Source organism: Agromyces terreus (assembly GCF_009749465.1).
In the GTDB taxonomy this organism is placed as follows: Bacteria; Actinomycetota; Actinomycetes; order Actinomycetales; family Microbacteriaceae; genus Agromyces; species Agromyces terreus.
This window is the reverse complement of record NZ_WBIS01000002.1, coordinates 566,661-789,644: the sequence shown is the minus strand read 5'-3', so window position 1 is coordinate 789,644 and position 222,984 is coordinate 566,661. Positions and strand designations below refer to the sequence as shown.

The 222,984-nt window shown below is 71.5% G+C and carries 186 protein-coding genes, 4 tRNA genes and 1 pseudogene (1 of these 191 cut by a window edge); 84 read left to right on the top strand and 107 right to left on the bottom strand.

Annotated features, from left to right (window positions below; translation table 11 throughout):
• From GQQ92_RS16795 to GQQ92_RS16530, 5 genes and pseudogenes are all read right to left on the bottom strand, one after another.
• A pseudogene (locus GQQ92_RS16795) lies at window positions 1–470 on the bottom strand (hypothetical protein); the annotation flags it as partial.
• A 190-nt stretch (window positions 471–660) separates the two neighbouring features.
• Window positions 661–1,506 carry an inositol monophosphatase family protein gene (locus tag GQQ92_RS08600; RefSeq protein ID WP_156998780.1) on the bottom strand — a complete coding sequence of 282 codons (846 nt, stop codon included), beginning with the start codon at window positions 1,504–1,506 and terminating at the stop codon, window positions 661–663.
• 158 nt (window positions 1,507–1,664) lie between these two features.
• Window positions 1,665–1,746: transfer RNA gene (locus GQQ92_RS08595), tRNA-Tyr, on the bottom strand.
• Window positions 1,747–1,892: 146 nt separating this feature from the next.
• Window positions 1,893–2,594: a PH domain-containing protein gene (locus tag GQQ92_RS08590; protein WP_197738151.1), complete on the bottom strand. Its 702-nt coding sequence runs from the start codon at window positions 2,592–2,594 to the stop codon at window positions 1,893–1,895.
• 10 nt (window positions 2,595–2,604) lie between these two features.
• A complete protein-coding gene (locus GQQ92_RS16530; protein WP_197738150.1) occupies window positions 2,605–2,769 on the bottom strand; it encodes a hypothetical protein in 165 nt (54 codons plus the stop codon).
• Between the two features lie 161 nt (window positions 2,770–2,930).
• On the opposite strand from GQQ92_RS16530, the gene GQQ92_RS08585 reads away from it, so the two are divergent.
• Together GQQ92_RS08585 and GQQ92_RS08580 are read left to right on the top strand one after the other, a co-directional pair.
• The gene (locus GQQ92_RS08585) at window positions 2,931–3,947 is read left to right on the top strand and encodes a LacI family DNA-binding transcriptional regulator (protein ID WP_156998778.1); all 1,017 of its coding nucleotides are present in this window, start codon (window positions 2,931–2,933) and stop codon (window positions 3,945–3,947) included.
• Window positions 3,948–4,153: 206 nt separating this feature from the next.
• Window positions 4,154–4,642, top strand: coding sequence for a YajQ family cyclic di-GMP-binding protein (locus GQQ92_RS08580; protein ID WP_156998777.1), 489 nt, complete (start codon window positions 4,154–4,156; stop codon window positions 4,640–4,642).
• Between the two features lie 126 nt (window positions 4,643–4,768).
• Here GQQ92_RS08580 and GQQ92_RS08575 read toward each other — a convergent pair whose 3' ends face one another.
• From GQQ92_RS08575 to GQQ92_RS08550, 6 genes are all read right to left on the bottom strand, one after another.
• Window positions 4,769–5,746 carry a hypothetical protein gene (locus GQQ92_RS08575; RefSeq protein ID WP_156998776.1) on the bottom strand — a complete coding sequence of 326 codons (978 nt, stop codon included), beginning with the start codon at window positions 5,744–5,746 and terminating at the stop codon, window positions 4,769–4,771.
• Between the two features lie 250 nt (window positions 5,747–5,996).
• Complete coding sequence (locus GQQ92_RS08570; RefSeq protein WP_156998775.1) at window positions 5,997–7,034, bottom strand: alpha/beta hydrolase; 1,038 nt, start codon at window positions 7,032–7,034, stop codon at window positions 5,997–5,999.
• Window positions 7,035–7,059: 25 nt separating this feature from the next.
• Window positions 7,060–7,761 (bottom strand): prepilin peptidase, encoded by a 702-nt coding sequence (locus GQQ92_RS08565; protein ID WP_197738149.1) that lies wholly within the window; start codon window positions 7,759–7,761, stop codon window positions 7,060–7,062.
• 155 nt (window positions 7,762–7,916) lie between these two features.
• Complete coding sequence (locus GQQ92_RS08560) at window positions 7,917–9,296, bottom strand: FAD-dependent oxidoreductase (protein ID WP_156998773.1); 1,380 nt, start codon at window positions 9,294–9,296, stop codon at window positions 7,917–7,919.
• Window positions 9,297–9,431: 135 nt separating this feature from the next.
• On the bottom strand, window positions 9,432–10,556 hold the full coding sequence (locus tag GQQ92_RS08555; RefSeq protein ID WP_156998772.1) for a polyprenyl synthetase family protein: 1,125 nt from the start codon (window positions 10,554–10,556) through the stop codon (window positions 9,432–9,434).
• Window positions 10,557–10,644: 88 nt separating this feature from the next.
• Window positions 10,645–11,352 (bottom strand): class I SAM-dependent methyltransferase, encoded by a 708-nt coding sequence (locus GQQ92_RS08550; protein WP_156998771.1) that lies wholly within the window; start codon window positions 11,350–11,352, stop codon window positions 10,645–10,647.
• A gap of 158 nt (window positions 11,353–11,510) precedes the next feature.
• Here GQQ92_RS08550 and GQQ92_RS08545 point away from each other — a divergent pair, with 158 nt between their 5' ends.
• A complete protein-coding gene (locus GQQ92_RS08545; RefSeq protein ID WP_232057576.1) occupies window positions 11,511–12,821 on the top strand; it encodes an isochorismate synthase in 1,311 nt (436 codons plus the stop codon).
• A gap of 85 nt (window positions 12,822–12,906) precedes the next feature.
• Here GQQ92_RS08545 and GQQ92_RS08540 read toward each other — a convergent pair whose 3' ends face one another.
• From GQQ92_RS08540 to GQQ92_RS08530, 3 genes are all read right to left on the bottom strand, one after another.
• Window positions 12,907–13,764: a polyphosphate kinase 2 family protein gene (locus GQQ92_RS08540; protein ID WP_156998770.1), complete on the bottom strand. Its 858-nt coding sequence runs from the start codon at window positions 13,762–13,764 to the stop codon at window positions 12,907–12,909.
• Window positions 13,765–13,894: 130 nt separating this feature from the next.
• Entirely contained in the window at window positions 13,895–15,766 is a 1,872-nt protein-coding gene (gene menD / locus GQQ92_RS08535; RefSeq protein ID WP_156998769.1) for a 2-succinyl-5-enolpyruvyl-6-hydroxy-3-cyclohexene-1-carboxylic-acid synthase, read from the bottom strand.
• Window positions 15,759–16,184, bottom strand: a complete 426-nt coding sequence (locus GQQ92_RS08530; RefSeq protein ID WP_156998768.1) for a PLD nuclease N-terminal domain-containing protein — start codon at window positions 16,182–16,184, stop codon at window positions 15,759–15,761. The genes menD and GQQ92_RS08530 overlap by 8 nt, the downstream gene beginning before the upstream one ends.
• Window positions 16,185–16,256: 72 nt before the next feature.
• On the opposite strand from GQQ92_RS08530, the gene GQQ92_RS08525 reads away from it, so the two are divergent.
• On the top strand, window positions 16,257–16,541 hold the full coding sequence (locus GQQ92_RS08525; RefSeq protein ID WP_156998767.1) for a DUF4229 domain-containing protein: 285 nt from the start codon (window positions 16,257–16,259) through the stop codon (window positions 16,539–16,541).
• Window positions 16,542–16,741: 200 nt separating this feature from the next.
• On the opposite strand, the gene GQQ92_RS08520 is transcribed toward GQQ92_RS08525, so the two are convergent.
• From GQQ92_RS08520 to GQQ92_RS08510, 3 genes are read right to left on the bottom strand one after another with little or no spacing between them, the layout of a single operon-like run.
• Window positions 16,742–17,752 carry a 1,4-dihydroxy-2-naphthoate polyprenyltransferase gene (locus tag GQQ92_RS08520; protein WP_156998766.1) on the bottom strand — a complete coding sequence of 337 codons (1,011 nt, stop codon included), beginning with the start codon at window positions 17,750–17,752 and terminating at the stop codon, window positions 16,742–16,744.
• A gap of 23 nt (window positions 17,753–17,775) precedes the next feature.
• The gene (locus tag GQQ92_RS08515) at window positions 17,776–18,975 is read right to left on the bottom strand and encodes an AMP-binding protein (RefSeq protein ID WP_156998765.1); all 1,200 of its coding nucleotides are present in this window, start codon (window positions 18,973–18,975) and stop codon (window positions 17,776–17,778) included.
• Window positions 18,976–19,018: 43 nt separating this feature from the next.
• Window positions 19,019–19,945: a 1,4-dihydroxy-2-naphthoyl-CoA synthase gene (locus GQQ92_RS08510; RefSeq protein ID WP_156998764.1), complete on the bottom strand. Its 927-nt coding sequence runs from the start codon at window positions 19,943–19,945 to the stop codon at window positions 19,019–19,021.
• 65 nt (window positions 19,946–20,010) lie between these two features.
• Here GQQ92_RS08510 and GQQ92_RS08505 point away from each other — a divergent pair, with 65 nt between their 5' ends.
• Both GQQ92_RS08505 and GQQ92_RS08500 read left to right on the top strand, forming a co-directional pair.
• Window positions 20,011–20,571: a hypothetical protein gene (locus tag GQQ92_RS08505; RefSeq protein ID WP_156998763.1), complete on the top strand. Its 561-nt coding sequence runs from the start codon at window positions 20,011–20,013 to the stop codon at window positions 20,569–20,571.
• A 22-nt stretch (window positions 20,572–20,593) separates the two neighbouring features.
• Window positions 20,594–23,506, top strand: coding sequence for an ATP-binding cassette domain-containing protein (locus GQQ92_RS08500; protein ID WP_156998762.1), 2,913 nt, complete (start codon window positions 20,594–20,596; stop codon window positions 23,504–23,506).
• On the opposite strand, the gene GQQ92_RS08495 is transcribed toward GQQ92_RS08500, so the two are convergent.
• Both GQQ92_RS08495 and GQQ92_RS08490 read right to left on the bottom strand, forming a co-directional pair.
• The gene (locus GQQ92_RS08495) at window positions 23,484–24,593 is read right to left on the bottom strand and encodes a TerC family protein (protein ID WP_156998761.1); all 1,110 of its coding nucleotides are present in this window, start codon (window positions 24,591–24,593) and stop codon (window positions 23,484–23,486) included. The genes GQQ92_RS08500 and GQQ92_RS08495 overlap by 23 nt on opposite strands.
• Before the next feature lie 240 nt (window positions 24,594–24,833).
• On the bottom strand, window positions 24,834–28,625 hold the full coding sequence (locus tag GQQ92_RS08490; RefSeq protein ID WP_232057590.1) for a methionine synthase: 3,792 nt from the start codon (window positions 28,623–28,625) through the stop codon (window positions 24,834–24,836).
• 54 nt (window positions 28,626–28,679) lie between these two features.
• On the opposite strand from GQQ92_RS08490, the gene GQQ92_RS08485 reads away from it, so the two are divergent.
• Together GQQ92_RS08485 and GQQ92_RS08480 are read left to right on the top strand one after the other, a co-directional pair.
• Entirely contained in the window at window positions 28,680–29,666 is a 987-nt protein-coding gene (locus tag GQQ92_RS08485) for an o-succinylbenzoate synthase (RefSeq protein ID WP_156998851.1), read from the top strand.
• 86 nt (window positions 29,667–29,752) lie between these two features.
• The gene (locus GQQ92_RS08480; protein ID WP_156998759.1) at window positions 29,753–30,406 is read left to right on the top strand and encodes a hypothetical protein; all 654 of its coding nucleotides are present in this window, start codon (window positions 29,753–29,755) and stop codon (window positions 30,404–30,406) included.
• A 114-nt stretch (window positions 30,407–30,520) separates the two neighbouring features.
• Here the strand turns inward: GQQ92_RS08480 and pulA are convergent, their stop codons facing one another.
• A complete protein-coding gene (gene pulA, locus GQQ92_RS08475; RefSeq protein WP_156998758.1) occupies window positions 30,521–36,742 on the bottom strand; it encodes a pullulanase-type alpha-1,6-glucosidase in 6,222 nt (2,073 codons plus the stop codon).
• Between the two features lie 293 nt (window positions 36,743–37,035).
• Between pulA and GQQ92_RS08470 the strand changes: the two genes are divergently transcribed.
• Together GQQ92_RS08470 and GQQ92_RS08465 are read left to right on the top strand one after the other, a co-directional pair.
• Window positions 37,036–38,133 carry a cell wall-binding repeat-containing protein gene (locus tag GQQ92_RS08470; RefSeq protein WP_156998757.1) on the top strand — a complete coding sequence of 366 codons (1,098 nt, stop codon included), beginning with the start codon at window positions 37,036–37,038 and terminating at the stop codon, window positions 38,131–38,133.
• A gap of 170 nt (window positions 38,134–38,303) precedes the next feature.
• Window positions 38,304–39,326 (top strand): cell wall-binding repeat-containing protein, encoded by a 1,023-nt coding sequence (locus GQQ92_RS08465; RefSeq protein WP_156998756.1) that lies wholly within the window; start codon window positions 38,304–38,306, stop codon window positions 39,324–39,326.
• Window positions 39,327–39,399: 73 nt separating this feature from the next.
• On the opposite strand, the gene ccsB is transcribed toward GQQ92_RS08465, so the two are convergent.
• From ccsB to GQQ92_RS08440, 5 genes are read right to left on the bottom strand one after another with little or no spacing between them, the layout of a single operon-like run.
• On the bottom strand, window positions 39,400–40,449 hold the full coding sequence (ccsB, locus tag GQQ92_RS08460; protein ID WP_156998850.1) for a c-type cytochrome biogenesis protein CcsB: 1,050 nt from the start codon (window positions 40,447–40,449) through the stop codon (window positions 39,400–39,402).
• A gap of 52 nt (window positions 40,450–40,501) precedes the next feature.
• Complete coding sequence (gene resB / locus GQQ92_RS08455; RefSeq protein ID WP_156998755.1) at window positions 40,502–42,235, bottom strand: cytochrome c biogenesis protein ResB; 1,734 nt, start codon at window positions 42,233–42,235, stop codon at window positions 40,502–40,504.
• The gene (locus tag GQQ92_RS08450; protein WP_372493359.1) at window positions 42,219–42,974 is read right to left on the bottom strand and encodes a cytochrome c biogenesis CcdA family protein; all 756 of its coding nucleotides are present in this window, start codon (window positions 42,972–42,974) and stop codon (window positions 42,219–42,221) included. Before GQQ92_RS08450 ends, resB begins: the two co-directional genes overlap by 17 nt.
• A gap of 1 nt (window position 42,975) precedes the next feature.
• Entirely contained in the window at window positions 42,976–43,656 is a 681-nt protein-coding gene (locus GQQ92_RS08445; protein ID WP_156998754.1) for a TlpA family protein disulfide reductase, read from the bottom strand.
• Window positions 43,657–43,664: 8 nt separating this feature from the next.
• Complete coding sequence (locus GQQ92_RS08440; protein ID WP_156998753.1) at window positions 43,665–44,309, bottom strand: histidine phosphatase family protein; 645 nt, start codon at window positions 44,307–44,309, stop codon at window positions 43,665–43,667.
• Between the two features lie 123 nt (window positions 44,310–44,432).
• Between GQQ92_RS08440 and aspS the strand changes: the two genes are divergently transcribed.
• Together aspS and GQQ92_RS08430 are read left to right on the top strand one after the other, a co-directional pair.
• Window positions 44,433–45,776, top strand: a complete 1,344-nt coding sequence (aspS, locus tag GQQ92_RS08435) for an aspartate--tRNA(Asn) ligase (protein ID WP_232057575.1) — start codon at window positions 44,433–44,435, stop codon at window positions 45,774–45,776.
• A 77-nt stretch (window positions 45,777–45,853) separates the two neighbouring features.
• Complete coding sequence (locus GQQ92_RS08430) at window positions 45,854–47,104, top strand: cation:proton antiporter (protein WP_156998752.1); 1,251 nt, start codon at window positions 45,854–45,856, stop codon at window positions 47,102–47,104.
• Between the two features lie 32 nt (window positions 47,105–47,136).
• Here the strand turns inward: GQQ92_RS08430 and GQQ92_RS08425 are convergent, their stop codons facing one another.
• The 5 genes from GQQ92_RS08425 to GQQ92_RS08405 form a co-directional block, all read right to left on the bottom strand.
• The gene (locus GQQ92_RS08425) at window positions 47,137–48,771 is read right to left on the bottom strand and encodes a SulP family inorganic anion transporter (protein ID WP_232057574.1); all 1,635 of its coding nucleotides are present in this window, start codon (window positions 48,769–48,771) and stop codon (window positions 47,137–47,139) included.
• A gap of 7 nt (window positions 48,772–48,778) precedes the next feature.
• A complete protein-coding gene (locus GQQ92_RS08420; protein ID WP_156998750.1) occupies window positions 48,779–49,708 on the bottom strand; it encodes an HAD family hydrolase in 930 nt (309 codons plus the stop codon).
• Window positions 49,709–49,771: 63 nt separating this feature from the next.
• Window positions 49,772–52,105, bottom strand: coding sequence for an arylsulfatase (locus GQQ92_RS08415; protein WP_308206744.1), 2,334 nt, complete (start codon window positions 52,103–52,105; stop codon window positions 49,772–49,774).
• A gap of 177 nt (window positions 52,106–52,282) precedes the next feature.
• The gene (locus tag GQQ92_RS08410; RefSeq protein WP_156998748.1) at window positions 52,283–52,555 is read right to left on the bottom strand and encodes a glutaredoxin family protein; all 273 of its coding nucleotides are present in this window, start codon (window positions 52,553–52,555) and stop codon (window positions 52,283–52,285) included.
• Between the two features lie 174 nt (window positions 52,556–52,729).
• Entirely contained in the window at window positions 52,730–52,828 is a 99-nt protein-coding gene (locus tag GQQ92_RS08405; protein ID WP_003792170.1) for a 30S ribosomal protein bS22, read from the bottom strand.
• 130 nt (window positions 52,829–52,958) lie between these two features.
• Here GQQ92_RS08405 and GQQ92_RS08400 point away from each other — a divergent pair, with 130 nt between their 5' ends.
• Window positions 52,959–53,468, top strand: a complete 510-nt coding sequence (locus GQQ92_RS08400; RefSeq protein WP_156998747.1) for a GNAT family N-acetyltransferase — start codon at window positions 52,959–52,961, stop codon at window positions 53,466–53,468.
• A gap of 115 nt (window positions 53,469–53,583) precedes the next feature.
• Here GQQ92_RS08400 and GQQ92_RS08395 read toward each other — a convergent pair whose 3' ends face one another.
• Complete coding sequence (locus GQQ92_RS08395; RefSeq protein WP_156998746.1) at window positions 53,584–54,024, bottom strand: ArsR/SmtB family transcription factor; 441 nt, start codon at window positions 54,022–54,024, stop codon at window positions 53,584–53,586.
• 73 nt (window positions 54,025–54,097) lie between these two features.
• On the opposite strand from GQQ92_RS08395, the gene GQQ92_RS08390 reads away from it, so the two are divergent.
• Both GQQ92_RS08390 and GQQ92_RS08385 read left to right on the top strand, forming a co-directional pair.
• The gene (locus tag GQQ92_RS08390) at window positions 54,098–55,546 is read left to right on the top strand and encodes a TrkH family potassium uptake protein (protein WP_156998745.1); all 1,449 of its coding nucleotides are present in this window, start codon (window positions 54,098–54,100) and stop codon (window positions 55,544–55,546) included.
• Complete coding sequence (locus GQQ92_RS08385; RefSeq protein ID WP_156998744.1) at window positions 55,539–56,207, top strand: potassium channel family protein; 669 nt, start codon at window positions 55,539–55,541, stop codon at window positions 56,205–56,207. Before GQQ92_RS08390 ends, GQQ92_RS08385 begins: the two co-directional genes overlap by 8 nt.
• Window positions 56,208–56,234: 27 nt before the next feature.
• On the opposite strand, the gene GQQ92_RS08380 is transcribed toward GQQ92_RS08385, so the two are convergent.
• Entirely contained in the window at window positions 56,235–56,645 is a 411-nt protein-coding gene (locus GQQ92_RS08380) for a hypothetical protein (RefSeq protein ID WP_156998743.1), read from the bottom strand.
• Between the two features lie 95 nt (window positions 56,646–56,740).
• Between GQQ92_RS08380 and rlmC the strand changes: the two genes are divergently transcribed.
• Window positions 56,741–57,916, top strand: a complete 1,176-nt coding sequence (rlmC, locus tag GQQ92_RS08375) for a 23S rRNA (uracil(747)-C(5))-methyltransferase RlmC (RefSeq protein WP_156998742.1) — start codon at window positions 56,741–56,743, stop codon at window positions 57,914–57,916.
• Window positions 57,917–58,126: 210 nt separating this feature from the next.
• On the opposite strand, the gene GQQ92_RS08370 is transcribed toward rlmC, so the two are convergent.
• The 5 genes from GQQ92_RS08370 to proC form a co-directional block, all read right to left on the bottom strand.
• Complete coding sequence (locus tag GQQ92_RS08370) at window positions 58,127–59,473, bottom strand: DUF6596 domain-containing protein (protein WP_232057573.1); 1,347 nt, start codon at window positions 59,471–59,473, stop codon at window positions 58,127–58,129.
• A 10-nt stretch (window positions 59,474–59,483) separates the two neighbouring features.
• Window positions 59,484–59,867 (bottom strand): YciI family protein, encoded by a 384-nt coding sequence (locus GQQ92_RS08365; protein ID WP_156998741.1) that lies wholly within the window; start codon window positions 59,865–59,867, stop codon window positions 59,484–59,486.
• Between the two features lie 92 nt (window positions 59,868–59,959).
• A complete protein-coding gene (locus GQQ92_RS08360) occupies window positions 59,960–60,343 on the bottom strand; it encodes a YciI family protein (protein ID WP_156998740.1) in 384 nt (127 codons plus the stop codon).
• Window positions 60,344–60,451: 108 nt separating this feature from the next.
• The gene (locus GQQ92_RS08355) at window positions 60,452–61,900 is read right to left on the bottom strand and encodes a beta-N-acetylhexosaminidase (protein ID WP_269149159.1); all 1,449 of its coding nucleotides are present in this window, start codon (window positions 61,898–61,900) and stop codon (window positions 60,452–60,454) included.
• A gap of 47 nt (window positions 61,901–61,947) precedes the next feature.
• The gene (proC, locus tag GQQ92_RS08350) at window positions 61,948–62,799 is read right to left on the bottom strand and encodes a pyrroline-5-carboxylate reductase (protein WP_156998738.1); all 852 of its coding nucleotides are present in this window, start codon (window positions 62,797–62,799) and stop codon (window positions 61,948–61,950) included.
• Between the two features lie 23 nt (window positions 62,800–62,822).
• On the opposite strand from proC, the gene GQQ92_RS08345 reads away from it, so the two are divergent.
• Together GQQ92_RS08345 and GQQ92_RS08340 are read left to right on the top strand one after the other, a co-directional pair.
• Window positions 62,823–63,785, top strand: a complete 963-nt coding sequence (locus GQQ92_RS08345; protein WP_156998737.1) for a cation diffusion facilitator family transporter — start codon at window positions 62,823–62,825, stop codon at window positions 63,783–63,785.
• Window positions 63,782–64,519 carry a glutamine amidotransferase gene (locus GQQ92_RS08340; RefSeq protein ID WP_156998736.1) on the top strand — a complete coding sequence of 246 codons (738 nt, stop codon included), beginning with the start codon at window positions 63,782–63,784 and terminating at the stop codon, window positions 64,517–64,519. Before GQQ92_RS08345 ends, GQQ92_RS08340 begins: the two co-directional genes overlap by 4 nt.
• Before the next feature lie 7 nt (window positions 64,520–64,526).
• Here GQQ92_RS08340 and GQQ92_RS08335 read toward each other — a convergent pair whose 3' ends face one another.
• Window positions 64,527–65,042, bottom strand: a complete 516-nt coding sequence (locus GQQ92_RS08335; RefSeq protein ID WP_156998735.1) for a nucleoside deaminase — start codon at window positions 65,040–65,042, stop codon at window positions 64,527–64,529.
• A 44-nt stretch (window positions 65,043–65,086) separates the two neighbouring features.
• Between GQQ92_RS08335 and upp the strand changes: the two genes are divergently transcribed.
• The 3 genes from upp to GQQ92_RS08320 all read left to right on the top strand — a co-directional run bounded on the left by upp (window position 65,087) and on the right by GQQ92_RS08320 (window position 68,565).
• Window positions 65,087–65,719 carry a uracil phosphoribosyltransferase gene (upp, locus tag GQQ92_RS08330; RefSeq protein WP_156998734.1) on the top strand — a complete coding sequence of 211 codons (633 nt, stop codon included), beginning with the start codon at window positions 65,087–65,089 and terminating at the stop codon, window positions 65,717–65,719.
• Between the two features lie 491 nt (window positions 65,720–66,210).
• Entirely contained in the window at window positions 66,211–66,969 is a 759-nt protein-coding gene (locus GQQ92_RS08325; protein WP_156998733.1) for a winged helix-turn-helix domain-containing protein, read from the top strand.
• Window positions 66,970–66,999: 30 nt separating this feature from the next.
• On the top strand, window positions 67,000–68,565 hold the full coding sequence (locus GQQ92_RS08320; protein ID WP_156998732.1) for a cell wall-binding repeat-containing protein: 1,566 nt from the start codon (window positions 67,000–67,002) through the stop codon (window positions 68,563–68,565).
• Here GQQ92_RS08320 and GQQ92_RS08315 read toward each other — a convergent pair.
• Window positions 68,559–69,131 (bottom strand): dihydrofolate reductase family protein, encoded by a 573-nt coding sequence (locus GQQ92_RS08315; protein WP_156998731.1) that lies wholly within the window; start codon window positions 69,129–69,131, stop codon window positions 68,559–68,561. The genes GQQ92_RS08320 and GQQ92_RS08315 overlap by 7 nt on opposite strands.
• Window positions 69,132–69,495: 364 nt before the next feature.
• On the opposite strand from GQQ92_RS08315, the gene GQQ92_RS08310 reads away from it, so the two are divergent.
• On the top strand, window positions 69,496–69,966 hold the full coding sequence (locus GQQ92_RS08310) for a MarR family winged helix-turn-helix transcriptional regulator (RefSeq protein WP_232057572.1): 471 nt from the start codon (window positions 69,496–69,498) through the stop codon (window positions 69,964–69,966).
• A gap of 99 nt (window positions 69,967–70,065) precedes the next feature.
• Here GQQ92_RS08310 and GQQ92_RS08305 read toward each other — a convergent pair whose 3' ends face one another.
• Window positions 70,066–71,505 carry a hypothetical protein gene (locus tag GQQ92_RS08305; protein WP_156998730.1) on the bottom strand — a complete coding sequence of 480 codons (1,440 nt, stop codon included), beginning with the start codon at window positions 71,503–71,505 and terminating at the stop codon, window positions 70,066–70,068.
• Between the two features lie 190 nt (window positions 71,506–71,695).
• Here GQQ92_RS08305 and GQQ92_RS08300 point away from each other — a divergent pair, with 190 nt between their 5' ends.
• Window positions 71,696–72,217 carry an RrF2 family transcriptional regulator gene (locus tag GQQ92_RS08300; RefSeq protein ID WP_308206746.1) on the top strand — a complete coding sequence of 174 codons (522 nt, stop codon included), beginning with the start codon at window positions 71,696–71,698 and terminating at the stop codon, window positions 72,215–72,217.
• 156 nt (window positions 72,218–72,373) lie between these two features.
• Window positions 72,374–73,309 (top strand): sulfite exporter TauE/SafE family protein, encoded by a 936-nt coding sequence (locus tag GQQ92_RS08295; RefSeq protein WP_156998729.1) that lies wholly within the window; start codon window positions 72,374–72,376, stop codon window positions 73,307–73,309.
• 113 nt (window positions 73,310–73,422) lie between these two features.
• On the opposite strand, the gene GQQ92_RS08290 is transcribed toward GQQ92_RS08295, so the two are convergent.
• Window positions 73,423–73,875 (bottom strand): VanZ family protein, encoded by a 453-nt coding sequence (locus tag GQQ92_RS08290; RefSeq protein WP_197738147.1) that lies wholly within the window; start codon window positions 73,873–73,875, stop codon window positions 73,423–73,425.
• Between the two features lie 211 nt (window positions 73,876–74,086).
• Between GQQ92_RS08290 and GQQ92_RS08285 the strand changes: the two genes are divergently transcribed.
• A complete protein-coding gene (locus GQQ92_RS08285) occupies window positions 74,087–74,350 on the top strand; it encodes a hypothetical protein (protein ID WP_156998727.1) in 264 nt (87 codons plus the stop codon).
• A 96-nt stretch (window positions 74,351–74,446) separates the two neighbouring features.
• On the opposite strand, the gene GQQ92_RS08280 is transcribed toward GQQ92_RS08285, so the two are convergent.
• From GQQ92_RS08280 to GQQ92_RS08250, 7 genes are all read right to left on the bottom strand, one after another.
• A tRNA-Arg gene (locus GQQ92_RS08280) sits at window positions 74,447–74,519 on the bottom strand.
• Between the two features lie 177 nt (window positions 74,520–74,696).
• Entirely contained in the window at window positions 74,697–75,077 is a 381-nt protein-coding gene (locus tag GQQ92_RS08275) for an MmcQ/YjbR family DNA-binding protein (RefSeq protein WP_197738146.1), read from the bottom strand.
• Window positions 75,078–75,226: 149 nt separating this feature from the next.
• Window positions 75,227–76,216 (bottom strand): carbohydrate ABC transporter permease, encoded by a 990-nt coding sequence (locus GQQ92_RS08270; protein WP_372493361.1) that lies wholly within the window; start codon window positions 76,214–76,216, stop codon window positions 75,227–75,229.
• Window positions 76,213–77,202 carry a carbohydrate ABC transporter permease gene (locus GQQ92_RS08265; protein ID WP_372493362.1) on the bottom strand — a complete coding sequence of 330 codons (990 nt, stop codon included), beginning with the start codon at window positions 77,200–77,202 and terminating at the stop codon, window positions 76,213–76,215. The genes GQQ92_RS08270 and GQQ92_RS08265 overlap by 4 nt, the downstream gene beginning before the upstream one ends.
• 215 nt (window positions 77,203–77,417) lie before the next feature.
• Entirely contained in the window at window positions 77,418–78,779 is a 1,362-nt protein-coding gene (locus GQQ92_RS08260; protein ID WP_156998725.1) for an ABC transporter substrate-binding protein, read from the bottom strand.
• A gap of 70 nt (window positions 78,780–78,849) precedes the next feature.
• Window positions 78,850–80,538 carry a glycoside hydrolase family 13 protein gene (locus tag GQQ92_RS08255; RefSeq protein ID WP_197738145.1) on the bottom strand — a complete coding sequence of 563 codons (1,689 nt, stop codon included), beginning with the start codon at window positions 80,536–80,538 and terminating at the stop codon, window positions 78,850–78,852.
• A 307-nt stretch (window positions 80,539–80,845) separates the two neighbouring features.
• A complete protein-coding gene (locus GQQ92_RS08250; protein WP_156998723.1) occupies window positions 80,846–81,889 on the bottom strand; it encodes a LacI family DNA-binding transcriptional regulator in 1,044 nt (347 codons plus the stop codon).
• Between the two features lie 103 nt (window positions 81,890–81,992).
• Between GQQ92_RS08250 and GQQ92_RS08245 the strand changes: the two genes are divergently transcribed.
• The gene (locus GQQ92_RS08245) at window positions 81,993–82,316 is read left to right on the top strand and encodes a DUF7882 family protein (RefSeq protein WP_156998722.1); all 324 of its coding nucleotides are present in this window, start codon (window positions 81,993–81,995) and stop codon (window positions 82,314–82,316) included.
• Between the two features lie 92 nt (window positions 82,317–82,408).
• On the opposite strand, the gene GQQ92_RS08240 is transcribed toward GQQ92_RS08245, so the two are convergent.
• Both GQQ92_RS08240 and GQQ92_RS16525 read right to left on the bottom strand, forming a co-directional pair.
• Window positions 82,409–82,798 carry a DUF7882 family protein gene (locus GQQ92_RS08240; RefSeq protein WP_232057571.1) on the bottom strand — a complete coding sequence of 130 codons (390 nt, stop codon included), beginning with the start codon at window positions 82,796–82,798 and terminating at the stop codon, window positions 82,409–82,411.
• Between the two features lie 133 nt (window positions 82,799–82,931).
• Window positions 82,932–83,096 (bottom strand): hypothetical protein, encoded by a 165-nt coding sequence (locus GQQ92_RS16525; RefSeq protein WP_197738144.1) that lies wholly within the window; start codon window positions 83,094–83,096, stop codon window positions 82,932–82,934.
• Between the two features lie 305 nt (window positions 83,097–83,401).
• Here GQQ92_RS16525 and GQQ92_RS08235 point away from each other — a divergent pair, with 305 nt between their 5' ends.
• Genes GQQ92_RS08235 through GQQ92_RS08225 form a run of 3 tightly spaced genes read left to right on the top strand, consistent with a single transcriptional unit; the run spans window position 83,402 to window position 85,606 of the window.
• Entirely contained in the window at window positions 83,402–84,286 is an 885-nt protein-coding gene (locus tag GQQ92_RS08235) for an SDR family oxidoreductase (RefSeq protein ID WP_156998721.1), read from the top strand.
• A 52-nt stretch (window positions 84,287–84,338) separates the two neighbouring features.
• Complete coding sequence (locus GQQ92_RS08230; RefSeq protein WP_156998720.1) at window positions 84,339–84,605, top strand: DUF7218 family protein; 267 nt, start codon at window positions 84,339–84,341, stop codon at window positions 84,603–84,605.
• A gap of 5 nt (window positions 84,606–84,610) precedes the next feature.
• Window positions 84,611–85,606, top strand: coding sequence for a DNA topoisomerase IB (locus tag GQQ92_RS08225; protein WP_156998719.1), 996 nt, complete (start codon window positions 84,611–84,613; stop codon window positions 85,604–85,606).
• An 8-nt stretch (window positions 85,607–85,614) separates the two neighbouring features.
• On the opposite strand, the gene GQQ92_RS08220 is transcribed toward GQQ92_RS08225, so the two are convergent.
• A complete protein-coding gene (locus GQQ92_RS08220) occupies window positions 85,615–88,074 on the bottom strand; it encodes an ATP-dependent DNA ligase (RefSeq protein ID WP_156998718.1) in 2,460 nt (819 codons plus the stop codon).
• A 123-nt stretch (window positions 88,075–88,197) separates the two neighbouring features.
• Here GQQ92_RS08220 and ku point away from each other — a divergent pair, with 123 nt between their 5' ends.
• Window positions 88,198–89,181, top strand: coding sequence for a non-homologous end joining protein Ku (gene ku / locus GQQ92_RS08215; protein ID WP_156998717.1), 984 nt, complete (start codon window positions 88,198–88,200; stop codon window positions 89,179–89,181).
• A 16-nt stretch (window positions 89,182–89,197) separates the two neighbouring features.
• Window positions 89,198–89,362, top strand: a complete 165-nt coding sequence (locus tag GQQ92_RS08210; RefSeq protein WP_156998716.1) for a hypothetical protein — start codon at window positions 89,198–89,200, stop codon at window positions 89,360–89,362.
• A gap of 61 nt (window positions 89,363–89,423) precedes the next feature.
• Here GQQ92_RS08210 and GQQ92_RS08205 read toward each other — a convergent pair whose 3' ends face one another.
• From GQQ92_RS08205 to serS, 8 genes are all read right to left on the bottom strand, one after another.
• Entirely contained in the window at window positions 89,424–91,055 is a 1,632-nt protein-coding gene (locus tag GQQ92_RS08205; protein WP_156998715.1) for an MFS transporter, read from the bottom strand.
• Window positions 91,056–91,199: 144 nt separating this feature from the next.
• Window positions 91,200–91,631: a hypothetical protein gene (locus GQQ92_RS08200; RefSeq protein ID WP_156998714.1), complete on the bottom strand. Its 432-nt coding sequence runs from the start codon at window positions 91,629–91,631 to the stop codon at window positions 91,200–91,202.
• 190 nt (window positions 91,632–91,821) lie between these two features.
• A tRNA-Ser gene (locus GQQ92_RS08195) sits at window positions 91,822–91,910 on the bottom strand.
• An 89-nt stretch (window positions 91,911–91,999) separates the two neighbouring features.
• On the bottom strand, window positions 92,000–93,325 hold the full coding sequence (locus GQQ92_RS08190; RefSeq protein WP_156998713.1) for an LCP family protein: 1,326 nt from the start codon (window positions 93,323–93,325) through the stop codon (window positions 92,000–92,002).
• A gap of 62 nt (window positions 93,326–93,387) precedes the next feature.
• Window positions 93,388–93,472, bottom strand: a tRNA-Ser gene (locus GQQ92_RS08185).
• 161 nt (window positions 93,473–93,633) lie between these two features.
• The gene (locus GQQ92_RS08180) at window positions 93,634–94,866 is read right to left on the bottom strand and encodes an LCP family protein (protein ID WP_156998712.1); all 1,233 of its coding nucleotides are present in this window, start codon (window positions 94,864–94,866) and stop codon (window positions 93,634–93,636) included.
• Window positions 94,867–95,091: 225 nt separating this feature from the next.
• Window positions 95,092–95,973: an HAD family hydrolase gene (locus GQQ92_RS08175; protein WP_156998711.1), complete on the bottom strand. Its 882-nt coding sequence runs from the start codon at window positions 95,971–95,973 to the stop codon at window positions 95,092–95,094.
• Entirely contained in the window at window positions 95,970–97,238 is a 1,269-nt protein-coding gene (gene serS, locus GQQ92_RS08170) for a serine--tRNA ligase (RefSeq protein ID WP_156998710.1), read from the bottom strand. The genes GQQ92_RS08175 and serS overlap by 4 nt, the downstream gene beginning before the upstream one ends.
• A 46-nt stretch (window positions 97,239–97,284) precedes the next feature.
• Here serS and GQQ92_RS08165 point away from each other — a divergent pair, with 46 nt between their 5' ends.
• Window positions 97,285–98,301 (top strand): diacylglycerol/lipid kinase family protein, encoded by a 1,017-nt coding sequence (locus GQQ92_RS08165; RefSeq protein WP_197738143.1) that lies wholly within the window; start codon window positions 97,285–97,287, stop codon window positions 98,299–98,301.
• Between the two features lie 307 nt (window positions 98,302–98,608).
• On the opposite strand, the gene GQQ92_RS08160 is transcribed toward GQQ92_RS08165, so the two are convergent.
• Both GQQ92_RS08160 and pheA read right to left on the bottom strand, forming a co-directional pair.
• Entirely contained in the window at window positions 98,609–99,301 is a 693-nt protein-coding gene (locus GQQ92_RS08160) for a hypothetical protein (RefSeq protein WP_156998708.1), read from the bottom strand.
• A gap of 65 nt (window positions 99,302–99,366) precedes the next feature.
• The gene (gene pheA / locus GQQ92_RS08155) at window positions 99,367–100,320 is read right to left on the bottom strand and encodes a prephenate dehydratase (protein ID WP_156998707.1); all 954 of its coding nucleotides are present in this window, start codon (window positions 100,318–100,320) and stop codon (window positions 99,367–99,369) included.
• A 223-nt stretch (window positions 100,321–100,543) separates the two neighbouring features.
• On the opposite strand from pheA, the gene GQQ92_RS08150 reads away from it, so the two are divergent.
• Together GQQ92_RS08150 and pgm are read left to right on the top strand one after the other, a co-directional pair.
• Window positions 100,544–101,833, top strand: a complete 1,290-nt coding sequence (locus GQQ92_RS08150) for a DUF445 domain-containing protein (RefSeq protein ID WP_156998706.1) — start codon at window positions 100,544–100,546, stop codon at window positions 101,831–101,833.
• A gap of 45 nt (window positions 101,834–101,878) precedes the next feature.
• Entirely contained in the window at window positions 101,879–103,507 is a 1,629-nt protein-coding gene (pgm, locus tag GQQ92_RS08145; protein WP_156998705.1) for a phosphoglucomutase (alpha-D-glucose-1,6-bisphosphate-dependent), read from the top strand.
• A gap of 141 nt (window positions 103,508–103,648) precedes the next feature.
• Here pgm and GQQ92_RS08140 read toward each other — a convergent pair whose 3' ends face one another.
• The 3 genes from GQQ92_RS08140 to GQQ92_RS08130 all read right to left on the bottom strand — a co-directional run bounded on the left by GQQ92_RS08140 (window position 103,649) and on the right by GQQ92_RS08130 (window position 107,524).
• The gene (locus GQQ92_RS08140; protein ID WP_197738142.1) at window positions 103,649–105,025 is read right to left on the bottom strand and encodes an amidase domain-containing protein; all 1,377 of its coding nucleotides are present in this window, start codon (window positions 105,023–105,025) and stop codon (window positions 103,649–103,651) included.
• Between the two features lie 248 nt (window positions 105,026–105,273).
• Window positions 105,274–106,656, bottom strand: a complete 1,383-nt coding sequence (locus tag GQQ92_RS08135) for an MFS transporter (RefSeq protein ID WP_197738141.1) — start codon at window positions 106,654–106,656, stop codon at window positions 105,274–105,276.
• 40 nt (window positions 106,657–106,696) lie between these two features.
• Window positions 106,697–107,524 carry a M15 family metallopeptidase gene (locus GQQ92_RS08130; RefSeq protein WP_156998702.1) on the bottom strand — a complete coding sequence of 276 codons (828 nt, stop codon included), beginning with the start codon at window positions 107,522–107,524 and terminating at the stop codon, window positions 106,697–106,699.
• 250 nt (window positions 107,525–107,774) lie between these two features.
• Between GQQ92_RS08130 and GQQ92_RS08125 the strand changes: the two genes are divergently transcribed.
• The 5 genes from GQQ92_RS08125 to GQQ92_RS08105 all read left to right on the top strand — a co-directional run bounded on the left by GQQ92_RS08125 (window position 107,775) and on the right by GQQ92_RS08105 (window position 113,749).
• The gene (locus GQQ92_RS08125) at window positions 107,775–109,046 is read left to right on the top strand and encodes an ABC transporter substrate-binding protein (protein WP_197738140.1); all 1,272 of its coding nucleotides are present in this window, start codon (window positions 107,775–107,777) and stop codon (window positions 109,044–109,046) included.
• An 85-nt stretch (window positions 109,047–109,131) separates the two neighbouring features.
• On the top strand, window positions 109,132–110,274 hold the full coding sequence (locus GQQ92_RS08120; protein ID WP_156998701.1) for a carbohydrate ABC transporter permease: 1,143 nt from the start codon (window positions 109,132–109,134) through the stop codon (window positions 110,272–110,274).
• On the top strand, window positions 110,271–111,188 hold the full coding sequence (locus GQQ92_RS08115; protein ID WP_156998700.1) for a carbohydrate ABC transporter permease: 918 nt from the start codon (window positions 110,271–110,273) through the stop codon (window positions 111,186–111,188). The genes GQQ92_RS08120 and GQQ92_RS08115 overlap by 4 nt, the downstream gene beginning before the upstream one ends.
• Window positions 111,185–112,642 (top strand): GH1 family beta-glucosidase, encoded by a 1,458-nt coding sequence (locus tag GQQ92_RS08110; protein WP_156998699.1) that lies wholly within the window; start codon window positions 111,185–111,187, stop codon window positions 112,640–112,642. The genes GQQ92_RS08115 and GQQ92_RS08110 overlap by 4 nt, the downstream gene beginning before the upstream one ends.
• Window positions 112,643–112,726: 84 nt before the next feature.
• The gene (locus GQQ92_RS08105) at window positions 112,727–113,749 is read left to right on the top strand and encodes a LacI family DNA-binding transcriptional regulator (RefSeq protein WP_232057570.1); all 1,023 of its coding nucleotides are present in this window, start codon (window positions 112,727–112,729) and stop codon (window positions 113,747–113,749) included.
• 2 nt (window positions 113,750–113,751) lie between these two features.
• On the opposite strand, the gene GQQ92_RS08100 is transcribed toward GQQ92_RS08105, so the two are convergent.
• The 5 genes from GQQ92_RS08100 to GQQ92_RS08080 form a co-directional block, all read right to left on the bottom strand.
• Window positions 113,752–115,665 (bottom strand): MDR family MFS transporter, encoded by a 1,914-nt coding sequence (locus GQQ92_RS08100; protein ID WP_156998840.1) that lies wholly within the window; start codon window positions 115,663–115,665, stop codon window positions 113,752–113,754.
• 150 nt (window positions 115,666–115,815) lie between these two features.
• Window positions 115,816–116,736, bottom strand: a complete 921-nt coding sequence (locus GQQ92_RS08095) for a DNA-methyltransferase (protein WP_232057568.1) — start codon at window positions 116,734–116,736, stop codon at window positions 115,816–115,818.
• A gap of 152 nt (window positions 116,737–116,888) precedes the next feature.
• Window positions 116,889–117,203 (bottom strand): hypothetical protein, encoded by a 315-nt coding sequence (locus GQQ92_RS08090; protein WP_156998698.1) that lies wholly within the window; start codon window positions 117,201–117,203, stop codon window positions 116,889–116,891.
• A 160-nt stretch (window positions 117,204–117,363) separates the two neighbouring features.
• Window positions 117,364–118,413: a lipoate--protein ligase family protein gene (locus GQQ92_RS08085; RefSeq protein WP_156998697.1), complete on the bottom strand. Its 1,050-nt coding sequence runs from the start codon at window positions 118,411–118,413 to the stop codon at window positions 117,364–117,366.
• 69 nt (window positions 118,414–118,482) lie between these two features.
• The gene (locus GQQ92_RS08080; protein ID WP_156998696.1) at window positions 118,483–130,500 is read right to left on the bottom strand and encodes a DUF7927 domain-containing protein; all 12,018 of its coding nucleotides are present in this window, start codon (window positions 130,498–130,500) and stop codon (window positions 118,483–118,485) included.
• Window positions 130,501–130,650: 150 nt separating this feature from the next.
• Between GQQ92_RS08080 and GQQ92_RS08075 the strand changes: the two genes are divergently transcribed.
• On the top strand, window positions 130,651–131,295 hold the full coding sequence (locus GQQ92_RS08075; RefSeq protein ID WP_156998695.1) for a histidine phosphatase family protein: 645 nt from the start codon (window positions 130,651–130,653) through the stop codon (window positions 131,293–131,295).
• Between the two features lie 46 nt (window positions 131,296–131,341).
• Here GQQ92_RS08075 and GQQ92_RS08070 read toward each other — a convergent pair whose 3' ends face one another.
• The 5 genes from GQQ92_RS08070 to GQQ92_RS08050 form a co-directional block, all read right to left on the bottom strand.
• Entirely contained in the window at window positions 131,342–132,187 is an 846-nt protein-coding gene (locus GQQ92_RS08070; RefSeq protein WP_156998694.1) for an alpha/beta fold hydrolase, read from the bottom strand.
• A 56-nt stretch (window positions 132,188–132,243) separates the two neighbouring features.
• Window positions 132,244–133,089: a transglutaminase family protein gene (locus GQQ92_RS08065; protein WP_156998693.1), complete on the bottom strand. Its 846-nt coding sequence runs from the start codon at window positions 133,087–133,089 to the stop codon at window positions 132,244–132,246.
• Window positions 133,086–134,015 (bottom strand): alpha-E domain-containing protein, encoded by a 930-nt coding sequence (locus GQQ92_RS08060; protein ID WP_156998692.1) that lies wholly within the window; start codon window positions 134,013–134,015, stop codon window positions 133,086–133,088. Before GQQ92_RS08060 ends, GQQ92_RS08065 begins: the two co-directional genes overlap by 4 nt.
• Complete coding sequence (locus GQQ92_RS08055; RefSeq protein ID WP_232057567.1) at window positions 134,009–135,970, bottom strand: circularly permuted type 2 ATP-grasp protein; 1,962 nt, start codon at window positions 135,968–135,970, stop codon at window positions 134,009–134,011. The genes GQQ92_RS08060 and GQQ92_RS08055 overlap by 7 nt, the downstream gene beginning before the upstream one ends.
• Before the next feature lie 166 nt (window positions 135,971–136,136).
• Window positions 136,137–137,675, bottom strand: coding sequence for a glycoside hydrolase family 6 protein (locus tag GQQ92_RS08050; RefSeq protein WP_197738139.1), 1,539 nt, complete (start codon window positions 137,673–137,675; stop codon window positions 136,137–136,139).
• 190 nt (window positions 137,676–137,865) lie between these two features.
• Here GQQ92_RS08050 and GQQ92_RS08045 point away from each other — a divergent pair, with 190 nt between their 5' ends.
• Both GQQ92_RS08045 and GQQ92_RS08040 read left to right on the top strand, forming a co-directional pair.
• The gene (locus GQQ92_RS08045) at window positions 137,866–138,369 is read left to right on the top strand and encodes a MarR family winged helix-turn-helix transcriptional regulator (protein WP_156998691.1); all 504 of its coding nucleotides are present in this window, start codon (window positions 137,866–137,868) and stop codon (window positions 138,367–138,369) included.
• Window positions 138,370–138,374: 5 nt separating this feature from the next.
• Window positions 138,375–139,892, top strand: a complete 1,518-nt coding sequence (locus tag GQQ92_RS08040; RefSeq protein WP_156998838.1) for an MFS transporter — start codon at window positions 138,375–138,377, stop codon at window positions 139,890–139,892.
• Between the two features lie 90 nt (window positions 139,893–139,982).
• On the opposite strand, the gene GQQ92_RS08035 is transcribed toward GQQ92_RS08040, so the two are convergent.
• Together GQQ92_RS08035 and GQQ92_RS08030 are read right to left on the bottom strand one after the other, a co-directional pair.
• Complete coding sequence (locus GQQ92_RS08035; RefSeq protein WP_156998690.1) at window positions 139,983–141,008, bottom strand: LacI family DNA-binding transcriptional regulator; 1,026 nt, start codon at window positions 141,006–141,008, stop codon at window positions 139,983–139,985.
• A 67-nt stretch (window positions 141,009–141,075) separates the two neighbouring features.
• Window positions 141,076–142,113: a LacI family DNA-binding transcriptional regulator gene (locus GQQ92_RS08030; protein WP_156998689.1), complete on the bottom strand. Its 1,038-nt coding sequence runs from the start codon at window positions 142,111–142,113 to the stop codon at window positions 141,076–141,078.
• Window positions 142,114–142,281: 168 nt separating this feature from the next.
• Here GQQ92_RS08030 and GQQ92_RS08025 point away from each other — a divergent pair, with 168 nt between their 5' ends.
• The 9 genes from GQQ92_RS08025 to GQQ92_RS07985 all read left to right on the top strand — a co-directional run bounded on the left by GQQ92_RS08025 (window position 142,282) and on the right by GQQ92_RS07985 (window position 152,642).
• Complete coding sequence (locus GQQ92_RS08025; RefSeq protein WP_156998837.1) at window positions 142,282–143,772, top strand: sugar ABC transporter ATP-binding protein; 1,491 nt, start codon at window positions 142,282–142,284, stop codon at window positions 143,770–143,772.
• A complete protein-coding gene (locus GQQ92_RS08020) occupies window positions 143,769–144,794 on the top strand; it encodes an ABC transporter permease (RefSeq protein ID WP_156998688.1) in 1,026 nt (341 codons plus the stop codon). The genes GQQ92_RS08025 and GQQ92_RS08020 overlap by 4 nt, the downstream gene beginning before the upstream one ends.
• A complete protein-coding gene (locus GQQ92_RS08015; protein ID WP_156998687.1) occupies window positions 144,791–145,846 on the top strand; it encodes an ABC transporter permease in 1,056 nt (351 codons plus the stop codon). Before GQQ92_RS08020 ends, GQQ92_RS08015 begins: the two co-directional genes overlap by 4 nt.
• Window positions 145,847–145,909: 63 nt before the next feature.
• Entirely contained in the window at window positions 145,910–146,950 is a 1,041-nt protein-coding gene (rhaS, locus tag GQQ92_RS08010) for a rhamnose ABC transporter substrate-binding protein (protein ID WP_156998686.1), read from the top strand.
• A gap of 263 nt (window positions 146,951–147,213) precedes the next feature.
• The gene (locus GQQ92_RS08005; RefSeq protein WP_156998685.1) at window positions 147,214–147,633 is read left to right on the top strand and encodes an L-rhamnose mutarotase; all 420 of its coding nucleotides are present in this window, start codon (window positions 147,214–147,216) and stop codon (window positions 147,631–147,633) included.
• A complete protein-coding gene (gene rhaI, locus GQQ92_RS08000) occupies window positions 147,630–148,796 on the top strand; it encodes an L-rhamnose isomerase (RefSeq protein ID WP_156998684.1) in 1,167 nt (388 codons plus the stop codon). The genes GQQ92_RS08005 and rhaI overlap by 4 nt, the downstream gene beginning before the upstream one ends.
• A gap of 143 nt (window positions 148,797–148,939) precedes the next feature.
• Window positions 148,940–150,976 carry a bifunctional aldolase/short-chain dehydrogenase gene (locus tag GQQ92_RS07995; RefSeq protein ID WP_156998683.1) on the top strand — a complete coding sequence of 679 codons (2,037 nt, stop codon included), beginning with the start codon at window positions 148,940–148,942 and terminating at the stop codon, window positions 150,974–150,976.
• The gene (locus GQQ92_RS07990) at window positions 150,973–151,212 is read left to right on the top strand and encodes a hypothetical protein (protein ID WP_156998682.1); all 240 of its coding nucleotides are present in this window, start codon (window positions 150,973–150,975) and stop codon (window positions 151,210–151,212) included. The genes GQQ92_RS07995 and GQQ92_RS07990 overlap by 4 nt, the downstream gene beginning before the upstream one ends.
• Window positions 151,209–152,642, top strand: coding sequence for a rhamnulokinase (locus GQQ92_RS07985; RefSeq protein ID WP_156998681.1), 1,434 nt, complete (start codon window positions 151,209–151,211; stop codon window positions 152,640–152,642). Before GQQ92_RS07990 ends, GQQ92_RS07985 begins: the two co-directional genes overlap by 4 nt.
• Window positions 152,643–152,696: 54 nt before the next feature.
• Here GQQ92_RS07985 and GQQ92_RS07980 read toward each other — a convergent pair whose 3' ends face one another.
• A complete protein-coding gene (locus GQQ92_RS07980; RefSeq protein WP_156998680.1) occupies window positions 152,697–153,293 on the bottom strand; it encodes a hypothetical protein in 597 nt (198 codons plus the stop codon).
• A gap of 150 nt (window positions 153,294–153,443) precedes the next feature.
• On the opposite strand from GQQ92_RS07980, the gene GQQ92_RS07975 reads away from it, so the two are divergent.
• Window positions 153,444–154,367: a 2-hydroxyacid dehydrogenase gene (locus GQQ92_RS07975; RefSeq protein WP_156998679.1), complete on the top strand. Its 924-nt coding sequence runs from the start codon at window positions 153,444–153,446 to the stop codon at window positions 154,365–154,367.
• Window positions 154,368–154,724: 357 nt separating this feature from the next.
• Complete coding sequence (locus GQQ92_RS07970; RefSeq protein ID WP_156998678.1) at window positions 154,725–155,714, top strand: endonuclease domain-containing protein; 990 nt, start codon at window positions 154,725–154,727, stop codon at window positions 155,712–155,714.
• Between the two features lie 59 nt (window positions 155,715–155,773).
• On the opposite strand, the gene GQQ92_RS07965 is transcribed toward GQQ92_RS07970, so the two are convergent.
• Window positions 155,774–157,393, bottom strand: a complete 1,620-nt coding sequence (locus GQQ92_RS07965; protein WP_156998677.1) for a serine hydrolase — start codon at window positions 157,391–157,393, stop codon at window positions 155,774–155,776.
• Between the two features lie 153 nt (window positions 157,394–157,546).
• Window positions 157,547–158,323, bottom strand: a complete 777-nt coding sequence (locus GQQ92_RS07960; RefSeq protein ID WP_156998676.1) for an IclR family transcriptional regulator — start codon at window positions 158,321–158,323, stop codon at window positions 157,547–157,549.
• Between the two features lie 227 nt (window positions 158,324–158,550).
• Here GQQ92_RS07960 and GQQ92_RS07955 point away from each other — a divergent pair, with 227 nt between their 5' ends.
• The 7 genes from GQQ92_RS07955 (at window position 158,551) to GQQ92_RS07925 (ending at window position 164,692) form a co-directional block, all read left to right on the top strand.
• Window positions 158,551–159,144, top strand: a complete 594-nt coding sequence (locus GQQ92_RS07955; RefSeq protein ID WP_156998675.1) for a DJ-1/PfpI family protein — start codon at window positions 158,551–158,553, stop codon at window positions 159,142–159,144.
• Window positions 159,145–159,205: 61 nt separating this feature from the next.
• A complete protein-coding gene (locus GQQ92_RS07950) occupies window positions 159,206–159,619 on the top strand; it encodes a DUF1294 domain-containing protein (RefSeq protein WP_156998674.1) in 414 nt (137 codons plus the stop codon).
• A gap of 89 nt (window positions 159,620–159,708) precedes the next feature.
• The gene (locus GQQ92_RS07945) at window positions 159,709–160,851 is read left to right on the top strand and encodes an NYN domain-containing protein (RefSeq protein ID WP_156998673.1); all 1,143 of its coding nucleotides are present in this window, start codon (window positions 159,709–159,711) and stop codon (window positions 160,849–160,851) included.
• 93 nt (window positions 160,852–160,944) lie between these two features.
• Entirely contained in the window at window positions 160,945–161,856 is a 912-nt protein-coding gene (locus tag GQQ92_RS07940) for a FadR/GntR family transcriptional regulator (protein ID WP_232057566.1), read from the top strand.
• Window positions 161,857–161,869: 13 nt separating this feature from the next.
• Window positions 161,870–163,255 carry an alpha-hydroxy acid oxidase gene (locus GQQ92_RS07935; RefSeq protein ID WP_156998672.1) on the top strand — a complete coding sequence of 462 codons (1,386 nt, stop codon included), beginning with the start codon at window positions 161,870–161,872 and terminating at the stop codon, window positions 163,253–163,255.
• A 144-nt stretch (window positions 163,256–163,399) separates the two neighbouring features.
• The gene (locus GQQ92_RS07930; RefSeq protein WP_156998671.1) at window positions 163,400–163,906 is read left to right on the top strand and encodes a thioredoxin family protein; all 507 of its coding nucleotides are present in this window, start codon (window positions 163,400–163,402) and stop codon (window positions 163,904–163,906) included.
• Window positions 163,907–163,927: 21 nt separating this feature from the next.
• Window positions 163,928–164,692, top strand: coding sequence for a cytochrome c biogenesis CcdA family protein (locus tag GQQ92_RS07925; protein WP_156998670.1), 765 nt, complete (start codon window positions 163,928–163,930; stop codon window positions 164,690–164,692).
• 9 nt (window positions 164,693–164,701) lie between these two features.
• On the opposite strand, the gene GQQ92_RS07920 is transcribed toward GQQ92_RS07925, so the two are convergent.
• Window positions 164,702–166,147 (bottom strand): hypothetical protein, encoded by a 1,446-nt coding sequence (locus tag GQQ92_RS07920; RefSeq protein ID WP_197738138.1) that lies wholly within the window; start codon window positions 166,145–166,147, stop codon window positions 164,702–164,704.
• Window positions 166,148–166,304: 157 nt separating this feature from the next.
• Here GQQ92_RS07920 and GQQ92_RS07915 point away from each other — a divergent pair, with 157 nt between their 5' ends.
• Together GQQ92_RS07915 and GQQ92_RS07910 are read left to right on the top strand one after the other, a co-directional pair.
• Complete coding sequence (locus GQQ92_RS07915) at window positions 166,305–167,558, top strand: molybdopterin-dependent oxidoreductase (RefSeq protein WP_156998669.1); 1,254 nt, start codon at window positions 166,305–166,307, stop codon at window positions 167,556–167,558.
• Window positions 167,555–168,040, top strand: a complete 486-nt coding sequence (locus GQQ92_RS07910) for a hypothetical protein (RefSeq protein WP_156998668.1) — start codon at window positions 167,555–167,557, stop codon at window positions 168,038–168,040. The genes GQQ92_RS07915 and GQQ92_RS07910 overlap by 4 nt, the downstream gene beginning before the upstream one ends.
• Here the strand turns inward: GQQ92_RS07910 and GQQ92_RS07905 are convergent.
• From GQQ92_RS07905 to GQQ92_RS07895, 3 genes are read right to left on the bottom strand one after another with little or no spacing between them, the layout of a single operon-like run.
• The gene (locus tag GQQ92_RS07905; protein WP_156998667.1) at window positions 168,001–168,774 is read right to left on the bottom strand and encodes a class I SAM-dependent methyltransferase; all 774 of its coding nucleotides are present in this window, start codon (window positions 168,772–168,774) and stop codon (window positions 168,001–168,003) included. The genes GQQ92_RS07910 and GQQ92_RS07905 overlap by 40 nt on opposite strands.
• Window positions 168,771–169,448, bottom strand: a complete 678-nt coding sequence (locus GQQ92_RS07900) for a TIGR04282 family arsenosugar biosynthesis glycosyltransferase (protein ID WP_156998666.1) — start codon at window positions 169,446–169,448, stop codon at window positions 168,771–168,773. The genes GQQ92_RS07905 and GQQ92_RS07900 overlap by 4 nt, the downstream gene beginning before the upstream one ends.
• 43 nt (window positions 169,449–169,491) lie before the next feature.
• Window positions 169,492–170,160 (bottom strand): glycosyltransferase family 2 protein, encoded by a 669-nt coding sequence (locus tag GQQ92_RS07895; protein WP_156998665.1) that lies wholly within the window; start codon window positions 170,158–170,160, stop codon window positions 169,492–169,494.
• A 112-nt stretch (window positions 170,161–170,272) separates the two neighbouring features.
• Between GQQ92_RS07895 and GQQ92_RS07890 the strand changes: the two genes are divergently transcribed.
• The 3 genes from GQQ92_RS07890 to GQQ92_RS07880 all read left to right on the top strand — a co-directional run bounded on the left by GQQ92_RS07890 (window position 170,273) and on the right by GQQ92_RS07880 (window position 172,932).
• Window positions 170,273–171,016 (top strand): response regulator transcription factor, encoded by a 744-nt coding sequence (locus tag GQQ92_RS07890; RefSeq protein ID WP_372493364.1) that lies wholly within the window; start codon window positions 170,273–170,275, stop codon window positions 171,014–171,016.
• Entirely contained in the window at window positions 171,003–172,148 is a 1,146-nt protein-coding gene (locus GQQ92_RS07885) for a sensor histidine kinase (RefSeq protein WP_156998663.1), read from the top strand. The genes GQQ92_RS07890 and GQQ92_RS07885 overlap by 14 nt, the downstream gene beginning before the upstream one ends.
• Before the next feature lie 334 nt (window positions 172,149–172,482).
• Window positions 172,483–172,932: a hypothetical protein gene (locus GQQ92_RS07880; protein WP_156998662.1), complete on the top strand. Its 450-nt coding sequence runs from the start codon at window positions 172,483–172,485 to the stop codon at window positions 172,930–172,932.
• A 232-nt stretch (window positions 172,933–173,164) separates the two neighbouring features.
• On the opposite strand, the gene GQQ92_RS07875 is transcribed toward GQQ92_RS07880, so the two are convergent.
• The 7 genes from GQQ92_RS07875 to GQQ92_RS07845 all read right to left on the bottom strand — a co-directional run bounded on the left by GQQ92_RS07875 (window position 173,165) and on the right by GQQ92_RS07845 (window position 181,035).
• Entirely contained in the window at window positions 173,165–174,208 is a 1,044-nt protein-coding gene (locus GQQ92_RS07875; RefSeq protein WP_156998661.1) for an NAD-dependent epimerase/dehydratase family protein, read from the bottom strand.
• Complete coding sequence (locus tag GQQ92_RS07870) at window positions 174,205–175,005, bottom strand: MTAP family purine nucleoside phosphorylase (protein ID WP_156998660.1); 801 nt, start codon at window positions 175,003–175,005, stop codon at window positions 174,205–174,207. The genes GQQ92_RS07875 and GQQ92_RS07870 overlap by 4 nt, the downstream gene beginning before the upstream one ends.
• Before the next feature lie 128 nt (window positions 175,006–175,133).
• Window positions 175,134–175,577, bottom strand: a complete 444-nt coding sequence (locus GQQ92_RS07865) for a hypothetical protein (protein WP_156998659.1) — start codon at window positions 175,575–175,577, stop codon at window positions 175,134–175,136.
• A 195-nt stretch (window positions 175,578–175,772) separates the two neighbouring features.
• Entirely contained in the window at window positions 175,773–177,017 is a 1,245-nt protein-coding gene (locus GQQ92_RS07860) for a S8 family peptidase (RefSeq protein ID WP_156998658.1), read from the bottom strand.
• 134 nt (window positions 177,018–177,151) lie between these two features.
• On the bottom strand, window positions 177,152–179,452 hold the full coding sequence (locus tag GQQ92_RS07855; protein ID WP_156998657.1) for a glycoside hydrolase family 3 C-terminal domain-containing protein: 2,301 nt from the start codon (window positions 179,450–179,452) through the stop codon (window positions 177,152–177,154).
• Between the two features lie 48 nt (window positions 179,453–179,500).
• On the bottom strand, window positions 179,501–179,725 hold the full coding sequence (locus tag GQQ92_RS07850; RefSeq protein ID WP_156998656.1) for a hypothetical protein: 225 nt from the start codon (window positions 179,723–179,725) through the stop codon (window positions 179,501–179,503).
• Window positions 179,725–181,035 carry an MFS transporter gene (locus GQQ92_RS07845; protein WP_156998655.1) on the bottom strand — a complete coding sequence of 437 codons (1,311 nt, stop codon included), beginning with the start codon at window positions 181,033–181,035 and terminating at the stop codon, window positions 179,725–179,727. Before GQQ92_RS07845 ends, GQQ92_RS07850 begins: the two co-directional genes overlap by 1 nt.
• Window positions 181,036–181,133: 98 nt before the next feature.
• On the opposite strand from GQQ92_RS07845, the gene GQQ92_RS07840 reads away from it, so the two are divergent.
• The 3 genes from GQQ92_RS07840 (at window position 181,134) to GQQ92_RS07830 (ending at window position 184,677) form a co-directional block, all read left to right on the top strand.
• On the top strand, window positions 181,134–181,712 hold the full coding sequence (locus GQQ92_RS07840) for a TetR/AcrR family transcriptional regulator (protein ID WP_197738137.1): 579 nt from the start codon (window positions 181,134–181,136) through the stop codon (window positions 181,710–181,712).
• Window positions 181,713–181,821: 109 nt separating this feature from the next.
• Window positions 181,822–183,360, top strand: coding sequence for a carboxylesterase/lipase family protein (locus GQQ92_RS07835; RefSeq protein WP_156998654.1), 1,539 nt, complete (start codon window positions 181,822–181,824; stop codon window positions 183,358–183,360).
• A gap of 60 nt (window positions 183,361–183,420) precedes the next feature.
• Window positions 183,421–184,677, top strand: a complete 1,257-nt coding sequence (locus tag GQQ92_RS07830; protein WP_156998653.1) for an ROK family transcriptional regulator — start codon at window positions 183,421–183,423, stop codon at window positions 184,675–184,677.
• 420 nt (window positions 184,678–185,097) lie between these two features.
• On the opposite strand, the gene GQQ92_RS07825 is transcribed toward GQQ92_RS07830, so the two are convergent.
• Window positions 185,098–185,865 (bottom strand): polyprenol monophosphomannose synthase, encoded by a 768-nt coding sequence (locus GQQ92_RS07825; RefSeq protein WP_156998652.1) that lies wholly within the window; start codon window positions 185,863–185,865, stop codon window positions 185,098–185,100.
• Window positions 185,866–185,926: 61 nt separating this feature from the next.
• Complete coding sequence (locus tag GQQ92_RS07820) at window positions 185,927–187,474, bottom strand: peptide MFS transporter (protein WP_156998651.1); 1,548 nt, start codon at window positions 187,472–187,474, stop codon at window positions 185,927–185,929.
• Between the two features lie 104 nt (window positions 187,475–187,578).
• Here GQQ92_RS07820 and GQQ92_RS07815 point away from each other — a divergent pair, with 104 nt between their 5' ends.
• Window positions 187,579–188,451: a hypothetical protein gene (locus GQQ92_RS07815; RefSeq protein ID WP_156998650.1), complete on the top strand. Its 873-nt coding sequence runs from the start codon at window positions 187,579–187,581 to the stop codon at window positions 188,449–188,451.
• Between the two features lie 4 nt (window positions 188,452–188,455).
• Here GQQ92_RS07815 and GQQ92_RS07810 read toward each other — a convergent pair whose 3' ends face one another.
• The 3 genes from GQQ92_RS07810 to GQQ92_RS07800 all read right to left on the bottom strand — a co-directional run bounded on the left by GQQ92_RS07810 (window position 188,456) and on the right by GQQ92_RS07800 (window position 192,433).
• Window positions 188,456–189,256: an LLM class F420-dependent oxidoreductase gene (locus tag GQQ92_RS07810; RefSeq protein WP_156998649.1), complete on the bottom strand. Its 801-nt coding sequence runs from the start codon at window positions 189,254–189,256 to the stop codon at window positions 188,456–188,458.
• Between the two features lie 73 nt (window positions 189,257–189,329).
• Window positions 189,330–190,691 (bottom strand): APC family permease, encoded by a 1,362-nt coding sequence (locus GQQ92_RS07805; protein ID WP_156998648.1) that lies wholly within the window; start codon window positions 190,689–190,691, stop codon window positions 189,330–189,332.
• 11 nt (window positions 190,692–190,702) lie between these two features.
• A complete protein-coding gene (locus GQQ92_RS07800) occupies window positions 190,703–192,433 on the bottom strand; it encodes an amidohydrolase (protein WP_156998647.1) in 1,731 nt (576 codons plus the stop codon).
• 101 nt (window positions 192,434–192,534) lie between these two features.
• Between GQQ92_RS07800 and GQQ92_RS07795 the strand changes: the two genes are divergently transcribed.
• The 4 genes from GQQ92_RS07795 to GQQ92_RS07780 all read left to right on the top strand — a co-directional run bounded on the left by GQQ92_RS07795 (window position 192,535) and on the right by GQQ92_RS07780 (window position 195,870).
• Complete coding sequence (locus GQQ92_RS07795; RefSeq protein ID WP_232057564.1) at window positions 192,535–193,179, top strand: TetR/AcrR family transcriptional regulator; 645 nt, start codon at window positions 192,535–192,537, stop codon at window positions 193,177–193,179.
• A gap of 51 nt (window positions 193,180–193,230) precedes the next feature.
• Window positions 193,231–193,668: an Lrp/AsnC family transcriptional regulator gene (locus GQQ92_RS07790; RefSeq protein ID WP_156998645.1), complete on the top strand. Its 438-nt coding sequence runs from the start codon at window positions 193,231–193,233 to the stop codon at window positions 193,666–193,668.
• A gap of 2 nt (window positions 193,669–193,670) precedes the next feature.
• Window positions 193,671–194,057: a GntR family transcriptional regulator gene (locus tag GQQ92_RS07785; RefSeq protein WP_156998644.1), complete on the top strand. Its 387-nt coding sequence runs from the start codon at window positions 193,671–193,673 to the stop codon at window positions 194,055–194,057.
• 262 nt (window positions 194,058–194,319) lie between these two features.
• Window positions 194,320–195,870, top strand: a complete 1,551-nt coding sequence (locus GQQ92_RS07780) for an APC family permease (protein WP_156998643.1) — start codon at window positions 194,320–194,322, stop codon at window positions 195,868–195,870.
• Window positions 195,871–195,973: 103 nt separating this feature from the next.
• Here GQQ92_RS07780 and GQQ92_RS07775 read toward each other — a convergent pair whose 3' ends face one another.
• Entirely contained in the window at window positions 195,974–197,179 is a 1,206-nt protein-coding gene (locus GQQ92_RS07775; RefSeq protein ID WP_156998642.1) for a RimK family alpha-L-glutamate ligase, read from the bottom strand.
• 27 nt (window positions 197,180–197,206) lie between these two features.
• Here GQQ92_RS07775 and GQQ92_RS07770 point away from each other — a divergent pair, with 27 nt between their 5' ends.
• Window positions 197,207–197,683, top strand: a complete 477-nt coding sequence (locus tag GQQ92_RS07770) for an ATP-dependent zinc protease family protein (RefSeq protein ID WP_156998641.1) — start codon at window positions 197,207–197,209, stop codon at window positions 197,681–197,683.
• Between the two features lie 158 nt (window positions 197,684–197,841).
• Here the strand turns inward: GQQ92_RS07770 and GQQ92_RS07765 are convergent, their stop codons facing one another.
• Complete coding sequence (locus GQQ92_RS07765) at window positions 197,842–199,152, bottom strand: hypothetical protein (protein WP_156998640.1); 1,311 nt, start codon at window positions 199,150–199,152, stop codon at window positions 197,842–197,844.
• Window positions 199,153–199,324: 172 nt separating this feature from the next.
• Complete coding sequence (locus GQQ92_RS07760) at window positions 199,325–203,059, bottom strand: bifunctional proline dehydrogenase/L-glutamate gamma-semialdehyde dehydrogenase (protein ID WP_156998639.1); 3,735 nt, start codon at window positions 203,057–203,059, stop codon at window positions 199,325–199,327.
• Window positions 203,060–203,268: 209 nt separating this feature from the next.
• On the opposite strand from GQQ92_RS07760, the gene GQQ92_RS07755 reads away from it, so the two are divergent.
• Together GQQ92_RS07755 and GQQ92_RS07750 are read left to right on the top strand one after the other, a co-directional pair.
• The gene (locus GQQ92_RS07755) at window positions 203,269–204,201 is read left to right on the top strand and encodes a LysR family transcriptional regulator (protein ID WP_156998638.1); all 933 of its coding nucleotides are present in this window, start codon (window positions 203,269–203,271) and stop codon (window positions 204,199–204,201) included.
• 59 nt (window positions 204,202–204,260) lie between these two features.
• Entirely contained in the window at window positions 204,261–204,656 is a 396-nt protein-coding gene (locus GQQ92_RS07750) for an META domain-containing protein (protein WP_156998637.1), read from the top strand.
• Window positions 204,657–204,793: 137 nt separating this feature from the next.
• Here GQQ92_RS07750 and GQQ92_RS07745 read toward each other — a convergent pair whose 3' ends face one another.
• Window positions 204,794–207,175, bottom strand: coding sequence for an Ig-like domain-containing protein (locus tag GQQ92_RS07745; RefSeq protein WP_156998636.1), 2,382 nt, complete (start codon window positions 207,173–207,175; stop codon window positions 204,794–204,796).
• A 383-nt stretch (window positions 207,176–207,558) separates the two neighbouring features.
• Here GQQ92_RS07745 and GQQ92_RS07740 point away from each other — a divergent pair, with 383 nt between their 5' ends.
• Window positions 207,559–209,265, top strand: a complete 1,707-nt coding sequence (locus tag GQQ92_RS07740) for a phytoene desaturase family protein (protein ID WP_156998635.1) — start codon at window positions 207,559–207,561, stop codon at window positions 209,263–209,265.
• A 134-nt stretch (window positions 209,266–209,399) separates the two neighbouring features.
• On the opposite strand, the gene GQQ92_RS07735 is transcribed toward GQQ92_RS07740, so the two are convergent.
• A complete protein-coding gene (locus GQQ92_RS07735) occupies window positions 209,400–209,759 on the bottom strand; it encodes a DoxX family protein (RefSeq protein ID WP_156998634.1) in 360 nt (119 codons plus the stop codon).
• Between the two features lie 129 nt (window positions 209,760–209,888).
• On the opposite strand from GQQ92_RS07735, the gene GQQ92_RS07730 reads away from it, so the two are divergent.
• Window positions 209,889–210,326: a winged helix-turn-helix transcriptional regulator gene (locus GQQ92_RS07730; RefSeq protein ID WP_156998633.1), complete on the top strand. Its 438-nt coding sequence runs from the start codon at window positions 209,889–209,891 to the stop codon at window positions 210,324–210,326.
• 234 nt (window positions 210,327–210,560) lie between these two features.
• On the opposite strand, the gene GQQ92_RS07725 is transcribed toward GQQ92_RS07730, so the two are convergent.
• Window positions 210,561–210,923 (bottom strand): hypothetical protein, encoded by a 363-nt coding sequence (locus GQQ92_RS07725; protein WP_156998632.1) that lies wholly within the window; start codon window positions 210,921–210,923, stop codon window positions 210,561–210,563.
• Between the two features lie 69 nt (window positions 210,924–210,992).
• On the opposite strand from GQQ92_RS07725, the gene GQQ92_RS07720 reads away from it, so the two are divergent.
• Window positions 210,993–211,532 carry an SRPBCC domain-containing protein gene (locus GQQ92_RS07720; RefSeq protein WP_197738135.1) on the top strand — a complete coding sequence of 180 codons (540 nt, stop codon included), beginning with the start codon at window positions 210,993–210,995 and terminating at the stop codon, window positions 211,530–211,532.
• A gap of 4 nt (window positions 211,533–211,536) precedes the next feature.
• Window positions 211,537–212,631, top strand: coding sequence for an AI-2E family transporter (locus GQQ92_RS07715; protein WP_156998630.1), 1,095 nt, complete (start codon window positions 211,537–211,539; stop codon window positions 212,629–212,631).
• A 12-nt stretch (window positions 212,632–212,643) separates the two neighbouring features.
• Here GQQ92_RS07715 and GQQ92_RS07710 read toward each other — a convergent pair whose 3' ends face one another.
• The 5 genes from GQQ92_RS07710 to GQQ92_RS07690 form a co-directional block, all read right to left on the bottom strand.
• Window positions 212,644–213,207: an acyl-CoA thioesterase gene (locus tag GQQ92_RS07710; protein WP_156998629.1), complete on the bottom strand. Its 564-nt coding sequence runs from the start codon at window positions 213,205–213,207 to the stop codon at window positions 212,644–212,646.
• A 353-nt stretch (window positions 213,208–213,560) separates the two neighbouring features.
• Window positions 213,561–214,706, bottom strand: coding sequence for a bifunctional 2-methylcitrate synthase/citrate synthase (locus tag GQQ92_RS07705; RefSeq protein WP_156998628.1), 1,146 nt, complete (start codon window positions 214,704–214,706; stop codon window positions 213,561–213,563).
• 141 nt (window positions 214,707–214,847) lie between these two features.
• Window positions 214,848–216,383: an MmgE/PrpD family protein gene (locus GQQ92_RS07700; protein WP_156998627.1), complete on the bottom strand. Its 1,536-nt coding sequence runs from the start codon at window positions 216,381–216,383 to the stop codon at window positions 214,848–214,850.
• A 9-nt stretch (window positions 216,384–216,392) separates the two neighbouring features.
• Window positions 216,393–217,472, bottom strand: coding sequence for an enoyl-CoA hydratase/isomerase family protein (locus GQQ92_RS07695; RefSeq protein ID WP_156998626.1), 1,080 nt, complete (start codon window positions 217,470–217,472; stop codon window positions 216,393–216,395).
• Between the two features lie 48 nt (window positions 217,473–217,520).
• Window positions 217,521–219,323 carry a glycoside hydrolase family 15 protein gene (locus GQQ92_RS07690; protein WP_156998625.1) on the bottom strand — a complete coding sequence of 601 codons (1,803 nt, stop codon included), beginning with the start codon at window positions 219,321–219,323 and terminating at the stop codon, window positions 217,521–217,523.
• Between the two features lie 109 nt (window positions 219,324–219,432).
• Between GQQ92_RS07690 and GQQ92_RS07685 the strand changes: the two genes are divergently transcribed.
• The 4 genes from GQQ92_RS07685 to trhO all read left to right on the top strand — a co-directional run bounded on the left by GQQ92_RS07685 (window position 219,433) and on the right by trhO (window position 222,533).
• On the top strand, window positions 219,433–220,818 hold the full coding sequence (locus tag GQQ92_RS07685) for a glucose-6-phosphate dehydrogenase (protein ID WP_156998624.1): 1,386 nt from the start codon (window positions 219,433–219,435) through the stop codon (window positions 220,816–220,818).
• A gap of 216 nt (window positions 220,819–221,034) precedes the next feature.
• A complete protein-coding gene (locus tag GQQ92_RS07680) occupies window positions 221,035–221,322 on the top strand; it encodes an ArsR/SmtB family transcription factor (RefSeq protein WP_156998623.1) in 288 nt (95 codons plus the stop codon).
• Complete coding sequence (locus tag GQQ92_RS07675; RefSeq protein ID WP_156998622.1) at window positions 221,315–221,554, top strand: hypothetical protein; 240 nt, start codon at window positions 221,315–221,317, stop codon at window positions 221,552–221,554. Before GQQ92_RS07680 ends, GQQ92_RS07675 begins: the two co-directional genes overlap by 8 nt.
• A gap of 85 nt (window positions 221,555–221,639) precedes the next feature.
• Window positions 221,640–222,533: an oxygen-dependent tRNA uridine(34) hydroxylase TrhO gene (gene trhO / locus GQQ92_RS07670; protein WP_156998621.1), complete on the top strand. Its 894-nt coding sequence runs from the start codon at window positions 221,640–221,642 to the stop codon at window positions 222,531–222,533.
• Between the two features lie 127 nt (window positions 222,534–222,660).
• Here trhO and GQQ92_RS07665 read toward each other — a convergent pair whose 3' ends face one another.
• Window positions 222,661–222,984, bottom strand: partial view of an LssY C-terminal domain-containing protein gene (locus tag GQQ92_RS07665; protein ID WP_156998833.1) — the end only. The gene runs 1,113 nt beyond the window's last position; 324 of the gene's 1,437 nt are visible here — the last part of the coding sequence; its start codon lies beyond the right edge, outside the window; it ends in the stop codon at window positions 222,661–222,663.

Below are 222,984 nucleotides of genomic sequence, written 5' to 3'. Positions count from 1 at the left end.
GCCGCGGGCGCCTGCGCCGCGGGCGCCTGCGCCGCGGGCGCCGCGGGCCCCTGAACCCCGGATCCCGGTGCCGCAGCCTGCGCCGCGGAAGCCGGAACCGCCTGCGCCGCGCCGCCGAAGCGCGCATCGAACGACGGACGCCCGGCCGAACCCGAGGAAGGGGCCGACGACGGCGCCGCCGCGGCATCCGGAGCCATCGCGCTGCCCGCCTGCATGGCCTGGGCGGCCTCCCGCTCGCGAAGCTCCCGACGGGTCAGTGGTCGCCCGGACCGCAGGGGATCCTGAGTGCCTGGCGTGGAGTCGTCGGGCACGAGGGGGGACTCGAGCACGTGGGGGAACTTTCGATGAACGAACGGGGGAACGGAGGTGAACATCGACGACTGGCGCCGCGATAACGGATTGGTAAAGCGTATATCGATCGCATCGTTCGCGCCATGCGTCTGGGCATCGGATCCGTCGTCGTGGGGCATCGGGACGACGCGTTCCGAACGGATGCCTCCGCCACGACGCACGCATGCCCGCCCGGAGTCCGCCGCCCACGCGGCCCGACGCCGGATCGCCGCGGCGCCGACGGCGCGACCCGCCCGGTCGACGGCCCACCTGAGAGAGTCCTGCGAGTCCGCGCCCTCAGGCGAGGTGAGCGGGCAGGCCGCCGCCCCGTCAGGCGTCGACGCCCGAGCGCCGCAGCAGGTCGGCGAACGCGTCGTAGAGGTCGGGCGCGGCGGCGATCAGGAGTTCGGCGTCCTCGCGTCCGCCGCGCGGCCCGCCGACCCTGGCGCCGGCCTCGCGCGCGATGAGTCCGCCCGCGGCGTGGTCCCACACGTTGAGCCCGCGCTCGTAGAAGGCGTCGATGCGTCCGGCCGCGAGCCCCGCGAGGTCGAGCGCCGCCGACCCCATGCGCCGGATGTCGCGGACCTCGGGCAGCACGCCCGTGAGCACGTCGGCCTGCGCCCGCCGCACCTCGGCCGCGTAGCCGAACCCGGTCGCGACGAGCGCCTGCCCGAGCGGAACGCCCGTGTTCACGGCGAGCGGCTGCCCCATCGATCGCGCTCCCCCGCCGCGGCTCGCCTCGAACAGCTCCCCGGTGACCGGGTTCACGACGACGCCGGCGAGCGCGACGCCGGCGGGCTCTGCGGAATCGGCGCGCCCCGAGGCATCCGCCCCCGTGTGCTCGGCCACGGCGATGCTGACCGACCACGACGGGATGCCGTAGAGGAAGTTCACGGTGCCGTCGATCGGGTCGACGATCCAGTCGAGCCCGCTCGTGCCGATGCGGGTCGCGTCTTCCTCGCCCACGATGCCGTCATCGGGGCGCGCTTCGAGGATCATCGAGCGGATCAGCGTCTCGGTGTCGCGATCGACCGCGGTCACCACGTCGGTCGGCGTCGACTTCGTCGCGGCGACGCTGACGCCCGCGCGGCGCGCCTCCAGCGCGAACTCCGACGCCCGCACGGCGATGTCGCGGGCGAGGGCGAGCAGATCTGCGGATGCCGCGGGCGAGGTCATGCTCCAACGCTACGCGGAGCCCGGCCCGCCGTCATCCCGTCCGCGGCCGGGCTGCGTGACCTTCGGCCGAGCCCGGCGGACCCTCGGGAGCCGCCTCGCCCGAGGCATCCGGGAACACGAAAGCCCCGGTCGATCGGAGGATCTGCCGGGGCTCATCGTGGCGAGTGAGGGATTCGAACCCCCGAAGTCGATGACAGCTGATTTACAGTCAGATCCCTTTGGCCGCTTGGGTAACTCGCCAGTCGCACCCGACCGCGTTCTGCACACAACCGGGGGCCTGTCAAGGATACCCGGCGGGTGGCGTGTCGTGAAATCGAGGCCCAGAGCGGATGCCTCGGAGCCGATCGCGCCCGCCCGAACGGCTCTCCGGCGCCGCGTCGTCGCCGCTACTGCGAGCGCCACCACGGCATCTCGGCCGTGGCGTTGTGGTCCTCGAGGGGGAACTCCGCCGTGTCGCCCGTCTCGAACTTCGGGCCCGGCGGCGCCGGCTGCACGGCGGCCGCAGCGGCAGCGGCCGCAGCCGCCGCAGCCGCCGCCTGCGCCACGGCCTCGCGCTCACGGCGCTCGTCCTCCGCGCGCCATGCCGCCGAGGACCCGCGCAGACCCGCCCGCTGGATGACGCGCTGGATCGTGAGGCCGCGCTCGTCGGGATCCGGCACGAAGCGGATGTCGCGGAGCCCCTGCTCCTGCGCGGCGGACTCGAACACGAAGTGGCCGTACCCGAGGATCCGGCCGATGAGCGGCCGGTGCACCGAGATGTCGAGGATTCGCGCCAGCGGCATCGTCGCGATGTTCTGCGTCAGGATGCCGTGCACGCGGAACACGCGCATGTTCGTGATGACGAACCGGTCCATCCGGGCCCCGAGGATGCGCCAGGACGCATGCACCACGAGGCCGAGCGCCAGCAGGAGCGGGAACCAGTACAGCTGCGACGGCATCCAGACCACGAGCATGAGGACGGGGACCGCGGCGAGCGCCTCGAGGATGGCCCCCGCGACCGCCGCCCAGTGCTTGCGCACCTCGTCGACGACGAACTCGCCCTCGTCGGCGATGAGATGTCGCTCGACGCGCGGATCGAGACCGGGCACGCCCATGCGACTACGACGCGAGCGAACTGAAGAACTGACCGATCGCCTCGGTCGCGGTGAACACGGCGCCGAACGCGCCCTGGACGATGTTCGCGGCCTCGGTCGGACGGGTGATCACGTAGAACACGGCGAACACGACGACGGCGGCGAGCAGGATTCGTTTGACCCACTTCACGTACGGGATTCCCTTCGAGTGCGGTGGTGGGTCGGTCGCAGCTCCCCCCGAACGCGGGCCGACCGTGCTTTTCTACCCTAGGCAGGCGCGCCGGGCAACGCGCCACGCAGGGCGGCGCCGATAGGATGACGGGGTTCAGGCAAGCCCGGAAGGCAGGCGCGATGGCCGGCATCGAAGAGGTCGCACAGCTCGCGGGCGTGTCAACCGCGACCGTCTCGCGCGCGCTGAGCGGTCGCGGGCACGTGTCGGCCAGCTCGAAGTCGAAGGTGCTCGAGGCGGCCGCGCAGCTCGGGTACGTCGTCAGCTCGAACGCCTCGAGCCTCGCCTCCGGGCGCACCCGCAACATCGGCGTCGTGATCCCGTTCCTCAACCGGTGGTTCTTCTCCTCGGTGCTCGAGGGCGCCCAGGGTGCACTGCTCCGCCGCGGCTACGACCTTACGCTCTACAACCTCTCGGGCGACGGCGGCGAACGATCCAGCGTGTTCGAGCATTTCCTGCTCCGCCAGCGGGTCGACGCGGTCATCGCCGTGTCGCTCGAGCTCACCGAGCCCGAGGTCACCCGGCTCCACGAGCTCGGCAAACCGCTCGTCGGCGTCGGCGGGCCGATCTCGGGCGTGCGCACCCTCACCATCGACGACGTCGCCGTCGCACGCCTCGCGACCGAGCACCTGCTCGCCCTCGGCCACCGCCGCATCGCGCACATCGGCGGCGACGTCGAAAACGACCTCGACTTCCACCTGCCGACCAACCGACGCCACGGCTACGAGTACGCGCTCCGCGACGCCGGCGTCGAGGTCGACCCCCGACAGTTCGCCCCCGCCGACTTCACCATCCGGGGCGGATTCCACGCGGCGAAGCAGCTGCTCGGCGTGCCGCACGACCGCCCGACCGCGATCTTCGCGGCATCCGACGAGATGGCCATCGGCTCGATCCTCGCCGCCCGCGAGCTCGGACTCGTCGTGCCGCGCGACGTGTCGATCATCGGCATCGACGACCACGACCTGGCCGACTTCTTCGGCCTCTCGACCGTCGCGCAGTTCCCCCGCCTGCAGGGCGAGAAGGCGGTCGAGATCCTCATGGAGCAGCTCGAACCCGGCCCCGACGCGGCGGTGCCCGCGGCGACCCCCCTGCCGTTCGAGCTGCGCGTGCGCTCGTCGACCGCGACCCCGCCCGCCTGACCCCGCCGGTCGAGGAGCGAAGCGTCTCGAGACCCCACCCCCGCCGGTCGAGGAGCGAAGCGTCTCGAGACCCGACTCGAGGTCTCGAGACGGCGCTGACGCGCCTCCTCGACCGACGAGGAGCGAAGCTGCTCGAGACCCCCACGAGCCCAGCCCCGCGACATCCGCTCTGCTGCGACATCCGCTCGCTCGGTAGACTGGCCCGCATGGCTGATTCCACGTTTGACATCGTCTCCAAGGTCGACAAGATGGAGGCCGAGAACGCCGTGAACCAGGCGCGCAAAGAGGTCGAGCAGCGCTACGACTTCAAGAACGTCGGCGCCTCGGTCGAATGGAGCGGCGAGAAGGTCCTGCTGAAGGCGCAGACCGACGAGCGCGTGAAGGCGGTGCTCGAGGTCGTCGAGTCGAAGTTCATCAAGCGCGGCATCACGCTGCGCTCGCTCGACACCGGCGAGCCGTACCCGTCGGGCAAGGAGTTCCGCATCGAGATCGCGCTGAAGAACGGCATCGACAGCGAGAATGCGAAGAAGATCTCGAAGATCATCCGCGACGAGGCGCCGAAGTCGGTCAAGAGCCAGATCCAGGGCGACGAGCTGCGCGTCTCGTCGAAGAGCCGCGACGACCTGCAGGCCACGATGACCCTCCTCAAGGGCAAAGACCTCGACGTCGCGCTGCAGTTCACGAACTTCCGCTGAGCGCCACCCACACACCGCACCCCGCACCCCGCGCGCCCTGCCGCACCCCGCCTGAGTGCGGAATCGGCGCCCGAGTGCGCATCTCGGCTCACCGATTCGGCACTCAGGCGCCGAATCGGTGGCGGGTCACAGGAGCGTGCGCGGGCGGCGCACCTTCGGCAGCCCCGCACGGATGAGCCGCGCGTCGAGCACCCGCTTCTTCCACATGTCATCCCAGTCCCATCGCGCGAACCCTCGCAGCTGATGCCGCAGCTCGTCCTCGCGCAACTTCTCGCCGACGACGGCCTCGACGGCGTCGCTCGCCGTTGCCCCGAGGCCGTACTTTCCGTGGCCGTCGGCTTCGGCGCCGACGCCGTGGTCGGGCCACCAGAAGTCCACAATCGCGTGCTTCGCCGAGTCCGGCAGCCAGAACCGCTTCTGCAGCACGGGCTCCGGATACCCGAGTTCCTCGATGACGAGACGGCTGCACGTCTCGAGCGGTGACTCGGCGTGCACGGTCGCGCGCGCCAGGACCGCATCGGCCTTCGCGGAACCCGGGTACGGCTTGATCCGCTCATGCTCGCCTCGCAACAGGTCGAGGGTCGTGAGCGGATGCCGCGAGCCGGACCGCGGCGTGTGGAGCGCGGCATCCACGGCGCAGAGTGCCGCTCCGAGTGGGGCGTACCGGCACAGTTGCAGCAGGGAGTACTCGATCGAGGTGACGGCGAGACCCCCTTCGATCGTCGTCCCGACCTCCTGCGCCCGCGCTACCTCGCGCACGCCGCCGCGACGATGACCCACACCCGTGGGCGAGAGCACGAACACGTCATCGGGCCACGCGCGCACGATCGGCAGCCCCGCAAGCGCGATCGCCGAGTAGCCGGTGAAGACGGGGTTCAACCGTGTCTCGGCGACCGCCCGGACGCGGAGGACGTACTCGGCCGCGTCCCGCCGCCACTTCGGCGACGTGGGCGCCGCCCGGTCGACCGGCACGTAGACCCCCTGGCGGACCCGCCGCAGATCGCCGCGTTCGTACTCGCTCCGCAACTCGGCAAGCCTGCCCGCGGTCCGCGCGGAACGGGCGAGCACGAATCCGTGCTCGTTGACCGGGAGATTCGTCGTCATGGCGGAAGTCTCGACGATCCGCGGCATCCGGATGTCGGGACCTCGCGATCTGTGGACACGTGCCGCGAGATCCGAACCGGGGAGGTCAAGACGCTCGCCCGGGTCGCCTCCTGACGAACCGACCGCGTTCGTGTGCCTGAGTGCGGAATCGGTGCCGCCGAATCCGCACTCAGGCGCCGATTCGGGGGCGGGAGCGGGCGGGTGGGCGCGGGGCGGGCGGGCGTGGGCGCGGGCGGGCGGGCGCCGCGGGTCAGCGCCCGGGGGCGTAGCCGCGCAGCCAGCGCGTGATCGCGGCGTAGGCGGCCGTCCGCGCGGGCTCGCGCGACAGGAACACGTCGTGCAGCGCCCCGTCGATGCGCGACACGGCGATGTCGGGCCCGAGCCGGGTGGCCCGTTCGGCGATCTCGTCGACGACGAGCACGCTGTCGGAGGTGCGCATCGCCTCGTCCCATCTCGGGAGCAGCGTCGAGCGCGCCGAGAGGAGCGTGAGCGCGGGCGACCCGACGTCGATGCCCGCGGCGACGGCGGCGTGTCCGGCGAGCACCGCGGTGAGCCAGGCCGGATGCGTCGTGAATCCGCGCTCAGGCCGCCACTCGGGCGAGTAGTCCCACTCGCCGCCGAACCGGGTCGACACGGCGCGCGTGTAGAACCCGAGGTCGACGTTGGGCATCGGGCCGAGCGGGTTCACCCGGGCGCCCCACCCGATGACAGGCGCGAGCGCCTGCCGGCCGGCCTGGCTCAACTGGAACTCCAGCCACGGGCTGTTCAGCACGAGCGCCGAGGCGCGGCCGCGATTGCGCGAGGCCCAGAGGCTCAGCGTGAGCCCGCCGGTCGAGTGCCCGACGAGGATCAACGGGCGAGCGGATGCCTCGCCGCGGCCGTGCCCCATCGCCTCGAGCGCCGCCTCGAGGTCGGCGTCGTAGGCGGCGAGGTCGGTGACGAAGCCGGCGGTCTGCCCGGGGCGCAGGCTCCGCCCGTACTTGCGCAGGTCGAGGGCGTGGAACCGCGCGCCGGCCTCCGCCCAGAAGCGCGCCTGCTCGGGGTTGAAGAAGTAGTCGCTCCAGCCGTGCACGTAGAGCACGTCGGCACCGGATGCCGCGCCGCGCCGCAACCTCCACCGGAACCCGGGCGTGTACCGCACGAGCGTCGCGACGACGTCGCCCTCCTCGTCGGTGCCGAGCGGCAGGGTGAGCTGCTCGAATCCGGGCCCGAGCAGATCGGGACGCCACCCGTCGGCGGACGTGCTCTGCGGGCGGGCAGCGGTCGGCGAGGACGACGGCTCGGACACGAGACCTCCCCCCGGGGTTCGCGTCTCAGCCTATCGTCGCGAGTCCGAAGCGCGACGGGGCGTCGCCGACGAGCAGCACGGCGAGGAGGGCGCCGACGAGCATCGACGGTCCGAACGGGATCGAGCCGCGCAGCGTCACCCGCCGCATCGCGAGCGCGACGATCGAGACGACGCCGCCGACGACGAATGCGCCGAGCAGCCCGACGACCCAGGCCGACAGGCCGAACCAGCCGAGCACGAATCCGATGAGCAGCGCGAGCTTGACGTCGCCCATGCCCATCGCTCCCGGCGAGATGAGCGCGATCAACAGGTACAGGGCGAACATCGCGCCGGACCCGACCAACGCCCAGACGAACGCGATGGGCCGCCCCGAAAGCGGCGACGCGACGAGGCACAGCGCGGCGACGAGCGCGAGCGACGGGAAGACGACCGCGTTCGGCAGGCGGTGCTCCATGAGATCGACGAATGAGAGCACGGTCGCGGATGCCGCGAATGCGAGGAGTGCGGGAAGCACCCAGGCGTCGCCGAAGCGCAGGCCGATCAGGCCGAAGCAGGCGGCGGCGGTCGCGCACGCCGCGACTCGAACGGTCTGCCGCGACATCCGCCGTGGGGCGCCCTCGGGCGCGCGGAGGGACCGCTCGACCCAGGCGGCGAGGGGCCACCAGCCGAGCACGCCGCCGACGGCCGCGCACGCCGATGCGGTGAGGAGGAGCGACTCGAGCGGCACGGACGGCAGCGTAGCGGCTCGGCGGACGGCGCGATGCCGATCATGCACAGGGCGCCGGCGCCCGCCCTGCGGCATCCGCCCGCCACGCGGCATCCGCTCGCCCCGCGGCATCCGCTCGCATTCCCCTTCGAGCGCGCAACCGGCGACGAACCGGGCTACACCTCGTCGCGCGAGATCGCGACCATGTCGTCGCGGGGCACGACCTTGATGCGCACGCGGCCCTCGGCCTCGCCGAGCGAGAGCTCGTGCTGGTCGAGGCGGTGCCATCCGTCGAGGTCGGTGTAGGCGATGCCGCGGGACTCGAGCAGTTCGACGACGGACTCCTCGGACGGCGACTCGGGGGTCCACCAGTTGCCGAGGTCGTTGATGACGTGCTTGATCGTCTCCATGGCGTCGGACTTGGTGTGCCCGATGAGGCCGACGGGGCCGCGCTTGATCCAGCCGGTGGCGTAGACGCCGTACATCTGGCGCGCCTCGCCCGTGGTCTTGTCGCGCGTGAGCACCTGGCCCTCGTGGTTCGGGATCACGCCGAACTTCTTGTCGAACGGGATGCCGGGCAGCGGGGATCCGAAGTAGCCGACGGCGCGGTACACCGCCTGGATCGGCAGCTCGCGGATCTCGCCGGTGCCGACGACGCCGCCTTCGCCGTCGGGCGCGGTGCGCTCGTAGCGGATGCCGCCGACCCGACCGCTGCCGTCGTCGACGATCTCGAGCGGCTTGGCGAAGAAGTGCAGGTGCAGGCGGCGGCTCGCCTCGCCCACCGGCCGCTGCCGCCACTGCTGCAGCACCTTGTCGATGACGAAGACCTGCTTGTTGCCGGTGACCGCGGCGCGCGCGGCGTCGTCGTAGTCGAAGTCCTCGTCGTACACGATCATGTCGACGTCGCGCAGTTCGCCGAGCTCGCGCAGCTCGAGGGGCGTGAACTTGACCGAGGTGGGGCCGCGGCGGCCGAACACGTGCACGTCGGTGACGGGCGACGCGGCGAGCCCGGCGGCGACGTTGGCGGGCAGTTCGGTGACCATGAGGTCTTCGACGTGCTTGGCGAGCATGCGCGCGGTGTCGAGCGCGACGTTGCCGTTGCCGATGACGGCGACCGACTCGGCCTCGAGCGGCCAGGTGCGGGGCACGTCGGGGTGCCCGTCGAACCAGCTGACGAAGTCGGCGGCGCCGTAGGAGCCTTCGAGCTCGACGCCGGGAATGGTGAGCGACGCGTCGCGCACGGCGCCCGTCGCGAAGATCACCGCGTTGTAGTGCCGCTTGAGGTCGTCGAGGCTAAGGTCTTCGCCGAAGCGCACATTTCCGAAGATGCGGATGTCTCCGCGGTCGAGCACGTCGCGCAATGCGGTGATGATGCCCTTGATGCGGGGGTGGTCGGGCGCGACGCCGTAGCGGACGAGCCCGTAGGGCGCCGGCAGGTGGTCGAAGAGGTCGATCGAGACGTCGAAGTTGCGTTCGGCCTTCAGCAGGATGTCGGCGGCGTAGATGCCGGCCGGGCCGGCGCCGACGATCGCGAGTCGCAGCTTGGTTCTGGTCACGGTGTCGTTCCTCCCCTTCGTCGCCGACCGGTCTCCGAGAAATTCAGGAGATCGCGGCGGATGCCCCGCGCATGGCGCGCATGAGCTCGATTCTCCTGAATTCTGCCCGACGGCTGCGTTCTGCCACGCGTGCGCTCAGCTCGCCCGATCGACGACGGACTCGGCGAACCGGGTCAGCGCCTTCTTCACGGTGCCCTCGGGCAGCGGGTCGAGCGCCGCGACGGCCTCGCGCGCCCAGCGGTGCGCCTCGTCGTACGTCGCGGTGGTCGCCTCGTGCGCGCGCAGCTCGGCGACGATCGCGTCGACGGTGTCGCGCGAGGGCACGATGCGCGACGCGAGGGTGTTCGTGTCGTGCGGATCGACGGGCTCTGCGCCGTCGGCGACGGGCATCACGTCGCGCTCGATGCGCCGAAGCAGGTCGGCCGATGCCGCATCGGTCCTGGCCAGCTCGGTGAGGCGAAGCACGGGCAGCGTCACGACGCCCGCGCGCAGGTCGGTGCCCGGCACCTTGCCGGTGGTCTCGGGCTGCGGAGAGAGGTCGATGACGTCGTCGATGAGCTGGAACGCGATGCCGATCTTCTCGCCGAACTCGACGACGGGCGCCTCGTAGGCGGGATCGGCGCCCGAGAAGATGAGCCCCGACTGGGCGGCCGCCGCGATGAGCGAGCCGGTCTTGTCGGCGAGCACCTGGATGTAGTGCTCGATGGGGTCGTCGCCCTCGACCGGGCCGACGGTCTCGTGCAGCTGCCCGAGCACGAGGCGCTCGAAGGTGCCGGCCTGCATGCGGATCGCCCGCTCGCCGAGCTGGGCCATGAGCTGGCTGGCGCGCGCGAACAGGAGGTCTCCCGTGAGGATCGCGACCGAGTTGCCCCACACCGTCTGCGCGCTCGGCACGCCGCGGCGGCGCTCTGACTCGTCCATGACGTCGTCGTGGTACAGCGACCCGAGGTGCGTGATCTCGATGGCCTCGGCGGCGGTGATGACCTCGTCGGTGATGCCGGCGCCGAGCTGCGCGGTGAGCAGCGTCAGCATCGGCCGGACGCGCTTGCCCCCGGCCTGGAGCAGGTAGCGGGTCGAGGCATCCGCGATGGAGTCGGCGAAGCTGACCTCTCGGATCAGTCCCGCTTCGACCCGCTCGATGCCGTCGTCGATCGCCTTCGCCATCGCCTTGTCGGCGGATGACGCGAACAGGCGTTCGCTCAGACCCAGGTTCGCAGCGAGCGCTGAGCCGCGTCGGGCGACCGGATGGCTCGGATTCACGTTTCGAGTCTATCGGGGCGAACCTGCGAGCCACTCTCGCCCGCACGGCGTCGGCGCGCCCCGCGCATGGACGCGACGGCGAACCGGCTCAGGCGAGCGGCTTGCGCGCCCGATGCAGGGCGACGATGCCGCCCGTGAGGTTGCGCCATGCGACGTCGGTGTATCCGACGCCGCGGATCTTCGCCGCGAGCGACGGCTGGTCGGGCCAGGCGAGGATCGACTCGTTGAGGTAGTCGTAGGCGTCGTCGTTCGAGCTCGAGAGCCGCACGAGGGTCGGCATGACGTAACGCTGGTAGGCGTGGTACCCGAGGCGGATGATCGGTGCGGGCGGCTCGGAGAACTCGCACACGACGAGTCGCCCGCCGGGCTTCGTGACCCTGAGGAACTCGGCGAGCGCGAGTTCGGGCGCGTTGACGTTGCGCAGGCCGAACGAGATCGTCACCGCGTCGAACTCGTCGTCGCCGAACGGCAGCGCGGTGGCGTCGGCCTCGACGAACACGATGTTCGGAACGTGCGCCTGCCGGTTGCGGCCGACCTCGATCATGCCGGGTGAGAAGTCGGCGGCCACGACGGATGCCCCGGATGCGGCGAGGCTCGCGCTCGAGGTGCCCGTGCCCGCCGCGACGTCGAGGATGCGCTCGCCCGGCTTCGGGGCGACGGCCCGGGTGGTCGCGATGCGCCAGAGCGGGGCGTTGCCCATGGACAGCACGGTGTTCGTGCGGTCGTAGCGGGCCGCGACCCGGTCGAACATCGCCGAAACCTGGCCGGGATCCTTGCCGAGATCTGCGCGCGTCATCCTTCGATCCTAGGGCGCGGCCGCAGGGTATGCGCTGGGAAGCATGCAGTCCCGCCGGTCGAGGAGGCGCGCCGGCGCCGTCTCGAGACCCAGCGCAGGTCTCGAGACGCTGCACTCCTCGACCGGCGCTCCCACATCCGCGGACGTAGGCTGATCCGGTGACGAACACGGATGCCGCGCGCGAGCGCTCCCGGTCGCGCCTCGTGGTGCGCACCGAACCGGTCGACGAGCTCGCGCCGCTGATCCCGCGCGCCGATCCGCGGCATCCGCTGCTCTGGATGCGACGGGGCGAGGGCATCGTGGGCCTCGGCGAGACGCTGCGCATCGAGACCTCGGGCGTCGACCGCGTCGACGACGCGGCGGCCGTCTGGACCGAGCTCGCGGCCGATGCCGACGTCGACGACCGCGTCGGACTGCCGGGCACGGGCCTCGTCGCGTTCGGCGCGTTCGCGTTCGCCGACGATTCGGCCTCCACGAGCGTGCTCGTCGTGCCCGAGCTCGTGCTGGGCCGCCGCGACGGGCGCGCGTGGGTGACGCGCATCGCGCTCGCGGAGGACGCCTCCGACGACGAGCCGGGCGCTCCGAGCGGGGCGGATGCCGCGGCATCCGACCTGCTCGCGATCCCCGAGCCCGCCCCGAGGCGGCGCATTCCGCGCGTGGCATTCGAGCCCGGCGCGGTGCCGCCCGAGCGCTACGAGGCGGCCGTCGCCGAGGCGGTGGGCCGCATCGACGGCGGCGAGCTCGCCAAGGTCGTGCTCGCGCGCGAACTCGTGGGCGAGCTGCACGAGGAGGACGGGCTGCGCGCCACGATCCACCGGCTCGCCGAGGACTACCCCGACACGTGGGTGTTCGCCGTCGACGGCCTCATCGGCGCGAGCCCCGAGACCCTCGTGCGCGTCGACCACGGCACCGTGTCGGCGCGGGTCCTGGCCGGCACCTCCGCACGGGGCGCGGGCGAGGCATCCGACCGCGAACGCGCGACCGCGCTGACGGAATCGGCGAAGGACCGCGCCGAGCACGCCCTCGCCGTCGCGAGCGCCGTGAAGCGGCTGGAGCCGCACACCGCCCGCCTCGACGCCAGCCCCGAACCGTTCACGCTGCAGCTGCCGAACCTCTGGCATCTCGCGACCGATCTCAAGGGCACCCTCGGCGACGGGTCGACGGCGCTCGACCTGGTGCGGGCCGTGCATCCGACGGCGGCCGTGGCCGGCACGCCGCGACGCGTCGCACTCGACGTGCTCGCCGAGCTCGAGGGCTTCGACCGCGGGCGCTACGCGGGCCCGGTCGGTTGGGTCGACGGCGACGGCGACGGCGAATGGGCGATCGCGCTGCGCTGCGCGCAGGTCGAGGCCGACGGCACGGTGCGCGCGTATGCAGGCTGCGGCATCGTGCACGACTCGGTGCCCGCCGACGAGCTCGCCGAGACGGTCATGAAGTTCCGCCCGATCGTCGAGGCGTTCGGCGGCTGAGGCCGGGCGCCCGCGTCCCCGCCGCCGCCGGTCGAGGAGGCGCGCCGGCGCCGTCTCGAGACCCCTCACCTCCGACCCGCGGAACTCAGCTCGCCGCGAGCCTCGCCTTCTGCTCCTCGACGTCGAAGTCGGCCTTCGGCCACTCGAGGCGCATGCGCTCGAGCGCGTCGATCAGCAGGTGCTGCACGACGAGTCGCGCGTACCACTTGCGGTCGGCGGGCACGACGTACCACGGGGCATCCGGCGTCGCGGTGCGCTCGAAGGCGGCCTGGTACGCCTCGCGGTACTTCGCACCGAGCAGCCGTTCGTCGATGTCGCCCGGGTTGAACTTCCAGTGCTTGTCGGGGCGGTCGAGCCGTTCCTGCAGTCGGGCCTTCTGCTCGTCGGCCGAGATGTGGAGCATGACCTTGATGACCGTCGTGCCTGCGGCAGTGAGCTCGCGCTCGAAGACGTTGATGGCGTCGTAGCGGCGCTCGATCTCGGCGGGCGGCGCGAGCGACCGCACGCGCCCGATGAGCACGTCCTCGTAGTGCGATCGGTCGAAGACGCCGATCATGCCCGGGCCCGGCTCCTCCTTGCGGATGCGCCAGAGGAAGTCGTGGGCGAGCTCCTCCTCGGTCGGCTTCTTGAACGCGGCGAGCTGCACGCCCTGCGGGTCGACGGCCCCCATCACGTGCTTGACGATGCCGCCCTTGCCGGCCGTGTCCATGGCCTGCAGCACGAGCAGGATGCGCCGCGTGTCGCCGCCCATGCGGCTGCCGGCGAAGAGCTGCTCCTGCAGGTCGGCGAGCTTCGGGATCCCGGCGGCGAGCGCCCTGGCGCCCTGCGCCTTGCCGCCGTCGAAGCCCGGGTGCGCGCCGGGATCGACCTCGTCGAGCCGGAATCCCTCCCCCACTCGCAGGAGTTCGATCGGATCGGCGGTCCAGTGCGATGCGTGGTTCATGCGGCTCCCCAACGCGCGACGCGACGTCGCGCAGGCCTCCATCCTGTCGGGCGGGCGGATGCCGCGGCAAGGGCTCCGATCGCGGCCGGTGGGCCGAGGGGCCCGCCTTCGGTCGTCTCGACCCGCCGGCTCAGCGCGCCAGCGGCACCTCGAGCAGACTCGGCCCGATGACGGGCGCCGCGAGGGCGTCGCTGAGCTCGCCGCGGGTCGCGGCCTTCGTGTATGCCCAGCCGTAGGCGGCCGCGAGCGCCGAGAGGTCGACGGACTGGGGCGTGTACTGCACGCGGTCGAAGGCCGTGTCGGCGGCGGATGCGGCGACCTCTAGGGCGTCGAAGATCGTGCCGCCGCCGTCGTTGCCGACGATGACCTGGAGGCGCGGGGCCGTCTCGCCGGAGCCGAGCAGCATCGAGCCGGCGTCGTGCAGGAGCGTGAGGTCGCCGATCACGGCGCGCGTGACGGCGCCGCTCGCGACGGCCACGCCGACCGCGGTCGCGACGGTGCCGTCGATGCCCGCAAGCCCGCGGTTGGCGTGCACGGTGATGCGGCGCCCGGGCACCGCGCGGTCGGCGTCGCGGATGAGCCTCGACGCGCCGAGCACGAGCCGGTCATGCGGCCAGGTCGCCGCCCACACCGCATCGACGAGCATGCGGCGGGTGACGGGGGCGCGCACGGCGGCGAGCTGCGCTCGCATGTACTCGCGCTGCGCCGGGTAGTCGGAGACGTGCCCGGTCTCGTCGACGCCGCTGCGGAGCCCGACCGCCTGCGGCAGCCCGGCCTCGACGACGGATCGGCTCGCGTGCACCCATCGCCCCAGCCAGGCGCGCGCCTCCTGCGACGGCGGGCCCTGCTGCGGTTCGGCGTGCACGGCGCGCTCGAAGCGCCGCACCCGGTGACCCGGGTTGTACCACTCGATGCCCGACGGGGAGACGACGATCGTCTCGACGCCGGTGCGCTGCACGAGCTCGGGCACGTCGCGCGAGAGCGTCGGATGCCCGAACACGACGACGCGTTCGACGAGATCGCCGAAGCCGGGCTCGCGCAGCAGTTCGCGGTACGCCACCACGAGATTGGGGCCGAATCGGGCGCCGCTGGTGACCTCGGCGAGCAGCGGCCACCCGCCGTCGCGCGCGAACTGCTCGGCACCCGGGCCCGCCCCGGCGCCGGCCACGACGACGGTGCGCGGCCCGCGGCCGATGACTCCGCCGTGCTGGCCCTCCGGTGCTGCGGATGCCTCGCGCACGCCGGATGCCGCAGCCGCGCCGGATGCCTCTCGCGCACCGGATGCCGACGGTGCCGCCGACCCCGACGGGGACGCCGCGGCCGAGGCGAGCACGGCCGCGGCGACGGGGTCCCCGTCGTCGACGACCGGCGCCGCGTCGAGCGCGAACGCGGAGGAGAGCGGCTCGGCGAACTGCAGGTTCAGGTGCACGGGCCCGGGGCCCGGATGCGCCGACGGCTGCCCGCGGTCGTCGCGCCCCATCGAGACCGCGACCGCCGCCCTGGCGAGGCGGGCCGCCGCTGCGCCCTCGGCCGGGTCGCCCACGGGCGCGGGCACGTCGCGTTCCATGCGCACGGCGCCCGCGAAGATGCCCGGCTGTTGCGTGGTCTGATTCGAGCGGATGCCGCGCATCGCCGCGGGTCGATCGGCGGCGCACACGATGAGCGGAAGCCCGGAGTGGTGGGCCTCGAGCACGGCGGGGTGCAGGTTCGCGACCGCGGTGCCCGAGGTGACGGCGACGACCGTCGGGCGACCGGACTCGGCCGAGAGGCCGAGCGCGAGGAACCCGGCGCCGCGCTCGTCGATGCGCACGTGCAGGCGGATGGCGCCGAGCCGTTCGAGCTCGGCCGCGGCGAGGGCGAGGGCCTGGGAACGCGAGCCCGGCGCGACGACCACGTCGCGCACCCCGGCCCGCACGAAACCGCCGAGCAGCGCGAAGGCCGCGACGGATGCAGGGCTGCGCTCCGCGGAGGGGTCGGAGTGCGGGAGGCCGGGCTCAGCCATTCGGCCGGCCGGATGTTCCAGCCTCGCCGGCGGCGTCGGGGCCGTCGTGGCGCTTCGAGTCGGGGTGCGGCACGTCGCCCGATTCGGGATCGTGCGGCTCGTCGGTGTCGAGGTCTGCGAGCTCCTGCTCGAGGCGGCGGATGCGTTCGTCCTGTTCGGCGTCGCTGCGGAGCCCACGGAGGAACTCGACGTCGTCATCGGGTGCGAGCGGCCCCTTGCCGCCGGCCCGATAGGCGCGGCCCCGGCCGATGACGAACCAGAGGATGCCGCCGATGACGGGCAGGAGCACGACGATCGTGACCCACCACCCGCGGCTCACTCCGCGGATGCGGGACCGATCGAAGAACGCGCAGTCGGCGATCGCGTAGATCCAGAAGATCACGGCCGCGATGCCGAGGACGAACCAGACCCGAACCATTCCGCCAGTCTAGGCGCGTCGGCCGGATTCCGGCTGGGAGAGCGCACAGGCTCGTCGACCTAGACTTGCAGGGTGAAATCCGTGCCCGTCTGGATCCGGTACACCGCGTTGCGCATCCTGATGTTCGCGGTGCCGCTCGCCGTGCTGCTCCTCGCCGGGGTGCCCGGGTGGATCTCCGCCCTCGTCGCGGCCGTGTTCGGCCTCAGCGCTTCGCTCATCTTCCTGCGCCGCCCTCGGGAGTCGATGGCCACCGACCTCTACGCCGTGCGCCACCGCGAGACTCCTGCCGTGCACGCCGACGATGCCGACGAGGATGCCGCGGTCGACGCCGCGTCGCCGAAGCCGCCGGCCGAGTAGCGCCCCGCCGGTAGAGGAGCGAGCCGCCGGTCGAGGAGCGAGCCGCCGGTCGAGGAGCGAAGCGTCTCGAGACCCCACGCCGGTCGAGGAGCGAAGCGTCTCGAGACCCCGGCCCCCGGTCTCGAGACGGCGCTGGCGCGCCTCCTCGACCAGCGAGACGGCGCTGGCGCGCCTCCTCGACCGACGACCGGCGAATCGACTCAGAGGGCGATCGCGAGCCCGAGCCCGACGCCGTACGCGAGCGCCGTGAAGCTCGTCAGCTGCAGCGCGAGGATCAGCTCGCGCGGGGTCCGCGCCGTCAGCACGATGATGCACGCGGGCAGCGCCAGCAGCAGGGCGAAGAACACGAGCATCGCCGTCGGGTAGAACAGTGCGAGGAACCCCACGAGCACGAACGGCACGAGCGCGAAGAACACGAAGAGGATGCGCCCCGCCACGGGTCCGACGAGCACGGCGAGCGTGCGCTTGCCGGCGGCCCGATCCTGCACGACGTCGCGGAGGTTGTTGGCCATGAGCACGGCGCAGGCGAGCAGGCCGACGCCGATGCCGCCGATCCAGGCCTCGAGGTTGACCGTGAGCGACTGCACGTACGCCGAGCCGGCGGTCGCGACCAGGCCGAAGAAGACGAAGACGAACACCTCGCCGAGGCCGTAGTAGCCGTAGGGGTGCTTGCCGCCCGTGTAGAACCACGCGGCCACGATCGCGACCGCTCCGACGGCGATCAGCCACCACTGCTGGGTGATGACGGTGAGCGCGAGCCCGGCGAGCGCGGCGACCGCGAAGAACGCGAGCGCGACGAACAGCACCGTCTTCGGCTTCACGAGCCCCGACGCCGTCAGCCGGGCGGGGCCGACCCGGTGGTCGTCGGTGCCGCGGATGCCGTCGGAGTAGTCGTTCGCGTAGTTCACCCCGATCTGCAGCGCGAGGCCGACGATGAGCGCGAGCGCGAACCGGGTCGGATGCCACGCCTCGTCGGGGACCGCCACCACGCCGGCGCCCGTTCCGAGCGCGACCGGCGCGATCGCGAGTGGCAGCGTGCGCAATCGGGCGCCCGCGATCCAGTCGCCGGGCGTCAGCCGGGTGCGACCGGCCACGGCCGGGCCGGCCTTCGCGGCGGCCGCCGCCTTCGCGGGATTGCCCGAGCGCCCGACCGGGGTCGGACGTCGCTTGGGGTCGGCCTGGTTCGAGCGCTGGGGTTTCGGGCGTGCCACACGATCATGCTAGTTCGCGGTTCCTATGACCCCGCTTCGCGTGCGATCGCTCGCCGATCGGGTTTGCCCGAGGCCAGCATGGGAACCGCGTCGACCTCGATCACCCGCACCGGGCGCCCGGCGGGCGGCAGCCCCGCGGCATCCGTCGCGTGGGCGAGCGTCTCGAGCGTGCCGGGCCCGCCGGCCGTGACGACGGCGACCCGCTCCCCCCACGTCGCATCGGGCACGGAGATCGCGACCGCGGCCTCGAAGCCGGCGACCGTGCGCACCGCGCGCTCGACCTCGCCGAGGGAGACCTTCACGCCGCCCGAGATGATGACGTCGTCGGCGCGGCCCGAGATGCGCAGTCGGCCGTCGTCCGCGAGCTCGCCGAGGTCGCCCGTGCGGTACCAGCGTGTTCCGCGGGCGTCGGTCGTGAAGGCGGCGGCCGTGCGCAGCGGGTCGTCGAGGTATCCGCTCGCGAGCATCGGTCCGCTGAGCTGCACCTCGCCGCGGCCGGAGGCGAGCACCGCTGCCCGGCCAGAGTCCTGCCCGGCCTCTCGGTCGACGATGCGCACGCGCACGCCGTCGAGCGGGCGGCCGTCGTACACGCATCCGCCCGAGGTCTCGCTCGAGCCGTAGGTGCGCACCACCGCCACCCCGGCGTCGGCCGCGCGTTCCGAGAGCGGCGACGGCAGCGCCTGCCCGCCGATGAGCACCGCGTCGAACGACCGCACGGCCGCGCCGACGAACGCGTCGCGCGCCGCGGCGTCGAGCAGGCGTGCGAGCTGCGTCGGCACGAGCGAGGTGTAGTGGGGCACGTTCGCATCGAGCCGAGCGGATGCCTCGGCGAACGCGGCCGGGTCGAACGGCCCGTGCGGCATCGCGACGGTGTCGGTTCCGGCGAGGATGCCGCGCACGAGCACCTGCGCCCCCGCGATGTAGTGACCGGGCAGCGCGAGCAGCCATTGGCCCGTGCTGCCGAGGGCGTCGTGCGTGGCGTCGGCGCTCGCGGTGAGCGCGTCGGCCGAGAGCAGCACGCGCTTCGGGGCATCCGTCGACCCGCTCGTCTCGACGACGAGGGCGATCGCGTCGTCCACCTCTGCGACGGCGCCGGACGCACCCGACGCCGCGCCTTGCTCGGCCGGCACGGGCCAGACGGCGGGGCCGCCGTCGAGCGCGTCGACGAGGGCACGGCGCAGCGCCGAGGCATCCGCCGACGAAACCCTGACGAGCGGTTTCATCGAGGCATCCGCAACCTGATCGGCCGGTTACCGGAAACCGGCATCAGTAGTGCCAGGGGTACGGGCCCCAGTCGGGGTCGCGCTTCTCGAGGAACGAGTCGCGGCCCTCGACGGCCTCGTCGGTGCCGTACGCCAGACGAGTGGCCTCGCCGGCGAACACCTGCTGGCCGACCATGCCGTCGTCGACCGCGTTGAACGCGAACTTCAGCATGCGGATCGCGGTGGGCGACTTCGTGAGGATCGTGCGCGCCATCGCGACGGCCTCGCGCTCGAGGTCGGCGTGCGGCACGACCCGGTTCACGGCCCCCATCTCATGGGCCCGGTCGGCCGAGTACTCCTCGGCGAGGAAGAACACCTCGCGCGCGAATTTCTGCCCGATCTGGCGGGCGAAGTACGCCGACCCGTAGCCGGCGTCGAACGAACCGACATCCGCATCGGTCTGCTTGAATCGGCCGTGCTCGCGGCTCGCGATCGTGAGGTCGCACACGACGTGCAGCGAGTGCCCGCCGCCCGCAGCCCACCCCGGCACGACCGCGATGACGACCTTCGGCATGAACCGGATGAGCCGCTGCACCTCGAGGATGTGCAGGCGCCCCGTGCTCGCAGCGGCCGCCGGGTCGCGCACGACGTTCGCCTCATCGGAGGAGTACTGGTACCCGTCGCGCCCGCGGATGCGCTGGTCGCCGCCCGAGCAGAACGCCCACCCGCCGTCCTTCGCACTCGGCCCGTTGCCGGTCAGCAGCACGACGCCGATGCGGGGGTTCGTGCGCGCGTCCTCGAGGGCGCGGTACAGCTCGTCGACCGTGTGCGGGCGGAACGCGTTGCGCACCTCGGGCCGGTCGAACGCGATGCGCGCGATGCGCCCGTCGGTCGAATGGTGGTAGGTCAGGTCGGTCAGGCCGTCGGGGCCGGAGATCGCGGATGCCGCGTCGACCCACTCGCTCGCATCGAACAGTTCGGAAACGCTCACCCGCCCAGCCTACGCGCGGCGACACACAGCGGACCGCCTCCGATCGCACCCCCTACCCTTGGGAGGTGACCACGATCTCGCGCGCCACTGCCGCCACCGCCGCCCTGCTGCTGACCCTCACGCTCGCCGCGTGCTCGACCGCCGACGGGGGTTCGAGCGACGACTCGGCCGCTCCCGCGTCGGCCTCCGCCGATTCGAACGCGTCCGGCGGTGACTGCGCGGGCGTCGCGGTCGTCGTCGAGACGGCCGACCTCGGGCTCTCCGAAGCCGACTCCCCCGCCGGTTCGACCTGCATCGACACCGACGCCGCCATCCTCGCGAGCGACGCCGTCGCCGAGGCCGGCCTCACCACCGAGGGCACCGACGAGTACGGCGACCAGGTCGTCTGCCGGGTGAACGGCGTGCCCGCGGCCGACTTCGCCCTGACCGCCGAAGACGGCTCCGACTACTTCGAGACCTGCGCATCGATGCCCGCCGCGTTCGCCTACTGGTCGCTCTGGACCAAGCCGGCTGACGGCGAGTGGGGCTACGCCGAAGAGGGCCTCTCGACCCTCGAGCTCGAGCCGGGCGAGTCCCTCGAGCTGCTCTTCACGGTGAACGGCGAACCCGCCGCACCGACCGCCTGATCCGTGCACGTGGCCTGACGCCATGACCTTCCGACCCGCACCCCTGCGAACCGCGGCCCTCATCGCCGCCGGGTTCGTGGGGGTGCGGGTCGTCTATCGCATCCTCTTCAACGGCGCGGATGCCGCGGGGCCGGTGCTGCTCGCACTGCCCGAGATCCCGCTGCCTCGGCCGTTCTCGCACGTCGTGCTGCTCGGCCCGGTCACGGCGGGCGGGCTGTGGGATGCCGCGGCGAGCGCGCTGCCCATCGCGCTCACGATCCTCGCCTTCGGCGTGCTGAACGCGCTGCTCGACGTTCCGCGGCTCCTCGCCCGCGGGGCGCACCGCGGGCCGCTCCGCGGCATCGCGCGCACGCTCGCCGTCGCGTGGGCGGGGCTTCCCGCGCTCGCCGACGCGGTGCGGCGGGTGCGGTTCGCGCAGCGGCTGCGCGGCGAACGCGGCGGTGCCCGCCTGCTCGCACCCGTGCTGGAGCGCACCCTCGAACGGGCCACGTCCGTCGCCGCGGCGCTGGAGCTTCGCGGACTCGCCGGCACTCCCGTCGACGGCGTCTGCGAGCGGCCCGTCGAGGCCCGGCGGGTCGAGCTCGTGCACCGCGGCGAGACCCGGCCGGCGCTGACGGTGCCCTCGCTCGAGCTCATGCCCGGAACGCTCACGCTCGTCGCGGGCGCCACGGGCAGCGGCAAGTCCACGCTGCTGCGCGCGCTCGCGGGCCTGCACGGGCATCTCGACGGGGGCGCCGTGCGCGGCGAGCTCCTCGTCGTCGGCCACGATCGCTCGGCCACGCCGCCGCGGGACACGGCACGCACGGTCGGCGTCGTGCTGCAGCATCCGCGCGAGGGATTCGCGACCGAGCGCGTCGCCGACGAGATCGGCCTGGCCCTCGAACTGCGGGGCGTCGCCCCCGTGATCGTCAGGGCGCGCGTCGACGAGATCGTCGGGCGTCTCGGCATCCGCCCCCTGCTCGATCGCGAGCTGCGCGGCCTCTCGGCGGGCGAGGCGACCCTGGTGGCGATCGCCGCCGCCGTCGCCGAGCACCCCATCCTGCTCCTCGTCGACGAACCGCTCGCCGACCTCGACGCCGACGTTCGCGCTCGCATCGTCGCGCTGCTCGACGCCCTCGCCCACGAGGCGGGCATGTGCGTCGTCGTCGCGGAGCACCGCCGCGACGAGTTCTCGGCGGTCGCCGACGGCTGCATCGAGGTGTCCGACGGCGTCGCGCGCCTCGCGGCCGAGGCGACCGCGGCGGCCGTCGCCCTGCCCGCGCTCGCCCGCGTGCGGCCCGGCGACGAAGCCGAGCGCCGGGAGACGGTGCTCCGCGCCCACGCGCTGACCGTGCGGCACGACGACGTGGTCGCCGTCGACGCGGCGGACCTCGAACTCGCGGCGGGCGAGATCGTCGCGGTCACCGGGCCGAACGGAGCCGGCAAGTCGAGCCTGCTCGTGGCGCTCGCGACGGGCGACGGCCCGAGCTCGATCGCGCTCGTGCCGGACGCGTCCGACGACCTCTTCGCGGCCACGACCGTCGCCGCCGAGTGCGCCAGGGCCGACCGGCGTGCGCGGCTGCCGCGCGGCACGACGGCCGCGCGCCTCGCCGGGTTCCTCGGGCTCGAGGCCGCGGCTCCGGCCTTCGTCGCGCGGCTGGCCCGCCACCCGCGCGACCTCTCGGTCGGCGAGCGTCGATGCCTCGCGATCGCGATCCAGACGGCGACGGAGCCGCGCGTGCTGCTCGTCGACGAGCCGACCCGCGGACTCGACCCCGACGCGCGCGCCCTCGTGGCCGCTGCCCTGGCCCGCTCGGCCGACCACGGCGCGGTGCTCGTCGCGACGCACGACGCGGGCTTCGTCGCCGCTGTCGCCGATCGCGAACTGCCGATGTCGGCCGGGCGGCTCGGCCCCTCGCGCCAGGTCGCTCCCCCGCAACCGTCGAATTCACTTTTCAGGAGGGGGTGTGGGCACGCGGGGGCGGAACCGGCGGATGATCGCCGCGAAGACCTCCTGCGCCCACACCCCCTCCTGAAAAGCGAACGCACGAGCAGCGGCACGAGCACGGGCGCCGGCGCTCGGGCCCGCGGCCTCGCTCCGCTCGCGCTCGCGATCGCGAACCTCGCCGCCCTGGCCGCGTTCACCTGGCCGCTCGTGGCGGCGGCGCTCCCGCAGCAGGCGAGCGCGGCCGTCCCGGTCGCCGCGCTCGCGCTCGCCCCGCTCGCCGCGCTCGTCGTGCTGGGCGCGCTCGACGGCACGGTGCGCAGCGCGCACACCCTCGCCCTGCTGGGCACGCTCACCGCGATCGGCGCGGCCGTGCGCATCGCGGGCACGGGCGTCGGCGGCGTCGAGGCCGTGTTCATCCTGCTGATCCTCGCCGGGCGGGCGTTCGGGCCGCGCTTCGGGCTGCTGCTGGGCCTGCTCACGATCGCCCTGTCGACGATCGTCACGGGCACGTTCGGGCCGTGGACGCCGTTCCAGATGTTCGCGTGCGCGTGGGTCGGTGCGGGCGCAGGCCTCCTCCCCGGGGGCGGGCGGCGTCGCCCCCGACGATCCGGCACAGCACTCGGGCGGATGCCGCGGCGAGCCGAGGTCGCGATGCTCGCCGTCTACGGCGTGCTCGCCTCGTACGCCTTCGGCCTCGTCATGAACCTGTGGTTCTGGCCGTTCGCCGTCGGCACCGCGTCGGGCATCGCGTACGAGCCGGGCGCGCCGCTTGGTCGGAACGTGTCGAGCTTCCTGCTCTACTCGCTCGTGACCTCGTCCATCACGTGGGACACGCTGCGGGCGGTCACCACCGTCATCGGGCTCGCCGTCATCGGGTCGGCCGTGCTGGCCTCGTTCCGACGCGCGAAGCCCGTCGGGCCCGGCTCACCCGCCAGGCGCGGCTCGTCGAGGCGCGGCGACGACGCCCCGTCCGAGCGCGGTTCCGTCAGCTCGTCGACCGGGGATTGACGGCTGCCTCGTCGGCTCGCGGTTCGAGCGCCGGGCCCGCGGCATCCGCAGCATCCGCGGCATTCGCAGCATCCGCAGCATCCGCGGCCTCGCCGGAGGCATCCGCAGCATCGCCGACGCGTCCGCGTTCGCCGCGCGTCTTGAGCAGGCTCGCCGTGGTCGCGACCGCGATGGTGGCGCCGATGAACAGCAGCGAGAACCAGATCGGGATCTCGGGGGCCCACAGCATCGGCTCGCCGCCGTTCACGAACGGCAGCTCGTTGACGTGCATCGCGTGCAGCACGAGCTTCACGCCGATGAACGCGAGGATGACGGCGAGACCCTGTGCGAGGTACACCAGCCGTTCGAGCAGCCCGCCGATGAGGAAGTAGAGCTGACGCAGCCCCATGAGCGCGAACGCGTTCGCCGTGAAGACGAGGTACGCCTCCTCGGTCAGCCCGTAGATGGCCGGGATCGAGTCGACGGCGAAGACGAGGTCGACGAATCCGATCGCGACGATGACGAGCAGCATCGGGGTGACGAAGCGGCGGCCGTCCTTCTTGACGGTCAGCCGGTCGCCGTTGTATTCGTCGCTGACGGGCAGCATGCGACGGACGAACCGCATGAACCGGCCGTCGGCCGGATTGGAGTCGCCGTGCGCGAACGCCTGCCGGTACGCGAGCACGAGCAGCAGGGCGCCGAAGAGGTAGAACACCCACGAGAAGTTCGCGATGAGCGTCGCGCCCACCGCGATGAAGACGCCCCGCAGGATCAGCGCGATCACGATGCCGATCATCAGCACCTTCTGCTGGTAGATCTTCGGCACGGCGAAGCCGGCCATCACGATGAGGAACACGAAGAGGTTGTCGATCGACAGCGCCTTCTCGGTGAGGTACCCGGCGAAGTACTCGCCGCCGTACCTCCAGCCCGACACCGCGCCCACGCCGATGCCGAACAGCACGGCGAGGCCGATGTAGAACGCCGACCACCTCGCCGACTCGCCGATGGACGGTTCGTGCGGCTTGCGCACGTGGGCGAAGAACTCGTAGACGAAGAAGGCGATCGTGACGGCGATCGTGATGGTCCACACGAGTGGGGTGACGTTCAACGGATGCTCCAGACCTCGGCGTCGCAGACGGACGTCAAGGTCTTCTCCATCCTCGTCGAACGAGGACCGGTGGCCCGGGATGCACCGTGCATCCGTAATGACGAGCCGGCCGTGCCGGAGTACTCCCCTTGGTGGTGCGAGCCTACGGGCGAACGCCGCCCGCAACCTGAGAGGATGCCGAGTCCACGCGGATCCGTCGTGCGGCGCCGCGTGCGCCGGGGCGTCGCCGGATCGCGAGCCTCACACCGAGAAGTACTTCGCCTCGGGGTGGTGGAACACGAACGCGTCGGTGGACTGCTCGGGGTGCAGCTGCAGCTCCTCGCTGAGCTCGACGCCCATGCGCTCGGGCTTCAGCAGCTCGACGACCTTGCGGCGGTCCTCCATGTCGGGGCAGGCCGGGTAGCCGAGCGAGAAGCGCGCGCCACGGTACTCGAGCTTGAAGAGGCCGGCGGTGTCGGCGGGGTCTTCGGCCGAGAAGCCGAGCTCGGCGCGGATGCGGGCGTGCCAGTACTCGGCGAGCGACTCGGTGAGCTGCATCACGAGGCCGTTGAGTTCGTAGTAGTCGCGGTACTTGTCGGCCGCGAAGAGCTTCGCGGTGACCTGGTCGATGTGGGCGCCGGCGGTCACGAGCTGCACGGGCAGCACGTCGACCTGGCCCGATTCGCGCGAGCGCACGAAGTCGGCGAGGCAGAGGTGGCGGTCGCGGCGCTGCCGCGGGAAGTGGAACCGCAGGCGCTCCTCGCCGATGACGCCGCCCGAGCCGCCGTCGGGCGCGAGCAGTCCGGCCCTGCCGAACGCCCCGGTCGGGTCGTCGCCGTGGTGCAGCACGATGAGGTCGTCGCCGTCGGAGACGACCGGGAAGTACCCGTAGGCCACCGAGGCGTCGAGCATGCCCTCGGCGAGGATGCGGTCGAGCCAGTACCGCAGCCGCGGGCGGCCCTCGGTCTCGACGAGCTGCTCGTAGCTGAGCCCGTCGTCGCCGCGCCCGGGCTTCAGACCCCACTGGCCCATGAAGGTGGCCCGCTCGTCGAGGAAGGCGGAGTAGTCGGCGAGCGCGATGCCCTTGACGATGCGCGTTCCCCAGAACGGCGGGGCGGGAACGGCGTTGTCGGATGCCACGTCGGAGCGCCCGGGCATCGCCTCGGGTTCGGTCAGGGTGAGCTTGGAACCGGCGCTGTGGATGCGCTTCTTGAGCGCGGGAAGCCCCACCGTGGCGGGATCGGCGCCGCGCGCGACCTTGACGAGCGGCTCCATGAGCGTGAGGCCCTCGAACGCGTCGCGGGCGTAGCGCACCTCGCCGTCGAAGAGGGAGGCGAGGTCGTCTTCGACGTAGGCGCGCGTGAGCGCCGCGCCGCCGAGGATGATCGGCCACTTCTTCGCGAGACCGCGCGACTGCAGTTCGAGCAGGTTCTCCTTCATGACGACGGTCGACTTCACGAGCAGGCCCGACATGCCGATCACGTCGGCGTCGTGCTCTTCGGCGGCCTTGATGATGTCGGCGATGGGCTGCTTGATGCCGAGGTTGATCACCTCGTAGCCGTTGTTCGAGAGGATGATGTCGACGAGGTTCTTGCCGATGTCGTGCACGTCGCCGCGCACCGTGGCGATGACCATCTTGCCCTTGCCCCCGGACGAGGACTTCTCCATGTGCGGTTCGAGCAGCGCGACGGCGCTCTTCATGACCTCGGCCGACTGCAGCACGAACGGCAGCTGCATCTCTCCGGAGCCGAAGCGCTCGCCGACGACCTTCATGCCCTCCAGCAGGTGGTCGTTGATGATCTCGAGTGCGCTGAGCCCGCCCGCCCGTGCGAGGTCGAGATCGGCTTCGAGGCCCTTCGACGCACCGTCGATGATGCGGCGTTCGAGCCGCTCGCCGACGGGCAGCGCCTCGAGCTCGGCGGCGCGCTGGTCGCGGAGCGCCGCGGTGTCGACCCCGGCGAACAGGTCGAGCATGCTCGCGAGGGGGTCGTACGTCAGGTTGCCGTCGGCGTCGTACTCGCGGCGGTCCCAGACGAGGTCGAGCGCGACCTTGCGCTGCTCCTCGGAGAGCGAGGCGAGCGGCACGATCTTCGCCGCGTCGATGATGCCCGAGTCGAGCCCGGCCTCGACGGCCTCGTGCAGGAACACCGAGTTCAGCACGCTGCGCGCGGCGGGGTTCAGGCCGAACGACACGTTCGAGACGCCGAGCGTGGTGTGGATGCCGGGGTACTTCGCGTTGAGGCGTCGGATCGCGTCGATCGTCTCGATCGCGTCGCGCCTGGTCTCCTCCTGCCCGGTCGCGATCGGGAAGGTCAGGCAGTCGACGACGATGTCCTCGACCCGCATGCCCCACTCGCCGACGAGCGCGTCGACGAGGCGCGAGGCGATGCGCATCTTGTGCTCGGCGGTACGGGCCTGGCCCTCCTCGTCGATCGTGAGGGCGATGACGGCGGTGCCGTGCTCCTTGACGAGCGGCATGATGCGGCCGAAGCGGCTCGTTGGGCCCTCGCCGTCTTCGTAGTTGACGGAGTTGACGATGGGCCGGCCGCCGATGAGCTCGAGTCCGGCGGCGATCACGGCGGCCTCGGTCGAGTCGATCACGAGCGGCAGCGTCGAGGCGCTCGCGAAGCGGGAGACGACCTCGCGGATGTCGGCGACGCCGTCGCGGCCCACGTAGTCGACGCACACGTCGAGCAGGTGGGCGCCGACGCGGATCTGGTTGCGTGCGATCTCGACGCACTCGTCCCAATTGCCCTCGAGCATGGCCTCGCGGAACGCCTTCGAGCCGTTGGCGTTCGTGCGCTCGCCGATCGCGAGGTACGACGCGTCCTGGTGGAACGGCACGTGCTGGTAGAGGCTCGCGACGCCGGCCTCGGGCTGCGCCGCCGGTCGAGGAGGCAGCGACGCAGGAGCCCCCGCCGGTCGAGGAGGCAGCGACGCAGGAGCCCCCGCCGGTCGAGGAGGCAGCGACGCAGGAGCCCCCGCCGGTCGAGGAGGCAGCGACGCAGGAGCAGCCGTCTCGAGACCAGCGTCAGCGAGGTCTCGAGACGCTTCGCTCCTCGACCGGCGGAGCGGGGCGAGCCGATCGACGACGGCCTGCATGTGCTCGGGCGTCGTGCCGCAGCATCCGCCGATGAGGCCGAGGCCGAATTCGCGCACGAACTGCTCGTGCGCGGTCGCGAGCTCGGCGGGCTCGAGCGGATAGTGCGCGCCGTTCGCGCCGAGCACCGGCAGGCCCGCGTTCGGCATGCAGGCGACGGGCACCCGCGAGTGCTTCGACAGGTGGCGCAGGTGCTCGCTCATCTCGGCGGGGCCGGTCGCGCAGTTCAGGCCGATCGCGTCGACGCCGAGCGGTTCGAGCGCGGTGAGCGCGGCGCCGATCTCGCTGCCCATGAGCATGGTGCCGGTGGTCTCGACGGTCACCTCGACGAAGATCGGCAGGCGGATGCCGCGGCTCACGATGGCCTGCTTGCAGCCGTTCACGGCGGCCTTGGTCTGCAGCAGGTCCTGCGAGGTCTCGACGAGGAACGCGTCGGCTCCCCCGTCGATGAGCCCCTCGGCCTGCAGCGCGAAGGTCTGCTTGAGGTGATCGTAGGTGGTGTGCAGCAGGCTCGGCAGCTTGGTGCCGGGCCCCATCGACCCGAGCACCCATCGCAGGCGGCCGTCGGATGCCTCGGCCGCCTCGACCCGCTCGCGCGCGATGCGCGCACCCGCCTCGGCGAGCTCGTGGATGCGGTCGTCGATGCCGTAGTCGGACAGGTTCGACCAGTTGGCGCCGAAGGTGTTCGTCTCGATCGCGTCGATGCCGACGGCGAGGTACTCGTCGTGGATGTCGGCGATCATGTCGGGCCGCGAGACGTTGAGGATCTCGTTGCAGCCCTCGAGCTGACGGTAGTCGTCGAGCGTGGGCTCGTGCCGCTGCAGCATGGTGCCCATGGCGCCGTCGGCGATCACGACGCCGCCGCGCACGGCGTCGAGCAGCGCCTCGGAGCGAGGCGGCCGCGCCACGCCCTCGATGTCGAGGGGGAAGCGGGGGCTGGCTGACTGACCGATCACTCGCGCGAGTCTACTGAGCGACCGCGGGTCCTAGGCCATGATGAGCACATGATGACGCCGCCCCCGCTCGACGACCTGCTCGCGACGGCCCGCGTGGTCGCCCTCCCCCTCGTGACGCGGTTCCGCGGCATCGACGTGCGCGAGGCGCTGCTCCTCGAGGGGCCCGAGGGCTGGACCGAGTTCTCCCCGTTCGTCGAGTACGACGACGTCGAGGCATCCGCATGGCTGGCCGCGGCGATCGACTACGGCTGGACGCCGACGCCCGCCGCCGTGCGCACGTCGATCCCGGTGAACGCGACGGTGCCGTCCGTCGACCCCGACAGCGTGGCCGCGGTGCTCGCCCGGTTCCCCGGCTGCCGCACGGCGAAGGTGAAGGTCGCGGCGAGCGATCAGGATCTGGCCCAGGATGTCGCGCGCGTCCGTGCCGTGCGCGCCGCGCTCGGCCCCGAGGGCCGCATCCGGGTCGACGCGAACGCCGGCTGGAACATCGACGAGGCCGAGCATGCGATCCACGCGCTCGCCGAGTTCGACCTCGAGTACGTCGAGCAGCCCTGCCTGACCGTCGAGGAGCTCGCGGAGATCCGCCGCCGCACGGCGTACATGGGCATCCCGATCGCCGCCGACGAGAGCGTGCGCCGCGCCGACGATCCGCTCGCGGTCGCCGCGGCCGGAGCCGCCGACCTCCTCGTCATCAAGGCGCAGCCGCTCGGCGGCATCCGTCGCGCGCTCGAGGTCATCGAGCGCGCGGGACTGCCGGTCGTGGTCTCGAGCGCGCTCGACACGAGCGTCGGCCTCGCGATGGGCGCGGCGCTCGCGGCATCCGTCTCCGAACTCGACTTCGACTGCGGCCTCGGGACGGCCTCGCTCCTGGCCGCGGATGTCACGGGCTCGCCGCTCGTCCCGGTCGACGGCGCGATCCCCGTCGGCCGCGTACAGGCCGACCCGACGCTGCTCGAGCGCTTCGCGGCATCCGAGGAGCGCACCGACTGGTGGCTCGAACGACTGGGCCGGTGCCACGCGGTGCTGACAAATCTCTGAGCATCTCGGGGCCCGGGTGCGAGAATGCTCGCAGTCGTCCGTCGCGACCTCGGGCTGAGCCGGGGCCGCCACCCGTTGGAGGTTCCATGCCGCTTCGCGCCCGCCTCGCACTGCCCGCACTCGCCGCCCTCGCCGCCCTCGCGCTCGCGGGCTGCAGTCCGACCTCCGGCGGCGGGTCGGCGACCCCGACCGGCGCGGCCTCCGCGAGCCCGACCTCGGGTGCGGACGCGACGGCATCGGCCCCGGCGACGGATGCGGCCGCGAGCGAAAACCCCGCCGCGGCATCCGAGTCGAACTGCCTCGTCGGCGACTGGGTGCTCACCGACGACCAGATGCAGCTGTTCTACGACCAGGTCAACGTCGACCTCGCGGAGTACGCCATCGTCTACGACCCCACGGGCAGCTCCGGCCTCACGTTCCGCGACGACGGGACCTACGCCTACACCCCCGACCTGTCGCTCTCGGTCGACATCGCCGGCCTGCCGGCAGAGGCCACCCTCGGCGGAACGCTGTCGGGCGAGTACGCCGTCGACGGCGACACGGTGCGCACGAGCAACGACACGAACGAGCTCTCGATGGACGTCACCGTCGACGGCGTCGCGATGGACGGCACTGCCGTGACCGAGGAGATCCTCGCCTCCCCCATCACGGCCGCACCGTACGACTGCTCGGGCGACACGCCCGTCATCCACTTCTCGACGGGCGCGAGCAGCGTGCCGCTCACGCTCGCGCGCGGCTGACCCCGCCCATTCCGCCGGTCGAGTAGGCGCCCCGGCGCCGTATCGAGACCCTCGATCGAGGTCTCGATACGGCCGCGAGCGGCCTACTCGACCGGCTGAACGGCCGCGAGCGGCCTACTCGACCGGCAAGGCCTCACCCCGGAGCATCCGCCGGATGCGCGGCGCGAGCACGAGCGCGCCGCCCGCGAGCAGCACGAGCGCGAGCAGCGCCACGAACCCGATCTCGGTACCGGTCATGCCGAGCGGACCGAGCACGACGAGTGCAGCGGATGCCTCGAGCCCCGAGCCGACGCCCAGCAGGCGCACTTCGTGGTCGCCGGGTTCGGCGTCGAGCGGGATCGTCGCGTTCGTCGAGAGTGCGCCATCGGCGTCGGCGGTCGCGGCGACGAGCAGGACGGGCGTCGAGTGCAGCCAGATCTGCACCGTCTCACCCGGCTCGAAGCCCGTGCCGGTCACGCCGATGACGTCGCCGGGTCGCACGCTGCCGACCGACAGCTGCACCGTCGGGGTCGCGGCGCCGGGCTCACCGGGCTCACCGGGGCCGCCGGGTTCACCGGGCTCACCCGGGCCGCCGGGCTCACCCGTCGTCTCCTGCACCTCGACGAGCACCGCGACCGAACGCGCGGGAACCGTGACCGTGCCGGTCGCGGCATCCCAGGCGGTCGCCTTCACGACCGCGTCGGAACCGGACGCCTGCGCCTGGGTCAGCGCGAACTCGCGGCCCGCGAGCCCGTCGACCGCCTCGGCGATGGGCTCCGGCGACGCGTTGAACACGACCAGGGCGCCGTCGAGCTCGGGGTCGACGTCGTCTCCGACGAGGTCGTCGACGAGCATCGTGATCAGGCCGGGCGTCGCGTCGGCCCCGCTGTTCGGGAACGACAGCTTCTGCTCGATGAGTTCCGCCGAGCCCAGCTGCAGCAGGTCGACCGAGGAGCGCACGCGCAACAGGTCCAGAGCGGATGCCTCGGCCGCGGCGATGTCGTCGGCGGTCGGCTTCAGCGCGGGGTCGGCCAGCAGTGGCTCCATGATCGGCCACTTGTCGCCGTTGTCGGCCTGCATCGGCAGGCCGGACCCGAAGGTGGACTCCTGCCCGGTCCAGTCGATGCGGTTGAACCAGTCGCCCGAATTGTAGCTGTTGCGGTCCAGCGACTTCGAGCGCAGCAGCTCCGTGCCGGCGTGCCAGAACGAGGGCGACTGCGAGAGCGTCACGGTCGCGAGCGACAGCGTGTTCATGCGCACGCGGTCGGCCATCGAGGTGTCGGTCGGGAGCTTCAGCACCGAGACGTCGTAGAGCGTCTCGTTGTCGTGCGCGTCGACGTAGTTGATGACCTCGTCGGGCTGGTCGGCGTAGCCGGCCGGTGCACCCCGGTAGTCGAGTTCGTCGCCCCGCACGGTCTCGCCCGAGGCATCCGTCAGCTCGTAGCCGCGCAGGTTGCCCGCGAGGCCGAGCTTGACCAGGTCGGTCTGGTGTCCGAGGTCGACCAGCTGGTCGGCCTGCGCGGGCGTGCCCGGCTGCCCGTTGGGCGCCGTGCCGAGACCGGTGCCGAAGCCCTGCTGGTAGGTCGAGGTGCCGTCGACCGGGCTGCCGCCGTGCACGGCGTCGCGCAGCCGGTCGTTGAACGTGCCGATGCCGGTGCCGCCGAGCTGGCCCTGCGTGGCCTGTTCGAACAGCGCGTTGTCGGCGACCTCGCCGAAGTTCCAGCCCTCGCCGTAGAGGTACACGGACGAGCCGTCGACCCCGTCGGCCGCGAGCGTGAGCTCGTCGAGCGCCGCCCGCACGGCGAGCAGGTTCGCCTTCGAGTGGTGTCCCATGAGGTCGAAGCGGAATCCGTCGACCTTGTACTGCTTCGCCCACAGCACGACCGAGTCGACCATGAGCTTCTGCGCGACCTCGTGCTCGGTCGCGACGTTCTGGCAGCACGTCGAGGTCTCGACCGCGCCGTAGGCGTTCAGGCGCTGGTAGTAGCCGGGCACGATGCGGTCGAGCACCGACTTCTGCCCCTGGCCCGCCTCGGCGGTGTGGTTGTACACCTCGTCGAGCACGACCTGCAGGCCCGTGCCGTGCAGCGCGCCCACCATCTCGCGGAACTCGCTCACGCGGGCGCCGCCGTCGGGGTCGACCGCGTAGGAGCCCTCGGGCGCCTGGAAGTGGAACGGGTCGTACCCCCAGTTGAAGCCGTCGAGGTCGCGGATCGCCGAGACGCAGGCCTGCTGCTCCGGCGAGGCCGGCCCGTACGACGCGAGGTCGCAGTCGGGCGTCGCCTGCTCGGCGCGCTCCTCCTCGATCGTCGCGAGGTCGAACGTGGGCAGCAGGTGCACCGTGTTGATGCCCGCGGCGGCGAGCTCGCGCAGTTGCGCCGTGCCGGCGGAGTCGCGCGTGAACGCCTTGTACGTGCCGCGCTCGGCCTCGGGGACGGTCTCGTCGCCGATCGAGAAGTCGCGCACGTGCAGCTCGTAGATGGAGCGGTCGACCGCCCGCTCGACGACGGGCGCGGCGGTGTCGCGCCACAGCGCCGGCTGGTACGCGGGGTCGTCGAGGTCGACCACGACCGTGCGCGCCGAGTTCGTCGTGAGTGCGACGGAGTACGGGTCGGTCACGGAGTTCGTCTCGATCGCACCGGTCGACGGGGCGAACACCTCGACGCTCCAGCGGTACTCGTCGCCGGACGCGAGCCCCTCGACCGACCAGGTGCCGTCCTCGTCGTCGCGCTCGGCGGCGACGAGCTCGGGGTCGCCCGTGGCGCCGGCATCCCATCGCTCGAGCGAGACGGACCGCGCGGTCGGCGCCCAGAGGCGCGCGGTCGCGGTGCTGCCGTCCCATTCCAGGCCGAGCGTCGTCGTCGCCACGGCGCCGCCGTACACGTGGTCGAGCACGCCGGGCAGCTGCACGCCCGTGAAGGCGCTCAGCTCGCCGCCCGTGGTCTGGGCTACGGCGAGCTGCTCGGTGAGGAGCTGCTCGATGTCGGCGCGCTCGAGGCCGACCGGGTGCAGCGCGACGAAGCCCTCGAGCGCGGGGAACGTGGCGAGCTGCTCCTCGCTGAGTCCGGCGGGGTCGACCTCGAGCTCGATCGCGTCGCCGCCGCCCGCGACGGCGCCGTCGGCGACCGCGAGGCCCGCGTCGGGCGAGTGCTGCAGGGTGAACTCCGCATCGGCAGCGGATGCCGCGCCGAGCAGTTCGGCCGGCCAGGCGAGCGTGTCCTCGCTCACCCAGTGCGCACGGGACTGGCCGGTGCCCGCCAGCGGCGGGTCGGAGACCACGATCTCGAGCACGTGGGTCTCGAGCGTGTACCGGAACTCGACGAGCTTGCCGTCGGCCGTGGTGAAGGTGTAGTTGTCGCCGCCGGGGGCGCCGCCGACGCCGTAGTTCTCGTCCCAGCTGCGGCCGTGCGCGACCTTGACCTCGTACGAGCCGGCCGGCAGCGCGGAGGTCGAGTACGTGTACACGCCGTCCTTGTCGCCGTCCTGCATGAGGGTGGCGAGGCATTCGGGCTGCCAGTCGCCGGGGCATCCGAGCTCGGACTGCAGGCTGCCCGGCAGGGTCACGACCGGCCCCTCGGCCGTCGACGAGACCACATGCGTGTTCGGGTTCCAGAAGAACGTGACGGGCGTGCTGCCGTCGGTCGAGTACGTGATGTTGCCGCCGTTCAACTCGCCGTTCGCGCCGTAGTTGACGTCCCAGCTGCCGTTGATGGCGACCTTGTACTCGTAGTCGCCGGCCGGGATGGTGAACGTGCCCTCGTAGATGCCGTCGGCGCGCAGCGTGAGCTTGGCCGCCTCGCAGCCCGGAGCCCAGTCGCCGGCGCAGCCCATCTCGGAGTTGTGGCTGCCCGCCACCGTGACGAGGTCGATCGGCTGCTCGGGCTCCTCCACCTCGACGAGGTTCACGGCGTTGCCGATCGAGGCGTAGGTGCTCGCCGCAGCGCGGTTGCCCGCGGCATCCGTCGACACCGCGCGGTACTCGATGAGCGTGCCGCCGGCGAGACCGGCCGTGTCGTGGAAGACGCGCGGGCTCGTGTCCTCGGCCGTGCCGAGCGCGTGCCAGGCGTCGTCGCCGGTCGCCCCGGCCACGCGCCAGGCGAAGCTCGTCTCCTGCCAGGTGGCGTCGTCGACGTCGGCGACGACGGGCGTGATGCCCGAGATGCCGGCGCCCGCGGCGGGCGTCGCCACGGTGATGGCGGATGCCGCGTCGGGGGCGCTGACCGCACGGTCGGCCTTCCACACCACGGCCCCGAGCGCGGGCACGGTGACGGATGCCACGCCGTCGGCATCGGCCGTCACGGCCTGCCCGTCGCCGGAGAGCACCGTGAAGGCACCGTCCTTCGTGAGCGTCGGCACCTGCACCGTGCGCTCCTCGTTCGCGTTGTTCGCGGCGACGAGGTACTCCACCTTCTCGTCGCGGTCGACGCGCGAGAACGCGTAGACGCCCGCGCCGTTGTCGACGTAGCGCTCGATCTGCGCGCCGGTCGCGAGCGCCGGGTGCGCCTGGCGCAGCGCGGAGAGGGCGGCGATGTGCTCGTAGAGCGGGGCATCCGTGTCGTAGCGGTCGACGCTGCCGGCCGTCTCGCCGGTCACGAGCTCCTGGTCCACGTACTCGTCGACCTGGCTGGCGAACAGCGTCTGACGTGCGCTCTGGTCGCCGCCGATGCCGGCGAAGCCCTGCTCGTCGCCGGAGTAGACCACCGGCTGGCCGCGCGTGAGGAAGAGCAGGTCGTGCGCGAGTTCGTCGCGCTCGAGCGGGGCATCCGTGTTCTGGAGGAAGTACCCGACGCGGCCCATGTCGTGGTTGCCGAGGAAGGTCGGCAGCGCCGAGGCTGAGCTGTCGGGGGTCGTGTAGTAGTCGTCGCCCGCGAACAGGGACTGCAGGTTCTTCGCCGAGTTGCCCGCGGCGAAGCTCACCGCCTGCGACTGGAAGGTGAAGTCCAGCACCGAGTTCATGTCGGTCTTCCGCACATACGGGCTCAGCTTCTGCGGGTCGGCGTCGTAGACCTCGCCGAACATGAAGAAGTCGGGCTTGCCGTGCTCGTGCGCGTAGTCGAGCACCTGCGTCGACCACTGCTCCCAGAACTCGAAGTTCACGTGCTTCGCGGTGTCGATGCGGAACCCGTCGATGCCGAGGTCGATCCACTGGTCGTACACGTCGACGAAGCCGTTCACCACGGTCGGGTGCTCGGTCATGAGGTCGTCGAGGCCGACGAAGTCGCCGTACGTGACCGACTCCCCCTCCCACGTCGAGTCGCCGCGGTTGTGGTAGAGCGTCGGGTCGTTCAGCCAGGCCGGAACCTTGAGGTCGGCGTCCTCGGGGCGCACGACCGGCGTGTACGGGAAGCTCGTGGCGGCGTCGAGCGTCGGGAACGGCGTGGATCCGTCGGCGTAGTCGGCGAGGTCGATCACGTTGCCGTCCGCGTCGGTGTACGGGCTCGTCGCCTGGTCGATGTACGAGTACTGCTGCTGCTCGTAGTCGATGACGTCGGCCGTGTGGTTGGTGATGATGTCGAAGTAGACCTTGATGCCCTTGGCGTGAGCCTCGCCGATGAGCGCCTCGAGCTCGGCGTTCGTGCCGAGGTGGGGGTCGATCTGGGTGAAGTCGGTGACCCAGTAGCCGTGGTATCCCGAGCTCGCGTCGGCGCCCTCACCCTGCACCGGGCGGTTCTTGAAGCTCGGAGTGAGCCAGATCGCCGACGTGCCGAGGCCCTCGATGTAGTCGAGCCGGTCGCGCAGGCCCTGCAGGTCGCCGCCCTGGTAGAAGCCCTTGTGCGTCGGGTCGAAGCCGGTGGTCAGGGCGTCGCCCGTGAGCCCGCCCTCGTCGTTCGTGGTGTCGCCGTTGGCGAACCGGTCGGTCATCACGAAGTAGAAGTTCTCGTCGCTGCCGGGCTGGCGCACGGGGTCGGCGACGAGTGCCGCGTCGTCGTCATCGGTGTACGCACCGCGGAGGCCGGTCGCCTCGAGCCCGACGCGCTTCAGCGTGTCGTCGAAGACGACCCGCACGGGCGTGTCGCCCGCGACCGTGAGCGGGATGTTATCGCCGCCGCCGTTCAGCCCGTAGGACTCGTCCCACGCGTCGTCCACGGCGACCTTGTACTCGTAGGTGCCGGCCGGCACGACGAAGTCCGCGGCGTACACGCCGGGCGTCGCGGTCGCGACGAGCTCGGTCTCGGCGCAGTCGGGCGCCCAGTCGGCGGCGCAGCCGAGCTCGTCCTGCAGGGAGCCGACGAGGGCGAACGTGCGGGGCTCATCGGCCGTCGCGGCGAGGCCCGGCACGACGGCCAGGGCGGATGCCGCGAGCCCTCCGGCGACCACGAGGGCGAACCAACTGCGAGCGCGAGTGCGTTGCGTCATCCTTGACTCCTGTTTTTCCGGCACGACGACGTGCCACCGACTTGGAGCCGAACGTACCGCGACCCCACGGTTAATGCAAGCGCTTGCATTAACGCTTCACCGCCAGAATCGCTCTGTGTCGATTCGCGAGGCTAGAATTCTGCAAACGTTCTCAACGCCCGCGCTGCAGACGGAAAAGGTGCGCGGAATCCCCATCCGCCTGCGCCGGGCCAGCAGATGTCGAACCGAGTCGTAGCGCACCCCGAAGGCGGTTATCGTGTTCCGAAACCCTCCTTCCTCACAGAGAGCCTCCGATGAGACGACCCGTCACCTTGACCCTGGCCGCTGCGGCCGCCGCAACAGCGCTTCTTCTGACGGGGGTCGCTCCCGCTCAGGCCGCCGACGGCGCCGACGGTTGGGCGCCCTCGATCGACGGCGCCAGATCCGCCGCGCCGCAGGTCGCAGCGAAGGCTGCAGCGGCATGGACGCCGACCGTCGAGCGCATCGGCGGAGTCGACCGCTACGACACCGCCGTGAAGATCGCCAAGAAGTTCCCGGCGAACGTCGAGCGTGTGTTCGTCGTCACCGGCGCCGACTTCCCCGATGCGCTCGGCGCATCGGCCGCGGCGGGCTACTACGAGAGCCCCGTGCTCCTCACGACGCGTACGAGCCTGCCCGCAGCAGTCGTCACGGAGATCAAGCGGCTCAATCCCGAGGAGATCGTGCTCGTCGGCGGCACCGGCGTCGTGTCGACGACCGTCGAGAACTCGCTGAAGAAGCTCGCACCCGTCGTTCGGCTGGCAGGCACCGACCGATACGACACCAACCGCAAGACGAACTCCTACGTCTTCGAGAAGAACGAGAACCCGGCCGGTCTCGGCTTCATCGCAACGGGCGCGGGCTACGCCGACGCGCTCTCCGCAGGAGGCGTCGCCGGCGCGTACTGGTCGCCGGTCGTCCTCGTCAACGGCTCCAAGTCGTCGCTCGATGCCGCGACCAAGAAGAACATCTCGGACATCGGCGTCCAGACCGTGGTCATCGTCGGTGGTTCCGGGGCCGTGTCGTCGGGAATCGAGAAGCAGTTCGACAGCATCTTCCCCGGCAGGGTGTACCGCGAGAGCGGAGACGACCGCTACTCGACGAGCGCTGTGCTGAACGACAGCGCCTACGGCACCTCCTACTCGACGGCGTTCCTCGCTGCCGGCACCGGCTTCGCCGACGCCCTCGCCGGTGGCGCCCTCGCCGCCGTCGCAGACGGTGACGGCGGTCCGCTCTTCCTCGTGCAGCCGAACTGCGTCCCCGCCCCCGTCCTGGAGCAACTCAAGGCGGCGCAGCCCGACAAGATCGTGCTGCTCGGCGGCAGCGGAGTGCTCTCGAGCAACGTCGCGAAGCTCAAGGCCTGCGCGTCCTGATGCACCGCTCGCCTTCCGGCGCGCGACTCGGGTGACCACTGAGGCGCCGACCCACCTGGGTCGGCGCCTCAGTGCGCACACTGACGAAATTCGCACCGAATCCCCGATGCGGCGGGCTGCGCGCGTTCCTAGCGTGAGGTCGTCCCGACCTTGCGAACCAGGAGCGAACCATGTCGAAACGCCTCACTCTGACCATCGCCGCCGCTGCCGCGGCGACCGCGCTCCTGTTCACGGGGCTCGCGCCGGCGAACGCCGCCGATCCGTGGGACCCGGCGATCGAACGCATCGGCGGCAGCGACCGCTACGACACCGCCGTGAAGATCTCCAAGAAGTTCCCGGCGAACATCGGCTACCTCTTCATCGCCACCGGCGAGGCCTTCCCAGACGCACTCGGAGCATCCGCGGTCGCGGGCCACTTCGGCAGCCCGCTCCTGCTCGTCACGCGCACGAGCGTGCCGGCCAACGTGGTCACCGAGATCAACCGCCTCAACCCCGACGCCATCGTCATCGTCGGCGGCACCGGCGTCATCTCGAACGCCGTGCAGACCAAGCTCGCGACGCTCGCCCCGGTCGTCACCAGGGTCGCGGGCAGCGATCGCTACGCGACCAACCGCAAGACGAACGAGTTGGCGTACGACGCCGTGGGCAACCCCCCGTCGCTCGCGCTGGTCGCAACCGGTCGCGACTATCCCGACGCACTGGCGGCGGGCGTCGTCGGCGGCCTCCGCAGCTACCCGGTCGTCCTGGTCAACGGCTCGGCCGCGGCGCTCGATGCCGCGACGAAGACCCACCTCGCCGACATCGGCGTGCAGAACGGCGCAGGCATCATCGGCGGAACCGGCAGCGTCTCGACGGGCATCGAGAACGGGCTCACCACCCTGTTCCCGGGCAACGTGTTCCGAGCGAGCGGCCCCGACCGGTTCGCGACGAGCGCCAAGGTGCGTGACATCTTCTTCGCCGCCCACGACACGGCCTTCCTGGCGACCGGCGCCGGCTTCGCCGACGCCCTCGCCGGCGGTCCGCTCGCTGCGAGCGTGGACGGCGGACTCGGCGGGCCGCTCTACCTCGTGCAGAAGAACTGCATCCCGGCGCCCGTGCTGACCCGGCTGCAGGCGGACCAGCCCTCCAAGGTCGTGCTGCTCGGCGGAACGGGCACCCTCACCGCCGACGTCGCGAACCTGAAGCCCTGCTGACGCACGCCGCACACGGGTCGCGGCCCGGACCGGATTCGTATCCGGGCCGGGCCGCGTACCCGTCGGCCTGGACTCAGAGCCCCGAGTACGCGTGCAGTCCCTTGAAGAACAGGTTGACGACGGTGAAGTTGAAGAGCACCGTCGAGAAGCCGATGATGGCCAGCCACGCCGACCGCGACCCGCGCCAGCCGCGCGTGGCCCGGGCGTGGATGTACCCGGCGTAGACCACCCAGATGATGAAGGTCCACACCTCCTTGGTGTCCCAGCCCCAGTAGCGGCCCCACGCGGCCTCGGCCCAGATGGCGCCCGCCATGAGGGTGAAGGTCCAGAGGATGAAGCCGATGATGATGACGCGGTACGCGAGGTTCTCGAGCGTGGCCGAGTCGGGCAGGGTGGCCAGGAACGAGCGCTTCGCAGCCTTGGCCGAGGCGACGATCGACTCGCGCCTGGCCTGCATGAGCTGCACGACCGAGAGCGCGAAGCCGAGGGCGAGGAACCCGACGGCCGACGTCGCGACGAACACGTGGATCACGAGCCACGCCGACTGCAGTGCCGGCGGCAGCGGCACGACGCTGACGTAGAAGTTCACGGTCGCGATGCCGAGCAGCACGAGCACGAGCCCGGTGATGAACGTGCCGAGGAACCGCAGGTCGTGCTTGGAGACCACGAGCACGAGCAGGTACACGGTCGTGATGACCAGTGTTCCGGTGAGCGCGAACTCGTACATGTTGGCCCACGGCACACGGCCGGCGGCGAGTCCGCGCGTGATGTCGGCCGCGAGGTGCAGCGCCCACGCGAGCACGGTCATCGCGACGCCCACGCGCAGCGACGGGGAACGCCCGTAGGCGATGCTCGCGCCGTCGACGCCTCGGCCGGCGCCGTCCTGGGCCGGTCGAACGGATGCCGCAGGGCCCGCGGTCGTCGGCGCGGGACCGCCGACCGACGATGCCGAACCGCGCTCCGCCGCAGCGGCGCCGACCGTCGCGGGCGTGCCGACGCCGGCTCGCGCCGTGGGAACGGGCGTCACGGCGTCGGCCGCGGCATCCGCAGCCTTGGTCGCGGCCGCGGAGCGACGCGCGAGGTCGATCGCATACGCGATGAACGCGATCGCGTACACGGCCATGGCCGAGTACACGAGGGTGATGGAGATGTCGTCGAGCGTCACGGCTACAACCTTACGTCGTGGGTTTCGCCGGATCACCGGCGGATTCGGATGCCTCGGAGCCGACGTGCGGCGCGGCCCCGCCGTGGCGGTCGGCGAACGAGCCGACCGCGTCGTCGAGGCCCGGGTCCTCGCCGCGCGCGAGGCCGGCGTACTCGAGCACGACGGTGCCGTCGGCGCGCTTCGCCGCCTTCACCCACATGCGGCGCCGCGGAATGAACAGCGAGACGAGCAGGCCGGCGATGATGAGGATCGCGAAGACGAGCACCCAGCCCTGCGAGGGGTCGCGGTGGATGTCGAAGCTCGCGAACCGGTCGACGCTGTGCGAGTAGTCGCCGTCGGCGGCGTTCGGGAGGCCCTCGGGCGTGGCGTCCTCGAACGTGACGGTGCCGAGCCCGTTCGGCAGGTCCTGCGTCTCGCCGGGCATGAGCTCGATCGAGTCGACGCCCGTGTCGCCGCCGGTGAGCTGCTCCATGGTCGACGGGTCGAGCGTGTAGACGGAGGTCGGCGTTCCGCCGTCGATGCCGAGGTCGCCCGCGTAGACGTTGAGGGTGAGCACGGGGTAGACGAGGTCGGGATACGTCGACGCGTACGCGCCCGAGTCGAGCGTGGTCTGCGTCGGGTACAGGAACCCGATCATGCCGAGCTGCTCCGGCATGCCGTCGGGAACCTTGACGACGCCGATCGAGGTGAGGTTCGCGTCCTGCGGGAGGAACGGGATCGCGTCGGTGAACACGACCTCCCCCTCTGCGTTCTCGACCGTGATCGTCGGCGCGTAGCCGTTGCCGAGCAGGTACACGTCGGTGCCGTGGGCCCGCAGCGGGTGGTTGACTTTGACCTCGCCCTCGACGGCCTCGTCGGCGTCTCGCGCCGTGATCTCGACGGTCGCCGTGAAGTCGACGGGCTGGCCGAGCGCCTCCTGGTTCTGCGTCTCGTACACGGCGTCGAGGTCGGTGAGCTCGAGCTTGTACGGATCGAGGGTGGCATCGTCGAAGAAGCGACCCGGGTTGAACGAATCGTAGGCCGCGAGGGTGTTCACGAACGACTGCCCCTCGACCACGACGCGCTGCCCCGCGAACCCGAACCCGCCGCCGATGGCGACCGTGACCAGCACGCCGAGCAGCGCGCTGTGGAAGACGAGGTTCCCGGTCTCGCGGAGGTATCCGCGCTCGGCCGACACCGAGGGCTCGCCGCGCAGTTCGTACCGCTCGACGCGGTACCCCGCCCGCTTGAGGTCGGCCGCGGCGCGGTCGATCGCGGCATCCGGCGTCTCCGTCTCGGGCAGGGCGCGTTCGGTGTACCCGGCCAGCCTGGCCAGGCGCGCGGGGGTGCGCGGGGGCCGGGCCCGTAGCGCGTCGAAGTGGTGCTTCGTGCGCGGGATGATGCATCCGATCAGCGACACGAACAGCAGCAGGTACACGGCCGAGAACCACGCCGACGTGTAGACGTCGAACATCTGGAACCCGTCGAGCACGGGGGCGAGGTTCGGGTTGTCGGCGAAGTACTGCGTGACGCCGTTGGGGTCGCTCGAACGCTGCGGCACGAGCGAGCCGGGCACGGCCGCGATCGCGAGCAGCAGCAGGAGCAGGAGGGCGGTGCGCATGCTCGTGAGCTGGCGCCACGCGAAGCGCAGCCAGCCGACGACGCCCAGCTTCGGTTGGGTGACGGATGCCTCGACCGAGGGTTCGGGCGAATCGATGTGGTCGTCGGGTCGCGAGAGCGCGCCCGGGTCAGATCGCGGGGACAAAGCCGGAGATCACCGCCTGCAGTTCGTACATCCAGATGGTCCAGAGACCCGAGAGCATGAGCACGCCGATCGCGATGAGCAGCGAACCGCCGATGATGTTGATCGTGCGGATGTGCCGGCGGAGGAACGCCAGGGAGCCGGTCACCCAGCCGAAGCCGAGCGCGACGAGCAGGAACGGGATGCCGAGGCCGATGCAGTACGCGAGCCCGAGCAGGACGCCCCGCCACAGCGACCCCGAACCGGCGCTGAGCGAGAGCACGACGGCGAGCGTCGGACCGATGCACGGCGTCCACCCGAGGCCGAAGACGACGCCGAGGAGGGGCGCGCCGGCCAGCCCGGTCGCGGGCCGCCACGACGGCTTGATCGTGCGCTGCAGGAACGTGAACTGCCCGATGAACACGAGGCCCATGACGATGAGCACGACCCCGAGGAACCGGGTGATGACCTCGCCGTACGCGTTGAACCACGCCCCGGCGACGCCCGCGAGCAGGTTGAACGTGACGAACACCGCGGTGAAGCCGGCGACGAAGAGCAGCACCCCGAGCACGAGGCGGCGGCGGTGACGGCGCTCCTCCGCGGCATCCGCCGACGCTTCGACGAATCCGCCGATGTAGCCCAGGTACCCGGGCACGAGCGGGAGCACGCACGGGGAGAGGAACGAGACGATGCCCGCGAGGAGGGCGATCGGCACGGCCGCGAGCAGTTGGCCGTTGAGCACGACCTCTCCGATGCCGCCCACGCTAGGCCTGCTCGTCGAGCACGCGGTCGACGAGCGACGACAGGATCGACGTGTCGGTGACCTGTCCGAGGACGCGCGCGGCGACGCGCCCCTGCTGGTCGAGCACGATCGTCGTGGGCACGGCCGAGGGCGGCACGGGGCCGGCGAACGCGAGCTGCGCCTCGCCCGACTCGACGTCGATGATCGACGGGTACGTCACGCCGTAGGTCTGCTCGAACGCGGCGGCCGTGTCGGCCTGGTCGCGCACGTTGACCCCGATGAAGGCGACCTCGTCGGGCGCGTAGCTCTGGTGCACCTCTTCGAGCACGGGCGACTCGACCCGGCAGGGCGCGCATCCGGCGTACCAGAAGTTCACGACCGTGACCTCGCCGAGGGTGTCGGCCGAGTCGAACTCGTCGCCCTCGACCGTCTCGCCGCCGAACGTGATCGGCTCGCCCCGGTCGTCGGCCGCGAACTCCGAGATGCTGCCGTCGCCCGCGATGTAGTTCTTGCCGCTGCCCTCGCGGAACTGGTCGGCCAGCGGGTCGGTCGAGCAGCCGGTCAGCAGCAGGGCGGATGCCGCGACGAGCGCCGCGACGCCGGTCGAGAACCGACCCCCTCGCCCGCCGGTCGAGAACCGAGCCCCCTCGCCGGTCGAGGAGCGAGCGAAGCGAGCATCTCGAGACCCAGCTTCAGAAGGCATTCGGCGCATCACACGGCTCCAACGTCGGTGGCCTGCGCGGCGAGGCCGGCGGCGGGATCACGGTAGTCGACCTCCACGAAGCGGTCGCCTCGACGCTCGAGCGTGGTGATGCTCGAGAGCGCGCAGCGGCGGCGGCGCGGGTCGTGCGCGAGCGAGAGGCCCGCGAGCCTGCGGTGCACCATCCAGATCGGGAGCTGGTGGCTGACGATCACGACGTCGCCGGAGTCGACCGACGCCCACGCGTCGTCGGCGGCCGCGAGCATGCGTCTCGCGATCGAGCCGAACGCCTCGCCCCAGCTCGGCTCCCACGGGTTCACCAGGAACCGCCAGTTGCGCACATCGCCGAGGGCGCCGCCCGGGCCGGTCATGCGCTTGCCCTCGAAGCGGTTCTCGGGCTCGATGACGCGCTCATCGAGCTCGGGCTCCAAGCCGAACGCGGCCGTCATCGGCTCGGCGGACTGCTGCGTGCGCTGCAACGGAGACGCGACGAGCCCCGTCACCGGTCGGCCGGCGGAGACGAGCAGGTCGGCCGCGGACTGCGCCATCTGCCGCCCCAGGTCGGAGAGCCCGTAGCCGGGGAGTCGCCCGTAGAGCACGCCCTGGGGGTTGAAGACCTCGCCATGGCGCACGAGATGGATCTGCTCGGCCGGCACGGTCTCCAGTCTAGGGAGCGGTTCCCTTTGAAATCGCCGTGCGCCGGTCGAGGAGGGAGCGCAGCGACCGTCTCGAGACCCCCGCCGAGGTTCGTGAAACCCCCCGAGGTAGGATGGTCGATTGTGAATGAACGCACCCTCGTCAAGAACCTCGCCGCCCTCCCCGACGGCCCCGTCACGATCGCAGGATGGGTCGAGACCGTCCGCGATCAGAAGAAGGTGCAGTTCGTCATCCTCCGCGACGAGTCCGGTGCCGTGCAGGTCGTGAACCCCGCGACGCGCGAGCTCGACGAGGGCGCCGACGACGCGGCATCCGCTCGCCTGGCGACGACCGAGGCGATCTCGGCGCTCGCGCACGGCTCCTTCATCCGCGTCACGGGCGAGCTCAAGCACGACGAGCGCGTGAAGCTCGGCGGGCTCGAGGTCAAGCTCGCGAGCCTCGAGGTCGTCTCCGAGGCGAACCCCGAGACGCCCATCGCGTCCGACTCGAGCCTCGACAAGCGCATGGACTGGCGCTTCCTCGACCTGCGCAACCCGAAGCAGGCCCTCATCTTCCGCATCCAGACCACGTTCCTGCACGCGCTGCGCGGCGTCTGGGTCGAGAAGGGGCTCATCGAGATCCAGACGCCGAAGCTCATGGCCTCGGCATCCGAGTCGCGCGCCGAGCTCTTCGAGGTCGACTACTTCGAGGGCAAGGCGTACCTCGCCCAGAGCCCCCAGTTCTTCAAGCAGATGGCGCAGGCCGCGGGCTTCGGCGGCATCTTCGAGGTCGGCCCGGCCTTCCGCGCCGACCCCTCGTTCACGAGCCGCCACGCGACCGAGTTCACCTCGGTCGACACCGAGGTCAGCTGGATCGACTCGCATGAAGACGTCATGGCCCTGCACGAGGAGCTCATGGTCGCGGGCTTCCAGGCCGTGGTCGACGCGCACGGCGCGGCGATCCAGGAGCACTTCGGCATCGAGCTGACCGTGCCCTCTCGCCCGTTCCCGCGCATCCCGCTCGCCGAGGCGAAGCAGATCGTGGCCGACCGCGGCTACGTCGTGCCCCGCGCCGACGCCGACATGGACCCCGAGGGCGAGCGCCAGATCTCGACGTACGTGAAGGAGGAGCTCGGCCACGACTTCGTGTTCCTCACCGACTACGCGTCGAGCATCCGGCCGTTCTACCACATGCGCCACGAGGGCGACCCGAGCCTCACGAACTCCTACGACCTCATCTACAACGGCGTCGAGATCTCGACCGGCGCCCAGCGCGAGCACCGCGTCGACGTGCTCGTCGAGCAGGCGAAGGAGAAGGGCCTCGACCCCGAGGAGCTCGGGTTCTACCTCGACTTCTTCCGTTACGGCGTGCCGCCGCACGGCGGCTTCGGCATGGGCCTCGCGCGCGTGCTGATGCTCATGCTGGGCGAGTCCTCGATCCGCGAGACCACGTACCTGTTCCGCGGGCCGACGCGCCTGCTGCCCTGATCGGCGCTCCGCGCGGTTGACGGCACGGGCGGATCTTCGCCGCGTGCCCGCGCGGACCGTCGACACGGACGGTCCGCGTGCGACAGACTGCTGGGATCGAAGCCCTGCTCCTGTCCTTCGCACTCGTGCTGCTCGCCGCGATCCTGATCTCGGGCGTCGCGCACCGCACGGTGCTGTCGACGACCGTGCTCTTCCTCGCCGCCGGCTTCGTGCTCGGCAGCGGCATGCTCGACGTCATCGAGCTGGCGCCGGCCGATCCGGTGGTCACGACGATCTCGTCGTTCGCCCTCTTCGTGGTGCTCTTCACCGACGGGCAGGAGGTCGGCCTCCGCGAGCTGCGTGCGGCGTGGAAGCTGCCGGGCCGCGCGCTCCTGCTGGGCATGCCCATCACCTTCGTCATCAGCACGCTGCTGGGAGTCTGGCTGCTCGACCTGTCGTGGCTCGAGGCGATGCTCGTCGCGGCGGTGCTCGCCCCGACCGACCCGGTGTTCGCGTCGGCGATCGTCGGGCGCGGTGAGATCCCGTTCCGGGTGCGCAACCTGCTCGGCGTCGAGTCCGGCCTCAACGACGGGTTGGCGCTGCCGGTGGTGCTCATCCTCATCTCGGCCATCGGGGGGCCCGACGCCGAGGCGTGGGAACTCATCGTCGAGCTCGGGTCGGGCATCGCGATCGGCATCCTCGTGCCCCTGATCGTGTCGTGGCTCGTGCGCCTGCGCGTCTTCTCGCGCACCCCGCTGTACGCGGCGCTCACCCCGATCGCGGTCATGCTCATCGTGCTCGGCGTCTGCCTCGCGACGCACGCGAACCTCTACCTCGCGGCGTTCTCGGCCGGCATCACGATCGCCACCGTCGCCCCCGAGATGCGCGACGCCTTCCACGAGTTCGGCGGCCAGATCTCCGAGCTCGTGAAGCTGCTCGCCGTGCTCATGTTCGGGGCGCTCATCTCGCCCCAACTCCTCGCCGACGTGCCGTTCGCGGGATACCTGTACGCGATCCTGCTCCTCGTGCTCGCCCGGCCGCTCGCCGTCGAGCTGTCGCTCCTCGGCAGCGGGCTGCCGTGGGAGGAGCGGGCGACCGCCGCCTGGTTCGGGCCGAAGGGATTCGCCTCGGTGCTGTACGGGCTGCTCGTGCTCTCGAGCGGCGCCGAGAACGCCGACTACATGTTCCACGTCATCGTCGTGGCGATCGTGCTGTCGATCGTCGCCCACTCCTCGACGGACGTGCCCATCGCGGCCTGGTTCGCCAGGCGCGAGGCCGAAGACGTGCGCACCGGTCGCATCCAGGTACCGCCGTCGTCGGACCCGTCGCGCGCGAATCCGCCGAGCTGAGTCGGTCGACCGCGTCGGCCTCGTTTCGAACGTCAGTCGCTCGGCGAAGCGGGCGCCGCCAGCGCCGCCTCGACGGTCGGGAACTGGCGCCCCTCGGCTCGCACCCGCTGGAACACGTCGGTGCGCAGCGCGATCTCCTCGACGGCGGGCTCGACGTGCGCGATCCGGAGTTCGTGACCGGAGGCCGTGAGCTCCCTCCCGAGGTCCTCGAACATCTCGATGACCGTGACCGAGATGTCCTCGATGCGCGTGCCGTCGAGCACGACGATGCGGGCGCCGGCCTCCTTCTCGACCGCGGCGAGGATCGCCTGTTCGGTCGCCTGCGCGTTCGCGGTGAACAGCGCGCCGAGGGGTCTCACCACGATCGCGTCGGCTGAAGCCCGGTCGACGCGGATGCGCACCTTCGACAACGCCATGAGCACGAGCACCAGGGTGATGACGACGCCGGCGGCGACCGCGGTCAGGAGGCCTGCGGAGAGACCGATGAGCGCGGTGACGAGGGCGATCCAGAAGTCTCGGCGCGAGATCCTCCACATCAGGACGATCGCGCGCACGTCGATGAGGCCGAAGACCGCGACGAACACGAGGGCCGCGAGGGAGGCCTCGGGCAGCAGTGAGAGCACCGGGCCGAGGAAGAGACCGACGAGCACCGCGAGCGCGACGGTCACGAGCGAGGAGAGTTGGGTGCGGGCGCCGGCGTTCTGGTTCACGGCGCTCTGCGAGAACCCGCCCGCCGCCGGCAGTGTCGAGAAGAACGAGCCGACGATGTTGGCCGCCGAGGTCGCGAGGAGCTCCTGATTGCTGTCGATCGGGGGTTCGCCGGCCTTGCGGATGCCTCGCGCGACGGCGGCCGATTCGAGGAACGCCATGACGGCGATCGAGAGCGCGCCCGGCAGCAGCGCGCCCACGTTCTCGAGGCTCGGCAGGCCGGGGACGGGGAACCCCTCGGGCACGGGTGCGATGAGCTCGACCCCGGCAGCCCGCAGCCCGCCGAACGCGGCGAGCGCGATGCCCGCCCCCACGACGATCAGGGGCGCGGGCACGCGAGGCAGGAACCTCTTGAAGAGGAAGAGCACGGCCACGGATGCCGCGGAGAGCACGACCGTCGCCGGATTGGCGCTGCCGAGGTCGCCGAGCACCGCATTCAGCGACGTCACGAAGCCCTGCCCGGTCGGATTGCCCTCCTCGCCGAGGAGCTTCGGCAGCTGCCCGACGGCGACGGTCGCGCCGACGCCGATCTGGATGCCGACGACCGTGGGTCGGTTGATGATCTCGACGAGGGTGCCGAGACGGAGCAGCCGGGCGACCAGGAGGATCAGTCCGACGAGCAGGGTGAGCGTGATGAGGTCGCGCGGGATGTCGTCGCTCGACGCGGTGACGCCCGCACTCACGAACGTGGTCGCGGTGAGCGTCGCGATGGTCGACGTGGTCGAGACGCTCATCGCCCGGGAGCCGCCGAGCATCGCATACACGAGCATGGGAACCATGCACGTGTAGAGGCCCACCTGCACGGGCAGGTCGGCGATCGTCGCGTAGGCCATGGCCTGCGGGATGACGACGGCGCCGGCGGAGAGCCCGGCGAGGATGTCGCGGCCGAGCCACGCACGCTGATAGCCCCGAAGGGTCGGCAGCACGATTCCGCGACGCGCGCCCGGCCGCGGGCTCACTCCGGCCTCATCCGGCTGCCGGGTCCACGAACACGTTCGACCAGTCGTCGCGCACGCTGACGACCGTGTACCCGCGTTCGTCGACGGCGGCGAGCGCGGCATCCGCGCCCTTGTCGTAGGCCGGATCGCCACGGCCCGTGTCGTCGTGGTGGATGAGCAGGGCGAGCCCATCGCCCTTGCGGGTGAAGTCGAGCATCGGCATGTCGCCGTTGGAGTTGCCGCAGGCGATGAGCGGGCGGCGACCGATGCGGGTCCAGATGCGCACGGGCTTCTCGGGGCCGTCGTCGAAGAAGTCGAGTCCGGCGGTGTAGCGGACCTCGTGCGAATCCTCGTCCCACGCCAGACCGAGTGCCGACCCGACCACGTGCTCGGGCGGGATGCCGTAGTAGGCCTCGGTCATCGGGCGCATGAAGTCGCGTTCGCCGCCCGAGACGATGTACACCGTGAAGCCGTTCGCCTCGAGGTAGCGCAGCAGTTCGACCATGGGCCGATAGACCGCGTCGGCGTACGGGGTTCCGAGCGTGAGGTGCTTCGCCTTCTCGTAGAACTCGGCGACGGATGCCGCGTAGTCGTCGACGCTCATGCCGGCGGTCACGCCGACGAGCGCGCCGATGAGCACCTTCAGGTCGCTGTCGTCGCCCTCGTAGTGCTTGTCGACCGATCCGCCGAGCCAGCCGTAGTCGCCGGTCACCGCCGCCTTGTACGGCTGCCGCTCGGCGAGCGACGGGTCGGCCTCGGCCTGTTTGCGCCACTGCTCGACGACGTAGTGCAGCTGGGTCGGCATCGGCTTCTCGGTCCAGAGGGTGCCGTCGTTGTCGAACACGGCGACGCGTTCGGCCTCGGGCACCGCGTTCGGCCCCGAGGAGACGCGCTCGACGAACGCCGTGATCGCGCGGCGAGTGGGCGTGTCGACCCATGAGGCCAGTTCGTTCGTCATTCGGGTTCCTCTCGAATAAGGGGGCGGATGCGCGCGGCATGCGCAACCGCGGGATCGAATCGATCAGTCGCGCGACATCGCCGCGGCGAGGTGCGCCTCGAGGTCGAGGTACGCGTCGTCGGCGATGTCGAACACGACACGTGCGATCTCGCCGCCCGTGAAGTCGAATCCGTATCCGTACATCGACGACACCGGGTCGGCACTGTCGCGCCCGATCGTGAGGCCCTCGCCGCAGAGCGAGAAGTGGCCGAGCACGGTGCGGATCTGCTGCTCGCCGACCTGCTGGTCGTCGAGGTACAGCTTGAGCGGCCCGACGCCCTCGCGGTACTCGCCCATGCCCTCCTTCGTGAACTCCACGCCGATGATGTGCTTGCCCGACGTCGGCACGGGAGCCGAGATGCGGTTCTCGGGCGGGATGCCGAGGAAGTTGTAGATGTAGTGCACCTGGCCGTCCTTCACGACGAGCGCGTGCCCGCCGAACCTCGACCCGTGCGCGAAGATCACGCCCTGGCTCTCGGCGGTGAGCTCGACCTCTGCGGCGATCTTGTATGAGACGCCGTGCACGTTGGCGGCGCTGCGCTCGGGCACCTCCGAGGTGCCGGGGTAATAGATGTACCGCCCGCTCGGCGGGGTCGGCTGGTGGAACTCCATGCCGATGAACGTCTCGAAGTCCTTCGGGTTGCCGATGATCTGCAGGTCGTTCAACGGCAGCACATCATTGGCCTTCGCCTCCTCGAGCCACAGGGCCTTCAGCTCCTCGAGCTTCTCGGGGTGCTCGGCCGCGAGGTCGTGCGCCTCCGCCCGGTCGACGTCGGTGTGGAAGAGCTGCCAGACGTCGTTCTCGAATCCGCTCATGCCGGCCATCGGCCCGTGCTCGGCGACGGCCTTCCAGCCCTCGTGCCAGATGCCACGGCTGCCGAGCATCTCGTAGTACTGGGTCTTCTTCTCGGTCGGGCCGTCGGCCGCGAACGAGTACCCCATCGAGACGCCCGAGAGCGGCGTCTGCTCGACGCCCGCGTAGACCTCGGGCATCGTCACGCCGCAGGCCTCGAGGATGGTCGGCACGATGTCGGTCGAGTGGTGGTACTGCGACCGGATCTCGCCCCTCGCCTCGAACCCGGCCGGCCAGTGGATGACGAGCGGGTCGCACACGCCGCCTTGGTACGAGTAGCGCTTGAACATGCGGTACGGGGTCGAGAAGGCCATGGCCCACCCGGTCGGGTAGTGGTTGTACGTGTCGGGGCTGCCGAGCTTGTCGACGAGCCGGAGGTTGTCGGCCTCGTCGTCGGGGTACCCGCCGAAGATCTTGCCCTCGTTGACCGAGCCGTTGGGGCTGCCCTCGCCCGATGCCCCGTTGTCGGCGCAGTACAGGATGAGGGTGTTCTCGAGCTGCCCCGACTCCTCGAGGTAGTCGACGATGCGGCCGACCTGCGCGTCGGTGTACTCGGAGAAGCCGGCGAACACCTCCGCCATGCGGCAGAACATCGCCTTCTCCTCGTCGGTGAGCTCGGCCCACGGCCGCACGAGGTCGGTCTGGGTGAACGTGCCGTCGGGCATCGGGTTCACCTCGGTAAGGTCGGTGTCGGCGGGGAGGATGCCGCGCTCGATCATGCGCGGCAGCACCCACTCGCGATAGGCCTCGTAGCCGTCGTCGAACCGGCCCATGTACTTGGCGATGTACTCCTCGGGCGCGTGGTGCGGTGCGTGGTTCGCGCCCGGGCAGAACCACAGGTACCAGGGCTTGTCTGGCTCGGTCTGCTTGACGTCGCGGATCATCTTGAGCGCCTGGTCGGCGAGATCCTTCGACAGGTGGTACCCGTCTTCAGGCAGGTACGGCTGGTCGATGTAGTGGTTGTCCTCTGCGAGCGAGGGGTACCAGTTGTTGGTCTCGCCGCCGATGAAGCCGTAGAACCGGTCGTACCCCTGAGCGAGCGGCCAGTTCTTCTTCGACGCTCCCGCCGTCCACTCGTCGATGGGCACGTTGTGGTTCTTGCCGACCCAGAACGTCGACCATCCGGCATCGCGCAGCACGTTCGCCATGGTCGCGTTCGAAGGCGGAATGTGGGAGTTGTAGCCGGGGAACCCGGTCGACGACTCCGAGATCGTCGCGAAGCCGTTCTGGTGGTGGTTGCGTCCCGTCAGGAAGGTCGACCGTGTGGGCGAGCAGAGCGCGGTCGTGTGCCACTGGCTGTAGGTCAGGCCGCCCTTCGCAAGGCGGTCCATGGTGGGCATGTCGATGCGCCCGCCGTACGGCGACCAGGCCGCGGTTCCGGTGTCGTCGTAGAGCACGACGAGCACGTTCGGCGCATGCTTCGGAGCCTTGTCGGGGAGGAAGGCATCCCAATCGGCCTTCGAATTCCGAACATCGAGTTCGATCTTGCCCGCGAATTCACGCACCAATGCGATTCCCCCTCTTGCATCGACGGGAACGAACGCGCCCCCGCGATTCACCATAGCCAGCGGGCGGCTTCGGCACACGAGGCAAAGGCTGGGAGTTCAAGACACGAGAGTTCCTCATCTCAACGGAATCGTTGAGAGTGTGGGGCGAGGACCCGCGGCACGTCGACCCGCGGCTCAGCGGCGCGCGAGCAGCGCCGTCTTCAGCCGCACCGGATCGACCCTCCAGTAGGCGTGCATCTCGTCGTCGATGAGGAGCACCGGGATCTCTTCGCCGTACCGTTCGGCGAGCGCGGCGTCGTCGAGGATCGAGCGCTCGCCGAGGGTGATCGACGGCGCGGCATCCGATGCGCCGACCTCGGCGACGACCGCCTGCACGATCTCGCGCGCGTCGTCGCAGAGGTGGCATCCGGGCTTGCCGATGAGGGTGAGGCGGATGTCTCGGGTCATGGATTCAGCCTAGGCGCGACGACGAGGCATCCGCTCGAAGCATCCGAGTTGCCCAACTTCGCACAGAAATGGGCAACTCGGTGGATACAGGGCAACTCGAGGAACCAATGCACCCAGGGACGACAGAAAGCGCCGAGCCCAATGGGCCGGCGCTTCAGTCGAGTCGACGAACGACTACTTCTTGTTGCGACGCTGGTGGCGCGTCTTGCGAAGCAGCTTGCGGTGCTTCTTCTTCGCCATACGCTTGCGGCGCTTCTTGATGACGGAACCCATCAGAACCTCACAGAAAAGATCGAGTCGGCCGCGCGAGTCGCAGCCGGTGGCCAGAAAGCCTCGGGATAGTCTAGCCGATTCGAGGCGTGCCCATGATCACTGCCCCGATCAGGTGGGTTACCGTCGAGGGATGCCCCGCCCAGAACCCGTGATCCGCACCACCGTCGAGGCCGACTGGGCCGAGGTGCGGGCGCTCCGGCTCGAGATGCTCGCCGACACGCCCATCGCGTACGGCGAGACGCTCGCGCAGGCCGAGCGCCACGGCGAAGCGGTCTGGCGGTTGCGCGCCGCCCGCGGCACGACGCCGGGCCAGACCTCGATCGTCGCGATCGACGGCGAGCGCTGGGTGGGCCACATGGGCGGTTACATCCCGGATGCCGCGTCCGGTCCGCTGCTCGTCGCGGTCTACGTCGCGCCCGCCTACCGCGGCGACCGCGCCGGCGTCTCGCGGCGCCTCCTCGAGGCCGTCGAGGCGTGGGCCGGCGAGCACGGGGACACGCTCCGGCTCGAGGTCCACGAGCGCAACCCGCGCGCCATCGCGTTCTACGAGAAGGTCGGCTTCACCCTGACGGGCCGTACGCGGGCGTACGAGCTCGCCCCCGGCGGTCTCGAACTCGAGATGATCAAGCCGCTCCGCTGAGCCCGCCGGTCGAGGAGGCGCGCCAGCTCGGATTCGCCGGTCGAGGAGGCGCGCCAGCGCCGTCTCGAGACCGCCCGCCGGCCGGTCACGACACGCTGCGCTCCTCGACCGCCGCCTACTTGCGCTTGATCGGCGCGACGACCGCGCTCACCTGGTGCGCGGTCTCGGCGAATGCCTTGCCGATGCGCGACGCAAAGGCGCGCTGCTCGGCGCGGAGGGCCTCGGCGTCGGATGCCTCGACGCCCGCGAGCATCGCCGCGTCGGCGGCGGCATCCGAGGACATGAAGGGGATCAGCCAGTCTTCGAGGGTCTCGAGCGGGCCGCGGTCGAGCCGGTAGTAGCGGTGCTGGCCCTCTTCGCGGACGCTCACGAGACCGGCCTCGCGCAGCACCTTGAGGTGCTTCGAGACGGTGGGCTGGCTGAGGCCGAGCGCGGCGACGATCTCGGAGACGCTGATCTCGCCGTGCGAGTCGGGTGAGACCTCCTCGCGCTCGAGCAGCACCGCAAGGATGTCGCGTCGGGTCGCGTCCGCCACCACGTCGAAGATGTCCGCCATGCCCCAAGGCTAGTCATTCCCGCCGAGGAGTACCATGACTCACGCGTTCGATCACAGAGCCATGGGGGTGTCGATGCGAGCACCGCTGGTCGGTCGGTTCGGGCGACCCGACAACCGGTCATGGCTCGGCACCATGCGCGACGCCGTCGACGCGTTCGTGCGCAACTCGCCCTCCCGGTTCGCCATCACCGTGTTCGCCGGGCTGATCCTCATCACGACCCTGCTCCTGGCGCTGCCGATCGCGAGGTCGGGCGCGGGCACCGGCGGCACGCCGCTCTACGACGCCCTGTTCACCGCCGTCTCGACGATCTGCGTCACGGGCCTGACCGTCGTCGACATGGCGACCCACTGGTCGCCCTTCGGCAATGCGGTGATCTTCATCGGCATGAACATCGGCGGCGTCGGCGTGCTGACGCTCGCCTCGATCCTCGGCCTCGTGATCTCCCGTCGACTCGGCCTCCGCGCCAAGCTCATGGCCGCGAGCGACAGCAATCCATCGCGAATCCACGTGGGGCCGGTGGCCGAGCGGCAGGCCGTGCGACTCGGCGAGGTGGGCGGCCTGCTGGTGACCGTCGCCGTGAGCACCCTCGCGATCGAAGCCGTCATCATGATCGGCATGATCCCGAGCGTGCTCGCCCGGGGCTTCGATTTCGGCACCAGCGTCTGGTACTCGGCCTACTACTCGGTGAGCGCGTTCACCAACACGGGCTTCGCGCCGAACCCGCTGGGACCTGTCGCCTTCTTCGACGACTACTGGTTCCAGTCGCTCATGATCCTCGCGGTGTTCCTCGGCAGCCTCGGCTTCCCGGTGATCTTCGCGCTCGCCCGCTCGTGGCGCACACCGCGCCGCTGGGGCGTGCACGTCAAGCTCACCCTCACGACGACGCTGATCCTGCTCGTCGCGGGCGCGATCACCTTCCTCATCCTCGAGTACAACAATCCGAAGACCTACGGCGCGTACGGCCTCGGCAAGACGCTGTACGAAGCGCTCTTCATGTCGACCATGACCCGCTCGGGAGGGTTCTCGACCATCGACATGTCCGACCTCTACGGGTCGAGCCTGCTCGTGACCGACATGCTGATGTTCGTCGGCGGCGGTTCGGCGTCGACCGCCGGCGGCATCAAGGTGACCACGCTCGCGGTGCTCTTCCTCGCGGCGTTCGCCGAGGCCCGCGGCGCGCCGTCCATGCAGGCCTTCGGGCGACGCATCCCCCGCGACATCCTCCGCCTCTCGGTGAGCGTCGTGCTGTGGGGCGCGACGATCGTGGCCGTGTCGACCGTGACCATCGCCCAGATCACCAAGGCACCGCTCGACTTCGTGCTGTTCGATGTGATCTCGGGATTCGCGACGTGCGGGCTGTCGACGGGCCTCACCGAGTCGCTCCCGCCCGAGGGCAAGTACGTCATGGCCGCCACGATGTTCATGGGCCGCGTTGGTACAGTGACACTCGCCGCGGCCCTCGCCGCGAGCCAGCGACGGCAGTTGTTCAAGCGTCCGGAAGAGAGGCCCATCGTTGGTTGATCGCATCAAGCACGACGCCCCGGTGCTCGTCATCGGCCTCGGCCGGTTCGGCGCGGCCACCGCGGGGCAGCTCGACCGGCTCGGCCGCGAGGTGCTCGCCGTCGACACCGACGAGAACCTGGTGCAGAAGTGGTCCGAGCGGGTCACGCACGCCGTGGTCGCCGACGCCAAGTCGATCGACGCGCTCCGCCAGATCGGCGCGCAGGACTTCTCGATCGCGGTCTGCGCGGTCGGGTCGTCGGTCGAGGCATCCGTGCTCATCACCGCGAACCTCGTCGACCTGAAGATCCCCCAGATCTGGGCCAAGGCCATCTCGGCGTCGCACGGCAAGATCCTCGAGCGCATCGGCGCGAACCACGTGATCTACCCCGAGCGAGAGGCGGGCGAGCGCACCGCGCATCTCGTCTCGGGCCGCATGCTCGACTTCATCGAGTTCGACGACGACTTCGCGCTCGTGAAGATGTACCCGCCGAAGCCGATCCGCGGCAAGAACCTCACCGAGTCGGGCGTGCGTTCCAAGCACCGCGTGACCGTGGTGGGCGTGAAGAGCCCCGGCAAGCCGTTCACGTACGCGACCGAGCAGACCGTGGTCTCGAACCACGACCTCATCATCGTCTCCGGCACCGAGGCCGACATCGAGAAGTTCGCCGCCCTCGAGTGACGGATGCCGCGGCATCCGTCGTTCGCTTCAGGCTGTGAGCATGAGCACGATGCCGATGACGCCCGCGACCACCGCGAGGCCGAGGAACACGAACCCGAGCAGGCGAAGGATGCGGCGCCCCGCGGGCGGTTCGTGCAGGCGAAGGTGCTCGGGCTCGCGTTCGCGGTAGTACGCCTGCTCCTCGCCGGGGCCGTCGACGTGGTGGCGCTCGGCGGCGCTCAACGGCCGCACGTGGAACTCCCCGCCGGCGAACCAGCGGACGACGATGCCGCCCGGCGCATCGGCGCCCGGCTCGTCGGCGATCACGGCGTCGGTGGGCAGCCACCGGCCGTCGGCGAGGCGGATCAGCAGCGCGAGGCCGAGGCACACGAGCCCCAGCCCGAGCCCCACCCAGCCGATGACCTCGGCGATCACGCCGATCGTGTCCCACGCGCTCATGTCGAGAACGCTACCGGCGCGGCGGGCCGCGACCCGGTCGGATGCCGCGGACGCGCCGAGCGGGTCCTGCCGCCGACAGTGCGTAGCCTTGCAGGGTGGACTGCCCGTACTTCGACGCCCGGCGATGCCGCTCGTGCTCGCTCATGGGCGAGCCGTACCCGGCGCAGGTCGACGCGAAGCAGGCCCTGGCCGAGCAACTGCTGGCCCCGTTCGGCGTCGGCACGTGGCATCCGCCCGTCGTGAGCGGCGAGCGCGACTACCGCAACAAGGCGAAGATGGTGATCGGCGGCACGGTCTCCTCCCCCACGATCGGCATCCTCGACGCCGACGGGCACGGCGTCGACCTGCAGGCGTGCGGCATCTGCTCCCCCGGCCATCGGGCCGCGTTCGGGCCGATCGCGCGGTTCATCACGCTCGCGCGCATCACCCCGTACGACGTGCCGACCCGCACGGGCGAACTCAAGCACCTCATCGTGACCGAGTCGCCCGACGGCGAACTCATGGTGCGCTTCGTGCTGCGCTCGACCGAGCCCGTGGCGCGCATCCGCAAGCACCTGCCGGCGCTGCTGGCCGACCTGCCGAACACGCGGGTCGTGAGCGTGAACGTGCTGCCCGAGCACAAGGCCGTGCTCGAGGGCGAGCACGAGATCGTGCTCACCGAGCAGCAGACGCTCGCGATGCGCCTGAACGACGTGACGATGCACCTGCGCCCGCAGAGCTTCTTCCAGACGAACACGGCCATCGCCGCGGCCCTCTACGCCGAGGCCCGCGAGTGGATCACCGACCTCGCTCCCGCCTCGGCGTGGGACCTCTACTCGGGCGTCGGCGGGTTCGCGCTGCACCTCGCGGGCGGCGGGGTTGCCGGGGCCGACGCCGGGCTGAACACCGGCCCGCTGGTCACCGGCATCGAGACGAGCGTCGAGGCCGTGGCGAGCGCCGAGCTCAGCCGAACGGATGCCGCCCTCCACCGGGTGCGCTTCGAGTCCGGGGATGCCACGCGCTTCGCGCTCGACGCGCCCGCCGCCGACGTACCCGACCTCGTGGTCGTGAACCCGCCGCGCCGGGGCATCGGGGCGGAGCTCAGCGGATGGCTCGAGGCATCCGACATCCGGCACGTGCTCTACTCGAGCTGCAACGCGACCTCGCTCGCGAAGGATCTCGCGGCCATGCCGTCACTGCGGCCGGTGCGGGCACGCGTGTTCGACATGTTCCCGCAGACCCCGCACTTCGAGGTCATGGTGCTGCTCGAGCGCACCCCGCCGGGCTCATAGCCTCGCCGGTCGAGGAGCGAAACGCCGGTCGAGGAGCGAAGCGTCTCGAGACCCGCCGCCGGCCGAGGAGCGAAGCGTCTCGAGACCCCCACTCGAGGTCTCGAGACGGCGCTGACGCGCCTCCTCGACCAACGACCGAGTGTCTCGCCGGTCGAGGAGCGAAGCGTCTCGAGACCCGCCCCCGCCGGCCTCGATACGGCGCCGGCGCGCCTACTCGACCCGCGAACCCGCCGACCCCGGCGACCCCGACGACCCGGCGCGACCGAGGCAGAATCGCCGCACGGGCTCCGTCGGCACGACGTCGGCGAGGAGCGCGTACTCCGAGGCGGCCTCCGCGCGCCGGCCCGTGCGCCAGGCGAGGTCGGCCAGCGCGAGCCGGGCGTCGAGCGCAGCATAGGGCGCCGACCCGTCGGCCAGCCGTTCCAGCTCGAGGCGGATGCCGCGCAACGACGCCGTGCGCTCGCCCGACTCGGGGGCGAGCAGGCTGCGGTGCAGTTCGGCCGAGAGACGCCCGGCCGTGACCGACGGCGAGCCCCAGACGCGTTCGAGCGCCGCGTAGAAGGCGACGATGCGCGTCCAGTCGGTCGCGGCGAAGCTCGGCGCGGAGGTGTGCAGGCCGGCGATCGCGGCCTCGAGCACGAAGCGCCCGTCGCCCCGATCGGCCGCGGCGGCCGCATCGTCGAGGCCGGCTTCGATGAGACGGCGGTCCCAGCGGCGCCGGTCCACCTCGTCGAGCGGAAGCGCCGCGCCGCGCGCGTCGAGCCTGCCGGGCCGACGTGCGAGTCCGAGCCGAACGACGGCGCGCAGGCCGCGCACCTCGGGGTCGTCGGGGTACTCGGCCACGAGCGCGTCGGCGATCGACAGCGTCTGCCGGCCCAGGTCGTCGAACGGCGTCTGCGGGTCGAGCACGTCGCGATGCGCGACCGTGAACATGCCCGCGACGCTCGCGAGCACCACCGGGAGCCGCACCCGCCGCTCGGGCGCCTCGGGCACGCGGAAGCGCCCGCGCGCTTCGGCGAGCGCGTGCTTCGCCCGGGTGAACCGCGCGGCCGCGGCCGACGGCCGGATGCCGAGATGCGCGGCGATGCGCGGCATGTCGAGTCCGCACACGACCCGCAGGGCGAGCACCATCCTCGCCTGCTCGGTGAGCGCCGGATCGCAGGCCACGAAGAGGAGGGCGAGCCGGTCGTCGAGCGGGTCGGACGCTCGGCTGCCGAGACCCGCATCGGTTCCGGATGCCCCGGACGAGGCATCCGGAACCGATGCGTGTGCGATCTCGGACGCGAGCTCCGCCGCCGCGGACTGCGCATGCCGTTGTTCGACGCCCGCGCGACGCCGATCGTCGAGCCAGGCGCGGCGGCCCACCGTCGTGCACCACGCCGCGAGGGATCCGAGCGCAGGGCCGCCCTCGCTCGACTGGGCGACGGCTCGCGCCATCGCCTCGGCGGCATACTCCTGCGCGTCGTCGAGGCTGCCCGTGTAGGCCGCGAGCGCGCGCACGATGCGCGGCCACGCCTCGACGAAGTCCTCGCCCAGATCTGCGATCGGGTCGGTCACGGCTGCCCGCTCACGACATCGGGAAGACCTTGCGCCATTCGACGTATCCGCCGCTCGGCACGAGGGCGGCGATCCGGCGTGCGACCGCTTCGTCGTCGGTCTCCACGAGGTAGAAGCCCGACACGACCTCGGCGGTGTCGGGGAACGGCCCGTCGGTGTAGACGGCACCGCCGACGCGCTCGTCGTCGCTGCCTTCGCCGGGGCGCACGCGGCCGCCGTAGCGGGCGCTGTGCAGGGCCTCTCCGCCGACGATGCGGGCGCCGAGTCGGGTGACCGCCTCGGAGAACGCGGCGTACTGCGGGAACTCCTGCTGCAGGTCGCCGCCGGCGCCGTCGGCGTAGGCGTCGGAGTCCCAGTCGGGCTCGTGGATCAGGTACAGGTACGTGTCGGTCATCACCGTCTCCGTTCGTCGTTCGTTCTTCGTCGTTCGTTCTTCGTCGTTCGTTCTTCGTCGTTCGTCGTCGGTTCGCCGCTCGCCCTCGCCGCTCAGGTCGGGAAGACCTTGCGCCACTCGACGTGGCCGCCGGTCGGCACGAGCGCGGCGATGCGCCGGGCGAGCTCCTCGTCGTCGGTCTCGACGAGGTAGAACCCCGTGACGACCTCGGTGGTGTCGGGGTACGGCCCGTCGGAGTACACGGCGTCGTGCTCGACGCGCTCCCCCGACCCCGGCGTGACCCGGCCGCCGTGGCGCGCGTTCTGCAGCGCGGATCCGCCGATGAGGCGCGCGCCGAGACGCACGACCGCCTCCTGGAAAGCCTTGTGCTCGGGGAAGTTGTTCTCAGGATCCCCGCCGGGCACGCCGCCGCCGCCGAGGAACGCGTCGGAGTCCCAATCGGGCTCGTGGATCAGGTACACGTAGGTGTCGGTCATGGCAGCTCCTTGGTCATCGCCCGTCGGGCCGTGACGAGGTTCGTCACACCATGGTGACGAGGAAGCGCGTCGAAAATCGACATTCCCGTCGAAATCCCTCGGAAGGACTCAGGAGAGGTTCGCCGTGAGCCGCGCGAGCTCGGCGAGCCGCTCCTCGCGCGAACGCGGCACGCCGGGCACGCCCGGTCGCTGCTGGTCGGGCCGCGGGCCGTCGAGCGGGCGGTAGGCGACGCCCTGCGCATCGAGCCACGCGAGGTACGCCGGCAATCGCGACGAGAACGCGGCCCAGTCGAGGGGCCGCCCGTGCCACGCGACCTCGGCGAACGCGGCGAGGCGCGGGAACACCGCGTAGTCGAGTCGGTCGCGGGTGTCGAGATGCTCGCACCACACGTTCGCCTGCACGCCCACCACGCGGTCGGCGAACCACGCCGGCGCGTCGGCGGGCACCGGGTCGAACGTCGCGACGTCGGCGAGCGAGAGCACGGTCCCGACCGGGATCGGCTCGTCGGCGGCATCCGACTGCCGGTAGTCGAAGTAGGTCCAGAGGTCGGGGCAGAGCACCACGTCGTGCCCGAGTCGCGCGCCGAGCTCCGCGCCGACGGGCCCGCGCCACGAGGCGACGACGGCGTCTCCGGGAAGCGGCGGCACCGCGGCATCCGGCTCGGCATTCGGAACGCGACCATCGGATGCCGCGGCACGGCCGCTTCCCTCGAGCATCTCGTCCCAGCCGATCACCCGGCGCCCCCGCGACGCGAGGTGCGCGGCCACCCGCGCGAGGAACCAGGCCTGCAGCTCGTGCTCGTCGGCGAGGCCGCGCTCGGCCATGAGCTCCTGCGTGCGCGGGTCGGACGCCCAGCGCGCCTTCTGCGCCTCGTCGCCGCCGAGTCCGACGACGTCGGTGCCGGATGCCTCGGGGTCGAAGACGTCGCAGAGCTCGTCGAACACGGTGCACACGAACGCGATCGTGGCGTCCTCGACGTTCAGCACCTCGTCGTTGATGCCGTACCGCGTCCACGGTTCGGCGTTGCGCGCGCGCACGTCGTCGATCTCGCCGACGCCGAACTCGGGGTATGCCGCGAGCACGGCTTTGGCGTGCCCCGGCACGTCGATCTCGGGAACGACGCGGATGCCGCGGGCGGCCGCATACCCGACGAGTTCGCGCAGCTCGGCCTGGGTGTAGAAGCCCTCGTGCGGCACGCCGTCGAGCGTCGACTCGGGCCCGTGGCCGAGCTGCGATTCGGAGCGTCGCCCGCCGATCTCGGTGAGCCGCGGGAACGCGCGCACCTCGAAGCGCCACCCCTGGTCGTCGGTGAGGTGCAGCTGCAGCACGGTGATGCGGTGCGCCGCGAGCAGGTCGACGAAACGCAGCAGGTCGGGCATCGGCCTGAAGCGCCGGGCGACGTCGAGCATGACGCCGCGCCAGGCGAACCGCGGCTCGCCGGTGAAGTCGAGCGGGGCCGCCGCACCCGGGTCTCGAGACGCTCCGCTCCTCGACCCACGACCCCCCGCCGGTCGAGGAGGCGCCCCAGCGCCGTCTCGAGACCCGCCATCCGACACACCCGGGTCTCGAGACGCTCCGCTCCTCGACCGACGGTCGTCGGCGCTCACGCGCCGGCCGCCAGCTCCCGGGCGCGCGCGAGCGCGGCATCCGTCGCCTCGTCGAAGACGCCCTGCAGGCCGGCGGCCTCGAGCACGGCGACGGCCCGCTCGGTGGTGCCCTTCGGGCTCGTGACGCGTCGGCGCAGCTCGGTCGGGTCGACGTCGGATGCCGCGAGCAGCTCGCTCGCCCCCCGGAACGTGCCCTGCACCATGAGCGCGGCCTGCTCGGGCGTGAAGCCCTTGGCGACGGCCGCGGCCGTGAGCTGCTCGATGAGGTAGAAGACGTAGGCCGGCCCCGACCCGGAGATCGTCGAGAGCGCGTCGATCTGCTCCTCGGGCACGACGATGACGTCGCCGACGGTCTCGAAGAGGGTCACGGCGAGCGCGAGGTCGTCATCGCTCGATCGGGTGCCGGGCGCGACGCCCGTGACGGCCCGGCCGACGAGCGCGGGGGTGTTCGGCATCGAACGGATCACGGCGATCGACGAGGGCAGCAGCGACTCGAACGTGGCGACGGTGACGCCCGCCGCGACCGACACCACGACGGCGTCGGGTTCGAGCGCGTCGGCGATCTCGCGCAGCAGGTCGGGGACCATCGCGGGCTTCACGGCGACGACCACGAGCTTCGCCCCGGCGACGGCGGTGCGGTTGGCCGCGGCATCCGTCTCGGTGGCGTAGGCCGTCACTCCGTCGAGCTCCGAGAGCGAGGCCGCGTTGGCCGCCGAGCGGTTCGTCGCGCGGATGCCGCCCTCGACCTCGATGCCCGGCTGCAGCAGTCCGGTGAGCACGGCTCGGGCCATGGACCCGGCCCCGAGGAAGGCGATCGCGGGCAGTTTCACAGGCTGTCGATCGGGCATGCAACCCATCCTAGGATTGGCGCATGAGCGCATCAGGCGGCAGCAAGGCGATCGTCGCGGCATTCCTCGCGAACCTCGGCATCGCCATCACCAAGTTCATCGCGTGGTTCTTCTCCGGGTCGGCATCGATGCTCGCCGAGGGCATCCACTCCGTTGCCGATTCGGGCAACCAGCTGCTTCTCATGCTCGGCGGCCGTCAGGCGAAGAAGGCCGCCGACAAGGAGCACCCGTTCGGCTTCGGCCGCGAGCGCTACGTCTACGCCTTCGTCGTCTCGATCATCCTCTTCTCGGTCGGCGGCGTGTTCTCGATCTACGAGGGCATCGAGAAGCTGACGCATCCGCACGAGCTGACGAACGCGTGGCTGCCCCTGCTCGTGCTCACGATCGCGATCGTGCTCGAGTCGTTCTCGCTGCGCACCGCGGTGAAGGAGTCGAACCCGCTGCGCGGCTCGCAGAGCTGGGTGCAGTTCGTGCGGCGGGCGAAGGCGCCCGAGCTGCCCGTGGTGCTGCTCGAAGACGTCGCCGCCCTCACGGGCCTCGTGCTCGCGATGCTCGGCGTCGGGCTCACGGTGCTCACGGGCGACCCCACGTGGGACGCGGTCGGCACCCTCGCGATCGGCACACTGCTGGTGCTCGTCGCGGTCATCCTCGGCGTCGAGACGAAGAGCCTCCTCGTGGGCGAGGGCGCGACCGAAGACGACGTGGCGAAGATCGAGCAGGCGATCGCCGCCGGGCCCGAGATCGAGCGCATCATCCACATGAAGACCCTCTACCTCGGTCCCGACGAGCTGCTCGTCGCCGCCAAGCTCGGGTTCGCCGCCGACCAGCCGCTGCTGCATGTCGCCGCGGCCACGAACGTCATCGAGCAGCGCATCCGCGCGGCCGTCCCTGCGGCCAGGGTCATCTACATCGAGCCCGACGTCTACGTCGACCCGAACCTCACGGCCCCGCCGACCGACGCCATCGTCATCAAGGGCCTCGAATGACGGATGCCGCGGCATCCGCCCGTCGCACGGCCCTCGTGCTCCGGCACGACTCGACGATCGGACTCGGCAATCTCGGCCCGACACTCGAGGCGCACGGCTACGAGGTCGTGACCGTCGACGCCCCGGTGTCGGATGTCTCGGCGATCGACCCGCTCGCCGCCGATCTCGTCGTCGTGCTCGGCGGCGAGGAGGGCGCGTACGAGACCGAGCGGTTCCCGTACCTCGCCGACGAGCTCTCGCTCCTGCGCAGCCGCATCGACGCAGAGGCGCCGGTCTTCGGCGTGTGCCTGGGGGCGCAGATGCTCGCCGCGGCCCTCGGCGCCCGCGTCTACCGCGGCGAGCGCACCGAGGTCGGCTGGCTCGAGGTGACGCCGACGTCCGCGGGCGAGCGTTCGCCGGTGCGCCACTTCGCCGGGGTGCCGACGGTGCAGTGGCACGGCGACACGTTCGACCTGCCGCGGGGCGTCGAGCGTCTCGCGAGCAGCGAGCAGTACGAGAACCAGGCGTTCCGTCGGGGCGACTGGCTGCTCGCGGTGCAGTTCCACCCAGAGGTCACCGCCGAGATCCACGAGGACTGGCTGCGCGCGTGGGGCGACGAGCTCCACGAGCACGGTTCGAGCCCGTCGCAGCTGCGGGCCGAGCGCGTGCACCTCGGCCCCCGCGCCGAGGCGGCATCCGCGGCCCTGCTCGGCGAGTACCTCGAGGGGCTCGAGTCGCGTCGGGCCGCGGCGTAGCTCCCGATCAGACCGGACGGCCCTCGGGGCGGTCCTCGGGACGGTGCTCCGGCCGGTGCTCGGCGTCGCCGAAGAAGTCGAGCAGCAGGCGTGCGGATGCCTCGGCCTCGACGCCGGCGAACACCTCGACGCGGTGGTTGAGGCGTCGATCGCGCAGCACGTCGTAGAGCGAGCCCGACGCGCCGGCCCGTTCGTCCCACGCGCCGAAGACGACGGTGGGCACGCGCGCGGCGAGGATCGCGCCCGCGCACATCACGCAGGGCTCGAGCGTGACCACGAGCGTGCAGCCCTCGAGGCGCCATTCGCCGCGGGCGGCCGCGGCCTCGCGCAGGGCGAGCACCTCGGCGTGCGCGGTCGGGTCGCCGACGGCCTCGCGCTCGTTGCGGCGCGCGGCGATGACGCGTCCGTCGGCGTCGACCACGATCGCGCCGACGGGGACGTCGCCGGTGGCGGGAGCCTGCGCGGCCTCGGCGAGCGCGAGCGCCATCCACTCGAGGTGGACGGCCGGGACGGAGGCGTCCATTGCGTTCTCCCTTCGCGAGACCGCCGCAAACTAGACTCGAGCCTATGCGAGTCCATGTTGCCGACCACCCGCTCATCACGCACAAGCTGACGGTGCTCCGCGACGAGAACACGCCGTCGCCGGTCTTCCGCGCGCTGGTCGAAGAACTCATGACGCTGCTGGCGTACGAGGGCACGCGCGGGGTCCGCGTCGAGCCGGTCGACATCGTCACGCCGGTCGCGGCCACGACGGGCGTGCGCATCGCCGATCCCAAGCCGCTGATCGTGCCCATCCTCCGCGCGGGCCTCGGCATGCTCGAGGGCATGGTCAAGCTCCTCCCGAGCGCCGAGGTCGGGTTCCTCGGCATGGCGCGCAACGAAGAGACGCTGCAGCCGACGACGTACGCCGAGCGGCTGCCCGACGACCTGTCCGACCGGCAGTGCTTCGTCCTCGATCCGATGCTCGCCACGGGCGGTTCGCTCGCGGCCGCGATCGAGTTCCTGCTGCAGCGCGGGGCGACGGATGTCACGGCGATCTGCATCCTCGCGGCGCCCGAGGGGCTCGCCTTCGTCGAGGAGCAGCTGCACGGCCGCGACGTGACCGTCGTGCTCGGCGCGCTCGACGAGCGGCTCAACGAGCACGGGTACATCGTGCCCGGCCTGGGCGACGCGGGCGACCGACTCTACGGAACGGTCTAGACTCCACCGCCCGCAGCCCGCCTGCCGAAGGATCTTCGGCTCGGCCGCGGGTTTCTGCGGGGTCACCTGCAGAAGATTTTTTTCGGAGCACGCTTTTCGCGGATCCTTTTCGGGCGGGGCCGCCGTTCCCCGATCCTGCCGGATGCCGTCGTCGCACGCGCACCGTCTGCGGCGTCACACCGCGTCATGCCGGCGTCACGGATTGACACATGCCGGGCCGTCGGATTGACTATCGCTCATGACTGACACCGCACGCTCCCTGATCGCCCCCGAGGCCCTCAGGACGACCGGCATCATGATGCCGGCGCGTGCATCCATGTGTTGTCGAATGTGCCGCTGACCCGCGACCTCCCCGCCGAGTCGCCGTAGCCCGACCATCTCGTCCGGCAGCGACTCCCCGAACCTCCAGCAGGTTCGCATCTCGGCCCACGGGCCATCGCCACCCCGCCGAGGGGTGATCGCCGCACCCTCTTCATCGCAAGGAATCCATCATGTCTCTCGCCATCGCTCCCGCCCGCACCGCCGCCGCTCGCATCGACACGACGCGCACCCCGCTCCGCAGCGCTCCGGCACCGGCCGGCACCGCACCCGTCGGCCCGTCCCCCGAGGCGCCGGTCGCCGCACCCCGTGTGCGCGCCGTTCCCGAGGGCACCGAGGCCCGCGGCTTCGTCCTCTACGTCGGCATCGACGAGTCGAAGGCCGACGCCGACGGCACGACCCTGCACCGCATCGTCGAGGCGCTCCGCGCGCTGACCGGCGAGATCGCCCCCTCGGCCGAGACGTACGCGGCCGTCGCCCTCGCCCCGGCCGGCGCCGGCGGTCGCGACGTCGACGTCGTGCGCCTCGCCCTCCAGGACCCGGCCGCCCTCGCCAAGCAGCGCGACGCGGGCGAGACCCGCAACGACGCCGACCGTCACCCCAACGGCGTGATCATCGACATCTCGCGCAAGCGCGTGCTCCTCGACGGCGAGCCCGCCGGCCTCACCTACAAGGAGTTCGAGCTGCTCCAGTTCCTCGTGCTGCGCGAGGGCCGCACCATCGACCGCCACGAGCTCATCGAGAACCTGTGGTCGGCCGAAGACGAGGTGCCGAGCGAGCGCACCATCGACGTGCACGTCCGCCGCCTGCGCTCGAAGCTCGCCCACTACCAAGACATCGTGCGCACGGTCCGCGGCATCGGCTACCGGTTCGACCGTCACGCCGACGTCTCGATCCGCCAGGCTTCGACCCCGTCGCCCGACCTCTACTGAGCGCGCTGCCGTCCGTGCGAGGATGTGCCCATGTACCGGGGCATCTCCGCACTGATCGTGGCGGCCCTCCTCCTGTCCTCACTGTGGGCGAGCCCGCAGCCCGCTCAGGCCGCCGTCGCCTACGACCGCATCAGCGGCGCTGATCGATACGCGACCTCCGTCGCCGTCTCGAAGCTCGCCTTCCCGAAACGCGCGGCGACCGTCTACCTCGCCTCGGGCGTGAACTTCGCCGACGCGCTGAGCGCCGGGCCGGCCGCGGTCGCCGCGGGCGGTTCGATGCTCCTGACGACGCCGAAGGCGATCCCGGCCGTCGTCGCGGCCGAGCTCAAGCGGCTCGCCCCCGATCGCATCGTCATCGTCGGCGGCACGGGGGCCGTCTCCGACGCCGTCGCCAAGGCGGCCAGGTCGTACGCGCCCACCGTGGTGCGCCAGAGCGGCGTCGACCGATACGAGACCGGGCGGGCGGTCGTGCGCGCGGCGTTCACCACGGCGCCCACCGTCTACATCGCCACGGGCGCCGACTACCCCGACGCGCTGGCCGCCGTGCCGGCCGCCGGCGCGAAGCGGGCACCCCTGCTGCTCGTGCCCGGCAGGTCGTCGAAGCTCGACGCGGCCACCCAGACGCTGCTGCGCGATCTCGGCACGGCGAACGCCGTCATCGTAGGCGGCACGGGCGTGGTCTCGAGCGGCATCGAGAAGGGCATCGCCGCGCTGCTCGGCGCCGGTTCGACGAAGCGGCTCTCGGGATCCGACCGCGTCGGCACCTCGATCGCGATCAACGCGGCCGCCTTCGGCGCGGCTCCGCGGGGCGACGCCTACGTCGCGACCGGCTACAACTATCCCGACGCGCTCGCGGTGGGCGTGCTGGCGGGCATGCGGGCCCGACCGCTCTACCTGAGCGTGCCGTACTGCGTCCCCGCCCCCCTGCGCACCCAGCTCACCGGCGCCACCGTCTCGCGGGTGCGCCTCGTGGGCGGCGTCGGCGCGGTCCGAGGGCTCGTGGGCAAGCTCGTGGGGTGCCTGTCGATCACGAACCCGGCGAGCGGATGGGTGCTCGTGAACAAGCGCACGCCGCTGCGGCCGTCGACCTTCACGCCGACGCTCGCCGACCCCCGGGTGCCGTCGGCTTGGGGCGATCCGATGCAGAAGGACGCCGCCTACGCCCTGCGGACCATGTTCGCGGCGGCGAGCGCAGCCGGCGTCGGCTCGATGTCCCTGCAGAGCGGCTACCGCTCGTACGCCACGCAGGCCTCGATCTTCTCGCGCGACGTCGAGCAGAACGGGCGTGCGGCCGCCGAGCGCCTCACCGCCCGCCCGGGTTACAGCGAGCATCAGACCGGCTTCGCCGCCGACATCTCGGCCAACGGATGCATGGAGTGCATCGGCGGCACTCCGCAGGGGCGCTGGCTCGTCGCGAACGCCTGGCGCTACGGCTTCATCCTCCGTTACGAGAGCGGGCAGACCGGCAAGACCGGGTACAGCCCCGAGCCGTGGCACTACCGCTACGTCGGCACCGTGCTCGCCCGCGACTACCACGAGGGCGGATTCCACTCCCTCGAGGACTACTTCGGCGTTCCGGCCGCGCCGGGCTACTGAGCCGCGTCCGCGGCTGCCGGCCGGTATCCGAGGTAGACGACCCCGTCGGGGAACCGCTGCTCCTCGACGAGTTCGAGATCGAGGCGCAGTCCGGGCGCGAAGACGGGCACTCCCCCGCCGACGACGACCGGGCCGAGGTACTGCCCGACCTCGTCGACGATGCCCGCCCGCAGCGCGTGCGCCGCGAGCGTCGGCCCCGAGATCGACACGTCGTGATCGGATGCCGCGACGAAGTCCCGGACCTCGTCGGGGTCGAAGGCCCGCTCGATGCGGGTGCGCGAACTGCCGACGAGGTCGAGGGTCGCGGAGTAGACGACCTTGTCGGTCGAGCGCCACAGCTCGGCGTACTCGCGGTACACCTCGGGGGCGCCCTCGACGTCCATGTGCTCCCACGCGACGAGGACCTCGTACATGCGGCGGCCGAGCAGCATCGTGCCGATGCCGCGCTGCTGCCGGTTGACCGCGGCGTGCACGTCTTCACTCGGCATCGACCAGTCGAAACGCCCCTCGGCGTCGGCGACGTATCCGTCGAGCGACGAGATCGCCGTGTAGATGAGCCTGCCCATAACCACCCCCTGCGGGCGATCCTCCCGCACTCGAAGCTCGCACACAATGGAGGCGGGCAGGCCCGCGACATCCGCGGTATTGCGCCCCCGGATGCCGCTCCGGAGACGATCTCGAAAAATAACGGAACGATAACTGGCGCCCGTTACCGATCCGTTATATATTCGGTTGTGCACCGACTGTTTGCTGTGGCGGTCGGTGCGGAATGTGATTGCAGGACACTCTTGGTGCAAGGGTGAGGGTCGGTCGTCAGCCTCTACGACCGGCCCTCACCCATTTCCGGCGCCGGTTTCCCTATCCTTGGATGAGGTCGTCGATCGCATCGTCTCGGATGTCGATGGCGACCGCCTCGCCGAAGGGAGCCGAGTGACCGACCGAGTGATCGCCGTCGCCGCGTGGGAGTCGGTGTTCCGCGCCCAGGTCACCGTCATGCGCCGCCTCGCCGAGGGGTTCCCGAGCGACCTCGTCTCGCTCAACGAGTACGACGTGCTCTTCAACATCGCCCGAACGCCCGAGCGACGGCTGCGACTGAAGGACCTCAACCGTTCGGTGCTGATCAGCCAGCCGAGCGTGAGCCGCATGCTCGACCGCCTCTCGGCTCGCGGACTCGTCGCCAAGGCGCCAGACCCCGACGACGGGCGCGGCACCATCGTGTCGATGACCGCCGACGGGTTCGCGCTGTACCGCCGGGTCGCGTACCTCCACATCGAGGCCATCGAGCGCAACGTCGGCGCCGGGCTCGACGACGACGAGCTCGTCGCGCTGACCGACCTGTGCCGGCGGCTGCGGCTGGCCATCGCCGAACCGCTCGTCGGCGAAGACCCCGCGGGCGCATAGCCCCGCCGGCGAGGCGCCTCCGTCGCGCTGTCGCAGGCGCGGGACAGTGGAGCGGGAACCCTACCTCCCGCCCCACTGCGGCCTCGTGGAGGCCTCCCCCTACCGAGCGACCCGAACTGAGCTCGGTGAGGCGTTCCAGAGGAAGTGATCTCGATCAGTTCCCGATTCGCAGGACGATTCGGACGGGCTCGGGCCGTCTCCGGGTTGCTCGAATCGTATCCGTGCGGGGCGACTTGCACAGCGCCCCGAATGAGGGTCAATCCATGCAGCCGGCGGATGCCCCGACCCCGGGCCGCGACGACCCTCGGCCCCCGACACCGGCCGCTTCGCCACGTGCACGGCCTCGAGCGAGAGGCCCGCGACATCCGCGGCGCCGGCGCGCAGCGCGCCGGGCTCACGCGGCGTCATCGTGAGCGACATCAGCCACACGAAGATGAGCGCGAACGCCACGATCTCGAAGACCGTGAGGCTCACGAGCCGCACGCCGTCGTAGAGCCCCATCGCCGCGACCTCGACCACGACGAGCGCGAACGACAGCTGCACGAACCGCTTCGGCGCGCCGGGCACGAGCAGCCGCAACCCGAGCGCGGGCACGGCGAAGCTCACGGCGGCACCCAGGGCGAAGGCGTTGTGCAGGGAGGTCGCGGTGTCGATGGGCACGAGGCCGACGCCCATGAGGCAGGCCCCGATCGCCATGATGCACCCGCGCAGCACCCGCATGCGCACGGGTCCGGCACCGAAGCGCGGCGCCGCGAGCCCGGCGGTCAGCGTGCGCGCGAGGAGCGCCATCGAGAGCCCCGAGAGCACCGCGCCCGCGTTGAAGTAGAACGCCGCGACGTCGTCGGTCGTGCCGAGCGTGCTGAAGTTGAGATCCCACCACGAGCCGGTCGCCGTCGTGCCCATGCTCGCGATGGCCGCGCTCGCGAGCAGCAGCGCGGCGAGGTTGAAGGTGCGGTAGACGTGGTCGTGCACGGCGACCCGGTGCAGGCAGAACACCGCGACGGCGAGCCCCCCTCCGAGCACCGCGGCGACGCCCCACTGCTGCCCGGGCACGGCCAGGAAGGCCGCGGCCGAGAAGTGCACCCCGAGCGCCGCGACCGCGAACCATGACCCCGCGGCGAGCGCGGCACGGTTGGCCGGCGTCGATCGCACGCCGATGGCGTGCAGGAGCGCGATGCCCCGGCCCGATGCGGAGGCGATGCCGAGGGCGACGAACACCAGGACGCCCGCCGTCGCGCCGAGCAGGATCGCCCCGGCCTGACGGTCCTGCCAGGCCGCGTCGATCGGGGAACCGAATCGCGGCGCGAAGACCTGGAACACGGCCACGCCGAGCAGCAGCGAGATGAGGGTGACGAGCACCCGACGCATGACGGATGCCGCGACCCCGTCTCGGATCGAGGCGAGCCGCCTGCCCGCTTCGCGCCGACGCGCGGCGCGCTGCCGGAGCGACGCGTCGAACGCCCGCGACGAGCGCACGACGGAAGCGGCGGTCGCCCCAACCGGCACCGCCCGGAGGCCCCCGAAGACCCGTGCATCCATACGCCGAGCCCTCTTGGTCCGGTTCCCTCACGGTCAGTAGGTTCCGAGCGTAACCGGGCCCGTTCGGGCGGGCCAACGCCGGATTGTGCAACGAAACCCGTTGTTCAGCAGATCCACAGCAAAGCAAAGGGAAATCACCCCTGAACGGGGGTGATTCCTCCCGTGCGCCGCCACCCCAGTGCGGATCTGCTTGAATGTCCCACATGCCGTCGACCCCGCTCCCGATCCGCGGCGTGCGCTGATGCGCATCTCGGCGCGCGCCGACTACGCGGTGCGCGCAGCGCTCATGCTCGCCGCCGCCCCGCAGGGCGAGCTCGTGTCATCGGAATCGATCGCGACGGCGGAGGAGATCCCCGCGAGCTTCCTCGAGGGCATCCTCACGAGCCTCCGGCGGGCGGGCATCGCCGAGAGCCGTCGCGGAGCGAACGGCGGCTTCCGGCTCGCCCGCAGCGCGGACGCCGTCTCCGTCGCCGACGTCGTGCGCGCCGTCGACGGACCGCTCGTGTTCGTGCGCGACTCGCGCCCCTCCGACCTGCGGTACACGGGCGCGAGCACCGGGCTGCTCGACGTCTGGGTGGCGCTTCGCGCGAGCGTCCGGTCGGTGCTCGAGGAGACGACGCTCGCCTCCGTCGTCTCGGGCGGCCTGCCGCCGCACGTGCGCGAACTCGCCGACGACCCGTCGGCCTGGCAGAGCCCCGAGCCGCGCGGCTGACGCCGGCTCGCGGCATCCGCTCGGCCGCCGCGACCGCGACCGCGACCGCCGGATGACGTCACGCGACGACATCCTTCGACATGTCGCTTGTCGAGTCCGACCCGGCGCCAATAGATTCCCGAGTACTCCAGTTGGAATTCTCGGAAAGCAGGCGTGATGCAGACACTCGTACTCCTGGCGCTCGTCGGGTTCGCCGCCCAGCTCGTCGACGGCGCCCTCGGCATGGCCTACGGCGTCACGTCGACCACCCTGCTGCTCGCGATCGGCGCGAACCCCGCCTCGGCGAGCGCGTCGGTGCACCTCGCCGAGATCGGCACGACCCTCGCGTCGGGCGTCTCGCACTGGCGCTTCGGCAACGTCGACTGGAAGGTCGTGCTGCGCATCGGCGTCCCGGGCGCGATCGGCGCGTTCCTCGGCGCGACCGTGCTGTCGTCGCTGTCGACGGATGCCGCGAAGCCGATCATGGCCGGCATCCTCCTCGCCCTCGGCGTCTACCTGCTCGTGCGCTTCACCTTCCGCGCGCTGCCCAAGGTGAACACCGCGAAGCCGCTTCGACTGCGGTTCCTCGCCCCCGTCGGCCTCGTCGGCGGATTCCTCGACGCCACCGGCGGCGGCGGCTGGGGGCCCGTCGGCACCCCCGCGCTGCTCGCGAGCGGCCGCATCGAACCCCGCAAGGTCATCGGCTCGATCGACACGAGCGAGTTCCTCGTGTCCGTCGCGGCGAGCATCGGATTCCTCATCGGGCTCGGCACCGGCGGCTTCGACCTCGGGTGGGTGCTCGCGCTCCTCATCGGCGGCGTGCTCGCCGCCCCGCTCGCGGCCTGGCTCGTGCGCAAGCTGCCCCCGCGCCTGCTCGGCTCGCTCGTCGGCGGCATCATCGTCTTCACGAACGCCCGCACGATCCTCATCACCGCGGAGGCCTCGGGGCTGATCACCGGCGCGGTGCTGCTCGGCATCGTCGTGATCTGGGCGGCGGCGGTCGCCTTCGCGGTGCGCACCCTGCGCGCCGAACGACGCCGTGACGCCGATGGCGCGGGCGCACCGGATGCCTCGAGCGCACCGGTCGCCGCGGCCGCCGTCGACGAGCGCTGAGTCCGAGCCCTCACGGGCATCCGCTCGCTCCGCGGCATTCTCTACCCCGCGGCATCCGCTCGCTCGCACGCTGACGCCCCCGGTTCCTCGGAGCCGGGGGCGTCGCCGTGTCGTCAGGCGGGGCGGATCGGCTCCGCGTCCGGGTCCTGCGTCGCGTCGGCCCTCCGTCGGGATCGGCGGCGCCGCACCCCCGCGATCACCACGCCCAGCCCGACCCCGAGTGCGGCGCCCGCGGTGTTCGCGATCACGTCGCCCGCCGACGGCACGCGGTCGGGCAGCAGCAACCACTGTCCGGCCTCGATCACGATCGAGAGCGCCGCGCCGACGAGCACGGACGGCAGCCACCGGGCGGGCCCGAGTTCGAGCGCGACGAGGAACCCGATCGGCACGAACATCACCACGTTCGCCGCGGACTCGAGCACCCGGTAGTCGATGCCGGGCAGGCCGATCGACGCGAACCACGCGAACAGCGCCTCGAGCTCGTCATGTGCTCCGGCATCGACCCGCGACGGCCAGAACCCGATCGCGAGCACGACCAGGATCACGAGGACGAGCGCGACGTGCATCGCGGCGCCCCCGAACCGCCGGCGCTGCGCAGTCCGCCCGCCCTGCGGCATCCGCCCGGTCACCCGGCACCGCCGGGCCCGCACCACGCAGGCGCGGTGCTGAGGAGATCGTTCGGCCGGCCCGTCATCGTCCAATTCTCCACGACTGCCCGACCGGACCCCGCCCTGTCAAGCCGGTGACGCACGGGCGACGGCGGCGTACGGTCGCCGTATGACCGAGACCGATGCCGTCCCGCCCGTTCCGCCCGCCGACGCCCCCGATGGTTCCAGCGACGTCTCGGAGGAGCGCGCCGCCTACACCGAACGCCTCGGCGACGGCTCGGCGACGGGCCACGCGACGAAGGACCCGGACCGGGAGACCGACACCGCCTCGGGCGGGGACCCGGAGGACGGGGCGGGCGACCCCCGTGACGGCGACGCGGGCGACGGTGACTCCGGCGACCGCCGCGATGACGCCGAGGAGAACACCGAGTAGCCGGGAAGGCACCGGGTAGCCGGGAAAGCACCGAGTAGCCGGGAAAACGAAAACGGCCCGCTTTCGCGAGCCGTTCTCCTACTGTCTCAACCAGTGTGCGCCCGGAGGGATTCGAACCCCCAACCTTCTGATCCGTAGTCAGATGCTCTATCCGTTGAGCTACGGGCGCATGCACTCGAGAGTGCACATGCTGTGCTGTTTCCAGCGCAGGCAACCCCGTTACTCTATCCCACCCGTCGCGCCGGCGCCAATCGAGCCGAACGGCCGTGCCGCACTCACAGCCTCCCCTCAGGCGTGCCGGCCGGCGCCGACGCGTGGCTCCCCGCCCCGCCCGCACGCCGGTCGCTCAGCGCAGCGCGTCGAGGGCCGCGAGCTGGCGCTTGAGCGCGACCTGCCGGTACGACGTCTCGATGAGCTCGGCCAGCAACTGCCAATCGGTCTGCGGAGCATCGAGGTCGGTGCCCACCCAGTGCGCGCGGTCGAAGTACGGCACCCCGTAGAAGCGATCGTCCTGCACGAGCGCGAGATGCTCTTCGGGATCGGTCTTCACGACGATCGAGAGCGGACGCCCCATGTGCGCACCCACGTACGTGAAGATCGGCTTCGCCGCCCGGAACGTCGGCCGCCCCCATGCCTCGACCTCGACCGCCTCGGGCATCGCGAGGCAGAGGGCGCGCACGCGCTCGACGAGCGGATGCCGCGGATCCACGACCTGGGGATGCTCCACGCGCCGCAGCCTACGCCCGCCCCGCGGCATCCGCCCGCCCCGCGGCATCCGCCCTGCCCCGCGACATCCGCGGCCCAGATGCAGGAAACGAGGCGCCATCCTCTCCCACCAGAGGGGATACCGCCTCGTTTCCTGCAGATGCCCGGGCATCACCCCTTGACGGCCCCGCCCAGCCCGGCGCCGCGCAGGAACAGCCGCTGGAAGATGAGGAACAGCACGACGGGGATGATCGTCGAGATCGCGAGCGCGGCGAGGAACACGTCGAGTTCGGTCTGCGACTGCACGGCGGGCAGGCGCACCGACAGGGGCTGCACGGCGGGGTCGGGCAGCACGAGCAGCGGCCAGAGGAAGTCCTTCCACGCGGCGATCACGGCGAACACCGACACGACGCCGAGGATGGGCTTCGACATCGGCAGCACGATCGACCAGAACACCCGGAACGGGCCCGCGCCGTCGGTGCGCGCCGCCTCGAAGACCTCGCGCGGCAGCGAGTCGAAGAACCGCTTCACGAGGAGGATGTTGAACGCGTTCGCCGCCGCAGGCAACCACACCGCCCAGTACGAGTTGAGCAGCGACACGTCGATGACGGGCACGTGCAGGATCGTCAGGTAGAGCGGCACGAGCAGCACGACCGCGGGGATGAACAGGGTCGCGAGCACCAGCCCGTTCAGGATGGGCGCGTACCTCGGGCGCAGCACCGACAGCGCGTAGCCGGCGGTGGTCGCGACGAGCAACTGGAAGAACCACGACCCGGCGGCGACGTAGAGCGTGTTCAGGAAGTACTGGTCGATGTGGACGTCGTTCCACGCCTGCTCGAGGTTCGCCCAGTCGATGCCGTTCGGCCAGAGCGCGAAGGGCTGGCTCAGCGTGTCCTGGGTCGGGGTGACGGCCGCCTTCGCGAGCCAGAGCAGCGGGCCGAGCCCGGCGATCACGAGGCCGACGAAGAGGAACACGTGCACGCCCGACATCGAGGCGCGCACCCCGCGACGACGACGGTCGTGCCCGCTCAGGATGCTGCGGTCGGCGGCGTCCTCGGCGGCATCGCGTTCGGCGCGCCGCCGGGTGACGCCCGCGAGCTTCGCGCGCAGCGAGGTCGAGACCGGTGTCGTGGCCGGGCCGGCGGAGGGTGCGGTGGTCAATTCGTGCTCCAACGGTCGGTCAGCTTGAAGTACAGCCAGCTCAGGATGCCCAGGAAGATCGCGAGCATCAGGCTGAGCGCGGTCGCCTCGCCATAGTCGCCGCCCAGGCTGTTCTGGAACGCGTAGCGGTAGATGAGGAGCAGCACCGTCAGCGTCGCGTTGTTCGGTCCGCCGCCCGTGAAGAGGTACGGCTCGAGGAAGACCTGCGCGGTGCCGATGATCTGCAGGATCAGCATGATAAAGAGGATGCCGCGCAACTGCGGCAGCGTGACGTGCCAGATCTTGCGCCAGATGCCGGCCCCGTCGACCTCGGCGGCGTCGTAGAGCTCGGGCGGAACGGCGATGAGCGCGGCGAGGTAGATGATGATCGAGCCGCCGGCCGCCGCCCAGGTCGCCTCGATGACGAGGGAGGGCATCGCGGTGGCCGAGGACTGCAGCCACGGCTGCGGCGGGATGCCGACCCAGCCGAGCACCGTGTTGAACACGCCGTCGGGGCTGGCGTTGTAGAACACCTTCCAGAGCAGCACCGCGACGACGGGCGGCACGACCACGGGCAGGTACGCGAGCGCGCTGTAGAGGCCCTTGCCCCGCCGCACCTCGCTCATGAGCACCGCCATGATGATCGGCAGCGGGAACCCGAACACGAGCGCCAGGGCGGCGAAGTACGCGGTGTTCAGCACGGCCGTGCCGAGGTTCGGGTCGCTCAGCACACGGGCGAAGTTGTCGAACCACACCCAGGTCGGCGGCGAGACGAGGTTCGTCTCCTGGAAGCTCATGACGAACGCGCGCGCGATCGGCCACCAGCTGAACACGCCGAAGACGATGAGCATGGGCGCGAGGAAGGCGAGGTTCCAGAGTCCGCCGCCGCGCAGCCACGTCATCGGGGTGCGTCGGCGGGAGCGCTTCGGGCGAGCGGATGCCGCGTGGGGCGGCGCCGGTGCGGATGCCGGCGGCGGGGCATCCGTCGTCGTCGGGGTCATCGTCATCGGTGGTCCTTCATCGTTGGCTGGGTGGGCGGCGCCGGTCGAGGAGGCCCGCCAGGGCCGTCTCGAGACCGCGTGCCCGGGTGAGACGGTGACGCGGTCTCGAGACGCTTCGCTCCTCGACTGACGCCGGTCGAGGAGGCCCGCCAGGGCCGTCTCGAGACCGCGTGCCCGGGTGGGACGGTCTCGAGACGCTTCGCTCCTCGACCGGCGGGGGCCTACTGGTCGAGCAGCGCCTGCGCGTCGACGTCGACCTGCGCGAGCAGCGCGTCGATGTCGGCGTTCTCGTCGGTCAGCACGGCCTGCACGAGGTTGTCCATGAGCGCGTAGATCGGCTGCGTCTGGCCCTTGAACTCGCCCACGGGCGTCTGGTCGAAGATGCCGTCGGTGAAGCCGGTCATCTGGTCGAGCGGCACGTTCACGTAGGGCTCGATCCACTTCTGCGACTCGAGGTAGGTCTCCTTGTCGAGCACGGGCAGCACGGGGGTTCCGACGGGCTGGTCGCTCGCCGAGAGCGCCTTCGCGTCGGCGACGGCGGCATCCTCATTCAGGAGCTTCTGCATGTAGTACCAGTCGATCCACTTGACCGCGGCCGCCTTGGTCTCGTCGTCGAGCGTGGGCGGCATGACGGCGATGTCGCCGCCGCCGAGCACGCCGCCGCTGTCTTCGACGGGGATGACGGTGAGTCCGTACTGGTCGGACGGCATGCCGAAGTCGCGCACGAGCGCCGTGTACACGTCGGAGCCCGACGTGTACATGCCGATGTTGCCGGCCGCGAACTCCTGGTTGATGCTGCCCCAGTCGAGGTCGAAGGTCGCGCCCATCGAGTCGTCCTCCCAGCGGAGGTCGTGCAGGTACTGCAGCGTCGCCTTCGTGGCGTCGTTGTCGATGGTCGACGTGTAGGTGCCGTCGCCGTTGTCGGTCTGCAGCGACGCCCCGCGCGAGTCGGCCTGCACGGAGAGCTGCCAGCCGCCGGTGTTGCCCGACGCCATGGTCGCATACCCGGCCTTCCCGGTCTTCTCGGCGATGGTCTTCGCGGCGGCCCGCACCTCGTCCCACGTGGTGGGCGGCTGGTCGGGGTCGAGGCCGGCCTGCTCGAACAGGTCGCGGTTGTAGTGCAGGCCGTTCGCGTACGCCTGCCGCGGGAATCCGTAGACGTTGCCGTCGCTGCCCGTGACCTCGTCGAGGATGATCGGGTTGAACTTGTCGGCGTAGCCGAGCTCGTCGATGTCGTCGGTGACGTCCATGAGCTGACCGTTCTCGAGCAGCGTCTTCGTGTCGGTGAAGGGCACCGTGAAGACGTCGGGCAGGCTGCCGCCGGCGAGCTGCGCGGCGAACGTCGGGGCCGTCCACTCGTACTCGACGCCGACGATGTCGATGTCGGGGTTGGCCTTCTCGAACTGCTTCTCCTGCTCGGCGAAGGCGTCGTAGGCGGCCTGTTCGGCGCCGGGCGGGAAGGTCGCGACGCGGAGCTCGAGCTTGCCGTCGTCGCTTCCGCCTGCGTCGCTGCAGGCGGCGAGGGCGCCCACCATCGCGAGCGCGGCGATGCCGGCGATCGCGACTGTTCTGCGTGACTTCATTGTCAGTCCTTTCGGTGCTGTGATGCGGTGTGGTGAGGGATGCCGCGGGGTGCAGGTGCGGCCTCGACGGTCAGGCCGGTCGGTGCAGCCAGGCCGTGGAGTCTCGGGGCAGGAGTCCGCCGACGAGCGGCGAGCTGCTGAGGAGGATGCGGTCGTGCTCGGGCAGCGCGACCGGCCCGTCGGAGAGGTTCGTCACGCAGACGAGGTCGTCGCCGCGGGCGAACGCGAGCACGGCGGGCGCGCTCGGGAGCCACGTCATCGGGCCGTCGCCGAGCGAGGCCTCGCGCTTGCGGATGCGCAACGCCTGCCGGTACAGCCACAGCATCGAGCCCGGGTCGGCCTCCTGCGCCTGCACGGTGAGCGCGGACCATTCCGCGGGCTGCGGAAGCCAGGGCGAGACGGATGCCGCGCCCCCGGGCCCCGCGGGGCTGAATCCGAACGGCGGCTCGGTGCCGCGCCACGGCAGCGGCACGCGGCATCCGTCACGGCCCGGGTCGACGCCGCCCGACCGGAAGTGCATCGGGTCCTCGAGCACCTCGCGCGGCAGCTCGACCTCGGGCAGGCCCAGCTCGTCGCCCTGGTAGAGGTACAGCGAACCGGGCAGGGCGGCGGTGAGCAGGGCCGCCGCGCGGGCCCGGCGCGTGCCGAGCTCGACGTCGGTCGGCGTGCCGAATCGCTTGCGGGCGAACGCGAAACCCGTGTCGTCGGCGCGGCCGTACCGCGTCACCGGCCGGGTCACGTCGTGGTTCGAGAGCACCCACGTGCTCGGGGCGCCGACGGGCGCGTGCGCGGCGAGCATCAGGTCGATCGACGCGCGCAGCTCGTCGGCTCGCCACTGGCGCGTCATGAAGTCGAAGTTGAAGGCGGTGTGCATCTCGTCGGGGCGGAGGTAGGCCGCGAAGCGGGCGGCATCCGGAACCCAGACCTCGCCCACGAGCACGCGAGTGCCCTCGTACGAATCGGCGATGCGCCGCCACGCGCGGTACACGTCGTGCACCTCGTCGCGATCCTCGGTGGGGTGCTCGCCCGGGCGCACCTCGGCTGGCACCTCGGGCAGCGCCGGATCCTTGATGAGCAGGCCGGCCGAGTCGATGCGCACGCCCGCGACGCCGCGGTCGAACCAGAAGCGAAGCACGTCCTCGTGCTCGGCCCGCACGTCGGGGTGGTTCCAGTTGAGGTCGGGCTGCTCGGGGGTGAACAGGTGCAGGTACCACTCCCCCGGCGTGCCGTCGGGGTTCGTCGTGCGGGTCCAGGTGTCGCCCTGGAAGTTCGAGATCCAGCCCGTGGGCATCTCGTCGCCGTTCGGCCCCTTGCCCGGGTGGAACCAGAAGCGCTCCCGCTCGGGGCTGCCCGGCCCGGCGGCGAGCGCGGCCTGGAACCAGGCGTGCTCGCTCGACACGTGGTTCGGGACGACGTCGATGATCGTGCGGATGCCGAGGGCGAGCGCCTCGCTGATGAGCAGCTCGGCATCCTCGAGCGTGCCGAACGCCGGGTGGATGTCGCGGTAGTCGCTCACGTCGTAGCCGCCGTCGGCGAGCGGGCTCGGGTACCACGGGTTGAACCAGAGCGCGTCGACGCCGAGCTCCTTGAGGTAGCCGAGCCGGCTGCGCACGCCGCGGAGGTCGCCCGTGCCGTCGCCGTCGGAGTCAGCGAAGCTGCGCACGTACACCTGGTAGATCACGGCGCTGCGCCACCACAGCGCGTCGTCTGCCGGCAACGACGGGGCGGTCGTGCCGTACTCCGTGAGTGGCGTGGTCACGCTGGCGGTCTCCTCTTCGAGCGGTGGCACCGCGTCTTCGGGAGACGACGGCGTCGATGTCCGTCAAGGTATTGAAGGCAACAGAATGACGCAACTATTCAACAATCCGACAGAAGTTTGCGACGACTTGCGTCAAGTTGCGGATGTCGCTTGCGGATTCCGCGCAAGTGCGGCCTGGCTCGGGTTCACCTGCAGGAAACGAGGACCCATCCCCCTCTCACAGCCGGGATGCATCCTCGTTTCCTGCATCCGGGACGAGAGCTGCTCCTCGGCGGGCGGGGTGGGCGAGGGTTGGCGTGGGGCGGGGCTACTCGGCGGGCGGGGCGGGCGGGGTGGGCACGGGCGAGGCGGGCGCGGGCGCGGTCGAGGCGCGCACCACGAGTTCGGGGGCGAAGAAGACCTCGTCGCCGATGCTCCGCTCGCTCGACATCTGCCGCATGAGCAACTCGATGATCATCTTGCCCATCGCCTCGATCGGCTGCCGCACGGTCGTCAGCGGCGGCTCGGTGCAGTTCATGAGCGCGGAGTCGTCGTATCCGATCACCGAGACGTCTTCGGGCACCCGCAGGCCCGCCCGGCGCACGGCGCGCACGGCGCCGAGCGCCATCGGGTCGCTCGCGCAGACGATGCCCGTCACGCCGGCGGCGATGAGCTTGGCCGCGGCGGTCTGCCCGGACTCGAGCGAGTAGAGCGAGTGCACGATGCGGTCGTCGCCGAGCTCGACGTCGTGGCGTTCGGCCATGCGCAGCGCGGCCGCGTGCTTTCGCTGCGAGGGGATGTGGTCGCGAGGCCCGAGCAGGATGCCGATGCGTCGGTGCCCGAGCTGCACCAGGTGCCCGAAGGCCTGCTCCATCGAAGTGGTGTCATCGCACGAGACGGTCGCGAAGCCGAGGCCGTCGATGGGCGCGTTCACGAGCACGGTGGGCAGGTTCAGCTCGCGCAGCCGCTCGTAGTGGTCGTGGTTCACGTCGGCCTGGGCGTAGGCGCCGCCGGCGAAGATCACGCCCGAGACCTGCTGGTGCAGGAGCAGCTCGACGTAGTCGGCCTCGGAGATGCCGCCCGCCGTCTGGATGCAGAGCACCGGGGTGTAGCCGTTCTGCGCGAGGCCGCCTCCGATGGACTCGGCGAGCGCCGGGAAGATCGGGTTCTGCAGCTCGGGCATCACGAGGCCGACGAGCCGGGCACGCTCACCGCGCAGCTTCGTCGGGCGCTCGTAGCCGAGCACGTCGAGCGCGGTCAGCACGGCATCGCGCGTGGAGGCCGAGACGCCGGGCTTGCCGTTCAGCACCCGGCTGACGGTGGCTTCGCTGACTCCGACCTTGCGCGCGACATCCGCGAGTCTCCTCGACATGGCGACATGCTATCGGCAGGCCGTCGGATCGCGCTGCGCAAGAACTCGACAGCCGCTCGAACCCGATGTCGCTCCGGCGCCCGACGGGCATTAGAGTCAGCGCATGGGCAAGCTGATCTACAACTCGTCTCCGCGCGAGCTCGACATCGACGACCGGGTGCTCGCGCACCTCCGCGTGGCGATCCTGAACAAACTGCGCCGCGGAGAGAGCTTCTCCATGACGTGGGAGCACGGCCTCGTGAACGGCAGCGGGCGCACGACGATCTGGCTGCATCCGTCGATCCCGCTGCAGTTCGTGTTCAGCGGCAACCGTTCGCCGAAGCTCAACCGCATCTGGATCGAGCAGCTCCTGCTCACCGCGAACAGCACCTCCGGCCTGCAGTACGTGCCGGAGCCCGACGAGAACGACCCGATCGACGCCGACTGATCGACGCCGACTGATCGACCTCGGCCGATCGGCGCCGGCAGATCGACGGCGACTGATCGACGCCGACTGAGCGACGCCGACTGAGCGACGGCTCAGGCCTTGGCCGCAGCGCTCGCGTCGACCTCCTGCACATCGACGCCGACCTGCACGGGCTGCTCGGGGATCGTGGCGATCGGGTTCGTGTCGAGGTGCTCGGGAATCAGGCGGATGCCGCCCGTGCTGTTGGCCGATCGCATGAGCTCTTCGATCCAGTCGCGGCTCAGCTCGGGCGTCTCGGGCTCGTCGAAGACGAAGCGCAGCGGGATCGACGGGTGCAGCCAGAGCGTGCTTCGGCCGCGCGGCTGGTCGTCGGTGTGCTGCCACGAGAGCGTGAAGCTCTCGCCGCGGCGGAGCTTGGTCGTGATCGCGACCTTGACATGCGCGAGCGCCCGATCTTCGATGCCGATCGGAGTGCCTGAATCGCCGTAGTAGAGGGTACCCACCCGTGAATCATAGATCGACCGACGGGCGGGCGAATACAACTTTCGGACAGGATGTCCACGCCCGCGCAGCGGGTGGGAACACGACGGCGCGGGCACCCTTTCGGATGCCCGCGCCGGTGAGGTTCTGGAACCGTCAGACGGTCTTCTTGCCACCGATGAAGCGCAGCAGCCACACGATGAGCGCGATGACGAGCAGTACGACGCCGACCCACAGGAGGAAGTTCAGCGACTGCACGAATCCGCCGGTGAACAGCAGGATGATGGCGACGATGGCGATGATGGCGACGAGGATGTTCATGATCTCTCCTTCTCATGATCCGCAGCACGGGTAGAAGCTGCGGACGAGCGGCCTCCGCATGATCTGCGATCGGCGGAACCTCGGGGCGGATGCGCTCCGTGGACTCCACGTTAGGGGTCCAGACGATTCCGCGCTGGGGGTTGACCGCGTTCCTCGCGGACTGCTAGACGTCGGCCGGCGGCTCGCGTCCCGTGCCGCAGGAGACCGCCGATCCGGATGCCGCCGCACCCCGTCCGGCCGATGTCAACCCCCGCCGCATCCGGCCGCCCTTCCGTACCGTTGAAGGGGATCGCAGGGAGGTCACGATGCACACGAGCCCACTGATCGATCCGACCACGAAGCACACGACGGATCCGTTCCCGAAACAGGAGCAGGACCCTCCGGGCATGACCGCCAGGATGGCGCCGCAGCCCGACCACGGGGAGCAGAGCTACCGTGGCGGCGGCCGGCTCCAGGGGCGGCGCGCGCTCATCACGGGCGGCGACTCGGGCATCGGCCGGGCGGTCGCGATCGCCTTCGCCCGCGAGGGCGCGCGGGTCGCCATCTCGTACCTCCCGAACGAGCAGGCCGACGCCGAGGAGACGGCGGGCTGGATCACCGATGCCGGCCACGACCCGCTGCTGCTGCCGGGCGACCTCCAGAGCGAGCAGCACTGCATCGACCTCGTGCGCGAGACCGAGCAGACGTTCGGCGGCCTCGACCTGCTGGTGCTGAACGCCGCCTACCAGCGCGACCGGGGCGGCATCGAGCAGCTCCCGACCGAGGACTTCGAGCGGGTCATGCGCGTGAACCTCTTCGCACCCGTGTTCCTCGCGCGCGCCGCGGTGCCGCACATGGAGGCTGGCTCCTCGATCATCACGACCTCGTCGATCCAGGGGTTCGATCCGTCGTGCTCGCTCGTCGACTACGCGATGACGAAGGCCGCCCTCGTGGCGTTCACGAAGGCCCTCGCCGCCGAGCTCGGGCCCCGCGGCATCCGCGTCAACGCCGTCGCGCCCGGCCCGATCTGGACGCCGCTGATCCCGGCGACCGGCTGGCCCGACCACGTGCCCGACTTCGGCCATGACACGCCGATCGGCCGCGCGGGTCAGCCCGCCGAGCTCGCGGGCGCGTACGTCTACCTCGCTTCGGACGAGGCGTCGTACGTCTCGGGGGCGGTGCTCCCGGTGACGGGCGGCATGGGTCTCTGACCCATCCGTGCAGGCCATTCCACGCAGGCCACCAAGGAGAAGGGAGAGGGCGATGCCCGGAAGCAGGAACAACTCGTTGAAGGATCCGGAGCTCTACGAGGAGCTCCGCGACGACGGGGCCTCGAAGGAGAAGGCGGCGCGCATCTCGAACGCCGCGGCCGCGAAGGGGCGCAGCGCCATCGGCCGCAAGGGCGGCAAGAGCGGAGACTACGAGGACTGGACCGTCGAGCAGCTGAAGAAGCGCGCGAAGGAGCTGGGCATCACCGGGTACAGCGGCAAGCGCAAGGCCGAGCTCATCTCGGCGCTTCGGAACCACTGAGTCGGATGCCGCGACTCCGACACGTCGAACCCTACGCCGCACCCGGATACACCCGGGTGCGGCGTGGTCGCGGGTTCGGCTACGTGCACGCCGACGGCGGCTCGGCGGGGCCGGCCGAGCGGGCGAGGATCGCCGACCTCGCGATCCCGCCGGCGTGGAACGAGGTGTGGATCGCGGATGTCGCGAACGCGCACATCCTCGCGGTCGGGGTCGACGCCGCGGGCCGGCGCCAGTACCTCTACCATCCGGCGTGGCGCGAGGCGCAGGACGCCGTGAAGTTCGACCGCATGCTCGAACTCGCCCGGGTGCTGCCGGAGGCGCGACGCGCGGCCGACCGCGACCTCGCGCTGCCCGAACTGCCCCGCGAGCGGGTGCTGGCGGCGGCGTTCCGCACGCTCGACGCAGGTGCGATCCGGGTCGGGTCCGAGGAGTCGCTGGCCGGGTTCCGCAGCCGCGGGCTGACGACGCTGCTCGTGCGCAATGCCGCGGTCGACGACGACGCGGTGCGACTGCGGTTCCGGGCGAAGGGCGGCATCCGTCAAGACCTCACGATTCCGGATGCCGCGCTCGCGGGGTTCGTCGAACGCAGCCGCGAACGCGCGGCGGCCGCCCGCCTGTTCGCCTGGCTCGACGGTCGCCGCGCTCGCGCGCTCGGGCCCGCCGACGTGAACGAGCATGTGCGCGAGCGCACGGGCGGGGACTTCACGGCGAAGGACTTCCGCACCCTCCGCGGTACGGTCGCGGCGGCCGAACGGCTCGCCGAGCTCGGGCCGACGACGACGGCGCGCGCCCGACGCGACGCGATGCGGGAGGCCGTCGAGCACGCGAGCACCGTGCTCGGCAACACGCCCACGATCGCGAAGGGCAGCTACATCGATCCGCGCGTCTTCGCGGCCTACGAGCAGGGAACCACCCTGTCGCTGCGCGGGGGGCGCGAGCGGGCGCTGCTCGACCTGCTCGCCGACGGCGACGACGGCGACGGCACGGGCCGCGTCGCCTGATCCGGCGCTCAGCCCTCCCGCACCACGTCCTCGGGCGCCTTGTCGCGACGCAGGCCCCGCCACCGCGGATGCCGCGCCACGCCCGTGCTCGTCCACTCGGCGAGCTCGATCTCGCCGACGAGCTCGGGCTCGACCCAGACGGCGTCCGCGGCATCCGCGTCTGGAACCGAGACGAACGGCGACGTCTCGCGCCGCGCCCCGTCGAGCCGTTCGAGCAGCCGCTCCGACTCGAGCTCGCGCAGGCCGCTGCCGACGCGTCCGGCGTACTCGAGGCCGCGTTCGCCCGGGATGCCGACGAGCAGCGAGCGGATGCGGCCCGTGCGCGTGCCCGCGCCCTTGCGGTACCCGCCGATCACGACCTCCTGCGTGCGGGTCAGCTTGAGCTTCAGCCACGACTCGGAACGGCTCCCCGGCGTGTAGACCGAGTCCGGCCGCTTCGCGACGAGCCCCTCGAGCCCGAGCCGCCGCGCCTCCTCGAGCGCTTCGGCCGGGGTTCCATCGGCGAGCGCGGGCACCTCGACCGGCACGCCCGACCCCGGCCGCACGAGCCGCTCGAGCCGTCGCCGCCGCTCGCGGTACGGGGCATCCGTCACGTCGTCGCCCGCGATCTCGAGCACGTCGAACAGCAGCAGCCGCACCGGGGCGGATGCCGCGAGCCGGGCCACCTCGGACGCCCGGGTCAGGTTCATGCGCGACTGGAGCAGCTCGAAGCTCGGCCGCCCGTCGTCGTCGAGCGCGACGAGTTCGCCGTCGACGAGCGCGTCGCCGCGGAGCGCCCTCGGCAGGTCGGCGAGCTCGGGGTACCGCGCGGTCACGTCGTTGCCGTTGCGGCTGATCATGCGGATGCCGCCGCCGTCGGCGCGCGCGAGCACGCGGATGCCGTCCCACTTGTGCTCGAGCGCCCACTCGCCGCGGGCGACCAGCCCGAGCGTGCCCGGTGAGGCGAGCATGGGCCGCACGAGGATCGGATCGACCTCGGCCGCCGCCGGTCGAGGAGGCGCCCCGGCGCCGTCTCGAGACCCACCGCCCCCAGGTCTCGAGACGCTCGCTCCGCTCCCTCCTCGACCGGCATCCACAGCGGGCCGTTGGTCCTTCATCCGGTGCATGAGCCAGGTGCTCTTCTCGCCCTCGCCGTCGGTGCGGATCAGCGCGAGTCGCACGGCGCCCAGCGGGCCGCCCGGCCGCCCGAGCACGTCGACGATGATCTCGTCGTCGCGCCACTTCTCGATCGCGAACGTGCCCGAGTCCCAGATCGTCACCGAGCCCGCGCCGTATTCCCCCGACGGAATCGTGCCCTCGAAGCCGCCGTACTCCATCGGGTGGTCCTCGGTCTGCACGGCGAGATGGTTCACCCCGGGGTCCTCGGGCACGCCCTTCGGCACCGCCCAGCTCTTCAGCACTCCGTCGCGTTCGAGCCGGAAATCGTAGTGCAGGCGCCGCGCGTGATGCTCCTGGATCACGAACCGCGGAGCTTCCCCGGCCGGGGCGCCCCAGCTCGACTCGGGCATCGGCTCGGGTGTCGCGCCGTGCGTGCGCATCGAGAGGTAGGTCGCGAGCGGGCCGCCCCCGGCGGCGCCCGAACCGGCCAGCGCGGCCGTCGGATCGAGACCGGATGCCGCGCGCTCGAGCACCTCGTGCGCCTCGAGATGTCGCAGCCCCGGGTCTTCGAGCTCCGCCCATGTGCGCGGCGCGGCCACCGTGGGGCGGGCCCGCCCGCGCAGCGAGTACGGGGCGATCGTCGTCTTCTTGCCGTTGTTCTGGCTCCAGTCGATGAGCACCCGCCCCGATCGCACGAGTTTGCTCATGCTCGACACGATGAGGCCGGGATGGTCGGCCTCGAGGGCGCGGGCGAGTTCCCTCGCGACATCCGACACCTGCTCGGAGCTCTGCCGGCCGTCGAGCGTCGCGTAGAGGTGGATGCCCTTGCTGCCGCTCGTGACGGGAACGGGCGTCATGCCCATGCCCGCGACGAGATCGCGCACGAGGCGGGCGACCTCGGCGCACTCGGCCAGCCCCATGCCCTCGCCCGGGTCGAGGTCGAACACGATGCGATCGGGATTCGCGGGGCGCCCGTCGGCGTCGAAGCGCCACTGCGGCACGTGCACCTCGAGCGAGGCCTGCTGGGCGAGCCACACGAGCGTCGCCCGGTCGTCGGCGATCGGATACGGCTTGTCGCCGTCGGAGTGCGCGATCACCCCCCGGCGCAGCCACTCGGGCGCATGCTCGTCGAGGGTCTTCTCGAAGAAGGGCTTCTCGGGGGCGGCGGCCGTGCCGACCCCGTGCACCCAGCGCAGGCGCGTGACCGGGCGCCCGGCGACGATCGGCACCATGGCCGGCGCGATCTCGGCGTAGTACGCGATGACCTCGCCCTTGGTCATGCCCGTCTCGGGATACATGACCTTGTCGAGGTTCGTCAGCCGGAGCCTCCGGCCGTCGACCTCCACCATCTGCCGCGCGCCCTCGGCCATGCCCCCATCCTGCCCGCTCATGCCCGAGTTGCCCATCTTTGGACGAACTCGGGCGACTCGGATGCAGGGCGGTGTCGGCCGCCGGGGGTTCCCCCGGTGCGGGAAGGGGTGTTCACTGGAGGCATGCGAGCCGTCTGGAAGGGGGCGGTCACATTCGGCCTGGTCAATGTGCCCGTCAAGTTGTACAGCGCGACCGAGGATCACGACGTGTCCCTGCACCAGGTGCACGACGCCGATGGCGGACGCATCCGCTATCAGCGCATCTGCGAGATCGACGGGCAGGTCGTCGAGTACAAGAACATCGACAAGGCCTACGACGACGGCGAGCGCACCGTGGTCATCACCGACGAGGACCTCAAGTCGCTGCCCGCCGAGCGCAGCCGCGAGATCGAGGTCGTCGAGTTCGTGCCGACCGACCAGATCGATCCGATCATGTTCGACCGCAGCTACTACCTCGAGCCCGACTCCGCGTCGTCGAAGGCGTACGTCCTGCTGCGCGAGACGCTCGAGTCGACCGACCGCACGGCGATCGTGCGCATGGCCCTGCGGCAGAAGACCCGGCTCGCGGCCCTGCGCGTGCACGGCAAGGTGCTCATGGTGCAGACCCTGCTCTGGAGCGACGAGGTGCGGCAGGCCGCGTTCCCGGCGCTCGACGAGGACGTCAAGGTCACGGCGAAGGAGCTCGACCTGTCGAAGCAGCTCGTCGAGAGCCTCGTGTCCGAGTTCGAGCCCGACCAGTACGTCGACGAGTACCAGCAGGAGCTGCGCACCCTCATCGCCGCGAAGCTCGAGCAGGGCGACGCGCTCGACACCGCCTCGACGTTCGGCGAGCAGCCCGACGAGGAGGGCGGCGAGGTCATCGACCTCATGGAGGCCCTTCGCCGGTCGATCGCGACGAAGCGGGGCGGGGCGGATGCCGCGGGCGAGGGCTCCTCGTCGGCGTCGGCCTCCGCGGGGGCGAAGGAGACCACGAAGAAGTCGGGGGCGAAGAGCGGCACGTCGAAGCGCGCGTCGGCGTCGAAGGGCGCATCCTCGTCCAAGTCCGCGTCGGCGTCGAAGACCGAGAAGCCGAAGACCGAGAAGAAGACCCGCAAGGCCGCATCATGAGAACGGAGCACACCCCATGACCGATTTCGTCGACCCGCTCGAGGAGCCGCTGGACGTCGACCGCGATCCGCGCAACGGCGAGGACTTCGCCGCGCAGGACGCCGCCGCGGCGCGCTACGACGCCGAGCGCCGCGAGCACGAGAACGCGGCCGCACACGAGGCCGAGGGCGAAGCCGAATAGGCGACGCTCCCCGTAGCGGGGTCGCGCCCCGCCTCCCCAGCACGCCCGGCTCCGCGCCCCGTCAGGCCGTGGGTTCCGCTTCGGTTGCCTGCTCGGTGCCGGGCGCCCCGGCGTCGGGCTCGTCGCGTCGCCCTGAGCCCAGCGAGAGCGTCGCGAGCAGGCCGACCACGAGGAACCCGGCCGCGGTGAACGCGGCCAACCGCGTGCCGTCGCTGAACGCCTCCGCGGCGTCGGCGCCGACCTCCGCGGTCTCGGGGTTCGCCTCGAGCCCCGCGATCGCCGCGCCCGCGCTGTCGACGACGGCGGACACCGTCTGCTCGCGCTGCGCGTCGGGCAGGCCGCGCTCGTCGAGCTTGGCGTCGAGCACGTTCGCGGTGGTCGTGAAGAGCACCGTTCCGAGGATCGCGATGCCGAGCGCGGAACCGAGCTGCCGCGACGTGGACTGCGTGCCGGATCCGGCGCCGCTGTCGGCCACGGGCACATCCTGCAGCACGACCCCGGTGAGCTGCGCCGTGGCCAGGCCGACGCCGAACCCGTAGACGAACAGGGCCGGCAGCAGCCACTGCCAGGTCGCGTCGGGGCCGATGACCAGGCCGACCCACACGACGCCGACGATCTCGAGGGCGATGCCGAGCCGCACGATGAACACGGGCTGGAGACGGCCCGACATCGCGCCGGCGAACCCGCTGGCGCCGAAGGATCCGACGGCGAGGGCGAGCAGCACGAAGCCGGTCTGGAGCGCGTCGAATCCGAGCACGAACTGGAGCCAGAGCGGAAGCGAGAGGATGATGCCGAACTCGCCGAGCGAGACGATGAGGGCGGCGATGTTGCCGTTGCGGAACGACGGGATCGCGAACAGGGCGAAGGGCAGCATGGTCGACTCGCCGCGCCGCATGCGGCGCAGGCCCCAGAGGATGAAGGCGACGAGCCCGAGCGCCGCGAGCGCGAACGCGAACGGGATCGGCGACACCGTCCACGGCCATTCCCAGTCGCCGAACGCGACGCCGTCCTCGGCGAGCCACCAGCCGTAGGTGCGGCCCTCGATGAGGGCGAACACGAGCGCGCCGCTCGTGATCACCGAGAGCACGGCGCCGACGACGTCGATGCGCCGCGGCTCGCCGGGCGCACGGGACTCGTCGATCGTGAGCAGCACGCCGATGATGATGATGATCGCGAACGGGATGTTGATGCCGAACGCCCACCGCCACGAGAAGTCGGTCGTGAGCCACCCGCCGAGCAGCGGCCCGATGGCCGCCATGCCGCCGATCGTCGAACCCCAGACCGCGAAGGCGATGCCCCGCTCGCGCCCGCGGAACGTCGCGTTGATGAGCGAGAGCGTGGTGGGCAGGATCATCGCCCCGCCGATGCCCTGCACGAGGCGGGCGAGGATGAGCAGCTCTCCGGTGGTGGCGAACGCGGCCGCCACGGAGGACAGCGCGAAGACCACGACGCCGATGAGCAGCATCCGCCGTCGCCCGAATCGGTCGGCGAGCGTGCCGAACACGAGCAGGAGCGCCGCGAACACGAGCGTGTACGACTCCTGCACCCACTGCACCTGCGTGGAGGTGATGCCGAGGTCGTCGACGATCGCCGGGATCGCGACGTTCACGATCGTCGAGTCGACGATGATGAGCGACACGGCGATGCTGATGAAGACGAGGCCGAACCAGCGTCGGCGCGGTGATGCGTTCACGTGGGAACCCTATCCCCTCGCTCCGACGCTCCGGCGAAGCGGGGCGGAGCGCGCGAATCGCGCGAGTCACGCCGGACGAGACGGCGAAGCGCGCGGCATCCGACGACCGGATGCCGCGCGCTCGCGTCGTGCGGAGGCTGCGCCCTACTCGGTCGTGCAGACCTCGGTGACGGTGACCGCGGCCGCCTGGATGTCGCCGGATGCCGTCGCCTGCGCGTCGGCGTCGATCTCGGCGTCTTCGGTGGGCTCGGCCGGCAGGGTGGCCGCGTACTCCTCGGCCGCGGTGACCTTGTCTTGCAGGCCGCCGATCGCCTCACTCAGTTCGGCGTCGTCGGCGTTCTCCTCAGCGAGCTCGTCCAGCCGCTGCGAGTAGTCGTCGAGGCGCTCGAGCAGCGTCGTCTGGTCGGCGGACGCGGCGATCGCGTTCTGGGCGCCGTTGGAGATGTCGCGGACGGCGACCCGGACGACCTCGCAGTTGTCGTCGGCGGCGTTGTCCGAGCCGCTGCCGGTGGCGCAGCCCGTGAACAGCAGGGCGCCGGCGAACGCCAGCGCAGTGGTGGTGATGATCTTCTGCATGGTGGCAGATTCCCCCGAATCGTGTTTGTGACCGGAAGAGTCTAGCCGCTCACGCCGGAATCGCCCTGCCGAGGTGCGTTCGGGCCCGATGCCGGGCGGCCGAACTCCGAGCCCCCCGCGCGCCGAGACAGGCCGGCGACGTCGCAGCGAAAGCTGCCGGAGTCGCCCGAGGGCGTGAAACGAATGAGAGCGGAGACGAGGGGATTTGAACCCCTGGTCCCCTTACGGGGACTCCACCTTAGCAGGGTGGTGCACTCGGCCGGACTATGCGACGTCTCCTTGCAGCGGCGCTTGCGCGCATGCGACTGCCATCATAACCCGCGGATGCCGCGAAACACGATTCGGGCGATGCGCCCAGCCTCGACCGGTTACTGGTCTTCGAGCGTGCGGCCGGCCGAGCACCGGGTGTCGGCTGCGGTCTGCCCGGTGACGTCGCTCGGCAGCGCCTCGGCCGTGGGCGTCGGAGCCGTCGTGGCGGGCGTCTCGGCGGTCGCCGCGTCGTCGGCCGGAACGTCTTCGGCAGCGGGCTCCTCGGCCGGCGTCTCAGCCGCGTCGGGGTCGGCGGGCAGCGCCGAGGGGTCGGTCGCCGAGGCGAATGCCGCCTCGTCTGCCTCCGGGTCGAAGACGACGGGGATGTCCTGCTGCAGCGCCTGGTTCACCACGTCGGCGGAGTACGACGCCTCGACGCCGCCGTCGACCGACGAGGTCGGGTACTGGATGAACGCGATCTTCGAGAGGTCGACGTCTTTCATCGCCACCGCGATCGACACCATCGTCGTGGGGTTCACGAGCGTGTCGGAGAGCTGCATGTTCGCGAGCGCCGCCTTCGCGATGCCGAACAGGGCGACGGGGTCGGAGAGCGTGCCGCCGGTCTGCAGCTTGCGGGTCAGCGCCGAGAGGAAGACCTGCTGGTTCGAGATGCGCCCGAGGTCGGACCCGTCGCCCACGCCGTGGCGGGTTCGCAGGAACTGCAGTGCCTCCATGCCGGCGAGCTCGACGTTGCCCGCGGGCAGGTAGAGGTCGGTGTGCTCGTCTTCGATGGGTTCGGCGATGCAGACGTTGACCCCGCCCACGGCCTCGGAGAGCCCGGCCACGCCGAGGAACTGCACGACGCCCGCGAACGGGATCGTGACCCCGGTGAGCTCTTCGACGGTCTTGACCACGCAAGCCATGCCGCCGTAGTCGAGCACGGAGTTGATCTTGACCGAGGACAGCGCCGAGAGCGGTTCGCCGGCGGGGTCGTCGGGGTCGACGCACTCGGGCACGCTCACGAACATGTCGCGCGGGAAGCTGATGACCTCGACGTGCGAGTGGTCTTCGGAGATGTGCAGGAGCATCGTGACGTCGTTGAGCACGGCGGTCTCTTCGTCGGGGTCGCCGAACGCGTCGCCCTGCCCCTCGCGGCTGTCGCTGCCGATGACGAGCAGGTTCACGCCGCCGGGCATCGCGCCGATGTCGGGGACGCCGTCGAGCACGCTCGCGTTGCCGAGCGAGACGGTGGGCTGCGCGGTGTTCGCGAGATCCCACGCGGCGTAGGCCGCGACGGCCGAGCCGGAGACGAGCGCGACGGCGACGAGGGACGCGGTGATCTTCGCGATCGAACGCCACACATTGTGCGGCTTCAGCCGGCCGTGGCGGGCGATCGCGGGGTTCTTCGCGGCGGTTCGGGAACTGAACTGGCGTTCGTCGGTCACGTTCACCTCTCTCGGGGTCGTCGCGGCAGGCGCAGGGGTCGGCAGGGGGTCATCGACACGAGCGGAGGGCGTGGGATTCGAACCCACGAGACATTTCTGCCCACTGGTTTTCAAGACCAGCTCCATCGGCCGCTCGGACAGCCCTCCTTGCCGCTTCGGAACGATGGAACGTGTTCCAGGGCGGACAGGCCACGATTCTAGCCGACTCGTGTCCCGTCAAGACTGGCAGCGCACCCTGTGAACGCGCTGAGGCGCGTGCCATGGCCGAGCGGATGCCGCGGCCGCGCGGATGCCTCGGAACAGGCCCGTCATCCGTCGTTCGCGCTCGAGCAGCGGACCTCGGATGCCGGTTGGCCCGTGACATCCGGGGGCAGCACCGCGCCCGGATCGGTCGCGGCATCCGTCGCGGGATCCGATGCGGCATCCGTCGCGGCATCCGTCGCCGGCTCATCCGCATCGGGCTCGACGGGCGCGCTCGTGGGGTCGGCGTCCGTGCCGAACTCGGCGTCGGTCGTGGCATTCGGGTCGATCACGAAGGGCTCGTCGGCCTGGAGGGCCGCGTTCACGGCATCGGCGGAGTCCGAGGGCACGACCGCGCTCGAGTCCTCGGTGTAGACGGTGGGGTACTGCACGAAGACGATCTTCGAGAGGTCGATGTCCTGCACGGCGCGCGCGATCGAGATGAGCGTCGTGGGGTTCTGGAGCGCGCTCGACAGGCTCATGTTCGACAGCGCGGCCTTCGCGATGCCGTAGAGCTTCGCGGGGTCGCTCAGCGTTCCCGAGGACTGGAGCGTGCGCATGAGCGCCGAGAGGAACACCTGCTGGTTCGAGATGCGGCCCAGGTCGCTGCCGTCGCCGACGCCGTGTCGCGTGCGGAGGAACTGCAACGCCGATATGCCCGTGAGCGTATGCGTCCCGGGCGGGAGGTGGATGCCCGTGTGCTCGTCGTCGATGGCCTCGGCGACGCACACGTCGACGCCGCCCACGGCTTCGGCGAGTGCGGCCACGCCGTAGAACTCGACGATGCCGCCGACGGGGATCGTCACGCCGGTGAGCTGTTCGACGGTGGCCGCGACGCAGCCGAACCCGCCGTACGAGAGCACGGTGTTGATCTTGACCGAGGACAGCGACGAGAGCGGCTCGCCGTCGGGGTCGGCCGGGTCGGCGCATTCCGGCACCTCGACGAGCATGTCGCGCGGAAAGCTCACGACCTCGGCATGCGAGTGGTCCTGCGAGATGTGCACGAGCATCGTGACGTCGTTGAGCACCGCCGAGTCCTCTTCGGGATCGCCGAAGGCGCCGTCGGCGGTGCGCTTGTCGCTGCCGACGAGCAGGAAGTTGAGCCCGCCGTCCATCGCGCCGATATCGGGCACGCCCTCGAGCGCGTCCTCGTTGACGAGCGTGAGCGTGGGCTTCGACACGACGGTCGAAACGAGGTCGACCGCGGCGAACGCCCCCACCGCGAGCCCGCTCACGGCGACGATCGCGACGACGGCCGCCATGATCCGGCCGCCCGAGATCCACCCGCCGTGTCGCGGCATCCGCCCGTGCCGCGGGGGTGCCGACGCATCAGGCGCGAGGGGCTCGCCCGTCACGTCAGCGTCGCCCGCTTCCGGTCGATCGTCGTCTCCACCCACGGCGCCCCACCCCCGATTGCCGAGTGTATCGCTGCGCGCGGCCCGACTGCGGGAGGCGACGGAAGGAGGAGGAGAGCGCCGAACGCAGCCGACGGCGGCGGCCGAGGCGCCTGCGCGCTCAGCGCACGGTCAGGGCAGCGAGTCGAGCACGGTCGCGAGGCCGGCCTCGTCGACGGAGCCGGTGATCTCGGTCGCCGCCTCCTTGACCTCGTCGGGGGCCTGGCCCATCGCCACGGCGCGGCCGGCGGCGCCCGCCCAGGTGAACATCTCGATGTCGTTGCGGCCGTCGCCGACGGCGATCACGCGGTCGAGTTCGTGCCCCTGCCATCCGCGCACGCGTTCGAGCGCGGTGGCCTTGCTCACGCCGTCGGGGGCGATGTCGAGCCACGCGGTCCAGCCGATGGCGTAGCTGACCTGGTGCAGCCCCATGCCTGCGACGAGGTCCATGAACTCGTCGGTGCCGTGCTCGGGCGAGACCACGACGACGCGCGTCGCGCTGGGCACGAAGAGCGCCTCGAACTCGACCTGGCGAGCGGTGTCGAGGTTCCACGTGTCCATGCCCGCGGTGTAGATGCGCTCGCCGTCGGGCAGCTCGACCATGAACCGGCCGTCGGGCAGGAACGAGCTGATGCGCTCGAGCACCCCGGCCGGGTCGAAGGTCTCGATATGCGTTCGCACGTACCCGTCGGATGCCGCGTCGTCGCGCTTCATCGTCACGGCGCCGTTGGCGCACACGACGTAGTCGGGCCGCAGGTCGAGCAGGCCGAGCACCGACGCGGTTCCGGCCCAGGAGCGGCCCGTGGCGATGGTGACCTCGTGGCCGCGGTCGCGGGCGGCCGCCACCGACGAGACGACGACCGGGTCGATCGACTCGTCTTCGTGCATGATCGTGCCGTCGACGTCGAGCGCCACGAACCAGGTGTCGCGTACCGCCCCCTCCCCCGCCGATCGAGGAGCCGACGAAGGAGCCGTCTCGAGATCGCCGCCCGACCGACGGCCGATGTCGCTCATCGGGTGACGGGTTCGAGCACCTCGAGGCCGCCGAGGTACCCGCGCAGCGCCTCGGGCACGACCACCGACCCGTCGGCCCGCTGGTGCGTCTCGAGGATCGCGACGAGCCAGCGCGTGGTGGCGAGCGTGCCGTTGAGCGTGGCGACCGGCGCCGTCTTGCCCGATTCGGTGCGGTGCCGGATGTCGAGGCGGCGCGCCTGGTACGTCGTGCAGTTCGAGGTCGAGGTGAGCTCGCGGTAGGCGCCCTGCGTCGGCACCCAGGCCTCGACGTCGTACTTGCGCGCCGCGCTCGTGCCGAGGTCGCCGGCGGCGGTGTCGATGACGCGGTAGCTGAGGCCGAGGTCTTGCAGCATGCCCTCCTGCCAGCCGAGCAGGCGTTCGTGCTCGGCCTCGGCGTCGGCGGGGTCGACGTAGCTGAACATCTCGAGCTTGTTGAACTGGTGCACGCGGATGATGCCACGCGTGTCCTTGCCCGCCGAGCCGGCCTCGCGGCGGTAGCAGGTCGACCAGCCCGCGTAGCGGATGGGCCCGTTCGACACGTCGATGATCTCGTCGGCGTGGAAGCCGGCCAGCGCGACCTCGCTCGTGCCCGTGAGGTAGAGGTCGTCGGCGGGCAGGTGGTAGATCTCGTCGGCGTGCGCGCCGAGGAACCCGGTGCCCTGCATGATCTCGGGGCGCACGAGCGTCGGCGTGATGAGGGGCGTGAAGCCCGCCGCCAGCGCCCGGTCGAGGCCCATGTTCATGATCGCGAGCTCGAGGCGCGCGCCGATGCCCTTGAGGTAGTGGAAGCGGGCGCCCGCGACCTTCGCCCCGCGCTGCATGTCGATCGCGTCGAGCAGCTCGCCGATCTCGAGGTGGTCGCGCGGTTCGAAGTCGAACGTCGGCAGCTCGCCGACCTCGCGCACCAGCGCGAAGTCGTCTTCGCCGCCCGCGGGGACGCCGTCGATGACGATGTTGCCGATGCGCCGCACCGCCTCGGTGAAGGCCTCTTCGGCCACCGCCGTCTCGGCGTGCGCGGCCTTCACCCTCGCGGCGAGATCCTGCGCCTGCGCGACGAGCGCGGCCTTCTCGTCTTTCGGGGCCTTCGCGACCTGCTTGCCGAAGGCGTTCTGCTCGGCGCGCAGCGACTCGTAGGCGGAGATCGTGCTGCGGCGGCGAGCATCGAGGTCGACCGCGGCATCCACCAGGGCCGCGGACTCGCCGCGGAGGTCCTGCGAATGCTTGATCAGGTCGGGGTTCTCGCGAAGCAGTACTGGGTCGATCACGCGTGCCAGTCTAGCCGCGGGCCTCCGATGGAATACCGTTGGCTCCGTGGCGAGGGCCGAGAAGCAGCAGACGACGGATGCCTCGCCGGCGCGCCCGCGCGTCGCCGTGATCTACAACCCCTCCAAGCAGGGCGTCGACAACCTCCGCACGGCGATCACGAAGGTCGCCGAGCTGCAGGGGTACGACGACCCGATCTGGATCGAGACGACGGTCGAGGATCCGGGCAAGGGCATGGCGCTCGAGGCCCGCGAGTCCGACGTCGACCTCGTGATCGCGGCGGGCGGCGACGGCACCGTGCGCTCGGTCGCGGCGGGGCTGCGCTCGAGCGGCCTGCCCATGGGCATCGTGCCGATCGGCACGGGCAACCTCTTCGCCCGCAACCTCGGCATCCCGGTCAACGACCTGGGCGACGCCGCCGTGCTCGCCTTCTCGGGCACGGACCGCGCCGTCGACGTGGTCGTCGCCGACGTCACCCGACCCAACGGCGACGCCGAGAGCCACACCTCGCTCGTGATGTCGGGCATCGGCATCGACGCGACCATGATCTCGAGCACGAACGCCGACCTGAAGAAGCGCGTCGGATGGCTCGCCTACGTCGACGCCGGGCTGCGTGCGCTCCCAGCCTCGAAGCCCTACCGCGCCTACTACCGCACCGACGCCGGACGCCTGCACCGTTCGCGGGTCTCGAGCATCCTCGTCGCGAACCTCGGCTACCTGCCGGGCAACATCGAGCTCATCCCCGACGCCCGGCCCGACGACGGCCGCCTCGACATGGTCGTGCTCCAGCCCCGCAACGTGCTCGGCTGGATCTTCATCTGGCGCAAGATCACGTGGGAGAACCCCGTGCTGCGCAAGTCCGCCATCGGGCGCCAGATCATCGACCTCACCGGCGGCAGCCGGCGTCGCGAGATCATCTACTCGCGCGGCCGCTCGGTCGACATCGAGATCGGCGAGGGCGCCGAGGAGTTCGAGGTCGACGGCGACGAGTTCGGCACCGTGGTCTCGGCGCGGTTCACGGTCGACCCGGCCGCGCTCATCGTGCGCGTGCCGTCGGACGACTGAGCTGCGGCCGGCGCGGCGCCTCTCGGCCAGAAGCACCACACGAACACCAGCGCGAGGGCGGATGCCGCGGCGAGCACTCCGAGCGTCGGCGCGGCGGCCCATCCGAAGTTCAGCCAGGCGTAGACCTCGGCCGACTCGCGGAAGAGCTCGTTGGACTCCTCGGCGGTCATCGCCTGGCTCTGACGGCGGTTGATCTCCTCCGACGCCGCGGCGAGCACCCGCCAGACGCCCTGCAGTGCCAGGATCGAGCCGACGAACGTGGCGGCCAACGCGATGACGGCAGGGGTGCGGACCCCGGATCGACGCGTCACGATCGAGCGCCCCGCCCGGCCTGCACGGCCCAGAGCCCGAGCACCAGCACCGTGCCGAGCGCGCCCGACATCATGAGGCCGCTCGCGAGCGACTGGAGCGAGTTGTACATGGCCTGCTGCTCGACGCCGAGCGAGACCATGCCGCTCATCTGGTCGAGGTTGACGGTCCAGTAGAGCCACAGCCCGAAGAGCACGAACGCGATGCTCGCAGCGAGCGACACCCAGTAGCGGAGCGACGGATGCCGCACGAAGGGGCTCTCCGACTCGGGCTCGGGCTCGACGACGAACCCGCCAGAGGAGGCGTGCATGCCTGATTCGGCATGTTCGGCGGCGGTCCTCGGCGGCGGCGGGCCGATGAAGACGCCCGGACGCGTGCCGACCGGGTCGGGCTCGCCGACCGGACGCGGCGCGCGAACGGCACCCGTGTCCGGCCCGAAGTAGGCCAGCAGGGCGGCCGCATGGTCGTCGGTCTGCGCCTCTTCGACGACGGCGGCGCCAGCGGCGGGATGCAGCGCCGCGGGTTCGGCCTCCGCGGGGGCGGGTGCACCGATGAGGGGGCGACTGCCCGCGACCGGGTGCGGGTCGCGGGCGACGCCGTCGCTGACGCTCGCCGCGGCATCCGGTACATACCCGCGCTGGAATCTGGGATCGAACCTCGGGTCGGTGCCCCGCGCAGCCTCGTTGCTCATCGCGTGTCCTTCGGTCTCAGTGGCGCCCGTGCCGGTCGATCATCGCGTCGCTGGAGCGCTCTGCGTCAGTCGGGCTCGCCGCTGAGCAGCCCCCGCAGCCAGTCGCGCGCCTCGATGAAGATCTCGTCATCGTACTTCGCGTGGTATTCGATCTCCTGCTGGTCGGCACGCGGGTACGAGCCGAGGAAGATCACCTTCGGACTCGTGCGGCGCAGGCCGAGCAGGGCGTCGGCGACCCGCTCGTCGGAGACGTGCCCGTCGAGGTCGACCACGAACCGGTACCGGCCGAGGGCGTCGCCGATGGGCCGCGACTCGAGCAGCGACAGGTTCACCCCTCGCGTCGAGAACTGCTCGAGCATCGCGAGCAGGGCGCCGGGCTCGTCGCTCGGCAGCTCGACGATGAGGCTCGTCTTGTCGGCGCCCGTGGGCTCGGGCAGGGCCCGCGATCGCGATACGAGCACGAAGCGGGTCACGGCGTTCGGGTTGTCGCCGAGGTCGCGGGCGAGCACCTCGACGTCGTAGTGGTCGACGATGCCCGGCGGTGCGACGGCCGCGTCGGCCGGGCTGCCCGCCTCGAGCAGCGCGGCGGCCGCCTGCACGTTGCTCGACGACGGGATGTGGCCGTGCGCCGGCAGGTTGCGCTCGAGCCAGCCGCGCGACTGCGCGTACGCGACCGGATGCGCGTTGACCACGCGCACCTCGTCGAGACGGGTGCCCGGCCTCGCGACGAGCACGAAGTTCACGGGCACGAGCACCTCGGAGACGATGCGGAGCCCCGGCACCGTGGCGAGCGCGTCCTGCGTGGCGGAGACGCCGCCCTCGATCGAGTTCTCGATCGCGATCATCGCCGCGATCGAACGCCCGCTCGTGACGTCGGCCAGCGCCTCGCCGACGTTGTTGACCGACCGCCAGGCCTTGCCCGCGGCCTCGGGCACCTGCTTCAGGGCCGCCTCGGTGAACGTGCCGGCCGGCCCGAGGTACGAGTACGTCTCGTCGGGGGTGGCTGCGGCATCCGTCATGCGCCAAGCCTAGCCATCGCGCCGTCCGCCCATGCGCGATGAGCGAGTTGCCCGAATCTGTACAGAAGCGGGCGACTCGGAATGGCGCATGGCCTAGCGTCGAGAGCGTCCGCATGCGCGAACCGCGAGACGGTGCGATCCGTGAGAACGTGCGAACCGTGAGGACGTGCGAACCGTGAGAACGTGCGAACCGTGAGAACGTGCGAACCGTGAGGAGGACGCGATGACCACGACCCTCGAGACCCAGACCAACGGCCGGACGGTGCCGAGCGACGCCGAACGACTGACGGCCCTCCGGCGCATGAAGCGGCTCGCGACCGGCCTGCTCGTCGTCGCCGCCGCGGTCTTCGCCGTGTCGTTCGCGCTCCAGGACGAGATCCCGTGGCTGGCGTACGTGCGCGCCGCCGCCGAGGGCGCGATGGTCGGCGCGATCGCCGACTGGTTCGCGGTCACCGCGCTGTTCCGGCATCCGCTCGGGCTGCCGATCCCCCACACGGCGATCATCCCGACGCGCAAGAACGAGATCGGCGCGAGCCTCGGCGCGTTCGTCGAGCACGAGTTCCTCTCCGACGATGTCGTGCTCGGCAAGCTGCGCTCGATCGGCATCTCCCACCGCCTCGGCGGCTGGCTGGCGACCCCCGCCAACGCCGAACGGCTGACGGCCGAGGCATCCGTCGCCGGACGCGGCCTGCTCGCGCTGCTCGGCGACGACGACGTCGAGGACGTCATCGAACGGCTCGCCCGCCGCCACCTCTTCGAACCCGAGTGGGCGCCGTCGATCGGGCGGGTCGGCGCACGGCTCGTGGCCGCCGACCAGCAGCGCGCCGCGGTGGACGCGCTCCTCGCGAAGGCCGAGGACTGGCTCGAGGCGCACCCCGAGGCGTTCGGGAGCATGGTCTCGGACCGGCTCCCCCGATGGGTGCCGGGCTTCGTCGACCGGTTCGTCGACGACCGGGCGTCGCGGGAGGTGCTCGCGTTCGTGCGCGCGGTGCAGGCCGACCCGCGGCATCCGCTCCGCGAGGCGATCGACCGCTACCTCGCCGACCTCGCCGACGCGCTGCAGCACGACCCGACCACCATCGCCCGGGTCGAGACGCTCAAGGCCGAACTGCTCGCGAGCCCCCGCCTGCGGGAGTTCGCGGGCGAGGCGTGGGCGAACGTCAAGGAGACCCTCGAGGCGGCCCTCGCCGACCCGTCGAGCGACCTGCGTACCAGCCTCCGATCGGCGGTGATCGAGGTCGGCACGCGCCTCGAGTCCGACGAGATGCTCGCCGCCAAGGTCGACGACTGGGCGACGGATGCCGCGGCCTACGTGGTGCGCACCTACCGCCACGAGGTGGCCGGCGTCATCACCGAGACCGTCGAGCGGTGGGATGCCGCAGAGACGACGCGCAAGCTCGAGCTCCAGGTCGGGCGCGACCTGCAGTTCATCCGCATCAACGGCACCGTGGTGGGCGCGCTGGCGGGCGTGGCGATCTACACGCTCGCGACGGGACTGCACGCCCTCTTCTGACGGACGACCCGTGACGGGCGCGCCTCGCACTGCCAGACTTGAGCCATGCATGAACGCGCGGGAACCCCGGCCACCGAGTCCGACCTCATCGACGTCGAAGCGCTCGTCAGGGCGTACTACGAGCAGACACCGGATGCCTCGGTGCCCGAGCAGCGCGTCGCGTTCGGCACCTCGGGCCACCGGGGCTCCTCGTTCTCGACGAGCTTCAACGAGCACCACATCCTCGCGATCACGCAGGCGATCGTCGAGTACCGCACGGCGCAGGGCATCACGGGGCCGCTGTTCATCGGCTCCGACACGCACGCGCTGAGCGCGCCCGCGCAGACGACCGCGCTCGACGTGCTCGTGGGCAACGGGGTGCGCGTGCTCGTCGACGAGTTCGACGACTACGTGCCGACGCCCGCCCTCTCGCACGCGATCCTCTCGTGGAACAACGATCCCGAACGTCGGGCCGAGGGCGAGGCCGACGGCATCGTCATCACGCCCTCGCACAACCCGCCCCAGGACGGCGGTTTCAAGTACAACCCGCCGCACGGCGGCCCGGCCGACTCCGACGCGACCTCGTGGATCGCCGCGCGCGCGAACGAGCTCATCGCGGGCGGGCTCCGCGACGTGAAGCAGGCCGAGCCGAGCGCGGTCGAGACGTACGACTTCCGCACGGCGTACGTCGCCGACCTGGCGAACATCATCGACTTCGACGCGATCCGCTCGGCGGGCGTGAAGATCGGCGCCGACCCGCTGGGCGGGGCATCCGTCAACTACTGGGCGGCGATCCGCGACACGTACGGTCTCGACCTGACCGTCGTGAACGAGCGCGTCGACCCGGCGTGGGCGTTCATGACGCTCGACTGGGACGGCAAGATCCGCATGGACCCGTCGTCGCCGAGCGCCATGGCCTCTGTGCTCTCGCACGAGGGCTACGACATCCTCACGGGCAACGACGCCGACGCCGACCGCCACGGCATCGTCACGCCCGACGGCGGCCTGATGAACCCGAACCACTACCTCGCGGTCGCGATCGAGTACCTCTTCGCGCACCGCCCCGAATGGCGAGCGGATGCCGCGATCGGCAAGACCCTCGTGTCGAGCTCGATGATCGACCGCGTCGCCGCGGCGCTCGACCGCCGCCTCTGGGAGGTGCCCGTCGGCTTCAAGTGGTTCGTGCCCGGCCTCATCGACGGGTCGGTCGGCTTCGGCGGCGAGGAGAGCGCCGGCGCGTCGTTCCTGCGCTTCGACGGCACGGCCTGGACCACCGACAAGGACGGCATCCTGCTCTGCCTGCTCGCGTCGGAGATCCGCGCGGTCACGGGCAAGTCGCCGTCGGCGCTCTACGGCGAACTCGTCGAGCGGTTCGGCGACCCCGCCTACGAGCGCAAGGATGCCGCGGCCACCCCCGCGCAGAAGGCCGCCCTCGGCAAGCTCACGGGCGACGCGATCAGCGCGACCGAGCTCGCGGGCCAGCCCATCACCGCGAAGCTCTCGCACGCGCCGGGCAACGACGCGGCCATCGGCGGCGTCAAGGTCGAGACGGCCGACGCCTGGTTCGCGGCACGGCCGAGCGGCACCGAGAACGTCTACAAGATCTACGCCGAGTCGTTCAAGGGCGCCGAACACCTCGCGCAGGTGCAGGAGGAGGCCAAGCGCGTCGTCGACGCGGCGCTCGGCGGGGAGTAGGGCTCGACCGCCGCCGGTCGAGGAGGGAGCGCCAGCGACCGTCTCGAGACCAACGACGGCAAGGTCTCGAGACGCTTCGCTCCTCGACCAGCGCAGGGTCTCGAGACGCTTCGCTCCTCGACCGGCGAGGCGAGGCGACGACTAGTGGATCGAGAAGTACGACACGGAACCGCCGCCAGAGGCGAGGGCCTCGTCGACGTCCCAGTAGTCGATGTCCTTGGTGTGGCCGCCGACCCAGACCTTCGAGCCCGACGCCGTGTGCTCCACGCGCGTGACGACGGCCGTGTGGTCGCGGTCGCCCGAGTCATCCCAGTCGAACTGGGCGATGTCGCCGACCTTGACCTGGCCGCGCTGGGAGTCGTCGAGGTATGTGGCACGTGCCGGCTGCCCGAGCAGGTAGTCGCGGAGGGCGGTCGAGCTCGACCAGCTCGAGGACATGGTGCCCGTGCCGGCGTCGTAGAACCAGCCGCCGTCCATGGCCCAACCGCGGGCGATGAGCGACTGGCTCGCGAAGTTCGCGCAGTCGACGCCCGAGAACACCGGGTACTGCGCGGAGTTGTAGTTGCTCCAGTACGCCAGCACGTACTGCACCTGCGCGTCGATGCGGGGGTCGCTCGTGTACGTGAACGTCAGCGGCTCGGCGGGCTTCTCGGCGACGGCCGCCGTCGCGCCCGCCTCGCCGTCGTCGGAGACCGATGACGAGATCAGGGACGCCACGGTGGACGCGGGCGCCTCGGTGGTGACGACCTCGACCGGGTCGCCGTCGGCGGCCGTCATCGTCACGTCGACGGCGGCACCGGCCGACGCCTCGGTGACGGCGGGCACCTGGAACGTGATCTCGGTCTCGTCGGCCGCGATGATCGTCGCCGGGGTGGAACCGACCGTCACGGCGGCCACCTCGTCGAGCGAGCGGCCCTTCACCGTCACCTGGGTTCCGCCGGTGAACGGCGCTGCGGCCGTCGACAGCCGGCTCGTGATGGCCGGTTCCGCCGCGGTCTCGACCGCGGGTGCGATGGAGTCGTACTCCGCCGCCGCCGAGGTCGCGGCCGAGATGGCGTCGCGGCTCGCGGCGTCGAGTTCTGCCGGATCGCCGTGCGCGGACGTCTCGTCGGCGTTCGCGTCGCTCGGGATGATCGCGCCGAACGCGCTGAGCCCGAGGAACGCGGCCGCGGATCCGAGTGCGGCGGTGCGGCGCACGGCGCTCCCGGCCGCCTTGCCGCCGAACTTCCCGGCGGGCTTGCCGGCCGCGGCGCGGCGATTGCGCACCCGCTCGGCGCGGTGGCGGGGCTGCGATCCGCGGGGAGCGGAATCGATCGTGCGCGCGGCATCCGCTTCGGGACCTGCGGATGCCGCGGGCACGACGGCCTCGGTCCACTCGGCGTCGGCGGCATCCGCCCCGGGCGCGGTGGACTCGGTCTGGCTGACGACGGCCGACTCGACAGCGGTCGACGCGACAGCGGTCGACTCGACAGCGGTCGTCTCGATAGCCGTCGTCTCGACAGCGGTCGTCTCGAGCACGGCGCCGCCGTCGGCGCGCGACGAGCGCGATCGGCGTCGACGCTTGGAGGATTCTCGGGTGCGGGCGGTCCCGTCGGGGTCGGTTTCGAGGGCGGGGGCCTGGAAGGTGGCGCGACGGAGGGCGGGGAGATCGGAGGGAGAGAGCAAACCGGGACGTTTCGGGTCGGCGGAAAGGGGGGACCCCCAGACCAACACGCGAGTTTGTGAGGATCCCTCTTGAACGCTGGGAGAGCCCTATGAGAGCGCGTTCACGCGACCCGGCGACGCCGCTCGGGACCGACCATGAGCCGCAGGCCCGCGACCGCGAGCGGCACGAGCACGAGCAGCGCGACCGCGTTGACCCCCGCGAACCCGAACGCGCCGAGCACCACGCCCGAGAGCGCCGCCGACACCGCGGCCGCGAGGTTCATCGAGGCATCCGTCGCCCCCTGGAGGGGCACGCGCAGGCGGGCGTCGACCGAGGTCGTCACGAGCGTCGACCCGCCGATCATGCCCGCCGACCAGCCGAGGCCGAGCAGCCCGAGGGCGAGCGACACGAGCAGCATGTCGTCGCCCGGCGCGAGGATCCCGATCACGGCCGCGAGCACGAGGATGGCGGCGCCCATGAGGATCACCCGAACGGATCCGATGCGGTCGACCAGCCAGCCCATGACCGGGCTCGCCCCGTACATGCCCAGGATGTGGATGCTGATCACGAGCCCGACGAGGCTGAGCGACAGCCCGTGCTCGGTCATGTGCACGGGCGTCATCACCATCACGCCGACCATGACGGTGTGCGAGCACACGATCGCGAGGATCGCGAACAGCGCCCGCGGCTGCTTGACGGCGAGGCGGAGCGCCATCAGGGAGCCGACGGATGCCGCGGGCGCGGCGCCCGTCGCATCGACGACGTCGACCGCCTCGACCGGGGCGTCGTCGGCGGTTGCGCCAGCGCCGGCGTCGCCGCCGCCCCGGGGGCCATCGGCGGCCGCAGCGCCGGCCCCGCCGGCATCCGTCGCGAGCACGCCGGCCCGCGGTATCCGGAGCAGGGTCGCGACCAGGATCGTCGAGACGGCGAACGCGAATGCCGAGAAGACGAACGGGCCGACGAGGTGCGGCAGGCCGAGCGCCGTGCCGACGCGGTCGCCGGACTCCGAGAGCAGGGGGCCCGCGACCGACCCGATGGTGGTCGCCCAGAGCACGAGGGACATCGAGCGCGCCTCGAATCCGGGCGAGGCCACCTCGGTCGCGGCGAACCGCGCCTGCAGTCCGGCCGCGGATCCGGCGCCGAACGCCGCCAGCCCGAGGAAGACGAGCGGAGCCCATCCGCTCGTGGCCGCCGCGATCACGAGCAGCGCCCCGACCACCGCGAGGGCGTAGCCGACGGCGAGGGCGACGTGCCGCCCGGAGCGCACGGCGAGCTTGGCCAGCGGGATCGCGACGATCGCGGCGCCGAGCACGCTCGAGGACTGGGCGAGCCCGCCCATGGCGACGACCCCGGTGAGGTCGGCGACGAGGATCGCCGCGAGCGCCATGCCGGACGCGACCCCGACGCCGGCGAGCAGCTGGTTGACGATGAGGATGCCGAGCGCGAGGCCGCGCCGCGGCTCGCGCGCGGGCCGGGGCGTTCGGGCGCCGGCGGGTCGGGGCATCCGCTCGCTCATCGGCGACCGGCCGGCGAGGACGCGCGCATCACTGCGTGCCCAGCGGCACGCTCGGCAGGCCGAAGAACTCCTCGAGCGTGGTGAAGCCGGTGTCGTGCATGCGGGTCGCGAGCTCGACGCCGATGTAGCGGTAGTGCCAGGCCTCGTGCGGGTAGCCGGTGACGTCGACCTTGTCGGCCGGGTAGCGCAGCAGGAACCCGAAGCGGTAGGCGTTGGCGCGCAGCCATTCGCCCTCGGGGCTGTCTTCGAGGCACTCGAACGTGCAGCCGCCCTCGGAACCGATGTCGATCGCGAGCCCGGTCTGGTGCTCGCTCGCTCCGGGCGGGGCCGTGGTCGGGTCGCTGCCGTCGCCGTAGAGGTCGACCTGCGTCGAGTAGCTGCGGAACGCGCTGTTCGAGGCGAGGTACAGGTCGGCCTCGTCGGCCGCGGCCTGGAACATCGCGACGACCGCGTCGGACGCCTCCTGCCGCATGACCGGCTCCCAGGTGTGGGCCACGGGCACGTCGACGAGGTCGTCGGGTTCGTAGTCCTGCGGGTTCAGCGGGCGGAGCTTGTTGACGACCACCCAGATGCTCGCGGGGTCGTCGATCGAGCGCGCCGACTTGTCGAACGTGTCGACCGGCGCGGGGGCGCCGGAGGCGGTGGGCTCCTCGCGCGGCGGCGTGGTCGCCTCGCCGGCGGCATCGGTCGTCGCGGCGGTCGGGGAGGTTCCGGATGCCGCGGGGCCGGCCGCGCCCGTGACCGCGCCGACCACGACGGCGGCGACCGCGACGAGTGCGAGGCTCAGCGCCCCGGCCACCTGGAGGCGGCGGCGCTGCACGCCCTCGGAGAGGGGTTGACGGTCGTCTGCGGGCACCGCACGAGTCTACGCGGCGTCTCCTCGCCGACGCCGAAACCCCCATCGCATGGTCACGCTTGGGTAACGAACGATCCGAATGAGAGCGCTCTCTTGACAACGGTGAGAGCGCTCTCGTAGAGTCGGGGCTGCATCGTGAGAGCGCTCTCACCACAGCCGCGACGCGGGACTCGATCCTGCCGCCGGGGCCGGTCGGGACGTGTCCTCACGTGACCATTCCGATACCCAACACACGCACAAAGGAGTGACCGTGAAGCTTTCACGACGCACCAGGGCGATCGCAGCCGTCGCCGGCGCAGCATCCATCGCCATCATCGCCGCAGGTTGCGCGCCGTCGTCCGACTCGGGCTCGAGCGACGACCCGATCGAACTGACGGTCGCCACGTTCAACGACTTCGGCTACACCGACGAGCTCCTCCAGGAGTACATGGACGCCAACCCGAACGTGAAGGTCGTGCAGAACGTCGCCGCGACCTCGAACGACGCGCGCGCCAACTACTTCCAGAAGCTCGGCAAGAAGGGCCTCGCCGACGTCGAGGCCATCGAGGTCGACTGGCTGCCCGAGGTCATGCAGTACTCCGACCTGCTCGCCCCCGTCTCCGACGACCTCAAGGACCGCTGGCTCGACTGGAAGACCGAGGCCGCGACCGATGCCGACGGCAACCTCATCGGCTACGGCACCGACATCGGCCCCGAGGGCGTCTGCTACCGCTCCGACCTGTTCGCCGCGGCCGGTCTCCCGACCGACCGCGCCGAGGTCGCCGCGCTGCTCGACGGCGACTGGGCCAAGTACTTCGAGATCGGCGACCAGTACACCGCGGCGACCGGCAAGGCGTTCTTCGACTCGGCCGGCGGCACCTACCAGGGCATGATCAACCAGGTCGACGCGGCCTACGAGGACCCCGACTCGGGCGACATCACCGCGACCGAGAACGCCGACGTCGAGGACATCTACAACCAGGTCCTCGACGCGAGCGCGACGCAGTCCGCACACCTCGGCCAGTGGAGCGACGACTGGTTCGCCGGCCTCTCGAACGGCGCCTTCGCGACCATGCTGTGCCCGGGCTGGATGCTCGGCGTCATCTCGGGCAACGCGCCCGACGTCACCGGCTGGGACATCGCGGACACCTTCCCGAACGGCGGCGGCAACTGGGGCGGTTCGTACCTGACCGTCCCCGCCAACGGCGCGCACGTCGAGGCGGCGCAGGACCTCGCCGACTGGCTGACCGCTCCCGAGCAGCAGATCAAGGCGTTCGCGAACGCGGGCACCTTCCCGAGCCAGAACGACGCGTACAGCGACGACACCCTCACCGGTGCGACGAACGAGTACTTCAACAACGCGCCGACCGGTGAGATCCTCACGAACCGGGCCAACGCCGTGACGGTGGCCCCCTTCAAGGGCGAGTTCTACTTCCAGATCAACGACGCGATGCAGCAGGCCCTGACGCGTGTCGAAGACGGAACGCAGGACAAGGCGACCTCATGGGACCAGTGGGTCTCCGAGGTCGACGCGATCGGCTGACCCGGCCCGCATCGAACGTGGCGGGCCGGGCACGTCCCGGCCCGCCACTCCCGAACCAGCCCTGCACCGAACCGAAGGAACCACCGTGACCTCGACACAGACGGCGAAGCCGGCCGCCGCGAGCCGCCCCGAGCAGCCACGGCCCGACCGTTCGCGCACGCCCCGCCGCATCGCCTTCGGGCACAAGCTGAGCCGGTGGGACCTCAAGCTCTCCCCCTACCTCTACATCTCCCCCTTCTTCATCCTCTTCGCGATCACCGGGCTCTTCCCGATCGCGTACACCGCGGTCATCTCCTTCATGGACTGGGACCTGGTGCGCAACAGCGGTACCTTCATCGGCCTCGACCAGTACGTCTACGTGCTCAGCCAGCCGAAGTTCTGGATCGCCCTCCGCAACACCTTCAGCATCTTCCTGCTGTCGAGCGTGCCCCAGCTGATCCTCGCGATCTTCATCGCGACGATGCTCGACCAGAACATCCGCGCGAAGACCTTCTGGCGCATGGGCGTGCTCGTGCCCTACGTCATGGCCCCCGTCGCCGTCGCCCTCATCTTCAGCAACCTGTTCGGCGACAAGTACGGCCTCATCAACACGCTGATCGGCAACATCGGCATCCCGCCGATCCAGTGGCACAGCAACGCGTTCGCGAGCCACATCGCCATCGCCACCATGGTCAACTTCCGCTGGACGGGCTACAACACCCTCATCCTGCTGGCCGCGATGCAGGCCATCCCGCGCGACTACTACGAGGCCGCCGCCATCGACGGCGCGAGCAAGTTCCGCCAGTTCACCGCGATCACCGTGCCGAGCCTGCGCCCCACCCTGATCTTCGTGATCATCACCTCGACCATCGGCGGGCTCCAGATCTTCGACGAGCCGCGCATGTACGACCAGTACGGCACCGGCGGCGCCAACTCCCAATGGCTGACGATCACGCTGTACCTCTACGACATCGGCTGGGGGCAGTGGAACTTCGGCCGAGCCGCGGCGCTGGCCTGGATCCTCTTCCTCATCATCCTCGCCATCGGCGTGCTCAACCTGCTCGTGACCGGCCGCCTCGTGCGCAACGAGGGCTCCCGCGACGGGCTCTCCCGGCGCGCACGCCGGGCGGCCGCCGACGCCGCACGCCACGAGCTCGAGCAGCGCGCCGGCACGAACGGCGCACCCGCCCGGTCGGGCGCCGCGCCCGCGACATCCGCCGACGACCAGACCACGGAGGCAGCCCGATGACCGCCACGCAGACCACGAGCCTCGACACGGTCGCCTCGGTGACCGCGAACGCCGCCGACCCGAAGCGCCGTCTGCGCTCGCGCCCCGTGCGCGGCTCGCGCCCCGGCTGGTTCGTGTACTCGGCGCTCGCGATCGTGCTCGCCTCCGCGATCTTCCCGTTCTACTGGTCGCTCCTGATCGGCTCCGGCGACGCCGGCACCATCCGCGACCCGAACATGTCGTGGCTGCCCGGCGGCAACTTCATCGAGAACGCCCTGACCGTCGTCAACGACCCCGCCGTCAACTTCTGGCGTGCGCTCTGGAACTCGATCTTCAGCTCGGCCGTCATCGCCCTGTCGGTCGTGTTCTTCTCGACGCTCGCCGGATGGGCGTTCGCCAAGCTGAAGTTCCGCGGCGGCAAGTGGCTGCTCGTCTTCGTCGTCGCCACCATGGCCGTGCCAATGCAGCTCGGCGTCGTGCCGCTGTACATCCTGTTCGCCGACCTCGGCTGGACCGGCAACATCGGCGCCATCATCATCCCCGCGCTCGTCACCGCGTTCGGCGTCTTCTGGATGACGCAGTACATCCAGCAGTCGGTGCCCGACGAGCTCCTCGAGGCCGCCCGCGTCGACGGGGCCAACTCGTTCCGCACCTTCCTGACCGTCGGCCTCCCGGCCGCGCGGCCCGCCGCGGCGATGCTCGGCCTCTTCACCTTCGTCTCGGCCTGGAACAACTTCTTCTGGCCGTTCATCGTGCTCGACCGCAGCGACCCCACGCTGCCCGTCGCGCTCTCGCTCCTGCAGTCGAACCACTTCGTCGACTACTCGATCGTGCTCGCCGGCGTGCTGCTGTCGACCATCCCCCTGCTCATCCTCTTCTTCTTCGCGGGCAAGCAGCTCGTGAGCGGCATCATGGCTGGAGCCGTGAAGGGATGACCATCGAACTCCGAGAGGACCTCACCGCTGTGAACCACGCTGCAGCCGCCCGCCCGTTCCCCGCCGACTTCCTGTTCGGCGCGGCGACCGCCGCCTACCAGATCGAGGGCGCCGCCCACGAGGACGGCCGCACCGACTCCATCTGGGACGCGTTCAGCCGCGTCCCCGGCGCGGTCATCAACGCCGACAACGGCGACGTCGCATGCGACCACTACCACCGCTACGTCGACGACGTCGCGCTCATGAAGCGCATCGGCCTCCAGACCTACCGGTTCTCGACGTCGTGGGCACGCGTTCGGCCCGACGGCGGCGCGGTCAACGTCAAGGGCGTCGACTTCTACTCGCGCCTCGTCGACGAGCTGCTCGGCGCCGGCATCAAGCCGTGGCTCACGCTCTACCACTGGGACCTTCCGCAGGCGCTCGAAGAGAAGGGCGGCTGGGCCTCGCGCGACACGGCCGAGCTCTTCCGCGACTACGCGCTCACGATGCACGACGCCCTCGGCGACCGCGTCGACGTGTGGACCACGCTCAACGAGCCCTGGTGCTCCTCGTTCCTCAGCTACACGGCGGGCGCCCACGCCCCGGGCCGTCAGAGCGTGGCCGACGGCATCGCGGCGGGCCACCACCTCATGCTCGCCCACGGCCTCGCCGTGCAGGCGCTGCGCGAGCGCGACCCCGAGCTCCAGCTCGGCGTCACGCTGAACCTCGCGCCCGTGCACGCCGTCGACCCGGCCGACCCGGCCGACGTCGACGCGGCGCGGCGCATCGACGGCCAGTTCAACCGCTTCTTCCTGGACCCGATCTTCCGCGGCGAATACTCCACCGACCTGGTCGAGGACCTCGGCCCGCTCGGGCTCGACGAGGTCGTGCAGCCCGGCGACCTCGAGATCATCTCGACGCCCATCGACACGCTCGGCGTGAACTACTACCACGGCGAGTACGTGAGCGGCCACGCTCCCGAGCAGGTGCGCGAGGGCACGGCGCCGACCGACCGCGGGACGAGCTCGCCGTTCCCCGCGGCCGAGAACGTGCACTGGCACCCGCAGGACCTCCCGATCACCGCCATGGACTGGGAGGTCGAGCCCGACGGCCTGCGCCGACTGCTCAAGCGCGTCCACGAGGAGTACACGGATGCCGCGGGCGTGCGCCTCTACGTGACCGAGAACGGCGCCGCCTACGACGACGAGGTCGCCGACGACGGCATCGTGCACGACGCCGAGCGCGCCGAGTTCCTGCGCGGCCATCTCGGCGCGATCCTCGACGCCGTCGACGAGGGCGTGCCCGTGCACGGCTACTTCTACTGGTCGCTCATGGACAACTACGAGTGGGCCTGGGGCTACGACAAGCGCTTCGGCATCGTGCGCGTCGACTACGAGACGCAGGAGCGCACCCTCAAGGAGAGCGGACGCTCGTACTCGAAGATCATCGAGGGCAGGTCGCTTCCGGCGAGCTGACTCCACCGACCCGGCGCGTCCGGCTCCCGTCCACCCGGTCGGAAGCGGGACGGCCGAGCCGACGACGCGCAATAGACTGACCGGATGCAGGGGGGTGACGACATGAAGACCCGGCCCGCAGCACCGACCCTCGAAGAGGTCGCCCGCGAGGCGAGCGTCTCCCGTGCCACCGTGAGCCGGGTCGTGAACGGCTCCCCCAAGGTCCGCCCCGACGTCGTCACCGCGGTCAACGCCGCGATCGAGAAGCTCAACTACGTGCCGAACCGCGCCGCCCGCTCGCTCGCGAGCCGCACCTCTGGCGCCATCGCGCTGATCGTGCCCGAAGACACCGCGTTCTTCTTCGGCGACCCGTACTTCGCGGCGATCGTGCAGGGCATCACCCGCCGGCTCGACGAGAGCGACTACCTGCTCAACCTGCTCGTCGCATCGACCGACCCCGGCCACAAGACGGTGCGCTACCTGCGCTCGGGCGTGGTCGACGGCGCCCTCGTCATCTCGCACCACGAGGGCGACGACCTGCAGCACGAGGCCGGCATGCTGCTCCCCCTCGTCTACGGCGGCCGCCCGTCGCAGCCCGGCGACCACTTCTTCGTCGACGTCGACAACGTCGAGGGCGGCTCGATCGGCACCCAGCACCTCATCGACGGCGGGCGCCGCCGCATCGGCACGGTGACCGGCCCGCTCGACATGCCCGCGAGCGTCGACCGCCTCGAGGGCTACCGCCGGGCGCTGGGCTCGGCGGGCCTGTCCGCCGACGCCGTCGAGTCGGCGGACTTCACCGCGGCCGGCGCGGTCGCGGCCACGAGACGCCTGCTCGACCGCGTGCCCGACCTCGACGGCATCTTCGTCGCGAGCGACATCATGGCCACCGGCGCGCTCTCGGTGCTGCGCGAGCGCGGCCGCAGCGTGCCCGGCGACGTCGCTGTCGTCGGATTCGACGACAGCCCCGCCGCGACGGCGTCGGCGATCCCGCTCACCACGGTTCGACAGCCCTCCGAGCAGATGGGCTTCGAGATGGCCGACCTCCTGCTCCGCCATCTGGCGGGCGAGACCGTGCCGAAGCGCAGCATCATGCCGACGCATCTCGTGCGTCGGGCCTCCGCCTGAGCTCAGGTCTTGTCGAGGTCGATCGCGTGCATCGAGCCCGTGGTCGTCGGCTCGACCGGCGACCCCGCGAGGCGGGCCGCACGGTGCGCGACCTCGTCGATCTCGAGCTCGGGGGCGCCGTCGGCCGCGTCGCCGCCCCGTGAGCCGTCAGGCCCGACCGCCGCCGCATGGCGCCCGGTCGAGGCATCCGCCCGCTCGCCCCGCTCCGCCTCCTCGTCGGCCGCACGAAGATCGCGAGCCTCGTCGATCTCCTCGGCGATGCCGATCTCGGCGACCGCGGCGGCCTCGGCGGCGCTCGCGTCGGCCTCCTCCTGCATGGCCGAGACCTGCCGCAGCGGCAACGCCGGCACGAACCACGCCACGATGAACGCGAGCACCGAGATGACGAGGCCGAGCCAGTACACCGACACCGTCGCGTCGTTGAAGCCCACGAGGAACGGCTCGGCGAGCCGCGGATCGGCGCCGAGCAGGAAGGAGCTGTCGGTGTCGAGCGCCGTGCCGATCGCCTCAGGGTCCTGCGTGCCGAGCAGCGCCAGGATCTCGGCGTTCGCCGGGTCGGCCTGCACCGCCGGATCCTGCATCGCCTCGGTCATCGGGCCGATGAGGGCCGGGTCGCTGAACGCCGCCGTCAGCGTCTCGGCCAGCCGGGAGAACAGCAACGAGAAGAACACCGCCGTGCCGAGCGTGCCGCCGATCTGGCGGAAGAACGTCGACGCGCTCGTCGCGACGCCCATGTCGCGCGCGGTCACCGCGTTCTGACTCGCGATCGTGAGCGTCTGCATGAGCTGGCCGAGCCCGAGGCCGACGATGGCCATGCCGACCATGATCCACCAGATGTCCTTGTCGGCCGTGAGGTACGTGAGCCAGTAGTACCCGAGCGCCAGGAACGCGGTGCCGAGGATCGGGAACATGCGGTAGCGCCCGGTGCGCGCGATGATCTGGCCGCTGCCGATCGAGGAGACCATGAGCCCCAGGATCATCGGCAGCATCAGCAGGCCGCTCTCGGCCGGCGTCGCCCCCTCGACGAGCTGCAGGTACAGCGGGATCGTCATCATCGCGCCGAACATCGCGAACCCGACGAGCAGGCCGAGCCCCGCGACCACCGAGAACGTCGGGATGCGGAACAGCTTCATCGGCAGCAGGGCGTCCTGGCCCATGCGCACCTCGACGAGGATGAACGCGACGATGCCCACGGCGCCCACCACGTAGCATCCGATCGCCAGTGCGGAGCCCCAGCCCCACTCGCTGCCCTGCTCGGCCACGAGGAGCAACGGCACGAGGGCGACGATGACGAACGCCGCACCCCACCAGTCGATGCGCACCTTGCGATCGGAACGGAACCGCGGCACGTGCAGGAAGCGGATCACCATGAACAGGGCGAGCACGCCGACCGGCAGGTTCACGAGGAACACCCACCGCCAGCCCGCGACGTACAGGATCTCGTCGGTGCCCGACAACAGGCCGCCGATGAGCGGGCCGATCACGCTCGAGATGCCGAACACCGCGAGGAAGTAGCCCTGGTACTTCGCGCGCTCGCGCGGCGCGAGGATGTCGCCCATGATCGCGAGCGGAAGCGCCATGAGGCCGCCGGCGCCGATGCCCTGGATCGCACGGAACACGGCCAGCTCGTACATCGACGTCGACATGCCCGAGAGGAGCGAGCCCAGCAGGAAGATCGCGATCGCGATGATGAACAACGGACGCCGGCCGAACAGATCGCTCAGCTTGCCGTAGATCGGCGTCGTGATCGTCGCGGTGATGAGGTACGCCGTCGTCACCCACGCCTGCAGTTCGAGGCCGCCCAGGTCGTCGGCGATCGTGCGCATCGACGTGCCCACGATGGTCTGGTCGAGCGCCGACAGGAACATGGCGGACATGAGTCCGAAGATCACCAGCAGGATCTGCCGGTGCGTCATGAGCGGGGCCTGGCTGTTCGCCGCGTTCGATTCGGAGGACGTCACCCAGCCGACGCTACTCCCGCCGGGGCCGCCGCGTGAAGAGGCCGCGGGGTTCGCCGGTCAGTCGCGCCGGGCGTTCGCCGGTCGGTCGCGCCGCACGTTCGCAGGTCAGTCGCGCCGCATCTCCTCGAATGCGACGCCCTCGATATTCGCGAAGCGCGCGCGCATCACGGCGATCGCCTCGGGGTTCTCGTCGACGAGCACGAAGCGGCGGCCGAGCGTGGCCGCGACCGCACCCGTCGTGCCGGATCCGGCGAAGAAGTCGAGCACCCAGTCACCCTCGCGCGTCGACGCCTGCACGATGCGCCGCAGGATGCCCTCGGGCTTCTGCGTCGGGTACCCGGTCTTCTCACGGCCCGTCGGCGACACGATCGTGTGCCACCAGACATCCGTCGGCAGCTTGCCGAGCTCGGCCTTCTCGGGCGTCACGAGCCCCGGCGCCATGTACGGCTCGCGGTCGACCGCCGTCGAATCGAACCAGTACGCCGCCGGATTCTTCACGTACACGAGGATCGTGTCGTGCTTCGTCGGCCACTTGCGCTTCGCCTTCGCGCCGTAGTCGTACGCCCAGATCAGCTCGTTGAGGAAGCACTCGCGCCCGAACAACGCGTCGAGCAGCACCTTCGCGTAGTGCGCCTCGCGGTAGTCGAGGTGCAGGTACAGCGTGCCGTCGTCGGCGAGCAGACGCCACGCCTCGACCAGCCGCGGCTCGAGGAAGCCCCAGTAGTCGTCGAACCGGTCGTCGTAGCGCAGCAGGTCGCCGCGGATGCGCTCGTAGCGCCGGCCCGCGAACCCGGTGATGGTTCCGGATGCCGCGGGGCGGGCGGTGTCCGGTGCCGTCGCGGCCTCGGGCTCGGGCTCGGGCTCGGGCTCGGCCACGCGCACGTGCCGCATCGACCGCCGCTGCTGCGGACGGCCGGTGTTGAACGGCGGATCGAGGTAGATGAGCGTGAAGCCGCCGTCGGGCAGGGTCGGCAGCACCGCGAGGTTGTCCGCATGGATGATGCGGTCGGGCTCGTCGGGGGTCACGCGCTCCAGTCTGCCAGTGCGCGCGTGCGCGGCGGTCTCGCCGCCGGTCGAGGAGCGAAGCGTCTCGAGACCGCGGGGGCTCGGCGGTGCTGGTCTCGAGACGGCGCCGGGGCGCCTCCTCGACCGGCGAGACGCTTCGCAACCGACCGGCGTCAGACGTCGAGGCGGATGCGGCCCTTGAAGCGGTCGGGGTCGTCTTCGTCGGCGTCGGCCGCAGCATACGAGATGCCCTTGTCGCCGTCGCCGGGGATGGGCGCGGGCGTGGGGAGTCGGGCCTGGCGATCCTGCTCGACCTGCGCCTCGTACTTGCGCGGGGCGAAGACCTCGTCGCCGATCATCATGACGCCACCGGAACCGCCGCCGCCGCGCTTCGTCTTGTCGGAGAGGTCGATCCACCCGCGCCGGATCGCGAGGGTCAGCACCGCGACGGCGAGCACGCCGAGCCCGAGCCACATCCACCAATCCATCCGGCGAGTCTACCTGCGCCGCAGTGAGCGTTCCTCACGCACGCGTGTCGACCGTTCACTTTTCAGGAGGGGGTGTGGCCACGGCGGGGTGCCGCCGGGTGATCGCGGACGAAAACGGCCCGCGATCCCACGAGGGCTCCTGAAAAGCGCTGCGTGCGGGTCAGGGCACGCGCTGGAGCCACTCCTCGGTCGCGAACTTCGACTCGACGAGCGCCTCGGCCTCGGCGAGCTCGTCGGGCGAGACGGTTCCGGGCTTCGCCCCGTAGAGCGCGGTGAACGTCTGGATGAGCGCCTCGATGACGGCCGCGCGGCTGAGCCCGGTCTGCGAGCGGAGCGGGTCGACGCGCTTGGCGGCCGAGGCGATGCCCTTGTCGCTGATCTTCTCGCGGCCGATGCGCAGCACCTCGAGCATCTTCTCGTTGTCGAGGTCGTACGCCATGGTCACGTGGTGCAGCACGCCGCCGGAGCCGAGCCGCTTCTGCGCGGCGCCGCCGATCTTGCCCAGCGGCGAGGCGATGTCGTTGAGCGGCTGGTACGTGGCCTCGATGCCGATCGAGCGCAGGCCCTGCAGCACCCAGTCGTCGAGGAACGCGTACGAGTCGGCGAAGCTCATGCCCTGCACGAGCTCGGCCGGCACGTACAGCGAGTAGGTGACGACGTTGCCCTTCTCCATCATCATCGCGCCGCCGCCCGAGATGCGGCGCACGACGTCGAAGCCGTTGCGCTCGGCGCCCTCGGGGTCGACCTCGTTCTTCACGGACTGGAAGCTGCCGATGACCACGGCCGACTCCTCCCACTCCCAGAAGCGCAGCGTGGGCTTGCGGCGCCCGTCGCCGACGCGGGTGGCGAGCACCTCGTCGAGGGCGAGGTGCAGCCGCGGCGACACGGCGGGGTCGTGGACGACCTCCCATTCGTAGTTCGCCCAGCTCGTGGCATCCGTCAGCGCACGGCGCACGGCGACGGCGACGGCCTCGGGTGAGAACCCGAGCAGCACCGCCTCGGGCCGGAGGGCCGCGGAGACCGCCGCCGCGATGGTCTTGGCATCGGATGCCGCGGCGAGGCCATCGAGGGCCCCGTCGATGTCGGCGAGGGCCTCGTCGGGTTCGAGGAAGAAGTCGCCCGCGACGCGGGGCGAACGGATGACGCCGTCGACGACGTCGAAGTCGACGACCACGAGCTTGCCGCCGGGGACCTTGTACTCACCGTGCATGAGGGACAGCCTACGGCCGCACGGCGCCCGTCAGGCCGAGCTGCACAGGATCGCGCGGGACGCGTGCGTTCAGCCGCTGCGCCGCCGCCGGGAGCCGAGCAGGAGGAGCGCGCCCAGCGCGAGGCCGAGGGTCGCCGCGAAGAGCATCGGCCAGGGGTCGGCGCCGGTCGCGGCGACGGACGAGGGCCCGGCCGGCGGCGTGGCCGGAGGCGTGCTCGGCGGTTCGGTCGGGGGCGGCGGCGGTGTCGGCACGACGACCGGGTGCTCGGTGCAGGTCGGGTCGCCCGATTCGCACGTCTCGGGCGGCGTCGTGCCCTCGCGGAACACGACGTTGGCGAGCAGGCGGTCGCCGCCGCGATCGGCAGGCGCATCCACGACGACGGAGTAGGAGACCGACACGGTCGCGCCCGCCTCGAGGACGCCCGTGATGAGCAGACGGTCGCCGTCGAGCACCGCGGCGGTCGCGGCATCCGTGGTCGTGGCGTCGCCGTCGAGCGCGGCGTCGTCGAGCACGCCCGAGAGATCGTCGACGAACGAGAACTCGTCGGCGACGACGCCGGAGTTCGTGAACGCGAGCGAGTAGGTCACGACCGCTCCGGGCCCGACCTCGGTGCCGCTCGCGGGGTCGGAGGTCTTCACGACGTCGATGTCGCTCGCGCCGTGCACGGTGCAGCCGGGCGGCATCTCGCCGACGTCCCAGGGCCCGATCGTATCCGCGGGGGCCAGTGCGAGGGCGCCGAGGCCCGCGTCGGGGAACAGGCCGAGGCGTCCGAGCACGGGCGGAGTCTCCGCAGCGCAGACGGTCTCGGCGTCGCCCCCCGGGTCGACCACGCCGTTCAGCAGGATGTGGTCGCCCTGGTCCTCGTACGGCCGCACCGTCACGCTGTAGGTGACCGTGACCTCGGCGCCCGGCGCCAGAAGGCCGGTGACCGAGAACCGGCCGTCCGCGATGGGCGAGACCGTCAGCGCGGGGTCGGACGAAACCGGCGCGGTCGTGATCTCCGCGTCGTCGATGACGCCGGCGAGGTCGTCGTCGCGGGCGACGGCGACGGGGCCGGTGCCGGTGTTGGCGAAGGTCAGCGTGTACGTGATGGGTTCGCCCGCCTCGACGGCCGAGCCCGACTCGGGGTCGGCCGTCTTCGTGACGACGGGTGCGCCGATGGGGTTGGCGGTGCAGTCGATCTGCGTCAGGCCGCAGTCGATCGGCGGCAGCCACCCGGTGGGCAGCAGCACGTTCGCGAGCGCGTGGTCGTTGCGCGCACCGTCGGCGCGCACGGTCACGGAGTACGAGACGGTCGCCGTGTCGCCCGTCGGCAAGGTGCCGCTGATCGCGATGCCGAAGGCCTCCGAGGTCGCCGTGAGCGGGGCCTCGGCGGTCGGACCGCCGGTGAGCTCGGCGTCGTCGAGCACGCCGCCGAGCAGGTCGCGGTAGTCGACGTCGATGGGCGCCTGGCCGGTGTTCTCGAACGTGAGCGTGTAGGTGAGGATGTCGCCCGCGACGACCGTGGTGCCGTCGGCGGGGTCGACGGACTTGTCGATCGCGAGGCTCCGTACCGGATGCCGCGTGCAGTCCGGCTGATCGGGATCGGGCCCCGGGATGCACGCGGCGGGCGGCTGCTGCCCGGGGTCGAGCAGGTGGTTGGCGAGCACGTCGTCACCGCGCGCGCCGTCGGCCTTCACGGTGACGACGTAGATGACGGTCGCCTCGGTGCCCGGCTGCAGCGTGCCCATGATCGCGAATCGGCCCGCGCCGAGGTCGGCGACCGCGAGGTCGGGGCTCGACGACACGGGGGCCGAGGTGAGGTCGGCGTCGTCGAGCACGCCGCTGTGGTCGTCGATCCGGTCGAACACCGCGGGCGCCGTGCCGAGTGCGCGGAAGTGCAGCGTGTACGTGATGACGTCGCCGGCGCCGACGGGGTTGGTCGAGGCGGGCGTCGAGGTCTTCCAGTCCTGCGGGCTCGTGACGAGCGCCTGCGTGCAGGTCGGGTCGTCGGGCTCGCAGGTCGCGGGCGGCTCGGTTCCGGTCTCGACGAGGTGGTTGGCGAGGATCTCGTCGTCGCGCTCGCCGTCGGCCTTGACCGCGACCCGGTAGCTGACGGTGGCGGTGCCGGCCGGCAGGCTGCCGCTGATGATGATCGACCCCCCGTCGGCGGCGATCTCGGCGGTGAGCGGCGGTGTGACGACGAGGCTCGACGGGTCGAGCGTGGCGTCGTCGATCACGCCGCTGAGGTCGTCGGTGTGGTTCACCGCGGCGGGCGCCGCGCCGGTGGACTCGAACGTGAGCGTGTACGTGACGATGTCGCCCGCGGCGAGCGCCTCGCCGTAGCCCCGGTCGGAGCTCTTCGCCCAGGTGAGCGCGCTGACGGGGTTCGACGTGCACAGCGGGTCGCCCGGCTCGCACTCCTCGGGCGGGGTCTGCCCGGTCACGACGACCGCGTTGCCGAGCACGTCGTCGCCACGCGCGCCGTCGGGCTTCACCGTCACGCGGTAGGCGACCTCGTACGTGCCGGGTGCGAGATCGGCGCCCGTGATGCGCAGCGAGTCCGCCGCGGGCGTGACCGTCAGGCCGGCATCCGCCTCGACGGATGCCGCGTCGAGCACAGCGTCGTCGACGACGCCCGCGAGCAGGTCGGTGTAGTCGAGGTCGGCGCTGCCCGGCCCGTTCGACGTGAACGTCAGCGTGTACGTCAGCACGTCGTCGGCCACGACGCTCGATCCGTCCTCGGGGTCGACCGACTTCGACGCGGTCACCGACCCGACCGGGTTCTGCGTGCAGCGCAGGTCTTCGGGGTCGCATTCGGTCGGCGGTTCCTCGCCCGTCTCGACGAGGAAGTTGCCGAGCACGTCGTCGCCGCGCGCGCCGTCGGGACCCACCGTCACGGCGTAGGTCACGGTGTACGTGCCCGGCGGCAGCGAGCCGGTGATGCGGATGGCGTCGGCGGACGGCGTCACCGTGAGGGCCGGGTCGGATGCCGCGGGCGCCGAGGTGATGGGCGCGTCGTCGACGACGCCGGCGACGACGTCGGTGTAGTCGACGGTCGCCGCGCTGCGCCCGATCGACTCGAACGTGAGCGTGTAGGTGAGCACGTCTCCGGCGGCCACGCTGGACCCGCTCTCGGGATCGACGGACTTGGTCACGTTCAGGCCGCTGACGGGGTTCGAGGTGCAGAGCGGGTCGCCGGTCTCGCACTCCCCGGGCGGCGTGGTGCCGGTCTCGACGAGCACGTTGCCGAGCAGGTCGTCGTTGCGCGCACCGTCGGCGTTCACGGTCGCCTGGTACGTCACCTCGTAGGTGCCGGGCGGCAGCGTGCCGGTGATGCGGATCGACTGGCCGCCGGCCGCGAGCACCGCGACGAGCGGGGCATCCGCCGTGATCGTGGTCTCGTCGATTGCCGCGTCGTCGACGACGCCCGAGACGTCGTCGGTGTAGTCGATCGTCGTGTCGCCCGGCCCGTTCGAGACGAACGTGAGCGTGTAGGTGAGCACGTCGTCGGCGACGACGCTCGTGCCGTCGGCGGGGTCGACCGACTTCGACGGCGTGACCGATCCGACGGGGTTCTGCGTGCACAGCGGGTCGTCGTCGGCGCATTCCTCCGGGGGCGTGGAACCGGTGGGCACGAGGAAGTTGCCGAGCATCCCGTCGGCGCGCTCGCCATCGTCCGAGACCGTCACCCGGTACGTCACCTCGTAGGCGCCCGGCGGCAGCGAGCCCGCGATGGCGATCGTGTCGCCTTCGGGCGTCGCCGTCAGCGGCGGATCGGCCGTGATGGATGCCTCCTCGAGCGTCGCATCGTCGACGACGCCAGCGAGCAGGTCGGTGTAGTCCACGTCGACGGCGGCGGCACCCGTCGACTCGAACGTGATCGTGTACTCGAGCACGTCGCCGGCGGCCACGCTCGTGCCGCTCTCGGGGTCGACCGACTTGGCGACGGTGTACGCCGCGACCGGGTTCGTCGTGCAGAGCGGGTCACCGGGCAGGCACTCGGCGGGCGGCGTCGTGCCGGTCACGACGACCACGTTACCCAGCACATCGTCGCCCCGAGCGCCGTCGGGGTTCACCGTGGCCTCGTAGGTGACGGTGTAGGTGCCGGGCGGCAGCGTGCCCGTGATCGCGATCGTGTCGTCGTCGCCGAGTTCGGCGACGAGTTCGGTGGCGGATGCCTCGGGGCCCGACGTGATCGTCGCGTCATCGGTGATGCCCGAGACGTCGTCGGTGTAGTCGATCGTCGCGTCGCCGGGTCCGTTCGAGACGAAGGTCAGGGTGTACGTGAGCACGTCGTCGGCGACGACGGTCGATCCGTCCTCGGGGTCGACCGACTTCGACGCGGTCACCGACCCGACCGGGTTCGTCGTGCAGAGCGGGTCGCCCGCCTCGCACTCCTCGGGCGGGGTCTCGCCGGTGACGACGAGCACGTTGCCGACCAGGCCGTCGCCCCGCGCGCCGTCGGCATTCACGGTGGCCGCGTAGGTCACGGTGTAGGTGCCGGGCGGCAACGTGCCCGTGATCGAGAGCGCGTCGCCCACGAGTTCGAGGGTCAGGGCGGGGTCGGATGCCGCGGGGCCCGACGTGATCGTCGCGTCATCGGTGATGCCCGAGAGCTCGTCGGTGTAGTCGATCGTCGCGGCGCCGGGCCCGCTCGATACGAACGTCAGCGTGTACGTCAGCACGTCGTCGGCCATGACGCTCGACCCGTCGGCCGGGTCGACCGACTTCGACGCCGTCACCGAACCGACCGGGTTCGACGTGCACAGCGGATCGCCCGGCTCGCACTCGGCCGGCGGGTCCTCACCGGTGACCACGAGGACGTTGCCGAGCACGTCGTCGCCGCGCGACCCGTCGGGGTCCACGGTCACCGCGTACGTCACCGTGTACGTGCCGGGCGGCAGGGCGGCGCTCGTGATCGCGATCTCGTCGCCCGAGCGGGCGGCGGTCAGCGCGGGCGACGAGGAGACGGGCTCGGCGGTGACGGTCGCGTCGTCGGTGATGGCGCCGAGCAGGTCGGTGAAGTCGACCGCGGCGTCGCCCGGCCCGTTCGAGACGAACGTCAGCGTGTACGTCACGACGTCGTCGACCATGACGCTCGACCCGTCGGCCGGATCGACCGACTTCGACGCCGTCACCGAACCGACCGGGTTCGACGTGCAGAGCGGGTCGCCCGGCTCGCACTGCGCCGGCGGCGCGGTGCCCGTCTCGACGACGACGTTGCCGAGCACGTCGTCGGCCCGCGCCCCGTCTGCGGCCACCGTGGCCGCATAGGTCACGGTGTACGTGCCCGGCGGCAGCGTGCCCGTGATCGAGAGCGCGTCGCCCACGAGTTCGAGGGTCAGGGCCGGGTCGGATGCCACGGGCGCCGACGTGATCGTCGCGTCGTCCGTGATGCCGGCGAGCAGGTCGGTGTACGCGACGGTCGCGTCGCCCGGCCCGTTCGAGACGAACGTCAGCGTGTACGTCAGCACGTCGTCGGCCATGACGCTCGACCCGTCGGCGGGGTCGACCGACTTCGAGACGGTCGCCGAGCCCACCGGGTTCACGGTGCACAGCGGGTCTGCCGGAACGCACTCCTCGGGCGGGGTCACACCTGTCTTCACGAGCACGTTGCCGAGGGAGTCGTCGCCGCGCTCCCCGTCGGGGAACACCCGCGCCCGATAGCTCACGGTGTAGGTGCCGGGCGGCAGGTCGCCCGTGATGCGGATCGCCGACCCGTCGCCGGCGATCACGGCGGTCAGCGGCGAGCTCACGCGCAGCGACCCCGCGACGATCAGCGCGTCGTCGGTGAGGCCCGAGATGTCGTCGGTGTAGTCGATCGGCGACGCGCCCGGCCCGTTCGACGTGAACGTCAGCGTGTACGTGAGCACGTCGCCCGCCGCGACGCTGGTTCCGTCGGCCGGGCTCACCGACTTCGACGGCGTCACCGAGCCGATCGGGTTCACGGTGCAGAGCTGGTCGCCGGGCAGGCACTCGGTGGGAGGGGTGCCGCCGGTCTCGACGGCGAAGTTCGCGAGCACGTCGTCGGTGCGCGACCCGTCGGCATTCACCGTCACCGCGTAGACCACCTCGTAGGTGCCCGGCGGCAGCGAACCGGTGATCGCGATCGAGGCCCCGTCGCCCGCGAGCGTCGCGGTGAGCGGCGCGTCGGCCGTGAGCGATCCGGGCACGAGCGTCGCATCGTCGACGACGCCCGCGAGCAGATCCGTGTAGTCGACGGCGGCGTCGGCCTCGCCGAGCGACTCGAACGTGATCGTGTAGGTGAGCACCTGGCCCGCCTGCACGCTCGAGCCCTCGGCCGGGTCGACCGACTTGCCGACCTCGAGGTCGGAGACGGGGTGCACGGTGCAGGTCGGATCGCCCGGCTCGCACTCCTCGGGCGGGTCTTCGCCGGTCACGACGACGGCGTTGCCGAGCACGTCGTCGGCGCGCTCGTCGTCGGCGTTCACGGTGACCGAGTAGGTGAGCGTGTACACGCCGGGATCGAGCGTTCCCGTGACGGCGATCGAGCGACCGTCGTCGGCGAGCGTCGCGACGAGCGGCGCGGTGGCGGCGACGGATGCCTCGTCGAGCGTCGCGTCGTCGACGACCCCCGCGAGCAGGTCGGTGTAGTCCACCGTCGAGGCGGCGGTGCCGCCCGCGGTGAACGTCACCGTGTAGTCGATGACGTCGCCCGTCTCCACGACCGTGCCGTCGGCGGGGTCCGACGTCTTCTCGACCTCGAGGGCCCGCACGGGATTGACGTTGCAGGTCGGGTCTCCGGGCACGCACTCGTCGGGCGGGTCCTCGCCCGTCTCGACGAGGAAGTTCGCGATGAGATCATCGGTCCGCTCGCCGTCGGCGAGCACGACGACCTCGTAGGAGACCTCGTACGTGCCGGCCGCGACATCCGTGCCCGTGATCGAGATGGAGTCGACGCCCGCCGTCGCGACCAGCGGCGCGTCCGCGGTGAGGGTGGCGGGATCGAACGAGGCGTCGTCGAGGATGCCGGCCTGGAGGTCGGTGTAGTCGAGGTCGACGGCGCCCGTGCCGGTCACCTCGAACGCGATCGTATACGTGAGCACGTCGTCGGCCTGCACGCTCGAGCCGTCGGCCGGGTCGACGGACTTCGTGGCGACGACCGCCGCGATCGGGTTCTCGGTGCACCGCGGGTCACCGGGCTCGCACTCCGCGGGCGGGTTCTCACCGGTCTCGACGAGGAAGTTGCCGAGCGCCTCGTCGCCGCGCGCGCCGTCGTCGTTCACGGTCACCTGGTAGGTCACCTCGTAGCTGCCCGGCGGCAGCGTTCCGGTCACCCGCAACGACGCACCGTCCGCGGCGATCGCGGCGGCGAGCGGCGCGTCGGCGGTGACGGATGCCCCGTCGAGCGTCGCGTCGTCGACGACGCCGCCGAGCAGGTCGGTGAAGTCCACGTCGACCTCTCCGGGGCCGTTCGACACGAACGTCAGCGTGTACGTGAGCGTGTCGCCGGCCCCGACCGTGGACCCCGAGGCGGGATCGACCGACTTGCCAGCCTCGAGCGAGCCGACCGGGTTGGCGGTGCAGGTGGGGTCGCCCGGCTCGCACTCCGTGGGCGGGTCGTCGCCGGTGTCGACGACGAAGTTGCCGAGCAGGTCGTCATCGCGGTCGCCGTCGTCGTTCACGCGCACCTGGTAGGTGAGGGTGTAGACGCCGGGCGGGGCGGTGCCGGTCACGACGATCGAATCGCCGCCGGTGACGACCGCGCTCAGCGGCAGCGACACCTCGACGGAGGCCAGGTCGAGGGTCGCGTCGTCGACCACGCCCGACAGGTCATCAGTGGTGTCGACGGTCGCGTCGCCCGGGCCGTTCGACGTGAACGTCACCGTGTACGTGAGGATGTCGCCGGCCTCGACGCTCGAGCCGTCGGCCGGGTCGACCGACTTGACCACGTCGACCGACGCGATGGGGTTCTCGGTGCAGGTCGGATCGTCGGGCAGGCACTCGGGCGCCGGGTCCTCGCCGGTCACGACGAGGAAGTTGCCGAGCAGGTCGTCGTTGCGGTCGCCGTCGTCGTTCACGGTGACGGTGTAGGTCACGGTGTACACGCCGGGCAGCACGCCCGAGGCCGTGATGCGCAGCGACTGCCCGTCGGGGGCGGGCACGGCCGTCAGCGGCGCATCGGCGGTGACGGATGCCCCGTCGAGCGTCGCATCGTCGACGACGCCGGCGAGCAGGTCGGTGAAGTCGATGTCGGCGGTGCCCGGCCCGTTCGACTCGAACTCGAGCGTGTAGGTGAGCACGTCGCCCGCCTCGACGCTCGTGCCCGACGCCGGGTCGACCGTCTTGGCCGGGGTCACGCTGCCCACCGGGTTGCTCGTGCAGGTCGGGTCGCCCGGCGGGCACGTCGTGGGCGGGACGGCACCCGTCGTGACGAGGAAGTTGCCGAGCACGTCGTCGCCGCGTGCGCCGTCGGGCTTCACCTGCACCTCGTACGACACGGTGTACGACCCCGGCGCGAGCGCGCCGGTGATGCGGATCGACCGCCCGTCGTCGGCGACGACGACGTCGAGCGAGGAGCTCCACGACAGCGATCCCGCGTCGAACTCGGCGTCGTCGACGACGCCGGCCAGCAGGTCGGTGTAGTCGACGACCGCGGTGGCGGCGCCGTTCGACTCGAAGGTCAGCGTGTACTCGAGCACGTCGTCCGCGTGCACGCTCGTTCCGTCGGCGGGGTTCACCGACTTGGCTACCGTGACGTCGGCGACCGGGTTGCTCGTGCAGGCCGGGTCGCCCGGCACGCACTCCTCGGGCGGATCCTCGCCCGTCTCGACGACGAAGTTGCCGAGCACGTCGTCGGTGCGGTCGGCGTCGTCGTCGCGCACGGAGACCGTGTACGTCAGCGTCGCCGTGCCGGTCGGCAGGCTTCCGGTGAGGCGGATCGACGCGCCGTCCTCGGCGAGCACGGCGACCAGCGGGGCGGTCGCGGCTATGGAACCCTCGTCGAGGTCGGCGTCGTCGACGATGCCCGAGAGCTCGTCGGTCAGGTCGATCTCGGCCGGCGCACGCCCGGTCGAGGTGACCGTGACGGTGTACGTCAGGTCGTCGCCGGGCAGCACGGTGGTCCCGCTCGCCGGGTCGACCGACTTCTCGACGGTGTAGGCCGCCACGGGGTTCTGCGTGCAGAGCGGGTCGCCGGGCAGGCACTCGGCGGGGGGCGTGGTGCCGGTCACGACGAGGACGTTGCCGAGCACATCGTCCTCGCGCTCCCCGTCGGGGTTCACCGTCACGGTGTACGTGACCGTGTAGGAACCGGCGGGCAGGTCGCCGGTGATCGCGATCGAGGTGCCGTCGGGTGCCGGCACCGCCGCCAGCGGGGCATCCGCCGTGATGGAGTCCACGTCGAGGGTCGCGTCGTCGACGAGGCCCGTGAGCACGTCGGTGTAGGCGACGGGGGCCGCGTCGGGACCGTTCGACACGAACTCGAGGGTGTAGGTCAGCTGGTCGTCGGCCACGACCGTCGAGCCGTCCTCGGGGTCGACCGACTTCGTCACGGTCAGGTCGTACTCCACGAGCTCGACCGGGTAGTCCTCGACCTCCCCGTTCGCGACGGCCCCCGTCGGCGACGCCTCGGCCACGGGTTCGTCGCCCAGGCGCAGGCGCAGGTACGTGGTGTCGGGGTAGGTCGCCTGCGCCGGGATCGACCACGTCAGCGCGGTCGTGCCGCTCGCGCCCACCGTCGCCGTCGCGAGCTCGCCCGCCTCGAACACCCCGTCGCCGTCGAAGTCGAGCCAGCCCGCCAGGGTCGCGTCGGCGCCCGTGGTGTTCGTGTACGGGACGTCGAGCGAGTAGGTGCCCGCATTGACCGACACGGGCGGCGGCGTGAGCGCGTCGTCATCGTCGAGCGCGGCGGCCGCGTCGGGCTGACCGTCGTCCTCCGCGGTGACAGATGCCCCCAGCGCCAGCGTCGGCGCGCCGTCGGCGTCGTACCGGATGCCGTGCCGGGCGCCGTCGGCGGCGAGCGTGGTGCCGTAGTCGTCGGGGGCGTCACCGAAGTCGAGGTCGAGCGGCGCTGCCGCGCAGCGGGCGCCGTCGTTCTGCGAGCTCGGCGGGCCATACGAGAAGAAGTCCACCGATGACGGGCCGCCGGTCGGGTCGTCGAGGTCGACGCGCCAGAGCTGGCCCGAGGTGTTGAAGGAGGCGTACATGTACCGGTCGTCGCGGTACACGGCACCGGCGCCGGTGCCGGCCGAGGTGCCGTCGGGCGCCACGAGCGTGCCGAGCGAGACCGGCGGCAGATACGCGGGCGTGGGCAGCGTGGTGTCGAACTGGAGGAGGTGCTGCACCCCGCCGAGCACCCCGATCTGCGAGAGGATGCCGTCGCGGGCGACCCAGTCGCCGCCGGCGCCCCAGCCCGGCACGGGCGTGAGCTCCCCGCCCCTGAGCGCCTGCATGTACGTGGGCGACCCCGGTGCCAGATCGATCTCGGCCCACGCCTGCGGCGCCGTCGCGTCGAGGATCCAGAGGTGCCCGTTCTCGTCGACATCGCCCGAGTTCGGGATGTTGAACGAGGCCGGGGTGAGCGGCGCGACCGCGCTCAGGTCGGGCGCCCCGAGGTTCTGCACCGTGAGATCCGAGTTCACTCGGTAGACGTCGCCGAGCCCGCCGCCGTTCCTGACCCCGTACACGAAGTCGTCGAGCGGGTTGTACCCGACCGAGTTCAGCGCGGCGCCGGCCACGCCGAGGTCGGCGAACTCGCCGGTCGCGAGATCGATGCCCCGGACCGTCGACGGCGTCGAATTGTTGGGGGCCTGGAACAGCAGTCCGTCGGCCGAGCAGGTGAACGGCGTGCCGGTCGGCGTGTACCGGTCGTAGAACGTGACCTGCGCGCAGTCGGGCAGCTCGAGGCCGAGCACCGTCACGTTCGTCGTCGGGCAGTTGTCGTAGGTGACATCCGGTTGGTACGGGCCGGGGGTCTGCGACGTGACGTTCACCGAGACCGTGCACGACACGTCGCCGGTGCCGAGGATGCCGTTGGTCACCGAGACGGTGCCCGACCCCGCGGCGGCCGTGATCGTCTGCGCCCCGTCGCACGTGTCGGTCGCGGCGGGCGGGCTGGCGACCACGAGCCCGGCGGGCAGGGTGTCGGTGATGCTCCATCCGCTCTTCGAGGCGAGCTCGGTCGTATTCGTGATCGTGAAGGTCAGCGTCGACGGTGACCCGGCCGCGACCCGGGTCGGGCTGAACGCCTTGTCGAGCTGCGGGGTCACGTCGAGCAACTGCACGTAGTCGTACGCGCCGTCATTGCCGCCGGTCTCACCGGTGTTGCGCATGCGGATGCCGGTGACGTTGCCGGGGTTGAGCCAGGATCCGGTCGGCGTCAGGGTCGCCACGCGCACGACCGCGTTGGTGCCGTTCTGGGTGCGCGCGGTGATGTTGCGGAACCCGGGTGCGGTGCAGGGGTTCATCGCCCCCGAGAGAGCGTGCTCGCCGCCGTCGCCGTCGACCAGGGAGAACTGCATCTGCGGAGCCGCTGCCGTGGGCGGGCAGTTGCGCGCCGCGCCGACGACCGTGAACGTGAGGAAGCGGCCGTTCTGCGGGATCGACAGCGGCTGCTCCGTCTGGAACATGACGAGGTTGTTCGGGAAGTCGTTGCCGGCCGTGTACGACGAGGCCGCGGTGTTGAGGCTCGGCACGGCCGTGTCGCCGAGATAGCGTCCGATGGCGTCGGGCAGGGCGGTCATCTGGTCGTACACCGACGGACCGAGCCCGGGCGGGTTGGCGTCGCAGTCGTTCGGCGTGCGCGGATCGTTGTTGTCGAGGACGATGCCGTTGCAGCGCGGGCGGTTGGCCCACTGCCCGGTGGCGAAGTACGTCATGCCGGTCGCGCCCGTGTAGTTCGTCAGCAGCACGTTCGCGCCCGTGTTGGCGCGGTTCTCGAAGTTCTCGGTGAACAGCACGGCGCCGGGGCTCGGCGTGCCGGGGCTCCCCGGGGCCGCGACCGCGGGCGCCAGGGCGCTCTGCGGGGCGACGGTCGACGAGATCGCCACCGCGCCGGCGCCGACCAGGACTCCGACCGTGCACATCGCGATGAGGCGCCTCGCGCGTCTCGCGGCGTCGATGACCCGTCGGTTCGTGCGCATCGGTCCCCCCAGACCTTGCAACGGCGCAGCATCGCACCGGCTTCTTCATCGCCGAATTCCCGAGCCATCCTCGCGAACACGTACAGGGGAACCGTACCGATCGGCCACCGGGTCCTGCAACCGGTCGGGCGAGAGCCTAGGCTGACGGCCATGACGACCTTCTTCCTGGCACGGCACGGCGAGACGGTCTGGCACGCGGAACACCGCTACGCCGGAAATTCGGATGTCGCGCTGACGCGGCACGGCCTCGGACAGGCGGCCGCGCTCGGCGCGTGGGCCGTCGACGCCGAGCTCGACGCGATCGTGGCCTCGCCCCTCAGCCGGGCGAAACGCTCGGCTGCGCCCTCGGTCGAGACGACCGGACTGCCGCTCCGCATCGACGACCGACTCGTCGAGATCGACTTCGGCCAGGCCGAGGGGCTCACGCCCGACGAGCTGCAGGAACGGTTCCCCGACGAGTGGGCCGCGTTCCGCCTCGCGCCGGCGAGCAACACGTTCCCCGGCGGAGAGCGCGGAAAGGAGGGCATCGCCAGGGCCCTGCCGGTGTTCGACGAACTGGTCGAGGAGTTCCCGGAGGGGCGAGTGCTCATCGTCGCCCATGCGACCCTCATCCGCCTGCTCTTCTGCGAGCTCGCGGGCATGGATCCCGACGGCTACCGCGACCTGCTGCCCGTGCTCGGCAACTGCCACGTGACGACCATCGTCTACCCCTGGGCGACCGAGTCCGACGCCGCGCACCATCCGCGCATCCGCCTGCTCGGCTACGACGTGCCGCCCTGGCACGCGAAGATGTAGCCGCGCCGTCGTCGCCGCTCAGTCGTGAGCGCTCAGTCGTCGGCGCTCAGTCGTCGGCGAACCGCTCGTCGAGCCACGTGATCAGGTCGGCGCGCACCTCGTCGCGGTTCGTCTCGTTGAAGACCTCGTGCCGCGCCTCGGGGTACACCACGAGGGTGACGTCGGCCAGGCCCGAACGCCTCGCGTAGGCGTTCGCGAGCTTCACCGCGCTCGCCTCGCCCCCGAGCGGGTCGTCGTCGCCGACCATGATGAGCATCGGCAGTTCGGCGGGGAGGTGCTTCGCGGGGCGACCGAGCAGGCGCATCGCGTCGCGCGTGCCGAACAGCTTCCGCAGCGGCACGGCGGTCGTATAGGGGTCGGCCATGAACGCGGGCGGCACCTCGGGATCGCGGCTGAGCCATTCGACCGGGGTCGGCCCGAGATGCTTGTGGCGCGCGTTCAGGTCGCCGCCGTTCATGTCGAAGGGCGTGCGGTACGCGGTGCCGGTCAGCACGACGGCGTCGTAGTCGCGCGCGCGCCGGTTCACGATGATCTGCGCCATCAGCGAGCCCCACGAGTGCCCGAGCAGGATGAGCGGCAGGTCGCCCTCCGCCTCGCGGATCACCTCGGTGAACTGCTCGACGGCCGCGATCGTCGCGCGCAGGCCGCCGGGGCCCAGCCGTCCGAGGCGGTCGAGGTCTCCACCGTGCTGCTCGAACCCGGTCTGCCCGTGACCGCGGTGGTCGTCGGCCCACACCGAGTACCCGGCCCCGTTCAGCGCCTCGATGAGCTCGGCGTAGCGCCCGATGTGCTCGCCGACGCCGTGCGCGAGCTGCACCGCGGCCTTCGGTACGGGGACACGCCACGAGCGGTAGTGGATGTGGACCCCGTGCGCATCGGTGAACGTCGGCATGGCCACATCATCGCAGGCGCGGCATCCGCTCGCACGGTGCCGGCCCGCGATCGCGCTCAGGCGACCCGGGTGATCTCGACCGAGACGAAGAGCTCGGACGCCCCAGGGCCGGCGTACACGCCTCGCAGCGGAGGCACGTCGCCGTAGTCGCGACCGCGACCGACGAGCACGTGGCGATCCCCCACCTCGACGAGGTTGGTGGGGTCGTAGCCGCGCCACTCCCCCGCGAACCACTCGACCCAGGCGTGCGACTCGCCCACGACGGTCTGGCCGACGGATGCCTCGGGGTCCGGGTGCAGGTAGCCCGAGACGTACCGCGCGGGGATGCCGGCCGAGCGCAGGGCGCCGAGCGCGATGTGCGTGATGTCCTGGCAGACCCCCTTCCGCTCGGCCCAGGCCTCGGCCGCCGTCGAGTGCACGCCGGTCACCCCCGGCATGTACTGCATCGAACCGCCGACGGCTCGACAGATCTCGAGCGCCGTCTCGCCGACGCCGCCGCCCTCGGCTCGGATCTCCGCCGCGAGCTCGCGCAGCTCCGCGGGCGGCTCGGTGGCGGCCGAGAGCCCGCTCGCCTCGACGAGGGCGATGGTCGAGGATGCAGCGGTCGCGAGCTCCTCCCACGTGGGCTCGGTCCGCGGCAGCGGCCGCGGGTGCACCTCGACGAGGCTCGTCGCCATGACCGAGAGCTCCTGGTGCGGGGTGAGCACCTCGAACGTGGACACACGCGTGCCCCAGTAGTCGAGGTAGGAGTGCTGGCTCGCAGCGGGCCGGATGTCGAGGCCCGCCTGCATCACGAACTGGCGTCCGTCGGAGTGCGGCAGCATGCGCGCCTCGTTGTACGAGGCGGTCGCGGGTTCGGCGTAGCTGAAGCCGGTGCGGTGCACGATGCGAATGCGGCTCATGAGACCTCTCCGATCCACACGGGGACCACGCTCGTCGGGAAGTACCTCGCCCTGATCGCCTCGCTCGCCGACGAGGTGACCGCCTGGAGGTGCTCCATATTGCCGGTCAGGTCGACGAGGATCTCGGCGATCGGGCGGTACTCGAGCTCGGAGCGGATCTGCCCGAGCAGCCGTCGGGCCTGGTCGGTCACGCCGACGCGGCCGGCGCGCGGATCGATCTCGCGCAGCGACTCCTCGGCGCGGATGACGCTCGAGATGATCGATCGCGGGAAGAGCCGGTCGAGCAGCAGGAACTCCGCGGCGGACTCGCTGGACGGGACGCCGCGGTAGCTGCGGAGGTAGGCCTCGTACCCGCCGCAGCTGCGGAGGATCGTCGTCCAGCTGGGGCCGCTCGCCTCGGTCAGCGAGCGGGTCGCGAGGAGCCGTGCCGTCATGTCGGCCCGTTCGATCGACCGTCCGAGGGAGAAGAACTGCCACGCCTCGTCCCGGCTCGTGGCGGAGTCGACGACGCCGATCGCGAGCGCCGATCGGTCGCGCACCCAGCGGAAGAACTCGTGGGTCTTGTCGCTCGCGACCCGGCGCGGCATCCGCGCGTTGGTGTGGTTCAGCGCCTCCCACAGCTCGGTCGAGACGATCTCCCGCGCACGGCGCGCGTTCTCGCGGGCGGCCGCGACCGAGTGGGCGATCGAGGCCGGATGCTTCGGATCGACGGCGAGCAGGGCGATCACGTCGTCGCGGCCGAGCTGCTCCTCGGGGCGGGCCTCGCTGCCCATGACCGAGAGCAGCGCACGGCAGGCGGTGTCCTCGTCGATCCATGGGTCCTCGAGCAGCAGTTGCAGATGCACGTCGAGGATCCGGGCGGTGCCGTCGCTGCGTTCGATGTAGCGCCCGATCCAGAACAGGGACTCGGCGATGCGGCTCAGCATGCGGCACCTCCGCCGGTCGAGGAGCGCAGGGTCTCGACACCAGCCCCGCCGGTCGAGGAGCGCAGCGTCTCGACACCAGCCCCGCCGGTCGAGGAGCGCAGCGTCTCGAGACCACCACCGCCGGTCGAGGAGCGCAGCGTCTCGAGACCCGCCCCGGAGGTCTCGAGACGGCGCTGCGCGCCTCCTCGACCAGCGGGAGTCTCGAGACGGCGCTGCGCGCCTCCTCGACCAGCGGGGGTCTCGAGACGGCGCTGCGCGCCTCCTCGACCGCCGGTCTGCTGCTGCTGTTGCTGTTGCTGTCGCACCGGCGCCTCCTCGTCCTGCGGCGACGCGGTCACGGGCGAGGAACGGTGCGGTTCCGCGGCAACCGCCCGCGGGGCCTCCGGCTGCGCGTTCGGCGAGGCCTGATCCGACACGAGCGCGCCGACGTTGCGGGCCGGCGCCGTCGCCGGCACGCGCAGACCGCCGGTGTCGACGGTGCCCGCCGACGTCTCGAGCACCCACGTGTCCTTCGAGCCGCCGCCCTGGCTGGAGTTGACGACGAGCCGCCCCTCGGGCAGCGCGACCCGGGTCAGGCCGCCCGGCAGCACCCAGATCTCGTCGCCGTCGTTCACGGCGAACGGGCGCAGGTCCGCGTGGCGCGGGCGTAGGCCGTCCTCGACGAGCGTCGGGATCGTCGAGAGCTGCACGACGGGTTGCGCGATCCAGCCGCGCGGGTCGGCGAGCAGCCGCCCCCGGAGCTCGTCGAGCTCGGACCTCGAGGCATCCGGACCGATGACGAGGCCCTTGCCGCCCGATCCGTCGACCGGCTTGACCACGAGCTCGTCGAGTCGGTCGAGCACTTCGGCGAGCGCGTCGGGCTCCTCGAGCCGCCACGTGTCGACGTTCGGCAGGATCGGCTCCTCGCCGAGGTAGTAGCGGATGAGGTCGGGCACGTAGGTGTAGACGAGCTTGTCGTCGGCGACGCCGTTGCCGACCGCGTTCGCGATGGTCACGTGTCCGAGCCGCGCGGCGAGCATGAGTCCGGGCGCCCCCAGCACCGAGTCGGGTCGGAACTGCTGCGGGTCGAGGAACTCGTCGTCGACGCGGCGGTAGATCACGTCGACCCGGGTCGGGCCGGCGGTGGTGTGCATCCACACCCGGCCGCCCGAGCAGAACAGGTCGCGGCCCTCGACGAGCTCGACGCCCATGAGCCGGGCGAGCAGCGTGTGCTCGTAGTACGCCGAGTTGTGCACGCCGGGGGTGAGCACGACGATCGTGGGGTCCTCGATGCCCTCGGGCGCGCTCGCGCGCAGGGCTCGGAGGAGCTTGTTGGGGTAGTCGCCGACGGGGCGCACCCGCATCGACGTGAACAGCTCGGGCAGGGTCTGCGCCATCATCCGACGGTTCGAGATCACGTAGCTCACCCCGCTCGGCACGCGCACGTTGTCCTCGAGCACGCGCCAGTCGCCGCGCTCGTCGCGGATCAAGTCGATGCCGGCGACGTGGATGCGCACCCCGTTCGCCCCGACGATGCCGGCCGCCTGCCGGTGGAAGTGGGTGGAGGAGCTCACGAGGCCCGCCGGGATCACGCCGTCGCGCACGGCGAGCTGCGGTCCGTAGACGTCGGCGAGGAACCGCTCGAGCGCGCGAACGCGTTGCGCGACGCCGGCCTCGGCCCGAGCCCAGTCGGTCGCCGAGATGACCCGCGGCACCACGTCGAGCGGGAACGGGCGCTCCTCGCCGGCGAAGTCGAACGTGACGCCCTGGGCGAGGTAGGAGCTCGCCAGGGCGTCGGTGCGGCCGCGCAGTTCCTCCTGCGACAGGCGCGCCAGGGCCGGGTAGAGCTCGCGGTAGGGCTCGCGCACCTCGGTCTCGCCGTCGGGGAACATCTCGTCCCACGGCTGCCCGCTGCGCCGCTGCCGGCCGGCCCGCGCAGTGCCCGCCGTGGCATATCCGTCGAAGAGTGTCGCCATGACGAGAGAATTCCACCACCCCGTTTCGGGGCTGTTTCGGGCGTGCGTCGCGCCCGCGGCATCCGCTCGACGAACGAGGTCGAGACGACGGATGCCGCGCACCGGCGTGGGTGCGCGGCATCCGACCGGTTCCGGCCGGGCGCTCGTGCGCCGCCCGGCCGCGGGTTCAGCTCGTGCAGGGCTTCCCGTCGAGCGTGAACAGCCACGGCTGCGCGGGGGCGCCCGCGCCGATGAAGCCGAGGGTCGTCTTCTGACCCGGCTTCAGCTTGGCGTTCCAGGAGAGGCTGTCGACGCGCACCTCGGCGCCCGTCTGCTTCGCGCTGCCGCTCCAGAGGTTCTGGATGCGCTGGTCGCCGTCGAAGGTCCATCCGAGCTGCCAGGAATCGATCGGCGCGGTGCCGGTGTTCTCGACCCAGATCTGGGTGTTGAAGCCGCCGGGCCAGCTGCCGTGCACGGTCCAGGAGACCTTGCAGGTCTGGGCCGCGATCGGCGGGTTCGCGTTCGCGACGAGTTCCCGGGCCTGCTCGGGGAACCACGCACCGGCCGCGGGGTCCTGGATGCCGCGCTCGGGATCGAGCGGGCCGCCGGTGCCGCGGTAGCACTGGCCGTCGGACTCGCCGGGCACCTTGATCCAGAGGTAGGCGTCGACGAGCGCCTCGCCGGTCGTCGTCGAGGGGAGCTCCCCGATGCCGCGCTCGGGCGGGTTGCACCAGACCTCGGGGTCGGAGTACTTGTCCGCGGGGGCGGTCCACGGCCCCTGCCCGTTGCGGCTCGTGTCGATCACGAAGTGCGCCTGGGCCGACGGGTCGCGGGCGAGGCCGGTGTCGGCGAACGCCTGATCGTACGCGGCATCCGTCGCGGTCCAGGTGGAGAAGTCGTTCGGGTCGGCCGGGTAGTACTGGCTGCCGCACCAGGCCGCCTGCCACCACGAGTTCTGGTCGAGGTGGATGCAGTCCGAGATCCAGGTGCCGTACTTCTGGAGTCGCTCGGTCTCGACGTAGTTCGACGCGTTGAGGAAGAAGCCGTCGGCGCGGTCGACCCCGGCGCGGATGAGGCGCTGCGAGATGTCGCCGACCCCGAGCCAGCCGCTGTGCGTGCCGTCGAGGTAGACGGCGGTCTCGCCGGCGCCCTTGAGGGCGTCCACCGCGTAGTTGAGCTGGGCGTAGCGGTCGGATGCCGCGGTGGCGGGGTCGAGGTCGGCCGGCCGGCACCACTCCGCATTGCCGTTGCCGTCGGTGTTCCAGGGGATGATGCCGAGTCCGTCGGGTTCGAGAATGACGGCGGCGTGACGACCGTCGATGCCCGCGGCGAATCCGTCGATCCACGCCTCGTACGCCTCGGTGTCGGCCGCGCCGCCCGCGGAGTACTGCGAGCAGTCGCGGAACGGCAGGTTGTAGGCGACGAGCACGGGCACCGTGCCGGTCGCGGTCGCCGCGGTGACGATCGCGTCGACCGCGGCCTCGGCCTCGGCGGGCGTGCCCTTCGTGATCCAGTCGGCCGACGGGATCGACCCGAGCAGCTGCGCGTCGGCGCGCGCCTGGCCGCTGAGGCTCTGGGCCGCCTCGAGCGTGGTGCTGTACGGGTTCAGGTAGATGTCGGAACCGACGAGCGGATCGCCGTCGGCGGCGATCGCCGGGGCGCTCGCCGCCCCGATCATCGCGAGGGTTCCGATCGCCGCGAGCGCGGCGATGGTGCGGTGTCGCATGTTCACTCCAAGGGGTCTTCGTCGACCGTGCCGACGTCATCGTGGGCGGTGCGGAACTGCGGGGAGACGATTCGTGAGAGCGCTCTCACGATCGATTCGACCTTCAGCATGCCCCGATCGGCGAGCGGCCGTCAACCCCTTCCGGACAGATCGCATTTCATTAGCCTTGCTCATTAGCTATGCTGTTGGAATGCCTCGAACCGAGCCCACGGCGACCGCCGCCGCACCCGGCCGCCCCGCGGCATCCGCCCGGACCGCGGCATCCGCCCGGCGACCTCGCACCATCGCCGACCAGAGCACCGAACTGCGGCTCGCGATCATGCGGCTCTCTCGGCGCATCCGGCAGGAGCGGTCCGACGCCGAGCTCACGGCCTCGCAGTTCGCCGCCCTCGCCTGGCTCACCTCCGAGGGGCCGATGGGCCTCGGCCGGCTCGCCGAGTGCGAGGGCGTCAGCGCCCCCTCGATGAACCGCACCACGAACCAGCTCGTCGAGGCCGGCCTCGTGGTGCGCGCCGGCGCCCCCGAAGACGGCCGAAAGGTCCTCCTCGAATGCACCCCCGCCGGCACGGCGATCGTGCTCGAGACCCGCCGGCGCCGCGACGCGTGGCTGGCACGCCGTGTCGCGACGCTCAACGCCGACGAGCGCGCGACCCTCGCCGCGGCCACCGAACTCCTGAAACGGATCACCGCGTGAGCGCGATGTTCCGGTCCCTCTCGGGATTCAACTACCGCGTCTGGTTCATCGGCGCCCTCGTCTCGAACGTCGGCGGGTGGATGCAGTCGACCACTCAAGACTGGGTCGTGCTCACCGAGCTCACGCACAACAACGCGGCCGCGGTCGGCGCGACGATGGCGCTCCAGTTCGGCCCGCAGCTCGTGCTCGTGCCCATCACGGGCGCGGTGATCGACCGGTTCGACCGACGCAAGGTGCTCCTGGTCACCCAGTCGGTGCTCATGCTCCTCGCCGTCGGCCTGGGGCTCCTACTGCTCGGCGGGCACGCGCAGCTCTGGCACGTCTACGGATTCGCCCTCGCGCTCGGCATCACGAGCGCGTTCGACGCGCCCGCGCGCCAAACCTTCGTCTCCGACCTCGTCAGCGGCCCCAACGCCTCGAACGCGGTCGCGCTGAACGCGGCATCCTTCAACGCGGCACGCCTCATCGGCCCCGCCGTCGCCGGCGGGCTCATCGTGCTCGTCGGCTCCGGCTGGGTCTTCATGATCAACGCGCTCACGTTCGTCGCGATGCTCGTCGCCCTGCTCGTCATGCGCCGGCGCGAGCTCATCGTGCATCCGCGCGCGCCGCGCACGGGCAACGCGCTCGTGCAGGGCTTCCGCTACGTCGGCGGGCGTTCCGACCTCGTGGTGGTGCTCGTCATCGTGTTCCTCGTGGGCGCGTTCTGCATGAACTTCCCGATCTTCTCCTCGACCATGGCGGTCATGTTCGGCAAGGGGGCGGGCGAGTACGGCGTGCTCTCCTCGATCCTCGCGATCGGCTCGCTCACCGCCGCGCTGCTCGCGGCCCGACGCGCGCGGGCGCGGCTGCGGGTCGTGTTCCTCAGCGCCGGCGCGCTGGGCGCGGCCTCGCTCATCGCGGCGTTCATGCCCACGTACGAGACCTTCGCGGCGTCGACCATCCTCATCGGCTTCAGCACCGTCACCCTGCTCACGACCGCGAACGGATACGTGCAGACCACGACCGCCCCCGAGGTGCGCGGGCGCGTCATGGCCCTCTACGTCGCGATCCTCATGGGCGGCACGCTCATCGGCGCCCCGACGGTCGGCTGGGTGGCCGACGCCGCCGGGCCGCGTTGGGCCCTCGGCGTGGCATCCGTCGCCGCGTTCGCCGCCCTCGCCGTCGGCGTGGTCTGGCTCATGGTCGCCCGCGGGCTGCGCGTCGCGCACATGCCGCAGCGCCGCTGGAGGTTCGGCCTCGCGTGGGCGGCCTCCGCCGAGGCGATCGCCGACGGGGACCGCGTCGCCGCACCGGCCACCGGCTCGCTCGGCGCGATCACCGACCGCGACGAGCCCGACTACTCCGACGACGTGGACTTCTCCGACGAGGTCGCGATGACCTCACCCATCCGGCTGCCGAAGCTCGCCGGGCACGGCGGCGGTCACGGCGGGCGGCGAGCGGATGCCGCAGGGCGGGCGGATGCTTCGGGGCGAGCGGATGCCGCGGGGCCGGCGCGCGACGAGCCGGCCTCGCGCCCGCGCTGACCCGTCGCCGCTGTCGACGATGCGCCGGACGAGGCCACTCCGATGCACCCGGCTCAGCGACTCCAGCGCCTTCCGGCACCGCCCGGTCGATCAGACCGCGCGGGTCGACTCCCGCACGACGAGCCCTGGCTGGAAGACGACGTGCTCGTGCGCATACGCTCCCGGCGTCGCGGACGCGAGGTGGGCGGCCTCCCGGAGCAGCAGGTCGACCGCGGTGTAGCCGATCAGGGTCGCGGGCTGGCGGATCGAGGAGAGCGGCACGACCGCCGCCGAGGCGAAGTCGATGTCGTCGTAGCCGATGAGCGCGATCTCGTCGGGCACGGGCACGCCGCCCTGCATGGTGAGCGCCTGGAGCACGCCCATGGCGAGCAGGTCGTTCGCGGCGAACACCGCGTCGGGGCGCTCGGCCGCGGGGCGCTCGCGCAGCGTCTCGCCCGCGGCCCGGCCCTCGAGCACGGTGAGCGAGCCGGTCGGGACGACCTCGAGCGAGGCATCCGGAACCTCGGCCACCGCGCGCCGGGCCCCCTCGAGGCGGTCGACGACCTGCTGGAGGCTCGCGGGGCCGCCGACGAATGCGAGCCGGCGGCGGCCGGTCTCGAGCAGGTGGCGTGCGGCGAGCTCGCCGCCCACGACGTCGTCGACGGCGACCGACGAGAACGCGCGATCGGGCGACTCGCGGTCGACCAGCACGACGGGCGTGCCGCGCTCGCGGAGCCGCTCGAGCCGCGGCATGTCGTCGGCGAGGGGCGAGATGAGCACGCCGTGCACGCGCTGTTCCTCGAACAGGTCGAGGTAGGCGCCCTCGCGCGCGACGTTCTCGTCGCTGTTGCCGAGGAGCACCGTCATGTGCTCCTCGGCGGCGCGATCCTCGGCGCCGCGGGCGACGTCGGTGAAGAAGGGGTTGCGCACGTCGAGCACGACGAGGCCGATGCTGCGGCTGCGGCCCGCCCGCAGCTGCCGCGCCGCGTCGTTGCGCACGAACCCGAGACGCTCGATCGCGTCCTGCACGCGCTGCACGGTGGCGGGGGCGACGATCTCGGGTCGGTTGAGCACGTTCGAGACGGTGCCGACCGAGACGGATGCCGCGAGCGCGACGTCCTTCACACTCACGGCCATGCGGGGTCCTCTCGGTTCGCTCGGGGCCGTTCTGACGGCGCTCCGGCCATGATGTCAGGAATCCGCGTCACCGGCCGCGCGCGGCGCCGCCCGCCGCCGAGGCGGTGGACCTGCGCACGACGAGTTCGGGGAGGAAGACCGTCTGCCTCGGGATGAGCTCGGGGTCCGCGGTCTCCTCGAGGAGGATGCGCAGCGCCGTGCGTCCGATCATCCGACCGGGTTGCCGCATCGACGAGATCGGCACGGCGGCCGCCGCGGCGAAGGGGATGTCGTCGAAGCCGATGATCGCGATCTCGTCCGGCACGAGCATGCGCGCGTCGACCACGAGTGCCTGGAGCAGGCCGAGCGCGACCAGGTCGTTCGCGGCGAAGAGGGCATCGGGCCGGTCGCGCGCGGGTCGGGCGAGGATGCGCGCGCCCGCGACGACCCCGGCCTCGACGGTCGTCGCATCGGTCGCGATGACCTCGATCTCGACCGGGACGACGGCGTTCTCTGCGGCGACGCGGGCTCCGGCGAGCCGGTCGCGCACCTGCTGCATCTCGAACGGGCCGCCGACGAAGGCGATGCGCCGGCGCCCGGAGTCGATGAGGTGCTCGACGGCCATGCGACCGCCGGCGACGCTGTCGACCGACACCGAGCTGAACCGGCCGTCGCCGCTGAAGCGATCGACGAGGACGGCGGGGATGCCGCGGGCGCGCAGTCGCTCGAGGCGGGGATGGATGTCGCCGTAGGGCGAGATCAGGACCCCGCGCACCTGCTGCTCCTCGAAGAGGTCGAGGTACATGCGCTCGCGGGCGACGTCCTCGTCGGTGTTGCCGTAGAGGATCGCGAGGTTGTGGCTGCTGGCCTCGTCTTCGGCGCCGCGCACGACGTCGGTGAAGAACGGGTTCTGGCCGTCGAGGACGACGAACCCGACGGTGGTGCTCACGCCGGCGCGAAGCTTCCGGGCGGCATCGTTGCGCACGTAGCCCAGCTGCTCGATGGCTTGGTTGACCCGCTCGACCGAGTCCGGGGAGACGTCGCCCGGACGATTGAGCACGTTCGACACCGTGCCGACCGAGACGCCCGCATGCTGCGCGACGTCGCGGATGCGCACCCCTGCCATACGAGCTCCTTCGCCGGTTCGGATCGTGTTGCGACTTGACGCGCTTTGAAACGATCCATACAGTATCCCTGAATCGTACATGAATCGATTCAGGTACATTCATCGGATTTCAACCTCGACGAGGAGGCCATCGTGCAGACGGACCCGGCGCAGACTCTGGCGCCGCCGATGCTGGAACTCTCCAAGGTCGTCAAGTCCTTCGGGCCGGTGGTCGCCCTCCGCTCCGGGAGCCTGCGGCTCGAGCAGGGCTCGATCCACGCGCTCGTCGGCGAGAACGGCGCCGGCAAGTCGACGCTCGTGAAGATCGTCGCGGGCCTCTACCGCCGTGACGGCGGCGACCTCCGGCTTCGCGGCGAAGAGGTCGACTTCACCTCGACCGCCCAGTCGAAGGCGGCGGGCATCGCGGTCATCTACCAGGAGCCGACGCTCTTCCCCGACCTCACCGTCACCGAGAACATCTTCATGGGGCGCCAGCCCACGGGGCGCTTCGGCCGCATCGACCGGAAGGCCATGCGGCACGAGGCCGAAGCCCTGTTCCAGCGGCTCGGCGTGCGCATCGACCCCGAACGCCCGGCCGAGGGCCTCTCGATCGCCGACCAGCAGGTCATCGAGATCGCCAAGGCCGTCTCGCTCGACGCCCGCGTGCTGATCATGGACGAGCCGACCGCCGCCCTCTCGGGCGTCGAGGTCGACCGCCTGTTCGCCGTGGCGCGCAGCCTCCGCGACGAGGGCAGGGCGCTCCTGTTCATCTCGCACCGCTTCGACGAGATCTTCGCCCTCTGCGACACCGTCACCGTCATGCGCGACGGCGCGTACGTCGCCACCACGCCCATCGCCGACACCACCGTCGACGAGCTCGTGCGCCAGATGGTCGGCCGCGACGTCACCGAGCTGTTCCCGAAGACGGAAGCCGAGATCGGCGAGCCGCTGCTCGAGGTCGAGGGGCTCACCCGCACGGGCGTCTTCCACGACATCTCGTTCTCGGTGCGCGCGGGTGAGATCGTCGGCCTCGCCGGCCTCGTCGGCGCGGGCCGGAGCGAGGTGGCCCGGGCCGTGTTCGGCGTGGATCCCTACGAATCGGGAACGGTGCGCCTGAACGGCCGCACGCTCCCCCGCCGCCGGCCCGACACCGCGATCCGCGCCGGCCTCGCGCTCGTGCCCGAGGACCGCCGCAAGCAGGGCCTCGTGCTCGAGTCGTCGGTGGCGCAGAACATCGCCCTCGTCATCCGCAACGAACTCGCGAAGGCCGGCCTCATCACGACCGGCATGGAGAACCGCGCCGCGAAGGTGTGGGCAAGCCGGCTCGAGGTGAAGACCAACGCCCTCTCGACGGTCGCCGGGACCCTCTCGGGCGGCAACCAGCAGAAGGTCGTGCTCGGCAAGTGGCTCGCGACCGAGCCCACCGTGCTCATCATCGACGAGCCCACGCGCGGCATCGACGTCGGCACGAAGGCCGAGGTGCACCGGCTGCTCTCCGAGCTCGCCGGCCGCGGCATGGGCATCCTCATGATCTCCTCCGAGCTGCCCGAGGTGCTCGGCATGGCCGATCGGGTGCTCGTCATGCGCGAGGGACGCATCACCGCCGAGATCGACCGATCCGACGCCACCAGCGAGAACGTCATGTTCGCCGCGACGCACGCCGATGGAGCCCACGCATGACCGCCCCCGCCATCGAACGCTCGGCCGCCACGAAGCGCCTCCGCTCGGTCGGCGCCGCACGCGAGTTCGGCATCCTGCTCGCGCTCGTGCTCGTAGTGCTCGCGGCCACGATCGCCAACCCGAACTTCCTGTTCAGCGCCGACGGCTGGCGCGACCTGCTGCTGACGCCGGCGATCCTCGTGCTCGTCGCCATCGGCCAGGCGATCGTGATCATCACGCGCAACGTCGACCTGTCGGTGGGCTCGATCCTGGGCCTGTCGGCCTATCTCACGGGTCGCCTGTTCGTCGACCTCCAGGGCATCCCGATCATCGTGGTGTTCGTGATCGCGGTCGGGTTCGGCGCCCTGCTCGGCCTCGTGAACGGCGCCCTCGTCGCCTTCGCGAAGGTGCCCGCGATGGTCATCACGCTCGGCACGCTCTACGCGTATCGCGGCATCAACGTGCTCTGGACCGGCAGCGACCGGATCAACGCCTCCGACCTGCCGAAGTCGTTCCTCGCGCTCGGCACGGGGCAGATCCTGTACATCCCGATCCTCACGATCATCGCCCTGGTCGTGCTGATCGCCGCGGCCTGGTTCATGAAGAACACCCGCGGCGGGCGCGAGTTCTACGCGATCGGCTCCGACCCGGCGGCGGCCGAGCTCTACGGCCTGCGCGTCACCCGCCGCCTGCTCATCGCGTTCGCGCTCTCGGGCGCGCTGTCGGGGCTGGCCGGCGTGCTGTACGCGGCACGGTACGGCACGATCAGCTCGCAGGCCGGTGCCGGGTGGGAGCTCGACGCGGTCGGCGCGGCCGTCATCGGCGGCGTCGCGATCACCGGCGGCGTCGGCTCGGTGTGGGGCGCCGCGATCGGCGCGGTGCTGCTGCTCACGATCAACCGGGCGCTGCCGATCCTCGGCATCCCCGACTTCTGGCAGCGCGCCGTCGTCGGCGCGCTCATCATCGGCGCCATCGTGCTCGACCGGGTGCTCGCCGTCCGAGCCAAACGCCGGCTCATCGAGGCGAGGGAGGAAGACCGATGACCGCCACGACCACCTCGTCCGCCGTCGCCCGCACCTATCGGGACTACGACCGCCCGCTCTGGCAGCGCATCCTGCTGACACGCGAGGCCGCGATCATCGGCCTGCTCGTGATCGTCGCCGTCGTCGCGTCGGTGAGCGTGCGGGGATTCGGCCAGCCGATCACCCTCACCTACCTGCTGCTCGACGTCATGCCGATCCTGCTCATCGCACTGCCGATGACGCTCATCATGATCACCGGAGAGATCGACCTCTCGGTCGCGAGCATCGTGGGCCTGTCGAGCGTGCTCACGGGCGTGCTCACCCAGGCGGGGCTGCCCTTCGAGGTCGCGGCGGTCGTCGCGCTCATCGCCGGCGCCGTCTGCGGCGCGGTGAACGGGTTCCTCGTCACCGTGGTCGGCCTGCCGTCGCTCGCGGTCACGATCGGCACGCTCGCGCTGTTCCGCGGGCTCGCCGTCGGCCTGCTCGGCACGACCGCCATCACCGACTTCCCCGACTTCTGGACCGATCTGGCGAAGATGCGCGTCGGCGGATCGAACATCCCCCTCGTGCTGTTCCTGTTCCTCGCGCTGCTCGTGGTGTTCACGGTGCTGCTGCACTTCACGCCCTTCGGGCGCGGCATCTACGCGATCGGCCTGTCGAAGTCGGCCGCGCACTTCTCCGGCGTGCACGTCGAGCGCACGAAGATGATCCTGTTCGTCCTGAGCGGCCTGGTCGCGGCACTCGCGGGCATCTTCTACACGCTGCGGTTCGGCAGCGCCCGCGGCGACAACGCGACCGGCCTCGAACTGCAGGTCATCGCCGCGGTCGTGCTCGGCGGCGTCTCCGTGTTCGGCGGTCGCGGCGCAATCCACGGCGTCATCGCGGGCGTGCTGCTCATCGGCGTGCTCGCGAGCGCCCTGCGCCTCGCGAACGTCACGAGCGATGTCATCAACATCATCACCGGAGCACTCCTGGTGCTCTCGGTGGTGACCAACAGCTTCCTGGCCTGGCTGCGTACGCGGCGTCGAGCACCAGGGGGAAAACCGCGCGTCGAGGCCTCCACAGCAGGGTGACCGGGCCGCGCGACCCGTCGATGCAATCACCCATCGACTGAACCGATGAAGGGAAGAACAACGATGTTTGAACACAAGCGGCGCGCAGGCGCCCTGACCGCGCTCGCGGTGGGCGTGGCACTGCTCGCCACCGGCTGCGCGGTCGACTCCGGCAGCGAAGGGGGCTCGGACGGCGGCTCGGGCGACAGCGCCAACCTCGCCATCACGTTCCTGCCGAAGAACCTCGGCAACCCGTACTTCGACACCTCGTCGACCGGTGCGAAGGAGGCCATCGACGAGTTCGGCGGAACCTTCGCCGAGGTCGGGCCGGCCGAGGCCACGCCCGACGCGCAGGTCAGCTACATCAACACCCTCACGCAGCAGGGCGTGGGTGCGATCGCCGTCTCGGCGAACGACCCCGAGGCGATCTGCGACGCCCTCAACGAGGCCCGCGACGCGAACGTGAAGGTGGTCACCTTCGACTCCGACACGAACGCGGACTGCCGCGACGTGTTCATCAACCAGGCCGACGCGGAGGGCATCGCCAAGGTGCAGGTCGACCTCGTCGCCGACCAGATCGGCGGCGCCGGCGAGATCGCGATCCTCTCGGCCTCGGCGAACGCCACGAACCAGAACGCCTGGATCGAGATGATGGAGGAGTACCTCGCGAGCGACTACCCCGACATCACGCTCGTCGAGACGGTCTACGGCGACGACGACGACCAGACCTCGTTCGACAAGACCGCGGCGCTGCTGCAGACGCACCCCGAGCTGAAGGGCATCATCTCGCCCACGACGGTCGGCATCTCCGCCGCCGCCCGCTACCTCTCGACCTCGGACTACAAGGGCAAGGTCGCGCTGACCGGGCTCGGCACGCCGAACCAGATGCGCGAGTACGTCGAGGACGGCACCGTGACCGCGTTCGCGCTGTGGAACCCGGCCGACCTGGGCTACCTCGCCGCATACGCCTCGAAGGCGCTCATCGAGGGCGACATCACGGGCGCCGAGGGCGACTCGTTCGAGGCGGGCAAGCTCGGCGACTACGAGGTCGGCGCCGACGGCGTCGTGCTCCTCGGCGACCCGTTCGAGTTCAACGCGGACAACATCGGCGACTTCGACTTCTGAGTCGGATGCCGCAGCGAGGGCCCGGTCGACCGTTCGCGTCGCCCGGGCCCTCGTGCCGTTCGGCGGGGCATCGGCCCGCTCCGACGGCGCATCCGACCCGAACGGGCGGGGACGCCGTTGCGCTCCCGTCCCATCGGAGGTAGAGTGTTGAAACGATTCATTACCACGGGCCGACACGAACCGTCCACCACCCGGACCACCCGGATCACACCCCAAGCGAAGCCTCGAACACGACCCGCGAAGACGAAAGGACGGCGAGCTCGATGACGAGCCCCACCGCTGCGACGGCGCAACGCGTCTGCTTCCAGCTCCAGGTCGACCCCGCCCGCCTCGACGAGTACCGCGAACGCCACGCCGCGGTCTGGCCCGACATGCTGCGCGCCATCGAGGCATCCGGCCGCCGCAACTACTCGCTGTTCCTTCGGCCCGACGGCCTGCTCATCGGCTACTACGAGGTCGACGACGACGACGCGGCGCAGGCCGCCCTCGAGCACGACCCGCGCACCGCGGCCTGGGAGGCGCAGATGGCGGAGTTCTTCGTCAGCCTCGACGGCGCCCGCCCCGACCAGTCCGCCCCACGACTCACCGAGGTGTTCAACCTCGAAGACCAGCTCGCGGCGCTCGACGCCCTGCCCGCGGCATCCGACACCGAACCGACCACCACAGAAAGCAGCCACTCGTGAGCCTCTTCACCACCGAACAACTGGCCCAGCTCGAGCAGCAGGCCATCGAACTCCCGAGCTGGGCGTTCGGCAACTCGGGCACCCGTTTCAAGGTGTTCGCCACGCCCGGCACCCCGCGCGACCCCTTCGAGAAGATCGCGGATGCCGCGAAGGTGCACGAGTACACGGCGCTCGCGCCGACCGTCGCACTGCACATCCCGTGGGACAAGGTCGACTCGTACGACGAGCTGCGTTCGCACGCCGAGGGCCTCGGCGTCGCGCTCGGCACGATCAACTCGAACACGTTCCAGGACGACGACTACAAGTTCGGCGCCCTCACCCACGAAGACGCCGCCGTGCGCCGCAAGGCCATCGACCACCACCTCGAGTGCATCGACATCATGCACGCGACCGGGTCGCGCGACCTGAAGATCTGGCTCGCCGAGGGCTCGAACTACCCGGGTCAGGCCGACCTGCGCGGCCGTCAGGACCGCCTGCACGAGTCGCTGTCCGAGATCTACGCCCGCCTCGGCGACGAGCAGCGCCTCGTGCTCGAGTACAAGTTCTTCGAGCCGGCGTTCTACCACACCGACGTTCCCGACTGGGGCACGAGCTACGCCCAGGTCGCCGCGCTCGGCGACAAGGCGATGGTCTGCCTCGACACCGGACACCACGCGCCGGGCACGAACATCGAGTTCATCGTCATGCAGCTGCTGCGTCTCGGCAAGCTCGGCTCGTTCGACTTCAATTCGCGCTTCTACGCCGACGACGACCTCATCGTGGGCGCGGCCGACCCGTTCCAGCTGTTCCGCATCGTGTTCGAGGTCATCCGCGGCGGCGGCCTGAACAACCCCGACGTGGCGTTCATGCTCGACCAGTGCCACAACGTGGAGGACAAGATCCCCGGCCAGATCCGCTCGGTGCTGAACGTCCAGGAGATGACGGCGCGCGCGCTGCTCGTCGACGGCGAGGCCCTGCGTGCCGCGCAGCGCTCGGGCGACGTGCTCGAGGCGAACCGCGTGTTCATGGACGCCTTCTACACCGACGTGCGCCCCGCCCTCGCCGAGTGGCGCGAGTCGCGCGGCCTGCCCGCCGACCCGATGGCGGCGTTCGCGGCATCCGGCCACCTCGCGAAGATCGCGGAGGAGCGCGTCGGCGGCGTGCAGGCCGGTTGGGGCGCCTGACCCTCCCCGCGGACTCACGCAACATCCCGCCCGCCCATGCACTCGATCCGTCGATCTTCGCCCCGCCCGCTCCCGGGTAGGGCGAAGATCGACGGATCGGTGGGGCGGCCCCTGAACCGCACGACCGAAGGAACCACGACATCATGACGAACCCAGCTGCAGCCGATCTCATCGCGCGGTCGAACCGCCTCGGCGCCGACCCGAAGAACACGAACTACGCCGGCGGCAACACGTCGGCCAAGGGCACCGAGACCGACCCCGTCACGGGCGAGCCCGTCGAGCTCATGTGGGTCAAGGGTTCTGGCGGCGACCTCGGCACGCTCACCGAGCAGGGCCTCGCGGTGCTGCGCCTCGACCGCCTGCGTTCGCTCGTGAACGTGTACCCGGGCGTCGACCGCGAAGACGAGATGGTCGCGGCCTTCGACTACACGCTGCACGGCAAGGGCGGCGCGGCCCCGTCGATCGACACCGCCATGCACGGCCTCGTCGACGCCGCGCACGTCGACCACCTGCACCCCGACTCGGGCATCGCGATCGCGACCGCGGCCGACGGCGAGGAGCTGACGGGCAAGATCTTCGGCGAGAAGGTCGTGTGGGTGCCGTGGCGCCGCCCCGGCTTCCAGCTCGGCCTCGACATCGCCGAGATCAAGGCGGCGAACCCGGCCGCGATCGGCTGCATCCTCGGCGGCCACGGCATCACCGCGTGGGGCGACACGTCGGAGGAGACCGAGGCGAACTCGCTCTGGATCATCGACACCGCCGCCGCGTACATCGCCGAGCACGGGGCATCCGACCCCTTCGGCGCCGTCGTCGCAGGGTACGAAGCCCTCGAGCCGGCCGAGCGCCGCGCGAAGGCCGCCGCCCTCGCCGCCACGATCCGCGGCATCGCGAGCCACGACAAGCCCATGGTCGGCCACTTCTCCGATGCCCCCGAGGTGCTCGACTTCCTCGCGAGCGAGCGGATGCCTCACCTCGCCGCGCTCGGCACGAGCTGCCCCGACCACTTCCTGCGCACCAAGGTCAAGCCCATGGTGCTCGACCTGCCTTCCGACGCGTCGATCGAGGACTCGGTCGCCCGCCTGCAGGAGCTGCACGAGGCGTACCGCGCCGACTACCAGGCGTACTACGACGCGCACGCGACCGCCGAGAGCCCCGCGATCCGCGGCGCCGATCCGCTGATCGTGCTCGTGCCGGGCGTGGGCATGTTCAGCTACGGCGCGAACAAGCAGACCGCACGCGTCGCCGGCGAGTTCTACCTCAACGCGATCAACGTGATGCGCGGCGCCGAGGCGCTCTCGACGTACGCCCCCATCTCCGATGCCGAGAAGTTCCGCATCGAGTACTGGGCGCTCGAGGAGGCGAAGCTCCTCCGCATGCCGAAGCCGAAGACCCACCAGGGGCGCATCGCGTTCGTCACGGGCGCGGCATCCGGCATCGGCAAGGCCATCGCGACCCGCCTCGCCGCCGAGGGCGCGTGCGTCGTCGTCGCCGACCTCGACCTCGAGAAGGCGCAGGCCGCGGCGGCAGAACTGGGCAGCACGGATGTCGCGATCGGCGTCGCCGCGAACGTGGCGGATGCCGCGGGCGTGCAGGCCGCGATCGACGCGACGCTGCTCGCGTTCGGCGGCATCGACCTCGTCGTGAACAACGCGGGCCTGTCGCTGTCGAAGCCGCTGCTCGAGACCACCGAGAAGGACTGGGACCTCCAGCACGACGTCATGGCGAAGGGCTCGTTCCTCGTGTCGAAGGCCGCCGCTCGCGCACTCGTCGACCAGAAGATGGGGGGCGACGTGATCTACATCTCGTCGAAGAACTCGGTCTTCGCGGGCCCGAACAACATCGCCTACTCGGCGACGAAGGCCGACCAGGCCCACCAGGTGCGCCTGCTCGCGGTCGAGCTCGGCGAGCACGGCGTGCGCGTGAACGGCATCAACCCCGACGGCGTCGTTCGCGGCTCGGGAATCTTCGCCGCCGGGTGGGGTGCGAACCGCGCCGCGACCTACGGCGTGAAGGAAGAGGACCTCGGCCAGTTCTACGCCAACCGCACGATCCTCAAGCGCGAGGTCGTGCCCGAGAACGTCGCCGACGCGGTGTACGTGCTCACCGGTCCCGAGCTCAGCCGCACGACCGGCCTGCACATCCCCGTCGACTCGGGCGTCGCCGCGGCCTTCCTGCGATGAGCGCCGTGACGGGCGTCGCCGGTCGCGCCGGTCTCGCCGGTCGAGGAGCGACGCAGGAGCGTCTCGAGACCACCCTGCCCAACCTCGCCGGTCGAGGAGCGACGCAGGAGCGTCTCGAGACCACCCTGCCGGGTCTCGGCGCAGGTCTCGAGACGCTCCGCTCCTCGACCGGCGCGACGCTCCGCTCCTCGACCGGCGCGACGCTCCGCTCCTCGACCGACGTGGGCCGACGATGAGCGCGGGCGCGGGCACCGTCGCCGCGGTCGACCTCGGGGCGACGAGCGGGCGCGTCATCCTCGGCCGGGTCGACCAGCGGGCCGGCACGCTCGAGCTCGAGCACCTCGCGCGCTTCCAGAACGGACCGGTGCGGCTCGCCTCCGGCCTGCACTGGGACTTCACGGGCCTCTACCGCGACCTCGCGCGCGGCCTCGCCGAGGCGTTCCGCCGCGATCCGTCGGTCGCCTCGATCGGCGTCGACTCGTGGGCCGTCGACTACGGCCTGCTCCGGGGCGACCGCCTGATCGGCGAGCCGTTCCACTACCGCGACGAGCGCAACGCCCGCGCCGTCGAGGCGGTGCACGAAACGGTGCCGTTCGCCGAGCTCTACCGCCGCAACGGCCTCCAGTTCCTGCCGTTCAACACGCTCTACCAGCTCGCAGCAGAACGCGAGGGCGGATGCCTCGACCTCGCCGACTCCCTCCTGCTCGTGCCCGACCTCATCGGGTTCGAGCTCACGGGCCGACGCGTCGCCGAGCGCACGAACGCCTCGACGACCGGGCTCCTCGGCGTGCATTCGGGCGAGTGGGACGACGAGCTCATCGAGCGGCTCGGGCTCCCGGCATCCGTCTTCGCACCCATCGTCGCGCCCGGCGACCCCCTCGGCCCGCTGCGGCCGACCGTGGCCTCCGAGCTCGGCGCGCCCGACGGCGTCGAGGTCGTCGCCGTCGGCTCGCACGACACCGCGTCGGCGGTCGTCGCCGTGCCGATGCGGGCCGAGTCCGCGGCGTACATCTCGTGCGGCACGTGGGGGCTCGTCGGCGTCGAGGTCGAACGGCCGGTGACGACGGATGCCGCGCGCGAGGCGAACTTCACGAACGAGGGCGGCGTCGACGGGCGCGTGCGGTTCCTGCACAACGTCATGGGCCTGTGGCTGCTGTCGGAGTCGGTGCGCTGGTGGGAACGCGACGGCGAGACGATCGACCTTCCGCAGCTGCTCGCGGCCGCGGCCGACGTCGCCGGGCCCGTCGCGGTGTTCGACGCCGACGACCCGCGCTTCATGGCGCCCGGCGACATGCCGGGGCGCATCGCGGAGTGGTGCGCCGAGCACGGCGTCCCCGCGCCCCGCAGCCGGGCCGAGGTCGCGCGCTCCATCGTCGAGTCGCTCGCCGAGGCCTTCGCGGGCGCCGTGCGCCAGGCGTCGGTGCTCTCCGGGGTGGACGTGCACACGATCCACATCGTCGGCGGCGGATCCCTCAACGAGCTGCTCTGCCAGCGCACCGCGGACCGCTCGGGACTCGAGGTGCTCGCGGGCCCCGTCGAGGCCACGGCGATCGGCAACGTGCTCGTGCAGGCGCGCGCGCAGGGGTTCGCGACGGGCTCGCTCGAGGATCTGCGTGCGCTCGTCGCCCGCGCGTTCCGGCCGCGACGCCACCTGCCCCGGGACTGAACGGCCGACACGTCCGACGGACCGAGCGCCCGGCGGGCCGAACGCCCGACGGGCTCAGTGCCCGTGTGCGACGAGCTGGATGATGATCACGCTGAGCCCGACCGCCATGAGCGCGGCGAGCGCGAGGAACTGCTTCCACCAGGGCGCGCGGGTGCGCCGCACGCCGAGGTAGGCGATGACCCCGAGCGTCACGAGGTAGACCACCGAGACGATGCGCAGCGCGGTCTCGACCTCCAGGACGCCGAACGCGGCGAGCGCGAGCAGGATCACGGGAACGCCGGCCGAGGCGAGCGCGGATGCCGCGATGCGCAGCATGATGCGCACCTCGTGCCCGTCGGGGAACCTCGCGTGCGCCGAGAGGAACGCGATGACGTCGGCCGCGAGGCCGGCGGCCGTGATCGCGAGGATGCCGATCGCCAGCTCGATGACGGCCTGCCCCGCCGCGAGGTGGTCGGCGTTCGTCAGCTGGACGAGCACGATGGCGAGTCCGGTGAACGTCGCGTAGACCCGCTCCTTGAGCGCCTCGGCCCGGACGTTCTCGGGCTTGACCCGATGGTCGTCCTCGGGTTCGACCCCGTGGTCGGCGGGCGGTGTCGCGCCGACGGCGTCGTGCCGGCCCCCCGAGCCGACCCCTGCCCCCGCGTCACTCATGTGCGCAACGGTACCAGCCGCCGCACCCCCGCAACCGAGTCGCCCGACTCTGGACGAAAGTGGGCGACTCGAGAACGGAGGGTCCGAGACGGGCGACTCGGGAGCCAGAGGTGCGGATGCCGCGGGCGCACCCTCTGAGAGGATCGATGCATGACCGATCGACTGCTCGTGTCCCTGCCCGGCGCCACCCTCCGCGACGCGATCGGGCCGCTGCCCGAGTGCGTCGAGGTGGTGCTGTGGGATCTCTCCGGACCCGCGCCCGCCGAGCACCTCGACCTCGTCGTGCCGCCCTACATGGGCGCCTCCGCGAAGCTCGGCGCGCTCGAGGGCGTCTCGACGCGCCTCGTGCAGTCGCAGTCGATCGGCTACGACGACGTCGAGGCGGCGCTTCCTCCGGGACACGTGTACGCGAACGCGGCATCCGTGCACGAGACCTCGACGGCCGAGCTCACGCTCGCGCTCGTGCTGGCCGCCCAGCGCGGCATCCCCGAGTTCGTGCGTGCCGCCGACGAGGGCCGCTGGGCGCCCGAGCGCCGCGCGAGCCTCGCCGATCGGCGCGTGCTGCTCGTCGGCGTGGGCGGGGTCGGCGAGGCGATCGAAGACCGTCTCGCGCCGTTCGAGGTCGAGATCACCCGCGTCGGCAGCCGCGCCCGCGACGACGCCCGCGGCCGCGTGCACGGCACCGACGAGCTGCCCGAGCTGCTCCCGAACGCCGAGATCGTGATCGTCGGCGTGCCCCTCACCGAGGCCACGACGGGGCTCGTCGACGCGGAGTTCCTCGCCGCGCTGCCCGACGGCGCCCTCGTCGTGAACATCGCGCGCGGCAGGGTGGCCGACACCGACGCGATCCTCGCCGAGGCGCGCAGCGGGCGCCTGCGTTTCGCGCTCGACGTCACCGAACCCGAGCCGCTGCCCGAGGGGCATCCGCTGTTCGCGCTGCCGAACGTGCTCGTCACGCCGCACGTCGGCGGCGCCTCCACGGCGATGATGCCGCGCATGGCCCGCCTCGTGCGCGATCAGGTCGAGCGGATGCTGCGCGGGGACGAGCCCCGCAACGTCGTGCTGCGCTCCTGACCCGCGCCCGCCGACCCGCCCGCCGACCCGCCCGCCCGCCAACCCGCCGAAACTCAGGAAACCCGGCCAGACGGCCGCCCTGAGGCATCCGTCGACGCGAATCTCCTGAATTTCGGATGCCGCGCCGAGCCCTGTGCCCGGTAGCGCGCGCGGCCGAGAATTCAGGAGATTCGAGCAGACGGCCGCCCTGAGGCATCCGTCGTCGCGGATCTCCTGAATTCCGGATGCCGCTTCGAGCCCTGTGCCCGGGCTCCGCGCGCGCCGACTCCTCCTCCCGAGCCTCGCGCCGAGCCGGGTTCACCGGCTGACGCGATCGGGCGAACGCCGCGGGCCGATGCACGACGCACACTCGTCCGCATGACTCCCACGACACGACTGCTCGACGTCCTCCGACGCGGCGGCGGCGCGGCCGCGTACCCCGCGTTCGATCGGGTCGGCATCGCCCGCGGCGAACTGTCGCGGGCCGTGCGAACCGGCGCGGTGATCCGCGTGCGCAACGGCTGGTTCGCGGCGCCCGAGGCCGCGCCCGACGTCGTTCGGGCGGTGCGGGTCGGCGGCATGGCGACGGCATCCACGGTCTCCCGGCTCCACGGGCTCTGGGTGCCGGAGCGCGATCGGCTCCACGTCCGCGTCGCCGCGAATGCCGCTCGGCTGCGCTGCCCCGACGATCGGATGCTCCCGCTCGATGCCGATGCCCACGGCGTCTGCCTGCACTACCGCGGCAGGCTCGACGGCGCCCGCGCGCGCGATGCGCTCTCGACGGCGCTCGGCGAGATGTTCGCCTGCGCTCCGATCGCCGAGGCGCTCGCCGCGGTCGAATCGGCGCTCGACCGCCGGGTGCTCGAGCCCGCGCACCTCGACCTGGTGCGAGCCGCCATGCCGAGCGGTCGACGAGCGCGGCTCGATCTGCTCGACTTCGGCGGCCAGTCCGGTCTCGAGACGAAGGTGCGCCTGTTCCTGCGTTCCCGCCGCATCCGGTTCCGCACCCAGGTGCAGATCGTCGGAGTCGGGTCCGTCGACTTCCTGGTGGGCGAGCGGCTGGTCATCGAGGTCGACGGATGGGCCTTCCACAGCAGCCGCGCCGACTTCGAGAACGACCGGCGGCGCGACTTCGAGCTGACGATGCGCGGCTACCTGGTGCTGCGCCTGAGCTACCGGCAGGTCATGCACGACTGGGAGCGCACCGCCGCCGGCATCCTCTCGCTGATCGCCCGCGGGGCGCACCGCCGGAGCACGGCGCTGCCGGGGCCCGTACCGACAGCCGCGCCCGGCGCGCTGGCCTCACCCGAGATCGCGCGCGAGCACAGGCACGAGAATTCAGGAGATCCGGGCAGACGGCCGCGCTGAGGCATCCGTCATCGTGAATCTCCTGAGTTCCGGATGCCGGATGCCGGATGCCGGATACCTCAGGGCGTCCCGATGCCGAGACGTGTCCAGGTGCCGAGCCCGTTCGCGTCGAAGAACTGCAGGTTCATCGTGTCCACGACGCCGTCGAGCGTGAACGCGGCCGAGGCCAGCGATCCCCACGGCGCGTTCTCGCCGGTGGGCACGTAGGCGAAGGTGTCGCCGTCCCACGGTTCGAGGTCGAGCACGTAGGCGCCGTCGGGCCCGAGCCGGGCGACGAGCGCGTCGCCCTCGACGGTGACGACGGCTTCGCCGAAGTACGGGTTGGTCCAGGTGCCCGCGTACCCGTCGAGCCGGCCCGGGGCCGCGGCATCCGTCGGCGCCTCCTGACCGGCCAGGTCGCCCGCGGGCTCGGTGTAGTGCGCGAGGGCCTGCCCGTAGTCGGCGAGCCAGTCGCGGTGCACCTCGCCGAACTGCACGCGGTCGAGGAAGGTGCTCACGATCGCCTCGGGCACTCCGATGGGCGCGCCGTTCGTGATCGCGACGACGCCGAGGTCGAGCGCGGGCACCACCTGGAAGTTGGTCGAGCCGCCCAGGCTGAACGCGCCCGAATGGCTGAACGTGGTGTGCCCGGTGGGGTCGGTGCCGGTGTTGAAGCCGAAGCCGTAGGAGCCCGCGCGGTGGTCGGGTGCCGCCGAGTGCGACGAGACGATCTGTGGTGTGATCGCGGGCAGCAGGGCGTCGGGATCCACGAGCTCCTGTCCGTCGAACATGCCGTCGCCGATGAGCAGGGTCAGCCACTTCGCGAGGTCGTTCACGCTCGAGCTCACCCCGCCGGCGGGTGTCTGCGCGTCGGCGTCGCGTTGGTACAGCGCCGTGAACTCGCCCCGCTCGAGGGTGTGCAGCACGGCTCGGTCGTCTTCGGCGAGGAAGTCGTCGTACCGCGAGCTCGTCGAGTCCATGCCGAGCGGGTCGTAGAGCGCCTCGTCGGAGAGGGTCTCCCAGTCGGTGCCGACGGCGTTCGCGACGGCCTCGGCACCCGCGGTGAGCCCGAAGTTGGCGTACCCGTATGCGGTGCGGAACGGGTTGAGGGGCTGCAGGTCGAGGTGGCCCAAGATGTAGTCGCGGTCGTATCCGACGTCTTCGAGGTCGTCGCCCGCGGCGGGCGGGAGCCCGCTGCGGTGCGCGAACAGGTCGCCGACGGTGACGTGCTCGGTCACCCACGGGTCCTGGAGCGAGAAGCCGGGCAGCAGCGGCGCGGCCGGGGTGTCCCAGCCGAGCTCGTCGCCCAGCTGCGAGGCGACGACGGTGGCCGCGATCGGCTTCGACATCGACGCGATCTGGAACACGGTGTCGGCGTCGACCTTCGCCGGCTCGCCGAGTTCGCGCACGCCGAACCCCTCGGCGAACAGCACCTCGTCGCCGTGCACGACGGCCACTGCGACCCCGGGGATGCCCGACGTGTCCATGATCTTCGCGATGTCGCCCGGCAGCTCCTCGACCGCGGCGTCGATGCTGCCGTCGGGCACCTGCACGGCGTCGACCGGCGGCGGGCCGTCGCTCGCGACGCGCGGCGCGTACGGTTCGGGGTCGGGCGCGCAGGCGGCGAGCGCGACCGCGGTGAGCGCGACCGCGGTGAGCGCGACGGCGGCCGCGAGCGGCCGTGTTCGACGGTGAGCCATGGTTTCCCCCAGACGACAGCCTCCCGCGAGCGTATCGGCGCACGGATACGGTGTCTGCCCCCGTTCGGGGGCGGCGGATGCCGCAGAGCAGCGGATGCCGCAGGTCGGCGGATGGCGCGAGTCGGCGGATGCCGGAGCCCGCCGCAGGCGCGCTCAGCCGGCGAGCCGCGCCGACACCTGCCACGCACCCCGGCGCACGGCGCGTTCGAGGTCGCCTGCGCGCGAGGAGAGCTCCGACGCGGGAACCGACACCGAGACCGCGCCGACCGTGCGCCCGGCGTTCGAGCGCACGGGCGCGGCGATGCAGGCGAGCTTGGGCAGGTACTCCTCGACCTCGACGGCGAGCTGCTGGGCGCGCACCTCGTCGAGGGCGTCGCGCAGCGCCGCGGCATCCGTGATCGTCGATGCCGTGAGCCGGCGCGCGCCGTGCCGTTCGAGGAACCGGGCCACGCCGGCGTCGTCGCGCGAGGCGAGCATGAGCTTGCCGAACGCGGTCGTGTGCGACGCCTCCGAGAAGCCGACGTGCAGTTGGCCGATGCGGGGGTGCTCGGGCGAGTCCTCGATGTGCGCGACGGCGATATCGTCGCCGCGGAACACCGTGAGGTAGGCGGGCGCGCCCACGGCGTCGTGCATCGCACGCAGCACCTGCCGCACCGGATCGGTCGCCACGAGCTGGTATTGCAACGCGCGGCCCAGCTGATCGACGGTGCGCCCCAGGATGTAGCGGTGCTCGCCCGACTGCCGCGCGAGGTAGTCCTGCCGGTGCAGCGTGGCGAGCAGCCGGTAGGTCGTCGACTGGCCGAGGCCGAGCTGCTCGGCGATCTCGGCGGCGGTCAGGCCGGTCGGCGCCGCGCCGACGAGTTCGAGGATGCGCAGCACGCGCTCGGCCGACTGGATGCCGGCGCCACCGTGACGCTCCACTGCGCTCATGCCCCGATGCTACGCCCGGCCGCCGCCCGGCGGGAGGGCTGCTCGGCGCCGCGCGCAGCGGATCCGACGGGGTTTCGCACATAGTGCGAACGGGGCGTGACGGATGCCGCGGGGCGGGCGCAGAGTCGACGTGTCGCCGCCGACACCGGCGGCCTGCCCGAGTCGCCGACCCGCGGCATCCGACATCGAAACGCACATCGACGTGCAGACCCACCCGGAGGTACCCCATGGCCCGCAAGATCCTCATCATCACCGGCGACGCCGCCGAGACGCTCGAGGTCCTCTACCCGTACGAGCGCCTCAAGGAGGAGGGCTTCGAGGTGCACATCGGCGCGCCCGAGGTGCGCAAGCTCCAGTTCGTCGTGCACGACTTCGTCGACGGCTTCGACACGTACACCGAGAAGCTCGGCCACGCCTGGCCGGCGGATGTCGCGCTCGCCGACGTCGACCCGGCCGACTACGCCGCGATCGTGATCCCCGGCGGCCGTGCGCCCGAGTACCTGCGCAACAACGAGGACGCGAAGCGCATCGTGCGGCACTTCTTCGAGACGGATGCCCCGGTCGCGGCCACCTGCCACGGCCCGCTGCTGCTCGCGGCCGCCGGCGTGCTCGGCGGGCGCACCTCGTCGATCTACCCCGAGCTGGCGATCGACCTCGAGGTCGTGGGCGCCGCGTTCGAGAACGGCGGCGGCGTCGTCGACGGCAACCTCGTCACGTCGCGGGCGTGGCCCGACAACGGCACCTGGATGAAGGCGTTCCTCGGCGTGCTCGCCGAGGCCGGGGTGCGCGCCGAGGACGAGCTCGCCGCGGCATCCGTCTGACGCCCTGGCGCGCGACGCCCCGGGCTGCCGGCAGTCGGCATCCGCCGACTAGGCTCCTGCCGTGCCCACCACAGCCCGACCGGCGCCGCGCGCCGACCGCGACCTCTCGCGCCCGCTGCCCTCCTCGCTCTCGTGGACGGTGCTCATCGTCTTCGTGGCCGCGTTCGCCGTGGCGTACGTCGTGCTCGACCTGCCCTGGTGGCTTCCGGCGATCTCCGCCGGTCTGAGCGTCGTCGCGTTCGCGGCATACGGTCTCGACAAGGCGGCCGCGGGCCGCGCGGGCCGGCGGCGGACGCCCGAGAGCACGCTGCACCTGCTCGGCCTCCTCGGCGGCTGGCCGGGCGCCCTCGTGGCGCAGCAGCTGTTCCGCCACAAGACGCGCAAGCGCTCGTTCCGGCGGGTGTTCTGGTTCACCGTCGTGCTGAACGTGCTCGCCCTCTCGCTCGTGATCGCCCTGCTCGCGCACCTGTCCTGACGCGCTCCGAAGCCGCCGGCCGCACGATCCCGGCCTCTTGCCAGCCCCCGGGCGTAGCATCGGAGGCACATCCTCTACGGAAGGTCTTCATGCCCGTCTCGGCAGAACCCCGCGTGGCCCTGTACTTCGACTTCGACAACATCGTGATCTCGCGGTACGACCAACTGCACGGCGACAGCCAGTACCGACGCGACACCTCCCGCCGCAAGACGATCACGTCCGAGACCGCCGAGCGCCTCACGCAGGCCACGGTCGACGTCGACGCCGTGCTCGACTTCGCGGCCACGTTCGGCACCATCGCCATCGCCCGCGCGTACGCCGACTGGTCGACGCCCGTGAACGCGAGCTACCGGGGCCAGCTCATCGATCGCGCGGTCGACCTCGTGCAGCTGTTCCCGCTCTCGGCGACGAAGAACGGCGCCGACATCCGGCTCGCGGTCGACGCGATCGAGGACATGTTCCGCATCGACGACCTCACGCACATCGTCATCGTCGCGGGCGACTCCGACTACGTCGCGCTCGCGCAGAAGGCCAAGCGCCTCGGGCGGTACGTCGTCGGCATCGGCGTCGCCGGGGGCACGAGCCGCGCGCTCACCGCCTCCTGCGACGAGTACGCCGACTACGACGCCCTGCTCACCAGCGAGAGCGATGAAGACGACGACGAAGCGGATGCCTCGGCGCCAGCGCCGGCGACCACCGGGCGTCGCGGGTCGCGGCGGGGCGGGGCCGCCAAGGATGCCGGGGGCGCCACCTCCGACGGGGCCGCGGATGCCTCGCCCGACACGCCGGCCGAGAGCGGCGCAGATGCGGGGGGCGACGCCGCGTCATCCGCGCCGAAGCGCACGAACCGTCGCGCGAAGTCCGGCGGCGCTTCGACGAAGGCCGCCGCCGCGGCATCCGTCGCCGAAGACGACGAGCCCGTCCAGGCGGCACCGACCGGGCCGCGCGGCGTGCCGACGGTCTCGTTCATGTCGCCGGAGTCCGCCGCCCCGACCCGCAACCCGGGGCGTCTGCTCGTGAAGGCGCTCGAACTGCTGCGCGCGAAGAACGACGACGAGTGGCAGCCGTCCGGCGCCGTGAAGAACCAGATGCTGCGCATGGACCCGTCGTTCCAGGAGCGCCGCCTCGGCTTCGGCTCGTTCTCCGATTTCGTGCAGTCGCGCAACAGCCAGATCGAGCTCGACGAGACGCCCGGGCGCAACCGCATCCGTCTGCGCCCGTCGAAGGACTGACGTCGGGGCGCATCCCCTTCGCACGCGCATGCATGTGGTCTGACCACATCTGATACTGTGGTCCGACCACATACCAGCGCGGAAGGAGCCGGCATGCCGATCGAGGCCGAGAGCCCCCGCGCCTGGCGCGCCGTGCTCGAGCACGTCGAACGACGACTGCTCGACGGCGACCTGCTGCCCGGCGAGCGACTGCCCGGCGAGCGCGCCCTCGCCGCCGACCTCGGCGTGGGCCGGTCGAGCGTGCGCGAGGCGCTCCGCGTGCTCGAGGCGATGGGTCTCGTGCGCACGGCGTCGGGCTCGGGCCCGAACGCCGGCGCCATCATCGTCGCGACCCCCGGCGGCGCGATGAGCGCGCTCATGCGGCTGCAGGTCGCCGCGCACGGCTTCCCTGTCGCCGACATCGTGCGCACGCGGCTCATCCTCGAGTCCGCGGTCGCGGGCGAGCTCGCCGAGCGGGCGGGGGCGGAGGCTGGTCTCGAGACGCTTCGCTCCTCGACCGGCGAGGGGGCTGGTCTCGAGACGCTTCGCTCCTCGACCGGCGAGGGGGCTGGTCTCGAGACGCTTCGCTCCTCGACCGGCGGCTCCTCGACCGGCGGCTCCTCGACCGGCGGCTCCTCGACCGGCGAGGCCGGCGGGCTCCCCGCCGCCGAGCGCCTGCTCGACGCCATGGACTCCCCCGACCTCGAGCCGGCCGAGTTCCTCGCGCTCGACGCCGCGTTCCACCTCGCCCTCGCCGAGGCATCCGGCAACCAGGTGGTCACCGCGACGATGGCGGGCCTGCGCAGCAGCATCGAGGGCTACGCGCTCGACGGCCTCGCGCGCATCGACGACTGGCACGCGACATCCGCTCGCCTCCGCCGTGAACACCGCGGGGTCGTCGACGCCATCAGGGCCGCGGATGCCCCGACCGCACGCCGCCGCATCCACGACCACATCTCGGGGTACTACGCCGAGACGTTCCCCGAGCCAGCACCCACGCCCGCAGCAGCACCCGCACACGCCTGAGAGAGAGCCGCCCATGGTCCAGCGCCAGTTCCCCAACCCCAAAGAGCTCGCCACGCTCATGAAGTTCAAGGCGCCCACGGCGAACCCGACCGACCGGCGCCTCGAGAAGGCGCTCACCATCGCCGACCTTCGCGACATCGCGAAGCGCCGCACCCCGAAGGCCGCCTTCGACTACACCGAGGGCGCCGCCGAGGGCGAGCTGTCGCTGGCGCGTGCGCGCCAGGCGTTCCAGGACGTGGAGTTCCACCCGTCGATCCTGCGCAGCGTGCCCGTGGTCGACACCACCCGCGAGGTGCTCGGCGGCACGAGCGCGCTGCCGTTCGGCATCGCGCCGACCGGCTTCACCCGCCTCATGCAGACCGAGGGCGAGATCGCCGGAGCGGGCGCGGCGGGTGCGGCGGGCATCCCGTTCACGCTCTCGACGCTCGGCACCACGTCGATCGAAGACGTGAAGGCCGCGAACCCGACGGGTCGCAACTGGTTCCAGCTCTACGTCATGCGCGAGCGCGAGATCTCGTACGAGCTGACGCGCCGCGCGGCCGCCGCGGGCTTCGACACCATCTTCTTCACGGTCGACACGCCCGTCGCCGGCGCGCGCCTCCGCGACAAGCGCAACGGCTTCTCGATCCCGCCGCAGCTGACCCCTGGCACGATCATCAACGCGATCCCCCGCCCGGCCTGGTGGATCAACTTCCTCACGACCCCGCCGCTCGAATTCGCCTCGCTCTCGACGACCGGCGGCACGGTCGGCGAACTGCTCGACTCGGCCATGGACCCGACGATCTCGTTCGACGACCTCGACATCATCCGCTCGATGTGGCCCGGCAAGATCGTGGTCAAGGGCGTGCAGACGGTCGAGGACGCGAAACTGCTCGCCGACCGCGGCGTCGACGGCGTCGTGCTCTCCAACCACGGCGGGCGCCAGCTCGACCGTGCGCCGATCCCGTTCCACCTGCTGCCGCACGTCGTGCGCGAGGTGGGCTCCGACATGGAGGTGCACGTCGACACCGGCATCATGAACGGCGCCGACATCGTGGCATCCGTCGCCCTCGGGGCGCGCTTCACGCTCATCGGCCGCGCGTACCTCTACGGCCTCATGGCCGGCGGTCGTCGCGGCGTCGACAAGACCATCTCGATCCTGAAGGGCGAGGTCGAGCGCACGATGAAGCTGCTCGAGGTGTCGACGCTCGACGAGCTCGGCCCGCAGCACGTCACGCAGCTCACGCGCATGATGCCGATGGCCAAGCCGGCGGCGGATGCCGCGGAGCAGGCGGTCTCGTCGAAGCCGCGCGCCGTGCGCAGCCCGCGTCCGGCTTCGGCGACGGCGAAGTCCGCGGCGAAGACGGCGACGAACTCCGCGACGAAGACGGCCGCGAAGAAGCCCTCGGTCAAGCAGTAGCGCAGAGCCGGCGCCCGGGCCGGAGCACCGGCCCGGGCGCGACCGTCACCGACGCGTAAGGTCTCGGCCGAGGCATCCGCCCCGGTCGCACGTAGCGTTGGAGGCGAGCGGGCCGGATGCGCCCGCAGATCGGGATGCCACACCATGACCGCACGGACCACCGGGGCGATCACGCTGCTCGTCGCCGCACTCGCCCTCGCCGGATGCGCCGCCCAGCCGGCCGGCACGGCCGACGACGCCGCGGCCTCCGCCTCGAGCTCGCCGGAGGCGGCCGCGCCCGCCGAGTCGGAGGAGCCGACGACGCCCGCCGACGATGCCGCCGCTGACGATGCGCCCGCCGAGGCCGAGGGCGCCTACGTCGACTACACCGAAGGTGTCATCGAGCAGACCGCGGGGCCGAAGGTGCTCTTCTTCCACGCCGACTGGTGCCCCAACTGCCGCGAGCTCGATGCCGAGCTGCGCGCCGACGGCGCCCCCGACGGCCTGACCGTCATCAAGGTCGACTACGACAGCAGCACCGATCTGCGCCAGCAGTACGGCGTCACGATGCAGACGACGGTCGTCTACGTCGACGACGACGGCGAGGCCCTCTCGAGCGCGGTGCTCTACGAGGAGCCGTCGATCGCGGCGCTCGTCGCCGCGGCCCCGTGATCGCGGCCTGAAGGCATCCTGATGGAGGCATCCCTGCTGCTGGCCCTCGCGGCCGGCGTGCTCACCGTGGCCGCGCCGTGCGTGCTGCCGCTGCTGCCGGTCGTGGTCGGCGGCTCGATGGTGCGCGGCGCCGCCGACGGCGCGGGCGCGACCGACGCCACCCGCCGTCGTGCGCGCTGGCGGCCGGTCGTCATCGCGGGCTCGCTCGCGCTCAGCGTCGTCGCGTTCACCCTGCTGCTGAAGGCGACGACGGCGCTGCTCGGCATTCCACCGCAGGTGTGGCAGATCGTCGCGGGCGGCATCGTGCTGCTGCTCGGCGTCGACCTGCTGTTCCCGTCGCTGTGGGACCGGCTCTCGACCCGGCTCGGCCTGCAGGCGCGCAGCGGCCACGCGCTCGACCGGTCGGTTGCGCGGCAGAGCTTCGGCGGCGACATCCTGACCGGCGCGGCGCTCGGACCCGTGTTCTCGAGCTGCAGCCCGACCTACGCGCTCATCGTCGCCGCCGTACTGCCGGTCTCGTTCGTCGAAGGGCTCGGCTACATCGTGGCGTACGCGGTCGGTCTCGCCGGCATGCTGCTGCTCATCGCGCTGCTCGGGCGGGGTCTCGTGCGCCGGCTCGGCTGGCTCGCGAACCCGAACGGATGGTTCCGGCGCACCATCGGCGTCGTGTTCGTGCTCGTCGGCGTCATGGTCATCACGGGGCTCGACAAGCGGTTCCAGGCGTGGGTGCTCGAGTCGGGCCTCTACGATCCGATCGCGGGCCTCGAGCGGCTCATCGGCGGGTGACGCCGCGGGTCACCACCCGGTGAAGAAGAGGTGCTGCACGGCCAGCGCGAACGCGAGCTGCCCCGCGAAGCCCCACCGGCGCCACCGCGGCGTCAGCAGCGCGGTGCCCACGAGCAGCCAGGGCACGAACGGCAGCCAGATGCGCTCGACCTCGGCCTTGCTCATCTGCGAGAGGTCGGCGGCGAGCACGGTGAGGGCCGCGGCGAGCGCGAGCACGACGATCACGCGTTCGCCGCGCACCAGCGAGCGCAGTCGGATGCCGCGGGCCGCCGCCATCCCGACGGCCGCCCCCACGATCGGCCCCGCGCTCACGGCGAGCGCGGCGACGTTGGCCCAGACCCAGTAGGTGAACTGGCGCCTGCTGGCGATGCCGTCCCAGTAGCGTTCGACGAGCACGGGGTAGGCGTCCCACCAGGCGAAGCCGAACGCCCAGAAGGCGAGCACGACGCAGACGGCGGCGACGGCGGCGATGGGCAGCGGCCACCAGTTGCGCGCGAGCAGGAGCACGGCGAGCGCGAGCACGCCGAGCAGCGGCAGGCCGTACGAGAGCATGACGCAGTAGCCGAGCAGGAGCCCGGCGCCGACCGACCAGGCGGCCATGGCGGCGCGGCTGCGGGCGGTGGCGGCGAAGGCGAGCAGGCAGAGCCCCCACGCGGCGAACGCGGCGAACATGCCGTCGCCCGAGACGGCGACCCAGATCGCCGCGGGCCCCATCACGAGGAACGGGGCGGCGCGGCGCGCCCAGGTCTCGGCGCCGAGCCGACGCAGCGCGAGCAGCACGGCGACGGGCGTGGTGGCGCCGACGAGCAGCACGACGCATCCGGCGGCGAGTCCGCTGCCGAGCCCGAGGCGCACGAGCACGACGAAGAAGAGGAGCGCGCCGGGCGGGTGTCCGGCGATGTGCACGGGCCAGTTGTCGACGGAGTCGAGCGGGATGTGCGCGATGTACTCGTGCAGCGTGGCCGAGAAGTCGGTGACCGCGCGTGCGGTGCGCAGGTACTCGTACTGCGTGTCGAGGATCACGCCGATGCCGTCGAGCCCGTCGACGAGGGCGAGGCTCGCCATCCACGCCGCGGCGACGGCGAACGCGCCGGCGAGCAGCACGCCCCAGCGGGCCCGTTCGGCGGCGCGCACGCCGAACACCACGGCGAGCACCGCGAGCAGCACGGCCGGGATCGTGCCCGGGCCGACCCGCGGCATCCAGTCGGCGTGCAACGGCGGGAACGACTTCACGTTCACGTTCTGCCCGAGGATCGAGGGCATCACGATCGCGAGCGCGATGAGCGCGAGCGCGACGAGCACGCCGGCCCACGGCACCCAGTGTTCCCAGCGCGGCGGGGCGGATGCCTCGGCGGGTGTCTCGACGGGCCCTTCGGCAGGGGTCCCGGCGGTTCGGGCGTCGGCGGGCTCGGCGTGGTCGCGCGCGACGTCCGCGGCATCCGGGTTTCGAGGCACGTTCCGACCCTAGGCAGGCCGCCCGCTCCCCCGCGAGGCCCATTGCTTACGGAACGCGGACGCCCGTACCCGGCCCGGCATCGGCGGCCCGCCCACGGTTCGCGAACCGTAAGACTTGTCGGCTGCGGCATCCGCTCCTCGGTGGTCGACTGGCGCCATGTCCTCCGTCACGAGCCGCGCCGCCGACCGCCTGGAGCGGGCGCTCGAGCCCGCACTGCGCACTGCCGAGGCGGCCGCGAGCGATCCGATCAAGTCGCCGCGCACGGCCGTGGTCGTGGGCCGGCTGCTCGCGATCGCGTTCCTCACCTGCTTCGCGACGGGGCTGTTCAGCCATGTGCTGCAGGATCCGCCGGGCTGGCTGCCGCTGCCGACCCGCCCGATCGACCTCTACCGGTGGACGCAGGGCCTGCACGTGATCGCCGGCATCGCGTCGGTGCCCCTGCTGCTGGCCAAGCTCTGGACCGTCTACCCCCGCCTCTTCGAGCGCCCCGTGCTGGGGTCGGCGGCGCGCTTCGCAGAGCGCGCGTCGATCGCTGTGCTCGTGGGCGCCGCGCTCGTCGAGGTGGCGATCGGGCTGCTGAACATCGTGCAGTGGTACGTGTTCCCGTTCTCGTTCCGGCGCGTGCACCTGGCGCTCGCGTGGGTCGTCGTGGGGTCGCTCGCGATCCACATCGGCGTGAAGCTGCCGCTGATCGTGCGGCACTGGTCGCGCGCAGGTCAGGGGGCGGATGCCGCGGTGCCGGCCGAACCCGCGGGGCGGGCGGATGCCGCAGGTACGACGACTGCGGCACCCCGCGCGGATGCCGCAGGCCGCTTCGTCTCGCGCCGCGGGTTCCTCGGCGGTGTGGCCGTCGCGACCGCGGCCGTCGTGGCCACCACGGCCGGGCAGACCGTCGGTCTGCTCGCGCCGCTCAACGTGTTCGCGCCGCGCCGCATCGGCGTCGGCCCGCAGGGCCTCCCGGTGAACCGCACGGCGGTGCAGGCGGGCGTCACCGCGACGGCCACCTCGCCCGAGTGGGCGCTCGAGGTCACGACCCCGTCGGGCGTCTCGTCGTTCACGCTCGACGACCTGCGCGCGATGCCGCAGACCGTCTCAGTGCTGCCGATCGCCTGCGTCGAGGGGTGGAGCCAGGAGGCGACCTGGCGCGGCGTGCGCATGGTCGACCTGCTCGAGCGGGTCGGCGCCGTGCCGCGGCATCCGCTCGTCGTCTCGAGCCTGCAGACCCGCGGGGCGTACGCCGTCACCGAGATGCCGCCCGAGTACGCGCTCGACCCGCTCACCCTCGTCGCGCTCGAGCTGAACGGTTCGCCGCTCGACCTCGATCACGGCTACCCGGCGCGCGTCATCGCGCCCGCGCGGCCCGGCGTGATGCAGACGAAGTGGCTGCGGTCGATCGAGGTGACCGCATGAGGGCGGCGCGCGCGACGCTGATCGTGCTCGGCCTCGCGGGGCTCGCGACGGGCTCGTTCGTGCTGCTCACCGACGTCGCGCCCCCGCAGTATCCGGGCGTCGTGCTGTGGGTGCTCGGCGCGATCGTGGTGCACGACGGCGTCATCGCGCCGCTCGCCGTGGCGGTCGGGCTGGGCGCCGCACGGGCGAAGGGGGTCATCGGCGGTCGCGGCATCGCGGTCGCGCAGGCCGCGCTGCTCGTCGGCGCGGTGCTCACCGTCATCGCGGTGCCGGCGATCGTCGCCTCGGCGATCGGCCCCCGGAACCCGACCGTGCTCGTGGGAACGTACGCGCTGTCACTCGCCGTCGCGTGGGCGCTCGTGCTCGTGACGGCGGGCGTGGCGCTCGCGGTCGGCGCGTCGACGACCGGCCGCTCGCCCCGTGGAGCACGGGGTCGCGCGGCTCAGCCGGCCGAGCCGGGCGCCGATGCCCGCACGAACTGACGGCCCTCGACGCTCCACCCGCCCGTGACGACGAGGCCCACGGCGAGCGCGTGCCTGGCGAACGCGTGCAGGCCGATGCGCGCCCACGGGAACGGGTGGCTCTCGTTGCCCTCGTCGTCGCGCACCGTGTAGAGCGTCGCGACGTCGAGGTCGGGGTCGGGATCGACCTCGACGACGAGGCATCCGTCGCCCGCGAGCAGAGCCGCGCACCGGCGCAGCAGCGCCTCGGGGTCGCCGCCGATGCCGACGTTGCCGTCCATGAGCAGCACGGTCTGCCAACGGCCCTCGAGCGGCAGGCGTTCGAAGACCGACCGCACGAGCGCATAGCTGCCGTCGACGCGCGTGCGCTCGACCGCGTGCGGCGTGATGTCGATGCCGAGCACGGGCAGTCGGCGGGCGGCGGCCGCACGCACCATGCGGCCGGGCCCGCAGCCGACGTCGAGGACCGGTCCGGATGCTCCGTCGAGCGCCGTGAGGTCGGCCTCCGTGGCGGCGGCCACCCAGCTGCCGGCATCGAACCGGAACGCGTCGGTGGTGCCGTCGACGCTGCGCAGGTCGAGTGCGCCCGTCGTCGTTCCGGCGAGCAGCCGCCGGTACGGCTCGCCGTGCCCGCCGCCGAAGACCGCATCGGCGGCCACGACGGCTCCCGCGACGGCGCCCGTTCCGCCACCGGCGCCCGCGACACCGTGCTCGCCGCCGATCGCCTGCGCGAGGCGTCCGCCGCGCCGGCTCATGCGGCCCGCCCAAGCTCGGCGGCGATGCGCGCGAGCTCCGCGGCGAACCGCGACCCCGGAACGCCCGCCGCGACCTGGCGCGCCTCGGCCGCGGTGTCGACGTCGGTCAGGGTCGGCAGCAACGCCACCCGCAGGCCCGCATCGCGCAGCCGGCGCAGCTGCTGCGCACCCGTATCGGCCCGCGACATCGGCACGCCGCGCAGCACGTCGCCGCGCGGACGCCGCAGCGCGAGCGCCCAGAATCCGCCGTCGGCCGCCGGGCCGAACCAGGCGTCGGGGCACGGGGCCGGGGGCAGATCGGCGAGCGCCTCGCCGCCCGCGAACCCGTCGAGCGCCGCCGCGACGTGCGCCGCCCCGACCTGCGGCGTGTCCATGCCGACGAGCAGCGTTGGCTCGTCGAGGAGGTCGAACACGTGCGCGAGCCGCTCGTCGAGCGAGCCGGCGGGCTGCGGCACGACCTCGAACCCGGCTGCGGACGCGGGCGCGTCGGCGATGCCGAACCCGTCGAAGAAGAGCACACGGCGACCGACGGGCAGCGCGGCGACCGTCGCGAGGGTGTCGTCGAGGCTCGCCGCTGCGAGACGGGCGGCCTGCTCGGGCGAGAACGGCGGCGTGAGCCGGGTCTTCACCCGGCCCGGCAAGCAGGCCTTCGCGATCACCACGACGGCCGTCATCGCCGAACCCCCGGCATCCCGAACCCCGTCATCGCGAACCCCGTCATCGCCCGACCTCCGCGAAGATGCGCGACATGTCGCCGATCGCCGTGAACGTGCCGCGCACCGTGCCGGTGACCTTCGAGCGCCCCTCGCGCGGGGCGTACGGCACATCGTGCTCGCAGATGCGCCATCCGGCCGCCGAGGCCCGCAGCACCATCTCGAGCGGGTACCCGCTGCGCCGGTCGCGGATGCCGAGGCCCCGCAGCGCCTCCGTGCGCGCCACGCGCATCGGCCCGAGGTCATGCAGGCGCACGCCGGTGCGCCGCGACATCCACGTCGAGAGCACGAGGTTCGCGAATCGCGCGTGCGGCGGCCAGGCCGACCCGCTCGTCGGCCGACGCCGCCCGAGCACGAGGTCGGCGTCGCCCGCGAGCACCGGGTCGAGCAGGCCGGGCAGTTCGGCCGGGTCGAGCGAGGCGTCGGCGTCGCAGAAGGCCACGTACGGGGCATCCGCCGCCTCGAGCCCTGCATTCGCGGCCGCGCCGAACCCGCGCCGCGCCTCGCGCACCACGAGCGCGCCGGCAGCTTCGGCGATCTCGGCCGAGCGGTCGGTCGATCCGTTGTCGACGACGATCGCGCGCACGCCCGGCGGAATGCGGCCCAGCACCCAAGGCAACGCCCGCTCCTCATCGAGGCACGGGAGCACGAGATCGAGGTGCACGGCCGCCATGGTTCCGACGCTAGTGACGCGCCCGGGGCGCGCCCACGGCCAAGTCTTACGGAACGCGAACGGATGCCGCGAAGCACGTCGGCCCCAGAGGCGGCGGTCGTACGCTGTGAACGTGAGCCCCGCAGCACCATCGCCGATCGGCAACGAGGACCTCGTCGGGCGACGGGTGCTCGTGGTCGACGACGACCCCACGGTGGCCGAGGTCGCGTCGAGCTACCTGCGCAGCGCCGGATTCGTGGTCGACGAGGTCGGCGACGGCTTCGCCGCGCTCGCGGCGGCCGAGCGCATCGACCCCGATCTCATCGTGCTCGACCGCATGCTGCCCGGCATCGACGGCGTCGAGGTGTGCCGGCGCCTGCGCACCCACTCGTCGACCCCCGTCATCCTGCTCACCGCGCTCGGCTCCGAGGACGACCGCATCGCGGGCCTCGAGGCCGGGGCCGACGACTACCTCGCGAAGCCGTTCTCGCCGCGTGAGCTCGTGCTGCGCGTGCAGTCGGTGCTGCGCCGCTCGATCGGCGAGTTCACGCCCGAGTCGGTGCTCGAGTACGGCGGGTTCCGCCTCGACCCGTCAGCGCGCACCGCCACGCGCGACGGCGCCGAGCTCGCGCTCACGAGCCGCGAGTTCGACCTGTTCGAGTTCCTGCTGAAGCACCGCAACCAGGTGTTCAGCCGCGAAGACCTGTTGCGCACCGTCTGGGGCTGGACCTACGGAGACCTGTCGACCGTGACGGTGCACGTGCGGCGCCTGCGCGAGAAGATCGAACCCGACCCGCGCACCCCGACCCTGCTCACCACCGTCTGGGGCGTCGGGTACCGGTTCACGACGAACGGAGACGCGGATGCCGTGGGCTGACCTCCTCGCGATCGCGGGCGTCGCGATCACCGCGAGCGCCGTCGTGGGCGCCATCGGCTTCGCGCTGCTGCTCACCCTCCGCCGCACCTCGCTCGTCTGGCAGGTGCTCGTGCTCGTCGTCGTGGCCGTGACCTCGGTCGTCGCGAGCATGGTCGGCGTCGCCAACGAGATGTACCTCTCGGAGCACGACCTCACGGTCGCCGTCGCGGTCTCGGCGATCTCGGGCGTCGTGTCGCTGCTGTTCGTGGCTGTGCTCGGCTGGCTCGTCGCCCGTCACTCCCGCACGCTCTCGCTCGCCGCCCGACGCATCGGCGAGGGCGAGCGACTCGAGTCGGCCGGCACCTACGCGAACCGCGAGCTGAACGCCCTCGCCGAGGAGCTCGTGGCGACGAGCGCGAAGCTCGCCGAGGCGCACGAGCGCGAGCAGCGCGTCGAGACCTCCCGCCGCGAGCTCGTCGCGTGGATCTCTCACGACCTGCGCACCCCGCTCGCGGGCCTGCGCGCCATGGCCGAAGCCCTCGAAGACGGCATGGCGCCCGACCCCGAACGCTACCTGCGCCAGATGCGCCAGCAGGTCGACCGGCTCTCGGGCATGGTCGACGACCTGTTCGAGCTGTCGAAGATCGACTCCGGCACGCTCGCCCTCTCGCTCAAGGAGGTCTCGCTGTCGGATGTCGTGAGCGACACCGTCGCCGACCTGCGCCCGGCGTCGCAGGGCCGCGACATCCGCATCGAGGCGCCGCTCGCCCAGAACCTCGTGGTCATGGCCGACCCGCGCGAGCTGTCGCGGGCCATCGGCAACCTGCTCATGAACGCGATCCAGCACACCCCCGCCGGGTCATCGATCACCGTCGCGGTCGACCTCGTCGACGACCACGCGATGGTGTCGGTCATCGACACGGGCGGCGGCATCGCCGAACCCGACCTCGAGCGCGTGTTCGACCCCGCCTGGCGCGGATCGGCGGCGCGCACGCCCCCGCTCGACGGCGCGCGCTCGAGCGGCGCCGGACTCGGCCTCGCGATCGTGCGCGGCATCATGCACGCCCACGACGGCGAGGTGTCGGTGTCGAACGTGCCGGGCGGATGCCGCTTCGACCTGCTCCTGCCCCGCGAGGCGTCGCTGCCGGCGTGACGGCGTGAGTGACGGCGCTGCGGGCAGCACTCGCGCTCGTCCGGCCCCGCTTGCGTTCCGCTCAGAACTGTCGCTCTAGCGCCGAATACACCGCATTCGGCAGAACGGGCAGAGTTCCACCGCCCGATGGCAAGTTGCCGCGCCTCTGGCCAGGCAGCGGCGGTGGCCCACGCGGCTCGCCAGCGCGTCGTGCTCATGCCAAAGCCACGGCCACGGCCACGGCCACGGCAGATCTTTCCCCGTCCTGCGCCCGTGCACCCGAATTGGGGCTCCCCAGTCGGTCGGCTCGCCCGCTACTGTGCGTTCACTGGAAGGTACCTGAAGGAGGCGTGTTATGTCTTGGATCGCGAAACACATTTTCGACGTGATCGTCGGCGCCGTCCTCGTGCTGTTCGTCGGCACGTGGCTGGTCCTCCTCATACAGACTTGGGCGTTTGAAGCCACAGAAGCGACGCCGAAACTAATACTGAACACCGCAGTCGTGCTCGCTGCCGGCACGTTGTCGACTGCGCTAGGTGCGCAAACCTCAGCAGCGTTGGGCTTCGCAGTGGCCGAAGTGAAGCGAGGCGGCGGCGGAAACGACTTCTCGGGCTTGGCCGTTGGCCAGAAGCTCACGGCCATGACGTATGTCGCGATCCTCGCTTATGTAGCTGTCGGCCTCACCGTCTTCTTCACCTGGTTGGCAGACCCGGTTGCCCCCGAAACAGTGTCGACCTTCGCGCTCTCAATCCTCGGTTGGCTCGTTGGCGCACTCGGAGTTGCGCTCAAGCCGGTGGACGCCTAACCGACCCGAGCGGCGACCATCGCAGCGCACGATTCGAGGAGAGGACGTGAGTGACGGAAACCGCAATGCTCTCTATCAGCTGACAATCACGGCCCCCGAAGACGGTCCCACGGACTACGACCATTGGGTCAGGCGCGTCGCAGCAGCCGCGGCCGACCGCCGGGCGGCGACCGGCCGCCGAAGAGATCTCACGGGCACCCTGAAACAGGAGTCCGCCGTCTTCGCGCGGAACCTACACCTCGGCGGCGAACCCGCGCAGGCCGTCCTCGAGGGCGACCGCGGCACGCCAGCCGAGTTCGGCGGCGGCGCGCTCCGAGGAGGCGGTGATGTGCCGCACGTCGCCCAGCCGGTACTCGCCGGTGACGACCGGCGACGGGCCGCCCATCGCCTCGGCGAGCCCGGCGGCGAGCCGGCCGATGTCGGTCACCCGGCCCGAGCCGACGTTGAACGCGCGCGCCGTGCCGGGCTCGAGGCCGGGCAGCCCGTCGAGGGCCGCGAGGTTGGCGGCCGCGACGTCCGAGACGTGCACGAAGTCGCGCCGCTGCCGGCCGTCCTCGAAGACGCGGGGCGCCTCGCCGCGGGCGAGCGACGAGCGGAAGATCGCCGCAACACCGGCATAGGGGGTGTCACGCGGCATCCGCTCGCCGTAGACGTTGTGGTAGCGCAGCATCGCCGCCGTTCCGCCGGTGGACCGCGCCCAGGTGGCGGCGAGATGCTCCTGCGCGAGCTTGGACAGCGCGTACGTGTTGCGCGGATCGAGCGCGTCGCCTTCACGCACGACGTCGGGCGTGAGCGGCTCGCCCGTGTCGGGGTCGCGAGGATCGAACCGCCCCGCCTCGAGGTCTGCGACCGCGCGCGGCGCCGGCCGCCGGCGGTGCCCGCCCGCATCGACGTATGCGCCCTCACCGTAGACGACCATCGACGACGCGAGCACCAGCCGCGGCACGCCCGCGCGGTGCATCGCCGCGATGAGCTCGGCCGTGCCGCCCACGTTGCTCGACACGTAGTCGGGCGCGTCGCCCAGGTCGACGCCGAGCCCGACCTTCGCCGCCTGATGGCAGACCGCGTCGACCCCGACGAGGGCGCGGTCGAGCACGGCGGCGTCGCGAACGTCGCCCTGCACGAACTCCACGTCGCGCGGCTCGCGCGGCGCCCGCCCGGCGTGCACCTCGGGGCGCAGCGAGTCCAGCACCCGCACCCGCTCACCCCGTTCGAGCGCCAGCCGCACGACCTCGTCGCCGATGAACCCGGCGCCGCCGGTGACGAGCAGGGTCATGCCCGCACCGGCCGGGCGAGCACGGCGTCGATCGCCGTGCGGTCCATCAGCTCGCGCGGCGCATACCCGTCGGGGATCGCGGCGACGATGCGTGCGATCGCATCGACCAGACGCGGACGCGCCTCGTCCAGCCGCCGGAACACGAGCTCGGCCGTCACCCGGTCGGGGTCCTCGTCCGAGGTGCCCGCATCGGTGTCGGTCACGACGCAGATCGTCGCCGTGCCGATGCCGAGCTCAGCGGCGAGCGCCACCTCGGGGCACAGCGTCATGTTCACGAGGTCGGCGCCCTGCGCGCGCAGCAGCGCCGACTCCGCCGCCGTCGAGAACCGCGGCCCTTGGATCACGGCCACCGTCGCCCGCGGCGCCGCATCGGGCAGCGCCGCTCGCGCGATCGCCCGCAGCTCGGGGCAGAACGGCTCGGCGAACGGCAGATGCCGCACGAGGCCGTCGTCGCCGTCGAAGAACGTGTCGGCGCGCCCCCACGTGCGGTCGAGCAGCTGATCGGCGAGCGCGAACGACATCGGCGGGAGCTCGGCGCGGAGTGACCCCACCGCCGCGGTCGACACGAGCGCCCGCACCCCGAGGCTCGCGAGCGCCCACGCGTTCGCGCGCGCGTCGATGCGGTGCGGCGGCGTCGAGTGCCCCGACCCGTGCCGGGCGAGGAACACCACGTCGCGCCCCTCGAGCACGCCGGCGGTGACGGATGCCGCCCCGTACGGGGTCGCGATCGTGCGCGCCTCCCCGTCGACGAGTGCGTAGAGCCCGGTGCCGCCGATCACCGCCGTTGCTTGCGCCATGCCCCCACTCTGCCCCCGCCGTCGATCACGCCCCTCGGCGGAACCTTACGATCCGATGACGCGCGGCCCCGGCCCGCACGCCGGCGTCGCGACACGCTCGCGGCACCGTCGCGATGGGCCCGCGCCGCTCAGCGCTTCGCGTTCGCCGCGTCGGCGCCCTTCTGCCAGGCCTTCGCGGCGGAATCGGCCCACTTGCCGATCTTCTTCGACGCGTCGCGGCGCTGCTTCGCCGCGAGCGCGAGCGCGGTCGCGTTGTGCTTGGCCGCGGCATCCGCTCGCTTCCGCTCGTCGGCCTCACCGGATGCCTCGGCCCTCGTCGTCGCGCCGACCAGCCGGCGCGTGGCACGGTGGGCGAGCCGCTTCGCCTCGTGCGGACGGCTCTTGCGCATCTCGCGGGCGAGGCGCACGTCGGCCTGCGCGTCGGCGGTGAGCGCGGCGAACCGCTTCCTGCCCTCGCGCGTGAGCGTCTCGCCGGTCTTGCGGGCACGCTTCGCCGCCCGCTTGGCCTCGCGCACCGCGCGCCGCGCCTCGCGCCTGGCCGCCTTGCGGGCCTGCTCGGCTGACTTCGTCACCGACATCCGGTACCCCCTCCGTCTGCTGACGCCCAGTCTTGCACCGCGGCATCCGCTCGCGACAGGGGGTTGCGCCGCCCCCGCGCAGGCTCCCGTGCAGGAAACGAGGCGCCTCGATTCCTGCATCCGGGGCAGCCGCAGAGTCATTCCAGCGGATGCCGCGACGTCAGCATCTCGTCACGTCCCGAGCGCCGATCACGGTGCGCCACCTGAAGCCTTCCGCGCGCTGCGCCGCGTCACGACGACGATGATGATGACGACGGCGATGATGATGAGCAGGAGGAGGATCGCGCCGATGACGGCCGCCGTCACGCCGATCGCCCCCCAGGTCTCCGCCGAAGGTTCGCCGTTGGGCTCCGCCGTGGGCTCGACGGTTCCGTTGGCCGCCTGCTCCACCTGCTCCACGGTCGGGATGCCCGAGGCCTTGTCCATGAGCGGATTCTCGTCCGGGTACTGCGACGGATCCACCGCAAGCGTGTGCCGCAACGAGGCCCAGCCATAGCCTGTGCCGCCGGTCTCGTCACGCTGCAACTCGTGATCCTCGACGCCGGTGTTGTGAATAAGTGACTGGATGAGCTGACTGCCCGTCGCGTCCGGATACTTCTGCGCATTCGCGGCCAGAATGCCCGCCACCAGCGGCGCCGCCAGCGACGACCCTCCGATTCCCTTGCCGTCCGTCGCTGAGCGGAACACCTCTGCGGGGGCGATCACCGTCACCTCGGGATGGGCGACGACGCTTCGCCCGTCGGTCTCCGCATCGCCCATCAAAACGCCGGACTCAGCGAAACCCGCAACGCTCACCACGCCGTTGAGGTTCCATGGCCACTTGAAGAAGAGGTGCAGCATCGAGTTCGGCGTCGAGGTGACGATCGGCACACCCGACGCGATCGCACGCGCCACCTGATCGGCATCCTCGTCGATCATCTGGTGCTCCTCCCAGCCCTGCGAGATCGAGATCACCTGGGCGCCGTCATCGAGAGCACGCCGAATCCCTGCTCCGAATCCGGAGAGACCCTCGTCGCTGCCGCTTTTGTCCATGCCGAGGCCGTAGAACAGCACCTCGGCATCCGGAACGATGCCACGCACCTCACCCGGACCGGTGCCATTGCCGACGAGCATCGCGGTGACCTCGACTCCATGGACGGCGCCGTCGGTCGGCTCATCGGGAACGACGACCAGATTGCCCCCACAGACCGGTTCCGGGTCGATCGTGATGTCCGCCCCCTGCAGCACCTCGGCGTCAGGAAGGATCTGATTGTCGATCACCGCAACCTTGACCCCCGCACCGGTCCACCCCTCGGCATGAACCTCGGCCACACCGTAGCCTTCGTACCACCAATTGGAGGGAGTCGCGGTGCTCGCCGTCGCCGGTGCGGGCACGAATACGACCGCGGCCGCGAGGGCGGCAGCGCTGAACGAGAGAAGCGTCGGTCTCGGCACGATTCAGATTCTACGAGGCGACCGCACCCGCACCGGCAGGCGCCCGTGCAGGAAACGAGGCGCCATCCCCGCCTCACAGCGAGGATGGCGCCTCGATTCCTGCATCCGGGCAGGCGGCCCAGGCCGGCGGCGCGCTACCCCTGCGCGTTCGACGCGGCGATGAGCTGCTCGACCTGCTCGATCGACACCGGCATGCCGGGGAACGACGCGAGACGCCCGATCGGGAACGAGGCCATCATCTTGAACATGGCCGGGTCGGCGAGCAGCGCGCCGCCGACGTCGGGTCCGTCGCCGCTGCCGGCGCTGAACGCCTGCATGACGATCGGGCCGGCGACGGGGTGCGCGATGAGCTCGCCGATCGACGAGTTCATCGTGAGCGGCACGTGCACGGCGTCGCCCTCCACGTCGACGGAGACGACCGAGCGGATGTCGCGGCTCGACGCACCGACCGACACCTCGTAGGCGCCGCCCTCGACGACCCACCGGTCGACGCGCGTGTCCCAGTAGGCGAGGTCGGCGCGGCGCACGGCCACCTCGACCTCGCGGGACTCGCCCGCGGCGAGCGCGACCTTCGCGAACCCCTTGAGCTCGCGGGGGGCGCGCACGACGGCCGATCCGGGCAGCGCGGTGTAGACCTGCACGACCTCGGCGCCGTCGCGGTCGCCCGTGTTGGTCACGGTCACCCGCACGGCGACGCCGTCGGCGGAGGCGGTCGCCGAGGCATCCGCGTACTCGAAGCTCGTGTACGAGAGGCCGTGGCCGAACGGGTACGTGACCTCGAGCTCGCGCGCGTCGTACCAGCGGTAGCCGACGAACAGGCCCTCGCCGTAGCGCACGTGCGAGTGCTCGCCCGGGAAGTCGAGGTACGCGGGGCTGTCGGCCAGCCGCACGGGGATCGTCTCGGTGAGGCGGCCCGACGGGTTGACCGCGCCGTAGAGCACGTCGGCGATCGCGCCGCCGCCGGCCTGGCCGAGCAGCCAGCCCTCGACGATCGCGGGCACCCGGTCGGCGAAGCCCGAGAGGCGCACGACGCCGCCGTTCGAGAGCACGACGACGACGTTCGCGTTGGCCGCGAGCACCGCCTCGAGCAGTTCCAGCTGCACGGCGGGCAGTTCGAGGTCGTCGCGGTCGAAGCCCTCGGACTCCTGCGCGGCGGGCACGCCGAGGAACAGCAGCACGGTCGAGGCTTCGGATGCCGCGGCGACGGCCTCTGCGGTGAGTTCGGCGCTGCTCGAGCCGTCCTCGGCGTAGCCGGCGGCGAACGCGACGTCGGCGCCGTCCGCGGCGAGCGCGCGGATCTCGTCGAGCGCGTTGTCGAGCTTCGTCGGGTTGATCTGCGACGAGCCGGCGCCCTGGTACCGCGGGGTGCGGGCCAGTTCGCCGATGACGGCGACGGATGCCTCGGGCGCGACGGGCAGCACGCCGCCCTCGTTCTTCAGCAGCACGACCGAGGCGCCGGCGACCTCGCGGGCGAGCGCGTGGTGCGCGTCGACCTCGTACGAGGCATCCGCCCGCGCGTTGCGCACGGCCTTCTGCACGAGCTCGACGTTGCGGAGCGCGGCGAGGTCGAGGGCGGCCTCGTCGAGCGAGCCGTCCTGCACGGCGGCGACGACCTGCGCCTCGGTGCGTCCGCCGCTCGCGGGCATCTCGAGGTCGAGGCCGGCGACGAGCGCCGAGACGCGGTCGTTGACGGCGCCCCAGTCCGAGACGACGAGGCCTTCGAAGCCCCACTCGTCGCGCAGCACCGAGGTGAGCAGCCACGGGTCCTCGGAGGCGTACACGCCGTTGATGCGGTTGTACGAGCACATGACGGTCCACGGCTGGGCGTCTTCGACGACGCGCTGGAATCCGCGCAGGTAGATCTCGCGCAGCGGGCGCTCGTCGATGTCGGCCGAGACGCGCATGCGGTCGGCCTCCTGGTTGTTGGCGGCGAAGTGCTTGAGCGACGCGCCGACGCCCTGCGACTGGAGGCCGCGCACGAGCGCCGAGCCGAGCACGCCCGACACGAGCGGGTCCTCCGAGAGGTACTCGAAGTTGCGGCCGCAGAGCGGCGAGCGCTTGATGTTGATGCCGGGGCCGAGCAGCACGCCGACGCCCTCGGCCTGCGCCTCCTCGCCGAGCGCGCTGCCGACGCGCTCGAGCAGGTCGGCGTCGAACGAGGAGCCGAGCGCGACGGCGGGCGGGAAGCACGTCGCGGGCACGCTGTCGCCGATGCCGAGGTGGTCGCTGTCGGCACGCTGGAGGCGCACGCCGTGCGGGCCGTCGGTCATGACGATCTTCGGCAGACCGACGCGGTCGACGGCCTTCGTGCTCCAGAAGTCGGCGCCGCTCGTGAGCGAGGCCTTCTCCTCGAGGGTCAGTTCGGCGACGACATCGGCGGCGGATGCCTCGACGGCGCGCCCGGCGCCGTCGACGGTGTTCAGGGTGTCGGTCATGCGGTGCTCCTTCACGTGCCGGCGGCGGTCGCCGGCGTCTGGTTCGGGTCAGGCGGCGGGCTGCGCCTGCGGCGAGCCCGGGGTGGATGCGACGGCCCGCTCGGGCGCGTCGTCGGCGATCGCTCGTCGGAACAGCGGCTTGCCGTAGTCCTTCGCGATCAGGTTCGAGAACGCCCACCAGATGATAAGCGTCGCGCTCACGCCCCCGATGACGCCGGTGACGAGCAGAGCGCGCGGACGCGCGGGGCGCGTCGTCGTCAAGGCATCCGTCATCACTTCACCGCCTTGATCGGCCAGACGGCGAAGGCGCCGAGCACCGAGAGCACGATGGCGACGGGGAACAGGCCGGCGTAGCCGAAGGCCAGCACGATCGCGCCGGCGACGCCCGGGGCGAGGGTCTGCGGCAGCGTCGCGGCGATGTTGACCACGCCGAGGTCCTTGGCGAACGATTTCGCCGAGGGCAGCACCTCGCTCATGAGCGCCGTGTCGACGGCCTGGAACATGCCGAAGCCGAGCCCGGAGATGAAGGTCATGATCATCCACGCGGTGAGATCGGGCCACGCCCACGGCAGCAGGAAGGCGAGACCGGTCACGGCCGACGAGGCGAAGACGAAGATCTTGCGGCGGCCGACCTTGTCGGACAGCGGCCCGGAGACGACGGTCGCGAGGAGGATTCCGGCGAGGCTGATGAGGCCGAGCACCGGGATCACGCTCTGCGGGGCGTCGACGCCGAAGTAGTCGGTGAGGAGATAGAGCTGGAATCCGGTGACCGCGAAGTAGCCCGTGTAGAGCAGCAGCCGGCCGGTGAACGCCCAGAAGAAGTCGGGGTGCTTGACCGGGTTGACCCAGAACGTGCGCAGGAAGTCGGAGAACCGGAACGGTTCGAGCTCGAGCTCCTTCGACGAGTAGTCGGGGTTGAAGACGGTGAACAGGGTCAGCAGCACGACCGCGAGCACCGCGAACGTGAGGTATCCGGCGGTGATGCTGTCGAAGAACAGCGAGCCGACGACCTGGCCGCCGAGGGCGCCGACCATGAGCCCGATGCCCGAGAGCGCGGCGAACGTGCCGCGGCGCTTCAGCGGAACCCGGTCGGGCATGACCGCGCTGAGCGGGCCCTGCGCGAAGTTGTAGGTGATCTGCACGAGGGTCCACGCGATCGCGACGCCGACGAGGCTGTCGGCGAAGGCCAGGCCGACGAGCGAGAGCCCGCCCGCGAGCACGCCGATGATGATCCACGGTGCGCGGCGGCCGAACCTGGAGCGGGTGCGGTCCGAGATCGTGCCGGCGATCGGTTGCGCGAGCATGGCGCAGAAGGCGCCGATGGTGGCGACGATCGTGAGGTTGGCGACCTTGTCGGCCTCGCCGAACTGGAGCGCGATCTGCTGCGGCAGGAGGATGCCGGGCACGGCGCCCCAGATGAGGAAGATGCCGAGGTTGGCCGGGATGATCCAACCGAGCAGGCGGCGTACGCCCTTGATGGGCGTGGGCGGATCTTCGTTGCCGGCCGCGTCCTCAATGAAGGCGAGCGGGGCTTCGGGCTCGTCGGGGCGGTGCTCTGCCGGGGGTGTCGACGCCATCGTCATGTGCTGGGGGTCCTTTCGAAGCCTCGCCGTCGAGGCCGATCGCAAAACCATACAATGCTCGGTTTTGGTTTGCAAGACCGAGTCCGTAGCATTCCCCTATGGCACAACGAGGTTCGTACGCAAAGGGCATCGCCAAGCGCGAGGAGATCCTCACGACCGCGCTCGACGTGATCGCCCGCAACGGCTATCGCCGCACGAGCGTGAAGGAGCTCGCCGACGCCGTCGGACTGAGCCAGGCCGGGCTGCTGCACTACTTCAGCTCGAAGGAGGAGCTCTTCCAGGAGGTGCTCCGCAAGCGCGACGAGGTCGACTCGGCGTCGTTCGGGCTCGAGCCCGAGTCCCCGATCCGATCCTTCGTCGGGGTCATCCGCCACAACAGCGAAGTGCCCGGCCTCGTGCAGCTCTACGCGCAGCTCTCGACCGAGGCCGCCGACGCCGAGCACCCCGCGCACGACTTCTTCGTCGAGCGGTACGTGCAGTTCCGCAGCACGTTCGGCGGGATGCTCCGCGAGGAGCAGCGGGCGGGCCGGCTCGACCCCGAGCTCGACGTCGCACGCGTGGCCAACCTCTTCCTCGCCGCCGCCGACGGCCTCCAGACGCAGTGGATGCTCGACACCTCGATCGACATGGCCGACCACATCGCGTACCTCTGGCAGCTCGTCGCACGCAACGACTGAGCGGATGCGGCATACTGCTCATTACCGTGCGTGATTCGGTTTTATCGCACGATGCGAGCCGTCGTCACCCGTTCTCGATGGTCACCCGTTCTCGATGAGGAGGAACCCCATGTCGATCCCGTCCGAGTCCCCGACCGACACCGGCACCCTCGTCGAAGTCGACACCGTCGCGGGCCGCGTCCGCGGCGCCTGGCGCGGCGAACCCGGCGGCCCCGGGGCATCCGCCGCCTTCCTCGGCATCCCGTTCGCCGAGGCGCCCGTGGGCGAGCTCCGTTTCGCCGCACCCGTGCCGAAGGCGCCGTGGCAGGGCGTTCGCGACGCGCTCGAGTTCGGCGCGACCGCCCAGCGCGGCGACCCCGGCGTGACCCTCATCCCCGAGCCGAGCGTGCCCGGCGAGTCCACACTGAACGTCAACGTCTTCACACCGCGACCCTCCGCCGCGGACGCCGGGGCGAATGCCGGAGCGGATGCCGGAGCGGATGCCGCGCTGCCGGTGCTCGTCTGGATCCACGGCGGCGGCTACTTCGCGGGTTCGCCCGCGAGCCTCTGGTACGACGGCGGGCGCTTCAACCGCGACGGCGTGGTGACCGTGACGATCTCGTACCGCCTCGGGTTCGACGGCTTCGGCTGGATCGCGGATGCCCCGTCCAACCGCGGCGTGCGCGACTGGCTGCTCGCCCTCGAGTGGGTGCAGCAGAACATCGCCGCGTTCGGCGGCGACCCGTCGCGGGTCACGATCGCGGGCCAATCGGCTGGCGGCGGGGCCGTGCTCACCCTGCTCGGAATGGAGCGGGCGCAGCACCTCTTCCACGGCGTCTACGCGATCTCAGGGGCGCTCGCCGACGTCGCGCCCGAGCGCAGCGAGGCCTTCGGGCGCGATCTCGCGGCCGCCGCCGGCGTCGAACCGACCCGGGCCGGACTCGGCTCGCTGAGCGAGGCGCGCATCATCGAGCTGCAGAAGCAGGCGACCGAGCTCGGACCCGACTCCCTCGGCAGCATGCTCGAGCACGGGCTGCCGCTCGGGCCGGCGATCGACGGCGACCTCCTCGTGCGTTCCACGCGCGACTCCCTGGCCGCCGGCGTCGGGGCCGACAAACCGCTGGTGCTCGGCGCGACCGACGACGAGTTCACGATGGCCTTCGCCGAGGCCGAGAAGAAGCTCCGCTGGATCCCGAAGTCGCTCGTGCTGAAGAAGCTCGGCCTGACCCGGTCGGCGCTGCGGCCCTACCTCGCGGCCAATCCGGATGTCGCGGGCAAGGGCACCGCACGCGTCGCCGGCCGGCTCCTCACCGACCGGATGTTCCGCACCGCCGTCGTGCGGCTCGCCGCCCTCCGCGGCGACGCGCCCACCTGGGTGTACCGGTTCTCGTGGCCCTCGGGCACGTTCGGCTTCGCCGAGCACTGCCTCGACGTGCCGTTCTTCTTCGACTGCCTCGACTCGATCGCGATCGAGCCGCTCGCCGGCACGAACCCGCCGCAGCGGCTTGCCGACGAGGTACACGGCGCAGCCGTCGCCTTCGTCGCGACCGGCGACCCCGGCTGGCCGCGATACACGGATGCCTCGCGCGCGACCCGGGTCTGGGACACGCCGTCCTCCATGGTCGAGGACGGCTACGCCTCGGTGCGCACCCTACTCGAAACACCGTGAGGCGGATGACCCCCGAACGGGGTACGTGACCGCGAGGCGCGGCGGCAGCATGCTTGCGTCATGACACCCGGCGAGACGACCGTCCCCACCATCACCGGCCCCCTCGACACCCACCGCGAACAGTCCGCCCTCGTCGTCGAGCATCTCGCGACGCACGGCACGGCGACCCGCAGCGAACTCGTCAACGCCACCGGACTCGGGCGCGGAACCGTCGCCGGGTTGACGGCGCGCCTGCTCGACGCGGGCGTCATCCGCGAGTCGGGCGACGCCCACGGTGACGGGCGCTCGACCCCGCTCACCCTCGCCGGCGGCGACCGCGTGCTCGTCACGGCGCGGCTCGGGCTCGACGACGCGATCGCCACGGTCGCGAGCCTCGGCGGCGACGAGTCGGCGCGGTTCACCGAGCAGCTCGCCACGCAGGGGCATCCGGCGCCCGCGGCATCCCGCCCCGACGCGGCCGATCCGGTCGCGGCGCTCGCCCTCGTGCTCGGGCGCGCGCTGGCCGCCGCCGGCCGTTCCGGGCACCGCGTGGCCGACATCACGGTGCTCGTCGACGGGGCGGTGGTCGGGTCGCCCTCGGTCGTGATCATGGACGCCCGGTTCGGCGCCGAACCGGTCGACGTGCTCGGCGGCCTGCGCACGATGGTCCCGCCGCTCGCCGACGTCGAGGCCGCCCTGGCGCTTCCGATCCGCCTCGTGCCCGCGGCGAGCGCGGCCGCGGCCGTCGAGCTCGAGGCGCTGCCCGGCATCGGCGACCTGCTCTACCTCGACGGCGACACCGCGGTCTCCGCCGCCGCGGTCGCCGCCGCCCGCCCGCTCCGCGGCGCGCACGGACTGGGCGCGACGTTCGGCCACCTGCCGATCGTGCCCGGGGGCCTGCGGTGCCGTTGCGGCCAGCAGGGCTGCCTCGCCACGGTCGCCGCACCCGAGGTCGTGCTCGAGCGCGCCGGGCTCGCGGGGTGCGCCGCGACCGACGGACGCGCGGCCGCCCTCGAAGAACTCGTGCTGCGCATCGACGAGGCCGAGGACCGAGCCCGGTGGGCCTGGCTCGACGCCGCCCACTGGATCGGTCGCACCCTGCAGCTCGTGGTGCCCACGATCGACCCGGCCGTCGTGGTCGTCGGCGGCTACTGGGCGGGCATGATCGACGACATCCGCACCGCCATGCAGGGCAACCGGCCCGCGGTCGGCAACGGTGCGATCAGCGCCGTCCCGGTGTTCTCGCCCGCGTCGGGCGGCGCCGACGCCGCGTTCGTGGGCGCCCGACGCCAGGCCCGCGAGCGCCTCGTCGCCGACCCGCTGCTGCTCGTCGGCTGACCCGCCCGCACCCCCGCACCCCCGCACACCCGCACCTTCCCGCCCGCGCGCCCTCAAACGATTTCGGCGCCCGAGTACCGAATCGGTGCGGCCGATCGGGCACTCCCGCGCCGATTCGGCACTCCCACTCCCACGCCGATCGGGCACCCCCGCACCCCGCACCCCGCACCCCCGCCGCCCGCACCCCTGCACGCCCGCGCGCCCGCGCTCGCACTCCCGGGCACGCTCGCACCCCCGCACCCCCGCACCCCGCACACCCGCGCTCCCGCACACGATTTCGGCGCCTGAGTGCCGAATCGGTGCGGCCGATCGGGCACTCAGGCGCCGATTCGGCACTCAGGCGGCGGCAGGAGCGACCGCCGCACCGCACCGCACCGCACCGCACCGCACCGAGTCAGGACACGACCGCACCGCACGCGATCAGGACCCGACGAACCCCTTCGACGGCGCGGGCGAGCGCCGGAACAGCCCGGCGATGCCCCACCCGGTGACCTTCAGCATCGCCTCGACGACGATCATGGGGCTCATCTTCGAGCGGCCGCGCGTGCGCTCGACGAACGTGATCGGCACCTCGACGACGACGAGCCCGGCCTGCCGGGCGTGCCAGAGCATGTCGACCTGGAACCCGTACCCGCGGGTGTGCACGTCGTCGAGCCGGATCGCGCGCAGCGCCGAGGCCCGGATCACGCGGTACCCCGCGGTCACGTCGCGCGTCGACAGGCGCAGCACCGTGCGCGCGTACGCACTGCCCCACCGCGAGAGGATCTCGCGGCGCCGCGGCCAGTTCTCGATGCGCCCGCCCTCGACCCATCGCGACCCGATGACGAGGTCGGCCGGGCGGCCGGAGGCATCCGTCGTCTCGAGGGCCGCGAGCAGCGAGGGGAGCTGCTCGGGCAGGTGCGAGCCGTCGGCGTCCATCTGCACGATCGGGTCGTGGCCGCGGTCGAGCGCCCAGTGGAACGCGGCGAGGTAGGCCGCGCCGAGGCCGTCCTTCGCGGTGCGGTGCAGCACGCGCACGGCGTCGTCGCCGGCGGCGAGGCTCTCGGCGACGTACCCGGTGCCGTCGGGCGAGCTGTCGTCGACGACGACGACGGATGCCTCGGGCACGGCGGCCCGCACCCGGGCGACGGTCTCGGCGATGTTCTCGCGTTCGTTGTACGTCGGGATCACGACGAGGGCGCGCGACATCCGTACTCCCCTCGTGCGTGCCCGCCAATCGTATCCGCACGCCGCCTGAGGGTTCGCCGGGTCAGCGCACGCCCGACATCAGCCGCAACACCGGCTTGCGACCGAGCCAGAGGGCGACGCCCAGGACGATCGCGATCGCGCCGAGCACGCCGAAGTACGTCGCCTCGTTCACGAGCGTGTAGAACGCCCCGAGCTGGCCGGCGATGCTCGTGCCGAGCGCGACCGAGAGGAAGAACAGCGCGACCATCTGCGCGTGGAACACCCTCGGGGCGAGCTTCGTGGCGACCGAGAGGCCGACCGGCGAGAGCAGCAGCTCGGCGATCGTGAACACGAACAGGATGAGCACCATCCAGAGCAGCGGCGTCGAGTTCGCGCCGCCGTCGGCGAACGGCAGGAACAGCAGGAACGCGACGCCCATGATCGCCGTGCCGAGCGCGAACTTCACCGGCGTCGACGGCTGCCGGTCGCCGAGCTTCGTCCAGATCGCGGCGAACACGCCCGACAGCACGATGATGAAGATCGGGTTGATCGACTGCACCCAGGAGACGGGCATCTCCCAGCCGAGGATCTGACGGTTGAGCTGCTCGTCGGAGTAGATCGTGAGCACCGTGAACTGCTGCTGGTAGAGCGACCAGAACGCGACGCTCGCGATGAACAGCGGGATGAACCCGTACACGCGCTTGCGCTCGACGGGCTCGACGTTGCGGCTCGAGAGGATGACGACGAACATCGCCACCGCGGCGACGACCGTGCCGGCGATGACCCAGGTCACGAGGTTGGCGGCGGTGATGAAGCCGATCAGCACGAGCACGACGACGAGCACGACGGATGCCGCGGCGATGGCGATCGCGAGCCCGTACCGGCTGCGCGGCAGCGGGTTCGGGATCGCGGATGCCCCGGCCGGGAGCCCCCGGCGGCCGATCGAGTACTGGATCAGGCCGAACGCCATGCCCACGGCGGCGAGCCCGAACCCGAGGTGGAACCCGAGTGCCGGCGGGTAGCCGTTCTCGGCGGTGAAGGTGTTCTGCAGGAGTCCGGTGAGGATCGGGCCGAAGAACGCGCCGAGGTTGATGCCGAGGTAGAAGATCGAGAAGCCGGCGTCGCGTCGGCTGTCCTTGGCGGAGTACAGCGTTCCGACGACCGTGGTCGCGTTGGCCTTGAGCCCGCCCGAGCCGAACGCGACGAGCACGAGGCCGACGCCGACGCCCCAGAAGCCGGGGATGAGCGCGAGCCCGATGTGCCCCGCCATGATCACCATGGCGCTGTAGAAGAGCACGCGTTCGGAGCCGAGCAGCCGGTCGGCGATCCACGCGCCGAGCACGGTCGAGAGGTACACGGCCCCGCCGTAGGCGCCGACGATGCCGGTGGCGACGGCCTGGTCCATGCCGAGGCCGCCGTCGGCAGCGGAGTAGTACAGGTAGAGCAGCAGGATGCCCTGCATGCCGTAGAAGCTGAACCGCTCCCACATCTCGACGCCGAAGATGTGCACCAGCGGTCTCGGCTGTCCGAAGAAGCCGCGGTCTCCCCGGGTGTCGCGTTCGCCGCCGTCGTCGACCTCCGGCTCTGGCGGGCCGTACTCCCCCGGGGCAGGTTCGGTCACCTTGCCCATGGCCGTCAGCCTAGACCCGGGCGATCGGATGGCGCGAGACATCCGCTCGTCCGGATGCCGCGACCTGCGAGACTGGTCGGGTCCATCGCGCACGGAGGCCGGTCATGACCGAACGACCCGACGAGGAGCTCGTCCGCCTGCAGCGCATCGCGTTCGGCTCGGGTTCCTCCGATGCCGAGCGGGCGGATGCCGCGGCCGAACTCCAGGCCAGGCTGGCCGCCGAGCCGGGCACGTCCGACGCCGAGGGCGAGGGCGACGACGGTGCGGGCGCGGCGGAGGGAGGCTCGAGGGCGGATGCCTCGACCGGCGCACGCGGTGCGGGCGGCGGTGCGGCAGGTGCGGCAGGTGCGGCGGGCGCAGCCGGCGCAGCCGGTGCAGCTGGCGCAGCAGACCCGGCCGGCGCCGGGGCCGCGCCGACGGGTCCGCGCATCCCCCGGTCGACGATCCTCGTCGCCGGCTGCGCCCTCGTGGCGGGCGTCGTGCTCGGCCTGGCGCTCGGCGCGCAGGGCGGCGGCCGGGGGCTCGCGGTCGCGCCGACGTCGACGCCGTACAACGGCCCGCGCACCCTCGCCGAGTACCTCGAGACCCTGCCGATCGCCCTCGAGTCCGACGCGGCCGCGGTCTTCGAGCGTCCGCTGACGGCCGAGGACGTGCCCGCCGGCATGTCGCTCTACGACGCCGGCTCGGGCGCCCCCGAGTTCCGGCTCCTCGCGAAGACGACCGAGGGCGTCGGCATCTACGCCTCGCGGGACGACCTCGACCTCTGCCTCACCGTCGTCTCCGCCCCCTCGGGCGCGGCGAGCACCGCCGAGCGCACTTGCACCGAGGACGGGCGGTTCCCCGAGGCCGGGCTGAGGTCCACCGCGAACGTGGTGCGCGAGAGCGTCGGGACCGACGGGTCGACGGACTTCACGCTGACCAGGTTCGCGGTGGTGTGGACCGTGGGCGGCGAGCTGGTGTTCGGCCCCCAGCGGTAGTCGCTCAGCCGTTCTTCGCGTCGCGCCAGGCCAGGTACTCGCGGGCCGAGGCGAGGTCGTAGTCGGGGCCGGTGATGCCGAGGGTGAAGAGCCGCACGCCCGCGTCGTAGAGGGCGTCGGCGTGCTCGAGGTCGGCGGGCCCGCGGCCGAGCTCGTTCGACACCGTGATCTCAGACACGTCGCGGCCCACCTCGTCGCCCCACGACTTCAGCACGTCGAGCTTGCGGCCGAGCTCGGCCGGCGGCACGAACGAGTGCCAGATGTCGGCGTGCTTCGCGACGATCTTCAGGGTCTTCTGCTCGCCCTTGCCGCCGATCATCACCGGGATCTTGCGCGTCGGCGCCGGGTTCAGCTTCGCCCAGCGCTCCTCGATGCGGGGCAGCGCGTCGGCGAGGGCGTTCAGGCGCCCGCCGACGGTGCCGAACTCGTAGCCGTACTCGTCGTAGTCGCGCTCGAACCAGCCCGAGCCGGTGCCGAAGATGAAGCGGCCCTCGCCGCCCTTCGCGCTGATGTGGTCGAGGGTGCGGGCCATGTCGGCCTGCAGGTCTGCGTTGCGGTACGAGTTGCAGTTCACTAGGGTGCCGAACTCGAGGCGCTCGGTCTGCTCGGCCCAGGCGCCGAGCATGGTCCACGCCTCGAAGTGCAGGCCGTCGCGGTCGCCCGAGAGCGGGAAGAAGTGGTCCCAGTTGAAGACGATGTCGGCGCCGAGCTCTTCGAGTCGGAGCACCGTGTCGCGGATCGCGGGGTACTGGGCGTGCTGGGGCTGCACCTGGATTCCGAGGCGCACGGGTGAGATAGGGCTCATCCGTCGAGCCTACGCCCGGCCGAGGAGGCGGGGGCCGGATGCCGCGAGCCCGGGCCCGCGGCATCCGTCGCCGTCACTCCTTCAGGTCGAGCATCGGCGTGGGTCGGCGGAACCCGCGGGTGGCGATCGCGAGCACGATCACGCCGACCGCGAGCCAGATGAAGCCGACGATGAAGGTCTCGGGGGCGAGGCTCGTCCAGAGCCAGACGGTCAGCCCGAAGCCGACGAACGGCAGCACCACGTTGCGCAGCACCGCCCCGCCCGATCGCTCGCCGAGATCGACGAAGTAGTGCTTGAACACCGACAGGTTCACGACCGAGAACGCCACGAGCGCGCCGAAGCTGATCATGCCCGCGAGCAGGCCCAGGTCGATCCAGATCGCCGCGAGCGACACGACCGAGACGCAGAGGATCGCGATGACCGGCGTCTTGAACCGCGCCGAGAGCCGGCCGAAGAAGCGGGTCGGCAGCACGCCGTCGCGGCCCATCGCGTAGAGGATGCGCGAGACCGAGGCCTGCGACGCGAGCGCCGAGCCCGCGGCACCCGCGACGTACGCCGCCGTGAAGAAGACCGCGAGGAACTCGCCGCCCGCGGTGCGCATCACGTCGAGCGCCGCGGAGTCGACGTCGGAGAACGCGTTCGACGGGAACACGAGCTGCGAGAGGTACGAGAGCCCCACGAAGATCACGCCGGCCGCGATGGTCACGATCATGATCGCGCGCGGCACCGTGCGCTTGGCGTCCTTCGCCTCTTCGGCCATCGTCGAGACCGAGTCGAAGCCGAGGAACGAGAGGCAGAGCACCGCGGCGCCCGCGAAGAGCGCGCCGGGCCCGTCGGCGGTGCCGTCGCCCACGAAGGGCGCCAGCGGGTCGACCGCCTGGCCGTTGAGCGACGCGACGCCGAAGCCGATGAAGGCGAGGATGAACACCGCCTGCACGCCGATGATGACCACGTTCGCTCGGGCAACCGACACGATGCCGACCACGTTCAGCACCGTCACGATGAGGATCGACGCGAGGATGAACACCCACGCCGGCACGGCCGGGAACGCCGCCTCGAGGTAGATGCCGATCACGAGGTAGTTGATCATCGGCAGGAACAGGTAGTCGAGCATGAGCGACCAGCCCGCGAGGAAGCCGACCGCGCCGCCGAAGCTGCGCTGCGTGTACACGTAGGCCGAGCCGGCGTAGGGGAACGCCGCCGACATGCGCGCGTACGACCGCGCCGTGAAGAGCATCACGACGAGCGTGACGAGGTACGACGCGGCGACGCGGCCGCCGCTGATCTGGGTGACGATGCCGTACGTCGTGAACACGGTGAGCGGCACCATGTAGACGAGGCCGAAGAGCACGAGCGACGGGACGCCGAGCACTCGTTTCAGCTTGGGACCGGAGTCGGCGGCGACGACGGCGTCGGCGGGGGCGGCCTGGGACATGGGTGTGCCTTTCAGGAGACGGCGAGGCTGGGGGCGCCTCGGTATCGGGGGGATCCCGCGAGCCAGGTGGCCCGAACGGGAAGATCGGGGATCCGCGACGGATCCAGGTCGCGCGGGTCGGCGGCCAGGTGCACGAGGTCGGCGGCGGCGCCCGGCTCGATGCGGCCCCACGCGGCATCCGCGCTGTCGGCGAAGGCCTGGTGGGCGACCGACGCCGAGTACGCGTCGAGCGCGACGCCCACGGGCAGGATCTCGTGCGGCGTCCAGCCGCCCGCCGGCTCGCCGTCGACGGTGCGACGGCTCACGGCCACGGCGATGCCGTCGCGCGGGTCGCCCGACGAGACCGGCCAGTCCGACCCGAACGCGAGCCGCGCGCCGGACTGCTCGATGGTGCGCATCGGGTACTGCCGGTCGGCGCGCTCCTGCCCGAGCCGCGGCACGGTGAGCACCTGCATGAGCGCGTCGAGCTGGGCCCACAGCGGCTGCATGTTCGGAATCACGCCGAGGCTCGCGAACCGGTCGAGGTCGGCTTCGTCGACGAGCTGCGCGTGGGCGATCACGGGGCGGCGGTCGCGCGGCCCGTTCACGGCGACGGCGTGCTCGATCGCGTCGAGCGCCTGCCGCACCGCCGCGTCGCCGATCGCGTGCACGTGCACCTGGAACCCGGCCGCGTCGACCGCGCACACGGCCTCGGCGAGCGCCTCGGCGCCCCAGACCGACATGCCGTGCTTGTGCAGCGCCGAGCAGTACGGCTCGAGCAGCGCGCCCGTCTCGTTCTCGACGACGCCGTCGGCGAAGAACTTCACCGTGTTCGCGGTGAGCAGGGGCGACCCGGCCTCCTGCACGCGCCGGCGGGACTCGACGAAGTCGGGCAGCTGCTCGGCGAAGCGGCGCGGGTCGGCGTAGAGCGCCAGGTTGGTGCGCAGGCGCAGACGGTCGGCCTCGGCCGCCAGCAGGTAGGTGTCGAGGTCGCCGGGCTCGACCCAGGCGTCCTGCACCCAGGTGACGCCGCGGGCGAGGTAGTAGTCGGCCGCGCGTTCGAGGGCGCGCAGGCGCTCCTCGGCCGGTCGGGGCGGCATGATGTCGGTCACGAGCTCGACGGCGCCCCACTCGCGCAGCGTGCCGAGCGGGCTGCCGTCGGCGCGGCGGGTGATCTCGCCGAGCACCGGGTCGGGGGTCTCGGCGTCGATGCCCGCGAGCTCGAGCGCCCGCGTGTTGCACCACACCGTGTGGTAGTCCCAGGCGCGCAGCACCACGGGCCGGTCGGCGACGGCCTCGTCGAGCCATCGCGCGTCGAACAGGCCGCCCTCGGCGAGGCTGCCGTCGTACGAGGCGCCCTGGATCCACTCGCGCTCGGGGTGCTCCTCGGCGAACCGGCGCACCTCGGCGACGATCTCCTCGACCGTGGCGCACGCACGCACGTCGGGCCCCTCGGCCTCGAGCCCGCCGAAGAGGGGATGCGCGTGGCCGTCGCCGAACGCGGGCATCAGGAAGCCCGACTCGAGATCGATGCGCTCGACGGATGTCGCGGCGTCGGCGGTACCGGATGCCGCGGCGTCGGCGGTACCGGATGCCGCGGCGGTTGCCGCACCGGCGCCATCGGAATGCTCCGCGGCGTCGGCCAGCCGCAGCGCCTCGTCGTCGAGGGCGACGATGCGTCCGTCGCGCACGAGGAGGGCGTGGCCGGTGGGCTGGGCGTGCCCGCGCCAGACCGTGCCGCCGTGGAAGAGGGTCGTGCTCACGTGCTGGATCCTTCGAGATCAGGGTACGAACAGTGTTCGTATTTGAGTGAACGTGACGATACACTCTCGAAGCGAGCGAGGGAAGACCCAAGATGGAATCCGTGACACGCGTCAACCGAGAGCACCTCGTGACCGTCGCGCTCGAACTCATCGACGAAGAGGGCGGCGACGCCCTGTCGATGCGCGCGCTCGCCAAGCGCGTCGACCGCCAGGTCTCCTCGCTCTACAACCACGTCGCGAGCCGCAGCGACCTCATCGAGGCCGTGCGGGCCCGCATCGTGGCCGACATCGACACGACCGCCTTCGACGCCGAACCGTGGCCGGCCGCCGTCGAATCGTGGGCGCGCTCGTACCTCGCGGCGTTCGCCGCGCACCCGAACGTGACCTTCCTGCTCGCGACCACGCCGATCCGCGACGAGTCCACGCTGCACATGTACGGGCGCGTCATCGCCGCCCTCGTCGGCGCGGGATGGCCCGTCGGCGACGCCGTCGCCGTCATGCGCACCGTCGAGGCGCTCGTGGTCGGCTCCGCCATCGACCTCGTCGCCCCGGCCGACCTGCTCGACCAGGCCTCGGTTCCGCCCGAGCTGCCCGAACTCCGCGCAGCGCTCGATCCCGCACTCGGCGACGGCTTCAGCGCGCAGCGGGCCTTCGAGGTCGGACTCGCGGCGCTCATGGACGGCCTGCGGCGACGCCACGCCGCGCCCGACCCCGTCGACGGCTCCGCTTCGCCGCCCCACGCATGATTCCCGCGCGCAGGCCTGTTCCCGCGCAACCGATCGTCGTACACTCCGAGGATGGACAACCTCGATCGAGCCATCCTCGACCTGCTCCGCCAGAACGCGCGCGCCGGGTACGGTGACATCGGGTCCTCCGTCGGCCTCTCGGCGAGCGCCGTCAAGCGGCGCGTCGACCGCCTCGTCGCCGACGGCGTCATCCGCTCGTTCACGATCCAGGTCGACCCCGCCGTCGACGGCATGTCGACCGAGGCGTACGTCGAGCTGTTCTGCCGCGGCACGGTCGCCCCCGACGAACTGCAGCGCATCCTCCAGGGCGTGCCCGAGGTGGTCTACGCGGGCACCGTCACGGGCAGCGCCGACGCGATCGTGCAGATCCGCGCGCGCGACATCGCCTCCCTCGAAGACGCGCTCGAACGCGTGCGCGTTGCCCCGAACGTCGACCACACCCGCAGCGCCATCGTGCTGTCCCGGCTGGTCAACCGCAGCAGGGACTGACGATGACGGATGCCGCGGCAGCACCGCTCGCGCTCAGCATCGACCCCGCGGCATCCGCACCGCCCTTCGAGCAGCTGCGACGGCAGGTCGTCGAGGGCGTCGCCGACGGATCGCTCCCGCCCGGCACACGGCTGCCGACCGTGCGCGCCCTCGCCGCCGACCTCGGGCTCGCCGTGAACACCGTCGCCAAGGCCTACCGAGCACTCGAGTCCGACGGCATCATCGAGACCCGCGGTCGCTCGGGCACCTTCGTCGCGGCGACCGGCGACGCCTCATCGCAGCAGGCGCAGCTCGCGGCGATCGCCTACGCCGACCGCGTGCACCGGCTCGGTCTCGACGACGCCGAGGCCCTCGCGCTCGTCGCCGCCGCACTGGGCGCGAAGCGCTGACCCGCACGCCGGTCGAGGAGCGAAGCCGCCCCCGCCGGTCGAGGAGCGAAGCCACCCCCGCCGGTCGAGGAGCGAAGCGTCTCGAGACCAGCCCCCGCCGGTCGAGGAGCGAAGCGTCTCGAGACCCGCCCCCGCCGGTCGAGGAGCGAAGCGTCTCGAGACCAGCCCCCGCCGGTCGTACCGTGCGGCGGAGCCCGAACTCCGCACAGCCCGTGTTCCCCTCCGCTTGACGGTCGGCGACCGGGGAGCCTAGCTTCAGACCATGGCCAGCTCACCGACGACGCCCATCGACATGTCACGCCCGAACGGCAAGGGACTCGCCGTCGGAACGCTCGGGCTCTGGGGGTCGACCGTCATCGGCCTGGCCTCGACCGCTCCCGTCTACTCGCTCGTCGCGACGCTCGGCTTCGTCGTGCTCGCGGTGGGCGCGCAGGCTCCCATCGTCTTCGTCATCGCCTTCGTGCCGATGCTCTTCATCGCCTTCGCCTACCGCGAGCTGAACAACGACGTGCCCGACTGCGGCACCACGTTCACCTGGGGCACGAAGGCGTTCGGCCCGTGGGTCGGGTGGATGGGCGGCTGGGGCGTCGCCGTGGCCGGCATGGTCGTGCTCGCGAACCTCGCCCAGATCGCCGGCATCTACTTCTGGTCGCTCATCGGCGACGGCTCGCTCTCCGAGAACGCCGTCGTCGTCACCGCGACGGGCGTGGTGTTCATCGCGGCGATGACCTGGGTGAGCTGGCGCGGCGTCGAGATCGGCGAGCGCATCCAGAACATCCTGCTCGGCATCCAGTACGTCGCCCTCGCGATCTTCGTGATCGCCGCCATGTGGCAGTACTTCTCGGGCGACGCGCCCGGCGCGACCGCATTCGACTGGTCGTGGTTCAACCCGTTCGCGCTCACCGACTGGCACAGCTTCGTCGAGGCCACCCTGCTGGCGCTCTTCATCTACTGGGGCTGGGACACCTGCCTCGCGCTCAACGAGGAGACGAAGGACCCCAAGCGCATCCCCGGCCGGGCCGCGCTGCTCACGACCATCATCCTGCTCATCACCTACGTCGGCGTCACCGTCGCCGCGATGATGTACGCCGGCCTCGGCGACTCCGGCTCGGGCCTCGGCAACGAGGCGAACGCCGACGACTTCTTCCTCGCCATCAAGGACGGCCTGCTCGGCCCGTTCGGCTGGGTGCTCGTCGTCGCGGTGCTCATCTCGGCCGTCTCGTCCACGCAGACCACGATCCTCCCGACCGCCCGCGGCACGCTCGCGATGGCCGCCTACAAGGCGCTCCCCCGCAAGTTCGCCAGCGTGCACCCCCAGTACAAGACGCCGTCCTTCTCGACCCTCGTCATGGGCATCGTCGCGATCGTCTATTACGTCGGGATGTCGCTCATCAGCGACTCGCTCCTGCAGGACTCGGTGCTCTCGCTCGGCCTCGCCATCGCGTTCTACTACGCGATCACCGGCTTCGCGTGCGTCTGGTACTTCCGCCGCGACCTGTTCAAGAGCGCCCGCGACTTCTTCTACAAGGGCCTGCTGCCGCTGCTCGGCGCGCTCATGCTGACCTACGCGTTCGTGCAGTCGGCGATCGACATGTACGACGTCGACTACGGCTACACGGTGCTGCTCGGCATCGGCGGCACGTTCGTGCTCGGCATCGGCGCGCTCGCCTTCGGCGTGGTGCTGATGCTGATCTGGTGGATGTTCCCGCGCGCGAAGCCGTTCTTCCGCGGCGAGAGCCTCAACCGCGAGACGCCCGTGCTCGTGCCCGAGGACCCGTCGGAGTTCGTGCGCTCGGTCGACGGCGGCGTCTGACGCGCGACGCCGCGGCGCGGCATCCGGTTGGGGCTTCGGCCTTCGGCCTTCGGATGCCGCGAGTACACGGATGCCGCAGCCGAGCGGATGCCGCAGGCGCCGGCTACTCGGCGGGCGCCGCGGGAGCCGGGATCGGCTCCTTGGGCAGGCGGCGCACCTTGGCGCGGCGCTTGCGGCGCTCGGGGATCATCGAGCGCATCTCCTCGAGGCGTCCGAAGCAGAGCAGACGGTCGCCCGACTCGAGCAGCACGCCCTTGCGCGGGTTCGGGATCACGTTGGCCCCGCGGTGCAGCGTGAGCACCGTGATGTCGCGCTCCCACAGGCCGGACTCGCCGAGCGTCTTGCCCACGAGGTCGGCGTTGCCGTGCACGAGCAGTTCGGCCACGCCGTACCCCGTCGAGACGGTGAGCCGCTGGCGCACGTCGATCTCGGGGAACGCGACCTGGTTGGCCATGTAGTCGATGATCGCGCCGGCGACGTCGAGGTTCGTCGCCGTCTCGATGCCCTGCAGGCCGGGCGATGAGTTGACCTCCATGACGAGCGGGCCGTCGTTGCCCTCGAGCATGTCGACGCCCGCGACCTTGAGGCCCATGATCTGCGCCGAGCGCACCGCCGCCTGCTCGTACTCGGGCGTGAGCTCGACCGGCTCGACGCTGCCGCCGCGGTGCACGTTCGAACGGAACTCGTCGCCGCTCGCGACCCGGCGCATGGCCGCGACCACGCGGTCGCCGACGACGAGCGCACGGATGTCGCGCCCCCGGCTCTCGGCGATGAACTTCTGGATCAGCACGTTCTGCTTCGTCGAGTGCAGCGTCTCGATGATCGCCTCGGCGACCTTGACCTGCGGGGCGAGGATCACGCCGATGCCCTGCGTGCCCTCGAGCAGCTTGATGACGACCGGCGCACCGCCGACGAGCTCGATCGCCTGACGCACGTCGGCGCGGTTGCGCACGAAGGACGTGGGCGGCAACGCGATGTTGTGCCGCGACAGGATCTGGTTCGCCCGGAGCTTGTCGCGCGCGTTCGTGATGCCGTTCGCGGTGTTCGGCGTGTAGACGTCCATCTGCTCGAACTGGCGCACCACCGCCGTGCCGAAGTACGTGATCGAGTTGCCGATGCGCGGCAGGATCGCGTCGTAGTCGCTCAGGGGGCGGCCGCGGTACTGCAGGTCGGGCTCGGCGCCCGCGAGGTCGATCGCGAAGCGCAGCGTGTTCAGCACCTTCACCTGGTGGCCGCGCTGCACGGCCGCGGCCTTGAGCCGTTGCGTCGAGTACGCCTGCGGGGCACGCGAGAGAATCGCCAGTTTCAAAGTCAGCCCCTGCCATGATGGATCGAGATGAGAGCGTCAGACCATTCAAGCACCATCGCCGGATGGCGCGAATGGGCGAGCCTCCCCGAGATCGACGTCGACTGGATCAAGGTCAAGCTCGACACCGGTGCACGGTCGTCCTCGCTGCACGCGTTCGACGTCGAGGAGTTCGAGCGCGACGGCATCCCCTGGGTCCGCTACGGCGTCCGGCCGTGGCAGAACTCCGACGACGACGCCGTGGTCGTCGAGTCGCGCGTGCACGACCGGCGTGCCGTGCGCAGCTCATCGGGCCACTCCGAGGAGCGCATCGTGGTGCTCCTCGACATCGTGCTCCTCGGGCGCGAGATGCGCGCGGAGGTCACGCTGAGCAACCGCGACGAGATGGGCTTCCGCATGCTCATCGGGCGCGAGGCCCTGCGCAACGGGTTCCTCGTCGCCGCCGGCGAGTCGTTCCTCGGCGGACGCGCGCCCCGCGGCATCCGCCGTCAGAACCGCGGCCGCTGACCGCCGCCGGTCGAGGAGCGGAGCGTCTCGAGACCCGCCGCCGGTCGAGGAGCGAAGCGTCTCGAGACCCGCCGCCGGTCGAGGAGCGAAGCGTCTCGCCGCCGCCGGTCGAGGAGCGAAGCGTCTCGAGACCCGCACACGTCCCGACCCGCCGCCGGTCAGAACCGCCCGTAGGCGAGTTCGCCGCGCTTGCCCGCGAGTGCGGCGAACGCGGCGGCGGCGCGCTTGCGACGGCGGTGCGTCGCGACGAACGCCCAGATGCCGAGCACGAGGGCGATCGCACCGACGACCAGCAGCACGACCGCGAACACCACGAGATCGGGCTCGTCGCCCGTGGCGAGCATGCCGATGCCGAGCATCACGCCGAGGAAGCCGAGCACGCTGCCGGCGTACGCGCACAGCCCGAGCAGGCGGTTCGCCGCGTCGAGCGCCACCCCGAGGAACGGCGCGGGCAACCCGCGTTCGGCCCGTCGCGGATCCGCCGCGAGCCACTCGGCGCCGAGCGCCTGCAGGCGCAGCGTCCGCCGATCGGCGGCCGCAGCCCAGACGAACAGGGCGACCGCACCGATCGCCGCCGACCAGCCGAGCAGCGCGAGCGCGCCGTCGCCGAACCCGCCCGACTCGGTGATGCCCCACACGAAGGCGACGGCGAATCCGGCGACGGCCAGCCACATGGCCGCTGCGGCGGCGGCCGCGACGTTCGCGGCGGTCCGCGGCGCCGCGGCGATGAGCTGGGCGGCGCCGTCGTCATCGGTCGCGAGCGCTTCGACCAGAGCCCGCAGACGCTGTTCGTCTTCGGGCGCGAGACCGGACTCCGTGGCCTCGCTCGCGGGCGCGGGGGCGCCCTCCGGCACCGCGGCGGCGGGAGTGGCCTGGGACGGATCCGCCCCGCCCAAGAGCCGGATCACCCCGTCGAGCTCGAGCAGGAGTGCGTCGCGGCCGATCGCGGCGGCGGCGACGTTCGCCTGCGAGTCGCCGGACAGCAGCTCGCTCTCGGCACTGGCCCCGGACGCGCTCGCGGGCAGGCCCGACCGCTCGACGAGGCCGCGCAACGCGACGGCCTGCTCGAGGGCGAGCCCCTTGAACGGCCGGCCGAACACGAGCACGCGGACGCTTGCGCCGGTGTCCGCGGCGATGCGGTAGTGGAGGTACTGCGCGGTGCCGCCCGACGAGATGGATCGCTTCACCGCCGTCACGCTCGAGAGCGGCAGCTCGCCGGAGCCCAGACGAACGACGCCGCGATCGAGGTCGACCGCCAGCGTGCGATACATGAGCGCCATGATCACGCCGAGGATCGCGCCGCTCGCGACGGCGGCGATCGCCCAGGCCGCCACGAATCCGCCGGCCAGCTCCGGCATCAGGGCGCCGATGAGGCCCGCGAGCGGAAGCCCGACCAGCACCGAGAAGACGAGCAGGGTGAGCGGTGAGCGGCGCACGGGTGCGCCCGCTGGTTGGATCACGATCGGCATCCCGCCATTCTGTCAGCGCCGGTCGAGGAGCGAAGCGTCTCGAGACCCCGCCGGTCGAGGAGCGAAGCGTCCCGAGACCCGCGCAGGTCTCGAGACGGCGCTGAAGCGCCTCCTCGACCGGCGAAGCGTCCCGAACCGGCGCTGAAGCGCCTCCTCGACCGGCGAAGCCGCGTCAGATGACGTCGTCGGTGATCGTCGTCGGGTTGCCGAACCGGTGGTTCGTGATCGAGATCGCCTGCTCGTGCAGGAACGGCAGCAGTTCCACGCGACCCGAGGGCGTCACGGGGTGGGCCCACACCGCGACATCCGGCGTCCCGTCCAGCGCACCGGCGAGCCCCGACGGGTCGCCGCCGACGAGCCGCACGCGCGACGCGCCGACGCCGTGCTTCGAAACTCGGGTGAGCCAGGTCGCGTCGCCCTCGCGCACCAGGTCGAAGCCCTTCGACCCGAGCAGCTGGCGCACGCCCTTCGGCAGCTCGTGCGCGGTCGAGACGGTGAGCGGGGCTCCGGCGAGCACGCCCGCGGCGATGATGCGCAGCCCCTCGCCGAGCGTGGCGGCCTCGCCGATGCGGATCGCGACGGGCAGCGGGCGGTAGCGGAACAGGTTGCGCTCGACGCCGACGGCCGAGACGTCCTTCGTGGTCGAGTACTCCTCGGTCCACGCGATCTGGTCGGACAGCGCGGAACGGCGGAGCACCTCGAACGCCTCGAAGTCGAGCGAGGACTGGGAGGCCTCGATGATCTCGGACACGCGCTTCTCGAGCCCGCGCAGGTGCAGGGAGCCCGAGGTCATGTCGTGCTGCGGCTGCCAGTCGCCGAGGCCGAACAGGTAGTTCGGCCCGCCGGCCTTCGAGCCGGCGCCGACTGCCGACCGCTTCCAGCCGCCGAACGGCTGGCGCTGCACGATCGCACCCGTGATGCCGCGGTTGACGTAGAGGTTGCCGGCCTCGACCCGGTCGATCCAGGTCGCGATCTCGTCGGCGTCGAGCGAGTGCAGGCCCGCGGTCAGCCCGTAGTCGACCGCGTTCTGCATGCGGATCGCCTCGTCGAGGTTCTTCGCGTGCATGACGCCGAGCACGGGGCCGAAGAACTCGGTGAGGTGGAAGTACGAGCCGTCGGCGACGCCCGTGCGCACGCCCGGCGACCAGAGGCGGCCGGTGTCGTCGAGCCGCTTGGGCTCGACGAGCCACTCCTCGCCGATGCCGAGCTGGGTCAGCGCGTGCTCGAGCTTGCCGTTCGCGGGTTCCACGAGCGGTCCCATCTGGCTCGACGCGTGCTCGGGCCATCCGACCTTGAGCGACATGGTCGCGTCGACGAGCTGGCGCATGAACCGCTCGGACCTCGCGACCGAGCCCACGAGGATGACGAGCGACGCGGCCGAGCACTTCTGGCCGGCGTGTCCGAACGCGCTCTTCACGACGTCGGATGCCGCGAGGTCGAGGTCCGCCGACGGCGTCACGATGATCGCGTTCTTGCCGCTCGTCTCGGCGAGCAGCGGCAGGTCGGGGCGGAACGAGCGGAACAGCTTCGCGGTCTCGTACGCGCCCGTGAGGATCACGCGGTCGACGTCGGGGTGGCTGACCAGGCGGGTTCCGAGGTCGCGCTCGGCGAGGTCGACGAGCACCAGGAGGTCGCGCGGGATGCCCGCCTCCCAGAGGGCCTCGACCATGACGGCGCCGGAGCGCTGGGCGAGCTTCGCGGGCTTGATGACGACCGCGGAGCCTGCGGCGAGCGCGGCCAGCACGCCGCCCGCGGGGATCGCGACCGGGAAGTTCCACGGTGGGGTCACGACCGTGACCTCCGACGGCACGAACCTGGCGCCCTGCACGTGGTCGAGCTCGCGGGCGCGCTCGGCGTAGTAGTGCGCGAAGTCGATGGCCTCGCTGATCTCGGGGTCGGACTCGGCGATCGTCTTGCCGGTCTCGGCGGCCATGACCTCGATGAGGCGGTCGCGGTTCGCGGCGAGGGAGAGGCCCGCGCGGTGCAGCACCGCGGCGCGCTCGTCGCCCGAGCGCGAACCCCAGTCGCGTCCGCGTTCGGCGGCGACGGCGATGACGTGGTCGAGCGTCGCGGCGTCGTCGATGCGGGCGGCGGCGACCGTGTCGACGCCCAGTCGCGACTCGGGCACGCGCGCGAGGATGCGGCGACCCCACTCGCGGTTCGCGGCGAGCGCCGGGTCGGTGTCGGGCTCGTTGCGGAACCCGGGCGTCACGCCCGAGCCGACCGGCGCGGGCGCGCCGTCGAGCGAGGCCTCGAGGGCGTCGAGGTCGAACCCGTCTCCGAGGCTGCCCCGGCGGATGCCGAGCACGACGCTCGTGAGCGACTCGTCCTGCTCGTGCTCGCTGCCGGGTGCCGGGGCGTCCTTGGCGGCCATGGCCGCGGCGAAGGACTCCTCCGTCCACTCGGTGCGGCGGTTCTGGGTGCGGTTGGGGGCGGGCACGGCGGATGCCCCGGATGCCGCGGGCGTTCCGGATGCCGCGGATGCCGCCGTCCCGTCGGCACCTGCCGTGTCGGCACGTAGCGCGTCGTCGCCGCCTCCGTCGGACTCGGCTTCGAGCGCCGCGAGCGACGCGAGGTAGCGGCGCATCTCGCGATCGAAGAGCGGTTCGCTCGACGCGAGGTCGAACACCGCCGACATGAAGTTGTCCTGGCTCGCGTTCTCTTCGAGGCGGCGCACGAGGTAGGCGATCGCGACGTCGAACTCGCTCGGGTTGACGACGGGCGTGTAGAGGAGCAGGTTGCCGACGTCGCCGCGCACGGCCTCGGCCTGGCCGGTCGCCATGCCGAGCAGCATCTCGAAGTCGATACGGCCGGTGACGCCGCGGTCGACGGCGGTGACCCAGGCATCGGCCACGTCGAACAGGTTGTGTCCGGCGATGCCGAGCTTGACGGCATCCGTTCGCTCGGGGGTCATCGCCCACCGCAGCACGCGCTTGTAGTTGGTGTCGCTCTCCTGCTTGGTGGCGTAGGTGGCGACCGGCCAGCCGTGCACGGCCGCGTCGACGTGCTCCATGGCGAGGTTGGCGCCCTTGACGACGCGCACCTTGATGGGGGCGCCGCCCTGCGCACGCCGTTCGGCGGCCCAGGCGTTGAGGTGCTGCATGGCGCCCAGCGCGTCGGGCAGGTAGGTCTGCAGCACGATGCCGGCCTCGAGGTGCTTCAGCTGCGGCTGGTCGAGCAGCGCGGTGAAGACCGCGATGGTCAGGTCGAGGTCGCGGTACTCCTCCATGTCGAGGTTGATGAACTTCGCCTTGCCGCGCGCCTCGTTCTGCGCGGCGAGCTCGTAGAGCGGCGTGAGCTTGGCGACGACCTTGGCCACGGCCTCGTCGAACGACCACATCGAGAGCTGGCTGACGACGCTCGAGACCTTGATCGACACGTAGTCGACGTCGTCGCGGGCGAGGAACTCGGTCGTGCCCTTCAGCCGGCGGTCGGCTTCGTCCTCGCCGAGCACGGCCTCGCCGAGGAGGTTGAGGTTGAGGCGGTTGCCCGAGGCCCTCAGGTGCGAGATGACCGGGCCGAGCTTGGCCGGCGTGGCGTCGAGCACGAGGTGGCCGACCATGGCCCGCAGCACGCGGCGCGCGATGGGCACGACGACCCACGGCAGCACGGGCGCGAACGCCCCGCCGACCCGGATGGCCGCGCGCAGGTGCCAGGGCAGGAACCCCGGCGTGAGCTTCGCGACGTGCGCGAGGTTGCGGCCCGCGACGCCGAGGTCTTCGGGGCGCATGACGCCGTCGACGAAGCCGACGGTGAAGGCGAGCCCGTTCGGGTCCTTCAGCACGCCGGCGAGGCGCTCGGCGGAGACCTCTGCGGGGTGTTCGGCGCTCTCGGCGAGCCACCGTCGCACGAGGGCTACGACGCGTTCGGTGCTCTGCTGCGTCGCGGATGTTGCGGTGTCCGGCATGCTCACGAGGCTAGTGTCCTTCGGCTCGGGCGCCGTGGGTTCGTCGCGCCTGTCGGGTTAAGTGTGCGTCGCGGCATCCGTTCGGTAAAGCGAATGAATCTGATGGATACTGTTCAGCAGAACCGAACACTCACCACCCTCGAGTCGCCCACTTCTGTCCAAACCCGGGCAACTCGCGAAACCGCGACCACGGATCAGCGGAGGCCACGATGCTCGATGTGCGACGCCTGCGACTGCTGGTCGAGCTGAGCCAGCGCGGCACCCTCTCGGCCGTCGCCGAGGCGCTCTCGTACAGCCCGTCGTCGGTGTCGCAGCAGCTCAGCCAGCTCGAGCGCGAGGCCGGCGTGCCGCTGCTCGTGCAGGCGGGCCGCCGCGTTCAGCTCACCCCGCAGGCCGAACTCCTCGTCTCGCATGCGAGGGCGGTGCTCGACCGGCTCGAAGAGGCCGAGGCGGATGTCGCGCGCTCGCTCACCGACGTCGGCGGCACGGTGCGCATCGCCGTGTTCCAGTCGGCGGCGCACGCCATGGTGCCGCAGGCCCTCACCCTGCTGCGCGCGGAGCACCCGAACCTGCGCGTCGAGGTCACCGAACGCGAGCCCGACGCCGGGCTCTTCGAGGTCGCCGCGCGGGACTTCGACCTCGTCATCGCCGAGCAGTATCCGGGGCACACGCGCGCCCACCGCGACGACCTCGACCGCGTGCACCTCGCCGCCGACGCGATCCGCCTCGCGCTGCCGCCGCATCCGACCCGGCTGATGCCGCGGGGCGATCCCGGCGCCGACGCGATGCGCGCCGTGGCGACGGGCATGCCGTGGGTGCTCGAGCCGAAGGGCACCGCGTCGCGGGAGTGGGCCGAGCAGCTCTGCCGCGACGCCGGGTTCGAGCCCGACGTGCGGTTCGAGTCGGCCGACCTGATGGCGCACATCCGCCTGATCCGCACGGGCAACGCGGTCGGGCTCCTCCCCGACCTGGTCTGGGCGGGCGAGGCGCCGAGCGTCGCACTGGTGGACCTGCCGGGGCATCCGCAGCGCGAGGTGTTCACGTCGACCCGCCTCGCGGCGGTCGCGCGCCCGGCCGTGGTGGCGTGCCGCGACGCGCTCGTGCGCGCCTCGCAGGCCACCGCGACGCCCGCCGACGGCTGAGCGCGGGGCCCTCGATCGAGAGGCTGGCGGAGGAGCCGCCCCGGGTCTACCCTGCGAGCATGGGTGGGATCCGAACGACCGTGCTCGCTTCCGGTGCCGTGCTCGGCGTGCTGCTCCTCTCGGCGTGCGCCGGTGAGGAGGGGTCGTCGCGCGGCGGTTCGATCGACGCGGCCGGCACGTGGGGCGACACCGCAGACGCGACGGCGCCGTCGCTCGTGCTCGCCGAGGACGGCGGCCTCACCGGCACCGACGGATGCAACCGGCTGACCGGATCGTGGTCGGTCGACGAGGCCGACCACGTGCAGTTCGGAGACGTCGCCTCGACGCGCATGGCGTGCCAGGGCGTGGACACGTGGCTCGCGGGCCTCAGCCAGGCGACCATCGCCGACGGCACCATGACCGTGCTCGGCCAGGACGGCGCGGAGATCGGCACCCTCGAGCGCGCCTCCGACTGACCTCGGGCCCGCGCTGACGCTCGCACCCAGGCACGCACCGCGCCCCCCACCGACCCCGGCACGACGAAGGGGCGAGCGGATGTCGCATCCGCCCGCCCCTCGTCAGCGCCCCGGCCGCCGGCGACCGGGTTCAGCGCCTACTTGCAGGTGCTGCCCGTGTACGGCGCGGGGTAGGTCGAGTACTTGCCGACCCCGGCGCTCCACGTGTAGCCGGCGACCGTGGCCTTGCCGTCGGCGACCTTCTTGCCGACCTTCCAGAGATAGGTCACCGTCGCGCCGGGCGCGACCTTGGTGAACTTCACGGTGCCCTCGTCGGAGGTGAGGCGGATGTCCGCGGCGAGCGCCGCCTTGTTGACCGCCGAGACGACGATGTACGCCTTCTCGTCGAGGCACTGCGTGTGCGCCTTGACCTCGAGCGGCACGTCGGGCACGACCACGATGGCGACCGTGCCGGTCCAGGATGCCTCGGTCGAGACGTTGCCCGCGGCATCCGTCGCCCGTGCGAGCACGGTGTGGGTGCCGTTGCCGAGCTCGATCGGGCCGGTGACCGCCTTCCACGCGGCCGAGTCGACCTTGACCTCGAGCACGGGCGGCGGCGTGTAGTCGTCGCTGCCGGTGATCGTGAGCACGACCTTCGACGTGTACGTGCCGCCGGCGGGCGGGGTCGCCGGGTTCGCGGCGATCGCGACCGTCGGCGCCGTGGTGTCGGCGGGCGGGTACGACACGAGCTGCGGCGAGGCGAACGATCCGACCGCGGGTGCGCCGGCGTCGTTCACGATGTGCTCGATGCCGCCCGTGCCGTTGAGGAACACGCTCGTCATCGACTCGAAGCGCACGTCGGCCGACTTCGGCGTCTGGATGCCGCTCGCGACGCGGATGTCGGCGCCGCCGTTGATCGTCTGATCGAAGAACGAGTACACGCCGAGCCCCTGCGCGAGGTGCGAGGTGACGCCGTCGCCGACGCGGTACGACGCGTAGCCCTTGCGGTCGCCGTCCATGTACGCCGCCTGGGTGGGCGGGTCGTACGGGATCTCGCTCTGGTAGAAGATCGTGCGCCCGCCGTCGCCGTTCCAGATCACCTGGTTCTTCTGGTAGTGCTCGACGAACAGGCCGAGCGCGGTGACGTCGTCGCCGTTCACGACCACGCCGTGGTCGCCCGTGTTCGAGTCCCAGGCGACGCCGTCGCCGTGGTCGGCGCGCCAGGCCCAGATGTGGTCGAGCAGCGTGTTCGGGCTGTTGACCTCGATCGAGGTGGTCGCCTTGCCGGCCCAGGGGCCGCCGATGCGGATGAACACGTCGGTGAGCGTGGTCGGGTCGGCCGCGTCGGAGACGGATGCCCCGGTCGGTCCGACCTGCACGAGCACGTCGGAGTTCTCGAGTCCCGCGTCGACCGTGAGGCCGGCGATCTTCACGCCGGAGACGTCCGCGACCTCGATGGCCGCGTTGCCCGCGGTCGGCACGAGCGAGGCGTAGCCCAGCCCGAGCACGACGGTGTCGGCATCCTCGACCTGGAGCGCCTCGTCGAGCTCGTAGACGCCCGGCGTGACGAGCAGGTTCTTGCCGCTCGCGAGCGCGGCGTTCAGCTCGGCCGCGGTGTCGCCCGTCTTCGCGATGAAGAAGTCGGAGAGGTCGATGCTGTCGCCGGCCGAGGCATCCGTCGACCAGTCGTGTCCTCTGGTGTCCTGCTTCGCCTTGGGGACGAAGACCTTGTAGTCGTCGCCGTCGAGGTAGAGGAACGGCGATTCGCGGTTGATCGGCGTCTCGTCGATGACCGTCTTGTTGCCGACCGTGCCGCCGGCCTGCGGGCCGAAGTCCTGCGCGGGGGCGCCGTCGACGCCCGAGAACACGGTGTTCCACACGCCGCCGTCCCACGTGCCGACGGTGGAGTTGCGCGTGAACCACTGCTGCTGCGAGCCGGTGACGATCGTGCCGTCGACCTTGGAGTTGGCGAGGTATCCGCCCGAGGCGTACTCGCCCACGCGGCCGAACACCGTGAGGTCGCCCTCGATGTGCACGCGGCGCAGCGGCGCCGCCTGCGACACGGCGAAGCGCATCTGGTGCGGGTCGGTCACGCCGCTCGGGAACGGGCGGTCGGCGTCGATGCCCACCGGACGCTGGATGGGGTTGATGCTGACGTTGCTGAGCGAGCGCCAGAACCGGGTGAGCGAGCCGGGCTGCTGGCAGTCCCACGGGTTCGCCTCGCACTGGCGCACGGGTTCGACGTGGATCGCGCCGTTGATGCGGACGTCCTCCGGCGATGCGCCGAGGCCGGCGACGGCCTGGTAGTAGCCGAGCTCGGAGTTCACGATGTCGGTCGCGGTGCCGGGGTCGTCCTCGCCCGCGGCGCTGCCGTACGTGCCCGGCTTGAAGAAGAACTGGTGCCGGTTCTGGCTGAACTCGGCCTCGGTCGACGCCGCCATGAGTGCGGCGCTGATCTCGTCGGCCGTCCAGCTCTCGTCGAAGATCGTCACGTTGGGGCCGAAGTCCGGTTCGGCTGCGTTGGCGGCGGTCGCCGTCACGGTCACTCCTCCTGCGACCAGGGCCGCGATGGCGACTCCCGATCCGATTCTGCGCGTCATGCCGGCGACCCCGGCACGGCGCGTTGATTGCGTCGTCACATGTTCTCCTTTGAACGGCGGTCGGCGGTGCCCCGCGTCGACCGGTGGATCTCGTGCGATGGTGCTCGCCGCCGCCGTCTCCGGGGCGCCGCATTCGCCACCATAGCGAACAGTTACTTACATGTCAGTAACTAAATTCGAGTGAGACGACGGATGCCGCAGACGCCCGCCTGCAGGAACAACCGCCGCCCCGACGGCGCGCCGACCGACGGCACCCGGCGTTTCACCCGAAAGTTCCTGCATTCCCCGATGCGGGCGCCCGCCTCGTCGCCTACGCTCGTGTGATGCCACTGCCCCCGCCCGAAGCCGCCCGCACCGACCACGACGTCGTCATCGTCGGCGGCGGCCACAACGGCCTGACCGCGGCCGCCTACCTCGCCGCGGCGGGGCGGCGCGTGCTGCTCCTCGAACGAGACGACCACCTCGGCGGCGCCGCCGTCTCGGCGCAGGCGTTCGAGGGCGTCGACGCGCGCCTGTCCCGCTACTCGTACCTCGTGAGCCTGCTGCCGCAGCGCATCGTCGACGACCTCGGCCTCGACATCCGCCTCGTGCGGCGACGCTTCTCGTCGTACACCCCCGACCCCCGCGACCCGTCGCGCGGCCTGCTCGTCGACGCCGACGCCACGCCCGAGGCATCCGTCGCCGCCTACGCGCGCATCGGAGCCGAAGCGGATGCCGCGGCCGCGACCTCGTTCGCCGCCGACACCGCCAGGCTGGCCGAACGCCTCTTCCCGACCCTCACCGAGCCGCTGCCCACCCGGGCCGAGGCCAGGGCGCTCGTCGCCGACGACCGGATCTGGGCGGAGTTCGTCGAGCAGCCCCTCGGCACGACGATCGACGCGCGCTTCGCCGACGACCTCGTGCGCGGCGTCGTCGCGACCGACGGCCTCATCGGCACGTTCACCGACCTCGACGACCCCGCGCTCGACGCGAACCGCTGCTTCCTGTACCACGTGATCGGCGGCGGCACCGGCGACTGGGACGTGCCCGTGGGCGGCATGGGCGCCGTGACCGGAGAGCTCGCACGTGCCGCGCGCGCCGCCGGCGCCGACCTCGCGACCGGCGCCGAGGTGCTCGCGGTCGACGCCGACGCCGGCCTCGTGCGCTACCGCCTCGACGGCGTCGAGCGCGAGGCGCGGGCCGAGACCGTGCTCGCCAACGTCGCACCCGCCGTGCTCGATCGCCTGCTCGACGCGGGCGCCGACGCGGCGGCGGCATCCGCACGCCCAGCCGAGGTCGCCGTGCGCAACCAGTCCCCGTTCGCCGCCGACGTGCCGATCGGGCTGCCCGCCGTGGTGCGCGAACGGCTGCGGGCGCTCGCCGAGCCCGAGGGCGCGCAGGTGAAGGTCAACCTGCTGCTCACCCGCCTCCCCCGGCTGCGCGACACGTCGGTCGAAGCCGAGGCGGCGTTCGCCGGCACGTTCCACATCAACGAGCTCGAGTCGCAGCTCGCCGCCGCGTACCGCACGGCCGCCCGCGGCGAGGTGCCCTCGCCCCTGCCTTGCGAGATCTACTGCCACACGCTGAGCGACCCGTCGATCCTCGCGCCAGAGCTCGTCGAGGCGGGCTGGCACACGCTGACCGTGTTCGGCCTGCACGCGCCGCACCGGCTCGTCGAGCGGCTCGGCAACGACGCCCTGCGCGAACGCCTGCAGGCCGAGGTGCTCGCCTCGCTGAACTCGGTGCTGGCCGAACCCGTCGAGTCGGTCATCGCGACGGATGCCTCGGGGCGCCCCTGCATCGAGACGAAGACGACGCTCGACCTCGAGCACGCCCTCGGCATGCCCGGCGGCAACATCTTCCACGGACCGCTGTCGTGGCCGTGGGCGGAGCCGGACCTCTCGCTCGCGATGCCGGCCGAACGCTGGGGCGTCGCGACGCGGCACCCGCGCGTGCTCGTCTGCGGGTCGGGCGCCGTGCGCGGCGGAGCAGTGAGCGGCATCGGCGGGCACAACGCGGCGATGGCCGTGCTCGAGGCATCCACCGCCTGAATCGCGGCGGTCGACCCCGCCGCTCGACCCCCGGCGGTCGAGGAGCGACGCAGGAGCGTGCCGAGACCACCTTCTCAGACGGCTATGCCGGTCTCGATACGGCGCCGGCGCGCCTACTCGACCGGCGACCGGGCTCAGCCGAGGAAGATCCAGCCGAAGCCCACGGCGAGCGCGAGCACGCCGAGTACGACGGTCGGCACGAAGCCCTCGTGACGCTTGACGTGGATGCCGGTGCCGACGGCCATGGTCAGGGCGAGAGCGAACGCGGCGACCGGGGTCAGCCACGGCAGGATGCCGGTGGCCGCGGGCAGCACGAGGCCGAGGGCGCCGAGGAACTCGAGGATGCCGACCGCGCGCGCCTGCCCGTCGGAGAGGTCCTCCATGTAGCCCATCTTCTCGACGAGCTTCTCGCGCGGGGTGAGGCTCTTCATGGTGCCGGCGGCGAGGAAGAGCAGGGCCAGCAGGCCGGTGGCGATCCAGAGGGCGATGATCAAGGGGTTCTCCAAAGTAAGTGGGTTACGATCAGTGCGTGACGCACGATCGGTGACTCTAGTACGTCGCCGCCCCGCACTTCACCGTGCGTCACGCACCTCGAGGTGCGTGACGCCCCGACCGGAGACGCCATGACCATCACGGATGCCGCAACCGCCCGCCCTGCAGACCCGGCCGAGTTCGAACTTCCGCCCGCCTGCGAGAGCGGCGCGTTCGACGCCGAATCTTCCGAGGCCCGCATCGTGCGCGACGTGCTCGCCCGCGTCGGCGACAAGTGGAGCCTGCTCGTCATCCGCATGCTCCACGAGCACCCCATGCGGTTCACCGAACTCCAGCGCAGCATCGACGGCATCTCGCATCGCATGCTCACGCAGACGCTGCGCAACCTCGAGCGCGACGGCCTGGTGACGCGCACGAGCTACCCCGAGATCCCGCCGCGCGTCGAGTACGCCGCGACCGAGCTCGGCCGGTCGCTCGCGCTGCCCGTGCTCGGACTCGTGGAGTGGGCGTCGACGCACCACGCGAGCATCACGGGCGCGCGCGAACGGTTCGACGTGACCCGCGCCTGACGTTCGCCGGTCGAGGAGCGGAGCCGGTCGAGGAGCGAAGCCGGTCGAGGAGCGAAGCGTCTCGAGACCCATGCGTCGGTCGAGGTGCGAAGCGTCTCGAGACTCATGCGTCGGTCGAGGAGCGAAGCGTCTCGAGACCCATGCGGTCTCTAGACGGCGCTGGCGCGCCTCCTCGACCGGCGACCTCGAGTCTCGAGACGGCGCTGGCGCGCCTCCTCGACCGGCGAGGAGGGGTCAGACGACGAGGAAGAGCTGGCCGAGCACGAGCGCCGCGATCACGAACAGCGCGATGATGCCGCCGACGATGGCGAGCGACTTGCGCGAGAGGTTCGCGACGGCGTAGCCCACGAGGAAGGGCAGCGCGAGCAGGAAGATCGAGACGAGCCACCAGAACGCCGTGTAGCCGCCCTGGCTCGCCTCATCGAGGCGGCCCGAGAACAGCTGCTGCGTGTTCGGGTGCGTCGCGAACGCGAACGAGGCCGAGAGGGGGACCGCGATGAACGCGGCGACGATGAGGCCCACCAGGAACCCCCACAGTCCCGACTTGCCATCGGTGACGTTCATCGCCTCTTCGTGCTGCTGCGCCTTCGAACTCATGCGCCCAACTCTAGTCGTTCGACGCGCACGGGTTTAGCCTGAGGAAACAAGCGCATTTTGGGGGCGATGATGACCGCGAAACCGACCGGCCACTACCTGCAGCGAACAGACGGCCTGTACCTCCAATTCGACCGGTTGTTCCACGCCCCCATCGAGGACGTCTGGTACAGCCTCACGAATCCGACCGCGATGAAGTCCTGGATCGGCACCTACACGGGCCGTCCGTCGACGGGCGGCGTGCGCTTCCAGATGATTGAGGAGGGCGCCGACTGGATGAACGTCAGCATCCTCGAATGCGACGCCCCGCACCGCTTCACGGCCGACTCGGGTTCCGGCCCCACCGCCGTCCGCGTCTTCTGCCATCTCGTCGAGGGCGGCGGCATGACGACCCTCACCCTCGGCCAGCGCGTGAGCGGGGCCGACGACGCCGCGAGCATCGGACCCGGCTGGGACTACTACCTCGACCGCCTCATCGCGGCCCGCAACCGGGCCCCGCATCCGGTCTGGGAGACGTACTATCCGGTCTTCTCCGGGTTCTACCGCGATCTCGTGATCCCTGCCCCGACCCCGGCGAACCGAACGGTGGAGGCATCCGCACCCCTAGACTGACGCCGTGAACACGGCAGAGCGAATGCGTCGACGCAACCCGTCCGAGTCGAACGGGTCGTTCTTCGCGAACCACCCGCTGAGATGGGGCTTCATCGTCACGCTCGGCGCGTTGCTGGCGATCCTGCTCGGCATCGCCGTGGCGAACCTGCAGAGCGTCCTGCTCTCGGTGTTCATCGCCGCGTTCGTCGCGCTCGGCCTGGATCCCCTCATCCGCTGGTTCGAACGTCGCGGCATGAAGCGCGGCGCGGCGATCGTCGTCGTGATCCTGCTCTTCGTCGGCGTGGCCGTCGCGATCGTCTGGGTCCTCGTGCCCCCGGTGGTGGAGCAGGCGGTCAGCCTCGTGCAGAACATCCCCGCGATGGTCGCCGAGGCGCAGAGCTCCGGTTGGTACGACCGGGTCAACGACGCGACGAACGGCGTCCTCGCGTCGATCGTGCAGGTAGTGCAGGACGCCCTCACCGACCCCAACCTGTGGGCCACCGTCGGCGGCGGCGCGCTCGCGTTCGGCGCGTCCGTGGTCAGCGCGGTCTCGACGGGCTTCTTCGTGTTCGTGCTGTCGATCTACTTCATCGCCACGCTCGACAGCACCAAGCAGGCCTGCTACACGCTGATCCGCAAGTCGAACCGGGCGCAGATCTCGGACCTCGCCGAACGCATCATGCTCTCGGTCGGCAAGTACCTCAGCGGCATGGTCATCCTGGCGTTCATGAACGCCACCTACTCGACGATCCTGCTCGTGATCGTGGGGGTGCCGTACGCCCTCGTCATCGGCGTCGTCGCGTTCTTCGTCACGCTGATCCCCCTCATCGGTACCGTGCTGACCACGATCCTGATGACGATCATCGCGCTCCTCGTCTCGCCCACGGCCGGCATCGTGGTGCTCATCTTCATGCTCATCTACATGCAGGTCGAGGCGTACGTGTTCACCCCGAAGGTCATGGGCAAGGCGGTGCAGGTGCCCGGCACGATCGTGCTCATCTCGGCACTCGCCGGCGGCACCCTGCTCGGCCTGCTCGGCGCCCTGGTCGCGATCCCGATCTCGGCCGGCATCCTGCTCATCATCCGCGAGATCGTGATCCCGAAGCAGGCGAGGCTCTAACGAGGCGGGGGCTCAGGCCCAGATCGACGGGGCCTCGGCGCGCGTCGCCGGCAGCGCGACATCCGCGCCCCATCGCTCGACCCACTCGGGCAGTCCGCCGCTCGACGGCGCCCCGAACGCCTCGATGAGCTCCGACACGGGCACGACCCCGCCCGTCTTGCGCAGGAACCGCGCCCGGATGAACCCCTGCGCGTAGATCTCGGGCGTGCCGTCGGCGGCGGGCCGCACGTACCGCTGCTCGAGGTAGACGGCCTTGTCGTCGTAGCCCATGATGCGCGACTCGATCGTGAACCGCTGCCAGAGCTGCAGCGACTTGCGGAACGTGATCGTCTCGCTCGCGACCACCGGGTACCAGGCCCGCTCGCGCATCGTGCGCCACACGCCCGTGCGCACGAGCATGTCGAAGCGGGCGACGTCCATGATCGAGAAGTAGACGCCGTTGTTCATGTGCCGGTTGACGTCGAGGTCGGTGGGCAGCGTGATGAAGTTCGTGCGGGCGACGTCGTCGTGCGACAGGTCGGGCTTGCGCCGCGACAGGAACAGCACGTGCAGCAGCGTGCGGAAGATCATGTGCATAGTCGACGACTGTACGACCGTTTCATGGTCGGTTCCCCATCATTGGCGGGTGGCCACAGCGAACGAGCGGATGCCGCGGGCCGTCGTTGTGCGCATGGACGAAGCCGCTGCGCCCGCCGCGTGCCGCGTGCCGCGTGGCGCCTCGGGTCGTCGCGGATGCCGCACTCGCGCTCGGGTGCCGGCCGGCTTTCCCGGGAGACTCTGCCACTGATGCCAGGGTGGCATCAGTGGCAGAGTCACGGGATCCGACGTTCAGGCGGCCCGGCTGGGTCGAGGAGCGGCCGGGCATTCGGCGACCGCCGACCGACTCGCGCCGAGCCGACATCGGGCCGGGGCCGCAGGCTCCCGACGGATCAACGCCCCTCGGGCACGTGCCGCTCGTCAGGTCCGTTGTAGACGGACAGCGGGCGGATGAGCGCGTTCGCCGCGTTCTGCTCCATGATGTGCGCGGTCCACCCGGTCACCCGTGAGGCGACGAAGAGCGGGGTGAACGTCTCGGTGTCGAACCCCATGAGGTGGTAGACCGGGCCGGCCGGGTAATCGAGATTCGGCTTGATGTTCTTGCGCTCGCCCATGGCGGTCTCGAGCGCGGTGTAGAGCTCGAGCAGGTCGGGGCGGTCGTAGTACTCGACCATGCGCTCGAGGGCATCGCGCATGGTCGGCACCCGGGAGTCGCCGTTCTTGTACACCCGGTGGCCGAAGCCCATGATCTTGCGCTTCTCGGCGAGCGCGGCGTCGAGCCATTCGACGGCGCGCTCGGCGCCGCCCTCGCCCGGGCCGATCTCGTCGAACGTGTGCATGACGGCCTCGTTGGCCCCGCCGTGCAGCGGGCCCTTGAGCGCGCCGATCGCGCCCGTGACCGCGGAGTACAGGTCGGCCAGCGTCGAGGTGATGACGCGCGCCGTGAACGTCGAGGCGTTGAACGAGTGCTCGGCGTACAGGATCATCGACACGTCGAACGCGCTCACCACGGGCAGTTCGGGCAGCTCGCCGAACGTCTGCCAGAGGAAGTTCGCCGAGTAGCCGAGGTCGCCGCGGGGCTCGACGTAGTCGAGTTCGTGACGCCGCCGCTGGTCGTAGGAGACGATCGAGGGGAGTTTCGCGAACAGGCGCACGGACTTCTCGAGGTTCGCCTCGCGGGAATCGTCGGCCGTGGTCGGGTCGATCGCGCCGATGACGCTCACGGCCGTGCGCACGACGTCCATGGGGTGGGCCGTGAGCGGGATCTCGTCGATGACGCGCTTGATCTCGTGATCGAGTCCTCGCTGCGAGCGCTCGAACTCCTCGAACTCGGCGAGCTGGCGCTCGTCGGGCAGTTCGCCGTGCCAGAGCAGGTAGGCCACCTCTTCGAACGTGGCCGAGGCCGCGAGCTCCTGCACGGGGTACCCGCGGTACAGGAGGGAGTTCGTGTCGGGGTTCACCTTCGAGACCGCCGTGTAGTCGACGGGGACTCCCGCGAGTCCCTTGTAGATCTCGGGTGCCTGCTGCTGGTCGCTCATCGTGCTCCTCGTGAGTGCTGGCGGGGCGGCGCCACGGTGCGCGCGCTCCCCCAGCCTACGGCTCCGCCGCCGGCCGGGGGCAGCCGGCTCCCATTCAGCGAGAGGACGGATTCCCGGCTCACAGCAGCACGCGGAGCCGGGTCAGAAGAGCCCGGTCGGGATCTCGACGCCGACGAGCGAGCCGGGCGCCGCCGTGATGGTGAGCCCGCCGAGCTCGTCGGGCCCGAGCTCGGGCAGCCGCTGCGCGAGGTCGAGGAACCGCTCGATCTCGGCCTCCTCGAGCACCCACTCGGCGAGCGTGCGGAACTTCGAGACGTAGTGCTCGCGCTCGAACGGTCGGGCACCGAGCGGATGCGCGTCGGCCACGGCGATCTCGTCGACGATCTCGCCGCCGTCGGCCAGCTTGATGACGACGCGGCCGCCGAACGCCTTCTCGGCGATGTCGTTCGAGTGGTACCGGCGGGTCCACTCGGCGTCTTCGACGGTCGAGACCTTCTTCCAGAGCTCGACGGTGTCGGCGCGGTGCGCCCGCTCGGGCGCGTACGACTCGGCGTGGTCGAACGTGCCGTCCTGGAGGGCGACCGTGAAGATGTACGGGATCGAGTGGTCGAGCGTCTCGCGCGAGGCATCCGGATCGTACTTCTGCGGGTCGTTGGCACCCGAGCCGATGACGTAGTGCGTGTGGTGCGACGTGTGCAGCGTGATCGACTCGACCAGCGCCGAGTCCATGATCAGCGGGTACTCCTCGTGGAGCTTGCGGGCGAGGTCGATCCAGGCCTGCGCCTGGTACTCGGCCGAGTGCTCCTTCGTGTAGGAGTCGAGGATGGCCCGCTTGGACTCGCCCGTGTCGGGCAGCGGCACCTCGTACGAGGCATCCGGCCCGTCGAGGAGCCACGCGATGACGCCGTCTTCGCCCTCGTAGATGGGCACGGGGCTGGTCTGCCCCCGCATCGCCCGGTCGACCGACTCGACCGCCATCTTGCCCGCGAACGCGGGGGCGTGCGCCTTCCACGTGGAGATCTCGCCCTTGCGCGACTGCCGCGTCGCGGTGGTCGTGTGCAGCGCCTGCCCGATCGCCTGGAAGATCGTCTCCTGATCGAGGCCGAGGAGGGTGCCGATGCCGGCCGCGGCCGACGGGCCGAGGTGGGCGACGTGGTCGATCTTGTGCGCGTGCAGGCTGATGGCCTTCGCGAGGTCGATCTGGATCTCGTAGCCCGTGGCGATGCCGCGCACGACGTCGCGACCCGTGAGTCCGCGGGTCGCGGCGAGGTGCTGCGCGACGGCGACCACGGGCGGGATGTTGTCGCCCGGGTGCGAGTACTCCGCCGCGAGGAACGTGTCGTGGAAGTCGAGCTCGCGGACGGCGACCCCGTTGGCCCACGCCGCCCACTCGGGGCTCGTGCGACGCGCGGCATCCGCTCCGAAGACCGTGGCGCCGTCGCCGCCGATCGAGACGGGGTGCGCGAGTGCCTGGCTGCGCGCCGAGACGACCGGGCCGCGTGCGAGGGATGCCGCCGCGACCGCGGCGTTGTCGATGACGCGGTTGACGACCATGTCGACCACGTCGTCGTCGAGCTCGACCGGATCGGTCGCGATGGCCGCGAGCTGCCAGGCGAGCTGTCCCTCACGGGCGAGGTTCTCGTCGCTCCGGTGCGTGCGCAGGTGGTGGGTCTTCATCCTGCAACGCTATCCCGGCCAGACCCGCTCGTGCATCTGCGACGAGACGACACGGTCGAAGATGTCGGATTCGACGCCGTCGAGGGTCGCCGGGTCCCACCGCGGGTTGCGGTCCTTGTCGATGACCTGCGCCCGGATGCCCTCGTGCAGGTCGGGATGCTCGACGAACCAGGACACGAGCTGGAACTCCTGCTCGAGGGCGTCCTCGAGGCGGGGCAGGGTGCGGGCGCGCCGCACGGCGTCGAGCGTCACGGTGAGGGCCGTGGGCGAGAGGGTCTCGAGTTCGTCGGCCGCGGCACGGGCGGCGGCGGATGCCTCGGACCCGTCGTCCGCGGCATCCGACCCGTATGCGCGGAGCCGGCCGATGATCTCGGCGACCGTCGGCGCGGAGTAGCACGCGTCGACCCAGTCGCGGCTCGCGGCGAGCGCGGAGGGTCCGGGCGTCTCGTCGAAGAGCATGACGATCTCGGCGGGGCTGCCGGGGTCGGCCCGCTCGGCGAGGGCCCGGAGCAGGTGCGGGAGGTTCTCGGACGGCACGAACGCATCGGCGAACCCGGCGTGGATCGCGTCGGCGGCGTCCATGGTGCGCGAGTTCAGCGCGAGATGCGTGCCGAGCTCGCCGGGCGCCGCGGCGAGCAGCCACGACCCGCCCACGTCGGGGGTGAAGCCGATGCGCGTCTCGGGCATCGCGACCCGCGAGCGCTCGGTGACGACCCGCACCGAGGCGTGCCCCGCGAGGCCGATGCCGCCGCCCATGGTGATGCCGTCCATGATCGCGACGACGGGCTTCGGGTAACGCGCAATCGCCGCATTCAGCCGGTACTCGGCGCGGAAGAACGTGCGCGCGTCGTCGGCCCGGCCGCCGGTCGACATCTCGTACAGCTCGCGGATGTCGCCGCCGGCGCACAGGCCGCGATCGCCCGCGCCGTCGAGCACGACGAGCGAGACCTCGGAGTCGTCGCGCCACGCGTCGAACACGTCGGCGAGCGCGAGGATCATCTCGTAGCTCAGCGCGTTGAGCGCCTTCGGACGGTCGAGCGTGACGTGGCCGACGCCGTCGGCGACGCTCGCGGAGATGTGGTCGCTCATCGTGCCACCGTATCGCCGCCCGCCGCGTTCGAGGGTTCGACGGCGGCGCTACCCGGCCTCGGGGGCCGCTTTCGCGAGCGCGTCGGCGGCGCGCACGAGCGAGAGGTGCGTCAACGCCTGCGGCGTGTTGCCCATCTGCGTCCGCGCGTCGACGTCGTACTCCTCGCTCAGCAGGCCGACGTCGTTCGCGAACGAGCAGAGCCTCGACATGAGCGCCTCGGCTTCCTCCAGCCGACCGGTCGCCGCGTATTGCTCGACGAGCCAGAACGAGCAGGCGAGGAACGGATGCTCCGACCCGCCGAGCCCGTCGACCCCGCTCTCGGTGCGGTAGCGCAGCGGCAGCCCGTCGCGCAGGAGATCCTGCTCGATCGCGGCGACCGTGCCGAGCATGCGCGGATCGTCGGGAGCCACGAACCCGACCTGGGGCAGCTGCAGCAGCGCGGCATCCGTCTCGGTCGTCTCGTAGTGCTGCGTGAACGTGTTGCGCCCGGCGTCGTAGCCGTGGGCGAGCACCTCCTCGCGCACCTCGTCGCGGATGCGGCGCCAGCGGTCGGCCGGGCCCTCGAGCCCGTGGCGCTCCACCGCGCGGATGCCGCGGTCGAACGCCGCCCAGACCATGACGCGGGAGTGGGTGAACGCCCGTTCCGGCCCGCGGATCTCCCAGATGCCGTGGTCCGGCTGCCGCCAGTTCTCGGCGAGGAACTCGAGCAGCGACCGCTGCAGCGGCCACGAGAAGGACGACTCCTCGAGCCCGGCCTCGCGCGCGAGGTCGAGCGCGACCATGACCTCGCCGAAGATGTCCCACTGGATCTGCTCGGAGGCCGCGTTGCCGAAGCGCACGGGCCGCGACCCGCGGTGGCCGGACAGGTTCGGCAGCTCGACCTCGGACAGTCTGCGACCGCCGCCGACGTCGTACATGATCTGCAGGTCGGCGGGGTCTCCGGCGATGGCGCGCAGGAGCCAGCGCCGCCACACCTGCGCCTCGTCGACGTAGCCGTGGTCGACGAGCACCTGCACGGTGAGCGCGGCGTCGCGGAGCCAGACGAACCGGTAGTCCCAGTTGCGTTCGCCGCCGATCTCCTCGGGCAGGCTCGTCGTCACGGCGGCGACGATGCCGCCGGTGTCCTCGTGGGTCAGGGCGCGCAGGACGAGCAGCGATCGCTCGACCTCCTCGGCGAAGCGCGCGGGCGGGTCGGCCTGCTCGGCCCAGTCGCGCCATCCGTCGACGGCGGCCTCGAGCTCGGCGTCGACGTCGACGGGATGGGCCGAATGCCGCCACGAACGGGCGTACGACAGGCGCAGGTCGACGTGCTCGCCCTCGGCGACCGTGAACTCGGCGACGTGGGCGTGGTCGTCGGCGGTGCGGCGCGGGCCGCGCAGCACGACCGAGTCGGGGCCCGCGACGGCGAGCAGCCCGTGCCCGTGCTCGTCGTCGTCGTGCAGGCGTCGCACCCAGGGCACCACCGACCCGTAGTCGAAGCGGAACCGCACCGACTCGCGGAACTCCAATGCGCCGCGGATGCCGCGGACCCGACGCACGATCGCCGAACCGCGGTGGCGGATCGGCATGAACTCGACCACCTCGGCCTCCGCGGTGCCGTCGGCGCTGCGCCAACGGGTGCGGAGCACGAAGGTGCCGCGGTCGTACGCGCGGGTGCTCGTGGCGCCGTCGTCGGTCGGGCGGAGGGTCCAGTGCCCGGCCTCTGGGCCGCCGATGATCGCGGCGAACACCGACGGCGAGTCGAACCTGGGCAGGCACAGCCAGTCGAGGGAACCGCCGCGCGAGACGAGCGCGGCCGTCCGGCCGTCGGCCAGCAGTGCGTACTCCTCGATGGCGGGGAACTCGCTCATGCCATGCGACGCTACTCCGCGTGCCTCGGGCACGGCCCGCTCCCCCGCCGGGCGAGACCATCGACGGGAGCCCGCGGCGGGCATAGCGTGGAGGCGGAAGGGAGCCCTCATGGCCGAATCCGTCGACGCCGCGGCATCCGCCCCCGTCTCGCTCGTGATCCTCGGGGCGGGAGGCGACCTCACGAACCGACTGCTGCTGCCGGGGCTCGGGTCGCTGCTCGCGACCTCCGACCGCGACATCGAGCTCATCGGCTGCGGTCGCAGCGGCCTCGACGCCGACGAGTGGCGCTCGCGCGTCGAGACGGCGCTGCAGGATGCCCCGGCCGACCGCCGCGAGCGGGTGCTCGCGCGCACCCGGTTCGAGTCGGCCGACGCGACCGACCCAGACGAGCTCGCCGCGGTGCTCGCGAGCTGCGCCGCGACGCCGGTGCTCTACTTCGCCCTGCCCCCCGCGGTCAGCGCGAAGGTGTGCGGCGCGCTCGAGACGATCGACCGGCCCGACGGGCTGCGACTCGCGCTCGAGAAGCCGTTCGGCACCGACGAGGCCGGCGCTCGGGGGCTCAACACGCTGCTGCACCGTATCGTGCCCGAGGAGCGGATCTTCCGCGTCGACCACTTCCTCGGCACGTCGACCGTGCTCGGCATCCTCGGCGTGCGGTTCGCCAACCGGGTGTTCGGGCCCATCTGGAACCGCGACAGCATCGAGCGCGTCGAGGTCGTCTACGACGAGTCGCTCGCCCTCGAGGGGCGTGCCGGCTACTACGACCGGTCGGGCGCGCTCATCGACATGATCCAGAGCCACCTGCTCGAGGTGCTCGGCATCCTCGCGATGGGGCCGATCGACCGGATCGACGAGTCCGCCCTGCGCGACGGCATCCACGAGGTGCTCGAGCACACGCGACCGTGGGGCGGCGACCCGGTCGCCGCGAGCCGCCGCGCCCGATACACCGCCGGCGAGATCGACGGCCGCACCCTGCCGTCGTACGTCGACGAGGACGGCGTCGACCCCGACCGGCGCACCGAGACGCTCGCCCGCCTCGAACTCGAGATCGACACCGACCGGTGGCGGGGCGTGCCGTTCGTGCTCCGCTCGGGAAAGGCGCTCGGCGACCCCCGCACGGTCGCCCGCGTCACCCTGCGGCCGGCCGCCGCCGTCGACGGGCTGCAGGGCGAGCCGCGCTCCGACTGGATCGAGCTCGGCCTGCACGTGCCCGCCGTGCGCGTGCGGCTCACCGTGAACGGCGGCGACGACCCGTTCGAGATCGACCAGGCGACGCTCAGCGCCCGGCAGGCCGACGGCGAACTGCTGCCCTACGGCGAGGTGCTCGACGCCGTGCTCGCGGGCGACCCGATGCTCTCGGTGCGCGGCGACACGGCCGAGGCGTGCTGGCGCATCGTCGATCCGGTGCTCGCCGCGTGGCGCGCCGACGAGGTGCCGCTCGAGGAGTACGCGGCCGGTTCGGCCGGGCCCGACGGGTGGGCGTCGGTCTCGTAGCGTCTCGACCCGCGGTCGGAAAGCGGGCGGAATGCGCGTCGGCATCCGGGCTGGAACGCGGCCTGGAACGCGGCCCGGAACGCGTTCGCGGGGCCACGTCGCGGTCGCGCCCGAAACCCTCTTGACAAGCGCGATGCGACGGGTGCAAACTTCTTCTAACAGGTGCAGGAAAGGAGCGAAATGAATGTCGAGCAATTGAGTGCGACACTCTCCGCGGTGGCGAGTCCGCAACGCATCTCCGTCCTCAACGAACTCCGAGACGGACGCCTGCACCTCAGCGAACTCGCCAGGCGGGTCGAGATGTCACGAGCCCTGCTCTACATGCATCTCGCCAAGCTCGAAGCCGCCGGCTTCGTGTCCACCTCGCTCGAGCTCTCCCCCGATGGCACCGCGCTCAAGTTCGTCTCACTCGAGCCGTTCTCGATCCACGTGGACATCGACATCATCAGCGAAGCGGTGGCGCTCACCGCATCCGCCCGACCAGAAGGAACAGCACATGGATAGCAGCGCTTGGTACGTCCTGATCCCCGTCGTCGCCATCGGCGGCGGCATCGTCGCGGCGATCTTCTACCAGTACTTCGCGACGAAGCGGAAGATCGCCGAGACCGAGGGCTCGCCCGAACTGCGCGAGGCACTGCGCGTCAGCAACGAGACGAACGCCGAACTGGTCGCCCGCCTCGGCGCCATCGACGCCCGCCTCGGCACCATCGAGAAGACGCTCAACGACGTCGCCTGAGCGCGGCCGGCCTGCGCGAGCCGTGTCAGGCCGAGCCGGCCGCGCCCCGCGGCATCCGCTCAGTCGGCGCTCGTAAAATCGGGGCGTGCCCCTCGCCAAGATCCTGCTGTACTACGGCTTCGCGCCGCTCGCCGACCCCGACGCGGTACGGCTGTGGCAGCGCGACCTCGCCGAGTCGCTCGGCCTTCGCGGGCGCATCCTGCTCTCGAAGGACGGCATCAACGGCACCCTCGGCGGCGAGATGGGCGCGCTCAAGCGTTACGTGCGCAAGACCCGCGACTACCCCGCGTTCAAGCACATCGACTTCAAGTGGAGCGAGGGCACCGGGCTCGACGATTCGGGTGCGAGCCTCGACTTCCCGAAGCTCAGCGTCAAGGTGCGCGACGAGATCGTCTCGTTCGGCGCTCCCGGCGAGCTGCAGGTCGACGAGGCGGGCGTGGTCGGCGGCGGCACCAGGCTCACGCCCGAGGCGCTGCACGCACTCGTGGCCGAACGCGGCGACGACGTCGTCTTCTTCGACGGCCGCAACGCCCTCGAGGCCGAGATCGGGCGGTTCGCGGGCGCGGTGGTGCCGGATGCCGCGACGGCCCGTGACTTCGTGCAGCTCCTCGACTCGGGCGAGTACGACGACCTCAAGGGCAAGCCCGTCGTCACGTACTGCACGGGCGGCATCCGCTGCGAGGTGCTCTCGAGCCTCATGACGAGCCGCGGGTTCGGCGAGGTCTACCAACTCGAGGGCGGCATCGTGCGCTACGGCGAACGCTACGGCGACGACGGCCTCTGGAACGGTTCGCTCTACGTCTTCGACGGGCGCGGCTCGATCGACTTCAGCGACCACGCCGCCGTCATCGGCTCGTGCGCGGTCTGCGGCGCGGCGACCAAGCGCACCGTCAACTGTACGGATGCCGCGTGCCGCACCCAGCTCGTCGTGTGCGAGTCGTGCGACACAGCCGCGTGCGCCGCTCACGCGGCCACGTAGCGCCGCCGCCGGTCGTCGGTCGAGGAGGCGCGCCAGCGCCGTCTCGAGACCAGCGGAGGTCTCGAGACGCTTCGCTCCTCGACCGGCATCGGTCTCGAGACACTTCGCTCCTCGACCGGCGGGACGCCTACCGGGCGCGCGGACGGCGGGCGTAGGCGCGCGCCGCACGGCTCGACAGCGCGAGCAGCACGAGGATGTCGAGCGCGAGCGTCAGCAGCGTCGTGCGTACGGTGATCTCCTCGTCGCCCGCGAAGTAGTCGATCGCCGCGATCGTGATGCTCGAGGAGGCGAACGCCATCACCAGCAGACGGGCGACGTTGCTGCCGCGGTACACGGCCAGGCCGAAGAGCAGCACGACGAGCAGCCCGAGCGCGCCCACCACGAGGATGGCGATGAGCAACGCCGTGAGCCCCTGGTCGTCCTCGGTGCCGGGAGCGGGGTCGAACCCGAA

Bases quoted from the DNA above. Each gene is read 5' to 3' on its own strand.
- GQQ92_RS08180 (WP_156998712.1), bottom strand. From the start codon at position 94,866: ATGCCGCGACACGGCGGGTGGATCTCGGGCGGCCGGATCATGGCGGCC.
- GQQ92_RS08550 (WP_156998771.1), bottom strand. From the start codon at position 11,352: ATGACGCGCGCAGATCTCGGCAAGGATCCCGGCCAGGTTTCGGCGATG.
- GQQ92_RS08030 (WP_156998689.1), bottom strand. From the start codon at position 142,113: ATGGCAGGGGTGCGCATCCGCGACGTCGCGCAGCATGCGGGCGTCTCG.
- GQQ92_RS07900 (WP_156998666.1), bottom strand. From the start codon at position 169,448: ATGACGGCCGTCGTGGTGATCGCGAAGGCCTGCTTGCCGGGCCGGGTG.
- GQQ92_RS07965 (WP_156998677.1), bottom strand. From the start codon at position 157,393: ATGGCTCACCGTCGAACACGGCCGCTCGCGGCCGCCGTCGCGCTCACC.
- GQQ92_RS07740 (WP_156998635.1), top strand. From the start codon at position 207,559: ATGCCACTGCCCCCGCCCGAAGCCGCCCGCACCGACCACGACGTCGTC.
- GQQ92_RS08400 (WP_156998747.1), top strand. From the start codon at position 52,959: ATGCCCCGCCCAGAACCCGTGATCCGCACCACCGTCGAGGCCGACTGG.
- pgm (WP_156998705.1), top strand. From the start codon at position 101,879: ATGCATGAACGCGCGGGAACCCCGGCCACCGAGTCCGACCTCATCGAC.
- GQQ92_RS08210 (WP_156998716.1), top strand. From the start codon at position 89,198: ATGACCGATTTCGTCGACCCGCTCGAGGAGCCGCTGGACGTCGACCGC.
- GQQ92_RS07700 (WP_156998627.1), bottom strand. From the start codon at position 216,383: ATGAAGACCCACCACCTGCGCACGCACCGGAGCGACGAGAACCTCGCC.
- GQQ92_RS08020 (WP_156998688.1), top strand. From the start codon at position 143,769: ATGACCGCCCCCGCCATCGAACGCTCGGCCGCCACGAAGCGCCTCCGC.
- pulA (WP_156998758.1), bottom strand. From the start codon at position 36,742: ATGACGCAACGCACTCGCGCTCGCAGTTGGTTCGCCCTCGTGGTCGCC.
- GQQ92_RS08470 (WP_156998757.1), top strand. From the start codon at position 37,036: ATGAGACGACCCGTCACCTTGACCCTGGCCGCTGCGGCCGCCGCAACA.
- GQQ92_RS07960 (WP_156998676.1), bottom strand. From the start codon at position 158,323: ATGAGCGCAGTGGAGCGTCACGGTGGCGCCGGCATCCAGTCGGCCGAG.
- GQQ92_RS07855 (WP_156998657.1), bottom strand. From the start codon at position 179,452: ATGACCGACACCCTGAACACCGTCGACGGCGCCGGGCGCGCCGTCGAG.
- GQQ92_RS08160 (WP_156998708.1), bottom strand. From the start codon at position 99,301: ATGAGCAACGAGGCTGCGCGGGGCACCGACCCGAGGTTCGATCCCAGA.
- GQQ92_RS08290 (WP_197738147.1), bottom strand. From the start codon at position 73,875: ATGCACGTCGCGCTCGTCCTCGTGATCCTGGTCGTGCTCGCGATCGGG.
- GQQ92_RS07885 (WP_156998663.1), top strand. From the start codon at position 171,003: ATGCCGTGGGCTGACCTCCTCGCGATCGCGGGCGTCGCGATCACCGCG.
- GQQ92_RS07925 (WP_156998670.1), top strand. From the start codon at position 163,928: ATGGAGGCATCCCTGCTGCTGGCCCTCGCGGCCGGCGTGCTCACCGTG.
- GQQ92_RS07685 (WP_156998624.1), top strand. From the start codon at position 219,433: ATGGCCGAATCCGTCGACGCCGCGGCATCCGCCCCCGTCTCGCTCGTG.
- GQQ92_RS08085 (WP_156998697.1), bottom strand. From the start codon at position 118,413: ATGCACGGTGAGTACAAGGTCCCCGGCGGCAAGCTCGTGGTCGTCGAC.
- GQQ92_RS07915 (WP_156998669.1), top strand. From the start codon at position 166,305: ATGTCCTCCGTCACGAGCCGCGCCGCCGACCGCCTGGAGCGGGCGCTC.
- GQQ92_RS08335 (WP_156998735.1), bottom strand. From the start codon at position 65,042: ATGGACGCCTCCGTCCCGGCCGTCCACCTCGAGTGGATGGCGCTCGCG.
- GQQ92_RS08380 (WP_156998743.1), bottom strand. From the start codon at position 56,645: ATGAGCGCGTGGGACACGATCGGCGTGATCGCCGAGGTCATCGGCTGG.
- GQQ92_RS07945 (WP_156998673.1), top strand. From the start codon at position 159,709: ATGCCCGTCTCGGCAGAACCCCGCGTGGCCCTGTACTTCGACTTCGAC.
- GQQ92_RS07850 (WP_156998656.1), bottom strand. From the start codon at position 179,725: ATGACGGATGCCTTGACGACGACGCGCCCCGCGCGTCCGCGCGCTCTG.
- GQQ92_RS08325 (WP_156998733.1), top strand. From the start codon at position 66,211: ATGTCTCTCGCCATCGCTCCCGCCCGCACCGCCGCCGCTCGCATCGAC.
- GQQ92_RS08365 (WP_156998741.1), bottom strand. From the start codon at position 59,867: ATGACCGACACGTACCTGTACCTGATCCACGAGCCCGACTGGGACTCC.
- GQQ92_RS08235 (WP_156998721.1), top strand. From the start codon at position 83,402: ATGCACACGAGCCCACTGATCGATCCGACCACGAAGCACACGACGGAT.
- GQQ92_RS07790 (WP_156998645.1), top strand. From the start codon at position 193,231: ATGGACAACCTCGATCGAGCCATCCTCGACCTGCTCCGCCAGAACGCG.
- GQQ92_RS07955 (WP_156998675.1), top strand. From the start codon at position 158,551: ATGGCCCGCAAGATCCTCATCATCACCGGCGACGCCGCCGAGACGCTC.
- GQQ92_RS07990 (WP_156998682.1), top strand. From the start codon at position 150,973: ATGAGCGCCGTGACGGGCGTCGCCGGTCGCGCCGGTCTCGCCGGTCGA.
- GQQ92_RS08225 (WP_156998719.1), top strand. From the start codon at position 84,611: ATGCCGCGACTCCGACACGTCGAACCCTACGCCGCACCCGGATACACC.
- upp (WP_156998734.1), top strand. From the start codon at position 65,087: ATGCGAGTCCATGTTGCCGACCACCCGCTCATCACGCACAAGCTGACG.
- GQQ92_RS08305 (WP_156998730.1), bottom strand. From the start codon at position 71,505: ATGGATGCACGGGTCTTCGGGGGCCTCCGGGCGGTGCCGGTTGGGGCG.
- GQQ92_RS08315 (WP_156998731.1), bottom strand. From the start codon at position 69,131: ATGGGCAGGCTCATCTACACGGCGATCTCGTCGCTCGACGGATACGTC.
- GQQ92_RS08110 (WP_156998699.1), top strand. From the start codon at position 111,185: ATGACCATCGAACTCCGAGAGGACCTCACCGCTGTGAACCACGCTGCA.
- GQQ92_RS08530 (WP_156998768.1), bottom strand. From the start codon at position 16,184: ATGGTTCGGGTCTGGTTCGTCCTCGGCATCGCGGCCGTGATCTTCTGG.
- GQQ92_RS07895 (WP_156998665.1), bottom strand. From the start codon at position 170,160: ATGGCGGCCGTGCACCTCGATCTCGTGCTCCCGTGCCTCGATGAGGAG.
- GQQ92_RS08345 (WP_156998737.1), top strand. From the start codon at position 62,823: ATGAGCGCATCAGGCGGCAGCAAGGCGATCGTCGCGGCATTCCTCGCG.
- GQQ92_RS08285 (WP_156998727.1), top strand. From the start codon at position 74,087: ATGACCGAGACCGATGCCGTCCCGCCCGTTCCGCCCGCCGACGCCCCC.
- GQQ92_RS07830 (WP_156998653.1), top strand. From the start codon at position 183,421: ATGACACCCGGCGAGACGACCGTCCCCACCATCACCGGCCCCCTCGAC.
- GQQ92_RS08585 (WP_156998778.1), top strand. From the start codon at position 2,931: ATGGCCGGCATCGAAGAGGTCGCACAGCTCGCGGGCGTGTCAACCGCG.
- GQQ92_RS08075 (WP_156998695.1), top strand. From the start codon at position 130,651: ATGACGACCTTCTTCCTGGCACGGCACGGCGAGACGGTCTGGCACGCG.
- GQQ92_RS07765 (WP_156998640.1), bottom strand. From the start codon at position 199,152: ATGCCGATCGTGATCCAACCAGCGGGCGCACCCGTGCGCCGCTCACCG.
- GQQ92_RS08070 (WP_156998694.1), bottom strand. From the start codon at position 132,187: ATGCCGACGTTCACCGATGCGCACGGGGTCCACATCCACTACCGCTCG.
- GQQ92_RS07695 (WP_156998626.1), bottom strand. From the start codon at position 217,472: ATGAGCGACCACATCTCCGCGAGCGTCGCCGACGGCGTCGGCCACGTC.
- GQQ92_RS07840 (WP_197738137.1), top strand. From the start codon at position 181,134: ATGGCACAACGAGGTTCGTACGCAAAGGGCATCGCCAAGCGCGAGGAG.
- rhaS (WP_156998686.1), top strand. From the start codon at position 145,910: ATGTTTGAACACAAGCGGCGCGCAGGCGCCCTGACCGCGCTCGCGGTG.
- GQQ92_RS07770 (WP_156998641.1), top strand. From the start codon at position 197,207: ATGAGAGCGTCAGACCATTCAAGCACCATCGCCGGATGGCGCGAATGG.
- GQQ92_RS08245 (WP_156998722.1), top strand. From the start codon at position 81,993: ATGGGCAAGCTGATCTACAACTCGTCTCCGCGCGAGCTCGACATCGAC.
- GQQ92_RS07845 (WP_156998655.1), bottom strand. From the start codon at position 181,035: ATGACGATGGCGTCGACACCCCCGGCAGAGCACCGCCCCGACGAGCCC.
- GQQ92_RS07805 (WP_156998648.1), bottom strand. From the start codon at position 190,691: ATGTCCCAGGCCGCCCCCGCCGACGCCGTCGTCGCCGCCGACTCCGGT.
- GQQ92_RS08080 (WP_156998696.1), bottom strand. From the start codon at position 130,500: ATGCGCACGAACCGACGGGTCATCGACGCCGCGAGACGCGCGAGGCGC.
- GQQ92_RS08320 (WP_156998732.1), top strand. From the start codon at position 67,000: ATGTACCGGGGCATCTCCGCACTGATCGTGGCGGCCCTCCTCCTGTCC.
- GQQ92_RS08445 (WP_156998754.1), bottom strand. From the start codon at position 43,656: ATGCCTTCTGAAGCTGGGTCTCGAGATGCTCGCTTCGCTCGCTCCTCG.
- GQQ92_RS08050 (WP_197738139.1), bottom strand. From the start codon at position 137,675: ATGCGACACCGCACCATCGCCGCGCTCGCGGCGATCGGAACCCTCGCG.
- GQQ92_RS08295 (WP_156998729.1), top strand. From the start codon at position 72,374: ATGCAGACACTCGTACTCCTGGCGCTCGTCGGGTTCGCCGCCCAGCTC.
- GQQ92_RS08200 (WP_156998714.1), bottom strand. From the start codon at position 91,631: ATGCAGAAGATCATCACCACCACTGCGCTGGCGTTCGCCGGCGCCCTG.
- GQQ92_RS07720 (WP_197738135.1), top strand. From the start codon at position 210,993: ATGACCGCGAAACCGACCGGCCACTACCTGCAGCGAACAGACGGCCTG.
- GQQ92_RS08575 (WP_156998776.1), bottom strand. From the start codon at position 5,746: ATGACGACGAATCTCCCGGTCAACGAGCACGGATTCGTGCTCGCCCGT.
- pheA (WP_156998707.1), bottom strand. From the start codon at position 100,320: ATGACGGATGCCGCAGCCACCCCCGACGAGACGTACTCGTACCTCGGG.
- GQQ92_RS07880 (WP_156998662.1), top strand. From the start codon at position 172,483: ATGTCTTGGATCGCGAAACACATTTTCGACGTGATCGTCGGCGCCGTC.
- GQQ92_RS07875 (WP_156998661.1), bottom strand. From the start codon at position 174,208: ATGACCCTGCTCGTCACCGGCGGCGCCGGGTTCATCGGCGACGAGGTC.
- GQQ92_RS07870 (WP_156998660.1), bottom strand. From the start codon at position 175,005: ATGGCGCAAGCAACGGCGGTGATCGGCGGCACCGGGCTCTACGCACTC.
- GQQ92_RS08515 (WP_156998765.1), bottom strand. From the start codon at position 18,975: ATGAAACCGCTCGTCAGGGTTTCGTCGGCGGATGCCTCGGCGCTGCGC.
- GQQ92_RS07705 (WP_156998628.1), bottom strand. From the start codon at position 214,706: ATGAGCGACCAGCAGCAGGCACCCGAGATCTACAAGGGACTCGCGGGA.
- GQQ92_RS07725 (WP_156998632.1), bottom strand. From the start codon at position 210,923: ATGAGTTCGAAGGCGCAGCAGCACGAAGAGGCGATGAACGTCACCGAT.
- ccsB (WP_156998850.1), bottom strand. From the start codon at position 40,449: ATGGCCGTGTACGCGATCGCGTTCATCGCGTATGCGATCGACCTCGCG.
- GQQ92_RS08115 (WP_156998700.1), top strand. From the start codon at position 110,271: ATGACCGCCACGCAGACCACGAGCCTCGACACGGTCGCCTCGGTGACC.
- GQQ92_RS08100 (WP_156998840.1), bottom strand. From the start codon at position 115,665: ATGACGCACCGGCAGATCCTGCTGGTGATCTTCGGACTCATGTCCGCC.
- GQQ92_RS07690 (WP_156998625.1), bottom strand. From the start codon at position 219,323: ATGAGCGAGTTCCCCGCCATCGAGGAGTACGCACTGCTGGCCGACGGC.
- GQQ92_RS07780 (WP_156998643.1), top strand. From the start codon at position 194,320: ATGGCCAGCTCACCGACGACGCCCATCGACATGTCACGCCCGAACGGC.
- GQQ92_RS08220 (WP_156998718.1), bottom strand. From the start codon at position 88,074: ATGGCCGAGGGCGCGCGGCAGATGGTGGAGGTCGACGGCCGGAGGCTC.
- GQQ92_RS08250 (WP_156998723.1), bottom strand. From the start codon at position 81,889: ATGTCGAGGAGACTCGCGGATGTCGCGCGCAAGGTCGGAGTCAGCGAA.
- GQQ92_RS07785 (WP_156998644.1), top strand. From the start codon at position 193,671: ATGACGGATGCCGCGGCAGCACCGCTCGCGCTCAGCATCGACCCCGCG.
- ku (WP_156998717.1), top strand. From the start codon at position 88,198: ATGCGAGCCGTCTGGAAGGGGGCGGTCACATTCGGCCTGGTCAATGTG.
- GQQ92_RS08060 (WP_156998692.1), bottom strand. From the start codon at position 134,015: ATGCTGAGCCGCATCGCCGAGTCCCTGTTCTGGATCGGGCGCTACATC.
- GQQ92_RS08175 (WP_156998711.1), bottom strand. From the start codon at position 95,973: ATGAGCGACATCGGCCGTCGGTCGGGCGGCGATCTCGAGACGGCTCCT.
- GQQ92_RS08105 (WP_232057570.1), top strand. From the start codon at position 112,727: ATGCAGGGGGGTGACGACATGAAGACCCGGCCCGCAGCACCGACCCTC.
- GQQ92_RS07820 (WP_156998651.1), bottom strand. From the start codon at position 187,474: ATGGGCAAGGTGACCGAACCTGCCCCGGGGGAGTACGGCCCGCCAGAG.
- GQQ92_RS07810 (WP_156998649.1), bottom strand. From the start codon at position 189,256: ATGAGCCCTATCTCACCCGTGCGCCTCGGAATCCAGGTGCAGCCCCAG.
- GQQ92_RS07825 (WP_156998652.1), bottom strand. From the start codon at position 185,865: ATGTCGCGCGCCCTCGTCGTGATCCCGACGTACAACGAACGCGAGAAC.
- GQQ92_RS08340 (WP_156998736.1), top strand. From the start codon at position 63,782: ATGACGGATGCCGCGGCATCCGCCCGTCGCACGGCCCTCGTGCTCCGG.
- GQQ92_RS07935 (WP_156998672.1), top strand. From the start codon at position 161,870: ATGGTCCAGCGCCAGTTCCCCAACCCCAAAGAGCTCGCCACGCTCATG.
- GQQ92_RS07760 (WP_156998639.1), bottom strand. From the start codon at position 203,059: ATGCCGGACACCGCAACATCCGCGACGCAGCAGAGCACCGAACGCGTC.
- GQQ92_RS08065 (WP_156998693.1), bottom strand. From the start codon at position 133,089: ATGAGCCGCATTCGCATCGTGCACCGCACCGGCTTCAGCTACGCCGAA.
- GQQ92_RS08410 (WP_156998748.1), bottom strand. From the start codon at position 52,555: ATGACCCGAGACATCCGCCTCACCCTCATCGGCAAGCCCGGATGCCAC.
- GQQ92_RS08405 (WP_003792170.1), bottom strand. From the start codon at position 52,828: ATGGGTTCCGTCATCAAGAAGCGCCGCAAGCGTATGGCGAAGAAGAAG.
- GQQ92_RS08395 (WP_156998746.1), bottom strand. From the start codon at position 54,024: ATGGCGGACATCTTCGACGTGGTGGCGGACGCGACCCGACGCGACATC.
- GQQ92_RS07710 (WP_156998629.1), bottom strand. From the start codon at position 213,207: ATGCACATGATCTTCCGCACGCTGCTGCACGTGCTGTTCCTGTCGCGG.
- GQQ92_RS08015 (WP_156998687.1), top strand. From the start codon at position 144,791: ATGACCGCCACGACCACCTCGTCCGCCGTCGCCCGCACCTATCGGGAC.
- GQQ92_RS07755 (WP_156998638.1), top strand. From the start codon at position 203,269: ATGCTCGATGTGCGACGCCTGCGACTGCTGGTCGAGCTGAGCCAGCGC.
- GQQ92_RS08485 (WP_156998851.1), top strand. From the start codon at position 28,680: ATGACGCCGCCCCCGCTCGACGACCTGCTCGCGACGGCCCGCGTGGTC.
- GQQ92_RS08360 (WP_156998740.1), bottom strand. From the start codon at position 60,343: ATGACCGACACCTACGTGTACCTGATCCACGAGCCCGATTGGGACTCC.
- GQQ92_RS08025 (WP_156998837.1), top strand. From the start codon at position 142,282: ATGCTGGAACTCTCCAAGGTCGTCAAGTCCTTCGGGCCGGTGGTCGCC.
- GQQ92_RS08045 (WP_156998691.1), top strand. From the start codon at position 137,866: ATGCCTCGAACCGAGCCCACGGCGACCGCCGCCGCACCCGGCCGCCCC.
- GQQ92_RS07910 (WP_156998668.1), top strand. From the start codon at position 167,555: ATGAGGGCGGCGCGCGCGACGCTGATCGTGCTCGGCCTCGCGGGGCTC.
- GQQ92_RS08465 (WP_156998756.1), top strand. From the start codon at position 38,304: ATGTCGAAACGCCTCACTCTGACCATCGCCGCCGCTGCCGCGGCGACC.
- GQQ92_RS08150 (WP_156998706.1), top strand. From the start codon at position 100,544: ATGACCACGACCCTCGAGACCCAGACCAACGGCCGGACGGTGCCGAGC.
- GQQ92_RS08580 (WP_156998777.1), top strand. From the start codon at position 4,154: ATGGCTGATTCCACGTTTGACATCGTCTCCAAGGTCGACAAGATGGAG.
- GQQ92_RS07730 (WP_156998633.1), top strand. From the start codon at position 209,889: ATGACCATCACGGATGCCGCAACCGCCCGCCCTGCAGACCCGGCCGAG.
- GQQ92_RS08040 (WP_156998838.1), top strand. From the start codon at position 138,375: ATGTTCCGGTCCCTCTCGGGATTCAACTACCGCGTCTGGTTCATCGGC.
- GQQ92_RS08540 (WP_156998770.1), bottom strand. From the start codon at position 13,764: ATGAACCACGCATCGCACTGGACCGCCGATCCGATCGAACTCCTGCGA.
- GQQ92_RS08135 (WP_197738141.1), bottom strand. From the start codon at position 106,656: ATGCCCCGACCCGCCGGCGCCCGAACGCCCCGGCCCGCGCGCGAGCCG.
- GQQ92_RS07985 (WP_156998681.1), top strand. From the start codon at position 151,209: ATGAGCGCGGGCGCGGGCACCGTCGCCGCGGTCGACCTCGGGGCGACG.
- GQQ92_RS08600 (WP_156998780.1), bottom strand. From the start codon at position 1,506: ATGACCTCGCCCGCGGCATCCGCAGATCTGCTCGCCCTCGCCCGCGAC.
- GQQ92_RS08035 (WP_156998690.1), bottom strand. From the start codon at position 141,008: ATGGCCGTGAGTGTGAAGGACGTCGCGCTCGCGGCATCCGTCTCGGTC.
- GQQ92_RS08500 (WP_156998762.1), top strand. From the start codon at position 20,594: ATGACCTTCCGACCCGCACCCCTGCGAACCGCGGCCCTCATCGCCGCC.
- GQQ92_RS08005 (WP_156998685.1), top strand. From the start codon at position 147,214: ATGACGAGCCCCACCGCTGCGACGGCGCAACGCGTCTGCTTCCAGCTC.
- GQQ92_RS08265 (WP_372493362.1), bottom strand. From the start codon at position 77,202: ATGACGATGACCCCGACGACGACGGATGCCCCGCCGCCGGCATCCGCA.
- GQQ92_RS08260 (WP_156998725.1), bottom strand. From the start codon at position 78,779: ATGAAGTCACGCAGAACAGTCGCGATCGCCGGCATCGCCGCGCTCGCG.
- GQQ92_RS07970 (WP_156998678.1), top strand. From the start codon at position 154,725: ATGACTCCCACGACACGACTGCTCGACGTCCTCCGACGCGGCGGCGGC.
- GQQ92_RS07975 (WP_156998679.1), top strand. From the start codon at position 153,444: ATGACCGATCGACTGCTCGTGTCCCTGCCCGGCGCCACCCTCCGCGAC.
- GQQ92_RS08090 (WP_156998698.1), bottom strand. From the start codon at position 117,203: ATGGATTGGTGGATGTGGCTCGGGCTCGGCGTGCTCGCCGTCGCGGTG.
- GQQ92_RS07930 (WP_156998671.1), top strand. From the start codon at position 163,400: ATGACCGCACGGACCACCGGGGCGATCACGCTGCTCGTCGCCGCACTC.
- GQQ92_RS08420 (WP_156998750.1), bottom strand. From the start codon at position 49,708: ATGACGAACGAACTGGCCTCATGGGTCGACACGCCCACTCGCCGCGCG.
- GQQ92_RS07815 (WP_156998650.1), top strand. From the start codon at position 187,579: ATGACCGAACGACCCGACGAGGAGCTCGTCCGCCTGCAGCGCATCGCG.
- GQQ92_RS08480 (WP_156998759.1), top strand. From the start codon at position 29,753: ATGCCGCTTCGCGCCCGCCTCGCACTGCCCGCACTCGCCGCCCTCGCC.
- GQQ92_RS07940 (WP_232057566.1), top strand. From the start codon at position 160,945: ATGCCGATCGAGGCCGAGAGCCCCCGCGCCTGGCGCGCCGTGCTCGAG.
- menD (WP_156998769.1), bottom strand. From the start codon at position 15,766: ATGGCTGAGCCCGGCCTCCCGCACTCCGACCCCTCCGCGGAGCGCAGC.
- GQQ92_RS08390 (WP_156998745.1), top strand. From the start codon at position 54,098: ATGCGAGCACCGCTGGTCGGTCGGTTCGGGCGACCCGACAACCGGTCA.
- GQQ92_RS16525 (WP_197738144.1), bottom strand. From the start codon at position 83,096: ATGAACATCCTCGTCGCCATCATCGCCATCGTCGCCATCATCCTGCTG.
- GQQ92_RS07995 (WP_156998683.1), top strand. From the start codon at position 148,940: ATGACGAACCCAGCTGCAGCCGATCTCATCGCGCGGTCGAACCGCCTC.
- GQQ92_RS07675 (WP_156998622.1), top strand. From the start codon at position 221,315: ATGGATAGCAGCGCTTGGTACGTCCTGATCCCCGTCGTCGCCATCGGC.
- GQQ92_RS07905 (WP_156998667.1), bottom strand. From the start codon at position 168,774: ATGAGCCGGCGCGGCGGACGCCTCGCGCAGGCGATCGGCGGCGAGCAC.
- proC (WP_156998738.1), bottom strand. From the start codon at position 62,799: ATGCCCGATCGACAGCCTGTGAAACTGCCCGCGATCGCCTTCCTCGGG.
- GQQ92_RS07980 (WP_156998680.1), bottom strand. From the start codon at position 153,293: ATGAGTGACGCGGGGGCAGGGGTCGGCTCGGGGGGCCGGCACGACGCC.
- GQQ92_RS07750 (WP_156998637.1), top strand. From the start codon at position 204,261: ATGGGTGGGATCCGAACGACCGTGCTCGCTTCCGGTGCCGTGCTCGGC.
- GQQ92_RS07835 (WP_156998654.1), top strand. From the start codon at position 181,822: ATGTCGATCCCGTCCGAGTCCCCGACCGACACCGGCACCCTCGTCGAA.
- GQQ92_RS08055 (WP_232057567.1), bottom strand. From the start codon at position 135,970: ATGGCGACACTCTTCGACGGATATGCCACGGCGGGCACTGCGCGGGCC.
- GQQ92_RS08230 (WP_156998720.1), top strand. From the start codon at position 84,339: ATGCCCGGAAGCAGGAACAACTCGTTGAAGGATCCGGAGCTCTACGAG.